We start from the raw sequence: 230686 nt of genomic DNA, 5'->3' as shown, positions 1-230686 counted from the left end.
TAGCTACTGAAACAGCTGACATTTCCTCACAGGAGCGCGCTCCTAAGCTTGAGGGAAGAAGCATGATCATGATCTTAACGCCGAAAGCAACAACCTAGGCGCGTATACTAAATTAGGAGGAACAAAACACCATGCCGAAAATGAAAACACACAGCAGCTTGAAGGGCCGTTTCAAAATTACTGGCACAGGCAAAGTGATGAGATACAAACAAGGTAAAAATCACTTGCTTTCCGGTAAATCTTCACGTACTAAACGTGTTCTTGCAACAAACCCAGTTATGGCTCCAGGCGATGTACGTCGTCTGAAACAACAACTTTCTAACATTAAAGGTTAATATTCGAACATTATTTATACATCCCAGGAGGTAGTTAACAATGGCAAGAGTCAAGGGCGGATTTATTCGCGCTCACCGTCGTAAGAAAATTTTGAAACTAGCAAAAGGTTATTTCGGTTCCAAACACCGCTTATTTAAAACAGCTAAAGAACAAGTAATGAAATCTTTAGTATATGCTTACCGTGACCGTCGTCAAACGAAACGTAACTTCCGCAGACTGTGGATTACACGTATCAATGCAGGCGCTCGTCAAAACGGCCTTAGCTACAGCAAATTGATGCACGGCCTGAAATTGGCTGGTATCGACATCAACCGCAAAATCTTGGCTGATCTAGCTGTGAATGATTCCAAAGCGTTCAACGATTTGGCAACAGCTGCAAAAGCAAAAGTAAACGCGTAATTGCGTACTTAGAAGCCTGTTCCCTTTAGGGAGCAGGCTTCTTTTTGCATGAAATGGGCGCGGTTTACTCTGGAGAATATTTCGATACCCATGGCAACGGCGTAAGTAGCCCGACCAGCCATTTTCGCCCAAGGAACTCGAATGAGAATATCGCTAAATTTGGGTAAAAGTAGCCCCCTAATTTTCCTGGATTGGTATTAACTTCGCTCACCTGATTTTGTTTTATTCAGTTTGACTATTGACTATTCTTCAGGGGATGCATATAATAATCTCTAAATCATATTATATATGGTGATCTACACTAACGAATCGGCTATGAAGAGGAAGAAGTAATAAGGGCACTTATGCGCAGAGAGCGTTGGACTTGCTGAAACCATCGCCTTAATCCCTTACGTACGAAGTCACCTCGGAGCTGTTTTCCTGAAACATGCGTACAGACGCAGGTAATAGGGAAAATCGGAAGAGCACACGTTATCGTGCTGAGGGTATTGTTCTTCATGAGCATACCTGCTAAGGCTATGTGCTGTGAGGCTCGTAGCAAATTTGGGTGGTACCACGGAAGCTTGAACCCCTTTCGTCCCGTTTACACATTACGTGCGTGTATGGGATGAACAGGGGTTTTTCTTATTGTCTAAGAAAGCTCGCCGAATGACATGGACTTACTTTTTGAGAGGAGGATCACAATGAATGTTCAAACTGAACCAAAGAAGTCAAAAGAAGAATTGATTGAGAAGCTTATGAAGCCGGACCTGATTACAGGCTCCGAAATTCTGCTCAGAAGCTTATTGCTGGAGGGTGTGGACTGCGTCTTTGGATATCCGGGCGGCGCTGTTTTGTACATCTACGATGCAATGCATGGTTTTGATGATTTTAACCACTTATTGACTAGACATGAGCAAGGAGCCATTCACGCAGCTGATGGATATGCACGTTCCACAGGTAAAGTTGGCGTATGTATCGCAACTTCCGGACCGGGGGCAACGAACCTCGTCACAGGAATTGCTACAGCTTACATGGATTCCGTTCCGCTCGTCGTCATCACAGGGAACGTAGCAACCAACTTCATTGGTACGGATGCTTTCCAAGAGGCTGATATTACGGGTATTACGATGCCTATTACCAAACACAGCTACTTGGTTAGAGACGTAAACGATCTGCCGCGCATCATTCATGAAGCGTTCCATATAGCGAACTCAGGTCGTAAAGGTCCGGTTCTCATTGACATTCCTAAGGATGTCTCCGCTCATAAAACGATATTTAAACCCGCAACGGATGTAAGCATCCGCGGTTATAACCCAACGGTGCAACCGAATAAACTGCAAGTGGATAAGCTGATCAAAGCGATCGAAGAAGCAGAACGTCCGGTCATTATAGCAGGCGGCGGTGTTGTATACGCAGACGCATCCAAAGAATTAATCGAGTTCGTCAATAAAACACAGATTCCAGTTGCAACGACCTTGCTCGGATTAAGCGGTTTCCCAAGCGCGCATGAGCTATGGCTCGGAATGCCAGGGATGCACGGGACGTTCACAGCGAACACAGCCATTCAGAATGCGGATCTCTTGATTTCTATCGGTTCCCGATTCGATGACCGCGTGACAATGAATTTGAACGGTTTTGCTCCAAAAGTGAAGAAAATCGCTCACATTGACGTTGATCCTGCGGAAATTGGCAAGAATGTGAAGACCGATATCCCATGTGTTGGCGACGTGAAAGCTGTTCTGGAATATGCGAACACCAAAGCAAAGCCTGCCAAGAGCGGAGCATGGATTGCTGAGCTTCAAGAAAGCAAAGAGAAGTTTCCGTTGAAATACGGCCAAACCGAGACGGAATTGAAGCCGCAATTCGTTATCGAAATGATTAGTGAGACGACGAAAGGCGAAGCGATTGTTACCACAGACGTTGGACAGCATCAGATGTGGGCTGCTCAGTTCTATCGTTTCAAGAACCCTCGTTCCTTGGTTACTTCAGGTGGTCTTGGTACAATGGGCTTCGGCTTCCCATCCGCGATTGGTGCTCAAATGGGGAACCCGGATAAACTCGTTGTATCCATTAATGGCGACGGCGGCGTTCAAATGTGTGCGCAAGAGCTAGCGATCTGTGCGATTAACAACATTCCGGTGAAGGTTGTTATTATTAACAACCAAGTGCTGGGCATGGTTCGTCAATGGCAGGAGATCATCTATGATAACCGTTATAGCCACATTGATTTGGCTGGCAGCCCTGATTTCGTGAAACTGGCAGAAGCTTACGGCGTAAAAGGCTTGCGTGCCACGACGAAGGAAGAAGCAAGAAGAGCATGGCAGGAAGCACTCGATACTCCGGGTCCTGTCGTTATTGATTTCGTCGTGCCAAAAGGAGAGAATGTGTTCCCAATGGTTAAAGCAGGCGATACAATTAGTGACATGTTAATGGGGGATTCGGAATGACAACAACTAAACATACAGTTTCCGTACTCGTAAACAATCAGCCTGGTGTCCTGCAGCGTGTATCCGGTTTGTTCGGACGCAGAGGCTTCAATATTGAAAGCATCACTGTAGGGGAGTCCGAAGAACTCGGACTTTCCCGAATGGTTATTGTCACCACAGGGGACGACAACACGCTTGAGCAAATTTCCAAGCAATTGTATAAGTTGATTGACGTCATTAAAGTCATCGACCTGAGCTCGAACCCAATGGTTGCCAGAGAACTGGCACTCATTAAAGTAAATGCAGAACCGATTATGCGTCCGGAAATACTCGGTATTGTAGAGACATTCCGCGCAGCGGTTGTAGATATTGGGCCAGCCTCAATTATCGTGCAAGTTGTGGGAGATTCAGATAAAATAGATGCTATGGTCGAATTACTTCGTCCATATGGCATCCGTGAGCTTTCCCGCACGGGAGTCACAGCGATGATTCGCGGTTCAGTTAAATAAGTCATAAAGCAGTTTGGGTAAAGAGGTAAAGCCTCCTTGAGTGGGGCTTTCAGCGGTGTACTCTTTAGCGCTTGAAAAGGGTAAACCGTTGAAACACCCACTCAAGGGGTAGACAATACGGATTCATCATATCAAAGGAGGATTTATTCGAATGGCAGTTACTACTTACTATGAAAAAGATGCAGACTTAGCGGTACTTAAAGGTAAAACGATTGCAGTGGTTGGTTATGGTTCCCAAGGACACGCACAAGCACAAAACTTGCGTGACAGCGGATTGAACGTTATTATCGGACTTCGTGAAGGTCGTTCATGGAATGCTGCAAAAAATGATGGTTTCGAAGTTGTATCCGTTGAAGAAGCAGCAAGACGCGCTGACGTGATCCAAATTTTGATGCCGGATGAAACACAAGCTCGCGTTTACCGTGAGTCCATTCAACCGAACATGAAAAAAGGCGCAGCAATCATGTTCTCCCATGGTTTCAACATCCATTTCGGACAAATCGTAGCTCCTGAAGGTACAGATGTATTCTTAGTAGCTCCTAAATCCCCAGGTCACATGGTACGTCGTACGTATGTGGAAGGCTTTGGCGTTCCTGGTTTGATCGCAATTGAGAAAGACGCTACTGGCAACGCAAAAGCAATCGGTCTTGCTTATGCAAAAGGTATCGGCTGTACACGTGCAGGCGTTATCGAAACTTCTTTCCGTGAAGAAACAGAAACCGATTTGTTCGGTGAGCAAGCTGTTCTTTGTGGCGGTGCTTCTGAACTGGTTAAAGCAGGTTTCGAAACATTGGTTGAAGCTGGTTATGCACCAGAAATGGCTTACTTCGAGTGTTTGCACGAGCTTAAATTGATCGTTGATATGATGTATGAAGGCGGACTTGCTTCCATGCGCAGCTCCATCTCCAACACAGCTGAATACGGTGACTATGTAACTGGACCTCGTATTATCACAGCTGAAACGAAAAAAGCAATGAAAGAAGTACTTTCCGATATCCAACAAGGTAAATTCGCTCGCGATTTCATCTTGGAAAACCAATCCAACTTTGCTTTCATGAACGCAACTCGCCGCAACGAAGCACAGCACCCAATCGAAGTCGTTGGTTCCCAACTTCGCGAAATGATGCACTGGATCAAAAAGTAATCATAAGTACTTATTTATAGCAATACCTTCCACAGGGAGTGATTGAGGAGAATTTCCCAATCACTCCCTGTGAATACTATAAAGACGAGTAAAAATTTATATCTAAATCTTTAAAAACTTCTTCGAAATGCCCAGTGGAGGGCTCAGTGTTTGTCGGAGAAGCGTAGCGTTCGTATTTGAAAACGTGTCCCTACCTTTTGTTTATTCAGATGAGGGGACACGTTTTCAAGAAACGATCGGAGATAAATGCTGAAGACCGGAACGGTCAGCAGTTAGAATTAGGTTTTAATCAATTTAATAGAAATCTCTTAGGAGGTGACATGGTGCGCAAAATCTACATCTTTGATACAACGCTTAGAGACGGAGAGCAATCGCCAGGTGTGAACTTGAACACGCAGGAGAAAGTTGAGATCGCGCTGCAGCTTGAGAAGCTTGGTGTTGATCGTATGGAGGCTGGTTTCCCAGCCGCATCGCCTGGTGACTTGGCAGGTGTGAATGCCGTAGCTAGAGCCGTCAAGAATGCCTCTGTCATTGGTTTATCCCGATCGAAGGAGACTGACATCGAGGCCGTTCGTGAAGCGCTCCAGGGCGCTCAGGACCCGTGTATTCATCTTTTCCTAGCGACGTCTCCTATTCATCGTCAGCATAAGCTGAAGATGGAGAAACATCAAGTGCTGGAAACAGCCGAAGCAGCGATTAAATATGCGAAGAAATATTTCAGCAAAATCGAGTTTTCACTCGAAGATGCTGGTCGTACCGAGCTGGATTTCATCGCGGAAGTAACCGCAATGGCTATTCGCGCTGGCGCTTCCGTCGTGAATATTCCGGATACAGTCGGATTTATGACACCATACGACTACGGTAATATTTTCAAAATGCTGAAGGAGACTGTGCCAGGCATTGAGAAGATTCAGCTGAGCGCTCACTGCCATGACGACCTCGGAATGGCTACGGCTAACGCGCTAGCGGCGGTACTTAATGGTGCCGATCAAATCGAAGGCACCATTAACGGGATCGGCGAGCGAGCGGGCAACACCTCGATCGAGGAAGTTGTCATGGCGCTCGAGACGCGCCAGGACTTCTACCAAGCGAAAACTTCGCTTGTGCTGAAAGAGATCTACCGCACCAGCCGTTTGGTCAGCAAGCTGACCGGCATGGTGGTGCCAGGCAATAAAGCGATCGTCGGCGCTAACGCGTTCGCCCATGAGTCCGGCATCCATCAGGATGGGATGCTCAAAGAGAAAACGACTTACGAGATTATTTCCCCTGAGACCATCGGTGTCAAGGAAAGTAAGCTCGTAATGGGTAAACACTCCGGACGCCATGCGTTCCGTGAGAAGCTCATCGATCTCGGCTACGACCTTGGAGACGAGCAAGTGAATGCGGCTTTTGCCAAGTTCAAAGATTTGGCAGATCGCAAGAAGCAGGTTGAAGACGAAGATATTCGTGCATTGATCGAAGAAAAATTGATCGAGACGCCGGAAATTTTCGCGCTTGGCACGCTTCAGGTTGCTTATGGCAACCAGATGACACCAACGGCAACCGTGCATGTTCGCTTCCAGGACGGCACCGAAGTGGCGGAAAGCGCGGTCGGTAACGGCTCGGTTGATGCGATTTACAACGCGATTGATAAAGCAACGAAGGAAGACGTTGAACTGGATGACTACTCCATCAAATCCGTATCCCACGGGAAAGATGCATTAGGCGAGGTTCACGTTGTTCTTAAGCAGAACGATGTAGCCGTTCAAGGTCGCGGTATTTCAACGGATATTCTGGAAGCAAGCGCCAAAGCGTATTTGGACGCTGTGAACAGGCTCATTGATAAACGCAAAACCCCAACAAGCAACAGAAGCAACGTTACGTTGATTTAATAACCTTGAGTCCACGGCACCACCCAGATAAGCACCTCACCTCCAAGCATAGCGAGGAGGGGTGCTTTCTACAAATGCGAAAGGATGCGTCCATTTATGAAATATCGATTTTCTAAGTCGCTGGAAGGTTTCTCATCCTCGGCGGTAAGAGAAATTCTCAAGCTGACACAAGGCAGTTCGATTATTTCTTTTGCCGGCGGATTGCCTGCTGAAGAGTTTTTTCCTTTGGACGCGGTTGCTGATGCGTTTCAAAGAGTGATTGGCGGCGGGAAGTCAGCGCTGCAATATGGTTTGACTGAGGGCTACAAGCCACTTCGTGAATCCTTATGCAAGCGGATGGCTGCTAAGAATATGCAAGTAACACCTGACGAGATGCTGCTGACGACGGGTTCTCAGCAAGCGATTGATCTTATGACGCGTGTTTACATTGATGAAGGCGATGTCATTCTTGTTGAAAGCCCAACGTATTTGGCGGCGATTCAAGTGTTTCAAGCCAAAGGCGCTAAGATTTATTCGGTTGATAGCGATAAAGACGGTATGATTCTTGAAGATCTGTCGGCCAAAATTGCCAAGCACAATCCGAAGATGGTTTATGTCATTCCGACCTTCTCCAACCCGGCAGGCCGTGCATGGAGCTTGGAACGCCGTCAAGGCTTATTGGATATTTGCCGCGGCGCGGAAGTCCTTATTCTGGAAGATGATCCGTATGGGGAAATTCAGTTTGACGAAAATGAAACCTATCCAACGATCTTTTCACTGGGTGGCAAAGCTGAAGGAGGGAATGTTGTTTACACCAGCACATTCTCCAAAACCGTCGCGCCTGCCTTCCGAACAGGATGGGTAATGGGCGACGAAACCATTATTCGCCAAATTGCTCGTTTTAAGCAATCTGCGGATCTGCACTCCAGCACGATTGATCAGCAAACGCTGTATCATTTGCTTGAGCACTTTGATCTCGACGCACATATCTCCTTAATTCGTGAGCAATATCTGGATCGGATGAAATTCATGTCAGGCCTATTGAAAGAGTTAAACTGGCCTGGACTGAAGTGGGAAGAACCGAAGGGCGGCATGTTCATCTGGGTGGAGCTGCCGACGCATATTCGTGCAGAAGATCTGCTGAAAATTGCGGTAAAAGAAGGCGTAGCGTTTGTTCCAGGATCCACATTTTACGCCGAAAATCCACAATACAACACGATGCGGCTGAATTACACGCATACGGATCGTGCGAACACGATTCTCGGTATGCAGAAATTGTCTAAGGCTATGGAATCATATCTACAAAATGCATAGAAGATAATAGCGCACCCTTATGCGAATAGGTTGTCCAAGACCATCAGCATGAGGGTGCTTTTTTGTTGTCTATATGGCCGCCAACACCAGACATCTTCACTGGGATTTGGCGGCTTATTATTCGTTTAATTAATATGGAAGGTAATATTGTTGTATAAAATACAAGATTCTAGCTAGATTTTTCCTGTAAGTAGTAAAGTGTTGTATTTTTTACAACAATATCGGGCGATTTGGCTTTGATTGTTTAGTTTTGGAGACATAATGTTGTATAGATTACAACACTACAGGACGTAGTATCGATTTTTCGTGCAAATTGTTATACAAAATACAACTTGCCGATTTGGGAAATCACCACGGGGAAGAGAGAGTCCTTAGAAGTGGCAAAACAGAGTAGATTACCTTAGAGTTTCACCACAGAGCAAATTCCTTAGCAAATGCACCATAGAGTAGAGTACCTTAGAGGTTTCACCCCATAAAAGCAGCAGTAAAGTTGTCACACTAAAGTGAATCTTCCATCCGAAGGATCAAATGGAGATGGGATTCTCAGAATTGACATGGAATATATTTCAAATTATGATAAAAGGAGGACGAAGAAAGGATTGGTGACTTCATGTTGATACAGATTTCCAATTATTTGTTCATGGGTTCTTTATTATTGCTTATTGTAACTTGTATTGCGAAAGGTGCATTGAGCCAGGGATTTACAAGTGTAACTGGATTGGGTGGCACTAGCGGGTCAGCCACAGATTTGAATATGGAGCATAATCAAAAGAAACATTTTCAATTTCAAGATTCATTGGTTGGCAGGATCGTAAGGTCTTATTTCTTTTGGATTTCAGTTTCTGGTATTATCATTTCCATGGTTATTTCAAAGCTCTAAGCACATATAAAAGCCGCCAAGTCAGTGATCACTACTGGTATTGGCGGTTTTTTCTCAAGTTGAAGGAGGCGATTCTTTGCTTAAACCAATCAACCGAAGCCGAGCTAGAATATACCTGGGTAAAAAAGTGTATCGACTTAAAAGGTATCTTCAGTGGTATTTGGACGGTAAGACCTATGCCAAGACGAAGCAAGCGGAGCCTCTCCCTTATCTCCTATTTTCACATAAAACGCCACTCCTTAGACAGCTGAAGGATGTAGAAATGTGGCTTCAATATAATAAAGTGATCAATCTAAGGATCGCAGCCAAGCAGTTAAACGGTGTCATTGTGAAGCCAGGAGAAACATTCTCCTATTGGCGGTTAATTGGCAGTACGACACGGCGAAAAGGCTATCAGGACGGTATGGTGCTTTTTCATGGGAAGGTGCAGGCGGGGGTTGGAGGTGGGCTGTGCCAGCTCTCGAATTTAATCTACTGGATGACACTGCACTCGCCGCTTACCGTAACGGAAAGGTACCGTCATAGCTATGACGTGTTTCCGGATGCGGGTAGAAGCCAGCCTTTTGGCACGGGAGCTACTTGTTTCTACAATTATCTGGATCTTCAAATTCGTAACGATACCAACGAGGAATTTCAACTTATTATTCGCATCACGGATGCGCATCTGGTGGGGGAATGGCGATCTGTAAGGCCCGCGATCCATACTTTTGAGATCTATGAGAAGAAGCACTGGATCACGCGTGAATACTGGGGTGGTTATGTCAGACATAATGAAATTTACCGCAGAGTGCTGAACGTGGAACGGGAAGTTGTACGTGATGAATGGGTAACCGAGAATCATGCGATTATGATGTATGAGCCACTGTTGACAGAAGGAACTTCGTCAGTGAGTGAAGGCATTTAACTACTTTTATGGAGCGTCCGTCATGGTCTTGCTTTGTTCATATTTCCCAGCCATTTGGATCATACATCCAAATGGCTTCTTTGTATTTGTTTGCATCACGATGGTAAACGAATAATTTTACCCAATTATGGGAAACTTTTGATTACATGATTCAAGAACGGTGGTGTAAGGATGGGAACGATCCGGAGATGGTTAAATGGAATAAGATCAGCTCCAATCCAGAAATTAAATGATCAATATAATCAAACGATTTCAGGGAGTCTTGAGAATAACTTACACACGCTAAACACAATATTTAGCCATGCCCCAGATCTTGTTACTCGTCGGTTTCAATTAAGATCAGGGGATAATGCCGTACTTGTTTATTTGGAAGGACTCATTGATAAATCAGCGATTAATAATAACATCTTAAAACCGCTCATCTATGAAGTCAATTCGGTTAACGATTTTTGGAATTCTTCCAATACGATTGCAAAAACAGAAACTGTAGCCTTATGGTCCCGAATTGAAAAGTCGATTTTTGAAGGTCAAAGCGTTCTATTTATTGATGGACAAGAGCGTTCGCTTGTTTTATGTACGCAAGGATGGCCTCAGAGAGCGATTAAAGAGCCGCAAATCGAATCGACGCTAAAGGGATCGCACCAAGGATTCGTCGAGACTTCGGGGCAAAATATTGCCTTAATCAGGCGCTATCTTCCCAATCGTGAACTGAAAATAAAAGAATATGGCATCGGATCTCGGGGAAATACAAGAGTTTCGATCATGTATCTTGATGATGTGGTACAACCTGATTTCGTGAAAGAAATGGAGGACCGTCTCCTGCAAATTAATGTGGATGCTATTTTAAATACCGGAGAATTGGCAGAGTTTATAGAAGATCATCCAATCAGTCTGTTTCCACAGTTAATCATGACGGAACGTCCGGATTCTGCTGCAGCCCATATTTTGCAAGGGAGAATAGTCGTCGTTGTCGACCATTCACCGAGTGTGATTGTTGCTCCTGTGACCTTTTCAGCATTCTTTCAAAGTGTAGATGATTACAGCAATCGCTGGCTCATAGCCACTTTTCTGCGTTTATTACGCTATGTGGCTTTAATAACGACAATATCTTTATCGGCTATATATATAGCTATTGTTTCGTTTCATTATGAAGTGCTTCCCTTGGATTTATTGATATCGATTGGGGAATCCAGAGAAAGGGTACCTTTTCCTCCGATTGTTGAGGCACTTCTAATGGAGCTATCCCTAGAGATGTTAAGGGAAGCAGGTTTACGTCTGCCAGGCCCTATTGGACAAACGATAGGTGTCGTAGGAGGTATTGTCATCGGTCAGGCGGCCGTGCAAGCGGGAATTGTGAGTAATATCATGGTTATTATCGTGGCCATCACGGCAATTTCCTCTTTCATTATCCCTGATTATGATATGTCCTCCTCGCTGCGGTTGCTTCGCTTTCCAATGATGTTTCTGGCAGTTGTGTTCGGTATGGTAGGCATTGTGATTGGGCTGATGATTATAGGGGCTCACCTTATTTCAATGGAATCATTTGGAATATCCTATGGAAGTCCGGTTGCTCCCATTCGGCTGTCTGATTGGAAAGACGTATGGATTCGTGTCCCTATGTGGAAAATGAAAAAACGTCCACTCTCGGCCGATCCAACTCAACTTAAAAGACAGGGAGCAAATAGAGAAGGTGAAGATCAAGCATGAATAAATACTCGTTTAATCAAATCTCTTTGAAACAATACATTTTTATTCTATTTGAAACGCAAGTCGGAATTGGTGTCCTATCCCTTCCCCGCGATATCGCTGAAACTGCCGGAACGGATGGATGGATATCCATTTTACTCGGTTGGATACTGTCTATGTTATTAAGCTTAATTATCATCCAAGTTATGAATAAAAACCCCGGATATACGTTATTCGAGATTTTATCTCAATACTTTGGCAGCTGGGTGGGGAAAAGTTTATCTGTTCTTTGGATTCTGTATACGGCGTATGCAGCAAGCGTGGTCATGTTTTCAACCATCTATATTATCAAGCTATGGATTGTACCGGATATACGGGACTTTATCTTGATGATCCTGTTTATCATTCCTATCTATATGATCACGAAGCATGGAATAAGGGTGATCGGACTCTTTTCTGAAATCGTTTTTCTGATCTCTTTATGGATAGCTTTCTTGATATTTTTTACGTTCAAGAATACCCAATGGCTTTTCCTTCTTCCAATCGCTAAAGAAGGAGTGGTTCCCATTCTGTCAACTGTAAAATCAACCATCCTTTCGTTCCTTGGGTTTGAACTGGCTTTCATTCTATATCCGTTCCTAAAGGATAAGAAAACCGCGTCCAAAGGAATTATCATTTCAAACTCCATATCCATGATTATTTTTTTAACGGTGACAGTCGTCTGTTTTGTTAAATTTTCTCCGGATGAGATCAATGATTACGTCTATCCCACGCTCAACTTATTGAAGCTTATCCAATTGCCGTTCTTAGAACGGTTGGAAATCATTTTTCTTTCCGTTTATTTATTGATGTTATTTATGACGATCATTCCCTACCTATACACAGCGGCACTGGGTATAGCTCAATTATTCGGTAAGCAGGAGCATCGAAATGTTTTACGAATAATCATGTGCCTTTGGTTCCTATCAGCATTCTTTTTCCTCCCGTCTTCTTCCCAAGTTATGCAAATAGGAAAATCATGGGGGATGGCAGGTATCTATTTCGCTTATGTGTTTCCTATTTTCCTTTGGATATACGGCTGGATTTTTCATCGCTATAGAAAGGTACAGAAACAATGAAGAAGAGGATAGGCATTTTCTTAACTTGGGCAGTTTTGTTATTGATCACGGGATGCGGCAAAGCCGTTTATATAGATTTGCAACGGTTTTTTATTGCTGAGGCTATCGATCTCAATGAAGAAAATAAGTTGGTCATCTATACATCAAGTCCTGTCTTCAGTAGAGAAGCAAAAGATAAATCTAAACTCACAACCACAACTGTGGAAACGCTGCGTGAAGGTAAGATGAAACTCGAGTCAAGATTAAACGGTAATATTGCGCCCGGAAAATTGCAAAGTATTCTTATAGGAAAAAAATTGCTGCAGCAAACGAATGTATTCCCTTACCTTGATGTATTATTTCGCGATCCTAAAAATGAATCTAATGCCAATGTGATTGTGGTTGATGGGTCTATCAAGGAGGTGATGCATACGAAAATGAGTGATAAAGGCAGATTTGGCGGCGTGATTAAACAAATAGTGGATAGTACATATAAAGGAAGAATAACAACGCGAACTACACTGCAGAAATTCCATCAACAAATGATGGATACTGCAGTAACGCCGAGCATGCCTGAAATGAGAGTAGAAAAGAATGAACTTGTTATTTCAGGGACCACACTATTAGATAATGATGGTACCTATGCTGCTTCTTTGGATAATCAGGAAAGCTCTCTACTGCTATTGCTGCAGCGCAATACGAACAGACCCATACCCTTAACGTTTCACCTTTCTCCTGAGATGTTTCATACGGATGAAGAAATGTCATATGTGAGCTTCAATATTAAAAAGGCAAAAATTAAATTCAAGTCCATATTTGAAGGAACCCATTTTACCCTAGATGTCCAGATGAAGGTTCATATCGATATAATGGAACGTATGTTTGACTTGAATATGGATAAAAAGAGCAAACAGTTGGAACAAGCCATTGAACAAGAACTAAAAAAAGAATGTCAGGCTTTAATCGTGAAAGCTCAAAAGCATCAAGTTGACCCCTTCGGTTTTGGAATATATATGAGGGCGAATCATTACAAAAATTGGAAAAAAATTGAAAATAACTGGGGAAAAGCTCTATCTGAAGCAACTGTAAATGTTTTTCCTGATGTGATAATCAAAAGTAGCGGAGTATCCAAATAAAGCTAAGTAAACGGAAAAGAGGGAGATTAAGTATGAACAAATATTCGTTTAATCAAATCTCCTTGATACAATATATCTTAATTATATGTGAAGGCCAAGTCGGGATCGGTGTCCTATCTCTTCCCCGCGATTTAGCTAAAAAGGCTAGTACCGATGGATGGATAGCCATTGTATTAGGGTGGATTCTGTCTATGCTGCTAAGCCTGGTCATCATCCGAGTTATGGAGAAAAATCCTGGGCATACGCTATTCGAAATTTTACCCAAATACTTTGGTAAGTGGGTGGGTAAAAGTATAACCGTATTATGGATTCTGATTGCGGCATATGCGGCAAGTACAATCATGTTTTCAACCATTCATATTGTTAAAATATGGATCGTTCAGGATATACAGAACTACATCTTTATGATCCTGTTTACCATTCCCATCTACATGATTACCAGTCAGGGAATAAGGGGGATAGGACTCTTCGCTGAACTTGTGTTCATTGTCACTTTATGGATGCCTTTCTTATTGTTATTCGCACTAAAGGATATCGAGTGGATGTACCTTCTTCCGATTGGAAAAGAAGGATTGCTTCCCATTCTGTCTTCCGTAAAATCGACCATATTTTCTTTCCTTGGATTTGAAGTGGCTTTCATTCTTTATCCTTTTCTCAAGGATAAGAAATCAGCATCCAAAGGAATTGTTATTGCAAATTCATTAACGATGCTTATCTATTTAACGACTACATTAGTCTGCTTTATTAGATTCTCTCCAATGGAAGTCACAGATTACGTTTACCCGATGCTTAACTTATTCAAGGTTATCCAATTGCCTTTCGTAGAACGGCTGGAGATCATATGCCTGTCATTTTATTTGGTCGTGATATTTATGTCGGTTATACCTAGCCTCTATGTGGCTGTTTTAGGAACAAGTCAATTATTAGGCAAGCAGGATCATCGAAATCCTTTACGAATAATCGTATTCCTATGGATCATAGTATCATTCTTTTTTGTCCCTAGTGCTTCTCAAATAACTCAAATGGCCAATTCATGGGGGATGGCAGGTTTGTATAGTGCTTTTGTGTTTCCTATTTTCCTTTGGATTTACGGATGGATGTTTCATTTCGTTAGAAAGGAAGCGAAGCAATGAAGAGATTTACATTTCTTTCTGTGGCAGTGGCCTGTTTAATGTTCGTAACTGGGTGCGGTAAAGCCGTATATATAGAGAATCAAATGTTTGTTCTAACAGAGGCTATTGATTTTGATGAGAACAATAAGCTAGTCGTGTACACGTCAACTCCTGTTTTCAACAAAGTTGCCAAAGATAAATATAAAATCACATCCGCTAGAGCCGATACGATGCGCAAATCAAAAGGGGTCGTTGATAGTAAGACGAGCGGCAGCCTTGCATATGGAAAATCTCAAAATGTTCTCATAGGAAAAAGACTACTGCAGCATAGAAACGCCTTTCCCTATTTAGATGTTCTCTTCCGCGATTCCCGAGATGAAATTAATGCGAATGTGATTGTAATTGATGGGACCGTTAAAGATGTGATGTATACGAACATGAATGATAAAGGCCGAATCGCCGCTGTGATCAAAGATTTAGTAGATAGCACATATAAGAACGGAGTTACCGTACAGACTTCACTACAGCAATTTCATCAACAGGTAAAGGATAAAGGAATGACGCCTGCTTTAACTCAAATGAAACCAGAAAAAAATGAACTCGTCATTTCAGGTACTGTTCTTTTACATAAAGACGGTACCTACGCGACTTCTTTGAGTAATCAAGAAAGTGCTCTGCTCTTATTATTGCAGCGTGATACGAAAAATAGTATACCGTTAACATTTCACTTTCCTCCTGAAATGTTTGATGCGAATGAAAAAATGTCCTTTGTGAGTTTCAATATCAAAAAAGCAAAATATAAGCTCAAGTTTAAATTCGATGATGACCAAGTTACATTCGATATCGAAATGAAGGTTTCGATCGACTTGACGGAGCGTTTATTTACCATAGACTTAGAGGAGAAGAAAAAACAGCTGGAACAAGCCATTGAAAAAGAGTTGAAAAAAGAATGCGAGGACTTAATCAAGAAAGCTCAAAAATATCAAGTAGATCCGTTTCAGTTTGGCGTCCATGTACGCGCATATCATTATAAAGACTGGAAGAAGGTAGAGGATAACTGGGTAAAAGCGCTAGCTAAAGCAACGGTAAATGTTTCACCAAAAGTGATTATCAAAAGCACGGGTGTTTCCGAATAGTTACAGAGCTGCCTTAATAGGTGATGCCTATAAAAGCGATAGCTTTTATATCTAAAGAGAAGAGTCTACTTATGATACAATAAATGCAGCATATAACGATAGCAAATGCTTGCATGAGTAGGTTGCTAATCTAAGGAGTGAATGGTAGTCATGGCAGATGTGAAAAAAATTGCTGTAATCGCCGGAGATGGTATTGGTCCGGAAGTCGTTGCAGAAGCGGAAAAAGTATTGAAACGTACCGAAGAATTATTCGGTTATCAATTTGAAACAGAACACGCCCTATTCGGCGGTATTGCGATTGATGAGAAAGGGACGCCGCTTCCGGAAGAAACGCTGAAAGTTTGCCAAGCGGCAGATGCTGTACTTCTTGGAGCTGTTGGCGGACCGAAATGGGATAACAATTCCAAAGAGCTTCGTCCTGAAACAGGCCTGCTCGGTATTCGTAAAGCGCTTGGACTTTTCTCGAACATTCGTCCAGCTTTCATTTTTGACTGCTTGAAAGAAGCTTCCACGTTGAAGCCTGAAGTGCTGGAAGGAACGGACTTGATCGTTGTTCGTGAATTGACTGGCGGTATCTACTTCGGTGAGAAATTCCGTCGTGAAACAGCGAATGGTCAAGAAGCTGTCGATACTTGCGCTTATAATGTTACTGAAATTGAGCGTATTGCTCGTCAAGCATTTGAAATTGCACAAACACGTCGCAAGAAGCTTGCATCTGTAGACAAAGCGAACGTTCTGGAAACTTCCCGTCTATGGCGCGAAACTGTGAACCGCATTGCGGTTGATTATCCGGATGTTGAGCTAGAGCACGTGCTCGTTGATAACTGTGCAATGCAATTGCTGCGCCGCCCATCCAGCTTCGACGTCATCGTGACGGAGAACATGTTCGGCGACATTCTGAGTGATGAAGCAGCCATGCTGACAGGATCCATCGGCATGTTGGCATCCGCTTCTCTTGGCGAAGGCAACTTCGGCTTGTACGAGCCGGTACATGGCTCCGCTCCGGATATTGCAGGTCAAGGCATCTCCAACCCAATCGCAACCATTCTTTCGGTAGCCTTGATGTTCCGTTTGACCTTCGGTTACCACGAAGCGGCGGATTCCATCGAGCGTGCAGTGAAAGAAGTGCTGGATGCGGGTCACCGTACAGGCGACATCGCTGTTGATAAGAGTTCAGCAATCGGTACTCTTGCAATGGGCCAACTGATCGTAGACGCTATGCGTAAATAATAAAATAAGCTTGCCCGACGAGGCCTTCGAGGCTTCGGAGGGCGAGCTTTTTTTGACATAATAGAAAGTATAAGTTTCGAGGTAGAGCTTAAGGGTATCCCCTTTCTAAGGTGGCCATTCAAAAACTTCTGCAATTGTGCAAAGTCGGCTGTCGATTCATTGTGGACAAACGCTAACGAACTCAGAAAACGTTATGAAGCCCAAAAGCGGGCTTTTGATAGTCTAACGAATCGAGAAAACGCTACTGCAGGAAAGACAGCCCCAAATCACGCTTTTTCGCTAACGTAACGAGTCTGCGATTCGTTAGCCATTCGAGTATGCGCATGATGAGGACAATTGCGTGTGCACGGTTCGTTAGCTCTGCGACAGCTTCCAAAATCGGTCTGCAGAGAAAAGAAGATGATCATGGAGAAAGCGGATATGGGCGGTTGGAACCCTATATCCAATTCCCTCCCCAAGCTCAAACATATGGATTAGCACACAAAGGACCTGAGGCAAAGCCTCAGGTCTTTCTTTATAGGTCGACCTCTGACAGATAGAGTATCTAGTGTTAATCTTATTTTCTCGTTAAGCTGGCTTCAAACATATCAATAATAGATAGGAATCTTTCAGCCTCACGGAACACATGATCAGCAAGTAAAGGATGGATGATACTTTTTATACGACAAGCATCGATTAGATCCTTTGCTGTTTTTTTGAAATCACGCAGAGAAACGACAGAAACTCGATTCTGATCAAGGAATTGGCCCAGAAGCGGCTCTGTTTGGGACCCAGGACGCATTCCGCTTAAATCAATGGCTTGAAAGAGCAGCTGGTCGAAATCTTGACTAAAGTTGCGTGCTTGCTCAACGAGTTTTCGTTCGGACGGATCAAGAAGATGTCCGATGAACTTCGCATGGTCAGCCATTATTCTCAAGAAGAAAACATTTTCATCAATGATCGCATCGGGCAGCGGTTCTAATCGACCAGCATTCAATTCCTCTAATCGATTTCTAAAATAATTGGCCTCTCTGCTGGTATGATCAACTAATAAAGGCAAATTGTTGCCGCCAGGAAGTTTACATTGGATAATGAGACCCAAAACCCTTCGTTTAAAAGCCCAGATGTGGGTTGCGGCAAAGTGAGCTTCCATGTTAAAGCGTTTGATTTGCTCAGGATCCGTTAGCTCCGTGAATGCATGGGATTTGGCTTCTATTTGTTCAAAAGTATGATAAAAATGATCGGCTTCTTGGATTAATTGCGTATCCTCACACCGAAATCCCAGCTTCAGAAATAAAGAATGCTCTTTCATAATACGTGACCAGAATCGTATCTCATCCAACGAACGACTAACAAATTCATTTGACAATTCCGACACACTCCTCCAGAAGTTCTAATACTCTATGTATAATCTTAGGAGATGGCGCTTATGCAGATGTCGTGGAAATAGGACATCGAGTGACTTTCATCAGCCATGCCGCGGCGAACAGGGCAACTAAATACGTACATAGGAAAGCGGAATCGTTCATGTACATCAGCTCTTCATATTTTATAATAATTATTATGTTGTATCCGATCTAATTATTGACTTTCATCTAGTCCAATGGTACCATTTTATACGAATAAGATAGATTTGAGGAGGAATTATACCCATGGCAGAGCGTTTAGTTGGTAAACAAGCTCCAGATTTTACAATGGAGACAGCTACAGGTGACGGTAAAGAATTTGGTAAAGTTTCTTTGTCTGATTACAAAGGAAAATGGTTAGTATTGTTCTTCTACCCATTGGACTTCACATTCGTTTGTCCTACAGAAATCACAGCTTTGAGTCATGCTGCTAGCCAGTTCAAAGAACTGGACACTGAGATTCTTGGTGTTTCCATCGACAGTATCCACACGCACAAAGCTTGGATCAATACGCCAATCAATGATAATGGTCTTGGCCAATTGGAATTCCCGCTTGCTGCTGACATCACGAAATCCGTAGCACGTGACTACGGCGTTCTGATCGAAGAAGAAGGTATCGCGCTTCGCGGTCTGTTCATCATCGATCCAGAAGGCGAATTGAAATACGAAGTTGTTAACCACAACGACGTAGGCCGCAGCGTAGAAGAAACACTTCGTGTGCTTCAAGCGCTTCAATCCGGTGGATTGTGCCCAATGAACTGGAAACCAGGCGACAAAAACCTGGTTGTAAAATAAGTTTGATATCAAGATGACGAAGCTCCTCTTGCCCTCATGCGAATGCGGGCGGAGGAGCTTTTCCTTAGGCTTGGAGGAATTGGGCGTGTCACTGTCAGTACAACTAAAATATACAAGAGATCACTACTGGATTCGGCTGGATGGGGAAAAAGCGGTTGTCGGGTTAACGGAGTACGGCATTAGCGAGCTGGGTATGATTGTTTTTATCGAGCTCCCAGATCAGGATACGCATGTGAGAAGAGGGGAATTCATTGGCTCTGTTGAGACTGTGGCGGATGACGAACACGATCTCCTAGTCCCTTTATCCGGTCAAATAACAGCAGTTAATCGGCTGCTGGAAAGAGCGGTAATGCTGATTCACGAATCCCCCTATGACAAGGGCTGGCTATTCACGATTCAGTGGAGTCAAGAAGCCGAACTGGAGCAGCTATGGGAAGAGGAAACTTATATACGGGAGTTTTCGTTGGAAGACTGAGTACGGGGTCTTAAAAGTCAAGAATGCAAGACCGCTTCATTGGGGTCCAGCATTCTTTTTTTATTTAGCATATAAGGTAGACGCTTCCATAAAAATTTTTGGTATGATGAGAGATGATCGAAATATGAAGTGTCCAACCGGGAGGAAATGTGAAAAAACCAACAAAGCTGCCCAAATTGTACGTTTTTCAAAAAGTCATTATCGTGTTCACCGCATTGATTATTCCTGTCTACCTGGTAAATCTGTTGATGAATATGATGGGGCAATCATTTATCAAACAGGAATTTTCGAATTCAATCCAGTCCAAAGTGCAATTTTACTCGAACCAGTTAGATGACCAAATCTCTTTCATCCGAAACCAGCAGTTGCAGGTCATCAACGATTCCGATCTTCAGAAGCTAAACTTTTTATCAGGTACACTTGATGACTTTGAAGAAATCCAACTTGTAAAAAGAGTAAAGGAACGATTGGCCACCATCCAGAACTCCAGTGAGTATTTGCTCAATACCGGGGTATATTTGAAATCATTTGGTAGAACGATCTCTACGCAAAGCGGAATCACCGAGCTGCCGAATCAGGAGTATGAGGTGATTGAACAATTTTTTAATTATTCGCCCAAACCATCCTTATACTACAGCAATGGCCGATTGTTTTTTATCGAGTTTGCAAATAATTCAAGTGTCATCGTCTATCTGGAGCTATCCGTTAAAAAATTGGAAAAGACACTGAACCAACTAGTAGGAAATTATGGCGATGCCGGTGCTGTTCTCACAAATGAAACCTTTAGTTTCGATATATCACCTAAGCATGAAGATGCCATTGTCCAAAGTATATACAATACCGTTTCTAAAGAGCAGAATAACAAAACTTTGGATAGCAATGTCCTTACTGTCAGAGATCAAAGTTACTGGGTCGCCTACAACCGAATAAGTACGCTCGGACTAACACTTTATTCTTATGTAAATCAAAATGAACTCACCGGGTCTCTCAAGAAATTCAATGTTTGGCTAATCATTATGTCTGTGGTCTCGATGGCCATCATTCTTGTTTTTTCATTTTCAGTCAAAATGATGATTCACAATCCGCTGAGAGAGTTGATTGCGGCATTCAAAACGCTGGAAACGGATAACCTGAACATTTCGATAAGGCCGAAAAATGACATTGAGTTCGGTTACCTGTATAGAAGCTTTGACAAGATGATAGACAAGCTGAAGCAATCGATTCAACAAAATTATGAACAGAAAATAGCGCTGCAGCATTCTGAATTAAAGCAGTTGCAGTCGCAGATCAATCCACACTTTCTCTACAATGGATTTTTCAATATTTACATGATGTGTAAGGCTAGAGATTATGAAACAGTTGCCACATTTGCTCAGAAGCTGGGCAGTTATTATCAGTTTGTTACAAGAAGCGGAGAGGATGAAGTACCGTTCGCCAAGGAATATCGACATGCCATGGATTATGTGGAAATCCAACGTATTAGGTTCTCCAATCGGATTCAAGTCATAGCGGATGAAATTCCCGATGCGTGCAAACATCTCATGGTACCGCGACTGATTCTGCAGCCTATTATCGAAAACACATTTGAGCATGCTTTTGAGAACGAACGCAAAGGCGGCAGTATCCATATCAAAGTTACGTGTGAGAATCATAGATTGTGCATATGTGTGGAAGATGATGGAAATAAAATCACGGAAGAGCAGATTCATTCTCTGGGAGAAAATCTTGCGAATTCCTTCAATGTGCTTGAGAAGACAGGCATCATCAATGTTTGTAATCGAATCCGGCTGAAATATGGCGAGCACAGCGGGCTATTCGTATCCCGAAGTGAATATGGAGGTCTTAAAGCAGAAATCATCATTCAATTCAATTATGGAGGCGGCAGCGATGCATAGACTATTAATTGTTGACGACGAGCCGGCAATTGTCGAAGGACTTGTCCAGATGTTTCAGGAAAGAGAGGAGTTCGATCTCGACATCTGCAAGGCTTACTCCGCGTTTGAGGCGATTGAAATTATCAAAAAAACGAAGATTGATGTCGTTCTCAGCGATATTCGCATGCCGGAGAAGAACGGTTTGCAGTTGATGGATGAGATCTTATTTTATTGGCCTTCCTGCAAAATTATTTTTTTGACGGGGCACAACGAGTTTGATTATGTGTACACGGCCATTCAAAAAAATGTGGAAAGCTATATTTTGAAAACGGAAGAAGACAAGGTTGTCATCGGTGCAGTTACCAATGCGTTATCGAAAATAGAGGATGAGCTCACGAACCATGATCTTGTGGATAAGGCCCGGAAGCAAATGCTGGTCATGGCACCGCTATTGAATAAGGAAATGTTCGAAGCATTACTTTTAGGCGAAAATGTAACCGATCTTTTATCCGAAGACCTATTTGCGGGACAAGCATTAAAGCTGAAGGGTGATGCCCCTGTATTGATCCTTGTTGGCAAAATGGACTGTTGGCCGGAAGGCATGTCGTACGCCAATAAACGAAACACGCTGTACTCCGTTAGGAACTTAGTTGAGCAATACTTGCCTTCCTCGATGATAAATGAAGATATTGTGTATGAAAATTCGACCATTGTTTGGTTCATTCAGCTGAATTCGGATACGGACAGGTTTCGAAGTGAAGACGATGCCATCGATTGGGGAGGCCTTGTCACCTATTTGAAAGGAATACTCGAATCGGTTCAAAATGCGTGCCGCGATCTGCTTCAAATGGACGTTTCTTTCATCATTTCCAGGGGAGCAGTCGAATGGGACAGCATCCATAAGGAATTTGAACTTATGAAAGCGATGATGAAGAAAAGATCCGCTTCTGGGCTCAAAATGACGATCATGGACCTCGGCATGACGAACGAATTTTTCAAAGTAGAACCTGCGAAGGTTTCCGCTTACTCGGATGAGTTCAGCAAAAAACTGCGATTGCTTGAAAAAAGGCTGGATGAAGGGGACGTGCAGCAAGCTGAAATCGTCAGCAGGGATTTGATCAACAGCTTGAAAGATGAAATAGCTCAAAACTACCTTGTCGGTCTAGAAAGGTACTATATGTTTGTGCTTGTTTTCTTAGCCTATATCAATGGGCAAAACATTACGGAAAACATCAAGGAACATAGTCATTTCGAAAATTTTGCTATGATGGACATTCCCGGTGACTGGCTAACTACGGAAGCCTTTTATTTAGAGCTCGGCAAACAGATATGCATGGAGAAAAAAGAGCAAGTTGACAAGGGCGAGAATTTGTTAGTTGAGCGCATTCACAGGTTTATTAACGAAAACTTGGGTGGAGATCTTTCCCTTGCGAGAATCGCTGAAGTGGTCTATTTTAATCCTTCGTATCTTTCACGTTTCTATAAGCAGCTTACAGGGAGGAATCTTTCCGACTACATCAATACAGCCAAAGCGGAAGCAGCGGTGAACATGCTTGAGGACATGCAGGTGAAAATCAATGAAATTGCTTTGAAATTGGGATTTGAATCTCCTTCCTACTTCACGGCATTTTTTCGGAAAATGAAAGAGATGTCACCACAGGAATTTAGGGATGCAATCATTCATAAAACGAGGAAGTAAACAAAACAGAACGATGTAAATAGTTTATTATAGCGGGTATTCGCCCCCCGGCATTACAATAAAAGTGTAAAGCTCGAGCCTTTACCATAGATCGTTAACAACATTAGTTCTCAATTCGCGAAAATATGGGGGGTAAAACATGAAAAGAAAGCTGGTCAGTTCTGTTCTCATGACTACACTGATGGTTACATCGTTAGCGGCTTGCAGTACTAAAAATGAAAGCGCTTCAAGCTCTACAAGTACGCCGCAGCAAACTGCCAATACCCAAAAGAATGAAACCGTAGATCCGTTGGGGAAATACGCTCAACCGGTCACCGTTACCGAAGTGCTGGGCTTCCGTCCTCCGGAAGACCCGAAAACGCCAAAGGGAATTACGCCCGATCAGAATGCTTATCTGAAAGATTTGAAAGAAATGCTGAATATTGATCTAAAATATTTGTGGAGCGTACCCACCGAACAATACGAGCAAAAGTTTTCCCTTGCTGTTGCTTCCGCAGATTTGCCTGACATCTTGGATTTGGATGCGCTGCAATTTGAGAAATTGAAAAGTCAGGGCATGCTTGCAGATTTGACGGATGCTTATACTAAATACGCATCTCCCGCTTTGAAGAATTATATGCAGGTGGATGGCGGGTTTGCTATGAAGACCACAACAACCGATGGCAAGCTCTTGGGTATTCCTGGTTTCGAGGATCCGTATTTATCGACACAGCTATTGTGGATTCGGAAGGATTGGCTGAACAATCTCAACCTGCAGCCTCCGAAAACCATTGACGATCTGGAAAAAATAGCCGATGCCTTTGTCAAAAATGACCCTGGCAAAACCGGTAAAAATGATCGGTATGGCATTGCGATGCAGAAAGCCCTCATTGGTTGGGGATTTGATGCGCGGGGTGTTTTTAACGGCTATGGTACGGCTCCAAAAGCTTGGATTAAAGGGAAAGACGGCAAGCTTGCAGCGGGTGAAATCCAGCCTGAAACGAAAAATGCTTTGGCCAAGCTGCAGTCCTGGTATCAAAAAGGGCTTATTGATAAGGAATTTGCGCTGAAAGACGAGAACAAGGTTGTGGAAGATATCGTTGCCGGTAGAGTCGGTATTTCGTACGGTGAATGGTGGTACCCGAACTGGCCGCTCAATATTAACAAGGATAAGGATCCAAATGCGGAGTGGGAAGCTTATCAAATTCCATCGCTGGATGGTCAGCCTGGGAAATCGATGGTGGGCAAGGTGCGGATGAGCCACATTATTGCTGTAAATAAAAAAGCGAAAAATCCGGAAACTGCGATTAAGATGATTAACTTCTACCTCGAAATGGGCAAAAAACAGTATCTGGAGAAAAACAAAGCGGAAAACGGGTATGTTTACAATTGGTTCGTGCCTAGAATCTACAACCCTGCTCAAATTGAAACCATCTATACAGAGGTTAACAAGGCTTTGGATGCCAAACAAGAAGCGATTACGCTCAACGATGATAATTATAAAAATGTCGCGGACGTATTCAAGGCAACCAAAGAGTTCCTTGCAGGCGATACGACGAACGCAACCAAAGGCTCCAACTGGGGTCAATACTACAGCCGTGCAGCCAAAAATGGCGGTTGGGGCATAACGCGCCAAATTCGTGACAGCAAACAAGTGTTCTTTAACGAGTTCTACGGTGTTCCAACGGAAACACAGGTCGAGAAGGGGGCGCAGCTGGATAAACTTCTCGACGAAACGTATACAAAAATCATTATGGGCGCACCAATAAGCGAATTCGACAAATACGTAGAGAGCTGGAAGAAGCTTGGCGGAGACGATATTACGAAGGAAGTCAACGAGTGGTACACGAAGAATGCCGTAAAGTAAGGTGAACCATAGAACGGGGGAGAGGAGTTTCTTACAATCTCTCCCCCATTTTTTTAAAAGGGAACGTTTGAATTTGTATGCGATTGGAGGCTTCACAGTTGAGAATAAAAACAGAGATGCCGCTGCATCTGATGCTGCTGCCTGGCGTGTTGGTAACACTTGTATATGCTTACGGCCCTATACTGGGAGTCGTGATGGCTTTTCAAAAGTTTGAACCCGTGCTTGGTTTTTTTAAATCGAAATGGGTCGGGTTCAAAAACTTTAAATATGTATTCAATCTGCCGGACTTTCATCAGGTCATGTGGAATACGATACTCATTTCATCTTTGAAAATTGTATTTTCCTTGCTCGTTCCACTCGTATTGGCGCTTCTACTGAATGAGATTACGAAGAAATGGTTTCAGCGAATGATCCAGACGAGCATTTTTTTACCGTTTTTTCTCGCGTGGACCGTGTTGGGCGGGGTCATTCTTGAGTTATTTTCTTTGAGAGGACCGATTAACGACCTGATTTCAAGCTTTGGTCTGGAACCGATTATGTTCATGGGGAGCAACAATTGGTTTCGAGCCATCATGGTCGGTTCGGATGTTTGGAAAGGTATGGGCTATAATATGATCATTTTTCTGGCTGCCATCACTGGCATCAACGCAAGTCTTTATGAGGCTGCAGAAGTAGATGGCGCTGGCAAATGGAAACAAATGATTCATATCACATTGCCGGGAATGATGCCCATCATTATTCTAATGAGCACATTAAGTCTGGGTAATGTATTGAACGCAGGATTTGATCAAATTTTGATCATGTATAATCCAACCGTTTATCAGGGTGCTGATATTATTGACACGTTCACTTACAGGCTCGGTCTATTCAGCCAACAGTTTGCGCCTGCAGCGGCAGTGGGGTTGTTTAAGTCAGGCATTTCCGTCGGTTTGGTGTCGTTATCGTATTACCTTGCGTACAAATTCAGCAATTACCGAATATTTTAGACGGCTGGGGGATTTCATATGGTTTATAAACCATCGCTAAGCAGAAAGCTTTTCGTCGTGATGAATGCTTTGGTACTGACATTCATAACAATTATTGGGATTGTGCCGTTCATTCACCTGTTGGCTGTATCGTTAAGTTCCAATACGGCGGCAATGGCCGGCGAAGTTAAGCTTTTGCCGATCGGATTTACACTCGATGCTTACGTTTATCTCGGACATAAGGTGGAGTTTATTAGGTCTCTGCGTGTTTCGGTGGAAAGGGTCGTGCTTGGAACGGCAATCAACATGTTTCTGGTTTTCATTACTGCCTATCCGCTTGCCAAAGAAACGGAGCAGTTTCGCTCCCGAACTGTGTATGTGTGGTTTTTTGCGGTTACGATTTTTTTGGGCGGAGGACTTATTCCGACGTATATGATCGTGAAATCGACCGGGCTGATTAATACGATCTGGGCGCTTATTTTGCCTGGAGCACTCAATGTATGGAATATGATTATGATGCTGAACTTCTTCCGAGGCATTCCGAAAGAAATGGAAGAGGCGGCTACGATCGACGGGGCTAACCATTGGACGCTGCTGTGGAAAATATATTTGCCTGTATCGTTGCCAGCGATTGCAACCATTGGGCTTTTTACGATAATAGGACACTGGAATTCTTGGTTTGATGGCATCCTTTATATGAACTCACCGGACAAATATCCGCTGCAAACGTACCTTTCCACCTTAATAACAGCCATGAACGCACAAATGCAGTCCGTCAATGTCGAGCAGCTCAAACAGCTGGAGAATCTCAGCGAGAAAACGCTGCGTACTGCACAGATTTTCATGGGTGCGCTGCCGATTCTTATGGTTTACCCGTTTGTGCAACGATATTTTATCAAAGGTATGACAGTAGGCAGTGTGAAGGAATAACAATAAGGCGGGATAGACAATGGGGAAAATAACAATTGCATTAATCGGAGCTGGACAAAGAGGCGTCAATTATATGGGGTATGCGCTGGAACATCCGGATGAGCTGCAGGTAGTTGCCGTTGCAGAACCGAACCAACAGAGAAGCCAGAAGTTTAAATTGCTGCATGGATTAGCTGATGAGATGTGTTTTGAGAGCTGGGAGGATTTATTGGCAGGACCTCAACTGGCGGATGCCGTGCTTATTTGTACGCAGGACAACATGCACTATGAACCGACGATGAAAGCGTTGGAAGCGGGATATCACGTACTGCTCGAAAAACCGATGTCTCCCGATCCGCTGGAATGTATCCGTATGGGTGAGCGTTCGGAACAATATGGGCGAGTATTTTCGATTTGTCATGTTCTTCGCTATACCGATTTCTTCGGAACAATCAAAAGGTTGTTGAACGAGGGAGCGATTGGCCAGCTCATGTCCATAGTACATAATGAGAATGTCGCGTATTGGCATCAGGCGCACAGCTTTGTCAGAGGCAATTGGCGCAAAACCGCCGAATCGAGTCCGATGATTTTGGCCAAATCCTGTCATGACATGGATATTATCCTTTGGCTGGCAGGGGCGGATTGCACCAATGTTTCATCTTTCGGATCGTTGTCTCATTTTAAAAAGGAGAATGCCCCGGAGGGAACTCCGCAGCGATGTTTGGACGGATGCCCTGTCTCGGATCAATGTTTATACTATGCGCCTAAAGTGTATCTTACGGACGATATAGAATGGCCTACTTCTGCGATCAGCGATGATCCTAGCTTAGAAGCCCGCACGAAAGCGCTGCAAGAGGGCCCGTATGGAAGATGTGTCTACCATTGTGATAATGATGTCGTTGACCATCAAGTGGTCAATTTGGAGTTTGCTAACGAAGTGACGGCTGCTTTTACGATGAGCGCATTTACGAATGACTGCAGTCGAACCCTCAAGCTGATGGGAACGAAAGGCGAAATTCGCGCCGCTATGGAGAAGAACGAGATTGAAGTGATTGATTTTGAAACAGGCACGACAAAGCAAATCTCACTTGAAAATCCGGGAGGGCACATTGGTCACGGAGGCGGTGACTTCGGCCTGATCCGCGATTTTGTGAAGCTGGTTCAGCAGGGTGGGCAAGGAAATGGGTTAACTTCAGCAGCTCAATCGGTGCAAAGCCACCTAATGGCATTTGCTGCGGAGCGGTCTAGGGTTGATCGAAGAGTGGTTAATATGAGAGAGTTTACATATGACGGAGCATAGGTGAGGTTGATGATGAAAAAACGATTAAAATTCCGAGACGATGGAACGTTTGTCATCGTACAATTTTCCGATGTGGAATTTCTCGACGAATTTGATTATGACCCGGAAACACCGAAGTATGATTCAGAGACAAGAGCGCTTATGGAACGAATCATCGAAGCCGAGAAGCCCGATCTCATTGTATTTGCCGGTGATGTAATCGCGAGTAACCGGGCGAGAGATCCGATTCATTCGTTCCGCCAAGCCGTTGATGCAGCAGAGATGAGCTGCACGCCATGGGCGGCCGTGTTCGGCAATCACGACTCGGAAGGCGAAGTGCCGAGGAAAACGATGCATGAGCTGCAATTGCAGCATGAATATTGCGTGGCGGAACCGGATCCAGAAGGCGTTAACGGGGCCGGGAACTTTGTCGTCACTGTGGCAGGCAAGAACGATGACACGGCTGCGGCGCTATACTTCGTGGATAGCGGTGACTACTCCTCAATCGGCGATCGGGTAGGCGGATATGACTGGATTCGCAGAGATCAAATCAACTGGTATGTGGGCAAGTCGCGAGAGCTGACAAGGGGAAGCGATGATCAACCGCTGCCTGCGCTCGCCTTCTTCCACATTCCCTTGCCGGAGTACAATGACGTGTGGGATTTTCAAATATGCTACGGGCATCGTTATGACTCTTGCTGCTCTTCTCCTGCTATTAATTCAGGTATGTTCGCAGCAATGGTGGAGATGGGTGATGTCATGGGGACGTTCGTCGGTCACGACCACGGCAATGATTTTTGGGGAACGCTTCATGGTATTCGTCTTTGCTACGGACGTTCTACGAGATATGTAAGCTACGTGGATGGTGTGCGTCACGACCTAGTGCCTACAGGAGCGAGAGTCATTCGACTGAAGGAAGGGGAGCGCCGGTTCGATACGTGGATTCGTCAGAATGACGGAACTGTTGTGGAGGAGCAGCCCGAGCATCGGCCGGAAGGTAGGAAGGAGAACGTTGAGGCGTTATTTGGTTGAAAAACACCAGAAATGATGAGGAAGAGGAACGAGGAGGCGTTATTTCACGGTTTTTTGTCTCCGAATCGCCCCTTTTGATCAAATAGCGCTCTCACGTTCCTCTTATACGATTTTATTCGCATATTTCCCGAAATAGCGGCCCTACGTTCCGCTAAATAGAGTTCGGGGTGGCTTTCTATTATAGTCGAAACAAAAGGGCTGTCCCAGTTCATAATGAACTTTTGGGACAGCCCCTTTTTGATTGAAACATTTCTACGGACTGATTTTTTTATCAAAGACCGAATCCTTTACAGATATTGGTGAAACAAATCACAATGCTAAGAGGTTAGAATAATAGTAAGGTGATTTTAAATAAAAGGAGTATTTTTGTGAAGAGCATTCAAAGCCGTTTATTGATCATGCTGCTTGTTTTTATTATCCTACCGTATTTTCTGTCCATGCTATTGATTTATAGGCAAACGAAAGAGAATGTGGAACGGCATGAGCTTGAGAACAGCCGCGAGCAAATTGGGCAGGCGTCCGAAGACCTGGAGCAATACTTTGATGACATCGTTAATCTTCCATATATTTTATACCGAAATCCCGACTTGTTCATGATTTTCGAAAAAGGCTTCGATAGTTCCCTTTATTTCAACCAGCTTGAAATCTATAAAGGTATGACAACCTTTTATCTGATGAGGAACGAAATTAGGCAGGTTCGGTTATACATCGAAGAAGGAAAAAACTCGTTTACGGTTTATAATGCGATGATTAGCGCCCGCAAGCGGCAGCCGGATTTATTGAAAAATGCCGATATTCAGAAATTATTAAACTCGGATTCGAACTTTTTAATCGAACCGCCTCATCAGATTGAAAATTATAACAACACATCCATTATGCCCGAATCGGATAAAACGATGGTATTGACGATCCATCACAAAATCTTGGACGCCCTTTCGAAAGAATTTCTGGGCATCATCACGATAGACATCGATTTAGACAAATTTGCTCGCATCTCCAATCATTTTATCCAAAAAGATAAAGAATCCGTATTGCTTTCCGATTCGGACGGTCATGTCATCTATGCAAGTGATGCAGCCATGATTGGCATGGCCGTTCCGGCAGAATTAGAAAAGAAAATCAATCAGTCGGCTGCAGGGGCACAGTTTGCGAATGGCGATATTATCTTTTCCAAAACGTTGTCGGAGCCGTTAAATCAATGGCACTTTGTTAAGATAACCTCGAGCAAATTTTTATTTAATGACGTGAGAAAAACCGCCTACACGAACATCATCGTCGGTGTAATCGTGGGAGTTCTGGGCTTAATCATGATAGCCATCATATCATATAAGATTACTCGTCCGATCAAGCTGCTTAGCCGGAAAGTACTGAGCATTGAAGGAGGGAACATGAATGCTCCGTTTGACGATAAGAGAGAAGATGAAATCGGCAATCTGGAGAGGCATATCAAGGACATGATGAACCGGATCAATCGGCACATCGACCGTGAGTACAAGCTGGAGATTGAGAACAGGAAGAACCAGCACAGGGCGCTAAAGTCCCAGATTAATCCTCACTTTTTATACAATTCCCTACAATCCATTGGAGCGGTTGCCTTATTGAGCGAATCTCCTAGAGTATACGAATTGGTAGTTTCCCTGTCCAAAATGATGCGGTACTCCATTCGTGTAGATCAAAAGGCCACAGTTCGGAGTGAGGTGGATTATGTAAGAGCGTATTTGAACCTTCAAGAGGAGCGTTTTCAAACTGATTTTAGCTATTCCATCGACATACCCGAGGACATTCTTGATATTTCAGTTCCGAGTATGATTTTGCAGCCGCTCGCTGAAAACTTCTTTAAACACTGTTATGAAGAGGGGTTCGAACAAGCCCACTTGCGTATTTACGGTGAATTGCGAGGTGAATATTTGAATCTGGTTGTGGAAAATAACGGCCGCAGTTTGACGAATGATGAGCTGACGGCACTAAAAAATAAAGTCTACACGCCGGTATACGAAGGAAACTACTCGCCTCAGCATATCGGCTTGAAAAACATCCATGACCGCTTGGTTCTTAATTATGATCCGACAGCAGGAATATTACTTGATTCGATGCAGGGACAAGGGTTTTCCGTGCAGCTGGTGATTCCAATCTACCTCAAGGAGGATTGATGTAATGAAAGCTCTTATCGTGGATGATGAGACCAATGTAAGGAAAATTATTCGTTTTATGGGACAGTGGCAGAAACATGGGATTACCGACATTTTGGAAGCGAGAAATGGTGAAGAGGCAAAAGCGTTGATTGATCTGGAAAGTCCGGAAATCATCATGACAGACGTGAAAATGCCCAAAAAGAACGGGATTGAGTTGATTGAGTGGTTGGATGCCAATTCCTATCCGGGAAAAGTGATTTTGATTACAGGGTTTGACGACTATTCCTTCATGCGTAAAGCGATTAAGCACGGCAGCTTCGATTATTTGTTGAAGCCTATCGAAAAAGAAATGCTAAACGAAACACTTGCGGGAGCGGTAGAAACCTGGAAAAAAGAAGAGGAAGAACGCAGCCATGTAGAGCATGGCGTCTATGAAGAGGCTAAGAAACTTCTCTTAAACAGGGGGGTTACCTCTGCATGTAATGGGGAACTTTTTGATTCCGACGAAATTGCCATGTCTCTTCCGCAAGCGGACGCATACGATCTTACATTAATTTATTTTTACCAAACCCATCATTTGGATCCCTACCTCCAGCATTTGACGGATGAGCTGGTTACTCGGGAATGGGGGAATGCCTATGCTCTTCAGAACGACCCTAATGTCTGTGTGATACTTTCTGTTCACGGCCAATTCTTTCCGATAGAGGAATGGATTACCCAGCACATTGATATTCCCGTTCGTTTGGTTAGCGGCTCTCCAATGACATCGCTTAAAGAACTCCCGCAATCTTTTCAGTCTGCCCAAAGGGCATTGGCAGAGCAAAACTTCAGAGCCATACATCGTTTGACGGATTTGGATGATGCCAGGCGTATGCATGACATTGTTGCTTTTGTAAATGAACATTATATGCAAGAGTTAAGTTTGGACAAACTGTCAATCCGATTCTTTCTGAGCCGCGAACATATCTCACGACGCTTCAAGCAAGAAATAGGGATGACCCTATCCAACTACGTTATTCAATTAAGAATAAAACAAGCTAAACAATGGTTAAGCCAAACGGACGAGAAAATGTACTCGATTGCATTAAAGCTCGGGTACCAGGATGAAACTTACTTTTCGAAATTGTTTAAACGAATTGTTGGCAAGACACCTCTTGAATATCGGAATGAGGAGGGAAAACGGGAAATAACGGAAGTGGGATTGCTTCAAAAAAGTTGTAAATGTAACGAGGGGGAATCATGATAATCAAGGTTTTTCAATGCCTTTTAGCCGGGTTGCTAACCCTAGCGCTTTCTTCTTGCGGGGCGGACAATCGTTCGATGAAGGAAATAGATACAAGAAGTCCAGATCAGAGCATCACTTTGGAAGTGCTTAATCCTAAAGTGGAAATTTCCACCGAGTTCGAGCAGATGGTAAAGGAATACGAGAAGGAAAATCCGAATGTTAAACTGAATATTTTGACCTTTGGCGGAGGGGCAAACTACCTTGCTGAATTGAAAGCAAGATTTGCAGCAAATAAAGGTCCCGATATCTTCCCTAACGGCGGTTATGAAGAAGCGGTAGTCTGGAAAAGGTATCTGGAGGATTTATCCGATCAGCCGTGGGTGGGAAATGTGGTTGATGAGGCCCTTGAGCCGATGAAGATGGACGGGAAAATTTACGGGATGCCTGTAAATTTGGAAGGCTACGGCTTTATCTATAATAAGGATTTATTCGCAAAGGCCGGTATCAAAACATTGCCAAAAACGCTCTCCGAATTAAAGGCAGCGGCGGAAAAGCTGCATTCCGCAGGTATTACCCCTTTTGCAGTCGGATATTCAGATAGTTGGTTTTTCATTCTCATGTTGAATATTGCTTTTGCTCAGCAGGACGATCCGGACGCTTTTATTCAAGCTTTGAACGACGGGACGCAAACCATCGAAGGGAACAAAAAGTTCGAAGATCTGACTCGAATGCTGGATTTGACCGTTCAATATGGCAATAAAGATTTTCTGACGACAGACTATAATACCGAAGTCTCTTTGTTTGCAACCGGCAAAGCTGCGATCCTTAAACAAGGGAATTGGGCTCAATCTAAGATTGATCAAATAACGCCGAATATGAGCATCGGTTTCTTACCCATTCCAATTAATGATGATGCCAGAAATGATGCCTTACCGGTGGGAGTATCCAATAACTGGGTTGTAAATAAAGAATCTTCGCCGGAGAAAAAGAAAGAAGCCAAGAAATTCTTAAACTGGATGGTTTCATCGGAACAAGGCAAAATGTTTATGAAGGACCAATTCCATTTTATTTCTGCGTTTAAAAATATAGAGACGGACCGTTCAGGACCGCTCGTGAACGATATTATTCGTTACACAAAGGAGAAGAAAACGTTGTCCTGGAACTGGTTTAAATTTCCTTCGAGGGCAAGAGAAGAGTTCGGCTATGCCATGCAAGCCTATGTAGGCAAACAGCTTAACCGCGATCAATTGCTTCAGGAGTTCCAAAAGTCCTGGAAAAAGGCTGAGCAGAAATAATTGGCTGGTCTAGTTGAATCAATATAAGCCTGTAAATCTATCAATGTACGACATGTTCTTAACTTTTCCTTTGCTTTAAACTACAAATTGTGGAGAGAAAAATGATGGGATCTATAAATGGATACTTGGTGTCAGCGCAAATGGAAAGTCGGCAGGTCAACCAAACACTTACGCCTATTGGACAGGACATTTTAATGGAAAGGAGTTTTTCCCTGATCAAAGTAACCCTCAGTGGTTAGATTACGGCTTTGATTGGTATGGTGCTGTTACGTTTGAAGAAGGGAAAGACAGCGATAAATACAATCATCGGTATGCTATGGCTTGGATGAATAATTGGGATTATCCCCATAGTACGCCAACCCTTCAAGAAGGGTTTAATGGAACGGATTCGATTGTTCGTCAAATTAACTTAAAACATGATGGCGATAAGTATCGTTTGGTTTCACAACCCATTGAAGCATTGAATCAATTGACAAATACAACGGATTCGTTGAAACAAATAGAGGTTAATGGCTCTAAAACTCTTCATGTAACAGGCAATGCGTACCAGCTTGAGACAGATATATCGTGGTCAGAGATCAAAAATGTAGGATTAAGACTTCGAGAATCAACAGACAAAAACCGTCATGTAGATGTAGGTGTTTTTGCAGAGGGAGGGTACTCTTATGTCAATAGAGCTTTTACAGGGCAGCCCGACAAGAGTGGTAAATATGTTGAAAGTAGGGCACCTTTTGATGTGAGTAAGAAGAACGTTCACTTGAAGATTCTTCTCGATAAAACAAGCGTTGAGGTCTTTGTGGATGATGGAACCATCGTTTTTTCCAATGAAATTTTCCCGGAATTAAACGATCAAGGAATTACCCTTTTTTCTGAAGGCGGCACCGCGATCTTTGAAAATGTTGTAATTAAGCACTTCAACAAGACAAATGTATGACTTCATTTTGAACTGGTAAATCAGAATTGCTAAGAGTACCAAACATCATCCAGCTGTTGATCCTCTCCAACACATGGGAGCGATCGAGGTGGAACTCAGGGATCGAGTGGCTGTTCCGGACTTTATACGTTCGGAACAGTCACTCTTGTATATAATAACTAGTGTTAGACGCTTGCAAGCTTATCAACGAAACCAGCAAGCAACACATCCAACCCGAACGAAAACTCTTCCTCCCAATTCACAGAAGTCGTATAAGCGGCTAGGCGGATAAAGTGGGGGTATCGCTCCTTAGCCAATGCCTCAATTTCTTTGAATCTTGTCTTCGATTCTTTCTGGTTATCCTCCGAAAACTTCGCACGATCCCGCAATCGGCATTCTTCATCGACGAAGCCGTAGATGAAGTTCTTGAGCATGGCTGCAAGCCACGGCACTTGGTCATCCTTAAATCCAGCTTCGACGAGCGCACGAAATAGAAATTCGATATGGGCCAAACGGTTAGGACTTGCCGCATGCGTCGCGTTCATGATGTGCACAGCGTCTGGGTATTGCAGCAGACTTAGGCGGAAGCTCATCGACCAGAGGCGCAGCTGCATTTTCCAATCCAAAGCGGTATCGGGAAAATCAATCTTGGTGCTGATCTCTTCTGCCAAGAGATGAAGCAGCTGTTCTTTGTCCTTTACATGGTAATACAAAGATGAGGCTTTCACGCCTAGTGAGTCGGCGATTTTGCGCATGCTGATGCCATCCAAGCCCTCGGCTTTCAGCAGTTCCAGCATAATCCCGACAATCCGGGCACGATCGAGAGGTGTGTGAAGCGGCTCACTCCGATTCGTGGCCTCATCTGTCGTTAAGGGATGAATTCGTCTTCTTGCCATGTCAGGTCACCTTTCATTTTATCTCTTGACAAGTATAACACAAGAGTTTAATCTAACGGTATTATATTATTATTTATCACTGTTAGATTAAATGAAGAGGAGTGCATAAGCATGCAAACGACCACAATTGAGTCCATTGCCCGTACCGCTGGGGATATTTTATCCCATGCGTGGAAAGCCGTCTATGACGAAGAGAAGGATGAACTGACCGACATGTTCAAGAAGTTCGGTGATCGCGCCTATGGCGCGTGGATTCAAAAATTTATGGCGCCGATCACAGAGCGGCTTGCCGCTGATGGATTCATCATCAGGGGCGGATTCAACTTAAAGGATTCCATTGAGAACTGGGGACCGCCTGAAGAAAGGGAACGCTGTGTATGGTATGTCGTGAAGACAGCGGAAGGTGAAGAGCTGGGTACGTTGGTGCTGCAGGTCTATCATTCGCACCGCTCGTTCTTCATACCAAGAGCACCGAGGCTGCTGGCACTTGAAGTTACGGAACGGGAGGCCATTATTGCCGCACTCTCGGATGCTTCAACCCGAATTCGCTGGGATTTAAGGGAGGAACGAATGCCTCAACCGCAATTACAATCCTTCCCTAGTCAGCAGTTCGAGTACGCGACAGATACTTCAATCGGAGATGGACTAAAGCCCGCAGCAGACGGTCAGCTGTACAGCTGGAATTTGGACGATGCTCTGGGACATTGGGGGCGATACGGCTGGGAACTTGTAACCGTTGTTCCAGTTGGAGGCAAAGTGATTGCGTACTTCAAACGTCCGCTGAATGACTAGACCACCCGTCAACTGCGAGGTGCTTGGATGGCTAACGGAAAAGATGTTGGACAGTCGAGACCGTCGATTCATTCATCCAATCTCGCTTTACATGAAGGTCTCTCAAATCGGAAACCGTCGCCATATATGCTCACTTGAGGTTGCCGGTTGAATGATGTTGTATAAAGTACAACAATTGCTGCCTAAATCTCGCCTCTCTCGCTTAGTTGTTGCATAATGTACAACAATTTGATCCGATACAGGCCATTTCGCAACAAATGGGCTGGAAAAGTTGTACAAAGTACAACTTCAAGTTGCAAAATAGTCTTTTGGCGTGTGAATTGTTGCAGAAAATACAACATTAGTAAACGCTATAGCCTATCTACCCTTATGAAGCTGCCTGAACGACTCTAAAATCACATTTTGGAGTTATGCTTACCAGTTGCGAGGATATGAGAACAGCTGGAATTGAACGTCCAAAGGTATGGGACTAGTTTTTCGGCCTAAAACGATAGCTTTATAACAAAGATCAAGCAGGCTGCCGGTGATAATCTCGGTGGCCTGCTGCACAGCATGTATTTAGACCTTCCATACTGCTTGGAAAAAGATAAAATACGACGATACATTCTTTTATCCTTCATGTGCTGTAACGGTGGGTTTAAAAGATATGGTAGAAAAAGCCGACAGCATCAAATTAAGATTTTTTCTGTTGAATAGCATAGTTCGAGGGATGAATTTTTTATCTTTCTATTCTTAACTAACCATTGTGAACACAATTTCTATGATTTCCGTAAAATAATAGGCATCTGTTTGATGCCAAACATCATCCAACTATCGATCCTCTCTAACACATGGGAGCGATCGAGGTGGAACTCTGGGAATCGTTTAAGCAGCGTTTGAATAGCAATTTTACTTTCCAAACGAGCTAATTGTGCTCCTAAGCAGAAGTGTATGCCATGACCGAAAGCAAGATGGGGATTAGGATTCCGGTGGATGTCGAAGATGTCCGGACGCTCAAAAGTGTCTTCGTCATGGTTGGCGGAGCCAATCCAGATGTTGACCATTTGTCCGGGAGTTAGTGTTTGCTCGCGTAGAACTGTGGTCTTTTTTACCGTTCGAATCATCGTTTGAACAGGTGAACAGTAACGAAGAACTTCCTCCAGAGCCTGTGGAACCAAGGAGCGATCCGCCAAAAGCTGCTCTTTGACATCTGCATGGCTATCGATGAGGAGCAGTGCCGAGGAAATCAGGTTGGTTGTGGTTTCATTTCCTGCGACAAGCAGCAGGATGCAGAAGCCGATCACTTCGAGATCGCTTAATTGTTCGCCATCTGCCTTCACGCGGACGAGACGACTAATCAGATCATCCTGCGGTTCAAGGCGTCTCTGATCCGCTATTGCGGAAAAGTAAACACTCATCTCTTGTTGGCATTGATAATATCGCTCGGAGTTGTTTCCTACCAGCGCATCTGACCACTCTTTGAAACGCTCTCGATCTTCCTGAGGAATACCGAGCATTTCGGCAATAACAATAATCGGCAGCGGACTTGCAAAATCATGAAGCCCATCCATCTTTCCTCTTGCTTCGATTTGGTCACATAACGCATTTGCTATGGCCTCAATCTTAGGCGTCAACCCTTCGATGACCCGAGGCACAAAAGCTTGAGAAACGAGCATCCGCAATTGCCGATGTTTGGGTGGATCTTGTCTTAGAACACTCGCCTCAATCGGATCTTTCATCATTTCTGCACCTTGCGAAGAAAAATGCTCGTGATCGGAAAAAATCGCTTTGACGTCTTCGTATTTGAAAACGTCCCAGGCATCGTATTCCTTTTTATACGATACGGGGGAGGAGGCACGCATTTCTTTAAAATAAGATAAAGGGATCAATTCATTAACCGTTCTCCAATCCATAGGGTTCACCATCGCTTCCATCTTAATTATTTGAACTGACTAGTCAGTATGAAGACCTCAAAAAAAGAGGCGGTTACTCACCGCTAGTCAAAAACAAACCTGACGTAATGATCGTATAAAAGAATTGTTCAATCTGATCACGAGACCCTTCATGCTTGTTGTTCAAAAAATAATTACATGCGCTGTCGAGCATCCCAACGATCCCCGCCGCGGCCAAATTGCAGTTAACATCGCGAAGCACGCCTTCGAGCTTTCCTTCTTCCAAGACGCTGGCAAGAAAATGAATGTAGTCAATCCTTAGTTTCTTCAGTTCTTCCAGCACTTCCTGATCGATGCCGTTAGATAGCTCATTGAAAACGATATGCGCTAAATTGCTTGATTCCAAAAACAGATCGAGATTGTGCCTGATGATCCTTTTGATTTGTTCTTCCAAAGTAAGATTGGCTTTAAGATCCGCCTGAACTTTATCAATAATCTCCTGAAAACCATCCTTAACAAGCGTCTTAAACAATTGGGCTTTTCCTGGAAAGTGATAGTACAGCGTACCTTTGGCGACATTTGCTCTCAAGGCAATTTCATCCATACTCGCCCGATGGTAACCGTTTTCTGAAAATACTTCAACCGCTGTTTGGATAATTTTCTCTTTACTCAAGGAGATCCGCCTTTCAACACTCAAGTTAAAACTGACTGGTCAGTACAATAAAAGTGTAACATAATGGAAAAAGAAATGTCAATTGAGAACACGAGGAGATTTTGCGCACAAAATGAAATGAAAAAACCTCCCGGAATGAACAAGTGTTCAAATCCATGGGAGGTAGAATACGTTAAAGCTTAGTTCACTTGGCAAGCTGTTTGTACTTGTTCAAGTATTTCACGACGGTCAGCACATAAGTAGCATGTGACCAAGTAAGTGGAGCAACGGATACCGGTTCACCTGTGAAAGGGTCTAATTGTTCCGACAGAACGCCGCTTTCCATTGCGTGTTTGACGACCCATTCAAGCGTTTGACGCGGTGCTTCGAGATCCGCCAGTGACTTGGCGTACTCGATTTCCCATTCGGCAATCCACAATGTACAGATGATCCATGGGTTGCCTGGCACGTTTTCAATATCCGTGGAGCGTTGGAAGTAATAGTCGTGATGATAACGAGCGGAGCCCCCGACATCGGTTTTGATCATGAGTCCAGCCTTGTTGGCTTTCATCGTGCTCACTACACGGTCATCGTCAGCAGGCAGTACTCCGAATTCAAAGATGCCGTAAACGGAGCTTTCGAGCGTCATATCCTTGACCCATTCGCCATCTTCCATGTACAAGCCGCGAACGAATCGTTGTTCTTCTTCGTCCCATAGATGCTTGAGAATGCCAGATTTGATTTTCTCGGCTGTATGCTTGTAACGATTGCTTCGCTCTTCATCTCCGAACAGGTTGCTGAAGTTGGAAGCGGCAATAAGTCCGCCATAAACCGCTGAAGCTGTAAACGTAAATATACCGTAACGCTCTTCCCACAGATCATAACTTGGCTTCGGCAAGTTCAATTCCTGATCAATGTAGGTGGACATGAATCTGGCCGCTCTGCGAATGAGATTGCGATAGAGGGATTGAGCAAACTCTAGGCTTCCATTTTTCTGAAAATCCTGCCAAAGGGCAAATAACACAAGGGCAGTTTCATCCTCTTGAATAGGAAGCTGTACCCGTCCGGAATGAATGTATGGATGCCAACTGGAGCCTACGGTGCCGTCCGGATTGTATTTATGATGCAAGTAACCTTCGGGTGACAGCACGTTCGCACAGAAGTTAAAGAAAGGAATAATCATACCTTGGTAACCAGCCATGGACATCGAATAAGCAATTAAAGCACCGTCACGAGGCCACATGTAACTGTAATGATCGCGGTTGCTTTGCATAATATCGGAATCGTTCGCAGCGATGATCGCACCGTTTACATCCGTTTGGGTCCTGACAAGCAGCAGACTTTGTTTGAAAAGCCGTTGAACTTCGAGCGGCAGATCGCCGTAATCGCGTTCAATTTTGTTTGCCCATCTTTGCCAGTACACGGTTACACGGTCAAGGAGTTTACCGGGGTGGCTGTCTTTCACATAGGCATCGAGCTTCTTGACTTCCTCCAGCGTTTTGCCTGCACCCATCCAATAGTAAAGCGTTTGATTGGCGCTCGGCGGTACGAAGAGTCGGAAAGAAATGGTGCTATCGACAGAGCCTTGAGCAATGGCATTGCCCATCAGATGCCCATCTTCCGCATCGCGCCAAGTCCCCTCGGCATTATAAAACCTTTTGACACCTGTAGAGTATTGATAAATGCCTTCGGTTCCTGTACTGCCGTTAAACATAAAATATCGGTCTTTCTTATAATGGAATACCGTATTATTCGCTGGATAGTAAGCGGCTGTATCTCCAACTTCGGTCTCATTAATGAGCAAATCTTGATTGAAGAACATCCGTACTTCGCGAACGGTACTATTGTGATTCGTAATTTGGATACGTTTGAGGTAAATATCCTCGCGCTGATGAACCCCGTCATTCATGAGCAGAGTGACACCAAGACCGGGATGCGTAGCTGTCACTTCGGTGACGAGCGAATCCTCGACATAGGCAAGTTTAAATTGCCATTCAGGGGCATTCAGCCAGGCGAAGGAACCATCCACCCATATACCAACACGGCATTGATAACCGCCAATATGGTTAAGCTGGCCTACGAAAGGATAATACAGATCTCGCATGTAGGAATGCTGATCGAGGTTAATAAGAAATTTTCCGTTTCCGATGACCAGATGTCTAGGCAATAAAATCACTTCCCCACTCGTTTGTTTGATCGCGCGATTCAGAACCCGTCCTTGAGGTATCCAGCTTGGGATATCGCGTCCTCTTTCGCTAGTGACTAGGACATAGTTAGCACAGGGCTTGCCAATAGGTTACCTAATTATTACCAAGGAATCAATGATTGTTTGAAAAAATTCTGAAAATTCCCACTGGTCACGCTTACAAACTGGCATAGTTATCCATATTATTTCATTATTTCCTTCTGGTTGGGGAATATACCTGACCTCTGTGGGTGAAGGAGAATCAATTTTTCGTAAGTTTCTGTTGTCAACGTGCTGATTTGGTCCCAATGAAAGGTCTCGCTGACTTTGCTCAAAGCGGCCGCAGCGAGTTCGGTTGCGTCGTCAGGCTTTTCAAAAAATTGGGCAATCTGAAAAGCGAGTGCGTTTGCATCCCCCGGGGATACTTTGCAGCCGTTAATGCCATGATCGACAATCTCAGCAAGACCTCCTGTATCAGATACGATGAGTGGTGTACCGCTTGCCATTGCTTCCAAGGCTACAAGACCAAACGGCTCATAGAGACTTGGAATGACACAAAGCTCTGCGGAAAGCAAAAGCTGACTTTTGTCGGCCTCATCTAGGAATCCTGTAAAGCTGATCCGGTCACCTAACGGAGCAGCTAATCTCTCTAATGCTTCAAGCTCAGGTCCTGTACCCGCGATAATCAGCTTGGCATCGGGGTAACGTTTGAGCACAAGCCGCATGGCAGTTAGGAGAATATGCACGCCCTTTTCATAAACAAGCCTCCCGAGGAAAGCAATCGTTCGATTCTGATGAGCACCGCTAAAAAGAGCTTTTGAAAGAAGCGGATTAACATGTTCGATAGATACAGCTGTTGTGCGAAAAGGAATAACACCATTAGGTATATGTGTAATTTTATGGATAGGTACATGAAATAGGCGAATGACCTCTTGCTGCATATAAAGGCTGCAGACAACGAGCTGATCAGCTTCGTCGGCTAGCTTATTTTCTAAGGCATGGATCCGTTGCTGCACCGGGGTATCCAGCTTCCCTTGATTTCGGCCATACTCGGTGGCATGGATCGTTGCAAGAAGCGGGAGTTGAAGCGCATTTTTGGATTCTTTGGCTGCATAAAAGACAAGCCAATCATGAGCATGAATGATATCGAATTGCATGCCTTGCAAAGTTAGGCGGTGGATGGCATCGGTGAAAGCCATATTCATTTGAAATACCCAATCCAAGAAGTGAATGGCACCAGTAGACTGGAGTACCTCTACACGGTGAATATGCACCCCATTAGACTGTTCATAGGGGAGACAATCTTGAGCAAGACACGTAATGACATGAACTTCATGGCCGTAGGCAGCCAGATGCTTAGATAAGTCGCAAACGGCTCTGGCGAGACCGCCGATGACACGCGGCGGATATTCCCATGCGAGCATGAGAATTCTCAGAGGTGTGGACTTGGCATTGGGTGAGAATTTTAATGAAGTACTATCCAAAGAGCTATTCAAAGGACTATTCAAAGAGTAATTCAAAGAGTAATTCAAAGAGCTATTCAAAGGACTATTCAAACTTATGGAAGGGCTAGTTTGGAAAAGACGGTAATGGAGCTCCGGTAGAAAAGGGGATCTCCGTTCTAAGGAAATCACGATTTCGGAAAGCTCTTTGTCGGAAGCTGCTGTTTCTAGCCCGTTAAGTAATTTATGAAAATGGGATAAATGCGTTTCTATGCGGTTAGCCGCATAGGCAGTTACCGTTTCCGCATCTAGGATGAAGGTCCAGTCGCTGCTTTGCGCGAGCATAAGCTCTCTAGCGGCTTGGTTCAGTGCACGCTGCTGCATCTTCGTGAGCAGCTCGGGGTTCAGGTGCTTCTGCGCAGCAAGCACCATCCGATCCTCCGCCGCGTGCAGCTGCGGATGTACCCACTGGCTGCGCGGCTGCAGCCAGACCTCGGCGTAGCCGCCTCGGCCCCAGCTCGACACAGGAAGCGAAGCTTCCGTGGTCGGCGCATGGGCGGCGGCGTAGCCGCCTAACGTAGTCGTATCCACGACTACGCCCTCAAGGCTGCGCGCGGCAGCGAGCCCGCGCAGCACAGCCTCAAGCCACTGGTGGCCTTCGTACCACCAGTGCCCGAACAGCTCGGCATCGTATGGACATACGATGACCGGCGGTTCCGCCGGCCGCGCTTCGCGGTCGCCGGCGGCGAGAGCTAACGCCTCGCGCTCCTCAGCGAGGCGGCGCAGCTGCGCCACCCGGCTGGCGACGAAATGCTCAGCATCCTGCTGAGCTTTCTGAGCGGCCCGCGCCGGGTGGTAGGGCGCTTTGGCGTCACCTGCGGCTGCGCCGGTGACGCTATAGTACTTGAAGCCCGTATGGATGCGTGCGCCGTCCGGCAGCACATAGGGCTTCAAGTACTCCCACTCGGCCCCGCCGTCTTGGCCGAGGTCATAGCCGATATCGCGATAGTATTCGCGATAGTTGACGTCGCTCGGGTACCCGACTTCGGCGCTCCATACCCCAGCGCCGGCTTCGAGGTCCCGAGCAAAAGCGCAGGCGCCGCTCGGCGAGCGCAGCGGTGTCCCCGCTGCGCTCTTCACCTTTGCTTTCGCCTCACCCTCCTGCGGCGCTATTACAGCCTGCGCGTGCGCATGAGCGTCCACTACGAAGTAGCGAAGGCCAAGTGCTTGCAGGTGAGGCTCCACCGCAGGCGTATAGCCGCACTCCGGCAGCCAGATGCCACCCGGAGCGGACCCAAAATGCCGCCGGAATTCCGTTACGGCGGCTTCGAGCTGTGCGCGCAGCGCGGCGTCGTTCTTGACTAGCGGCAAGAACGCATGTGTCGCGGCGCACGTGATTATTTCTAAGCAGCCTGTGCTTCTTAGGCTGCGGAACTTACCTATCAGATCGCCCCGAAGGCGATCGTACAAAGCCGTCAGCCGATGATACTGGTCGGCATAGAGCTTCGCCGTAGGGCCGAAGTCGGCATGGCCCCAGAGACGTATTACTTCTCGCTGAGCCAGTTCACACAGCGATGCCAAATGTCTGCGAAGCCTCTGTTTTAAGCGTGAATCCTCGAGCATGGCAAGCAGCGTTGGGGACAATGACAATGTGAGTTGGAAGGGTACTTCATCTTCGAGAAGCCGCTCCATCATGTCGATCAATGGAAGATAACTATCCACAACGGCTTCGAAGAACCATCGCTCTTCAAGGGTGATGTTCTCCTCCTCGTGACGCACATAAGGGATATGGGCATGCAAAAGCAAGGCAACGAAACCTTCTGCATGAGAGTTGGTGTTCGCGCTGGCGTTAGGGTTTGTACTCAATCAGTATCGCCTCCAGATTCCGTATCTGCTGAGTATGCGTTCTTCGGTGAATAGACCGAATAGGCAGAGAAATGCTCATTAGCTTCAGGCGTTATTAGCTGAAAGGAAACGGCAATAGGCCGGTATGTATGTAGTTGATCATTCGTTATTTGTTGAGAAGGAAATGCTTGATTTGTATCTATAGGGGGAGTCTGAATCGTATTGGAACGCAGAAGCGGGAGAAACTGCCCCTGTTCATTCACAATGCCAAGATCCGCGAAGTAACTTTGACCTGGGTTAAACCCGCTCAGAAAGCATGATTCTCCTGGGGGGAGATGAAGTTCTGAGATGCTCTCAGCTTGGCAGCTATCAATAGGTAGATTGGTTACATGATAAAATCGCAATGTAGGCTGAAGCGCTTTCCAGTCTTTATCGAAATGTTCCTGTATCATGCTCATTTTTCTGCTAGAGAGCTGCCAGTAGGCAAAAAGAACAGTCGGGGACTGGATAAGCAAGTAAAGTGTATCCCGATCCATTGGATCAACAGAGAGAGCTTGGGTAGGTATCGGACTCACCTTTTCTCAGGTAGTTAATGGAAATAAACTGTAAGGATCTTGAGCAACATTGTAGCATATGCACCGTACAAACGAAAAATCTCCACCTTATATCAAAGGGGGAGATCACATGTATATCCATTACTTGGTTGGATTTTGCCCTTCCATGTACCGGTTTTCCGTAAGTCTCATTAAGGAATCGTACCGATTCACCGAAGAAAAGATCAAGAGGTATTCGTCCTGTTTTACATTGGTATAAGATGCTTTGAAACCGGTATGATATTGTACGGTCATGCTGGAGGATTGATCGTCATACTGCACGAAAGCAATTTGTCTAGAAACGCTTGGAATCATATTCACGCCGCTCTCTCCTTCATCATAGGACTTCGGAATCCACGTATCGGATATATCTCTACATAATTATGCATACCCAAGGGCGTTTAGAATGTGTCCGCGATAGGAATGTACAAGCCCCTCAGCATGCTCAGGATCCGCCGATTGCGCTACGAGCTGAAAGACAGGATCATCGGCATCAGGCAGCAGCAGGACAGACCCATTCTCATGATAAAACTTAATTCCATCGATCAGATCAACAGGTACATCTTTCGTCCGCTCCATCATGCTCCGCATAACCTCCCCTTTGGAATTCCAAGGACAATCAACACGTTCACGAAGAAGATGAAAGCTAGGAAACAAGGCGAGCAGATCCGAGAGCGGAATGCCGGTCCTTTCCAAATGGAGAATCACCAGGCCAATGGCAAAGAGAGAATCGAACAAGGGATGTATCCTCGCTTCTTGTGTAGCTTCCATGATGGCTCGTGACCATTCCTTGGTGCGAACGATCTTCCCGCCAAGCCCCTCGGCCATGCTTTCTAGAAGCTGGGGTGCACTGACGGGAGCCCCAATGGTTGCTCCTGGACGGCTGTGCAGGTAACAAAGATAGAGGAAAACGGTTTGTAAATCGCTGTCTACAAGCTCGCCTTTTTCCGTTAGTAACTGCATTTTTCGTCCATCATCGTGGACACGTAAACCGAGACTCGCACTAGATAGCGGGATAAAGACGTGAAGCGGATCCTGCCTACTTGTAGATGTAACATGGATAGCTTCAAGCCCCAGTTTTTCGAAAAATGGAACAATGAAAGGCTGCAGCCAAGAACTCGCTTCAATGACGACGCGAAGAGGGGATAAAGAGAGAGAATCCCGTTCATATGCGATTTCTTGGGCCAAAGCATGTATATAAGTTTGCAGCCAGTGTACTTCCTCTTTGTAGCTGCCAATCTGCTTCATAGAAGCCCGTCCATAATCTTCTTGCCAAAAGCTGTTTTCCACTTTACGCTCAGCTGATTTCGGAATAGGCAGTCCTTCAGCGTCCAAACAGATCAGACTGCAGACATCGTTCTCTTTGCCGGACCATTCGAGATGGATTCCACCCGCAGCACCCAAATGACGAATAGCAAAGGTAGATGCAGGGGCAAAGCAATCTCCCAAATCAATGACATGTGTTCCAACGGACTGCAGGCTAGCCGTCAGAGTACGCTTTAATAAACGAGTGAACGTATGGGGAGCACAGCTTACCATGAGCGTTTTGCCCGGGGCTAAGGTTGCTCCGTATGCTGTAGCGAATTTAGCGACTAATTCCGGTGTTAAATCGAGATTAGGAATACCGCTGACACCGCTAGTCTTGAATAACGTTTTGGTTGCATGATCTCCCCAAATATAGGAGGTATGAAGCCGGGTCTTATCACGAATTTGTTTATGTGGCCAAATTTTCACGTTGGATTCAATGCGGCTTTTCGCACCGATGACCACATGGTTGCCGACAACGGAGCCATCCCCCAAATAGGATGCCTCTTTGCATATAATCCGGCTCGTCAGTGTGGAACCGGCCAATTCGTTGTGCTCAGCAATATGGTTGTGATCCCACAGTACGCTTCGCGTTAATCTGCTTCCTTTGGAGAGTCGATTATTTTGCCCAATGATACAGTATTCGCCTATCTCCACTTCGTCTTCCAGCTTGCTCCCTTTCCCAATGAAAGCAGGTCCGATCACACGAGCGGTAGCACTTGTCTCTACATCATCTGCGATGTAGACGCCGGGGCGGATCTGTGTTCCGTGTATGTCGAGCTTCACTTTCCCATCGAGCATGTCAAACTGGGTTTGACGATACTGCTGCAGGTTGCCGATATCCGTCCAATAGCCGGAGCTGATATATCCATAGAGCCCGTGGTTTTCTTCGAGCAAGGCAGGGAAAAACTGCTGGCTGAAATCAAATTCTTGCCCCAGCGGTATGCGGTCTAGCATCTCAGGCTCCAAAATATAAATACCTGTATTTACCGTGTCGCTGAACACTTCACCCCAGCTTGGTTTTTCCAGAAAGCGAGTAATTTGCCCGTCTTCATTGGTGATCACAACACCATATTCCAAAGGATGGCTGACACGAGTCAGGATTAACGTAGCTTTGGCTTGCTTTTCTTTATGAAAAGCAAGTGCATGCTTCAAATCGAAATCCGTTAATGCATCCCCGCTGATCACAATAAAAGTATCGTCCAGAAACTCGTGCGCATGTTTGACACTCCCAGCTGTGCCTAAGGGACTTGTCTCTTCAAAGTAATGAAGATTGACGCCAAAACCTTGCCCATTGCCAAAATAGTCGCGTATCACATCAGGTTTATATTGCATAGTGACAGCAATGTCCTGAATGCCGTGATTTTGGAGCAGTTCAATGATATAGGCCATGCAGGGCCTACCGAGAAGAGGCACCATGGGCTTGGGGAGATGACAAGTAAGGGGACGAAGACGCGTTCCTTTGCCTCCGGCCATAATGACAGCCTTCATTGTGGTACCTCCTTAGAGTTTTGCTTTTGCAAAACTGGCATCGTAAGCATTAACTTTAGAGTTTTCGTAAGAAAACTGGCTTGGTATTTGGATCAAAAGCAGTAAACCAACAGACCGCCAATCGACTGTTCTTTAATCTAGAGGCGGTTTCCCGTAATTGTTGCTAGCAAAGGGAACGTCAATCCGCTATTTGGATGTTTTCCCCCATAATGCTATGCCTTGAGGAACGACGTGCCGCTATTTCGTATAAATAGAGCTAATTTCCCCTTATTTGGGCTAAATAGCGAATCGTCGTTCCCTCAAAGAAAGAAAATGAGCATTTTGACAGAAATAGCGTCATCTAGTTCCCTCCCATTCATGAGTGGCAAAGGCTCAAGCTTGTAACATTGACCTGAATATCTGGTTGCTAGTGACTAACGTTAAATCGTTGCTATAACCTGAATGACAGATTGATAGTGGGTAAGCTGCTGGTACTCATTTTGGATATTTTGAGCGATATGGCTCCATTGGTAGTGCTGTTGCAGCAGTTGGTAGGCGCTATCGGCCATCTTGGCGGCATGCTTTGGCTGCAGCATCATATCCGTAATGTGCCAAGCTAATGAATCGACATGACCTGGGAGAGCTTTGTAGCCGTCCACACCATGCCTGATAATTTCAGCTAAACCGCCTGTATCGGAGAGGACCAGAGGTTTACGGTTAGCCATGGCTTCCAGCGCAACGATACCGAAAGGCTCATACAAGCTCGGAATGACACAAACATCCGTAGATTGATAAAGCTGTGTGCGATAAGCATCATCCACAAAGCCGGTAAACAAGACGCGATCTCCAAAAATGGCAGCCTGGGCGCGCAGCTCACTTTCCATAGGTCCAGAGCCAGCGATAATAAGCTTAGCCTGCGGGACTTGTGACATGATTTTCGGCAGGGCTTCCAGCAAAATTTGAATGCCTTTTTCATAAACAAGTCTTCCAATGAAGAAAATGACCTTATCTTGTTTTGCTACGAAATCAGGTCGATTCAATGCCTTTGTGTTTGGTTTTGGGGTCCGAATGCCATTCGGATGTACACTCACTTTATCTAAAGGAAGATTAAAGATACGCCCTACTTCCTCTTTCATATAGGAGCTGCACACAAAGACACGGTTAGCCTCGTAAGTCAGCTGCCACTCCAAATGATGAATCTTGCGCTGCAAGTCGGAATGTAGATTTCCTTGATTACGTCCCCATTCTGTTGCATGAATTGTGGCTACTAAAGGGATGTCGTAGCTGATCTTTATTTCTCTTGCCGTATGAGCAACCATCCAATCATGTGCATGCAAAAGGTCGATTCGCCCGCCGTTTTCTTTCCATCTGACAAGATGATCGGTCATGGCAAGATTCATCTCGAACGTCCAGTGGTAAAAGTGAGTATCACCGGAATGGTTGACAGGGAGCCTATGTACGTAAACGCCATTCATCTTCTCGAAACAAGGCGCACCATCGTAGGAAGTTGTGATGATATGCACGATTTCATCGCGATCGACAAGTGCTTCCGATAGCTCATGGACTGCTCTTGATAAGCCGCCGACATGTTTGGGCGGGTATTCCCAAGTCAACATGAAGACATTCGGACGGTGCTGGGTTTCCTCCAGTACGGTTTCCCATTCCTTCAAATTTGGAAGAATAGGGATAGGGGAAAGCCGCTGTATGCATACGTAATCTTGAAATTGGATAGCTGGAAAGCAGTTGTCTTTCTCTTCTAAATAGGCAAGATGATCTTCGTCAACCTGTTCCAGGTCTACTTGATCGCAGAGATGGTGGAAACAGCCTAGATGATCCTTCGTTCGGCGAATGGCAAGATCGACGTCACTCTGTGCATCCATCATGAACGCCCAATCACTGCTCTGAGCTAGCATGAATTCTCTTGCAGCTTGATTCAAAGCTCGTTTCAGAACGCTGGCGCTTAATTTACCGTGGCGAGAGAGATGCTCATGTCTTGTTGCCAGCTCGATCATACGTTCTTCGGCTTGATGCAGATGACGATAAACCCAGTCGTTACGTCCCTGCAGCCATATTTCGGAGGAGTGGTTACGGCCCCAACTAGATTCGTTCAAATTGCCGACAGCAGCTATTGGATATTCCTCAAGATATTCACTAGGTGTAATCATTTTAATTGTTTGCTGATCGAGAAACATGTTGCGACAGAGCTGCTCAAGAAAGTGCGGACCCTCATACCACCAATGTCCAAAAAGCTCCGCATCATAGGGGGATACGATGAGGGGCTTGCGATCCAACCAGCGCTCCCAATGAGCAGCTTGCTTTTGACGATTTGTCAGGAAATGATAGGCATGTTCAGCAGCTTTTTTTAAAGCCAGATCTGGTTGATAAGGCTCCTTGTGGCTGCCTTTGCCTGTGTTGCGATAATATTTAAGCCCCGTGTCCTGCCCGAAGTCACTGTAGTATTCACGGTAGTTGAAGTCTCCTGAGTAGCCGTTCTCGGCATTCCATACTTGATGGGTGGATTCCGGTTCTAGAGGAAAGGCAGTGACTCCATAGGGGGTCATGAGCGGGGCAGACAATTCTCGAGCGGGCGGCGGTGAAGCGAAAGCGATAGCCGTGGAATCAGTGAAATAATAGTGAATCCCAGCCTGCTTCAAAATGCGGTCAATACCAGGCGTATAGCCACATTCAGGTAACCAGATGCCGCGTGGCTTTTGATCGAAATAACGTTCATAATCCCGAACAGCGGTCATTATCTGTGCTTTTATTGCTTCTTCTGTTTTCATTAGCGGAAGAAATCCATGCGTAGCGGCCGATGTAACAATTTCAATACGACCTAAATCTTGAAAGTGTTTGAATGCTGCAATGACATTTCCCTTGCAGTTTTCATATAGCGTAAGAAGCTCACGGAATCGATCTGCATAATGTGCCGCCAGAGGAAGAAGAGAAGGATTTTTTTGTAACCGCGCCAGTTCCTTATCTGCTAGCCCAATTAGCCTACTAAGGTAAGCGTGATAGTTGTCTTGCAAGCATGGATTGCTGAACAGGGACAAGATAGTCGGGGTTATGGAGAAGGTTAAGCGGAAATCTATCTTATCACTAGTCAGACGATTCATGACTTCAATTAGGGGTAAATACGTTTCTGTCATGGCTTCGTAGAACCATTGTTCTTCCAAGTTGTTGTTCTGATTCTGATTCTGATGATTCTGATGACGAATATAGGGAAGGTGAGCATGCAGCACGAGAATAAAATATCCCTTGAGCTCTGGCTTCGGTTTGATGCGATTGATCAAGAGATAACGTCACCTCACATAGGGAGAATAGGCTTGTATATTTTCAAAAAAATATGGCTTGATTCGATTGTAAATTCGCTCCGCTTCGGCTTCTGGTACAACCTTTTGCACCGATTCTCCCCATTTGGTTTCGGCATCCTTAGGTGTAACGACACAATTGGAACGAAGCAGAGGAATGAACTCGCGCTCCCAAGTGTAAGTACCAATATCTACAAGGTAAGTACGGCCTGCACCTAAATGGTGAAGATACCAATTGTTAGCTTCAGACGTCATTGTTACATCCCAGAATCCATGTGCATTACTGCCATTGAAATATAGGCTGGTCACATCGTACAAACGTATCACTTTGGGCATTGACTCATAGCCGCATTCAAAATGCTGAGAAACAAGCCATTTCCGCCTATCGCTGATTTCCCAATATACATAGAGCGAATGAGCATCCACGATCATAAGATGGAGTATGTCCTTGTTATATCGATCGGGAACCTCGAACCCTGCGATAGGTAATGCCTTCAAGGTGAATTCCTCTTTTCCAATGCAATTTACAACCTTTTCACTGTAAAAGCATGCGCTTTTCCAAAGAAAAATATGCGTAGATTGCTAAAATCTAACTGTCCTAAAAAAAAGGAATTTCACACTTTTCTGACGAATATATTGGACTAATCCGGGTTAAAAAGTTTATGCTTACGATGCAAGCTTTCCTTACGGAAAGCTCTAAGGGAGGGATATCCATGAGTTTTTGTTGTGGAGCCAGTATGATTGGAACGAAAGGTACCTTGAAGCACATTCGCACACAAATTCACAATGTACCTATTCTTTTTTGCCCGGTTTGTCACCGCATTGAAGTTCATTATCTGGTGGAGAATGAATACGAGATACTAGCGGAGTATGCGCACGGAGACGGTGCTCCTGAGGTGGATTTTACGGAATATGTAGATGGTAAGGATCATCTATTGCATGATAATTGTGTCAACCATGAGGGTGAAGAGCCCTTAGATATAGTACGCTGTCAAATTGATATGGCCCTTGATCTGCTTGGGGTTGCGAAATCGATTGGCGATAATGAATGGGAAGATCAGCTTAAGAAACGATTGAAAATGCTGAGTGTGCGCCGTGATAAATTGAAAAACAAAAAAACCTCCAAGCATACTTAGGCTGCTACACTAATCTAGTCTAGTTAGGCTCGCGGGGGAACGAGAAGTCGCTATTTCAGCGATCATACCGATACGGAGCTGGTACGCGGAATGTAGGAGCGCTATTTTGGTGTTTTTGAGTGTCAGTTAGATTCGATAAAAAAGAAGACGGTAGGGTCACGGTAAAACGTGCCCATATCGTCTTCTTTTTTTGTTAGATACACCCCTAACTCTAGTAGGGTAAGTACTCGGTGCTTATTGAAGATCCTGCAGAAGCTTCGCAAAATCCTTTTGTAAATTCCTGCTTAGTGGAACCTTAACAGGTGTATGGTTCAAATGAATTAGAAATCTTCTCGAAGTAGGGAATCCACTTTCCTTCACATACGATACCACGTGTCGCAAATTGACCAGAAAACCTTTGAAAGGACTGAACATATGAGGGGAGCTCTGTGCCAGGATATCTGTTAAATTCGTGCTGGATTCCATATGTGCTCCATTCATGAGATGGATTCTGGTCAAACGCTTATCTTCCTTCTCAATGAAGAGGATGGAGTCTTCGGATATAGGCAGCTCTGACTTTTGATTTTTGACAGTAATCCATGTTGTCGTTCTTGGCTTCGGTGCTTCTATCAATTGACTGCGTTCTAGCTGTATCTCCGCAATGGCCTTCCGAATAGCCGCTTGAAACCTCGGCAGCATCACTGGCTTGGACAGAAAGTAGAGGGATCCTAGATCATGAAAACTCGTCAAAACATGGTCAATATTCGTCGTTCCGCTAACCATAATGACTTTCTGCTGATAGCCAGCGCTTCGCAAAGATTGAACCATCGTGATGCCATCTAAATTCCCTTCCAATCCTATATCCACTAGCATAATGTCTGGCTGAAGCTGATCGTATACTTGTATGAGCTGCTCGCCTTCCGAAATGATAGAGATGACTTTCAATCCGCATTGTTGGCAATAACTTTCGAGTAATTTGCCTGCCCAATAGTTATCTTCCACGATGGCCACTGTGAAACGGTGTCCCATACGTTCATCCCACTCCAATCCTCTCACCCATGGCCCTTTGCATCCTGTCACCTTATGCTCAGAAACAGCCAACTTAGTCCACTTTGAAGGCAAAAGAACGGTTATCTTGTATAGTTCTAAGTGTGGATTCTAATAGGTAGGCTGCTTAAGAGCAGGCATAGAAATGAGGGAACGTGTATTTGTTTACATGGGTGAAATTTATCCTAACCTGTATTGATTTTGTTCCTATGATTTTGTTTGCATTGCTGCTATTCAGACAAAGAGTGAAACCATATTGGATACAAATAACGCTCGCTGCACTCGCAGGAACGATGGTCGCCTATTTCGATAATTGGCCTTTATTATACGTTTGTATTATTTGTACGCTGCTTATGATCGTTTGGAAATTTAGTCTAGTACCGACTTTAATCATAGCATTATCCGGGTATATTCTATCGGTCATTGTATCAACGATTGTACTCTTTTGTTGTGATATAACCGATCTTGCTGTGTATACAGATATCAAAGATGATTCGTTAACGACTAATTTGATATTACTTTTAACCGTTATGACGAAATGCGGCGTTCTTCTCGTCATTCATAAGCTTCGGTCTCGGATTTACTTTTCTCTCAAATTATACGAGAATACCGCTGACTCGGGAAAATGCAGGCTTCTATCTCTTCATCGTTGTTGTTATTATAGGAATTACATACCGTCATTCCTATCCGGATAGCGTGTTAAGCGCGCTGATGCCGATCCAAATGTTAAGTATGGCAACGGTTCTCTTCATCTATGTCATGCTAGGTAAGGAACTTGGCTTTCAAAGATGATGGACGGGAACCAGGTTCAGCTTCCACAACAAGTCCTGTATTGCGAGCTTCATACTCAAGAAGAGTCTGGTGATATTTCTTTTGCGGCAAAGCGGCGATGGTGACACTAGGACCTTCTTCATAATCATTAAAATAAAGTTTGCCTTCTAAGGGGGCATACTTTTTTATTTTGTTCAGATTAACGAATAGATGCATGTCCAATTTCACAAATTGGTGATCCGTTAATGCTTCTATGAAACTCGTAAACGCCACAAGAGATTCTACATTCTCTTCCATGATGCCATCAGGTGAAACATATTGAATCGATTTGATACCAAACTCAACGTACCAGACATGATCTAGACGGATTTGAAAAGAAGCTTCCGAAGACGAGGCTTCTTCTAAATATCCTGCTTTTATTAGTAAATCGGTGTAAGGATATTGGTATGCTTGTGATAGCTTTCTCAAGGTGTCAGGGGATGGCTTGATGACATCATTCGTGGTACGATTACGTCCGAGCTCTAGATCCCTAATATAGGCATGAGACAAGCCGCTTTTACTTGCAACTTTCCGCAAGGACAATTTACCTCGTAACGTCTCGAGAAACTTGCCAAAGTGATTGCCGGGTTCCAAATGAAACACCTCCCATACCTTTAATTGTAAAGGATTCAAGGTTAAAATGAAACCTTGCATTAGGTTTAATTTGCCATTAGGTGTCCAATTGGACATCTATGGTATAATAAATTTACTTTTTATTTCTGATTGCATATAATTGTACCCCCCGAATTGTTATACATAGGGACGAAACTACTATACTGTGAGGTGGAACGGTGCTACTGGTACTATTCAAAAAGTTCCTTGGAAAGAAGGAATCTCAGGGACAAAGTGAACCGCATGCCTCTTCCCTTGAGGTAACCATACATCAAATACAAGCAGGAGACCTACGACTTAGGAACCAATTTATTGCTGACTACCAGCCTTATGTGGCTAAAGTTACAAGTAGGTTTTGCAAGCGATATATCGACCCTGCACGAGATGACGAATTTAGTATCGCATTAGCAGCGTTTAATGAAGCGATTAATCAATATTCTTCCGTTATGGGAAGGTCTTTCCTAGGCTTTGCAGAAACGGTCATACGGAGAAGATTAATTGATTTCTTACGCAAAGAACAGCGTTTCAAAGGTCAGATTCCTTATAGCTCGTTCGATCAAGAAGATGATGAAGATAACCTACTCAATCCAATTGAGGTTCATCAAGCTATCGAAGCTTATGAAAAGCAAAAGGGACTTGAAGAGCGGCGAAGTGAAATTATGGATTTTAGCCGATGTTTAAGTGATTTTGATATCGATTTCTCTGAATTGACAGAAGCATCCCCTAAACACGACGATTCCCGGCAAATGCTGTTCGGTATCGGCCGCACGCTAGCACAGGATGCAGAGCTTATGCGTACTCTTCTGACGAAACGGCAGCTGCCGATTAAAGAGCTGCTGGAGCAAGTTCAGGTTTCCAGAAAAACTTTGGAGAGAAACCGTAAGTATTTGATTGCGATAGCTCTCATTTTTAACGGACCCTACCCTTACTTGCGAGATTATTTGCATATTCGAGAATGAGGAAAGCATAAAGAAAGGAAGAGCAGCGCATGAACAAGGGAATCGTAATGGAAATAAGCGACAGCTCCATTATTGTCATGAATCCAGAGGGTCGGTTCGATAAGCTTCCGAGGGGAACGCGGAATTGTGAAGTTGGGGAAGAGATACTGTACGCGCCTGTGAAGCGGCGAATGCGTGTACCGCAAATGGCTATTGCATCGGGACTGGCGGCCGCAATTGTACTATGTTTTGTCTTGGTATCAACGTTGACTGGGACCGCACCAGGAGGCCAAGTGGTTGCCTACGTAACCATAGATATCAATCCTAGTGTTGAAATAGGAATTGATAATGATGAAATTGTTCAGGATTTAACTGGATTAAATTCAGATGGCAATGACTTAATTAAAACGTTAGTCTATAAGGGGAAGTCATTAGAAGCTGTCACATCCGATATTTTAGACAAAGCCGAGCAGGGAGCGCTTGCTAGAGGTGAAGGAGATATCATCATCAGCTCTACGATTGTTGGACAAAAAACGGATGTGGATGATCAAGCCATTGCTACGAAGCTGAAAGCTCAGGTTAATAAGCATATAGAGCAATCGCATCCGGATCAAGTTAAGAATTATGAAGTGACCGCGTTCGCCGCCCCGCAAGAAGTAAGACAAGAGGCGAAGGCCAACGGTGTATCAGCCGGGAAGTACGCGATATATTTGAATGCGGTAGACAATGGTGCGAAAGTATCTCTCGACGACATCAAGACAGTGTCGATTCATCAACTCGCGAAGGATAACGGCGGAATTGATAAATTGGTAAAACCGGATAAGCCGATCGATAAATCGTCTCTGCAAAGGCTAATCGAAGATGAAAAATCCGGAAAGCTCAGCGAGAAGATTCAGCAAATTCAAGAAGAGAAATCGGCCAAAGACAAGAACAACGATAAGAACGATAAAAATAACAATAGTAAGAATGGCAATAATGGCAAGGCTACGGTGAAACCAACACCGACACCTACTCCGAAAAATGACAGGAACGACAACAGGAACGACAATAATAATAAAAATGATAAGAACGATAATAAGAACGATAACAAGAGCGACAACAAGAACGATAATAAGAACGACAATAAAAACGGCAATGATCGTAATAATGACAACAAACCAACGCCAAAGCCGAACCGCTCAGGTGATGGCAATGAGGATGATTCAAAGAAAGAATCATCCTCAAAACCTCGAGAAACGCCAAAGCCTACTGTAAAGCTTTCCAGTAAGCCAAGCAGCTCAAGCAAACCGACGGATAAGCCATCTGACAAGCAAACGCAGAAACCAAAATCAGAAAATGATAGAAGCACCTTTTTCCCTTGGAGCTGGAGTGATCGGAACAAATATTCAAACAGTCACGATGATAATAGGGATTAGTAGAAGTTAATAGAATAGATTAAGCACATAAACAACTTAGAACTATACATAAAACCTCAGATAAACACCCTAGGCATACTTCACTTATATGTGAAGACTTGTCTAGGGTGTTTGTGTATGTTTTATTCGGCAGAGCTCATCGATGGAACCATGGTTGTTGGAGGAGATTCCTTGATGCGGGAAGAGCTTCTACTTCTGCGGCGAGCTTTAGCTTTGAATTGCCAAATGACCAAGCCGGTAATCATGAGGAACAAGGGCATCATGCCCATCAGGAAGCTTCCGATTCTTACGGGTGTACCGCCCCATGCTGCGAAATGCAAGCCCCTTTTCCAAGCACTGTAAAATGCCATTGGAGCATTCGGGTTGGTTTTACCCAAAATTTCAGCTGTATAAGGGTCTTCATAGACGGTAACATTGCTGGTACCACTCGGACTATACCCTTCTTTCATCGCTAACTGATAAGTTTGATCAGGCTTTGTGGGCAGTTGAACTCGGACCAGCTTGTGGTTAGGAAAACGTTCTTGCGCTTTTTGAACGATGGTGTCAAGAGAAAGCGGTGAACCGTTCATCTTTGTTGTTTTGCTCCAAGAGGCAGCTGCTTCGATTTTGGTCGACAATCCGAACCATCCAAGCACATATTTATCAAGTTGATATGCCGTACCTGTAAGAGCGAAGACGAGAAGGAAAGGAATGGTTATGATACCAACTGTTTTATGTAGTCCTAAATTGAGGGCAAGCTTACCTTTGTTTCGAATAATTCGGAAGCCAAGAGCGAATTTGCGAAGGCCAGGCCACCATAGATAAGCACCAGTGACTAGAATGATGATGAGACCGATACCCATGAAGCCGACGACAATGGAAGCATTAGCTTTGCCAAGTACATCCTGGGCAAGTAGATAACGATGTATTTGCAGAACCTTCGTAAAGAAGACATTTCGATTAGGTCCTACAGGCCCAAGTACATGGGCGGAACCTGGATCAACGTAAACATTTTGAGTAGATACTTTGCCATTCACGTCCTTGGATAGTCTCACCTGATAAAGACCATCCTCTGTCGAAAGCTCGATTCGATCCATTTTGAACCCTGGAAAAGCTTGCTCCGTACTATACTGAACATCTTGTAATAGGGCATGACCCGATGTAGGCTGATAAAGTTGTGGATGCATCCATTTCTCTACATCATTTTCGATGACAAGCAGACTGCCTGTCGTACAGATGACAACAATGAATAAGCCTAGTACTAAACTTATCCAAAGATGAATTTGTAACAATAATTTACGCATAATGACCCCTTCCATAACTGAGAATGATTATCAAAATCATGAATCTGTTTGTAATGATAATGATTATCAGTTTCATTGTCAACACATTTATAGCCGTTCAACTACAGATTTCTATCATTGAATATCGTGACAGCGTTTACATTTTCCTGCTTCATGGAAACTAGGACCGAGTTGTATTACAATAGTTGCAAGCGCAATTATGATTGATTTTCTTAGTTGGAAGGAGATTTTGGCTTGAGATATTCGACTTTCGGTAAATCCGGCTACAACGTTTCATCACTTGGATTTGGTGCTATGAATCTTCCAGGTGTACCTCTAGAGCAGGCAAGAGAAGCATTGAATTACGCCTTGGATCACGGCATTAATTATATCGATACGGCAGCAGCCTACCGGAACAGCGAGGAAATTATCGGCGAGTGCATTTCCCATCGCAGACAAGAGTATTTTCTAGCGACGAAGACAGGGGCACGTGATTACGAGACGGCGAAAGCAGAGATTGAGCGAAGCTTGGTTCGTATGAAAACAGACCATGTAGATTTACTGCAAATTCACTACGTGAACTATGTGAGTGAGTTTAAGAAAGCAATGGATATTGGCGGCGCCTATGAAGCTGCTCTTGAGGCTCAGCGGGAAGGGAAAGTGCGATTTATCGGCATTTCCGGACATCGCCCGGATTTACTTACGAAATGGATCGCCAAAGGGCAATTTTCGCAGATTTTGTTTCATCTCAATTTGGCACAGCCGTTTGCACTGGATGAGCTGATCCCAAAAGCGACTGAGATGGATTTAATGAAAGTGGCGATGAAGCCTTTGTCCGGCGGGTTTATTCAACCGGTTGATCGTGCCATCCGCTATCCGTACAGTCAAGACGTGCATGTGACGATTTCTGGGATGGTGAGTGTCAAGGAAGTGCAAGAAAACTTGGCTGCTCAGGAGCAGGAAGTCGGAGCCGAGGAGCGCCAGGAACTGGAGCAATTGGCGTTAGAACTGGGTCAACATGATTGCAGACGCTGCAATTATTGTTCTTGCCCGCTCGAAATCTCAATTCCGGATGTGATGATTGCAAGTAGATTTAGAGAGAAATTCGGGTTGCTGCCGAAGGGTGACGGATTTTTCCAAAGACAAAAGGATAGAATAATAGGCTGTGCAGACCATTATCCATGCAAAGAGAAACCGCTTTGCGAAGAGAAGTGCCCTTACCAGCTGCCGATGCAGTCGGTGGTGCAGAAGGCCGCATCTTTTTATTGATTTGAGAGAACGATAGAAATTATAGATACTACAGAAACAGAAATAGAAACAGAAACTACGGAAACTACAGAAATTACAGAAATTACTTGAAGGTAAGGAGAAGTATTTATGTTTGATAAAATTACGGATGTAACGACGGGCGTATTTACGTCGTTGATGGATAATGAAACGGGGGCAGACGCAATCCTTGTCTGCCTAAGTGAAGCTGAGCTGCGTCAGGACGCTGTCCTGGGACTACCGCAGCTCGATCAGGCCCTTGAGCGCATGCGCGCAAAGGGCCTATTCACTGGCGCCTCAGGCGAGCTCGAGGCGCTGCCGACCCACGGGCTGCTGCCGTACGCGTACGTGTTCGTTGCGGGGCTCGGCCCCGCAGCGTCAAGCGATACGCTGCGCGCAGCCGCGGTGTTCGCAGCGCGCAAGGCGCTCGCGCTGCACTTCGAACGCTTGGCGCTGAAGCTGCCAAGCGGGTTCGACAGCCGGTAGACCGCCTCGGCGCTGACCGAAGGGCTGCTCCTCGGTACGTACCGCATCGCGGCGTACCGCAAGAATGAGCCTGCGCGCGCGGAGCTGCGCCAGGCTGTACTGCTCACAGAAGCGGCTGCGGATGCAGCGCTTCTGGAGGGGGCGATCGCAGCCGCTGAGGCGGTTGCGGAGGGCACGAACTATGCCCGGGATCTCACGAACCTCCCGGGCAATAAGCTCATTCCGGCTTCCATCGCAGAGGAAGCCGTTCGGCTCGCCCAGCACTACGGCTTCGCCTGCGAAGTGCTGGACGAGCACGAGATTGCCGCCCGCGGGATGGGCGGTCTTACCGCGGTTGGCGCAGGCAGCGTCAACCCTCCGCGCATGATCACCCTGCAGTATAAGGGTGATCCAGACTCCGCCGACGTGCTGGGCCTCGTCGGCAAGGGTGTGACCTTCGATACTGGCGGGATCTCGATGAAGAAGCCCGATGGCATGGAAGAAATGATCAGCGATATGGGCGGAGCCGCTACACTGCTCGGTGCCCTGCATGTCGTCGGTCGGCTGAAGCCGAAGGTGAACCTGGTCGTGGTTATCCCCGCGGCAGAGAACATGACGTCTGGCTCTGCCTATCGTCCTGGTGATATCGTGACAATGCTCAGCGGACATTCCGTGGAAGTGTTGAATACCGATGCGGAAGGCCGCATTATTTTGGCCGATGGCTTGACCTACGCCAAGCAGCTGGGAGCGAATCGTCTGATTGATGTCGCGACACTAACCGGAGCCATCTTAATCTGTTTCGCTGATGTAGCGACTGGCGCTGTTACGAACGATGACGAGTTTTTGAAACCGCTGCTCCAAGCAGCTTCGGCGGCTGGTGAAAAGGTATGGCAGCTGCCAAACTACCCGGAATATCGCGCCATGCTGAAAAGCGATGTCGCCGATATCAAGAATGCCACTTCATCCGACCGCTGGGCAGGAGCCATTACAGCTGGACTGTTCATCGGCTACTTCGCTGAAGGAACGCCTTGGATCCATCTGGATACAGGCGGCACGGCTTGGTTATGGTCGGCCAAAGGCATCGAACCTAAAGGTGCAACAGGTGTCATGGTTCGTACTTTAGCTGCTTATCTGTGTGGGGACGAATATAAATAGCAGTCTTTAGGAGCTCTTATTTGTCTCGAATAAGCTTGCTTGCAGCAAATAGAAGCCCCTAAAGGCTCTAATCTACAGAAGAATGGAAGAAATCGGCATCATCTGATGAGGATAGAAGTCTCTAAAGACTCTTATTTAGTGAATTCCATACGATTTTCTCTAAATAGCAGCCTTTAGAGACTCTTAATTGGGAAGCATTACTTGCAAAAGCTACACCAATCATGAGCTAGACCTAGGTTCTCCAGCATCAAACACAAAAAAATCACCAGCCATCGAGTTACCGTCATCCAACCACGAAGGTTGAATGGCGTAATAACTCAGGGCAGGGTGATTTTTTTAATCTTTCTAGGCGCCGATACTTTGTCCAGCTGAAGTTGGCTGATTAACAGGCTTCTGAAGCAATTCGTTCACGTCGGAAATCCGAAGGACTAGACGGTTGATTTCATTTGTCGTATAAGAGAGATGCTCGGTGCGCTGTTCAAGCTGCGTTAAGGAAATGCCGATCCAATTTTTCTTGTTCCGACGTAGAAAAAGATCATATTTTAACACCGTCATTGTAGCGGCGAGGGGATCTGGCTTGATATAGACATCTTTCATGACATCATCCATGTTGAAAAAGAGTTTCCCACGCTTCCATCTGACATACCCCGGTTCAAACAAGATAACAAGAAAATCAGAATCCGTCTTGTCCATGTTCTCCATTGTAATCAATCTTACAGCACCTTTAGCTTGATTCGGCTTAATGAACTGGCTGGATCGAATATCGGGAAGGAAAGGAACAATGAGAAGCGGACATACGCTGGCGATATACAAATAAATGGTTGACTGGAACATGAGAGAGAGTACAATGAAAGTCAAAAAGAGTAATGAGCTTGTGATAAGACCAAAATGTTTTGGTTTCATAATAGTTGGGTGATCCCGCCTGACATGGTAGATTAGGTAGTCAGTCCTATTTTAACATAAGCGCCCTATAGTTTGTAAACTTTAAGATCAGTCATTCATCATAAGAATTACATCAGGAGGCGAGTATGGCGATGAAGATTGCGGTTTTTTTACGAAAACCCAGAAAAAAAGTATCCTCCTACCGAAGAAGTCTGCTAATCGCAACATTGGAGGGGTTCCCGGCGGTTATTATCTTTCAGCTCCTTGGCGGTCCGTTTCTAACGGGTTATTTGCTTTATTTAGGAGCGACTTCAACCGAAATTGGTTTGGTGTTGGCCATAACAACCGTCGTCAATATCATTCAAATTGGGATGGCTGTGGTCATGCAAAAATTCAGAAACCGCAAACGGATGCTGCTCATATTTGCTTCCTCACACCGATTGCTCTGGACCTCTGTGGGCTTGATCCCTTTTTTATTTCCCAAAGATCTGTGGGTTGTGATGTATATTGTGCTTTATACGGCTGCTCATCTTGGCAATGCCGCGGGTGGAATCGTTTGGACCTCACTGATTAGCGATGCGGTGCCGGGTCCGGTTCGAGGGCGATATTTTGGACTTCGCAACACGATATTAGGCGGGGTAAGTTCTCTGGCTCTTTTCATTGGCGGACAAATTCTGGATCGATATCCAGGCGGACAAGGCTTTAACTATTTATTTATCATATGCAGCGTTTGTGTGGTCTTAAATATACTAGCCTTCGGTTTATATCCGAATCCGCCCTTCGAGCCATCTACGGCATCGAATCCGGTAGGGATGATTGGGAAGCCGTTGAAGGATCGCGCTTTTCTTAAAGCGATTCTCTTTTTGGCTGTGTTTTTATTCGTGCAAGGGGTAACCGTGCCGCTCTTCTCATATGTCATGCTCAAGCTGATGAAAATTAATTATGAAACTGTCTCGTTAATTACGGTCGTTCACACCGTGGTTATGATGGCCAGTTACTACGTATGGGGCAATCTGAATGTGCGTTACTCGGCTCAAACCTTGCTGCTGTGGTCCTTACCGATCATTGCACTAGCTTGTTTATTATGGGGAGCGATTGCTTTCATTCCAGCCGTTGTTGTTCTGTATGCGGTTCATATCGTTCTTGGCGTTGGGCTGGGTGGGTTTAATCAGATGGTGTTCACGTTTACGATTGGCGATACACCGAAGAGCGAACGTCCGATGTATATTGCCACTTATTCGGCTATCACTGGCTTTGCCGCTTTCTTGGGACCTATTTTTGGCGGAAAAGTATATGCTCTAATTACGGATGCCCCGATGTGGGTGCAAATATATGGCGTTTCTACGGTGATTGGCGCTGTTTTACTGGTACTTGCACTGGTGGTTGGACGTATGGTGCTGGGAAAACAAATGAGGAGTGAAGCATTGTGACGAAGAAAAGAATTGGATTAATTGGTCTAGGTGATATCGCACAAAAAGTGTATCTGCCTCTTTTATCGGTCAACGAGCAGGTGGATATCGTAGGCATCATGAGCTCAACCCAGGCGACGGTAGAACGGATGAAGGCAAAGTATCGCATTCCTTACGGGACAACGAACTTAGATGAGCTTCTTGCACAAGGGCTGGATGCTGTTTTCGTCCATAGTCCGACATCTACCCATTACGATATAGCTATGAAAAGTATAGAGCAGGGTGTTGCTGTTTATGTAGATAAACCGTTGTCCTACGATTGGGCGCAGTCCACCGAGATGGCTTCTTATGCGGAGCGAAAAGGTGTTTTGCTGGCAGCGGGGTTTAACCGCAGGTTTGCTCCCCTCTATATGGAGGCTAAGCAATGGCTTCAGGAGGCTGGAGGTTTTGATTGGTGTTCAGCCGTTAAGCACCGCATCAAGCAGCAAGGTCATAGCGCCAAAGAGACGTTGTATGATGACCTGATTCACATGCTGGACCTTTTGCTATGGCTTGGAGAGGGCCCGTTTGAAGTGAGTACATACCACCAACAAGTCGATGAAGCGGGCAAACTGCTCCACGCATCAGGGACATTGGCATTCGGCTCTTCCCTAGGCAATTACAGTATGGTTAGACTTGCCGGTGTTGATTTAGAAAAAGTGGAGCTGCACGGCAGCAGCCGATCGGTAGAAGTAACGAACCTTGAGTCAGCAGTCTTTTATGAAAAAGGTGCCGCGCCACGCGTGCGATCCTTCGGCAGCTGGGACACGGTGCTTGAAAGAAGGGGCTTTGCTGGTGTTGTTCAGCATTTCCTGGACAGCTTGAACAATCCGAATGCCTGCAGCATCCGTGGAGACCTTGTCCTTGAGTCACATCAATTAGTGGAACGATTATCCGTTTAAGGTCGTGCTACGGCTGACTCAGGAATTCCGTCAACTACAGAAGAAGTTTGTTTTTGATTTGTGAGTTTATTAGGGTGATATTTAGTTTGTTTTGGTGTTAGTGAGGTTGTTTTGTGTAAGAGGATTAGATGTCAGATTCTGTTGCACAATATCCAATGGAATCGCCTAATTAAAGCGTATATAAGCATTTCCATTGGAGTAAATACAATGTTTTTTCCGAAGTTGGCTTGTGAGTAGGCTTAGTGGAAAATTCCATTGCATATTGTCCAATGGAATCATGTATTCACGAATAGCATGTTGAATTTCATTGTATTTGCTCCAATGGTTTTAATCCTATTAATTGCTCAAGCTCAAGCGTTGTACTTTGGAACATATATTTCTGTCCTAAGAATGTACTTTAGAGGTTGATTTCGGGGTTTTTCGTCCAAATAGAGCATTGACGTTCCGTGAACTGGACAATCTTGGTTATCGCAGCATAGTACAAAAAAGGGTAGAGGGGCCTATCATCCAAAAATGACTTTGGATGACATGCCCCTTCTTATTCACTTCCCTGACTTTTGCTGCAAGTATAGAACGGCATCTCGAAGCAGCTTGGCAGTCGTACTATCCGTATACTTGCCATCTTTGATGACTGCATCAAAGATAGTCGGATCTTTAAGCTGACTTTGATTCAGCAGTTTCTGGAGCTGAGCAACCTTGTTCTGCAAGCTGTTGTAAGTGTTTTGATTTGGGAAATATCCTAGATTCCATAATAAACGGAGCAGATCGTCCAAATGATCGAGATCCATGATCACTTTCAATACAAAGGTACGCACGATCGTATTGCCCGCGCTATCTGATGCCGTTATTTCAATCGTATGCTGACCTATCCACAAGCTGAGCGGTTGGAGGTTAATATTAGGGCTAACAACGGCACCGTCCAGTTTGACTACAGATGAGGCCACTCCACTTAAAGCATCTGTGATACTAACATTCAATACAATCGGATCCGTCCAAAATAAAGTTAAGGGACCGGCGATGTTGATTTCAGGAGCTTGCGGATCGAAGCGTACCTCTACAGGATGACTAGCTTCCTGATTGCCTGCCGCATCAACACTGTAATAGTGTATCGTGTTCACACCGTAAGTGTTTACCGTAACAGAGGTTCCGGCAGTGGCAGTTCCCCCGTTTAGCATGTAAAAGGTCTGTTGTACACCGCTCAAAGAATCATACGCTGCTAATGTGACGGTTTGTGTTGTGCGCTGCCACCCTGCTAATGATGTGTGCGTGGTTGCAGGAGCTGTTTTATCGATGCCAATAATCAAATCTTTGGGCGCTTCTTCGTTATTCGTTACATCAATCGAGCGGTATTGGATTTGATGTACCCCTTCATCACTGAAGGTGATCGGCTGAGCTGTGACAGGATGCCATATTCCACCCTGAATTCGGTACTCTGTTTGCTTGATTCCAACGCCAGCAGTCGGATGTGAGACTGTAAACGTCACATGCACATCTTGTTTGTTGAATGAGCCAGCCCCCGTTGCCCCGTCCGCTGTCGCTGTTGTCACAGGAGGGGTGATATCCCGCTTTTTCACCTGAAAAGTAATCTCCTTGGTGTTGTTCGTACGATCCATCTCAGTGAATCGGCCAATATCATTGATATTGACGCTTAATTGGTAGGTGGCTTCTCCATTGGGCACTTCCCAATACCCATTTTCACCACCTGCGTTGGTATAGAGTGTTGCACTGCCGCCTACAGGGATGGATTGATTATACGTATCCGTATAGCCGAACGAACCGCCGTTCAAACCAAACACGGCTCCAGTTATTTTGCCGGCTGGGGTTGGGAGAATACCGACATTTTTCACTGTGACATAGAATCGAATTCCCGTTTGCCCGGCATACGGATCTGCTGGATCCGTTCCAAGATCTGTTACGATAAGATCGGGGCCTGGAGTTAAGGGCTGGCGTTCCAAACTCAAAAACTCGAACGATTGATGGATGACCCGGCCGTTCTTAGCGACAACTTTGATGATATGGTTTGCCATAGGGAGACCAGTCTTTTCAAAAACAACCTTCTTCGCGCCTTGTGTGTTCGCTGTTTTCAAATCCACTGTTGCTTGCAGGACATCATCGATATATACATCAGCCTCGCCTAATGTAGACTCAATATCGGAATACCAACGGATTCCCGTACCCTTAAAGCCCATAGCTGCGTAATCGCCCGGCGTTGTCGTTTCATGAATATTGGCTCCATTGGCGCCGAGAGCGAAGGTAGGAGCGGAATAATACATATTCGTGCTGCTATGAATGACATTCGTCCAAAGTGCTTGCGGCGTTTCATCCAAGATGCCTTCTTTCAGCTCAAACCAATCGAAGTAGGCGAACACATTATCACTGCTCTTGACGATGGACAGCACAAGGTTGCTTATATCCGCAGGCATCATGACGTTATATTCGACGGTTGTATAGACATTCGGCTCCGTTCCTGGCAAATCCAGCGTCCGAACCAGCTGATTGTCGATCACGAGGTTCACCTTTTTGTTCGCGGCCGAGCTATATTTAAGCTTAAGAATGTAATTGGTATTTGCTTTGACAGGCGGTTTCAGCATGTTCATCCGTCCTTGTGTAAAGTACATGCCGACGAATGTGCCATGATGTGTCACTCCTTCCAGCTCCGTTTGCTCTGCTTCAACATGCAAAGCTCCCGTAGACGTAGTGGTAAAAGGAGATGCCGGCAATGACAAGGAGGATATGGCTAAAGGGTCGCTCGGTACGGACTCGTTGCCCGAGTCATCATAAGCGATGAGCGTGTACGAGTGTGCACTTTCCGGTCTAACATCTTGGTGCGAATACCTGGTTACGGCTTTCGGCAGCTTGGCGAGCAGTACGCCGTTATCATAGAGCTTATACCCGGCTACTTCTACATTATCCGTAGAAGGCTGCCAAGTCAGCTTGATTTGTTTGTACGAAACGGCCCGTGCTTGCAGCGTAGGCTTGCTTGGTGCTGAATGTTCTAACGAGGTCAAAATAAACTGCACGGCTTCGCCTGGCTGAAGAGTTTCTGATAATTGAGCGCCCGAAGCGGTGTCAATCGTCGTAAAACTGTGTGAAGCCGCATACGTGTTGCCTGCGCCAAAGCGTTCTGCCGCATACTGGGCGTTAGCGGGTAGTGTAACATGGACGTTCATCGTGACCGGTGTCGTTTCAAAATTAACAAAATTGAGCAGAATTTTATTGGATTTTGCTCCAGTGTTGCTCACACTAAGACTAGATGTATCCACGGCGCGGAAATAAGCTTTTTTCCCGGCAAGCTCGCTCTGATTTGTATACACATAAGGGAGCGGTTTGCCATGCGTACTGTATGCGAGCGCTAAGCGGCGGAAAACCTTCAAACGCGTTTCATCGGGATCGCTCGTGTTGATCCATGCCTCGGCATCGTCAGCGGATTTCATCTCGATGTCCTCTTTGAGCAAGCTGTACTCTCGGAAGTAAGCCGCATGCTGCATGATGTAATCGAGATAGCCGATGGTACTGCGCGTTTCCCGATCAAAGATGGAGGCGAATCGATGCGTGAACGTATCGTAACGGTTATTATCGGTATGAAAATCGTTAGCTCCCGTTTCACTCATCATCATCGGCTTTGCCATTCCGTCACCCTGATACTCAGGAAAAGTCTTTAATGTCTCAACGACAGCGCCTCCCTCACCACTCGATATCCCGCTTAAGGTATAGCTGTGACCGTTCGTCATATCGGTATAGTCTTCAATCTGTCTGCGGTAGGCAGGATCACGCTCCCAGCCATCGGGAATTCCTTTGGATGGCCAGTAGGCCCAGCCTGGAGAAACGGCTTTCAACCAAGGGTTTAGCAAAGGCTTCTGCTCACTAACATACTTAGCAAGAGCCAAATCGGCGGCAAAAGCATTGTTGAACACGCCGGGTTCATTATCAAGCTCCATGTATTCGAACAAATCCCCATTTTCTGCAATGAGATTGTTGTAGTACTCTTTGAGCTTCTCAGGGACGACCCCCGACGAAAGTTCGGGATCCTTGATATAGGTCCCGAATGGCAGCAGCACCGGCGCCAAATTCAAATCGCGCAAGGCGGTCAGCCATTCCCGCGAGAATTGACTGGAACGAATGACGTTCCCGCTGTAGGCGAGTCCAAGCCATTTCGTTACTTCCATCGTTTGGAGATCTCGGTCTTTCAAAACATGAGAGACAAGAGCTGTTCCCAGACGGGTATACCGCCCGTGAATGGGTTCCGCAGCCGGAGCTCCTAATGCCTCAAGCTTGGCGTAATCCCATTCAAACCAATGATATTCATCGCCGTCAGTTCCCGCATACAAGCCTCGATCCAAAGACAGCTTCAATTCATTAGATCCAACCTTCAGCATTTCCTTAGGAATATAAAGCTCGTAAGTTTCTTTAAATTTCCGAGTCGTATTCCCGCCGTTCAAGCCGACAATTTGGATTAAACCAGCCATCGTATCATTGGAAAATACAGCTAATTGCGGAACGGATACATACGCGTCCAAGCTCCTGAAGCTGAACTGCACGCCATGCTCCGGGATCGCTGGCAAGTTGTAAGTAATAACCATAGAACCGTTGCGGTTAAGCTTCAGTCCTTTAGAAACCGAACTCCAATCTGTGCGAGTGGCCCAGTCGGAAGGAAGGCTGAAGGACTCAATAGGTGTTGATTTATAATCGCTAAATTCAGTCGACAGTTGATTATCAAGCCCGATTTTCCAAATCGTTGTATAAACCGGCGTAGGCTGTTCCACGGTAGTTAACGTGTAAAAGGCGGTAGAATATAGGATCTTTCCGGCAGGCTGCGCTGTCGTTTCTTTCAACCGAACTTGTATTTGCCCCGTCGTGTAATTGACATTGTCCAGTTGAAGCGGGTTCGTTGTCACGGTTTGCCACGTGTAACCGCGATCTGTGCTGTATTCATAGGCAGCCACATCCGGGTAACCGGGAATAGGCGTCCACCCGAACGTATTTGCTGTATCGTCCTGCACGGGATTTGTTGGCGCATCAGGCAGCACATAGGGTGTCAGGTAATTGCCAGATATCACCTGTTGGGCAATTCCCGGTCCTTGCCAGGCGACAGCCAAATTGTCATTCGAGGTATTTTCTTTATGCAGCGCCTCGATGTAATATCTTTTCCCGCTGGATAGCGGAATGATCACTGATTTCTGAGTTGGGGATTTCTCCCACTCTCTGGGCTTAGCGAAGACGGTATTAGACGCTATCTTCTCTTTGTGCGCAGGATCGCCATCGGGACTCAGCCATAGCTCGGAGCTGTCATCCGCTGCGATCCAGAAGGTGTAGCCTCCGCTGGCCGGTGGCGTCAGAAAACCGTAAATGCGAGAACCATAAAGATCCCCCGTATTGTTCGGTGTCTCGAAGTTAGCGAGCAACCTCGAACCCGATGGAGGCGTCTTTACAGGAATTTGTTCCACCTTACCTCCAGGAACGTTGTTCCAATAGTCTTGGGTAATACCTGCTGAAGCCGCAAAAGCACGATGCACAGGAAAAATAGGAAGCAGTGAAACAATGATCGCCGACAGAAGGACTGAAACAAGGAGTTTTGACTTGTGTAGGGATCTCATAATTACCTCCATGAACGAGATTATCAATAGGATTCCCTAATCCTATCCGGGGTCCACGTCATGTGTAGACGGCGCTCCGATACATCTAACTTGGAGCGCCGCTTCTCCTTCATTCTATTTCAGCTCTTTCTGAGATTGTTCAGCAAATTTGTACAGATCATCGATACTAAATGCTTTGGTTTTGTTGTTCTCATACCATTTGGCGTAATAATCGTCGACTTGCTTGCCGCCTGCTTTTTCCCACACCTCCTTGGCATCCTTCACAGCTTGCTGTGCGGTATAGCCAGTGCCGCCAACCAAAGCTTTCAACCAAATATCGCCTTTATCGATGTTGTTGGATTTGCTTGTGCTTTTGACAATCGCTTGCAGATCATCAGGCAGGACCGGTAAGAAGTCATAGCCGAGCGAAGGAATAGGACGATCCTTATTGATATAGATTTCTTTGGATTTGAGGTTGATATCGAGCAGTTCTTTCTGAGTTGGCACTTCTGGGCGCAAGTTCACCAGATACACTTCCGCGCATTTGCCCAGCAGCAAATCGGATCTCATCATATTCAGATCGTCGGTGTACAGCTCTTTCTTATTTTTCTCCGTATCGATAGGCTGCAAACAGCCATTCGAACCTTTTTGCGAGTGGGTACCCTCAATTCCGTTTTTCAGTAGGCTTGCATTTTGGGGATCCACCATCCAGTCAATATATTGCATAATCGCTTTCGGATCCTTCGCTTTGGCATTGACGACACCGACCATTTGCACAGGTGTGCTGATAATCGGGCTGAATTGCCCGAATTGACTCTTTGGTAAAGCCATAGGAATAACCTTGGCAGTTGGGTTGTTCTTCTTCAAAGTTTCATAGTTAGAAATAGTAAACCATGCACTGTCGATCGCGAAAATTCCTAATTTCCCGTTCATGAAATCTTGGATGCCTTTTTGTCCGTTTTTATCTGTGAGAAAATCCTTATCGACTAAACCGTCGTCGAACAAACGCTTTTGGAATTCTACGGATGCCTGGAGGCGTTCCCAGTCATGTACGAATTGGCCATTTTGTTCGGCCCAATCGATCGAGCGTCCGAAAATGTGGCTGATCACGGAGAAGCCGACGCCGCTCAGGTTGATACCGAACGTATCCTTTTTACCGTTGCCGTCGGGATCCTGGTTCACGAATGCTTTGGCTACGTTATACAATTCCTCGGTCGTCGTCGGAACCGACAGGTTCAGCTTCTGGAGCCAATCCTCGCGGATTAAGAGACGATGATGCGGGGCCACGACATTTAAACGGCCGATTTCGTACAATTTGCCGTCTTCCTTCGTTCCAATCTTACGCAGCAGCGGATACTTCTCGAGAATTTGCTTGTAATTCGTGCTGTATTTGTCAACCATCTCATCGATCGGCATCAGCAGCTTCTGCGAATACCAGCTGTTCCTATAGTTGGCATCATACTCCAGAATCAAGTCCGGTGCGCTTCCCGAGGCAAGCAAGGCATTAAATTTCGGGAACGATTCCCAGCGGGGAACGGGTGTATATTTAACATCGACAGGACCGTTCTTGTTGATCCACTCCACCCAACGGTTTTTATCCCAGTTGCCTTCCTCCGGAGGAACATTGCCCCGATCATAGACGGAAACGTTAATCGCTCCTCTTTTAGCCGGTTCGGCTGCTGGGGTCGCATTCGGACTTGACGATGCCCCTGGATCGTTGACTTTGGCTGTGGAGCAGCCTGCTAATACTGCGATTAAAGCTAGTGTGGACATTAGAGCTTTCCGATGACCCCTGCGTAACATAGACATGGATATACCCCCCTTAGATAATTCGTTTCCTAAAACAGCTCAAGTTAGATTGTGTTGTCCTTCGTGTTATCCTTTAATCGCGCCGATCATGACCCCTTTAACAAAATACTTCTGCAAAAATGGATAGACGATCAGCATAGGCACAATGAGTACGATCACGCCGGCCGCTTTGATGGATTCTGGTGTCATTTGCTGCAAATCATCTGGTCTTACGGAATTAAGCTCTTGAAGAATCGATTGGCTGGCGACCATCTGTTGAATCATTACCGCCAAATTCATTCGTGTACTGTCATTGATAAACATAAGTACGTGTAAGAATGAATTCCAATAGCCGACGCCATAGAATAAAGTCAACGTAGCCAAGACTGGCAGGGATAAAGGGAGAATAATGCGGGTGAGAAGTCTCCATTCTCCACAGCCATCCATGCGTGCTGCCTCTTCAAGCTCTTCAGGCACATTCATAAAAAAGGTCCGAAGCACAAGCATATTAAACGCGCTGATCAGTCCCGGCATCCATATAGCACCGTAAGTATCCAGTAAGCCGAGACTTTTCACGATCAGAAACAGAGGAATTAAAGGTGTGCCGAACAGCATGGTAAATACAATAGCCAGTGTAAAAAAGCGACGTGCATAAAAATACTTCTTAGCTAACGGATAAGCCGCCATGATCGTAAACCACATGCTTAGCACAACGCCTACAACAGTAATTACGATACTATTACGAAACGCTTTGACCATATTCGTACCAACATATAAGGCTTTGTAAGCTTCTACAGTCCAGCCTTGCGGCCACAGGGTTACATGCCCTGATACAATCGCCTGATAGCTGCTCAGAGATAATGATACGATATGCATCAAGGGAAGGACGCAGCTTAGAGCTGCAAGGCCAAGGAACATATAATTGATCGTGTAAAAGATTTTCTCATCCCAAGTTGGTTTCATGAATGAGGAGGCTCCTTTCTTACCACAGTCCTTGATCGAATTTACGGGCAAGTTGATTCGCAAGGACGACGAAGAAGAAGCCGACCAGAGATTCAAACAACCCGACCGCCGTCGTTAAACTGAACTGTCCTCCCTGGACACCCACAATAAAGATATAGGTGCTGATGACATTCGAGACATCTGAAACGGCTGCATTTTGAAGCGTGTACACATGGTCAAACCCGACTTCCATGACATTACCCATACTCAGAATCAGCATAAGAATAATCGTGCTGCGAATGCCTGGCAGCGTGACATGCCAGATCTGCTTCCATTTGGACGCACCGTCAATGCTTGCAGCTTCATACAGATGCGTATCGATCGAGGTAAGAGCAGCCAGATAAATGATTGCTCCCCATCCGGCTTCCTTCCAAATCCCCGATCCGAGGAAGATAGCTATCCAGCTATGCTCCTGATACAAGAAGGCAGTAGTGTGACCCGTCCATAGCTCTAACAGCTTGTTAACGATACCGGATTGCTGGGAGAATATCGTAACGACAATACCTCCGACAATAACCCAAGAGAAGAAGTGAGGGATATAGATCAGTGTCTGTACAATTCGTTTGAACCGCATGGCGCGAACTTCATTCAATAGGATGGCAATGATAATCGGAAATGGAAAGCCAGCGACAATGCTTAATAAGCTCAAAGTGACGGTGTTGCGGATGATCGTCAGCGTCTGGGGTTGGGTGAAAAGTGCTTTGAAATGCTTTAGGCCAACCCATGGGCTTCCCCATATGCCATCCATCAAGTTATAGTTTTTAAAGGCGATTATATTTCCTAATATTGGAAAATATCGAAAGATAATAAAGTAAGCGATAACCGGTACAAACATAATCAACAGCGGCATATTTTGCTTGAAACGACGACGGGGCTGCAGCGACTTGGCGGCATGGTGGGTAAATCTTCGTGTAGTAATCATGGGGGCTGATTGAATGTTGTCTAGCGGTGTATGTGGCATCGTGTGTCACCTCCTTTAGCGTAAAAATCGAACCATCTTTTGCTCCCTTGCCGTCGATGGAATCAATGTACCTCAGAGGTGCAATCCTTCTCAATATACATGAATTAGCGAATAAACTCTTTTGAAACCCCTTGCTGTACAAGGCTTTAGTGGATGTGATACAGAAGTGAATAAACAACAATTAACGATATACTTTTCTTGAAAAACGGCAGGATTACTCTTGCTTACGGTAATCGCCAGGCGTGACGCCGGTATACTTCTTGAAGGCTCGTATAAACGAGATAGCATGCGTGTATCCAACCATGCACCCGATGTCCTGGACGGAGTCGCGGCTGCTCTGGAGCAGCTTTTTCGCTTGTTCCATCCGGATCTTAACGAGATAATCGACGAATTTTTCGCCAAACTCCTCTTTGAATGCACGGCTGACATGCGAAGCATGAAGCTGAAACTGCTCGCTTAGCGAGGTAAGCGATAATTCTGGATCTGCATAATGAGTCTCCACGTAAGAGCGAACTTGGGTCATGACCGCATGTGTGCTTCTGTCTTCGCGAAAAGCTGCCATCCGCTGCGATACTTCTTCTAACATGTGAAACCACGAAGCATATAACTCTTCGATCGTATCGAACTGTTCAATAGCGTCGTTCAGTTGGGGCAGCACGATTTGCCATAACTCCTGCAGCTCGACTGAGAGCTCCATCATCTCCCGGTGTAAATGATAAACCAAATAATTCATGAGATTGCGGATCTCATCGTAGGAGAATAACCCGACTTTTAATTCGGTGAAAAGTTGCTCCAAGGCCGGCTTCCATTCCTTGTCCCCCAAGCGAAACGACTGAGCGAGCGATTTGACCAGGGGCAAATGCTTATACATTTCCTTCTCAGTGGACGCTTCGGATTCCCAATGATACAGGACTCGATTCGTTCCTAATGTCGATTTAAAGCGAAGAACATGGACGGCAGCCTCGTAGGAATGAACGAGCTCTTGTACTTGTCCAACCACATGACCGACACCAAGCGTAATGCGAAAATGCAGATGCTGCTCGACCCAGGAGCGAACATTTTCGCATAGATTGGCCGCTAGCTTCTCACTGTTTTTGACATTCTCATTAGCAAATATCACAACACTAAGCCTGTGTGTAGCTGTCCATTCCGCCCATACAGTCAGGCCAAGCGGTTCAGCAGTTTCATAAACGACACGGCTTAGTACAAATTTCAGCAGCTCTTGATCCTTTTGAGAGAACATTCTGCATACTTCCATATACTTATCCATCTCGATGACCGCTGCAGCAAGTTGGCCGTAGTCAGAAGGCAATTGCAGCCGATTCATCTCGGCTTTCCAGTCTTCATAATCAACCGTCCGGCTTCCTTCCAGCCATTCTTTGAAAAAATGCCGCCGCCGGAATACGGTATCTTCCTCATGCTGCTTTTCATAGCGGTTGGATAACTCCATAAGATTGCCTATGGCCCGGTCAATATACTGGAATTCGTCTTGTTTCTTGCCCTCGACTCCCATCGACTTCAGTTCGGAATAAGCATGGATACGGGACATAATCAACTTAATCGGCCGATAATTGCGATAGGTCACATAGGTCATCCAGATCCCGCCGAGGACAACCATAACTAGTCCAAATCCGATCCATACATAAGAGAATACAGAGGTGAAAGTAAATAAATAGTCATCGTTGAGACCACTTCGGTATTCCCAGTTTGTATAAGTTGAATGGATTCGGGTAAGTTCCGAGCCTCTTTTCCTAGATACTACTGCACCCTCAGCGTTTCCGGAGGCCATCAGCTGTTTGCCTTCGGGATCGTATACTTCGATGAAGCTGATCTTTGAATTAGACATATCACCGACCATTCTTGCGATAGAATCCATGCTGATATTGACAACGACGATGCCTTTTTGCCCGGATAACAGAGGTATCTTCCGTACTAAAGAAATGACGACTTTACGCTGATCCATCTCCGCAAATTCTTTAAAGATCCGCTGATTCGTCAACTGATACTGAGAAGGGTTCTTCCTCATCTCTTCGATGAACCCTTTATCGCCGAAACGATCAGCCGTTATCATCGTGTTTGGACTAATGACCATTTGATCGGAAACCCGATAAAAATAAACCGAATCAATAAACTTGTTATAATTCATCATCCCGCGAATCAACTCGGTGACTTCATAAGCCGAGTAATAGGGATTTCCCTCAAATTTGTTGTCAAAAAATTGGTCAATCCGCGTATTGGTCTGCAGTTCTTTGATCACATATTCGTCTATCGTCTTCAATGCATAGTCAACCGACTGCATGATATGTAAAGCATATGTTTTATTGGCATTTTCAGCTTCTTTTTTGGACAGTTGGCTGATCGAAAGAATAATAAGCACAATGAGCACAGAAGTGATCATGAAAAATACAGGCAAATAGGAGAATAAAAGCCGATAAAACCATGGTTTGTTCATAAAAACGCTCCTCTAAAATAATGCAAATGCAATGAAATAACAGTTCTGCCGCGTTCGTATCTTAAATGAATGCTTCAATGTGCACTATCCCTTTGGATTAGGATAAGCTTGGTGGGGGAGTTTATCTTAATTGAGAGCTTCAATGTGCACTATCCCTTTGGATCAGGATAAGCCGGGTGAGTGGAGTTCATCTTAATTGAGAGCTTTTATGAGCACTATCCCCTTGGTTCAGGAAAAGCTGGGTGAGGAGTTCATTTTAGTTGAGGGTTTTTCAGGATGCGTTGGATGTGAGAGGAGCTTATTAATTGAGGATTTCTATTTGCACTATCCCTTAGTTCATGTTCGAGGAAGCTTAAGGGGGCAGTTTTGTAGACTGCTCAGAAAATATGTTTCTGAAAGGAGTGAGTGGGAAAGAGAGGAGGCAAGGAAAAAGTTAGTGGAAGCAATGGTTACAATACATGGATAAAAATAGGAAACACAGCATTCTTGTGGAACTTCCCAAACTAAATAGAACTGTTCTGACACGTACTAACTTAAACCAAAACTATTCTAGAAGACATGCTCATGCCGCTCCACCGCCCCCGACTTCGAACTATATACATCAATAATAAAGCACTTCGAAACTTTTTGCTCTATCTTTCTTTCTATCTATCTGAGTAAAAGGGATAGTGCAAATAGGAAGATAAACAAAACCCGCCACTCAGCTGAAACAACTTGAATGGCGGGTATGTTGTGTTATTTATCCGCAAGTACAGTTCAGGACAGGCTTGCGGGCAGCAAGAGCTTCGTCCATGCGGCTGACGACGGTGGTATAGGGAGCGTTTTTGACGAGCTCCGGGTTTTCTTCGACTTCTTTGGAAATGGCGATCATCGTATCAATGAATTCGTCTAAGGTTTGTTTGCTTTCGGTTTCGGTTGGCTCTATCATGATGCATTCTTCCACGCTGAGCGGGAAGTAGATCGTTGGCGGATGGTAGCCGAAATCGAGCAATCTTTTGGCGATGTCGAGTGTACGTACACCGAGCTTCTTCTGGCGATTGCCGGAAAGTACGAATTCGTGCTTACAGAAGCGCGGGTGAGGCACATCAAAGTAGGGTGTCAGTCTAGCAAGCATATAGTTTGCATTCAAGACGGCATACTCGGATACTTTGCGTAAGCCTTCTGGACCGAGTGTACGAATATAGGTGTACGCGCGGACGAGGATGCCGAAGTTGCCGTAAAAGCCTTTGACACGGCCGATCGTTTGCGGATAGTTGTAGTCGAAATAAAAGCTGCCATCTTCCCGTTTCTCAACGAGTGGAGTGGGCAAGAAAGGGATCAGCTTTTCTTTGACGCCAACGGGGCCTGCTCCTGGTCCACCTCCGCCGTGCGGGGTACTCATGGTTTTGTGCAGATTGAGATGCACGACGTCGAAGCCCATGTCGCCGGGGCGAGTGATACCCATAATGGCGTTGGCATTAGCGCCGTCATAGTAGAGCAGTCCGCCTGCGGCATGTACGATCTCAGCGATCTCGACGATTTGTTCTTCGAACAAGCCGAGTGTGTTCGGATTCGTTAGCATTAATGCCGCGGTATCGGGACCAACGGCTTTGCGAAGCTCATCGAGATTCACGAGGCCGCGCTCGTTGGATTTGATGGTTATAGTTTCGAAGCCTGCAACAGTAGCGCTGGCAGGGTTAGTGCCGTGAGCGGAGTCGGGACAGATGACTTTGGTCCGCTTCTCGCCGCGGCTCTCGTGGTAGGAACGAATCATCATTAGTCCGGTCCACTCGCCATGAGCGCCAGCCGCCGGCTGCAGGGTTACACGATCCATGCCGGTGAGGGCTTCAAGGTCATTTTGGAGATTGTAGAGCAGTTCCATTGCTCCTTGCAGCGATTCTTCCGGTTGGTACGGATGTATTTTGGCGAAGCCAGGGAAGCGGGCTACGTCTTCGTTGATTTTTGGGTTGTATTTCATTGTACACGAGCCGAGTGGATAGAAGCCGTTGTCGATACCGAAGTTACGACGAGAAAGAGCCGTATAATGACGGATGACGTCTACTTCATACACTTCTGGCAGGTCAGGTTCGTTCTGGCGCCTAAACTTGGCTGGCAGAAGATCGTTCAAATTGACTTCTGGCACATCGGATTCAGGCAGTGAATAGCCGATACGACCCGGATGGCTCATTTCAAAGATGAGCGCTTTGGCGTCTGATTTCACGTTCACGTTGTTTTCGCTCATACGAGTTCCTCCAGTGCAGCTGCGAAGGCATCGATATCTTCGCGCGTTCTTTGCTCTGTGACGGCAATAAGCATATGGCCGGCGAGCTCGGGGTAGTCGCGGCCGAGGTCGTAGCCGCCGATGATGTTATGCTTCAGGAGCTTACTGTTCAGCTCCTGCACGTTCGTGCCGCCCGGTAGCTTGACGGCAAATTCATTGAAGAAGCTGCCTGCGAATGGCAGCGAGAATTTAGTAGACGCGGTTAGGCGGTTTGCCGCGTAGTGGGCTTTCTGGACGTTGAGCTTACCAACGTCTTGGATGCCCTGCTTGCCCATCGTGGACAAGTACACAGATGCGCAAAGCGCGAGAAGCGCTTGGTTGGAGCAGATATTCGACGTGGCTTTTTCACGTCGGATGTGCTGCTCCCGCGCTTGGAGCGTAAGAACGAAACCGCGCTTGCCATCGCGGTCAACGGTTTGGCCCACGATGCGCCCAGGCATGCGGCGCATCCAGCTTTCGGCGACGGCGAAGTAGCCGCACGTCGGACCGCCCAGCGCAGCTGGGATGCCGAGCGGCTGACAGTCGCCGACGACGATGTCAGCGCCGAGCTTGCCCGGCGCTTCGAGCAGCCCGAGCGTGAGCGGATTCGCGCTCACGACAAGCAGTGCGCCCGCGCCGTGCGCGAGGGGCTCAGCGGCCCCGATATCCTCCAAGCAGCCGAAGAAATTCGGCGATTGGAGGATGACGGCTGCCGCGTCGTCGCTGAGCTTGGAAGTGAGGTCTTCGAAATCGGTCACGCCCTCTGGCGTGAGGCCGATCTCGACCACTTCCAAGTTCAGCCCGCGGGCGGTGGTGCGCAAAATCGCGCGCGCTTCCGGGTGCACCGCTTTCGAGACTAGCAGACGGCTGCGCTTCGTCGCTCCGCTGGCCAGGGCGCCGGCTTCGGCCAGCGCCGTTGCGCCATCGTACATCGAGGCGTTCGCTACGGCCATGCCGGTGAGCTCACAGATGTACGACTGAAACTCGAAAATCGCCTGCAGCTCGCCTTGGCTGATTTCCGGTTGATAAGGCGTATACGCTGTGTAGAACTCTGAGCGTGAGATGACATGATTGATCACCACCGGAAGGTGATGATCGTAGATGCCAGCGCCGAGGAAGCTGGCATACCGGTCAAAGTCGGCGTTGCGACCCGCCAGACCGCGCATATAGCGCAGCAGTCCTTGCTCATCCAGCGCCTTCGATACGTTCAGTTCCCCTTGAAAACGAACCTTCTGAGGTATATCTTGAAACATCTCCTCCATGGATGAGATGCCGATGGTCTCCAGCATTTCTTTCTGATCCTGCTCCGTAATTGGCAAATAGCGGTGCTTCATGATGGGGGCTTGCTCCTCTCCTGAGACAAATGGCTTACGATTTTCTTTTGTAAAACGGGGTGGCAACGACCTTAGCTTTGACCTGCGCCCCTCTAATCTCAACATTCAATTCCGTGCCCAGCGTACTGTAAGCGGAATCGATTAAAGCTAAGCCCACATTCGTTTTGAAAGTAGGAGATTGTGTCCCTGTCGTGACTTCACCGATCTGTTGACCATCCGTATTGAAAACGGCATAATGCGGACGCGGAATGCCGCGTTCGACCATTTCGATGCCAACGAGCTTGCGAGGTGTACCGTTTGCCTTTTGACCAGCGATCACGTCACGACCTATGAAATCTCCCTTATCCAGCTTCACAAAAAATGAAAGTCCAGCCTCTAGCGGTGTAATATCCTTGGATAGCTCCTGCCCGTAAAGGGGGAGACGAGCTTCAAAACGCAAGGTATCACGAGCGCCTAAACCTGCTGGTACGAGTCCATACTCTTGACCTGCTTCAAGAAGCAGCTTCCACAGCTTTACAGCGTCCTTTTGATCGACATAGAGCTCGAAGCCATCTTCCCCTGTATATCCGGTACGAGATAGGAGTGCTTTAATCCCAGCAACATCCGCTTCAGGAAGGAAGCGAAACGTTTTCAAAGATTGGATAGGCGCGTCTGTAAGTTTAGCTAAAATAAGTTCCGCATGCGGTCCCTGCAGCGCGAGCATCGCCGTTTCATCTGAAATGTTGACTAATTCCACACGGCCCGTGAGGTTTTGCTGCATCCATTCCACATCTTTGTCGATATTCGATGCATTGATGACCAACATGTAGTTGTTATCACCAAGTTTGTAAACGAGGAGATCGTCTACAACACCACCAGTCGGATAACACATGAGGCTATATTGGCATTGGCCTGCTTCCAGCTTGGATACATCATTCGTTGTTATTTTTTGCAGAAAAGGAAGGGCGTCTTCTCCGTTTACTCGGACTTCCCCCATATGGGAAACATCAAAAAGCCCGGCCTGCTGCCTGACGGCGTCGTGCTCTTTTTGAATACCAGCGAACTGCACGGGCAGTCCCCCAGCCTCCAAAATCAATGACTCGCGCTCCATGCTCCGCATAAATCGGGAAGAGCGGTGTTCGTTTTAGCATGCTCGTAACCTCACCTTCGATTGTTGACATTGCTATTTTGCCCGAAATATAAGCCGGAAAATGCAAAAAAGAGCAAAAAGTATGCAACACAAACATACCTTTTGCCCTGTCCTTTTTACCTGAGAGTTACCTCGCTGGACCAAACGTCCATCAAGTTTCCCCTTGGGTGTCCGTTTTCCCGCTGTTCGCGGAAATTCGAAGCTCTCCAGAGTTGCGTCCGATACAGGTCCTTTTGCCTGAGAGATTCACCGCACTGGGCTTACTCCTTCGGCGCCGCGAGCTTGCCCTGCGGTCTCTCCCTATACCATCATTCGCCAATATTCAATTTAATTTATAGTATTATTATGTGCCCAAATTGGTGTGAATTGTCAACTGCAACTTTTGAAAAGTGAGACTTGCCGCCTTAGTCCGGCCGTGTTGGCAAAATTTACTGCGACCACCTTGACTTTGATGTTCCCATTAGATTAAGCTAAAAGCAAAATTTGCTGGTAAGCGAGGCGTTTAACGATGAGTGAAGTACAAGCCAATTTATTTTACACCAAAGAGCATGAGTGGGTAGAGAAGCTGTCGGATACAGTAGTTCGCGTAGGCATTACTGATTTTGCCCAAGATCAATTGGGGGATATTGTGTTTGTGGAGCTTCCTAAAGTCGGAACATCCGTTACCGCGAATGAAAGCATTGGCAGTGTGGAATCCGTTAAAACGGTTTCGGATATTTTCTCGCCTGTTTCGGGCAAAATAACTGCAGTAAATAGTTCCTTGGAAGGTTCACCTGAGTTGGTGAACAGTGCACCATTCAGTGAAGGTTGGATGGTTGAAGTCGAAGTTACAGGTGCTGAAGCTTTGGAAGGCTTACTTACACCAGCTGAATATGCATCTTACATCGGTAACGACTAGTAGGAGGTTATCTCATGTTATTTGGCCAAAAGCCACAGGAACAGAATGACCGTGTTCCCCCTGGCCAAACGCTGACACAAGGCTGGCCTGTGCTTCATTACGGATCCGTGCCATACTATAATGATATGAGCAAATGGAATCTGCGTCTCTTTGGCTTGGTTGAGGAAGAGTTCCAGATTTCGTACAAAGACTTCATGGCTCTTCCGCGCAAAGAGTTCGCAAACGACATTCACTGCGTAACTACATGGTCCAAGCTGGACAATGTATGGGAAGGCATTGCTGTTTCTGAGCTCATGAGCAAAGTGAAGCTGAAGCCAGAAGCCACGCATGTTATGCTGCATGCGGAGCATGGCTGGACGACGAATCTTCCGCTCGAGGACTTCCTCCGGGAGACGTCTTTTCTGGGCATCAGACACAATGGTGAGCTGCTGACACCTGACCATGGGGCTCCGGTTCGCATGGTCGTGCCGCATCTTTACTTCTGGAAAAGCGCGAAGTGGCTGCGCGGCATCGAGTTTATGCCGAAGGATAAGCCGGGCTTTTGGGAGCGGAATGGATACCATATGTATGGCGATCCGTTTAAAGAGCAGCGGTATGATTTCGATTAGATACTTAATGGCTATGGGGCTGTCTTAAAAGTCAATTGACTTTGAGACAGCTTTTTTATTTTTTTGAGGTTAGGGGAAGAAGGCAAAGCGTACCCTATTTAGCGAACGTGGAAAATTATGGATTTTACTGAGCTGAGTGGTTACAAGTGTTGTAAATTCTACAACAATCCACACGCTCAAAGGCTATTTTGTAACTTAAAGTTGCAGTTCGTACAACATTTTGAACCCATGTAACGATGGATTCCAATCCCTACACTTCATCTTGCTCGGATGTTTAGCAATGCCGTGAATTGAGTAAATGATCAGATTATCGCCTCGTCCCTAGAGGTAGGAGACTGGTCAAAAGTTGAGGGCTTGTGAGTTTTTTGTGAGTATGAAATGATAGGATCAAATACATCACCTTGCATGCATGAATAGAGAAAGAGGACACTATCGTGAATAATTTTCGCCAGTTTATTGGCATTGGCATCGTATTATCTCTCTCGATCCTATTATTTATAGCTATTTATTCGCATACAGTACCGAATAGGGATTCACAGCTTGCCAAGCAGGGAGTGATGGACTTAACGGGTTGGGACTTTCATAAGCAAGGGCTGGTTGCTCTCGACGGCGAGTGGGAGTTTTATGAGGGGAAGCTGCTCGAACCTTCTGATTTTAGCGCGGCCGCGCGGAGCGATGTTTCTTATTTATTTGTCCCGGGCACATGGGAAGGTAAAAAGAAAGATGGCGGCATGAGTAGAAAAGGCTTTGGAACTTATCGGCTTAAAGTGTTGGTAGAAAACTACGATGATATCTATGGATTAAAAGTAAGAAGCGTTCGTATGTCTCACAGCTTGTATATCAATGGCAAGTTAGAGGGCGGGAGCGGAAAGCCGGCCATTGTCAAAGAAGCGAACATTTCCGGCAATACGCCGTACAGTACTTTTTTTCATGCGAAAGGCAAAGAAATAGAGATCATTATCCAAGTGGCCAATTATGAATTTGTCAACGGCGGTATTATTAACTCCATCCAGTTCGGAATGCATGGAGATATTACGAAGCTGAATAGTTTATTGATCGGCAGCGATCTGGCTTACGCGCTCATTTTTGTCATGTTTGGCGCCTATCATCTCAGTCTCTATGTTTTGCGTAACAGAGAAAAGACGTACTTGTACAGCGGGATGTATTTGTTTTCCCTTGCGCTCATTCAATTGCTGTTTGGCGAGAAATTGCTTCAAAGGCTCATGCCGGAAATACCTTTTTATGTTGTCTATAAATCGCTGGATCTAAGCGAATTTCTTAGTTCTGTGCTAAGTATTCTATTCTTCAGTTCCATGGACGGCAGACTGATCTCGCATCGAATGAAGATTGCTTTAATTTCTCCAAATGTCGTTTACATAGCGGCGATTCTCGTGCTTCCCTATTCGCTTTATAATGAAGTGAGAGGTTTGTTCTTTCTTTATATGGCACTGGTTCCTATTTATTTGCTTGGCAGAATGATTTATTTATTCGGAACTAGCCCGAAGGGAACATCGGAACGAAAAGAGCTTTTGCTTTTCATCGGCGTCATCATTTCATTGTTGATTTTTTTAGTCGACGGGACTCTTTATGCGGAAAATATGATATCGACGGATTTACGAGGAAAAGCTGCCGTGATCGGTTTCATATCTTTAATGAATCTTTTACTAGCTGCCCGTTTAACGACTGCCTATGCAAAGACGGAAACACTGACGCATCAATTGACGATTTCCAATCAACTGAAGGACGAGTTCTTAATGCACACGTCGCATGAAGTCAAGACACCGCTGCACGGCATTATGAACATCACCTCGTACCTGCTGGATGATGATGAGCGGAATTTATCCGCCAAGCAAAAACAAAATCTATGGCTGATCAAGGACACCTCGGTGAAGCTATCGATGCTGATGCGCGATTTAATTGATGTTACGAGGCTTAAGCAAGGTGAGCTGCGTATGCATATGACGGTCGTCGATATGAGATCGGTGACTCAAATTGTATTTGACGTCTTGCATTTCGAGCTGGCGGGCAAAGAGGTCATGCTGGAGAATCAGGTTCCTCCGAACGTATGGGTTCATGCAGATGAGAGCCGCTTGCGGCAATTGTTGTACAACCTGATCCATAATGCGATTAAGCATACCGAAAAAGGGACTATTACCGTCGCGTCTGTCGTAGTCGGAGACATGATCCGCATATCCGTGACCGATACGGGCATCGGTATTGTTGCGGAACGGCGATCGAACATTTTTGAATATTTTGAGCAGCTCGATCAGGTTCTGCCGGATGACGGCTACACGGGAATGGGAGTGGGCTTGTATATTAGCCGTAAATTGATCGAACGAATGGAAGGGCAAATTTGGGTTGACTGGTCCGAGGTGAATGTCGGCACGCGTATGGTGTTTACGTTGAAGCACGTGGCGAAATATACTGCTGCAGATGAGGCTGCCGCCATGATCGAAACCACGGTGCCGAGAATGACGGAAAGTAAATCTTCATTGGATCTTCTGGAACAGCATGCACATACGATTCTTATCGTGGACGACGAGGCTTCCAACATCCATACGCTGCTGAATATTTTGAAAAGACACAGGTATAACGTGATTACAGCCTTTTCGGCCAAAGAAGCTTTGGTCAAAATCAAAACATATGCACAGATTGACCTGGTCATTCTGGACGTCATGATGCCTGATATATCGGGAATCGAGCTTTGCCGCATGCTGCGGTTTCATTATTCGATACTCGACTTGCCGATATTGTTTGCAACGGTCAAGGATACTTCACAGGATATCGCAATCGGCTTCAGGGCTGGAGCGAACGATTATTTGACCAAACCGTTTGAGGCGGAGCCGCTTATTGCCCGCATTCAGACGCTGATCGCGATGAAGACGTCCATCCAAGAAGCGATTCGCAATGAGCTGGCGTTTCACCAAGCGCAGATCAAGCCCCATTTTCTGTATAATGCGCTTAGCAGCGTAATTTCATTTTGTTATACGGATGGGGAGAAAGCAGCCTATTTGCTGTCTCAATTAAGCCAGTATTTGCGTTATATTCTCGATATGGACCGCAACGATTTGTTTGTCAGTGTGAGCCGGGAGCTGGAGCTGATCGAGGCTTATGTCGAGATCGAGAAAGCCCGTTTTGGCGATCGGTTTGATTTTATATGTTACATCGACGAGAGTCTGAAGCATATGCCGATTCCTTCTTTAAGCATCCAGCCTTTTGTGGAGAACTCGATTCGTCACGGATTATTTGAGAAGGAAGGGTTCGGCACTGTTACGTTGACAATCCAGGAAGGAGACCGTCATCTGCAAATTATCGTTCAAGACGACGGGGTCGGAATGGATGACGATCTGCTCTATGGTCTTGTCAGCGGCAAACAGGGTGTAGGCGGCATTGGCATCTCGAATATTCGCAGAAGATTGGATTCGATACCCGGGGCTACGTGGAATGTTGATTCAGAATTGGGGCGGGGCACCAAGGTGACGATGTATTTACCTCTGGCCGGGAGCAGTGATGAGGCATAATCATAGACAAGAAAGGAGGAGGGGCAATTGTTTAGGGTTGTGATTGTAGAAGATGAGAAGCCGATTCTTGAATTGATGAAAGTCATTATTGGGCGAAATCCGCATTGCACGATTGTGGGCACTTTCAGTAATCCGCTGGAGGCTGTATCCAGTTTGCCCGAACTCCGGCCGGATATTGCGTTCCTGGATGTGGAAATGCCCAGAATGAACGGGCTTGAGCTGGCAGTGAAATTAAACGAGCGGCAGGGCCATACGAAAATTGTATTTACGACAGCTTACAAAGAGTACGCCTTGGAAGCTTTCCAAGTCTATGCCTTTGATTATATTTTAAAGCCAGTAACACCGGCGTCTATTGAGCGGATAACGAATCGCCTCCTGAAATTGGTGAGTCCGGCCGAGCAGACGGAGCAGATGGAGTTGCAAATTCGCCATGCCTCGATTCGCTGCTTTGGCGGATTCGAAGTCAAGAACCCGGACGGCGTGCTGGTTCGCTGGCCGACGCGGAAGACGGAGGAATTGTTCGCATTTTTCCTATGCCATCCGGGACAGAATGTTAGCAAGTGGCATCTGGCCGATATTTTATGGCCGGATATGTTGGAGGACAGGGCTTCGCACAATCTTCACAATACGATTTACCGGCTGAAGAAGCTGATGAAAGAACAAGAAATCGGCATGGACATTGTCAAAACCAATGAAGGCTACATGCTGGACACGCAGGATGTGCGGTACGACCTACTGGAATTTCAGAGCTGCGAGGCGGTGCAAGCGGACGGTAAGCAGGATGTGGCGCAAGCGGAAAGATTGTTTGCGATGTATCGCGGTACTCTTTTGGAACGGAAGGATTTCTTATGGAAGTCCCAATTAGAGGAAGGTTATGCTAAACAATATACGGCTCTGGTTCGTGGTTTGGTGGGCCGTGATGTAGCCGCACAAGAATGGGGCAAAGCGGAACAAAAGCTGGACATGTATCTGTCCATCGTTCCTTTGAATGAGGAAATGAATCAATTGTTAATGGATGTGTATGCAAGCAGCGGCAGGAGAGAACGAATCGTTAAGCATTATGCAAGCTTTGAAGAGCTGTACCGGAGAGAGCTTGGGATTGAGCCGCCGAAGGAAATGAGTGCCAAAGCGGCGGCTTATGTGGAAACAGGCAACTAAAGTGAATTTAACAAGGCAGGGAGAAGATCTCCTTGTCTTTTTTTGTCTTTTTTTGGTCTTGTAATTGATCGTTTGTGAGAATCTTGTGAGAAGCGTCTGGTAACATGCAAGAATAGTGAGTATTTTGTCATATTTTGGGTGGTGTAATGGGTAAATAGAACTATTTTTTTGTAATTGATTAACACTAATCCATTTGCAAGGAGGAAAACACGTTGAGACAGAAACGGATGAGAAGAAAGAAAGACAGGTTGAAGAAGAAATATTCTTACATAGTTGCGATGCTGGCCGTGATGGGCATTCATGCGGCTGTGGCGAACAAGGCTGAGGCCAAAGCGCCTTGGGCGGATGATAATTTTCTTCAATATGTGAATTACAGCAGCTCGGATTCAAAGGTAACGACGAAAAGAGATTACACATATGATGAAAAAAATCTGCAAACGAATCTGCAGTATAAACCCAAATTCCCCAACAATCTGGCGCTATGGCCCGGCTCCGGCGACGATGGATGGGCACTCGGAGGCGTCGTATCCGCTTCGGATTTGCCATATCCCTTGTCGGATATTGCCAAGCTGAAGCACTTGAAATATAGAGTAACGATGAATACAAGAATTGATGATAACGATCATATGATTCTGATGACAAATGGAACCGTACTCGAACGGGATAAAGATAGCGGCGATGCTGGTATGGCCAAAGTTTATACCATGACGTCGCAGGAAACGGATTTTATTCCGGATAGGAATGTCATTCAATTTGTATTAGATGACGTGAATACCCCGCTAAGCAGAATTGAGAGCATTCACATGTCCGTTTTTGATACGGAAGGGCCTCGATTACAAAATATTACCGTACCGAACGCCGGAAACGGTAAGTTCCATTTGGGCCAGTCGCTTGATATTGTTCTTCATTTCGAGGAGCCTGTGAATATTGACGCTTCCTTCGAATTGCCGATGAATACACGCAAGAAGGCCAAATATGTTTCAGGCGGCGGGACAAAAGACATTACCTTCCGTTATTCGGTCGAAGCCGACGATATGACACGCAGCGACATTGGCAAGCAGCCTTATAATCAAGGCAAATACTTGGGCATTGGAACTAGAACGCCAAGTGAGTGGGATGCAAACCAAGGAGGGGACGATAAAATTGGAGGCTTGCTGCCGCCAAACGTAAAGGACCTATCGGACAATCCGATGGAGAGCAGTACATCCGGGAATCCCTACAATTGGAAAAGTAATTACGACGTGAATTATAACCAATCCCCAGGCGGCGCCAGCTACTTCAACCAGCTGGACAGTCTCAAACTGCAGGTCGACGGTATTGTGCCGATCATCAATAAAGTGGATGTCGCCACATCGACCGGAACCAAATATTTGAAAGCCGGCGATAAGCTTACAATTAAGCTGCAGTTGGACGATGTAGTCACCGGGACTAATGGCTACATTCAGTTCAACAACGGTAAGAAGGCCTTGTATAAATCCGGCAGCGGCACGAAAGAGGTTATTTACGAATACGTGGTACAGCCGGGCGATGAAGGAAATGAATTAGCCTATACCAATTTCATCGGCAATTTGGGAATAACGGATGACTTCGGCAATACGCCTATGGTGCAGAATGGCTACAATCCTCCGCTCGCTCTAGCGTCGGGTGAAGCGATCTGCGTCGATGCTGTGCTACCTACAGTTGAGTTTATCCCGGACACTGACGGTACTTATGAGCGACAACATTCGGTCAAGTTGAATGTCGTTGAAAAAGGCTCTGGTCTGAAAGGCGATGTGCTTCAGTATGCTTGGGTGCAATCTCCTGATCAAAGCAGCGTTACTTGGGTGACCTATGGCATAATGGATGGCAAAATGCCTGCCGTTTCCAAAGACAAAGTCAACGGAGACTGGTATGTGACCGTCCTGATGCAGGACCTGGCCGGCAATATCAATCGGATCACGAGTCCGGCGATCAAGTTTGATAACATTTTGCCGAATTTGTCGATTGCGCCTAACGGTATGGATAAGTATCTCGGTGCGCTAACGCCGACAGTGGATGTAACCGATGAGCACGCAGGTGTGGATGATGCGCGATTGGAGTATCAATGGGTGTATCGAGACGATGAGGTCAGCGAAGCCAATTGGCTGCCGTTCCATAACCATCAGCCGGTACAGAGTCCGAAAGTTCCGGAGCACGGCAGATACACCTTATATGTACGTGTGTTTGACAAGGCAGGGAATGAATCCGACCTGGTGTCCTTGCCGTTTTACTTGGATACGTTGCCTCCCGAAATCACATTGACACCGGACGGCAATTTAACGCAGCAAAAATCGCAATCCGCTCAAATTTTTGTTCTTGACGCCAACAGCAAGCTGCAGCCTATTCAATACGCCTGGAGCGGCGATGCCGATCCGAAAGGCGTCGTTTGGAAAAACTTAGGTGACAAGCTCTCGGTATCAACCGATGGAGAGAACCAGCCGATGGAAGGCGTATGGTACCTGCATGTTCGCGCTGCCGACGAATGGGGCAACGAGAGCGAGAAAAGCAAAGCGTTTTACGTTGACAATACGCCGCCACGCGTGAGTTTCGATTATGCTCCATCAGCGACGGACTCGGTCAAAACGGCGAAAGCTAATGTAAGAGCATTGGACGGCAATTCCATTTCCGCGCTGTACTATCAGTGGGTGAACTCGGATACGAAGCCAAGTACCGCAGATGCGGGTTGGAGAAGCTTTGCGAATGGAGACGCGTTGACGAAAAGCGACGGCGATGGAAACTGGTATCTTCATGTTAAAGCGGTGGATGTGTTCGGCAACGAGAGCATCGCTACGTCCCGCGCGTTTAAGCTGAGCAATGCAGCCCCGAAGGCGGAGGATTTCCAAATCGACATGCCGGAGTATACGAATTTGGGATCTGTGCAGTTTCGCATTCGTACGGCTACCAACGAACCTTACAAGGTACATATTGATGATCAAAATCATAAGGAGGTCCTTACCGGCACCATCAAGGACGGAAGCGCAGAGTTTGTGCTTGAAGTTCCTAACGCGGAGGACACGTATCACTACTATTTCACCTTCGAAAACGAAGTGAATAATAACGTTCAGGTTGTCAAGTCCATCGTTGTCGATAAGACATTATCGGTGGCGGAAGCGGTGTACAGCACCAAAGAGACAACCCGCTTGCCTGTGACAGTTCATTTGGAAAATTTGAGCGATAATATGACGCCAGCCGATAAACTTTTGCTGCCAAACGGAAAAAGTCACGAATTTAAAGAAAACGGAAGCTTTACGTTTAAGGTAATCGATCAAGCGGGCAATGAGCGGCTCATTCCTGTCCAAGTAACGTATATCGATACAGTCATTCCGAATATTCGAATCGAGGGCATTCAAGGCAGTACGCCAAGCCAATCTGTCAGCGCAGCGGTTTATGCCAGCGACAACATGACGGATAAGGCGGATCTAAGTATTTCTTATCAATGGTCCTTGTCGAAGACTGCTCCGGAAGCGTCGGACGGCAATTGGACAGCAACAACGAATGAAACGGTCGTTTCTTCATCAGACCTTGCGAACGGCGAATGGTACTTGCATGTCAAAGCGGTCGATCGTGTGGGCAATATCGCCATTCAAACCAGCGATAAACTTATCGTGAAACGCAAAGCGCCAACCGCATCCATCACGTATTCAATGGCAGATCAAACGGCTAATACGGTTACTGCACATATTTCGTTTGACGAGCCGGGCGTTCGGGTATTGAATACGCCATATGGCTTGCCGTATCACGACTTTAATCAGAACGGTTCCTTTATTTTTACCTTTGTAGATGAAGCGGGGAATAATGGCAGCGCGGAAGCCAAGGTGGATCAAATCAATGCGTCGCTGCCGAAGGTAGATATTGCATTCTCCACGAAGGACATAACGAAAGACGATGTGACCGTCACCATTGGGCTGGCGGACAGCCGATTTACCCTATCGGGATTCTCGTTTGAAGACGGAATGGGAGAGAAGTTGATAGACTCTAAAACGAATGGCGCATCCGTAACCGAATCGGTTTACAATGTGGCGCATAACGGACTTATCAGCTTTGTCATTCGCGATACAACGGGCGTGCTGCCTGACCAGCCTGTAAAAGTGCCTGTATGGAACATCGACAAAACCGCTCCCGTGGCGACACTTCGTTACGGAAGCTCCGGCAGCTGGACGAGGAACGATGTTACCGTCAGCCTACTGACGGAAGATGAGTCGCCGGTCACTATAACTAATAATGGCGGCAGCAATACTGTCATGTTGAAAGAAAACGGCACTTTTACGTTCGAGTTCGTCGATGCTGCGGGCAATAGTGCTTCCATGACGGCGGAAGTGAAAAATATTGATAAAGAGCCGCCGACGGCTACGGTTACTTATAGCACAACTGAGCCGACAAACAAACCTGTAACGGCCACCATTCAGACGCATGACAATAGCGGAGCCCCTGTGAAAATTGTTAACAATGGCGGCGAGGCTAGTTATACGTTTACAGAAAATGGTGCATTCACGTTTATTCTGCGGGATCAAGCTGGCAATGAAAGCCTTGTTCCGGTTGAAGTAAGAAACATTGATATGGTCAAACCTACGGGCAGCGTCGCATACAGCACGAAAACATTGACAAATGGGGACGTTGTCGGCGAACTGACGGCTGCGGACGACAGCGGCTTGCCCGTAACGGTCACCAGCGTTGGCGGCTCCAAGCATACTTTTAAAGAAAACGGCGTGTTTACCTTTACTTTCACGGATAAAGCGGGCAATGAAGGAACTGTCGTCGCCGGCGTGAATTGGATCGACAAGACTCCGCCTCGCGGCGTGATCACCACGTCAGAAACCCGTCCGACACAGAACGATGTTACAATAACGTTGAATTTGCAGGATGACGGCGTCATTTTGAATAACAACGGCAAAAACACAATCGTTGCGCAGGAGAATGGCGATTATACGTTCAAAGTGGCCGACGAGCTCGGTAATGCAGCGGATATCACGTATAACGTAAGCAATATCGACCGCAAAGCACCAGTCGGACAGATCATTTACAGCACGAACGGGCCGACGAACAAAGACGTGATCGCCACAGTGACGGCGGGCGAGGAATTCAGGGTGACGAACGACAATGGAAGCAAGCAGCACGTGTTTACCGACAACGGCGAGTATGTATTCCAGCTCGAAGACGAAGCCGGCAATACGTCTGCCGTGAAGGCGACGGTCAACTGGATCGACCGCACGACACCGAAGGCAACGATCAAATACAGCAATACCCAGCTGACGAATCAGAACGTAACCGCCTCTGTCTATAGCGAAGACGGCAAGAAGCTGATCGCCATTAACAATGACGAGAAGACCAGCCTCGTGTTCAAGCAGAACGGATCCTTTACGTTCATCGTTTCGGACGAAGCCGGCAACCGGACGCGGGTGAGCGCGAAGGTGCAAAACATCGACAAAACGGCGCCTGTCATTAAATTTGGCAATCCGTACATGGTGTTTTTACCGGGTGAGACAGTGAACCTGAATGATTTTGAAGCTTATGACGACCGTGACGGTGCGATCAGCCAAACAGATGTGAGTATGAATCCTCCGTTAATAGACGCCTCTAAAGGCGGCGATTATGAAGTCACGTACAGTGCCAAAGATACGGCAGGCAACATCGCAGAAATCAAGCGTCCTGTGAAGGTAATGTCGCCTAAAGACTTCCTGGTTCTGGTCAATGGCCAGTTCGAACCTAGCGGCCAGTATATGGTCGAAGGCAGCGAGGTGAAGTTCAAAGTTGTGAACTTCGTCGAGCATTATAAGGCCGCTTATAAAACAGGCGACGGCATGCTCAAGAGCGGAGACTTCAAGATCAGCTCGGAAGCGTTGAACGGCGAAAGCGGCAGCGAGCAGTCTGCGAAAGAAATTGTCTATCAAGCGAAAAAGCCTGGCTGGCATACGTTCATGTTCCAGGATTTAAACCGGAGAACGGCCGTGATCAACATTTACTTCCTTGGCAGCGGAAGCCAGTGAGAAAAACTTCTATCGAAGTATTTCGAGGTGCCGATACTTGTAAATTCTTATGTGGAAAAGAAAGGAGTCTGGCTGTGTACAGATGGATTAGCAGTTTTTTAGTCTTGTTGATGCTGTTTATGTATCCTTTTGCCGAGCTCGCTCGCGCAGCAGTGGCGGTCGATCCGCCGCTTGAGCTGGATAACGGCATTGTGAAGCTGGTGGTTGACAACAAAGGCCACTATACAATCAAAACCGTTGAAGGGAATCCACTTCGGAAAACCGACAACGATAAATGGTTATTGTTCCAGTCCAAAAGTCCGGATACGTCGTTCACGACGTTCCGGATTAACGAGGAAGATTACATTTTTGGGGAAGGCTACGGGTTTAGCCTCGCCAGGAAGGCCGCTCTGCAAGGACGGCCTGAGGTTCAAGGCAAGGCGATTGTGACGACATGGGATGTCGACGGCGTGGAGATCAAACAAAAGCTGGAGCTCATTACCGAAAAAGGCAATCCGGACTTCGGTAACGTGTTTATCCAGTACGTCGTCACCAATAAGACGGCAGCATCTGTGCAAGTGGGAAGCCGGATTTTGCTGGATGTCATGACCGGCGATAACGACGGCGCAGGCATTAAGATTGGCAACCAGTATATCGACACGGAAAAACAATTCACCGGCAGCGACGTGCCGAAAATTTGGCGTGCGAGCGACAATGAGTTCGCGCCTTCGGTTATTTCCTACGGACTAACGAACGGCTGGGGCAATACGGCGCCGGATGTGATGACGATCGGCCATTGGCAAGGATTGTCCAAGTCGGCGTGGGATTACAAAGTGAAACCGGAGCTCAATTTTACGATTGAATCCGAATACGGCAAAAAAGATACGGCAGTTGCTTTCTATTGGAATCCGAAGGCGCTGGCGAGCGGTGAAAAGACGAATTTCGAAACGTATTACGGAATCGGGGAAGTGCCGGATAAAGCATACACCTATAATGTGCAGCTGTCCTCCATCTCCAAATTGAACGTCAATGACACTTATAACGGCTACAAGGAAGAAGAATTTGAAATTACGGCATATGTCGAAAATAATCTTCCTAACTCTGCCGAAGTATACAATGTTACGGCGTCCATCAGCTTTGAAAAAGGGCTCCAGCTTGTTAAAGGCGAGGAGACAACGAAAGTCAAGCGCCTTCTCAAAGTCGGCGAGCAGCAGGCGTTCACATGGCGGGTCAAGGCGCTGCCTCAAGATATTTACAAGATGGAGAAGTATCGCGTCGACGTGTACGACAGCAGGCAGATCGGGCCGGACGGCAAAGTCAGCTTGTCGGACATATACAGTTCGAGTCGGTTCGTCCTGCTGCCAAGCGTAGACGGCGGGCCGCCGAAAACGCATTATAACACGGTAAGCCCGGACAAGCTGTACTACAGCGGCAAACGTTCGTTCACCATCAAAGGAACCGGCTTCGAAATGTTCAAGGATACGAACAAATGGAAGCTGCTGCTGCAAAACACAGGCACGAAGCAGGAGTCTGAAGGTGCCGTCCAACCAGATTTCGGTGCCGGACGATACGACCATTTTGGCTACGATTGAAGATGAACTGCCGGTCGGCGAATATAAAATTATTGTCGAGAAGAACGACGGTACGCGGTCGGAATTGCCGTTCAAGCTGATGTTCTCCAAAGATAAGAAGTATTTGTCCAGAAATTACGGGGTCATTGCCGTTCTGAAGGATTATGCAATGAAGAATGGCTCGTCGTATAATATCTACCGCGTCCTTCCGTTGAAGGATGAGGCGCAGCTTGAGAAATTAAAAACGAGCATCAAAGGCGACGCGCAAAGAAGCGTGCTGCTGACCGTGAAGGGCGACATTCGCGAGGTGCGCACAGCCGATGGCAAGCTGTCGAAGTACTTGGTTTACTCCGCGAATAAGAAAGCGATTATCAACGATGTGATGACGTACAGCTCGCCTGTGCCGATGATCATTTCGGACAACAAGATGCAGGTGCGGAACCTCGATCAGAATTATAATTTCGGATTCGATTACAAGCTTAATCCGGATATCAAGCCTGGTTTCGAGTGGGATTTTGACGTCATTGGCAGCCCGCTTCCGCAAGGCACTCAAGTTAAACCGGAAGTTGGTATAGACCTAGGACTGCCGGAGTTTGGCTTTGATTCGATTTTAACACCAGTGAAAACAGGCTATGATATCGATTTGCCTAAAAACTCCGGGCAATCCGGCATTAATAAGGATCAGCTTAATCAACTGAAGAACACGTATGTATACATTCAGGGGCAAGGTCTGCTCGGGGTTAACGCCAAGAACGGCTTTGACTTCTGGTACGACAATTTCAACATTGCGCTCCAGGATGGAAAGAACTATACGCTCGAAGGAGATCGCGACAAAAAAGACGAGAACATCGTCGTACAGATGGAAGGCGTCGGCAAATTCCTCAACGTCATGCTGTCCGGCCTGCCGATCGACATTAACGATCTCATCATCGCGAATAAAGAAGACAAGGATGTGCTCTCATTCGGCGCTAAAGTGTCATTGCCGTTCCTCGGCAGCGGTAAGAAAAACGCCGAAGGGGAAGAATCGAAGGGCACGCTGTCCATCGACGCCAAACATATTCTGTTCTCCCGAAAAGGTTATGAAGGCCTAATCGCGGAAGGCGAGCTTTCGTTAGCCAATTACGGCATAGTCAAAGGCCTTGAAGTCAAGGCTGGCGTCGACACGTTCACAGGCCACTATACGGTCGATGGCGAAGCTGAAATCGGAGTCGTTAAGGCGGTAGTGAGCTTTGAAGTTGTTCGTGAGAAACAGAACGATACGTATTATTTGAACAAGCTCGTTCTGTCAGGCGAAGGCGAACCGGGTATTCCGGTCGTGCCGGGCAGCGTCTTTATCACCAAGTTGGGCGGCGGCGTAGAAAACCTAGCCGAGCTTACCAACCCATACTATGGCGGAGCTGAAATTTTCACCGTTGTCGTGATGAGTAACATTAACGCAGTGAAGGTATTTAAGGGCGAATTCGTGGGCAAGTTTACCCGGAGAAATATGCGCATCGACGGTAACCTGGACATCGCAAAGCTGCCGATTTTCAAGACGGCTTATCTCGAAGCTTCTTGGGACACGGGAACGGATGAAAGCTTCTACGTGACCGGCGGCGGTACGATCGATATTGCCAGCATCATTAAGGGCGGCGGCAGCGTGTATATTTCCGACAAGAAGTTTGATGGCAGAGCCGAGATCAAGCTAGTTGTTCCGGATGCGGTTCCTTTCATCGGCGGGGAAACGCTGGCGAGGGCAGCGGCAGGCATTAACAATGAAGAGATATGGGCGGCTATGCAGCTGAATCTGCTTCTCTTCTCGCTCGAGCTCTCCGCGGATTATTATTGGAGCGGCAGGCTCGATGTCGGCGTAGGTATCGCGTCATCAGATCCTAGATACTTGCCTCGCATCGAGAGAACCAACGGCATTTATACAGAATCGGTCAAGAACGGCGATCAAACCGGCACGATGCTGTACGGTACGAATATGCGGCTCGTCGGCAGTTCCGAGAAAACGTCGCTTCTTGCATCAAACGGCGGACTATTCCGTTCGAAAGAGGCTCCGATCTATGGTACGGGCTCGGCTCTGGCCGTTTCGGACGACAGCAAGGTGCATAAATTTACAACGGACGGAACAAGCAACTATTTGATCGAATTGGCTTATGACGGCGCTGAGCCGAATGTATCGGTTACAAAGCCTGACAACAAGCCATATAAGCTGGAAAAGATCGATGTAGAGAGCAATACAAAAGGCAACTATTTTATCCGCAAAGCCAAACAAGAAGATGGCACTGTGAAAGAATACATGGTCATCGCGATCGAAAAAGGCCAAGCCGGCGAGTATACGCTGACATCATCCGATAAAGCTGTCACCTCCAAGGTGGCGCAAGTGCTGCCGGTGCCGAAGCTGACAGATGCAAAAGCGGAACTGGTTTCGGGTAACAAGCTGAAGCTGGATTGGACCGGCGAAAATTACAAGGCTGTAGCTGGAAAGGCTGAAGAGTCTTCTCAGATGGTGGTCTCGCTTACGACCGACAAACAAAGCGTTGGCCGAGTCATTGCCACGCTTGACCCGACGAGCGGGACACAGACGATCGAAATTCCGGATGATGTTCAAACCGGTGACTACTATGTGCATTTCGGACTGTCTACACCGAAGATGTCTTACAGCGAGTGGAATTCCGATAAGCTTCACATTGTGAATGCGAAAGCGCCGACTGGCGTAGCAAAGGTGCAAGGCGTGAAGAACGGCAACGGCAAGCTGCGCGCCATCTTCCCGGCCAGCGCTGATGCTGCGACAACAGGCTATAACATCGATGTATACGATGCCGACGGCAACGCAGTCGAGAAGTTCGGCACGGCCTATGTCGATGCGAAAACGACGACAAAGGATGCCGATGGGAATTATAACGTCATTATCGGCGGCACTTACAAATCGATTGCTTCCAAGCCTGGGGAAGAACCTGAAATATTAGGGCTTGAAACCGGCAAAACGTATAAAATCGGCGTTACGCCGATCCGTCAAGAGGCAGCCGCCAAGGATAGCAAACTGACGAAATCTTACTACGGACCTACGACGATCAGCTCCGCGGTCGAGCTTCCGAAGCCGAACCCGCCGCAAGTTGCCGTCGAGGTTACGGGCAAAACAACCGCAGCTGCGATGGTCAGTGATACGGAAGTTGCCAAAAATGCTCTAGCCGGCGAAGCGCTAGAAATACCTGCATTGAAAGAGCGCGATGTAAAGCTCAAAATTAACGCAGGTGAAGATGTGATCGCAGATATTTATGTGGACACCGTCAAAACAGGCAAACCGGTGGCAGGCAGCACAATTGAACAAATGTTGTATCAATTTAGGGATGGCGTCCACATCGTAGATATCGTCGCTAAAAACAAAGACGGCGACATCACCGTGAAACGCATCAAATTTACAGTCGATACCAAAGCGCCAACGTTATTGATCGACAGCCCGGCTGCCGATTCCATTGTGCGGGGCGGCAATGCGGTTGTGAAGGGAAGAACGGAGGCAGGAGCCAAGGTCGCAGTTGACGGACACGAAGTGACAGCAGACGAGCAAGGGAACTTCCAGGCTTCGGTGCCGATGCCGAACCAATTCAGAAAGCAAATCCAGCTTTCCGCAACCGATGCAGTCGGCAATACGACTGCGACTCAGCTGCAAGTCATCAACGGCTCCATCCAGCCGCTCAAAAAAGTGCGACTTTCTCCGAATGTAGAAAAGATGAAAGCTGGAGATTCCGTGCAGCTTCAATTGATCGGTATTCAAAATGATGCAGATGGAACGGAAATGGTTATCGATCCTGAATACGTGAAATGGGAATTCATGGAGGGGCAATCCATTGCCAGTGTAGATGCCGGCGGCAAACTGACAGTCAACCAGGACGGGGACGTCGTCCTCCTTGCTTCTTATCAAGTAACGGATACTTATTCGTTCCAGGATGCGGTCGTTGTCAAAGTCGGACAAGAATCCGACATTAAACCGATCCAGTCTGTGAAATTGTCGCCGAACGTTTCGAAGATGTTCATCGATGATACACCATTAAAGCTCGATCTCAATGGTTACAGAACTGACGGCACTGTAGTTACGCTCGATGAGAGCAAGGTGACTTGGGAGCTTGTCAGCGGCAGCGAATTCGCAGAAATCGACCGTTCCGGTAACTTGAAGGCACTGGCGAAGGGCGGCATTACCGTTCGGGCTTCGTACAGGTTGGTCGACGGCAGCTTTGCGCAGGATGAGATGAAAATCCGGATCGATCGCGATCCGAGTACCCTTCGCCTCACTGCGGTGAAGCTGTCTCCGAAAGTGAAGAGCATGCAAGCCAGTGAATCGCTGAAGCTGAAGCTGACTGGTGTGGATGACGAAGGCGCGGACATGGCGCTGAAGCCAGACAAAGTCACTTGGGAGCTGACTAAAGGTGGCAACATCGCCTCGATCGATGCATCCGGTAAACTATCAACCGTGCAGGACGGGGAGCTTAGCGTTCGAGCCTCGTACACCTTGGATAACGGGACCGTCCTTCATGACGATATGACGATCACCGTGACCAAGAAGGATAACCCTCCCGATGGCGGCTCGGTACCTCCTGTCGATGAAAATAAAGACAAAGATCTTGGCAAACTGCTTGAGCAGATGCTTGAACGATTCAAGTCACAGGGCATCCAAGGTGCAGTGGTATACGATCTGTTCCCGGATCAAGCCCTGCAAGGCAAGCGGACTGGCGAAATTACAGTTTCCGTCGATAAAGGCACGGTCAGCCAAGAAGACAAACTCGTTGTCGGCAAAGTGAGCAATTCGTCCGCTTACATTACTGAGGATGATAAACGCGATAAGCAGCCTGTAACCGGCATTTACGAGCTTGGTATCGTCCGGAACGGTAAAAATGTGGAGCAGCCTATCGAAGTGAAATTCCACTACGAAGCAGGCAGCAACCGCGATGCTGATAAACTGGCTGTTTACCGTTATAATGAGTACATGAAAAAATGGGAAATCGTGCAAGGCACGGTTGACGCTTCCAACGGTGAAGTCACCGTAGATGTGAACCGATTGGGCAAGTACGCGTTGTTCAACGTAAGCAATCAAGTTCGTTTTGACGATATTCCAAAAAATAGATGGTCTGCAGCAGGCATATATGCCTTGCAATCGCTTGGTGTGATTGACGGCATATCCAGCGGCAACGGAATCATCTACGAGCCGGATCGCAGCATCTCTCGTGCGGAGTTCATTAAACTGCTTACCGTTGCGAAGAAATTGAACGTACAGAACGGCAATTTGTCCAACGAGTTTAAAGATTGGAACCAAATTCCGGATTGGGCTAAACCGTATATGTATACGTCCATCACTCAAAATATTATGGGCGGACGCAAAACGGATGCCGGCCATGTGCTGGACAGCCTGGCGCCGATCACGCGCGCCGAAGCGGTTACGCTTCTTGGAAGAACGCTAAGCGGCGATGGCAATGGAGCAGCTTCTGCGAAGCGATTCGCGGATGACGCAGACATTCCTGACTATGCGCGAGGCTATGCTGACCAAGTTCGTCAAGCCGGACTTTTGAATGGCTATGAAGACGGAACGTTCAGACCGGGCAATTCATTGACCCGCGAAGAAACGGCAGCGTTGATTTACAGATTGATCCAGCATTTAGATCGTTAAGAAAATGTTAATTGAGAGGGGACAGATCCAATGTGATCTGTCCCCTTTTTCAACATAATAGCCAGAAAGTATAATTTTCGAGGTAGAGCTTAAGGGTATCCCCTTTCTAAGGTGGCCATTCAAAAAGTTCTGCAATTGTGCAAAGTCGGCTGTCGATTCATTGTGGACAAACGCTAACAAACTCAGAAAACGTTATGAAGCCCAAAAGCGGGCTTTTGATAGTCTAACGAATCGAGAAAACGCTATTGCAGGAAAGACAGCCTCAAATCACGCTTTTTCGCTAACGTAACGAGGCTGCGATTCGTTAGCCATTCGAGTATGCGCATTATGAGGACAATTGCGTGTGCACGGTTCGTTAGCTCTGCGACAGCTTCCAAAATCGGTCTGCAGAGAAAAGAAGATGATCATGGAGAAAGCGGATATGGGCGGTTGGAGCCCTATATCCAATTCCCTCCCCAAGCTCAATCATATGGATTGGCACACAAAGGACCTGAGGCAGAGCCTCAGGTTTTTCTTATGTAAACATGTTAGCAATTCGTGCATTTCCGACAGAAAATGGGTTTATGTGAGAATTTTGAGAGAAGTGTTAGGTAGAATAGAGGAAAAGTTTGTCAGTGAGGGGTGGATTGTAGTGAAGAAAAGAATATTAGTTGTAGATGATGCCGCTTTTATGAGGGCTATGTTAAAAGATATACTCGTTAACTTGAATTATGAGGTTGTGGCGGAAGGCAGAAATGGTCATGAAGCCGTACATTTGTACAAGAGATATAAACCTGATTTAGTGACTCTGGACATCACAATGCCCGAAATGGATGGCATTGACGCACTTAAAGAAATTATACGATTCGATCGCCAGGCAAAGGTGATTATGTGTTCGGCTATGGGGCAACAAAAATTGGTTGTCGATTCGATTCAGGCGGGGGCAAAAGATTTTCTCGTCAAGCCTTTTAATAAGGATAGAATTGCTACTGCAATTGAAAGTGTAAACCTTTAAAATTAGAAAGTTGAAAAGCCCGTAAATAAATTTTTGCCTTGCACTCATATCTGTCTCCCTTAATAGGATGTTGTGAAGTCACATGATCTTTAGGAGGCATGAAAAGGATGCAGAAGAAAAAGATAACAAAGAAAAGAACAGCATTAGTCGTACAGAGGCACGTACATGAATTTGAAGGTAGTACGAAACTGGCTGAACAAGGCGCTGATCGACATAATCATCGTTTTGCGGGTGTTACAGGACAAGCGATTCGGGTAGGAACAAGCCATGTTCACGAAATTGATCTCACGAAAACGGATTTCTTAAATCATTTTCATAATCTGAAAAAGATTAGAACGGGACTGGCTATTTCAGTTGGAAATGGCAAACACGTACATTTTGTTACAGGCCAAACCACATTAAATGATGGTCATATGCACCAATTTAATTTCGCAACATTGATTGACGCACCTCTTGTCTAAGAAAAAATTGCTTAAGAGAGAAGATGTGATTTTGATTCATATTTTAAAAGGTTAGAGGCAGGTTGCTATTGCAACTTGTCTCTTCGTCCATTCAGAGGGATCTGGTCCATTAGTTTTGTAGGACGAAGTTTTATGTTATATTATCCCAATATACATAACCCAAAGGAGAATCAAGATGTCAACAGAAACGGGAACTAAAGAAAATCCTTGGAAATTAAAAACACCTCCTCAAACATCGGAATATGAAATGTATAAGGACGAAAAAGATGGAAAGGCGATTATCGTTTGCACGGTAGGTAAAACTGTTTTGCATTATGACTATCGCTGCGTGGATGACTTATATGCCATGCTCAAGCAGCATGGTGACTGGATGGAGCTAGGCAGTGCAGATGAGCAGAAACCTGCAAAAGAAGGTACCGTTGAAGCATGGGGCCGTTCACCAGAAAATCCAGTTGGTGGCTGGTATGGCTTGAAAAAAGGTTATCGCGGTCGATTTGGCATGTATGTACCTCCACTCATGGAGGAACTAGGACTTGTGGAAGTGGAACACAATCCGAGGAACAATCGTATGCGGGCCAAATAACAGGATTACCATTAAAATGGGGAACCAACTCAGTTGGCACTCCATTTTTTTATGATTAGTATTTTATTGTATAATCACACATGCCGAAATGAATATTGCAAATTAAATTCCGATAAGTTACTATTACATTAGTAATTGATCAATAACTAATGTGACTTTAAAGGTGGAATGAATGATGACAAAGAATTCTCAAACGTCTGTTAATCGACGAGTAGATATCGTATCCGCGGCCATCGAAGTATTTGCTGAAATTGGCTATTACCGTGCAACAACTGCAAAAGTTGCGGAACGCGCACAAATTTCACAGCCTTATGTTTTCCGGTTTTTTTCAACGAAAGAAGCACTGCTGCAAGAAGCGCTCGAAGTGTCTTGGACACGAATTCTTGAGGCTTTCCGCACGGTTATTGAGACCGTTGCTCCTGATCAGCTTGAGAAAGAACTGGTTGATGCTTATATTCATATTATGAAATCTTACCAAAATGAAACACTGCTGCAAATGCAAGCTCAAACGATTAAAGAGGATATGATCGCAGAGGTCATGCAGAAGGGATATCGGGATGTTCACCAGGTGGTTCTAGAAGCTTTTAAGCGTGCAGGCTTTGAAAAGCCTTATGAGAGAACCATGATTTTTCTGGCTAGAGGGATGTTGTGCAATATTTCTATGGCGCTGTCTGTACCAGAATTAATGCTGTTGGATGAATAAGCTGATTCTGGTGTTCGAGGTTTTTTGAGTAAAACGGAGTGAGTTGGCAGCTTGCGGAGCACTTCCACATATTGGATGAGCGTTCTGACTAATAAGACGGTCATAAAGAGTTATATGGGTTCGAAGGTTATACGAGGATCAAACCATATTACTTACCAAATAGGGGATAATTCAACTTGCTTAGACTAAAGGCGATTCGTTTAATGAAGAGAAATGTCGTGTGGCTCATCCCGGTATTGATTCTTGGGACTGGTGCTTTTCCAGGTATTCTGGACAGCGGTTGGTGGAATGCGTTAGGCATTGTTCTTTTTTTGATTATCATTTTTGTGTGTGGCTGGGACTGGTTTCAAGCGGTTCAGGAACAACGCGAACGCGAACACGAACAAATGTGAACCGAAGATCCAGCGTTTTGACTGTATGTAATAACCCCTACATGGGGTTTTTATTATTTATACCCTGACATAAGGCTGTCAGGGTATTTGCTGTATGATAGAGGTAACACTTGAAAAGATGCAAGAACAGTGAAAAAGGAGACGATATCTATGACTCATCCTGCACTAGAAATGTACAATTACCACGTATGGGCGAACCAAACTATGCTGAATCGTTTAAAAGAACTTCCACAAGACGTTTACAATAAGGAGATTCAAAGTGTTTTTTCTACAATATCCAAGGCGATCGCTCATATTTATTTGGTGGATGCGTGCTGGTTAGACATTATTTCCGGTAAAAGCATGAGGGAAGCAATGGCCGATTCAGCCCAAATGACTGATGGCGTGGAGTCGAAAAGCATTGAGGAAATGGAGAAGATGTACGTCCAAATATCAGAGCGGTTTAAGACGCTTTTGAACCAACAGGAAAATATGGAGAAGAGGATTATGCTCGATAATCCTTATACGAGACCGCGTGAAACCAGCTTAACTGAAATGGTTCTGCAGGTCGTCAATCACGCAACCTATCACCGCGGTAATGTTACAGCTATGCTGCGTCAAATGGGGCATGCATCTGTGATGACCGAGTATGCTCTTTATTGGTACTCCTGAAAGGAAAACGGCTCTGTCGCAGTGGTTGCGAACAGGGCCGTTTTGAGCAAATAACCTTAATTCATAGATGCGCCTTCAGTGAATATTTGGAAGGTAACACCGAACTTGTCTTTTACCTGTCCATATGATGGGCTAAAATGAGTTTCTTGGAGCTCCATAATGACTTGACCGCCGTCCTTCAAGGCATTATAGAACTTTTGTGACTTTTCCTTATCTTTCGATGTAATACAGATGGTCACGTTATCCCCTTTTTGAACAGTCTGACCTGGAAATGTATCGGAAAACATCAAGCTAGACTCGCCAACTTGCAACATTGCATGTCCAATACGCCCCTTAGCATCCTCCGGTAAAGGAAAATCTGGGTTAGCCGGCATCTCGCCGAAAGATTGTGTGAAAAGAACTTGGGCATCCAATGCCTTTTCATAGAATTGAATAGCTTCCTGTGCATTGCCATCCATTACTAGATATGCTGTTAATTTTACTGTCATTTAAATTTCCTCCTTGGTTTTTGCTTCACGCAAATAGGTTACCTCTTATTATTACCATAATACCCAATAAAAATAAAGAACATTTGTTCGTTTTTGTAAAATCTTAATATTTCCTTCCTCATATTGAAAAAGCTGCCCTCTATCATGATTTTCCCTCATGTCGAAATTTATCATCCTATACTATAATAAAATAGATGAAGTCCGTATTCTCGCAACACGAAAGGTGATGGAGACACCCATGAACAAGTCTCGAATGTGGTCGCCAATTCAGAAAATATTCCATTCGTTCTCTTTAAAACAAAGAATATGGCTGACCTTCGTCGTTCTGATCACCTTGGGTCTGATGGCAACAGGCAGTATTGCCTATTTGATAGCTTCCAAAGAGATTCAGCGCAATGCCATGCAGTCTAGTCAAGATACTGTTAATCAATCGGCACAAATCGTAAATGAACGGCTGAAAAACATCGGTATTGCCATAAGAGCGTTGATGTTCAGCGATGCCTTCAAACAATTAATGAAGGATGTACAAGCTAATGATAGATCTAGCTACTACAAGTCACTGACCTCATTGCAGTATGTCTTTTCTCAGGTGAAATTCAACGATTCGATGATTGATAGCATTCTGATCGCCACACCGTTCGGGGATTTTTATCCGACCTCAAGTGTGCGGAACACGGCGAATTCATTTTATAAATCAGAGATGTATGAGCACTTTAAGCAATTGAATCGTGGTTTCTGGATTCAAGGGCATGTTGATCCATTTTTTACAGGCAAGCAAAGGGTGATATCACTCGTTACAGAAGGCGCAGGCGAAGACTCTTTCATGGTTTATGAACCGACCAATGTATTCGTCGTAGTCAATGTGAAAGAAGATGACCTGCGTGATCTCTTTATGGACAACTTGACCAAAACGAATAAACAATATTATTTCATCGATAACAAAGGTGAAGATGTGAATTACGCGGATAGGACGAGTAAGGACCATTTTATTCAAAAGCCCGCATTTTTTGAGCAATTGAGTGATCAAATGAAAGGCTCTTTTTTCTATACGAATGATAAAAAGGACTACTTAGTCAATTATTCGCGACTGGAAGTCAAGGACGATTGGATGATTGTCAGTGTTCAAGCGAAGGATGACTTGTTGGCCAAATTAAATGGGATTAAAAGAGCAACGACTTATGTGATTATCGGCTTTATTATTTTATCGCTATTCATAACGAATAATTTAACGTATCTGCTTTTAAAACCGCTGTACAGACTGCAAAGGCTGATGAAGCGAGTGGAAGAGAATGATCTTTCTGTTCGTTTTGAAAGCGTTTATAAGGACGAGGTATCCCAGGTCGGATTCCGTTTTAACCGGATGCTGGACGAAATCAAGCAGCTGATTGAAGACGTGAAGAACCGTGAACGCGATAAACGGAAGGCTGAAATTAAGGCTCTATCGGCCCAGATGGATCCGCATTTTTTCTATAATACGTTGAATACGATTTACTGCAAATCAGTTTTGGGCGAAAACGACGACGTGAACGAAATGATCCTGGCTTTATCGCAAATGTTCCAATTAAGTCTTAGCGGCGGGCGCGATCTCATTACACTGGGTGATGAATTGGAGCATGTTCGTCAATATTTGGCCATTCAGCAAAGGTCCTATGAGAATTTGTTCGTGTGCCAATTCGAGGTGGAGCCGGAGCTGCTCACATGCTTGGTACCTAAGATTATGATTCAACCGCTAGTTGAAAACTGTATTTTACACGGATTTAAAGATATGACTTCGGGCGGGGATATTCTGATTAGCGCTCATGCCGAAGGGGACTGGCTGCATATAACGGTGGAGGACAACGGGCAAGGGCTAGCGCCTGATAAGCTCCTTCAGGGTATTGTACACCCGACAACATCCAAGCATGGTTATGCGCTGCGCAATATTTATACCCGTTTACAGCTGTACTTTGGCGATCAACAGCGCATGGAAATCACTAATAACGACTTAGGCGGAGCACGGATTGAGCTATGGATCCCTAGCTATGAAGGAGAGGAGGACTTTCATGAACATGAACCGACTGGTTAAACTATGTGTCGTTGATGATATCCGAAGTGTTGTGGACATGATTACGAAGAAGATCCCTTGGCACGAACACGGCATCGAAATCGTGGGAAGCGCAACCAATGGTGAGGAAGGGTTGTCTGTCATTCGTGAAAGCTTGCCGGATATTATTCTCACCGATATTCGGATGCCTAAGATGGACGGATTAGAGATGACACGCAGTATATTAGAGGTGCTGCCTAACAGTAAAGTTATTATTTTAAGTGCTTACACCGATTTTGATTATGCACAAAAGGCTATTCAATATGGCGCACTTGATTATGTGAAAAAACCTTTCTCCATTGAGCAAATTGTGAAAGCCGTCGTGAAAGCCAAAGAAGTGTGGGAACAGGAAAATCTTAACCGCACGCACGTGCTGGGACTTCAGAAGAAGATCAAAGAAAGTATGCCAGCCCTGCGGCAGGAATACTTATCTCTGCTCGTCCATCATCAAACCAGTGAAGCGGAATTGGCTAGATTATCGGACTTCCTGGACATTAATGAGTTGAATCCTCCCTTTGCGGTGATGACGATCCAGATCGATCAGTTCACGGACAAGTACGGCGAGGTACCTGTTAAGGAGCTTGAGCTTGCGCGGTTTTCTCTGCAAAATATCGTGGAGGAAACGATTTCCTTCTATACGACGGCTGTCGTGTTCAGGGAAGCGTTTAATCGGTATATTTGCATTTTAAATATGGAGTCGAACGAGCCTCTAGTTGAAATTGCGGATCATTGCTGTGCCAATATCGCGAGACACACCAAGTTCACGATTTCCATTGGCATCGGTCAAAGAGTAGGCACAGTGCAAGAACTTCCGAAGAGCTATCAGCAGTCGCTAAGTGCTTTGTCTTATCACTTCTATACAGGCGGCAATGGTGCATTCAGCTACAACGCCGATTCGTCTGATCTCCCGGTGGAGTGGATTTATACCGAGGATAGCGAGAATGAATTTCTATTCGCTTTCCGTTCAGGTAATCTGGATAAATGTGTGGAATGGGCGAAGGGCATTTTCCACGAGATGGCCAAAGCGTCTGTCTTACCTGAGCCGGGCGTTGTCGAACGTTTACTGCAAGGGCTGGTGCTACGGATGCTGCGAGTTCTATTGGAAAAATTTCCTCGGGCGAGCATGGCTGATTTCGAGTCGAAAGTGAATGAAATTAAAGGCGAGAGCGGTGCGGATCTGCAAGAGTATAGAGAATGGTTCGTTCAATTGTGCGAAATCGGTTGCCGTATGATTAATCAGGAGAGAGCAAGCGAGTCGCAGAAAATCATCTATCGCTCTGCAGAGTATATCAAGTCGAATCTTCATTTGGATTTGACCTTGGAGCATTGCGCGAAACAAGTTAACCTAAGCTGGGGGTACTATTCGAATTTGTTCAAGAAGGTGACCGGAACTGCCTTCCAGCAGTTCGTTACCGTAGCGAAGATAGAACGGGCGAAATCAATGCTCATTGAAGACTACCAAGTGCAAGAAATCGCGCAGCAGTTCGGCTATGAGCACAGGCGGTATTTCAGTGAAGTGTTCAAAAAGCAAACAGGCCTGACGCCGACTGAATTTAAAGATATGTCTCTGGGCAAGTCCTCGAAACCATGAGGGTTTGCCTTTTTTTTTACTGGATGGGGTAAAATGTAGAAATATCTGCCCTTGTTCATGAGTTGACCACATTATCAGAATGAACGAATTCTTTTAGTATAAAAGTGTAAACAAAAGCATTTCCAGAACGATACAAAGTGTTTGCAAACAAAAGGGAGGCTTACAAATGGTAAAAAGAATTGGGACGGTCACTTTAAGTGTTTTACTAGCAGGCAGTTTGGCAGCATGCGGCAGCAACAATGCGGCAACCAGCCCGGCAGCATCCGCCAAACCATCCGAACAACCTGCTAGCGCAGCTCCTGTGAAGAAAGATAAGACCAAGCTCGTGTATTGGACGGGTGATCGTCATGATATGGATTATATTAAAGATGTTGTAAAGAAATTTAACGAAACCAACGGCGAGAACATTGAAGTCGAAATGGTTGTGAAGACGGAAGATTTCAACCAAGCGATTGATTTGGCCTTCGCTTCCGGACAGGCACCTGATATTATCCGCGTGAAGGAAAATACGATCCAGCCTTTTGCACAAAAAGGATACTTGAAGCCAATTGATTCCTACCTTACTGATGCGATTAAGAAAAAATTCCCGATCATCGATGATTTCAATCGGATTGATGGGAAAATGTACAGCCTTCCGAACTATGGTTCAACACTTAGACTTGTTTACAATAAAGAACTTTTCGCCAAAGCGGGAATTGCGGCTCCTCCGAAAACATTGAAAGAAATGGTCGAGGATGCGAAGAAAATCACGGCTGTAGGTAAAGCTGCCGGCTCTTATGGTTTTGCTCAAAACTTCAAAAGTCCAGAAAGCGCACTTGGCCGATCGGCAAGAGTAATTGCTGAAGCGAGCGGTTACGGCGGATTTGGCTATGATTTCAAAACTGCGAAGTTTGATTTCACGGGTTTCAAAGAAATCATTTCATCGTTCAAACAAATGGTAGATGACGGCAGTACGCTGCCAGGTATGGAATCACTGGATATTGACCCGCTGCGCGCGCAATTCGCAGAAGGCAAAATCGGGATGTACATCTCATTCTCATCGGAACCAGGCGTGTACGCGAATCAGTTCCCGGCCAAAATCGAATGGGCAGCCGCACCGGTTCCAACGATCGATGGAACGATTAAAGGCGCTACATCGTTCTTGGGCGGTCAGTGGTTATCCATCAGCAATACAACCAAAAATGCAGATCAAGCTTGGAAATTCATGCAGTTCATGTATGCGGATGAAGTCTTAAAAACGTACCATGAAAAAGGTTTCGGTCTATCCATGGTGCCATCCGTTTCTTCCGTAGCTAAGAAACCGGAAATCAAAGGTATTGATGGCTTCCTTCCGGTTGGAAACGACGGCACGTGGCCGCTGCAGCCGACCGTTACGGTTGAAGGCATGAAAAAAGATGATGCATTTTTCAAATACATGATCAGTGGCGGGAACTTGGATCAAATTATTCAAGATCTGAATAAGCGCTACAATGATGCTCTCGATAAAGCTGTAGCTAAAGGTACAGTGAAAGTGCAGCCAAATCCAAGCTTCGATCCGATGAAGCTGATGATGAAATAATAGCCAAAACTGCGAGAGTGGAGTGAATAGCTCCACTCTCGCTCTCTAAGTAAAGATATTTCAGGAGGGAACGGGATGAACAGGACACGCCAGATCGGGTTTTCATATTTATTTTTATTTCCAAGTTTTCTACTGACCATGGTGCTGGGCGTCTATCCGATTGCTTGGGCTATTCGATACATGTTTTATGATTACAAGGGGTTCGGGGAAGCTTCTTTTATTGGGTTTGATAATTTCAGGAGGCTTTGGCAGGACACGGAGTATTGGCATTCTGTCTTAAATACATTCATTTATGCAGGCGGTAAGTTAATCATTACATTGCCATTATGCTTGGTGCTAGCCGTTATTCTGAATCAAAAGCTGCGCGGCCGCAATTGGCTCAGAGCCATCTATTTCATGCCGACGATTATTAGTTCATCTGTCATGGCTGTCGTATTTTTCATTATTTTCAACTCCTATAACGGCATTCTCAATCAATATTTGCTGAAGTTTCACATCATCTCCGAAAGAATCGATTGGCTCGGTCCCAAACACGCCCTGTTTACGACGATCATCATCGCTGTTTGGGGTGCGGTAGGCAACTATATGCTGCTGTTCCTTGCCGGTCTTCAAAATATCCCGAACGATGTGTATGAAAGCTCGTCGCTGGACGGCGCAAATAAATGGCAGCAATTCTGGTACTTAACTATTCCTATGTTAGGGCCTGTGCTACAGATTGTGATCATGCTGGCAATCATTAATTCGCTTAAAGGGTACGAGAGTATTATGGTGTTGACCGAAGGCGGTCCGGTTGGAAAGACGGAAGTGATGTATTTGTACGTGTATAAACTATTCTTCCCGACACCATCAGGGACACTTGTGGACCAACAATTCGGCTACGGAAGTGCTGTTGGATTCGTTACAGCCGTCATTGTAGGCATCATCACACTAGCTTACCATGCGATGTCTAGACGTCTGAACAAACTTCAATGAGGGAGGATGCTGGGAAAATGGAAGTTACAGAAATGTTATCGAATGAACGGATAAATAAACAAACCCAGCCATTTTCATTAACGAATATAGGCGGAAGAGTACTGCTCTGGATCTTTTTACTGGTAACCGCCTTACTGATTGTGTTTCCTGTTGTTGTTACTTTTCTTGGCTCTTTCATGTCCAATATGGAGATTACGAAAGGCGGGAAGATTTTCCCGTCCTCCTGGCAAATCGTGAATTACAAAGAAGCCTGGGTACAAGCCAATTTCGCTAGGTTTACATGGAACAGTCTCTTCCTGAGCGGAGCAACAACGATCGGAACGCTGATCGTAGCATCGATGGCTGCTTATGTGGTTGGCCGGATTAAATTCCGGGGAAAGCCATTTTCGTCGCGATTCAGGCATCTACCATGTTCATATCAATTGGCGCCGTTGTTATCCGGCCACAATTTGAGCTTATGGTCAAACTGCACCTGAACACAAGTTTATGGGGCGTCGTCCTCATTCTGGTGAGTGGCCACGCGTATATTTTCTTTATTTTACTTAGTTTTTTACAAGGTATTTCCCGGGAATTAGATGAGGCTGCTCGTATAGATGGCTGCTCGAACGGCGGGATATTTTGGCGAATTATTTTACCTTTGATGCGCCCAGGATTGGGTGTAGGGGCTTTGTTTACATTTTGCGGAGCTTGGAATGAATATTTACGCCCATTAGTGTTTACGATGACCAATCCCAAACTTCAAACGTTAACCGTCGGATTATCCTACCTTCGCTATGGGGCATCGGCTGCGGTTCAAACGCATTATATGCTGGCGGGAGCTTGCTTATCGATTTTGCCGCTGCTCGTCGTGTATATGATCGCGAATAAATCGTTCATGCAAATGACAGCCGGTTCACTGAAAGGTTAGCATACAAATATCATTTGGAGGTTATCTACTATGGTTTTACCTGTACTTGGAATTTTAAAGTCGAGTCCTTTCATTCGTCGTCACCCGGCTAATCCGATTTTGGACGCTGATAGGGTTCCTTACCCTACTGCACTTGTATTTAACGCGGGTGTTACCAAATTTAACGGTCAATATGTCATGGTATTCCGCAATGATTATGGTTCCAGAAGCGAACAAACACTTGAGCCTCATTCCACAACCGATCTCGGGATTGCGTATAGTCGTGATGGGATTCACTGGGAGGCTGGACCGAAGCCTTGCTTCAAGATGAATGATGGAGAAATTATTCGGGCCTATGACCCTCGATTGACGGTTATGGACGGTCGATGCTACATGTGCTTTGCTGTGGATACGCAGCATGGTATTCGAGGCGGTATCGCAGTTACCGATGACTTTGAAAACTTCGAAGTGCTCAGTTTATCGACGCCGGATCTTCGTAATATGGTGCTGTTCCCGGAGAAAATCGGCGGCAAATACGTTCGTTTGGAAAGGCCCTTTACCGTATACAGTCGTGGTGGGGCAGACCGATTTGACACCTGGATTTCCGACTCTCCGGATTTGAAATATTGGGGTAATTCCGATCTCCTGCTGGCGGTTGAGCATGTTCCCTTCGCCAATGATAAAATCGGGCCTGCCGCTCCTCCTATTAAAACAGAAAAAGGCTGGCTGACCACGTTTCATGCGGTGGATATCGATCCTGCAAGAGGAAAGAATGGTTGGGAACCTGCTTGGAAAAAAAGGTATACAGCAGGTCTCATGCTGCTCGATCTCCACAATCCGAAAAAGGTAATCGGCATGTATCAGGAGCCCTTGCTTGCGCCAGAAGCCAGCTATGAAATCGACGGCGGATTCCGCAACGATGTCATTTTCCCTGGAGGCATGATTTTGGAACCATCGGGAGAAGTGAAAATTTATTATGGCGCTGCTGATGCGGTGGTCTGCTTGGCTACAGCACATGTGGATGATTTAGTTCAGTTATGCTTGAAAGCATGAGGTGAAGATAAGATGACGATTTGGGATCAACTTCAGAATCCTCCTATCCAATATCGCTCAGTGCCGCTATGGTCATGGAATGATAAATTGGAAACGGAGGAGTTAGAGCGACAGATCGAGGAAATGCATAAAGCCGGGATAGGTGGATTTTTTATGCATGCCAGAGGAGGGCTCCTTACTCCGTATATGGGTGAGGAGTGGATGTCAGCTGTGCGGACTTGTATCGAGAAAAGCAAAGAGCTCGGTATGACCCCTTGGTTATACGATGAAAATGGATGGCCGAGCGGCTTTGCAGATGGCAAAGTTCCAGCAATGGGGATCGCTTACCAGCAAAAAAGACTGGCCTATGAGCATGCCCCTTTTCAGAACCCAGTTGAGAGAACGATCGGTTTCTATGCCAAATCAGAACATGGCTATCGTTTATTATCAGCAGCAGATGAGAGCAGCGCGGATTTAAGATTTTTCTATGAAGTAAATCCATATTATATTGATACGCTAAGTATGGAAACCGTTCGTGCTTTCATTGAAACGACCTACGAGGCCTATTGGGAACGCTTCGGAGGAGAGTTCGGAGACGATCTGAAAGGTGTGTTTACGGACGAACCGCAGTTTGCTCGCGGACAATTGCCCTGGTCGTTTGATTTGGAGCAAGCTTTTGAGTCTAGATATGGCTATGACCTGAAGGAAGCTCTTCCCGCTTTGTTTATGAATGTGGAAGGCTGCAGTAAAGCAAGATATGACTATTGGGAATGCGTAACCACGATGTTCACTCAAAGCTATGCGAAACAAATTGGGGATTGGTGTAATAGCAAGGGATGGTCGGCAACAGGTCACGTTGTAGATGAACAAGTGCTCATGCATCAAGTGACTTCAGTCGGGGATCCGATGGCTTTTTATGAGTATTTGCAAATTCCTGGTTGTGATTGGTTAGGCCGGTTTATTAGCGAAGAGCCTATTGTTCCCAAACAGGTAGGGTCGGTTGCCCATCAACTTGGGAAAAAGCAGACGATTACGGAAAGCTTTGGGTGTTCAGGCTGGAATGTCAGCTTTGAGGATCTTAAGCGAATAGGCGAGTGGCAATTTGTCCACGGTATTAATTTGATGTGTCAGCATTTGCAGGGATATACCTTAAGAGGCTTACGAAAACGTGACTATCCGCCTTCTCTATTTTATCAGCAGCCTTGGTGGGAGGATTATAAAGGTTTTAATGATTACTTCGCGAGGTTGTCGATGCTGCTTTCAGAAGGAACTCGTCAGACCGGAGTATTGCTTCTGCACCCGATCCGGTCTGCTTGGGTTCAACAATGTGGGGAGGATTCTTCAGAAATCGAACCTTATCATAAGGCTTTTACTCAGCTTTCCCGCCAAATGTGCCAAACCTTCGTTGAGCATGATTACGGCAGTGAAAGCATTATTGAACGTCACGGTAATGTCAGCAACGGCAACTTTGTTATCGGCGAAGCGGCCTATCGCGTTGTAATCATTCCGCCAAGTGTAACGTTAAACCGCGTTACGGTTGATTTGTTGAAGCAATTCGTCCTTCAAGGCGGCTGCCTTATTGCATTTGCGCCATTTCCGACGCTTATTAATGGACAACTGGATAAGGAGTTAGATCAGCTAATTGAGAGCGCGCTCAAACCCGAATGGAATTCTAAAGCGCTGCTAAACGCCTTGTCCAGCGCCGTATCCCCGTCAATCCGTATGTTGGATCGTGAGGGAGAGGCTATAACCGAGGATACAATGAATGTTCAGACATTAGCATTGGACGGCGCGATTATGTATTACATAGTAAATTCCGGAAAGGAACGCTATGAGTCCATACAGGTAGAGTTGTTCCGAAAAGGAAGAGTATCCGTAATTGATCTGGAAACAGGCGGAGTTACACCTATCGAACAAGAAGATACCGATTGTGGCGTACGCATTCCATTGACCATTCATCCGGGGCAGTCCTATGTTGTGAAAATCGTGCCTGAAGAAGCTGCGAAAAGTGAAGAGATTTTTGATATAAATAGAGCGACTTCTTGGCAACCAGAATCGAAAATCCTTTTAGATCCTACTTGGAAGATTTCGAATATAGAGGCAAACAGTTTAACGCTTGATACATGCCGTTTACGTGTTGAAGATGGAGATTGGTCAGGACCACTACCCGTGGTTTTCATTCAAGAGCTGCTTTTAGCTTTTGGTCGACCTGTTCATATTGAACTAGAGTTCGAATTCCAGGTTGCGTTTGATGTTGATCTTTCGCGCGAATTATATGTGGTCTTGGAGAAGCCGGAAGATATCAAAATCGAAGTGAACGGGCGTCAAGTGGAATCGAAAAGCTGTGGCTGGTGGCGAGATATTTCTTTCCAAAAAGTTGATATTAGCGGCATGATCGTTCCAGGAGTAAATCGAATTCGCCTTCAATCTTATTTCTACAACTCTTCACAGACTTACGCAGCAATTGAGCATGCCAGGCAGTTTGAATCGGAAGGAAATAAACTGACGTTTGAAACAGAAATCGAAAATATCTACATCATTGGGTCTTTCGGTATAGAGTCAAGTTCGCCGTACTTGAACGGAGAGCGTCAAGCGGTTCATACGATGGGTCCGTTTGTCCTTACGGAACAGCCTGTTTCCGTGCATACTGGGGATCTCGTCAGTCAAGGATTTCCCTTCTATAGTGGTAAAATTCTTATGCAGCAAAAGGTAACTATAGATAGAAACGATTGGATGGAGGCAAAATGGAGCTTTTCTACACCACCAGATACCATTGTCAGTCGGTTGTTTGTCAATGGTCAAGAGGTTCGAACGTTTCTCTGGGAACCTTATGAGGCAGACATCACTTCATTTCTGCGTAAAGGCGAAAATTTAATAGAGGTAGAGATGGCAAACAGCTGTCGAAATCTGCTAGGTCCACATCATCACATAAACGGCGAGCTCTATAAGGTAGGACCTGACAGCTTTAAAGATAGGCCCGGTTGGACAGATAAAGATATAGACAAGAAAACGAATATTTACACGGACCGATACACGTTCGTTCGATTTGGTTTACATGCTTCGCCGTATATTGAATTGAAATAAAAGTTCTATTGTACAGGGAGAATAAGAAACGCAACAAGAGAAGAGCAAGGGCGCTGCACCGCAGGACATTTGCTCTTCTTTTGGTTATTCTTAGCAACCTGCAATGGATGCCGAAAGCTGAAGGGAGGTGATACTAATAAAAAATGTGATAACGCTTACTTTATTCAGAGGATGTTATGAAAGCGCTTAATTAAAAAGGAATGAGATACTAGTCCTAAGGAGGAATTTATGTGCAAAAAATGAAGATTTGGTTCATCGCTATGTTCTCTTTCGTATTCATCTTTTCGAGTTTGGCGGTTCTACCCGTAAGTGTGCACGCAGCGACTATTTCGTCGTATGCCCTGCCTTCGATTTACTCGGCTTCCACGGTCTACTCGCTCAAGGTAGACGCCACGACGATACCTGTCGTTGGGTACAACGGTGATTATGATTACGCCCACTTTTCCATGTCGGGAGCAGCGACAATTGAGGTAACGGCGCTGGGTCAAACCAGCATTTCCTCGTTTTCGATCAGTCCTAAGAAGCTGAATTTGACGGGGACTACAAGCGGGAACAAGCTGACATTTACGGTAAGCGGCGATGAGTATTTGATTGTGAAAATCAATGACCAACGCGCTTTAGTTATCGCAGCCGACCCAGCTGAAACGAACAAGCCGGCTTCTTCGGCACAGGCATCTATAATGTCAAAAATGCTCCTTATAACGCCGATAGCACGGGTACTACTATGGCAACTACGGCTATCCAGAACGCCATTAATGATGCGGTTGCCTACGCCGGCGGTCAGGGGATCGTGTTCATCCCTGCGGGGATTTATAAAGCGGGTAATTTACAGCTGAAAAGCGATGTGGCGCTTTATCTGGAAGGTGGCGCGGTGCTCCTCTTTACCGGTGTCCCCAGTGATTATACCGTCAATTGGCATAAAGACTCACAAAATAGAGACATCACTTGGTGGTTGTACACACCGACTGGCGCCGATAATGTGAAAATTTATGGCCGAGGAACCATCGACGGAAACGGGATGTATGCAACAACGACGAACAATTTCGCTAGCAATATCATCGTTCCAATGGCCGCTACCAACTTTACCTTCGATGGTCCTCTAATTAGAGATTCTGGGTCATGGGCGGTTACACCGGCTAGATCCAATGATCTAACGTTCAAGAATTTGAAGATCTTAAACCGTCTGAATATAGGCGAAAATGATGGGATCGATGTCAATGAATCACAAAATGTCCTTGTCCAGCATGGGATTGGAATCGGCTTAGATGATCCTTACACGACGAAAACTTGGGACCAAACTGTTGATATTAGCCTTAATTGGCCGGGAAGCCCTGAAGCCGTTAGTAACGTAGTGTTTGATGATCTGATATCCTGGACGGTTTGTTACGGTTATAAAATCGGTCAGGGGATGAGACAGAATCAAGACGGAGTCACCTTCAAGAACAGTGTGGTCTACGATGCGGCTATCGGAATCGGCGTCGACCACAAATATGGCATAGGAGCTCTGACCCATGTAACCTTCGATAATATTGATATCGAGAAATTGAGCTATACGTACGATACCAATCATATTCGTACATGGGCTTCCTTCGCGATTCGAAATGGTGACAGCTTTGGCGGCGGTACAATCGATAATTTAAATGTAAAGAACATTAATGTGCGAGACAAAGGTACGACTCCGGGTAGACTTAAAGGCTACAGCAGTACAAAAATGATTAGCAATATTACTTTCGATAATATTATAATGCCTGGCAGCAGTACACCAGCACAAAACCTGTATCAAATGAATTTCACCGATACAAGCTTTTACAGTGGAGTTACCATCTTGCCCACACAAATTCCGGAGCCTGCTCAACGGACGAATCTGGCACTGAATAAAGCGACAACCGCCTCTTCAGCAACAGGCCCTTCAAGCTATGCAGTCGACGGTAATCTTAGCACAAGATGGGGTTCAAATTATACGGATTCGGAGTGGATCTATGTAGATCTGGGTACAAGTATATCGATCAATGGAGTCCGATTGAATTGGGAAACGGCCTACGGGAAAAGTTATCAGATTCAGGTATCCAACGATTTGACAAATTGGAGCAATGTGTATACCACCACAACAGGTGATGGCGGAATAGACGATATCAGCTTTACTCCTACAAATGCCAGATATGTCAGGATGAATGGGACGCAAAGAGGTTCGATTTATGGGTATTCTCTCTGGGAGTTTGAAGTGTATGGAGTCATGAACAACCTGGCGACCGGGGCTGTCGTAACAGGAAGCAGTTCATTAGAGAATAGCAACTGGTCTACTTCCAAAGCGAATGACGGACAGCGAAGCTCCGTTACGGGCTCATCTGGCTGGACTAGCAACAACAGCTTGACGGTCAACCATACGGAGTCGATTACGCTGGATATGGGATCAAGCAAAACGGTGAATAGAGTAGACCTTTACCCACGCAATGACTCAGGGAATGTCGGACAGAACTTCCCCATTGATTTTACAATCAAGACCTCTACGGACAACGTAAATTGGACGACTGCTGCGACCCTGACGGGATATCCACAGCCTGGCAATGCCGTGCAGAATTTTAGCTTTCTAGCCGCATCCGCACGTTATGTGAAAGTCGAAGGCACGAATTTGCGACCTAATCCGTCTGATGCGAATCGATACCGCATGGCGTTTGCTGAGGTAGAGATTTATGCGGTAAATTTCGCATATGGTATCCCCGCAACAGGGACCAGTTCGGTGGAAAATAGTGATTGGTCTTACACCAAATTGAATGACGGACAGCGAAGCTCGGTTAGCGGGTCAATGGGATGGACTAGCAACAGCAGCCTGACCGCCAACCATACGGAGTCCGTAACGCTAGATTTGGGATCAAACCAAACTTTCTCCAAGATTGACCTTTACCCGCGCAACGATTCAGGGAATGTGGGCCAGAATTTCCCGATCGATTTCACAATCAAGACCTCTTTGGACAATGTAGATTGGTCGACGACGGTTGTGACACGAACGGGATATGCGCAGCCCGGCAATGTCGTACAAAGTTTCAGTTTCCCAGCCGTAAACGCACGCTACGTGAAAGTGGAAGGCACGAATCTGCGGCCTAATCCAAGTGATGCGAATCGGTATCGGATGGCTTTTGCCGAGATAGAGCTCTACTGATAGAACGACGAAATGACCTGCTGAGGCTGTTGGCCTATTAGCGGGTCATTTTTTGTCGAAAATATCATTTTTTTATCCGAAATATGGTAGCATTCCCGCTGGTTTTCAGCTAGACTGAAGGAAGCTATTTACGAATATCATGTTAAATTGGGGTGGCAGCATGGCTAAAAAAGGGTTATCTATTGGGAAAAAGGCAGCACCATTTCGACTAGATTCTACACAAGGCATTAAGGGACTGGAAGATTTCAAGGGCAAGCCGTTAGTGATTATTTTCTTGCGTGGAACATGGTGCCACAATTGCCAGAAACAGATGCCGGAGTTAAATGAGTATTATGAACGATTTTTGGAAAAGGGCGTAAATCTCATTGCTATCGCTGGACAAAAGCTAGCCAACATCAAAGATTATGTAAATGCGAATGGCATCAAATTCCCCATTCTTTCGGACGAAACGAGAGAAATTATAAAGTCTTATGAGGTTTTCACGCCAATAAAATGGGACTCATTCCGAATTGCGATTCCAAGCACGTATATTATTGATGAACATCAAACGATTCGCTATTCCTATATTGGTGAGAACCAAGCGGACAGACCGTCTGCGAAGGAGATTTTAGAAGTGATAGATACCCTTTCTATTGTTTCTGATCAGGATAGCTCGATTCAAGAGGAGCTTCCGGTTTTCTTAGCGAATATGAAATCCACCCTTCAACACGTGAATACTTCTGCTGCCTATGTGACGAAGAGTATAGAAAACAATTTACATAATATTGAGGGACTTAAGAAAGCTTCTCTAGGCAACTATGAGCAGTTAGAGGAGTTTGTGAGCGTATATGAGAAAAAGTCTGAGGAATTAAACCAATATAGTCATCAGTTGAACACAACATCGGATGAATTCACGGATATTCAGCAATTGAATCAACAACTAAGTCATAACATTCAAACGACACGCGGTTTGATGGATGAGTTAATTAGTATGACTCTTGTCGTTAATGAGATGAGTGAGGTCATCTCCAAAATTTCCCGACAAACCAAAATCCTAGCGCTCAATGCATCCATTGAAGCTGCGCGTGCTGGCGAGCATGGCAAAGGCTTCGCTGTAGTAGCCCAGGAAGTGAGCAAACTGGCTCATGGAACGGAGGAGTCGGCAGGCAACATCACAGCGCAACTGCAAGCGATTGATGAGAAAATCAATGAAAGCTTCTCGTCTTTCTCTACGTTTGAAGATACGATGAATACGGTTAGAGAACGAATTTCCGTAAACACAGCTCAAATCCTTACCATATCGGATGGCGTGAAAGTAATCGCCAATGACACGCTGCAGCTAGGTGCCGAACTGAACCATATCAAGGATAGCCAGCACCAAGCGCAAATTGATCTGAGTAAAATTGGTGAAGTGGAAACGACGATAAATAGTGAAGTAAGTGAAATTTTACAGGATATGCACTATCATGTGGATCAATTGAATGCTTTGGATGAGAGAACGAAAAAGACGAAAAAATGATCGCCAGAGTAATTGAAAACACCTTTTCATGTACGCATTCTTGCGTATGTGGGAACGGTGTTTTTTGCCTTTCCTGATTGGCGAAGTCATCAAGAAAGGCCTTTGTTTGTAAATGCAAAGGGAACGACGATGCGCTGTTCGCCAAAATAACTGCCTTTTTGAGCGTTAAGGGAACGTGGGTGCGTTATTTATCCGTTTCAGGCTGAAATTCGGCTCTTAAGGGGAATATAGCGGATCGACGTTCCGCAACGCTTGTTTATTGCCACTTTTGAGCAAAATAGAGCATCAACGTTCCCAGTCAAGTCGAGAGTAAGGGAAAGCCTTATAACAAAACGGGCTGCCCAAGTTCCACGGATTTGTAACCCGCTAAGGCGACAACAGTTGAACGTAATCCATCTTCTCCAGTGATCGGTACCTGTTCGCCATTGAGCAAGGCATGAACAAAGTCCTTCACTAAGTAATCGTCCATGGAGTCTCCCCAGAAATTCCATACGCCCTTCCCATTTTCCAAACTATATAGCTCATTTTTTTGAGCAAAACCATCCAGCGAAAGGGTGCCTTTCGTACCGATGATCGTCATCGTCACATCTCCCCAGGTAGGGAATGCCGAGTTCCGCGACCAGCTTGTGTCTAAGACGCCAAACACACCACTCTCGAACTTGACATGGATCATACCTGTATCATCGATATCTAGGTTTTCGTTAAATAAAGTAGCTGAATATGCGTAAACTTCTTTCACCTCGGATTGGGTAATCCAATTCATCAAGTCCATGACATGAACGGTATGATCCAACAAAGCTCCGCCGCCGGACAGCTCCGATTGGAGGAACCAACCAGAAGGAAGCGAGCCGCGATTGGTTCCCTTAATGGCTATGATATCACCGATCTCGCCATGCTCGACCGCTTCCTTCGCTTTAATAACCGAAGCCAAATACCGGCACGGAAAAGCAGTCATAAGCTGAACGCCGTTTTCTTTACAGGCGGAAATCATAGCTTCCATCTCGGAGACGGAAATGCCAAGCGGCTTTTCGCACAGCACGTGCTTGCCGGATTTCGCTGCAGCTATCGTGATCTCTGCATGACGGGCATTTTCCGAGCAAATGACGACTGCGTCAAAATCTCTAGCGAGCAAATCCTGATAATTTTCATAATATGGCAAGCCATAATTGGTTGTTACTTCCTCAACTCGGCCTTTGATTTCGTCTGCGATCCCAACGATTTCAACATTCGACATGGCCCTGAGTGAATTCAAATAAGAGTATGCATGGCCGTGTGCAAAACTGATCATACCTACTTTTAAATTCTTCATGCTGTCTCCTCCCCGAGTTTTGAGCTCGTCTGCAGCTGAACAGACTTTCCTGTCCGAACCGATTCCAGCGCAGCCATGGTAATTTCTAACGCTTTATAAGCATCGTTAGCCGTTACAATGGGTTCGCTTCCTTCTCGAATGCATTGAATGAAATGAGATAATTCCAATTCATATGGGCTGTTAAATCCCGGACTTTGCGGAACTTCGGCGAACCGTCTGTCTTCTGAATCGGAAGGGGCCTTGCAGATTTGCAGAGAACTGCTTTTTTGGCTGTCGCTGCGTATGATGCCTTTGCTGCCCGCAATTTCCGCAGCGGTTTGGAAAGGTCCATGATATCCCCAAAATGCTTCCAGATTGGCCACTGCCCCGTTTTCAAAAAGAAGAGTAACCAGAGCGTAGTCGATATCATTTACGCGTTGATTCAAGCCATATACCGACTTCACTTCACCGATGGCTGAGCGAAAAAAGTCGATATCGTGTATCATGAGATCGGCAATGACGCCGCCGCTTTTATCCGCATCGTAGAACCAAGGTCTGAGATTCCCGGGATGTGACCCTATCCGTTTGGCATGAGCTACGCCGACTCGCCCTAACTTCCCTTCATCGATGGCTTGCTTCATTTGCGCATATTCAGGGAAAAAACGAACAACGTGTCCGACAAAAAGACGAACGCCATTTTGTTCGCAGCTGCGGATCATCGCTTCTGCATCCTCTAAATTCAGCGCGAGCGGTTTTTCACAAATGACATGTTTTCCGGCTTCTGCCGCTTTCAACGTATATTCTTTATGTAAGAAGCTTGGCAATGTCACACTGACGACCTCGAAATCTGTCTCGCTCAGCATGGCTTCAAAGGAAGTAAAAGCGGGTGCCCCCGTTTTCTGGGATAGCTCTTGCGCTAGCTCAAAATCCGTATCGCAGACGCCAACCAGCTTCACATCCGGCATGTTCGCGTAACAGTAGGCATGTACATTTCCCATTCCCCCGCAACCGAGTATGGCTACTTTCATGCAAAATTCACTCCTTACTTTATTGTATAAATATGTTTAACTAAGTTATATGATATACGTATTGCTGGATACCGTATATGCGGACATTTATTCTTTTTATATCCATATTAGTGCTGATTGAAAGTGCGGTGATTGAAATCTATGGAAATTTTTAAAGAGCCGATTCCCTACCAGAATCCATCGTTATGTATGAAGGTGTGGCGATTTACGCAGTCAGGTAAAGAACAGAAAGACGTGAATCCCTGGCATTATCATAAAGAGGTTGAGTTCATTTTGGTTGAAGAAGGGACGCACGAAATTCAGACGCCTAATCACGTCTACTCGCTTAATGCCGGGGATGTGATGGTTATCGGTTCTTCCCAATTGCATAGAGGACGAAAGATCGGCGATAAGGATCTCGTCTATATCGTGCTGCACATCGACCTGCAGCCTTATTTTGATCCGGCTATGATGATGTATTACCGGCATTTTTTGGAAATATTTCATCCTTTAGAAGAGCTAAATTACATTTTCCGGGAAAATGAAAAGGTGAAGAAGGAAATTGGCATGATCATCACAGATACACATAATGAGGTTATGGGGAAAAATAAAGGCTATGAAATCGCAGTCAGCATGCATATCAAACATCTGCTCTTGCTGTTGCTTCGCCATGACAACCGGGAATTATTAATGACGCATGTCAATGTTGACGCGGATGCTGATATTATTCGATCGCTAGTAGCTTTTGTGGACGAACATTTGACTGAGAAAATAGACATGGGAGCGGCAAGCCATATTGCCGGCATGAGTTACTCCTACTTCTCGAAATATTTCAAAAAAAAGATGGGATCCTCGTTTACGGATTACGTCAATCAAAAACGTATTTCCAAAGCGGAGCGGATGCTCGTTACCGAAACCCGAAGTGTGGGTGAAATAGCCGAATCTGTTGGGATCGAGAATATGGCCCATTTTTACGAGTTGTTCAAACGATTCAAAGGGTGTACACCTAAACAATATCTTCGCAAAATGAGTGCGGACAGCCAAATCAAGTAAGTCCATCGATACAAAAAAAGGTTGACAACGACTAGGAATTGTTTGAATATTTATATAAAACAAACCTGAAACAAACTAGAAAGTATGAGTTTTTGGGTGTATTAATAAGAAAATGAATCAGAATATAACCAGAGTGAAAGAGTGCTATGAGATCGCAAGGAGGACATCCCATGATCGAGATTCGTACAATGAGTAAAAACGAAATGGAGCAGGCTGTTCTTCTCTCCGATGAAACATTTCGCGATTCCAAGCAGGTTTCCATGTTGACAGCGTTTCCAACTGTGTTCGACGCACGCCTCAATCAGTCATTCGGCGCATTTGAAGGGGAGAAGCTTGTCGCTTTCATGGGATTAGTTCCCTCCGTCATCCGTATCGCAGCCGCTAAGCTGAGCGTGCTATCACTTGGTTCCGTATGTACGCACCCTGACTATCGGGGAATGAAAATCGCTTCTACTATGCTGCAAGAGGTGTTAGTGCACGCCGACCGTATCGGATCAAGTGTGCTGCTGGTTTCGGGGGACGGCCCGCTTTATATGCGCAGTGGCTGCCATCATTTTGGCAGAGTTACACGCTTCGTTTTATCCGCTAATCAGGAGAAACTTCGGTCGTTCACTGCTACTGCCAATCCCGACTTCGCTATTCGACGTATTCGTTCTGAGGATTGGTTCCGACTTCATGATGCTGCTTCCAAACGTACAGTCAGATATGAGCAAGGGGTGACAGAACTTCCAGTCTTGATCGATAGTGAAGCCATCGCAAGCTGTTGTCATTTGCAGCATGCTGTGTTTGCAGCATTCGAATCGGATAGTATCGCTGCCTATGCCGTCATTGCCGTACCTATGCAGGGAGGAGATGGGAAAGAAGAAGCCTCCTTTGTTGTAGAATGGGGCGGCGGCGCAGAAGCATTGGCTGCTGTTTTCCATCATGTTTTACGTGAACAGAAGCTGGACTTCCTCGAAGTTCCGGTTGTGTGGTACGAAACTGAGCTATTGCGTGTACTAGCGGAGTTCCCGAACAAGAAGATGAGGAACCATGGAACTGTTCATATCGTTAATCCGGAGCGGTTATATAGTGAACTATTTCCGTATTTGAAAGAGAAATCTTCAGCGGCCGCTTACAGATTAAGCCTTCGCCGATCGTCGGATGGCAGGGCCACTCTCTTAATGGACGGTGAGGAAGCGGCTATCTTGAACGGGGAGGAGCTCGTTGCTTTATTATTCGATCCGGAAGCTGAGATTAATGTTCCCGAGCCGCTGCAAGACCTGTTAGTCAAGCTGTTTCCCGTTCCGTTTCCACATGCGGGAGGGTTGAATTTTGTTTAACGGAGGCCATGATATGATCCAACTATCCAACCTGGAAGAGCTGCTGGAGTATACACCGAATCCTATTGAAGATGGTCAGCTTGTGTATATAGATGGTTATTATCAAAAGGGTGACGGCGGCGGCAAGCTTGTTCGCTGGATGGCTTGCAGCACCAAAGCTGACAACGGCGGGACGATTCATGATCCTCTTATCGGAAGCAGCGGTCGATGGGAAACTGTTCATAACGGGGTAGGTGATTTCCGATGGTTCGGTATTCAGGATGCGACGAAGAATGCGGACGACGCGATGGATGCGATGGTGAACGATTCTTCGATTCACCTGATCGAGGCGCATACGGACCTTAACTTTGCAAGACGGCATACTTATGACCGCAGCGACATCGAGATCAACTTCTTCGGACATACCGTCACCACGGAGGGCATCGAGTTAAATACGAAAAGCAATCCATTCGGAGCTGTTATTTTCTTCCAAGGGAAGGCGTCCGGCGAAGTGCAGACTCTTACGCTTTCTGCAGCGCTTCCGGAGCAAACGGATGTGCTGGAAGTGTTCGATTCGGCATTTTTTGAGGTGGACGACTGGTGGCTAGTCAGGGTTAAGAATAACCCGGAAGGCAATGCCCAGCGCGAGCTGGATTATATGCTGCAGATCACTGAAATAATGGACTATAGCCATGTCCGGGTTAATTACAAGCTCGGCTGGACGCTTGCTGCGGGTCGGGAGATCACTTTCAAGAAGATGAATCCTGTCTTCCGTAGCCATGTACGGAACATGAATTTTATCGGCGTCTCGGTGCCGAATAATGGATCTACAAGCGAAAAACCATTTGATACCTGGGACCAAATAGGGTCACATCCCATCGCCTACGAATTCGCTGTAGCGTGCAATGTCGTCGAAGTCAATGCGACGAAAGTATTCTGGCCTGTCATCGAGCGGCGATACTGCACGCATTATGTCACGGACCGCTGTAGGCTAACCAACCCCGAGGAAGTGATTTGGGGCGGCACCGGCTACTTGACCCAGCAGCTGAACGTGCTGTACGGACATGTCCGCGATTGCCATACAAGTAACGCGCGTCATTTGAACGATTTCACATGTGCCGCTTACTGCATGGTTGAGAACTGCCACGGTGATGGCGACGAACACGGTTCGTTCGTTACACACGGCCAATACGAGCATGATCTCACGTATATCGGCAATTCGGGTTTGCTATCGTTTGCCAACAGCGGCACAACGTGGGGAGATAGCGCTAAACGGATCACGGTCAAAAAGCACGTCGCTTCGCGAGTGGTTGCGCATAAGCGAATTACCGATTTGACGCTGGAGGATGTTCATGCAGTCTGGAAAGAAGGGCTGGTCGATTCCGGCACGATTTGGGCCAACGTGGATGGCCTGCAAATGAGAGGATGCACGGCTGATACCATGCTTACTCTCTCGCAGAGTTCGTTCCGCTCGAAGCGAGGCAATCTTGCTGACGGTTGCTCTTTTGGAATGACAAAGGATGTTGAAATCGCTCGGCTTCCCGGGACCGCCCATGCAGGCTTTCGCCCAGTCATAGCGGATTTCGTCATGCAAAATTGCCATTTTCACAACGTAGATCATAATACGATCGGCAGTATTAAACGTCTGGTGCTGATTAACACCTGGTTTAAAGGAGCTACTCCAGAAGCAGGTGCGATTCAAGTCGGGTGTGCCGAGGTCATCATTCAAGGCGGCGGTTTCGACAATTGCGGCATCAAACTGGTGGGCGTCTTTGATCCGGATGTGACGGGAACGAACGACCAGTCTATTACGGTAGATGGCGGAGTGTTGTTCAGCGGAACGAATGCGGAGAAGGCATTTTTAAAGAGCGACAATACGAGTGGAACCGTGACGTGGATCTTCGGCGATTGCAAGAGTTCGGCATCAGATGAAGACATGGCACATTTTAGCATCCAAGGTGGCAGCAATAAATTGCGAGCGGTGGGCTCGCGCTTCTCGGGCGGCAAGTATGAAGTTGCGGATGGATCGTTTGGCAGCGATTCCTATTTGCTGATGATGGCTTGCGTCGAAGAAGGTGTTGACCGATCCTCGCTCCCAGAGGAAAGTGATGTATTGAAACACGTGGCAGGAAACATGATTATTTCCAAATAGCCGTTATAACAATGCTTGAAGTCTGTCTTTCAATAGACAGGCTTTTTCGCTTTGTGAATAGCGTGTCAATTTACGTAACATATTTATTTGAAGTTATTTTTCGCGTTATATAACCTAACATTGAAAGCGATTTCAGCCAAAAAAAGTGATTGACAATAAACATTGCGGTTACTTATAATAAAATTAAATCAGAAACAAATCACAAAGCATTACTTGATCAAAACTAGTGCACATATTAAATCAGATGTAAACCAGAAAGAGGTTGGAGTTATGAGAGCAGTGAAGGGGATAAACGGGTCAGCGCAATTATTGGAACTTCCGAACCCGGAAATGATACCTCAATTTGTCAAAGTGAAAACGGATTATTCCGTCGTGAGCGTAGGTACCGAGCTGATGATGATACAAAATAATGAGGATGCAAATTTGGGCTACAGTGCTAGTGGCATTGTTATAGAGGTTGGGGAAGGTGTGACTCACGTCGTTCCTGGGCAACGAGTCGCGTGTTATGGAGTGCCTGCCCACCGAGAGTTTCTGCTCGTGCCGAAGTATTTGGTAGCGCCGATACCTGAAAGCGTTACATTGCAAGAGGCCGCATTTGTCGGTATTGGCGCGATTGCCATTCATGCCCTGCGTCAAGCTGGTCTGAGCTTCGGGGAAACGATTATCATAGCGGGGCTTGGCATACTAGGGCAGGTGATCGCTCGTATTGCACATGCTGCATCCTACAGGGTGATTGGTTTAGAATTGATGGAGGAGCGCTGCCGAACACTCGAAGCAATCGGAGCGATAGCCTGCCGTTCACAAGAGGAGCTTCAGAGGGTTGTTGAATCTGATCCTTCGATTATAGGAGCGGATGCCGTCATGCTCTGTGCGAGCAACCGGAAGTACAGTATGATGGATGATGCGATTGGTTGGCTTCGCGACCGTGGTCGCGTAGTCATTGTCGGAGACACAGGGACGGAATTCGATCGGGATCTGCTTTTTATGAAAGAGGCGAGCGTACATATCTCACGTGCAGGCGGCCCTGGACGCTATGAAGATACTTATGAGCAGCGAGGGGTCGACTACCCGATAGGCTACGTTCGTTGGACGGAGGGTAGAAATATGGGGGAGTTCCTGCGATTAATGGCGGAGAAGCGAATTGACATGCAATCGCTCATCACCCATGAATGTGCACTCGACGATTTGCCCTCCATGTATCAAAGCTGCTTAGAAAAGCCGCAGAATTCAATGGGCATTGTCGTCCGATACGCCAAACTCGATCCCGTTCAAGTTGCCTTTGACAAATTATGAAGGGGGGATGGGGTATGCGAACAAACGTTAATATGATTTCCGGTGACCAACCTGTAAAAAAGCGGATGACCACTCAAGTTTGGAAAACGTTTCTCCGCTACAAATGGCTGTATTTACTTATGGTCCCAGGAATCGTTTATTACATCATTTATCACTATGTGCCTATGTTTGGACTTGTAATCGCGTTTAAGAAGTACAACCTGATGAAGGGGTTATGGGGTAGTGAGTGGGTTGGATTCGACAACTTTCGGATGATTTTCTCGTCGCCGGAATTTCCGTCCCTGATGCGCAATACGATTCTGATCAGTGTGTACCGCATTTTGTTCAACATGCTTCCAGACGTTATGCTGGCACTTATTCTTAATGAGATTCGGGTTCCTTGGTTTAAAAGGGTCGTGCAAACGATCACCTACGGGCCTCACTTCTTGTCGTGGATCATTGTTTATGGTCTTGTATTTTCTTTCTTCGCGCCCGGTGCGGGGCTTGTCACGACGTTTTTTCGCGATATGGGTTGGGGTGAGCTTGATGTGCTTACCAACTCGGAATATTTTCGTTCGCTGCTAGTTACGTCGGATATTTGGAAAAGTACGGGCTTCGGCGCAATCATCTATTTGGCGGCACTGGCTTCCATTAACCACGAATTATATGAAGCAGCCGTTGTTGATGGCGCTGGTCGTTGGCGGCAGCTGTGGCATATTACATTGCCGGGTATTCGCGAAGTGTTCATTTTGCTGCTGATCCTGCGGATCGGGCACATTATGGATGCTGGCTTCGAGCAGGTATACATTTTCCTGAACGCTCGTGTTTACGATGTTGGTGATATTTTAGACACCTGGATTTTCCGTCGGGGTATCGAACAAATGGAATTCAGTGTTCCAGCAGCCATGGGCGTGTTCAAATCAGTGATCGGTCTGGTACTCGTTATTGGGGCGAACAAATTGGCCAAAAAAGTCGGCGGGTCCGGCATCTGGTAAAGGAGGCATCGTTATGCCATTCATACTTAAGAAAACCAATTCAGACCGCATCGTAGATGCCGTTCTTTACACAGTGCTCGCACTTTTCTGTTTGGCAACGCTGTTTCCGATCTACTTTGTTTTCGTCATGTCGATCACGCCTTATACGGAAGTGCTCAAGAACGGCGGGTTTGTTATTCTACCGCATGCGGTCACGTTCGATGCATTCAAAACCATATTTTCCAGCAATACGGTTCCCAAAGCGCTTCAAGTGACGATATTCATCACGGTCGTCGGCACGGCGTGCAACCTTGCGATTACGACGATGCTGGCTTATCCGTTATCGAAGAAATTTTTGCCTGGGCGCAACATCGTCCTGATGGGCATCGTATTCACCATGCTGTTTTCGGGCGGCATCATCCCTATCTACTTGACTGTCAAAGCGACCGGCTTGATGGATACGCTCTGGGCGCTTATCATTCCGGGTCTCGTATCGTCGTTTAATATTTTGATCATGAAAACTTTCTTTGAAGGCCTTCCGTATGAAATCGAGGAGGCGGCGAAGGTGGACGGCTGCAGTGACATCGGTACATTACTCCGGATCGTGCTCCCGCTCTCGCTGCCGATTATGGCGACGCTTGGACTATTTTACGGCGTTAATCACTGGAATGCGTACTTCGGTGGGGTCATGTATTTGAATGATCGCAGTCTGTATCCGCTGCAGGTGGTGCTGCGCAACATGATTGTTTCGCCGGCCATCAGCCAGGAGTTCGCGGTTTCGCAATCTACACTGAATACGATGCCGCCGGAAACCATCAAGATGGCGACTGTCGTGGTGGCGATCGTACCTGTTCTTATCGTGTATCCGTTTCTGCAAAAATATTTCGTCAAGGGCATGCTGCTAGGCGCTGTCAAAGGGTAGTCTGGCAGCGGCTTGCCGCAAGGTCATATGGATCGCTTATTTTGAATGGGGAGGTGACATCTGGGAGAAGGATCTGCGGCGGTATGCGATTAAACGATTCAATTCAATTTACTGACATAAGCAAATGTACGCGATGGTGGTTTCATTTTCATTCTCATTCTTCGAAAACGAATAGGGAGGTCTTTTAATTGAAAACGTTCTCAAAAGTAACTACCGTATTGTTGGCGTCTTCGCTCGTGCTTGCTGCATGTTCCAATGCGAAAGAAGGGGCATCTCCGTCCCCAGCGAGCACCTCGAAAACGGCGGCCGGCACAGAAGCCAAGAAGGAAAAGCTGGATTTGAAATGGATGGTCATCGCGGATGCTAGTTCCCAGCTTCCTTCGGCCGATAAAGATTTTGTGAAGACGGCGATCGAAGAGAAGTTCAATGTCTCTCTGAAAATGACTTACATGCCGCTTGGTCAAGACTACACCAACAAGTTGAATACAATGATCGCATCCGGCGACATTCCAGATGTTTTTTATGCAGAAGGCATACCTTCTAACAACTATATCAGGGACGGTGTTGCACGCGACTTGACCGGGATTATCACACCGGCGAAAATGCCGAACTACTTCAAAAACTGGGTGACCGAAGCTAATTTGAAATCGTATCAGGTACAGGGCGCGTTCAAGCGTGCACCCGTTCCGTACGAAACGAGCTACTACCGAACGTTCTATATTCGGAAAGACTGGCTGGACAAGCTTAATTTGAAAATGCCAACTAACTACGATGAGCTTGTTGGCGTCATGAAAGCCTTCACGTTCAACGATCCGGACGGCAATGGCAAGAACGACACATACGGCTTCACAGCGGCAGGCGGAGGCGCAAGCGTTTCGATGGACTTCCCGGAATTCCTAAATAACGGCTTGGTTGGTGACACGTACGTAGAAGGCGATCAGTTCATCGACGTCCGTACCGACATCCGCATGCAAAAAGTGCTTACCGATATCAAGAGTCTACTGGATCTGAAAGTGGTCGATCCGGACTGGTTCCTGAACAAGTACGGCCAACACTTTGATAAAGCAGCACAAGGCAAAGCGGGTATTGTGATCGGTCAAGGCAGAGACCTTGCATTCGACAACAACCCGGCTGGTCTACAAATGAAATCGAAGGCGGCGGGGCAAACGACGGCAGACTGGGAGCCGTTCCATCCGTGGGAGAAGACCGGTACATGGGTAGAAACGATTCCGAACAATCCGTTCCTAATCAGCTCTAAGTCGTCCGATGCGAAAGTGCAGCGTTCGATCGAAATTCTCGACTGGTTCGCTGGCGAAGAAGGCTTTTTGCTGACACGATACGGTAAAGAAGGCGTTCATTACAAACGCAGCGGCAAAAATATCGAAGTTAATCAAGAGGCTTATAAGAAAGATATTGTTGACAATAACAACTTTCTTGAAATATACGGCTGGTTTACACCACGTAAACCGGAAGTGTTCGGGCTTAATGTCATCGATCCGAAAATTACGGAGCGGGATAAGAAAATCGTAGAAAAAATCAACTCGTACAAAATTCTTCCGTCCGTTGGCACCGCACTTACCGTCAAGGAAGGCATGGATATTGGCGCAATGCGCAAACGTATGAACGAGCTGCACGTTCAAATTTTGTATAAAGATAAGGACGCTTCCGCTTGGCCGCAATACCGTCAAGAGGTTATGACGAAATTCGGCGGCAAAGCGATTTTTGACAACTATGCCGAGCTTACTTCTACGGCGAAAGGTAAGACGATTAAGTTTAAATCGGAAAACTAATACGCAATCATTGCTCGGATTATTCAAATCAGACAGACAGACAGACTGGCTGGCGATTGTTTCGCATGTTCGCCAGTCTGAATGTTTAGATGTTTCCTCACTGTCAAGTAAAGGGAGGCTTTCAACATGCGCTTGCAAGGAAAACGTGCACTGATAACGGGGAGTGCCAGAGGTATTGGTCACGGCATTGCCGATAAATTCGTGCAGGAAGGGGCGAGTGTCGTACTGCTTGACTACCGGGCGGATCAGCTCGAAGTATCCGCAGACACGATCCGGAGACATGCGCTGGAACGGGGGCAAACGGCTCAGGTCGCAACCGTCGTCTGTGACTTGAGTGTCCCGGAGCAGGTGGATAAGGCTGCACAAACGGCATGGGGCTGCTGGGGCGGTATCGACATTCTGGTGAACAACGCCGGCATCGCCACTCGAGAGCCATTTGTTGACATTCCGTTATCGCGTTGGCAGCAGGTGATTAATATCAACTTGAATGCAACGTTCCAATTGAGTCAATGGGTGGCCAAGCAGATGATCGCAAGTAGGGTTCAGGGTTCGATCGTCAATATGGCCTCGAAGAATGGTCTGGCCGGAAGTGCTGTATTAGCTCATTACAACGCATCCAAAGGCGGCGTTGTCCTGCTTACGCAGTCGATGGCCGTTGATCTGGCCGGAAATGGCATTCGCGTCAATGCGGTTGCGCCCGGCTTCATCGACACTCCGCTCGACCGCGAGCTGAAGGAGAAATCAGAAGGTGCGCTTGTGCTGACCGAGCGTACGCCGATGCGTCGGTTAGGAACCATAGAGGAAGTGGCAAACGCTTTTCTGTTTCTGGCATCCGACGAAGCGTCCTATATGACGGGCACGACGATTGTCGTAGATGGCGGCCATCTCGCCAATGCGTGCGATTTGTAAACATGATTTGTAAGACACACCCAAGAAAACGTTCAAGGAGGACTTGCGAACATGGCGGAAGAGGACAAACTTCGCAGCGAGAAATATTTTAACGATACAGGACTTTGGGGTTTTATCCACCGTTCGTTCACGAAATCGATGGGTTACACGGACGATGATTTGAAAAAGCCCGTCATTGGCATATGCAACACGTTCAGCGAGCTGAACAAATGCCATTCCCACTTCCGGGAGCTGACCGATTACGTCAAACGGGGTGTTTGGCAAGCAGGCGGTTTGCCGATGGAGTTCCCGACCATTTCAATCGGCGAGCCTTATGTGAAGCCGACCACGATGCTGCTGCGCAATCTGATGGCGATGGATACGGAAGAAATGATAAAAGCCCATCAGATCGATGGTGTTGTGCTGATCGGCGGTTGTGACAAGACGGTGCCGGCGCAGCTGATGGCTGCTGTCAGCGCCAACATACCTGCGATTGTGCTTACAGGCGGGCCGATGCTGAATGGCAAATTAAACGGGCAGACGCTTGGCGCCTGCACAGATTGTTACCAGTTCACGCTTGAGCATAAAGCGGGCAACATCTCCGATGAGCAGCTCACCGTTGCCGAAAATGCGATTTGCCGCAGTGACGGGCACTGCATGGTAATGGGCACGGCCAGCACCATGGCGGCTATCGCCGAAGCACTTGGTATGGCGCTTCCGGGCTGTGCGGCGATTCCTGCGCCAGATTCCAGACGCCGCCATATGTCGGAGCTGACAGGCAAGCAGATCGTTGAACTCGTCCGTCGCAATATCCGGCCACGTGACATCATTACGCCGGAATCACTGGACAACGCGATTCGTGTTACGATGGCGTGCGCAGGCTCGACCAACGCGATCATCCATTTGGTAGCCATCGCTGGACGGCTCGGCTACAGATTGCCGCTTGAACGGTTCGACGAAATCAGCGCAACGACGCCATTTATTCTCAACGTCCGTCCGTCTGGGAAATACCAGATGGAAGAGTTTTTCGAAGCGGGTGGAGTACCGTCGCTCATGAAGGAGATTGAGCCGCTGCTGAACGGTGATTGTTTGACAGTTACCGGCCAAAGTGTTACTGAAAACTTGCGAGGTGTGCTGGTCGGAGGCCGAGAGCTGATTTATCCGCTGGAGCAGCCGATTGCTCCGCAAGGCGGCATCGCGGTGCTGCGCGGAAACCTCGCCCCTAACGGCGCGCTGATCAAGCAAACAGCGGTTTCGCCGCATCTCAAAAAGCACCGTGGCCGAGCCGTCGTCTTCGAATCGCCGGCCGATTTGAACGCACGAATTGACGATCCGAACTTGGACGTCGATGAGAACAGCGTGCTCGTGCTGAAAAATGCCGGGCCGAAAGGCGCCCCGGCCATGCCGGAAATCGGGCAAATCCCGATTCCGCAAAAGCTGCTGAAGCGGGGCATACGCGATATGGTGCGGATTTCTGATGCCCGCATCAGCGGCACTTCGTACGGCACTTTGATTGTACACGTTGCTCCGGAAGCGGCCATCGGCGGACCGCTTGGGCTCGTGCGAAACGGCGATGATATCGAGCTCGATATCGACTTGCGCAAGCTGGTACTACACGTAGACGAAGAGACGCTCCGCGAACGTAAAGCGGAGTGGCAGGCCCCTGCCCCTGCGTACGATCGCGGGTATGGACTTCTGTTCTTAGAGCGTGTTCTTCAAGCGGACGAGGGATGCGATTTCGACTTCCTGCTGCCGCCAGAGCTTCGCAAATAGCAAATAAGTACTGGGCTTACCTAACCCCCTTACGAAAAGGAGCTGTTGAACGATGTTCTTCCTAAATGACAAAAAGGAAAAATCGAATGCGACGACAAACGTAAGCAACGAGGAGAATCTGACGAACGGTATGGCTAACGAATCCATCAGTAGACGAAAAGTGTTGGTAACGTTAGGGCTCGGCGGCGCTATGCTGGCTGGCAGCGCCTTAGTTCCCGGTTCGCCTCGGCTGAGAACGCGCAATCGAACAGCAACGGTGATAATCAAGTGCTGCGGGTCAACAACGTGGAGGAACTAAAGTCCCTTCCTTCCGGCCAGTTAACAGACGGCTTGTATGTGTTCGTAGGCGGCTACAACAATAACGGCGATGGAGGCGGCAAGCTGGTTCGGTATGTGGCGGGCAGTACCAAAGTTGATAACGGCGGCACGGTGCACAGGCCAATTAAAGGCGGCAAGGGGCGCGAGCAAAATGACGATAATAAGGGGCAAAAGCCTCCTAAAGGAGAAGGTTGCTTTGAAGTCGTACATAATGGCGTGGGGGATTTCCGTTGGTTCGGTATCTTCGACGGGAGCAAGAATGCAGATGACGCGTTAGATGCACTGATCAATGATCCTTCGGTCCACCGCGTTGAAGCGCACTCGGATCTGAACTTCGTGAAGCGCCATGTGTACCATCGCAGCGACATCGAGGTTGATTTCCACGGCCATACAGTAACGACCGTGGGAATCGAGCTGAACACGCTCGACAATCCGTTCGGCGCCGTCCTGTTTTTCCAAGGGGTTGCAACCGGTGTGACACAAACTGTTACGCTGAGCGAAGATTTAATTGAATATTCGGATATTTTTGAGGTTGCCGATTCGTCGATCTTCGAAGTTGACAGCTGGTGGCATGCGCAGATTAAGAACAATCCAAGCGGAGGGGCGCAGCGCGAGCTCGATTACCTGATCAAAGTGACGGAGATTCTTGATGCCACCCACGTCCGCTTGAATTATAAGCTTGGCTGGCAGCTTAACAAAGGACGTCTGATTACCTATAAAAAGATCAGCCCGGCCTTCCGCTGCCATGTGCGGAACATGAGTTTTATCGGGATACCGGTGCCGCCTAACGGCACCAGCCTCAGACCGTTCCCAACTTGGGACCAAATCGGATCTAACCCTGTCGCGTATGAATTCGCGGTCGAATGCGACGCATCGGGCATCAAAGCGACCAAAGTGTTCTGGCCTGTCGTCATGCGCAGATACAACACCCATTACGTGACGGAACGCTGTCAATTGATGAACCCGGAAGAACGTGATTGGGGCGGCACTGGCTATTTGACGCAGCAGATCAACGTGCTGTACGGACATGTTAGAGATTGCAACACGAGCAACGCTCGTCATTTGAATGACTTTACTTGCGCGGCCTACTGCATGGTCGAGAACTGCCATGGTGATGGCGATGAGTACGGCCCGTTCGTCACGCACGGCCAATTCGAGCATGATCTAACGTACATCGGCAACTCCGGTCTGCTATCGTTTGCGAACAGCGGCACGACCTGGGGTGACAGCGCCAAGCGGGTGACGGTCAAGAAGCATATTGCATCGCGGATCGTCGCGCACAAGCGGTTGACCGACTTGACGCTTGAAGATTGCCATGCCGTCGTGACGTACACGAAACCCGGTGTGAAAATGGCGAACTCCGGCTCGTTCTGGGTCAATATGGATGGCCTGCAAATGAGGGGCTGCACAGCACAAGAGATGGTAACGATATCGAAGGGCTCGTCCCGCGCTAAAAGGAAAAACATCATTGATAGTTGTTCCTTCGGCATGTTAAAAGGATATGAAATCGCCCGTCCGATCCGCTCGGGGACGACGCAGGTCGGCTATACGCCGAGTAATGGGGAGTTGACGATCCTTAACAGCGAGTTTTACAACGTTGAGGACGTCACCCTCGGAAGCATCAATAAGCTGACTCTTATCAATACGTGGTTTAAGGGTTTGCCTCAGGTAGGGGGCACGGTTAAGGTCGGCACCCGTGAAATTATCATGCAGGGCGGCGGACTAGTGGACTGCTGCTTCTTATTCACTGGCGCTTGGGACAAGGTTGGCGACGTCAATAATGCGAAGAATAAGCCTGACCAGTGGATCACGATCGACGGCGGCGCCGTATTTAGCGGAATGAATGGGGAGAAGGCATTCTTGAAGAGCGTTGATCCGTCTAATGTCATGACATGGAATTTCGGGAACTACAAGAGTATCGCTGCAGACGCGAACATGGGACATTTCCACATTCAAGGCGGAATGAACAAATTGAAAGCGATCGGCTCCCATTTTGTGGGTGGTAAATATGAAGTGGCGGATGGTGCATTCGGAAGCGGCACATACTTCTTCATGACGTATTGTTTAGAAGAGGGAGTCAATCGGGCAGCGCTGCCCGCAGAAAATGAAATGGTAAAACATAGTACAAGCAATTTTTCAATTTCTTGATTTTTTACGGGGTACACGACGTATCGACATCGCTATGTCGTGTATCCTGAGTACATTGACATGCAATAGTGGAACATTGCTATAATGAGAAATAGCAATGCGGATACAGGATGCGTCCATTTATTCCTGTTCCTGACAGTGTATCGGATGGAAAAGAGGTCTATAGATGGAAGAACGGACAACTCGCAAATCGTCCCGCGAGCGGTTGAGTGAACTCGTCAACTCGCTGCGGGAAGACATTTTGACAGGAAAGCGGTCGGTTGGTGAATATTTGCCTTCCGAGAAAACATTCGCTGCGCAATTCAACTTGAGCAACCAATCTGTGCGAAAAGGGCTCGAAGTACTTGTCGCAGAGGGTCTGATCGAGAAAATACCGCGCGTCGGCACAAAGGTTGTCGGTCCTCCTGACGGTGCTTTTGTCACTGTAAAATTAGGCTTCCATAGCTCTGTCACAGGAGAGGCGGATATTCATAGGCTGCTGTCCTTATTTCAAAAGGAAAACCCGCATATTCGGGTACAAGCCGTGCCTACATCGAGCGACAAATACGATCATATTGGCGATTACTTGTCCAGCGGCATTCTCGATGTGGTCATGATGAACTTTAAGAATTTTCAGGAATGTGTGGAAAACGGAGATGAAGGATTGCTGGAGCCTCTGGAACGCAATTCGGAGATATATTCGTTCTTGTCAGATGCATTTAAGGTGGATGGCCGCCAGCTCGTGCAGCCGTTTATTTTTTCCCCGCTCATTCTCTGTTATAACCGGGAGCACTTTCAAGCAGCTAATTTGCCCGAGCCAGATAGCAGTTGGCAGTGGAAGGATTTGATTGAATATTCGTCACGGCTTGCCATTCCGAATGAACGGCTGGGCTTTCACTGCGATTTGTATTCATCGAACCGTTGGCCTCTTCTGCTCCTGCAAACAGGTGGGAAGTTCGAGCGGCATGAAGACGGTCGGCTTAAGCTTGCCGGTACGCAAATGATGGATGCGCTTCGCTACTGCGGGGAGATGAAGCATAGTATTCCATCTTTATCGGAAGGGATTACGACTGGCGAATCGGAGCTGCTTCTGGCCAAAGGCAAAGCGTCGATGATCATGACCAGCTACTTTTATTTAAATTATTTGCTTGGCGAGCGGTTGTCCTTTGACGTCGCGCCCGTGCCGCATTTTGGCACGCCGATGACGATGCTCCTTAATACGGGATTTGCTGTTAACCGTCAGTCGCACGTCAAGGACGCTGCTGTCAAGTTGGTTGAATTTTTGACGAGTTACAAAGTCCAACTTTTCGTTCGGCAGAACACGTACAGTCTTCCAGCCAGAAAATCGGCTGCAGAGTGGGTAGGGGAAGAAAAACGCTATCTTCCTTCTAGATTTTCGCTATTCCGCGAAACGATTCCCGGCTTTCGATATTTCACGGACTTAGCAATTAGCGCGCGAGAACTATCTGAAATAAACCAGGAATTAAAGATGTATTGGGCGGGCCTGGAAACCGAAGAGGTCCTGTGTTCACATATCGAAGAGCGCTTAACCGTTAGTTCCTTGTAAGATTAGGTGCTTTTAACCAAAGGGGTGAGTGATGTGCCGCATTTTAGTGCTTCGACAATTATGTTAATAATTATAACTGCACTTGTATTGTTCGGCCCCAGCAAGCTGCCTGAATTAGGTCGTGCGTTTGGCAAGACCTTGAAGGAGTTTAAAAAAGGAACGAAGGAATTAATGGGCGACGATGAGTCACACCCTCCGCTGCAGACTCGTAAGGAGTCTCGTGTGGAAGAAGCCAACAAACTTTAAACAACTTTCGAAAGAAGTAGTGAAACAGATCGTTCTCTCTAAGGCAAGATTTGCCGGGTTGAGAACGGTCTTCTTCCTGTTTCGGTAAAAAGACTGGGAGAGATATTCAGCTTCGCGCTCGATTTCTTCAAACGAAGTTCAAAATATTGAACTAAATTCATCATATTGTATTCACCTCATGAATCAATAATAGCACGAAGCTCTTTTTTTGTTTTATATAATTACTGCTATTCAGCTTTTTTGAGTGATTTATAGATGATTTAAAGACATATTTTTCATGAAAAAGTAGTTGCTAATAGGGCTCAGAAACCCTATATTGTTTATAGACGATGTTCAATATATTGGATTAAATTAATGGAGGAAACATGATGGCCCAAGGAACGAAAGAGTATTCGGTTCCAGCGATTGAGAAAACCATTCTAATTCTGAATGCACTCTCAGAGGCTGAGCTTTCAGCGAGCGATTTGCATAGTCAACTAAAGCTTCCGAAATCGACGACATTTGTCATCATGAATACACTTGAACAAAACGACCTTATCCAGAAAACGCCGGATGGGAAATACAGGCTCGGACACGGTGTTTTGCGTTGGGGCATCAGTTATTTTAAAGCGATGGACTTAGTAAGAATTGCTCGTCCATTTTTGGAAAGTTTAGTTCAAGAAACGCCATTTACGGCTCATTTGGCAGTGCCAGTAGAGAACAAACCCGTTTATGCAGATAAAGTGGAGGGCAAAGGATTTGTTCGTTTCGCCACGACAATCGGTCAAGCCCAACCATTGTTCCAGTCGAGTGTTGGAAAGGCGATTGCCGCTGACATGACAGAGGAAGAAATTGTTCATATTTTGAATCAAGATGCCACTCTTTCTACGCAGCAAATCGATCGTATGCTCGAAAAAATAAGAGGCGATGTGCTTTTCGTTCGTGAACATGGTTTCGTTATTGAAGATCAGGAGTTTGAGGAAGGCATCCGCTGTATAGGTGCTCCAATCCGAAACTCCAGCGGGGAAATCATCGCATCCATCAGCATTACCTCGTTAGTTAAAGATTTGCCGGCTATCAAGTTTTTGACAATTGGGAATTTAGTAAAAGAAACGGCCGGGCAAATTTCACGTGCGATGGGATATCTCGGCGGCAAATAAATGAAAGGCGGGACAGAATTATGATATTCGATTGCCATACCCATTTGTTTCTTCCAGGACAAACCGAAGGGCCCTTCCTAGCGGCCGTCAAGCGCAGTTGGGGCGAAGATATGGACATCATCGCCACTCCTCAGCAGCATGAAGAAAACATACGTAATTTTGATGGGGCCATTGTTCTTGCTTTCGATGCTCCTGCGACGGGCATTCATGTACCTAACTATGTTGTAGCTGAGTATGTAGCCAAACATCCTGGACGCTTGTACGGTTTTGCAAGCATCGATCCAAACAGGCCTAATGCGGCTCGTTTGCTAGAAGAAGCCATTAAGGAATATGGGCTTTGCGGACTTAAGCTCGGACCGATTTATCAAAATTTTTACCCGGATGATCGGAGCCATTTTGATCTATATGCCAAAGCCGACGAATTGGGATTGCCGATTTTGTGGCACCAAGGAACGTCCTTCGTACCCGAAGGGTATCTCGACGCCTCAAGGCCGGCCTCATTAGACCCGATCTCCCGTGCTTTTCCTAACCTAAAAATGATCATTGCTCACATGGGACACCCTTGGGTGGATGAGTGCATTGCCGTCGTTCGTAAAAACGTCAATATGTATATGGATTTATCGGCACTAGGTTCACGACCGTGGCAATTTTATAACGCACTTGTTTCTGCGATGGAGTATGGGGTCACGCACAAGATTTTATTCGGCTCCGACTATCCTTTCTTCACAACCCAGCAAACGATAGACCTGTTTCGGAATATTAACCACTTGGTTGAAGGCACTAAAATGCCGCATATTCCTGAACAGATCATCGAGGACATTATTCATCGCAACACGCCGGAGATACTCGGCCTAACCAAGATCGCAAAGTAAATCATACTGATTATGAGGAGGCATTAAGCATGTCCAAAAATGTAGAAATTTATGAAGAATCGAAACTTTATTCGCCAGGCGGGGTTCATACATCCATTCGCAACGTGAATCCAATGAAGGTTTTCACCAAAGGTGAAGGCGCTTACATCTATGACGCAGAAGGTAACAAGTACATTGATTATCAAGGTGCATTTGGCCCGATTATTCTGGGACATAGTCATCCTTATGTGAATGGAAAAGTGATTGAAGCTATTCAGCGAACCGATTTGTACGGTGTCGGTTGTACGGATCTGGAAGTGGAATTGGCTCGTAAAATTTGTAAGCATGTCCCTTCGTCAGAGCAGGTGCTGTTTTGCAATTCCGGATCGGAAGCTACTTATCATGCGATCCGTTTATCTCGTGCGGTTACAGGACGCAGCAAGCTGATCAAATTTCAAGGCTGCTATCACGGCTGGCACGATTATGTCGCTCGCAATATGCTCAGCGCTTGGGACATGATTGGCAAACGCGATCCCGGGTCAGCCGGCATGATGGACGAAGCGATCGACAATACCTTGGTCTGTACGTTTAATGATCTGGAAGATGTCGAAAGAACCTTCCGTGAGAATAAAGGGCAAATCGCGTCCTTGATTGTGGAGCCGATTCCTCATAATATCGGGTGTGTGATGCCGCAGCCTGGATTCTTGGAAGGACTTCGAGAGCTTTGCTCGGCAAATGGAGCGCTGCTGATCTTTGACGAAGTCATTACCGGCTTCCGCCATGATATCGGCGGTTTTCAGAAGGTGGCAGGGGTTACACCTGATTTGACAACGATGGGCAAAGCGATGGCGAACGGCTACCCAATCGCCGCTGTTGCTGGTAAGCGGGAGTATATGCAGCGCTTCAATACGTATCCAGGCGGAGATGTCTGGTTTGCAGGAACCTACAATGGTCATGCTGTAGGCACAGCCGCTTCTATAGCGACACTTGAACTAATGGAGAACGAACCGGTGCACGAGCACATTTTCCGATTAGGCGAGAAGATGCGTTCTGGGATTCGTGGTATTCACGAGCGGCTTGGCATCGAGGCTTATGTGGCAGGCTTCGGTTCGGTGTGGACGACTTATTTCATGACAAGCGAACCGAAAAACTACTCTGATTTGCAGAAAAATGACGCAGAGCTATATGTAGCTTACCGTAAGAAACTAATCGAGAAGGGCATTTTTAAGATGCCAATGAATATTAAACGCAATCATATCAGTTACAGTCATACAGATCAGGATATTGATACAACGCTTGAAATCATCGAATCCGTATTGAGAGAGTTAATCATCAAAAGACCCTAAGATAGGAGTTTTTTTAATATGAAATTATTAACGTTTATACAAAACGGGACTTACCGCTTAGGTGTGAAAATGGATCAAGGCGTAGTCGACGTCTCGGCGGCATTATCAACTATTACCACTGGAAAAACAATACCTACGACCTTACACGAAGTTATCGAAGGCGGGACTGGTGCGTTAAACGAACTGCGTGAGTATATCGATATGGTTCTTGCTTTAGATAACGACAAAACAGCTTACTTATTGGACGAATCCACTTTAGTCTTAGGTCCTTGCATTACGCATCCGAATAAAATCATTTGCGTGGGACTTAATTATCGCAGACATGCGGAGGAAACGGGTGCACAGATCCCGCAATATCCGATTCTGTTCAATAAATTCAACAACACATTGGCAGGTCATGGCGACGACATTTCATTACCCAAGGTTTCGGAAAAAGTTGACTATGAGGCGGAATTAGCTATCGTCATTGGTAAAACAGCCAAATATATTACCAAGGAACAGGCGCTCGATCACGTCTTTGGCTACTGCAATGCTAATGATCTGTCAGCACGCGATTTGCAGGTCAGGACACAGCAATGGATGTTGGGTAAATCTTGCGATAAATTTGCGCCAATCGGTCCTTATGTCGTGACGGCGGATGAAGTGAGCAATCCGAACGATCTTGAAATTAAAACGTATGTAAATGAAGAAGTAAGGCAGCACTCGAACACATCGGATATGATTTTCCATTGCGACGAAATCGTTAGCTACATTTCCCAGCATATGACGTTAATGCCGGGCGATATTATTTTAACAGGAACACCTGAAGGGGTTGTATTGGGGTATCCACGGAAAAGCAAGTGTATTTGAAGGACGGGGATATCGTAACGATCGAAATTGAAAAGCTTGGAACACTGACGAATCGTTTCGTTGCGGAGTAGCGGCAGTATGACACACCATTTGAAAATAGTTCATTCCCAACCAGTCTGATCTTGCGGAAGGCCCTTGTTGGGATGTCGATGGCAAGTTGTTGTATTGGGTAGACATTCCCGCAGGGAAAATCCATATTTTGAATCTGGAAACCCAAGTGGAACAAATCATTGCGATTAGACAACAAGTAGGAGCAATTGCGCTAAGAAAGTCGGGTGGAGCTATTCTCGCTGCCCAGTATGGGTTTTATTTTCTCGATCTCGAAACAGGGGAAATCGTTCATCTTGCAGACCCGGAAGCTCATTTGCCGGATAATCGGTTTAATGATGGGAAGTGTGACGCAAGGGGAAGATTCTGGGCGGGCACCATGAGTATGAATGGAAAGAAAGAGGAAGGCTCGCTTTATTGCATAGATCAGGACATGACTGTACGAAAGATGTTGGGAAATGTTAGTGTTTCTAACGGGATTTCCTGGAGCCCTGACAACAGCATCATGTACTATATTGATTCTTTGACGAAGCAGGTGAACGCTTTTGATTACGAGCTTGAAACAGGAGAGATCAGCAATCCCAGGGTTGTTGTCCAAATACCGGAAGGTCAAGGCGTTCCTGATGGCATGACGACAGATACGGAGGGAATGCTCTGGATCGCGCAATGGGGCGGATACAAAGTATCCCGATGGAACCCGATGGACGGTAGTCTATTGGATGAAATTAAAGTGCCAGCTGCTCAGGTCACATCGTGTGCTTTTGGCGGAGATACTCTTGATCAACTCTTCATTACTAGTGCACGGCAGGGCTTGAATTCGCAGCTACTATCAGAACAGCCTTATGCAGGAGCCGTCTTTAGTGTGCAATTAAATGTAAAAGGGATACCGTTACATAAATTTGGCTAGTTTTTCGATAAGCGATCTTTTTCTCTTGGTTCCACAAGGGAGGGATCGCTTTTTCACATGTAAAGGCGAATTGTCGTCGAATATGTTACTATGATGAAAGACTCTACCTCTTTAGATAAAGGAGCCGACATCATGATTACCGTAACTGGTTATCATGTTCATCAAGTCATTTTTGAAGATCCAACGATTATCGTTTGCCACGCTACTTCGGATGAACATGCTTGCGAGGTGCTTTTAAAGATAGTTAAAGAAGGCCATAGAGCGATTATTGAAAATGCGAAGCTTATTAATGAATATGAAATAGCCGGAAGTTTACATATTCAAGGTGTTATCAAACCGATCGCCTTATTAAGACAAGGAAATGTTCTAGTCCTGGCTAGTGAATGGGTACATGGAATGACTCTGCGTCATTTTGCCCAATCTAGTAGCATAACGGTTCCTATTTTTCTTAAGATTGCGATTCAAATAGCGCGTGTGCTGGAGCAAATGCATAAACTACATATTGTACACATGAAAATCAGACCGGATTCAATTCGCAAGTACCTGCTATTATCGATGAGATCATAATGAAACTTCTCGAGAAAACAATGGATCGCAGATATAAGAGCGCGAATGGATTTAGAGAATTGCCTGCAGCAGTGGGAAACAAACGGCGGTTGTGAGCGATTTAGGATTGCTCAGCAAGATGGCACTCTGCTGTTAAATATAAATAGTGATTCTTCGGACCAACCTGTCATGTTGACGGAGAGAACAGAATTTGAGACAAGCAACGGATACTCACAGGTGCTAGAACTAGCGGCCGTCATGCGAGCCTCTCAAGCTTTCACGGAAGAAACGGATTCCTATCATCTCCTCTCTAAATTGATGGGACTATTTACACAAGACCCTTATGTCCAACGGCATAAACCCAAGTCCGTATTAGGGATGCCTATCATTGCTCAAGGAAAGAAATCGTTATAAGGACGCATTGAAGACTTGTCTTTATTGAATCCGCTTCATACAATGGGAGTAAAGGTAACAACACTATAGGTTAGGAGAGCTGCATGATGCGTTTTAAAGATGTGTTTTCGATCATCGGACCATCTATGATCGGTCCATCAAGCTCTCATACCGCGGGAGCAGTCCGGCTAGGACGTGTTGCCAGACAACTGCTTGGCGAACAGCCGAAGAAGGTTGAAATCACATTATACGGTTCTTTCGCGGATACCTACCGGGGGCATGGCACCGATTTGGCGCTCATTGGCGGTCTACTGGATTATGAAACCGATGATCCGCGTATTCCTGTTGCTGCCGAAGAGGCAGAAGCGCTTGGTGTGGAAATTGCCTTCCTTACAAGTAAAGATAAAGCTGATCATCCCAACACCGTTCGATTCCTACTTTCATCCGATACACGGGAATTGAGCATGACGGGAGCATCGATCGGCGGGGGCAATGTTGAGATTGTTAATGTGAATCAATTTGATGTAAAATTTACTGCGGTATACCCTACGTTAGTGATTTCCCATCACGATCGTCCAGGGATGATTGCAGATATTACCGCCTTATTGGGGCGCAGCGAAATCAATATTGGTTTCATGGATTTGGATCGGAAGGGCCGCGATCGGGAAGCGATGACAGTGATCGAAACGGATGTATCGATTCCGGATTCGCTTATACAAGAGCTTAAGAATTTAAGTATGATATTCGAAATAAAAAAAGTAGACCTCGCAGAAAGAGGCGAATAAATGAGATTCCGGACATTGAAACAATTAACGGAAGTATGTGCTTCCGAAGGATTAACCATTGCAGAAGTCATGCTGGCTGATCAGAGCCAAGAGTCGGGCAAACCACCTGAGTATGTCTTTGAAAAAATGCGAGCGTATTACCAAATTATGAAAGAAGCTGTCGCCAAAGGATTGACGGAGGATACAACATCCCGAAGCGGGTTGACTGGCAAAGACGCGCAGCGTGTAGCGAGCTATATGACGACGACAGAAGCGTCCTTAGGCGAAGAAGCCTGCAAAGCGATGGCTTATGCGCTCGCCGTATCAGAAGTCAACGCATCCATGGGACGTATCATCGCTACGCCGACGGCTGGCTCCTGCGGGATTATTCCAGGTGTTTTCATTAGCAGTCAGCAGCGATTTGGATGGGATGACGACCATATGGTCAATGGCTTGTTGAGCGCAGGCGCCATTGGTTATGTCATCGCCAACAACTCCTTCGTCTCCGGTGCAGAAGGTGGATGCCAGGCTGAAGTTGGGTCCGCCATTGGAATGGCGGCAGGTGCGCTCGTGGAGCTTCGCGGCGGTACGCCTGAACAGGCGATGCACGCAGTGGGGCTAGCACTGAAGAACACCTTGGGGCTCATATGTGACCCCGTTGGCGGTTTGGTTGAAATTCCTTGTATTGTCCGGAATGGATTTGGGGCTGTCAATGCCATGGCGGCAGCCGATATGGCTTTGGCCGGTGTCAGATCCGTCATCCCGTCGGATGAAGTCGTTCAAGTCATGTATGAAGTAGGCACGGCGATGCCGGAGAAACACCGGGAGACAGCCAAAGGTGGCTTAGCTCAAACGCCGACAGGTCAACAAATCATGAAAGAGCTGAATCTGGGTAAGAAGCAGCGTTAGAAATCAAGTCCGCGGGTGAGTTCACCTGCGGGCTTTTTTTGTTCGACACGGGAACGATTAAGGCAGCCTGCTTGATCATATTCCGATGAGTGCTTCTGGCTTAGCTCCATTGTAGGAAGAAAGCTATTGAAACGATGTTTTTCATCGCTAAAGTGTGGGGAGCGCGAGAAATTAACTCCGTAACGATGAAAAACATTCTTAAAGTCGTTGGATTCGCCTAATCTGACGAAGAATGCAGCTGAGACGATGTTTTTCATCGTTACAGTGAGAGGAGCGCAAGAAATTGACTCCGTAGCAATGAAAAACACGCTTAACGGGAGACAGGAATATCATTCATTCGGCTTCGACGAACAAAAGCCCCACAACAAGGCCATTAACCTTGTTGTGGGGCTTTTGTTAATCTTAACTATGCACTCGTTTTCGTTAAAGACTCAGACGGCCGCTTAACGCGTGTGACACTCTGTCGGCCATCGATACCCACTGGAACATCGCCGTCTACAGTGACTCGGCGCACAATCCGATGCTGATCACCGTAATCGTTGATCGCGTAGTGCTGTGTTGCGCGATTATCCCAGATTACGACATCTCCGGCAGACCAGCGCCAACGAACTGTATTTTCGAGCTTGGTAATATGCCCCTGAAGTAGAGACAAGAGTTGGACAGAATCTGCGGAAGAAAGGCCCAGGATTTTCTTTGCAAAGTGGCCAAGCACAAGCGTGCGCTCACCCGTCTCGGGATGCACCCGAACGATCGGATGCTCGGTTTCATACACCGTGGAGGCAAACACTTCCCGATGATGGCGCTCCTTCTCGGGAGAGACTTCAGGACGCTGCGCGGCATAATCGTAGTCGTTGCTATGCAGTGCCCATAGCTGGTCCACGAGGGTACGCAGCTCAGAGGGGAGGTGCTCATATGCGGCAGCCGTATTCGCCCAAACCGTGTCGCCGCCGGAAGCGGGAACTACAACGGCACGAAGCACAGAGGCCTGCGGGTAAGCATCTACGAAGGTCACATCGGTGTGCCAAGAATCGGCCCGCCCGCCATGAGCGGAATCAAGCTCAAGCACATAATCAGTGCCGGTTTTAATTGGCACCGTCGGATGAGCAACAGGATCACCAAGCAGGCGAGCAAAAGCCTCCTGTCCCGCGTCATCCAGCTGATGCTGATCACGGATGAAAATGACTTTGTGCTGCAATAACGCTTCTCGGATTATCCTAACCGTCTGAGTATCCAGATCAGCGTTAAGGCTCACCCCTTTAATTTCTGCACCAATTCTGCCTGCAATCGGAAGCACCTCAATGTGATCGGGATTTACCTTAACTTGTTCATTTACACTCATACGAATAACCTCCATTTTATTATATTTATGCGCCTCCAACGGCAGCAGTCGCATACTGATTAGCAGGTCGGGACAAGCCCAAATGTCTCCGCAGGGTAGCTCCAGAATATTCCGTTCGGAATAATCCTCTTCGTTGCAGCTCGGGTATGACGAGCTGCGCGAATTCTTCCAAACCGGCTGGTAAATAAGGCGGCATCACATTAAAGCCGTCACTGCCGCCGTATAAGAACCACTCTTCCAACTGGTCAGCTATTTGGATAGGCGTACCAGCAAACGTACGATGACCGCGTCCGCCAGCTAGACGATGAAGCAGCCCGCGAATAGTTAAATTGTCACGCTTCGCTAGATCAGCGACCAACTGGAAGCGGCTTTTATTGCCGTTGATGTCGGATAAGTTGGGCAGCTCCGGCAGGGGTCCATCCAACGGATAGGAGAATAAATCAATATTCAACATATTGGACAACTGATTTAGCCCATATTCCGGAACGGTTAATGCGTTCAATTCTTGCTCTTTTTCTTTGGCTTCTGACTCGGTGCGACCGATAATAGGGCAGATGCCCGGTAAGATTTTCAACTGCTCAGGAGATCGGCCATACCTCACAAGTCTAGATTTTACATCCGAATAAAATTGTTGGGCCTCTACAAGTGTTTGCTGTGCAGTGAATATGGCCTCCGCATACTGAGCGGCGAATTCTTTGCCGGACTCGGAAGAGCCCGCCTGAACAAGCACAGGATATCCCTGCGGAGACCTTGGTATATTCAGCGGTCCGCGCACTTTAAAGGTATCGCCGACATGATTGATTTCCCGAACTTTACTTCGATCTGCGAAGGTGCCCGACTCTCGATCTATGATCAGAGCTTCATCTTCCCAGCTATCCCATAGACTGGTCGTTACGTCTAAGAATTCTTTGGCCCTTTCATAGCGCTTGCTGTGCTCCAAATGGTCATCTTTGCTGAAATTACTAGCCTCAAAAGAGCTTCCGGATGTGACGATATTCCAGCCTGCTCGGCCCTTGCTTATGTGATCCAACGAGGCAAATTTGCGCGCAACATGAAAGGGTTCGTTATACGTTGTAGAGACGGTGCCGATAAGTCCGATATGATCGGTTACCGCGGCTAAGGCAGATAACAAAGTGAAGGGTTCAAGCCCAACAAACGCGCCATGCTTGATGTTTTGACTGACCGCCAATCCATCCGCCAAGAAGAGGGAGTCGAATTTAGCCTGTTCCGCAATTTGCGCAATCCGTTGAAAATATCGAATATCCGTAATATTCTCCGGCTCTGTGTTCTTGTGTCGCCATGATGCTTCATGATGTCCCGTATTCATGATGAATACATTTAAATGCAGTTGTCTTTTCGCTTTGCTCATGATTACTCACGCACCCTTTTATTTTTTTACTCGCTATAGGTTTGCTTCCAGCCTGTTAATCGCTTCTCCAGTGTAACGAGCAGATAATTAATGATTAAACCAATCACCGAAATAGAAATAATGCCAGCGTACATATTCGTAATTTGAAAACTGAACTGTGTGTATTGAATTAAGTAACCGAGACCGGACTTCGCACCGACCATCTCAGCGGCAACGAGCACGAGAATAGAGCCAGCCCCAGCCTGTCGAATGCCTACGAAAATAGTGGGAATTGCAGCGGGAATAATCACTTTGCGAAACAACTGTACTTGCGATAAACCCATCGAACGAGCTGATTTGATCAAAAGCGGATCGACATTCTTGACGCCGCTAATGGTGTTGAGCAGAAGGGGGAACGTGCAAGCGTAGAAAACAATAGCAATCTTCGAGGTTTCACCCAGACCGAGCAAAAGAATAAAAACCGGCAGAATAGCAAGTGCGGCCGTATTTCGCAATAATTCGAGCAAGGGATTGAGATACTCCGATACGGGCTTCCACCAGCCGATGGCGAGTCCAAGAGGGATGCTGATAAGGATTGCCAGCGTAAATCCGCCTAAAGAACGCGATAAGCTGGCTATCGTATGCTCGGTAAGATCACCGGACAGCAGCAACTGCCACCAAGCAGCCGCTATTTCGGAGATCGGAGGGAAGAACGTCCGGTCAACAAGCCCTAAGCGAGGCGCCACTTCCCATACGAAAAGCAAGGCCACGATGACAATGGCGTTTTTGAACAGCTTTCTCAGCTTCGCTAAGGACCATCCGACGATATCAAAGCTCTCTTTTTCACGAAGAACCAGGGCTTTCCCCGCATTTACACTAGCCATTCATAACGCCTCCTTTTAACGCAGATTTATTGTGCTCAAAGCCATCCAAGCTCTTGGCTATTTCTTGCTCCTGGGCTTTCGTTACTTCGTCTTTAAGCAAATCCCACACTTCATGGCGCAGCTTGACGAAGTCAGGATGGGATCGCAAATCTTCTTCACTTCTTCGTGATTCAAAAGGGATATCAATGACTTTCTTGATTCTCCCTGGACGAGAGGTCATTACAGCGACACGCTGGCCTAAGTAAACCGCTTCTTCAATGCCATGCGTGATGAAAATGATCGTTTTTTTCGTAGCCTCCCAGATACGGAGCAATTCGCTTTGCAGGGTTTCACGTGTTTGGGCATCAAGCGCAGCGAAAGGTTCATCCATCAGCAGTACTTCGGGATCGTAGGCCAAGCTTCTGGCGATCGCAACCCGCTGTTTCATTCCTCCTGAAATCTCATGGGGATAACGGTTTTCGAAGCCGGCAAGCCCAACCAGATGAATAAATTCTAGGGCGATTTTGCGGCGTTCTTTGCGGCCTACCCCTTTGGCTTCGAGGCCAAACTCCACATTCGCCAGCGTCGTCTTCCACGGGAAAAGCGCATACTGCTGAAACACGATGCCGCGATCCAGATTCGGTCCACTAATGGCCGTGCCATCTAACAAAATCTGCCCGCTGCTTGGCTTCGTCAAGCCCGCAAGCAAGTCGAGCAATGTTGATTTGCCGCAGCCGCTAGGGCCGACGATGACCATGAATTCGCCCTTCTTCACCTCCAAATTGATATCCTTTAGGGCGGAAATAGGCTGTAAATCTTCTTTCAAATGCCCCAAGTTTCTTTGGATTCGAAATGATTTCTGCACATGCTGAATGCTTATTTTAGCTGTCATTTGCAGCACCTCCTTAACGATTTCGCCAGTCGGAAACTAGCTTCAAGAGCTAGTTACTTCTTCTCATTTACAAAAGGATTGAATTCATTCGTGTACAGACCTTTGATCTTCAATTGCCCCTCTTTAAGGACACCTTCATCCTCCAGCCAATGGATCCAAGTATCGAATTCCTTATCAGATATCAAGCCGCCCTTACCTGCAACACCAGTACTTTTCCAAAACTTCACGGTAGAAGCGTCTTCTTTTCTGCCTCTGGTGTTAATGATTTTCTCATAACGAGCAACCACTTCATCCCTCGGTGTAGTGCGAGCCCACTCAATCGCTTTGGCGGTTGCTTCAACAAATTTACGCGCGGCATTCGGATTCGCCTTGATGAATTTATCAGTCAACACATAACTGCCGGCACTAAAGGTGCCAAACAGATCGATATCCTTAAATAGAGGGTGAATGCCGCCGCGCTCCAGCGCTTTATCACGCAGCACACCACCTAGTGTAGCTACATCGATTTGTTCCGCGCGCAGCGTCTGTTCCGTTGTGACCGGCGGTACGACAACTAGCGTTACTTGCTTAATCTCCTCCGTCGTTAGGCCAGCTCTGTGCAAGTATTCCTTAATGACGAATTCATGGTGAGCGCCTAGTGTATTCACTGCAATTTTTTTGCCAATTAAGTCCTTAGCAGATTTGATAGGGCTGCCATCCAAAACGTAATATCCCGTCCACGTATTCTCATCGACACCATAATAAGCAATAACAGGCTTAATCGGAGCTTTGGCAGATATCAATTTCACGATAGCCCCATTAAAAGCTCCGCCAAAGTCGGTATCCCCTGTAACGACGGCTTGAATATCTTGCGGACCGCTAATCGTGTTGCCGATAAATTTCAGCTTCAAAGGAGCTAAGTACCCCAGATCATCAGCTAATTCTGGAAAAGTAACGTAGCCGACACCTCCTTGATAACGAAGCTCCGTTACTTCAGGTGCGCCGCCGCTCGCAGATGCCGTCGTTTCTGTTTTGCCGCAGGCTGTCAATAGGAGAGAGGAAGCAAGAAGGTATACGATGGCTGTCGTGGAGCTTTTTTTAGCAAAATGAATCATGATCAAATCCCCCTAACGATAATTTGCATTCGTTGATTTCTAACCAAGTTATCTCCAGAGGTCCGGTCGTAAATTGTATAATTCCTATAGACTTACTATGAATATATTTCTATAATGAAATATAATCTCAGCCCAGTGAACTGTCAATGAATTGGAAACACATGAACATGAATGACGATGAATGACCATCTTAACCCCGGCAGGAGGCGCGATGACCATGACCTCACAGCGATTCAACCTCATTTCTTTGCATGATGCGATCGATTTACTTGGTGTAAGCCGATCGACCTTTGACAGGTGGCGCAAATTAAAGCAGCTTCCTTTTGTGAAAATAGGGAAAGAGATCTTAATTGATAAGAATGAACTGGAACAGTGGGTTCGTCATCACTCTTTTAGCATACAGAATCCGTCACATGCCTTAAGCACATCAGCTATCGTCACTTCTAAGGAGCTGCCAACGATAACGGTTGGGTATCAAAGTGGAACGGCTCATATGTGGACAGCGCTTATCATGAAAGAGCTTGGCTGGTTGGAGGAAGAGCTCATCTTAGCGAATCCTAGCCGTTCTGTTCATGTAAAATGGCTGGATGCAGCGAACGGCACGTTGCTTCTGCAGGGCCTGATCGGGGGCAGCATCCAGATTGCTTCCTTGGGAGATTATCCGATTGTGCTTAGCCAATCACTTCGACAGACACTGCCGGCATTTCGTCCGATTCTACTCGCCTTTGACGGCAAAACCTCCGGTGGGCAAGGGATTTCACTCGTTATGCGCAAAGGACTGGAGATCAACGATATTTCGGAGATCAGTCAATGGCCGCTTTCGTCGGCAGCGCAATCGAGTGCGGGTTATCGTTTATCGAAGCTGCTTCAATCGCTTGGCGGACATGAGAATCATTTTGAACATAAAGAAATGGATGAGTGCATGGCGGGGATCGTGAAGCGGAAGCTTGCCGGAAGTGTCATGTGGGAACCGTATATTAGCTTGGCTCAATACCACGGCGTAGGTCAGGTGCTTTTTCCAGAGGGAATGGGGGTGAATTATTTAACTGGAATTGTTGCGGATGAGAATTGGGCGCGACATCATGAAGGAGACGCAGTTGCTTATTTGAAAGCGCATGTTCGGGTTCACACGTTTATCCGCAATCATCCTCATGCAGCTGCCGAGCTTATTTCCAGGGCCAAAGGAATTCCTCCAGAAATTACAGCACGCATTATCGCTAAAGTAAGATGGGACGCTGTTTTTTATTCGAATGATATGAACACTCTACAGCAGCTATCACTTCCAGTATTCCAAGAAATCTGTTTCAAAGGTGAATATTTGCAACATGCCATTAAGGCATTAAAGCTGCCCCTGGTGAGTTGCGATCCGATGGAAGGAGAATGGGCCGTGGAGCAGTTGTACTAAAAGCAAAGAGGCTTTCGCTTCGCTTCATTTCGGTATATAGTAAAAAGAATGGAAGTGTTGAAAGGAGTGCCTAAATGCTTACAACGATGCGTGATGAACAAAATGGTATTTTCCCAGCCGTATGCTCACTGGATTGTCCAGATCAATGCGGCCTGCTACTTCATAAAGAAGCTGGGAAGATCGTTAAAATAGAGGGAGACCCGAATCACCCGGTAACACAAGGGGCTATTTGCAATAAAGTCCGGAATATGACGGCGCGTATATATGATGATAAAAGGCTGCAGTATCCCATGAAGCGCGTGGGCCCTAAGGGTGAAGGCAGTCAGTTTGAAAGAATCACCTGGGAAGAAGCGATCGAAACCATAACAAGTCGCTGGAAGCAGCTAATTGCTGATGAAGGAGCCGAGTCTATTCTGCCTTACAGCTTCTATGGCAACATGGGGCGGATTGGGACGGAAGGGATGGATCGTCGCTTTTTCAATCGGATGGGAGCAAGCCGACTGCTTTATTCGATCTGCGAATCAGCAGGCACAGAAGGCTACAAGTATACGATGGGAGGCAGTTTCGGGACCGATCCAGAGGATACGGTTCATGCTAAGCTCATCATCATGTGGGGCATTAATGCGGTCAGTACGAATATGCATCAGGTTATGTTGGCTGAAAAAGCCCGTAAGAATGGCGCGCAAATCATCGTGATTGACGCCCACAAGAACCAAACAGGCCGCTGGGCGGACTGGTTTATTCCGATTTTGCCAGGAACCGATGCTGCCCTTGCTCTCGGAATCATGCATATTTTGTTCGATGAGAATTTGATAGATGAAGCGTTTATGCAGCAATATACGGCTGGGCATGAGGAGCTAAGGGAACATGTGCGTCAATATGATCCTTCTGTGGTATCTACAATAACGGGTGTCCCTGTCGAAGATATCTACCGCTTAGCTCGCGTATACGGTCAGACTTCGCCATCTTTTATTCGGATTGGAAACGGTATTCAGCACCATGATAATGGTGGTATGTGTGTGCGGACTATAGCCTGCCTGCCTGCATTAACGGGACAATGGTTGCATAAGGGCGGCGGCGCGATTAAAGGAAATGGTAGCTACTTGGAGCATAATATTCCCGCCTTACAGCGACCTGATTTGCGGGAGAAGGAAGCTCGTCAAATCAATATGAACTTGCTCGGGAGCGCTTTGCTGGAGCTTGATCCGCCTATTCATTCGCTGTATGTATACAATTCCAACCCTGCGTTAGTTGCTCCTCATGCGAATAAGGTGAGGGAGGGACTTCAGCGAGAGGATCTGTTCACCGTGGTTCATGACCTGTTTCTGACCGAAACCGCGAAGTACGCGGATATTGTGCTTCCAGCGACGTCCTCCTTTGAAAATATGGACTTTTACCGCTCTTATTGGCATCAATATGTGCATCTTCAGCTTCCTGTCATGGCTCCATATGGGGAAAGCAAAGCGAATGTGGACGTGTTTCGATTGTTGGCGGAGGGGATGGGCTATGAGGATGAAGCTTTGCGGGATACCGATGAAGCTTTGATTCGCCAGGCTTTGGATCATCCCGGAAACCCAGCTCTGAATAACATTTCGTATGAAACACTGCTGGAAAAACAGTTTATCAAGGCGGACGTTAAGCCCTTATTCCCTGGGAAATTGATGACACCAAGCGGGAAGATCGAGCTGTATTCTCAAGTGATGGAGAGTAAAGGTTTCCCGCCTCTTCCAACATATTCGCCACTCGTGGGCGAAGGTGACCTGCCATTCTTATTCATACCGGCACCGAATCATAACTTCCTGAATTCGACGTTTGCGCATAATGAGAAGCATATCCGCATGGAGAAAACACCGAAGCTTCATATGAATGAGGCGGATGCTTCCGCATTAGGATTGGTCAGCGGTGATGTTGCCCGAGTATGGAATGATCGCGGAGAGTGCGAATTAGTCGTAGCGGCTGGCTCGGATGTGCTGCCAGGCGTAGTTGTGAGCCAAGGGCTTTGGGCGGATTTGCCGGGGAACAAAGCGTTGATTAACGCGCTGACACCAGATCGAGTAGCCGATATGGGCGGCGGCGCTACGTTTTTCTCGGGCCGTGTGCGGGTGGAGAAGCACTGAACCCTTGGGCGCTTCGCCGCATAAGGTAATTCAGGAGGTGATGACCTATGTCATTACTGCATAAAGCGTATGCCTGGATCGGAAGTCCAGTAGGTGTATCCCTAATGGACGGAACGGGAGTTTCTGGAATTCTGTGTAATATTCAAGGTGGGTCTATTTATTTGATCGAATACTTATATCACACCCAATTTGCTACCAAACATTATGCCTTCAATCAAATTCGAGATATTCTCCCGTTCCCGCAATGCCCTCAGCCTCAACCGCCTGTGTACCAACCTTTATATTAGTTTAAAAAAAGAAGATAAGAATACAAATGCCGATCCCCATGGATCGGTTTTTTCTTTTTGCTGCCTAGGGCTATCGGTCCTTTGGATTGAAAAATGAACTGTTCCATTTTTTAATTTAGTTGCTTATATGCTCACCTAGTTGTTACAAGCTCGACCAATTAGGTCACACGCAGAGGATTATATCACTTGGAGTAGCTAGTTTGATGTACTTGGTGAGGTACTTGTTCTCACGGGAAGGGTGACAAGTACAGAAAAACAAGGATGAAGATGGAGCGAAAGTGGAGCGAGAAGTCTGAAAAAGACTTCTCAGCTGCTAGGAGCAGGCAAGTTTGCGGGTTTGCGGACCTGAGAGGGAAGAAAAGACCGTCTCGGAGGCCCAGATGGAGCGAAAGTGGAGCGAGAAGTCTGAAAAGGACTTCTCAGCTGCTGGGAGCAGACGAGTTAGCAGATTTGCGGGCCTGAGAAGGCAGAAAAGGCCCTCTCGGAGGCCCAGATGGAGCGAAAGTGGAGCGAGAAGTCTGAAAAAGACTTCTCAGCTGCTGGGAGCAGGCAAGTTAGCTGGTTTGCGGACCTGAGAGGGCAGAAAAGGCCGTCTCGGAGGCCCAGAAGGAGCGAAAGAGGAGCGAGAAGTCTGAAAAAGACTTCTCAGCTGCTGGGAGCAGACGAGTTAGTGAGTTTGCAGCCTGAGAAGGCAGAAAAGGCTGTCTCGGAGGCCCAGAAGGAGCGAAAGAGGAGCGAGAAGTCTGAAAAGGACTTCTCAGCTGCTGAGAGCAGGCGAATTAGCGGGTTTGCAGCCTGAGAAGGCAGAAAAGGCCGTCTCGGAGGCCCAGAAGGAGCGAAAGAGGAGCGAGAAGTCTGAAAAGGACTTCTCAGCTGCTGGGAGCAGACGAGTTAGCGGGTTTGCAGCCTGAGAGAGCAGAAAAGGCCGTCTCGGAGGCCCAGAAGGAGCGAAAGAGGAGAGAGAAGTCTGAAAAAGACTTCTCAGCTGCTGAGAGCAGGCGAATTAGTGAGTTTGCAGCCTGAGAAGGCAGAAAAGGCCGTCTCGGAGGCTCAGATGGAGCGATAGTGGAGCGAGAAGTCTGAAAAGGACTTCTCAGCTGCTGAGAGCAGACGAGTTAGCAGGTTTGCGGGCATGAGAGGGCACAAAAGGCCGTCTCGGAAGCCCAGATGTAATAAGTGCAGCTAAATCCGTCTAAATCAGCGATTTCGCGAGAGATGATGCATATAGTGCATCAAATTCTGCGATGACTGCCCGTTTTCGCTCAAAATGTGGATTTTTGCTGCACAAAATGCAGCATGTCCCGCCCGAGGAGCCAGCATCCCTTAACTTTGCTGCACTTTTTGCATATAACGCTGTCCGAGGCTGCACTTTCTGCATAATCGCTGCACGGGGCTGACCAACAGGTCGGCCAAATCCTAATAATACCCCTCAATGACCTAAATAAATGACAATAAAATTAGTCTGAAAGAGAGTATGATGATGGTCACAAGGTATTTGTATACGCTTACATATATCTATTAAAATAGAATAAGGAGCTTGTTGACATGAAAATTCAACTTATTCAAAGAAAGTTAGCCATGATGTTAATGTTTACAATGGTTTTCTCTTTACTCCTCATCCCTTCGCCAGGGAAGGCGACTGATGTTGAGGTCGATGTAGCTGCTTTGCTGCCTGCAGCGGATGCGGCTATCGCCATGGATACTACGAATGCAGCGATTGCTAATACCAACTTTGATACCAAAACTAGCTCCACGGTTGGTATTTACAACATTTTATCCAGCAATACGGTCAAAAGACAGGCTTACTATAAATTTAACGTGGCTGCGGTTTCCGACAGCGCATACAAGTATTATTTGCAGGTTTCTGCCAAACGGGGGAGCGGTACAAATGACGTGGACACCCCTTTACAAGTGTTCGGTTTGAATAATATTACATGGCAGGAAGCAGCAATTACTTGGAATACAGCGCCCCAAACGGATCTGGCTCAATTAGCTCAACTTGGGCAAATCATAGTCACTCAGCCTAATACGATATCCAAGCCGGCTCTATATACGGTAGACGTGACCAATTATGTAAGACAGCATTTAACGGATGGCGCAGTATCCTTCGTTGTCGGTGATTCACAAGGCTTAGGCAGGTCTGTTAATGTGTATTCCAAAGAAACGACGGCATCCAATCCTAAGCCGCAGTTGGTAGTGAAACGGGTGGTTCAAGGCGACAATACGCCGCCTGCTTGGCCCTCAAACGCTGTCTTAAAGTCAAGCAATCTGGGAACGGACTTTATCCAATTAACTTGGCCGGCAGCAACAGATGATACTTTCGTAACCAATTATGTAATCTATCAAAATGACTCTGTTCTTTCTACTGTTTATGGCAGTACGTATTATAACGTGGAGGGATTAACACCAAATACGACCTATACCTATAAGATTATCGCAGGAGATGCGGCTGGGAACAATTCCACAACCCCATTGAGCTACAACGCAACAACGTTAACTTCTCCTGTTACTCCCCTGCAGGTTGTGGAAGTTAATGCTAGCAGCAGCGATGGAAATGTAGAGAGCAATACGCTCGATAACAATCTATTCAGCCGTTGGTCAGCTTCTGGCGATGGTCAATATGTGATGTTTGACTTAGGGCAAACGAAGAGTATCGGGTACGTGGGCATAGCTTTTTATAAAGGAGATCAGCGTTCGACACTTATTGATATTCAGACTTCAAATGATGCAATCACATGGACAAATGTGTTTAGTGGCAGCAGCCGAGGGAATACGGTTAACATGCAGGCATTTGATTTCCCGGATACCAATGCTCGCTTCCTTAGAGTGGTAGGACATGGGAACTCGGATGGCAGTACCTTTACCAGCTTAACGGAAGTGATGATTTATCCTCCTTTTTTATCAGGTGATACACCGGTTGCTATTGTTCCGAATATAACACCAACGGCTCCTCCAGGCACAGTTCCTTTCACGAAGGCTGGCCTGACGAAACCTGATGGTTCTGAGCACCCCATGCATGCACCTAATGCTGTAACGGGAAAAACGATTAATGTAGTCGATTATGGCGCCGACCCAGCGGATAATGAACAAGATGATCGGATTGCCATTCAAAATGCCATCAATGCTGCCGCTTTCGGCGATGAAGTTTTTTTACCGAATGGTGTGTATAACTTGAAAACATCGCCTGACGGGTTTATTAACCTAAAGCTCAAATCCGGAGTGAATGTAAGAGGAGAAAGCCAAGCTGGCACCCTGCTGAAATCAAGTATGGACGACGTCAAGAACAGTTCAGTCTTGAAATCATCCAATCAACATGATATTGTCGTTTCGAATCTGACGGTGACATCTACTTGGAACCGTACATTTTCTTTAGAGCATGCTACGAATAATCCAGATGCCGGGGGACCCGACAGTATGATTGCCATAGCAAATTATGGCGAGAATCCGTCCTATAACGTGACCATTGATCAGGTTACTGTTGAACGGTTTAGACGGATGGCGATTCGGATTGAGAACAGCCATGATGTCGTTGTTCGCGGCAGTACGTTCCGCAATGCAACCGATCTTGGCGGCGGCGGAGCAGGTTATGGAACATCCATACAAGGAATGCCGAAGGTCGACAGGCTCGGTTTTGATAATGATACGTATTGGAATGTCGTAGAAAATTCTACGTTCGAAGGACCATACTTGCGTCATGGTTCCCTCATTCAAAATGTAGCGCACAATAATGTCTTACGAAACAACCACTATACGAACACAAAATTGGATGCTATTGATCTTCATGGTGAGCTGGAGTACCTGAACGAAGTTCACGGCAATACGATCGCAAACATATTCACCGGCGGGGGCATAGGGCTTGGAAACACAGGTGGTACAGCGCCAAGCAACCATAGTAAAACGGGCCCTAATAACTACATTCATGATAATGTCATTCAAAACTCACGTGAAGGCATAGTCGTTTCGATGGGGACGCCGGATACGTTGATCGAGCACAACGCGATAGAAAACACGACGACTGTCAATAACGGCGTTGGGATTAACATTTTAAACGGACCAGGTACTCGGATTATCAATAATCTAATTCATAATAATACAGCCAACAATTACTGGGGAATTCTGCTTGAACACGACAACGGTGACCAAAATGCCAATAGTGTGGGACAGGGAGATCCTCAAAACGTACAAATTACAGGGAATACGCTAACAGGAAATACGAATGGGATTCAGTTGCAAGCAGGTTCAAACATTACGGTCAGTAAAAATTTCTTAAACAATATCGGGATCAATTATGAAAAGGCAGCTGGTGTGACGGCTACGGAAATATGGCCTTCGACGGACAACTCGTTAAGCGGTTTAACGATCAGTGCAGGTACTTTAAGTCCAGCATTTGATTCAGCTGTAACCGATTATACGTCCAGTGTGCCTAATGAGATCACTCAAATCAGCATCCATCCAACGGCATCAGACAGTCAAGCGAAGATAACGGTGAACGGAGTAATGGTCGTAAGCGGAGAGGATTCCAGTGACATTCAGCTGAATGTGGGCGAAAATAGGATCGACATGGTTGTTACAGCCGAAGATCGTTCTACAAAGACATATCGACTGACAGTTACTCGGTTGTTGTCGAACAATGCGAATCTAAGCAGTTTGACAATTAGTGCGGGAACATTAAATCCGGGATTCGGAGCGAATGTGACGGCATACACGACATCGGTGTTAAATGGAACCAGTAAGATCACCGTTACGCCAACCGTTGCAGATAGCCGGGCAAAGGTAACGGTAAACGGAGCATTAGTTGTTAGTGGAGCGGCAACAGATGTTATTCACCTGAAAAAGGGTGAGAATGCGATTGACATTCAGGTGACAGCTGAGGATAACTCTACTAAAACATACAAGCTCATTGTGATGAGAGGCAGCGACAAGGACAAAGACAAAGACAAAGATAAATAAAACTATTACTGATCAAGAGTCGGCGGGGTCTTCCTCCCGACTCTTTTGCGTTTGCAAATGCCAAGGAATTTCACATCAAGATCTGCACTATGATACAATACTGAAAAATGAATGTTGAGTGGTGAGTCTATGACATTTGAAGAAGTAATGAATAACCTAGAGGAGCTTGGAAGCGAGCAAACGAAAAAAACGTTTCTTCGTCACGGTGCGCAGGAGCCTTTTTTCGGAGTAAAAGTAGGGGATCTAAAGAAGTTGGTTAAATTCGTCAAAAAAGACCGTGAGCTAGCCCTCGCCTTGTACGATTCAGGGAATACGGATGCGATGTACTTGGCCGGACTTTCCATTGATCCGAAAACAATGACGAAACAAGAGCTCCAGAATTGGTCGAAGCATGCCTATTGGTATATGCTCACCGAATATACGGTAGCGGGACTGGCGGCGGAAAGCAGCAGCGCGCTTGAATTGGCACGGGAATGGCTGCAATCTCCTGACGAGCTAATAGCCACATGCGGTTGGAGCACTTTTGCCAACTATATTAGCATCACACCAGATGAGAAGCTCGATCTTCAGGAAATTGCCCAGCTGCTGGAGCAAGTGAGAACAACGATTCATGCGGAAAGAAATCGCGTTCGATATACAATGAACACCTTCGTTATTACTGTGGGTGCGTATTGTTTTCCACTATTTGAAGCTGCGACGGAAGTAGCTAATGAGATTGGCAAAGTTCATGTCGACGTCGGTCAAACGGCTTGTAAAGTACCGCTCGCGACTGAATATATTCATAAAATCGAATCGATGGGCCGAGTAGGAACGAAGAAAAAGACGTGTATTTGTTAAAAAGATTTTATTAAGGCTATGACTGAATGGCAGTGAAAGATGCCGCTTCGGTTGCAGCCTTTTTTAACATTTAATTTTTTACTTGTTAAAAAAAGGATAACGCTTACTCTTGCAGAAACATTGAAAGGAGTGGACCCGAGGGGAGAGCCGAGTAAGCCATGTTATTAGAAAAATTATTTTTGAACATCCTTATCGTTCTTGCTCCAGTCTTATTACAGAGTGTCTTTGGCGAGCGATGGCGCAATGATCCGTCACCGATCGTGATGGGCTTACTTCATGGAACAACGTCCTCACTTTGTTTATTATTTTCATACTATGAACTTGATTTGTACTGGGACTTACGCTATGTTCCCCTTGTCATTTCGAGCATTTATTGGGGCCCCCTAGCAGGTCTTATTAATTACATGATGATCATGCTGATGCGGACGTATCTTGGTGGAGATGCGCTTATATTTGGGTACATCAGCATGACACTCAGTTTCATAATCCCCTTTGTAGCTTCTTTCAAGATCAAAGGATTTACAGGAAGCTCACGAATAAAGGCAGCTATTTTGGTTTCGCTAAGTCCTTTAATGGTTATGCTGCTTATTTTGATGAGCTATGTGTCTCTTTACAAAGGCTTTGAAACGTTTGATTTAGCTACTATTCCTGCTATGCTCTCTTTTGGCATCCTCCTAGTGTTAGGAACCTGGTTATCGTCCATGCTGCAAGAAATACATGAAGAACGATTTAGAATGAAAGTTCAAATTCAAAAAGCGGAAAAAATGAAAACGCTAGGCGAGTTAGCTGCCTCCATTGCCCATGAGGTTCGTAATCCTTTAACGGTTGTTCAAGGGTTTTTGCAGCTTATGCGTCCGAACGAGCAAGGGAAAAATCAACAATACCTGAACATCGCAATGGAAGAGCTAGCGAGAGCCGAATCGATTATTAATGATTACTTGAATTTTTCCAAGCCTAAGCTAACCAAAATAGAATCTTTTTCATTTTCTGACGTATTAAACAACATTATTGTGCTTCTGACGCCAATGGCGATGAAGAATTGTGTTGAGATTACGGTCAATCTCGAGGATCATATTTATATCTTTTCGGATCGGGGGCAATTGCAGCAAGCCTTGGTGAATGTGATTAAAAATGCCATCGAAGCGACGCCTGCGGGCGGAGAGGTAAAAGTAAGCTTAAAAAGATTGGTTGGCCGAGCCGAAATTAAGGTTATAGATAATGGTAAAGGAATGACAAAAGAGCAGCTCTCTCGTATCGGTAATTTGTTCTATTCAACGAAAGATGTTGGAACGGGGTTAGGGACAGCGGTTAGCATTCGGATTATAGAAACGATGAATGGGGAAATATTCTACGAAAGTGAGGAAGGTGTCGGTACGACGGTCACAATCACTTTGCCTTTGTAGGAGTCATACCATTTATTTCTCGATTTTGCCGGTGTCAACAACTTCGAAATCGCTGCCCTTCAGCTTGCCGAGGTTGTGCAGGTCATCGTCATCCCAATTCGGATTCGGCGCACCGCTGAGGTACAAATTGCTGCCGTTATCAGCGACGATCATGCCGTATTTCTGCAGTGCGCGAAGGATGGCCCGATTCGTGGGTGAAAAGCCAGAGACATCGAAATTGCTTCGCAGTCGCAGCCTTAGTCCCATTGGCGGGTGGTTGGGATCCGTACTGCTTGAGGCGTAGTGAGTGGCGGGGGCGATGAACCCGCGCTGCGTCTTTTGCACGGTGAAACGCAGTGCATGATTGATTTCACCTGCGACGGTTTCTTCATATCGAACGAGTCCCGGGAAAATAGGCAAGCCTGCTGCGTCTGCCGACGTCCAATATTCATCGAACTCATTTTGTGGCTAAATAAGCAGCAAAAAAAGCCTAACCAATCCCAATTACCCTTGGGGCCGACTAGGCTTAATGCTTATATTTTGCTAATTAGCGATTATCGATTTTTTCGGGATAAAGATCATGGTTCATCAATCGATGCTCAGCCATTGCTTCGAACTTCGTGCCGGGTTGACCCCAGTTGCAGTAAGGATCGATAGAAATGCCGCCGCGCGGAGTGAATTTGCCCCAAACCTCGATATAACGAGGCGCCATCAGTTCGATCAAATCATTCATAATAATATTCACGCAGTCCTCGTGGAAATCACCGTGATTCCGGAAGCTGAACAGGTAAAGCTTAAGTGATTTGCTCTCCACCATTTTAATATTCGGAATATAGGAGATGTAGAGTGTAGCAAAATCCGGCTGTCCGGTTACAGGACACAAGCTAGTGAATTCAGGGAAATTAAACTTAACAAAGTAATCCCTGTTCGGGTGCTTGTTATCGAATGCTTCTAATAAAGTGGGATCATAGTTGAACACATACTTGGTTCCTTGATTGCCTAGTAAGGTAATCTCTTTCAAATCTTCATTGCTTCTTCCTGCTGACATGGGTGGTTCCTCATTTCATAGTTTTTTAGAGAGGGAGTTCGCGAACCTCTTGTATTTTTCATTAGAAATGTACCATATACGCACGCAAAATGCATCCTCGCCGCTATTGGAATTTCGTGGAGAGACCCTTTTTCATATGAAAGTTTCAGCATTTTCACGATGGAAGACAGGTAGCCAAATGGACACTATGCGGGTAAAATAGATGAATACATGCGTAACATAGAGATGGAGGTTCGTAAGCTTGAAAGCCTATCAGGAACTATTACAAGATATTCTTACCAATGGTACGAAAAAGGAAGATAGAACGGGGACAGGGACTATTTCAGTATTTGGCAGACAGATGCGCTTCGATCTCTCGGAAGGATTTCCTTTGGTGACGACGAAAAGAGTGCCTTTTCGCTTAATCGCTAGTGAAATGTTATGGTTTATTAAAGGTGATACGAATATTCGTTATCTGTTACAACATAATAACCACATATGGAATGAATGGGCTTTTAAGAAATGGGTGGAGAGCGCGGACTATTCCGGACCGGATATGAGTAATTTCGGGTTACGCTCACAGCAAGACGAGAACTTCAAGCTTCAATATGATGAGCAAATGGATGCGTTTGTGAAAAAGGTGCTCGAGGATGATGAGTTTGCCAAGCAATACGGCGAGCTAGGTGATGTTTACGGCAAACAATGGAGGGATTGGACGACAACGCAGGGAGGCACGATTGATCAGCTCAAAGATGTTATTCATATGATCAAAACGAACCCTGATTCTCGTCGTCTCATCGTATCCGCATGGAATCCGGAGGACATACCTAGTATGGCGCTTCCGCCTTGTCACACCTTGTTTCAGTTTTATGTGGCGGATGGCAAGCTGTCTTGCCAATTATATCAACGCAGCGCAGATACATTCCTCGGTGTCCCATTCAATATCGCTGGCTATGCACTGCTGACGCATCTTATTGCCCATGAATGCGGGCTAGGCGTCGGTGAGTTCGTCCATACGATCGGAGATGCCCATATTTATACGAATCATATGGATCAAATTCAAACCTTGCTCAGCCCGCGAGCCGCGCGAACTGCCAACGCTCAAGCTGAACAAGGATGTCGCTTCTATTTTTGATTTCGACGTTAGTGATATTGAAATGCTGGATTACAATCCGCATCCATCAATTAAAGCACCTGTGGCTGTATAAAAAGCAAGTGAAGAAGGGAGGGCTCCTGCATGAGTATTTCATTTATTGTTGCAATGGATCGCAACCGAGCCATCGGAGTGAATAATAAACTGCCTTGGTATTTACCCGGGGATCTGAAGTTTTTCAAATCCGTGACGATGGGTCACCCTATTCTTATGGGGCGGAAGACATATGAATCTATTGGCAAGCCGTTACCGGGCAGACGTAACATCATTCTCACTCAAAATCCGCAGTTCCATGCGGAAGGTTGTGAAGTCATTCACTCTGTGCAAGAAGCGGTGGACGGCTTCCGTGATCAGGAACTGTTCGTTATAGGCGGGGCGGAAATCTTCCGGTTGTTTACTCCCGTCGCGGAACGCATGTACATTACGCACATCGAGCATGAGTTTGAAGCGGATACGTTTATGACCGAACTAGATTTGTCCGAATGGACGTTGGTGTCCAGTGAACAAGGAGAACGGAACGAGAAAAATCCTTATGAGTATTATTTCCGAATTTATGAGAAAAAGAAGGCATAATTAATGAATGGCTATGTCAGTTCTCCCAATAACCTATAAGAACTGAGCAAGCAATCATAAAGGGGAAACGTCCCCCACGTAACCCCCAATAAAACTCTGAGTAGTCCACATTTTGGATTATTCAGAGTTTTTTTTGTGATCATAAGATTCGTTTGACCTATATTACGTCATTTTTCCTTCCACTTTATCCTGATACAAAGCTAAATTAGCTTGCTATTCCCTCTTTTATAAAGAAAAATGATGTCGTTTTTTAAAAAGACCAGAGAAATCAATCATATTTTGCAATATAGTGGAGTAAGAATAGTCTGAAAATTGATTTGTTTGACCTAGACATAGGACGTCTAGCAGGGAACTAAATCCGCCATTGGTCAAATTCCATTTAATTCCAAGTCATCCCAAGTGAACATAGACCTACCAACCTAAAGACCTAGTCATAGTTTAATTGACCTAATCTCAATTTCAGATTGAACTTACAGAGGAAAAATCATCCAGTCATAAAAACCTGCGCACAGCCCTTGACTACAGGATTCTTTCGTAAATTAGGAGATGATGGTTAAAAACATACATATGCCTACATAAATGCATTTCTATATACATAAAAGTAATAAAATGTAAATAAAATGCCGCTATTTATTGTATTTTATAGCAAAAAAGATCTTAAAATTGGAAAAATACACAATTATTTATTAAATTTCAGGATTTTAAATAATCTTAAAAGACTAAGTAATACACTACTCTGCTCCCTAATTGTTTAGAAGGTTATATGTCATAATTTATGTATAACGTTGAATAGGTAGAAGGGAGCGAGGTTGTTGATCGACATCCATAGCCATATTCTATGCAACCTGGATGATGGGCCCAGAACGATGGAGCAATCACTTGAACTCGCGCGATTGGCCGTTCAGGAAGGAATTACAATAATTCTTGCAACGCCTCATCACCGAAACGGAAGGTATCTGAATGAGGCACATACCATCATCGAAGCCGTTGCCATGTTTCAAGAACAACTTAATCAGCATCAAATCCAATTAAAGGTATGCCATGGGCAAGAGATTCGGGTGTATCCGCAAATGATTGATGATTGTGATGACGGTTCGCTATTAACACTTCATGGTTCTTCTTATATGCTGATCGAATTTTCAACGGGTAGACTGCCTGAGAGAATGGATGAGATGATCTATGAACTATCACTTATGCATATTACACCTATCATTGCCCACCCTGAGCGGAATAAAGAAATTGCGGATCAACCGGACAAGCTGCTGCGCATGATTGAGTTAGGAGCGCTGAGTCAGTTAACTTCCCATTCCATTACTGGTAAATTTGGGTCTCAAACCAAACGGCTAGCCATGGAACTTTGCAAAAGAAACCTCGTGCACTTTATTGCTTCAGATGTTCATGATGCCATTCATAGACCCTTTCATTTACAACATGCCTATGACTCCGTGAGGCGATTACTAGGTGATGATTACGTGACTTACTATCAGCAAAATGCAGAACATGTCATTCGGAACACAGCGATCGAAAGATGGACTCCGATCTTCAAAGGGAAAAGTAGATTCTCTCTGCAAAAGGTGTTAAACATATTGGGCACATAAAAGTAATAAGAATCGAGGTATCGAATACATGCCAAGGGAACTTGATTTGAAAATGCTCATGAGTGTAATGAGAAAGAGATTATGGATAATTGTTCTGATTGTCATTCTTAGCTGTACAGCAACGGGGGTTATTAGTTATTTATTCATAAAACCGACTTACCAAGCCTCAACGAAGCTCATCATTAACTCATCAGTCATCAAACCGGACAAGTTAAGCTGGATTTAAATTCCGTTAATACGAATATTTCACTCATCAATACTTACAAAGAAATTATCAAAACGCCTGCAATTATGGATATTGTATCGAAAGAGCATCCGGAGTTTGCTTTAAGTGCAGACGAACTAATCAACAATATCAAGCTCAGCTCTGTGAATGAGACCCAAGTGCTTACCATTTCCATTGAGGATAGGTCCTATGAGAAAGCATCACAAATTGTAAATGCCGTCTCTTATGTTTTTCAAAATCAGATCCCGAAAATTATGAAAGTTGATAACGTAATCTTGTTAAATCAAGCGGACGCAACTAAACTTCATAAGCCAATAAAGCCAAATGCGAAGCTAAACATTGCGCTCAGCTTTCTGGTCTCCCTATTGATCTCGATCGGTGCTGTCTTTTTGCTGGAATACTTCGATGATTCGATTAAAACAGAGGCTGATGTTCAGCGATACCTTGGTCTGCCGACCTTAGCTATGGTTACACAAATAGGAGAAGGGGATATGAAACGTCAAGGAGATATCATCTCATCCCAGAGAAAGGTCGGTGAAATATCCAATGTCCAGATCCGATAAGCGCCGGCCTGTCATCACGATTACTAACCCCAGATCACCGATTTCTGAAGTATATCGTACGTTGCGGACCAATATTCAGTTCTCTTCCGTGGACAAGCATTATCAAACGTTAATGATCACCTCCTCGGAACCGATGGAGGGTAAATCGACAACTATCAATAATTTGGCTGTTGTTTATGCCCAAATGAATAAGAAAGTGCTTCTCATTGATGCCGACCTTAGGAAACCCACGGCACACCATACTTTCCAAGTTTCGAATCGTCATGGCCTTACTGATTTAATAACCAATCAATGTTCGTTAAAGATGGCGATTAAAGAAACCGATATTCCGAAATTATCTATTCTCACTGCAGGTTCAATTCCGCCTAATCCGTCCGAAATACTTGCCTCTCAGAAGATGAGTGGACAATTGGAGGAGCTAAAAGAGCTATTTGATTTCATTTTAATCGATACACCGCCAGTTCTGGCAGTAAGTGACGCGCAGATTATTGCGACCAAATGTGATGGGGTCATTCTTGTCGTGGATGCCGGGAAGGTGAAACGAGAGCATGTACAGAAGGCGAAGAATTCGTTGGAGTTTGTCAAAGCGCACATATTGGGTGTAGTCCTTAACAAAATTTCTCAAAAGGAGATTGCTAATTCTTATTCCTACTACGGAGGAGAAGTCGAATGAATTATTCCAAAAGAACTGGAATCTTAGTGGCAATTGATTTGTGCTTGGTTTGGCTTAGTGTGTACTCAGCATTCTATCTTTTTAATCAAAGCACCGCTCCTTACGAAAAGGTTGATTTATGGTTCATGTATGGTGTCATTTCATCCGTCGTAAGTATAGTATGCATGTTTCTTTTTAAGCTATACAACAGGATCTGGCAGTATGCCAGTATCGGTGAATTGATTTCGATTGCGAAGACAGTGACGTTAAGTAGCGTAGGTGTTTATCTCCTTGCTAATCTCATCACGATGGGAGACATTCCTGTATCAATCCTCCTGCATACGGCGGAAACCACGCTGCTGCTGTTAGGAGGAAGCCGGTTTGTATGGCGCGTATTTTGCGAAAAATTTGGAAATAAGAAGCCTGTTCAAGGTACAAATAAGCCTAAGAAAGCTCTCATCATTGGAGCAGGAAGCTGCGGAACACTTTTTGCCAAAGAACTGAAGAACAATGAAAACTATGTATCTGTGCCATTCGCATTTGTTGATGATGATCCTTATAAGCAGAATCTTCGGGTCTATGATTTACCCGTCTTGGGTGGTAGCAAGGATATACCTGCTATTGTGGAAAAGTACGGGATCGACGAGGTCATCATCGCAATGCCTTCCGTATCTAAAGCACAAACGACGAAGCTTATCAACATTTGCAAAACGACGAAAGCACGCGTGAAAATCATTCCGCATCTGCAAGAAATTATTCTTGGCAAGACGACGCTTAACCAAGTGCGCGATGTGCAAGTCGAAGATTTGCTGGGCAGAGATCCGATATGCACGGATTTACAAGGTATAGCGAACTATGTAGAACATAAAGTCGTGCTCGTCACCGGTGCCGGCGGTTCCATTGGTTCAGAATTGTGCAGACAAATCGCTCCATTTCATCCCAAAAAGCTGCTGCTGCTGGGTCATGGAGAGAATAGTATTTATACCATTGAGATGGAAATGCGCAGACTTATCCCCGATTTGGAGCTCGAGACCATTATCGCCGATGTGCAGGATCGCGCCAGACTGGAAGAGCTGTTCCACATTCATGCGCCACAGGTTATTTTTCATGCAGCAGCTCATAAGCATGTGCCCTTAATGGAGCGGAATCCTTCCGAAGCGATTAAAAACAATGTGTTTGGTACGAAAAATGTTGCGGAATGTGCTGACCAGTTTCATGCAGAGCGGTTTGTGCTGATCTCTAGTGATAAGGCGGTCAATCCGACGAGCGTAATGGGGACAACTAAGCGGATCGCCGAAATGTTCATTCAAAGCTTGGACAAGCAAAGTGAAACCAAATTCGTTGCAGTTCGCTTCGGTAATGTCCTTGGTTCAAGAGGGAGCGTCATTCCTCGTTTCAAGGAGCAAATTCAGCAGGGCGGGCCTGTGACCGTGACACACCCGGAGATGGTTCGTTATTTTATGACGATTCCCGAAGCGGTTCAGCTTGTCATTCAAACAGGTGCTCTAGCACAGGGAGGGGAAATCTTCATTCTGGATATGGGTGCCCCTGTCAAAATTTATGACTTAGCCGCTGATTTAATTCGACTTTCGGGGTTCGAGCCTCACGAGGATATCGCGATTCAGTTTACTGGGATGCGGGAAGGCGAGAAGCTGTATGAAGAGCTGTTGACGAACGAAGAGGGAATCTCCTCTACGATGCACGATCGCATTTTCATCGGGAAGCCTATGAATATTAATCGGACTGAGCTCGAATTCGAGATTCGGAAGCTAGAGAAAGTGCTTGGCAATGGACAGAAAGAAATTCGGGACATGCTGAAGCATATGGTTCCTAGTTATAGCAACGTATCGTAAACGAGCTTGGATCACCTTTGGATCTACTAAAATTTAAAAATGACAAAGAAGGTAGCTATGAAGTCAACTAACTTGCAACCGGAATCCAATATTGCTAGGCTGCTCGCGAAAAGCGGTTCCTTATCTTTCCTACTCAATGTGGCAGGTGTTGGCTTAGCCGTGCTTATGCAGGTTGTTCTTGCCAGGGTACTAGGCGTTACGAGTTACGGCAATTACGCTTTTGTCATGACGGTTATTACGTTTCTCGTATTTCCCGCCAATCTAGGATTTGATACAGCGATTGTACGCTACGTCTCGTCGTACAAGTCGAATCAGCAATGGGGGGAGATCAAGGGACTCTTGAGAAGAGCGAATCAACTAACCTTTCTCATCTCCTTCGTTATTGTGGTCACAAGCTGTCTAGTGATCTATGTCAGGTATGGGAATAATCCCGGTGAATTATATCAGACGTTCTTAGTTAGCTTGCTGGCTATTCCTTTAATGGCGGTGACTACCTTGCGTCAAAGTGCGTTACTTGCGATTAAAGAGGTCATGTTTGCTCAGTTTCCTGAAAAAGTGATGAGGCCTGTATGCTGCATGGTTGCTCTGCTTCTATACCAAACGTTCTTCCATGCGCAAGCAAGTGCCTTTGAAGCGATGATCATCTTCTTTGGCTCTATGATTTTATCTTATCTGGTAGGAGCATGGGTACTGCATCGCAAGTTAAGTCCTAGTACGAAGAACCAACCAGTCAAATATCATACGAAGCACTGGCTATCAGAATCTACTACATTAATGGTGAACTCCGGGATGTATTTGATCCTTGGACAATTAAGTGTTGTCATGGTTGGCATGATGCATGGTACGAGCGAGTCAGGGATTTTCTCAGCAACCGTAAGAATCGCAACGATGGTATCTTTCGCGATTACATCCATCAATATGATCGCAGCTCCGATCATTTCCGAGTGCTATGCCAAAGGTGATATGAAGCAAATGCAGCGAATCTGTACACTCTCTGGCAGATCGGGATTTCTTTTCGCAGGACTCGTCTTCTTGGCGGTTTTGTTGTTGGGGCCTTGGCTGCTTGGAATGTTCGGGGAGGAGTTTCGTTCAGGTCAACCCGCTCTACTTCTGTTGTCCCTCAGTCATCTGATCCATGCCTACTGTGGGCAATCGGGAACGGTGATGACGATGACCGGGCAGCAGCGAGCCTCCAGCAGATACCTGATGATCGCCACAGGCATGAATATCGTACTGAATCTACTGCTCATTCCGAGCATGGGCATGGTCGGAGCCGCAACTGCAGGACTCGTTTCAACAGCATTCTGTTACTTTAGCATGATGGTTAAGGTGAAGAAGACGATGCACATTACGACGGGTGTTTGGATGGGGAGAACAGGATGAATAAAATAAAGATTTTGCATGTTGTAGGAAAAATGGACCCCGGTGGTATCGAAACGCTGCTCATGAATATTTATCGAAATATAGATAGAAAGCGTTATGAGTTCCATTTTGCCGTTCAATATCCGGAAAGTGGATTTTATGATCAAGAAATTCGAGAGCTGGGTGGCCGGATTCTGATTCAGCCGCATCCCAGAAAAGGGTTGAGCACATTCCGCAAGCAATTTATTCATAATGTAACGAATTATGGGCCTTACGATGCTATTCATAGCCATATATTTCAATTCAGTGGATATATCGTCAAAATGGCCGCTTATTTACAAATTCCAGTACGTATTACCCATAGTCATACCGTAACCCCTCAAGAGCGAACATCATGGCGACGCAAAGTGTATCAGAGTTATATGAGATGGCTCATTTCGAAACATAGTACACACCTGATTGGATGTTCGGAATCCGCATGCGAATCTCTCTTTGGACGTACATGTTGGGACGATACGAGGACCGAGCTGATTCCAAATGCCATCAATCTGGCCCCGTATGAGCAGCTGCCTGCCGATCGAAGTCGGTTGAAAGAACGCCTAGGTGTTACGGATCCAACTGTACAGATCATTGGACATATCGGTAGATTTAGTGAGGAGAAAAATCACCGTTTCTTGATCGAAACGTTTGCGCAGTACGTGGAACTTCAGCCGAATGCACGCCTCGTCTTGGTTGGCGATGGGAAACTAAGACAAGAAATGGAAACTTTATCTGAGGGACTGGGGATTAGAGATCAAATCATGTTCTTAGGCATTAGGAAAGATATTCCTGAACTTATTGGTGCTTTCGATTTGTTCCTGCTGCCGTCGCTTTACGAGGGATTGGGGATGGTCGTGATTGAAGCACAAGCGGGAGGAGTACCGAGTATGGTATCTGAGCATGTGCCTCCGGAAGCGAATCTGGGGCTAGAAATGGTGAAGCACCTAAAGCTGCAATCACAAGTGTGGATAGAAGGCATGACGAGAATGAATAGACGAACCGCTACGCCGGATTGGTCGATAAGATATAGCCGCTTGCAGGAGCAAGGCTACGATATTCACACCAATATTCAGAGGTTGGAGAAAATTTACCATGCTTAGCCGAGGTGGAGTGGGAATGAAGCTGCAGGCACAGAAAGATCTGAATCCGACTCAAAGCACGCTGATTTGTTTCTACCTTTTCGTGCTGCTGCTCATCACCAAATGGAGCGGTGAGTGGGACTTGAATATGGGAATCGTTGTTTTTTTTATCCTCATGATTCCTTTTTATTTCATGCTGAAGTGGCCCCATCAGCCGGTTGTTCTGTATGTTGGATTCATGGTTATGCTGCTGGGAAAGTTTGTCTACGCCATAACGACAGACCCACTATTTGGCCCTGATGCCAAGCACTATTATAGTCAGGTTTCCTTCTATCCGAGTTTAACAGATTTTCTGCAGTATGCTTACGATCATATTACAACGTATTGGCTTAATTCATCAGCTTATCCCATTTTTGGACTGTTATACATGCCGTTTTTTAAATTTCTTAACATGTCAGATCCGTTAGTGATTATTACATTCAATTCCTTCTTATTAATCTTATGCTGTAACATCACGTACCAGCTCAATGAGAGGTTTTTCACCTACGAGCTGCCGCAGCAGCGTGAATCCATGTATCGAGCCATTATCATTGTCGGATTATTTGCTAGTCCAGCATTTATGTACATGTCGTCTGTTTTTGGAAAAGATATGACCTGTGCATTACTAGGCTTATTATGTACACAGCTCTTATTGAATCGAAGATACTTGCTTTTCCTGGTTGCTTTATTTTACGCAAGTATGCTTCGGGACTATTCCATTGTGTATGTCTTATCTTTCTACTTCTTGTTTCGTCAAAGTCTTAAATCAGCAATCGCTATGCTAATTACGGCTATGAGCGTTGTTTTGTTGAAAGTGGGGGTAATTGGTTTGTTCAATGCCTTCCTGTTGACATTATTCCTTTTCACTTCGCCCAACCCATTCAAAGCTCTGAACTGGGATGCTGAATTCGTCATGCGGACGCTTGAGGCTGTGTATATGATGGTGACTTTCGTAATGGCTGCTGTCGTTTGGACCGTACATAAAGAAACACGTTCTTTCTATACCATGTGTTTAATTTTGTTATTCACCATAGGTTGCACCCTTATACTAGTCGGCTATATAACGGTAACGGAAAGGGAGCTCGATTATGGCATAGGCACCGTTGGAGATAACATGGTGCGAAAGAAAGTACCTATACTTCCTATTCTTTATATGCTGAGCGCGTATACCATTTGCTGGCTATTTAAACCTAAAATCGCTTATTCCAAGGAAGGAGAGGATTACCATCAGAGGCAGGGACAAATTCAATCGTTTCAAAATCATACTGGACATGTTAATCGCCCTGTTGGCCATCCTGCCAAAACCGTTGCTCAAGATGATGTGGAGTGTAACGGATCTGCTTCCAGACAGTGCGGGACTGGCAATGCGTTATTGTCTGCTGAAAAGGTTGATACCGACTTGCGGGGATAACGTGTTCGTCGGTCGGTCAGTTGAAATAAAAAATTGGGACAACCTGACGATTGGCAGCCATGTCAGTATTCACAAACAGTGCTATTTGGATGCGGTAGGAGGCATACATATTGCTAATGATGTATCGATCGCTCATCAAACCTCCATCATTTCATTTGAACATACGTGGGAGGTATCGGCTCTTGCTATCCGGGACAACCCGGTGAAAGCCTCACCCATCACGATTCATTCAGACGTATGGATCGGCTGTGGCTGCCGCATTCTTGCAGGTGTCGAAATTTTCAGCAGATCGATAGTCGCTGCCGGTGCCGTTGTTACAAAACATGTACATGCGAATACGATCGTCGGCGGCGTACCTGCAAAACCAATTAAAACCATTTGAGAAGAGGGGAAAAAATGAAAGTATTATGGGCGCATGATCATACCTTTTACTTTAATGATACAGGTAAATTTTTCTCCAGTGGAAAGCTGCCTTATGCCGTATGGGAAAGATATTTGTCCGTATTTGATCAAATAACCGTTGCCTCCAGAGCGAAAAAGATTTCCTCTGAGACAGAAATTGCGAATAAAAGCTTATCTAGCGGTAAAAATGTCGATTTCATTGTGCTGCCGTCGCTAAGTAATCCAGTGAATAAGCTAACGAAGAAGGGCTACATCGAACGAATATTAACTGAATCCATCCGCCAGTCGGATGCGGTTATTGCCAGATTGCCAAGTGAAATAGGTTCAGAAGCAATAGCCATTGCCAAGAAACTAGGCAAGCCTTTCGCTGTCGAAATGGTCGCATGTGCTTGGGATGCTTTGTGGAATTACGGCAACGCCCAAGGCAAAGCATACGCCTTGTTTGCGACGATGAAGACGAAATCACAAGTAAAGGATGCTCCTTTTGCCATTTACGTAACCAAGCAATTTCTCCAGAATCGTTATCCGAATTCGAAGGGATATACAGAAGGTTGCTCCGATGTCGAAATCCCAGAGACATGCGTAAGTATACTCAACCAACGATTGGACAAGATTGAGGCAGGCAAAGACAATCCCATCGTTCTTGGCCTTATCGGTAACCTTAACGGGAAAGTCAAAGGGATTGCAACAGCATTGGAAGCACTCGCCAAAATTCAATCGAAACTCCCACCATTTGAATTCCGCATTCTTGGTGGCGGTGAGGTCGGTCCTTGGAAAGCGCTCGCTGCAAAATATGGTTTGCAAGATCATGTGTTTTTCGATGGCGTCCGGGAGAGCGGCGATGCGGTTTTTGAATGGTTAGATCGCGTAGATGTTTACTTGCAGCCAAGCTTCCAAGAGGGGCTGCCAAGAGCAACCGTTGAGGCAATGAGCAGGGGGTGCCCGGTTATTGGGTCGACGGCTGGTGGTATACCGGAGTTGATTGATAAAAGTTGTTTACATAAGCCAGGCAATGACAAGCAGTTGGCTCGTTTGATCGAAGAGAACATCACGAATAAAAAATGGCTAGTTGAGCAAGCAAGAACAAATTTTGTGAAAGCAGGCAGCTATACCAAAGTCCAACTGGATCAAAATAGGCAGGAATTCTGGGAGAAATTCTCGAGATTCGTTCAAGAAGGAGCCAAGTAAATATGAAAATACTAGTTACCGGATCTGCTGGCTTTATTGGTTATCATTTAACGACAAAACTACTGCAGAATGGTTATTCCGTTGTAGGAATTGATAATATGAACGACTATTATGACATTGCGCTCAAGGAAGACCGATTAAAGGGCTTGGCGGCTTATGTAAATTATACCCACTATACCCAAGATCTCTGTAATCAGGCTTTATTGAATCATGTATTTGCTACCCATACGTTTTCGGCTGTTGTTCATCTAGCAGCACAGGCTGGTGTTCGCTACTCCATGGTGAATCCAATGGCTTACATTGATTCGAATATTACCGCATTCACCAACATGCTGGAGTTTTCACGCAAAAATGGCATCGCCCATTTCATCTATGCATCCTCAAGCTCGGTCTATGGTGCGAATGTGAAAATGCCATTCTCCGTGCATGATGCGGTGGATCATCCTGTTAGTCTATACGCAGCTACCAAAAAAGCGAACGAACTCATGGCTCATACTTACAGCCATCTATATGGATTACCTACTACGGGGCTGCGGTTCTTCACCGTCTACGGTCCTTGGGGCAGACCGGATATGGCGTACTTCTCTTTTACCAAAGCGATTTCAGAAGGTAAGCCTATCCAAGTGTTCAACGAAGGTCAGATGATGCGCGATTTCACCTACATCGAAGATATCGTGGATGGCATCGTTAAGCTGTTGAAACGTCCTCCAGCCCCTAACGAAGACTGGAATCGTCAGGAACCGGACCCTTCGACCTCTTACGCGCCCTATAAAATTTATAATATCGGTAACAATCAGCCCATTTCCTTGATGACTTTTATTCAAACTATTGAACAATGTTTAGGGAAAAAGGCCATTATCGAATATATGCCGATGCAGCCTGGGGACGTCCAAGCGACTTATGCCGATATCGATGACCTTACCAAAGACATTGGATTTCGTCCTCAAACAAGTATTGAAAGTGGGATTAAATCCTTTGTTTATTGGTACTCCCATTACTATAAGAAGGTATTTGTATGAAGAAAGTGGCTCATATTTGTACAAGCAGTATTTCTCATAAAATACTGGCAGACAAGCTGACTGTTCTGAAGCAGCAGGGATATGACGTGCATCTCGTTTCATCACCGAACGGATATGAAGAATCCTACATGAAACCATACAATATCAAGTTACATTTTCTGCCGATGAACCGTAAAATCCACCTGTTAGACGATATCCGTTCCATTTGGCAGATGCGCAAGCTATTTCGAAGAGAAGGTTTTGATATCGTCCACACGCATACAGCAAAAGCCGGACTTATTGGACGTATTGCGGCTTGGCTGGCGGGGACACCGATGATTTTGCATACCAGTCATGGGCTTCCTTTCTTTGATGGGCAAAAGAAGAGCAAAAGCTTCGTGTACCGCAGCTTAGAAAGATTTGGTGCCCTATTCTGTGACGCGCTTTCCTCACAGAACCGGGAGGATATCGCCAAACTTCAGGATTTGGCACCGGGTAAACCTGTTTATTATGAAGGCAATGGTGTGGATCTGAACAAGCTTGATGCTGCTCAGGCGCGAATCACCCCAAATGACTTAGAACTACTTCGGGTAAAGGCTAATATCCCAGTGGGTAAACGAATTATTCTCATGGCTGCAAGATTGGAGCCGGTCAAGGATCATGCCTTTTTGTTAGATGCCCTATATACGTTAAAAGCTAATTTCATCCATGAATTTGTTTGTCTGATCGCCGGTAAAGGCCCTCTGGAAGAGGAGATTCTTCATCAAATCAAGGAGCTTGGACTGGAGAACGAAGTGCGGATGATTGGCCATCAAGCGAATATTTACCCTTGGATTCAACTGGCAGATCTCGTTGTTTTAACTTCGGAGAAGGAGGGAATCCCACGTTTTCTGATGGAATCCATGGCGTTTCGAAAACCCGCAATAGCCAGTGATGTGCTGGGTACAAAAGAATTGGTCAAGCATGGGGAGACCGGATTCTTAGTTCAATATAAGCATATTGAAGGATTTACCCTAGCACTTAACGAGCTTTTGAAGAGTGACAGCCTGCTTCAAGAGTTAGGTGAAGGGGGGCGCAAGGTTATTGAAATGATGTATACAGAGCATGCCGTAGTTAAGAGGCTTCATCAGATGTACGGTGAGATTGAACAAATGAAACTGACGAAAAGATGGCTTATTCAAGGGATCAAACGCTTTTTGGATTGTTCAACGGCCGTCATTGCAGCCACTTTACTTAGTCCGGTGTACGTCCTTGTTGCGATATTGGTCCGTACCCGATTGGGCTCGCCTGTCATTTTCAAGCAGAAGCGCCCCGGCTTACATGGTAAGCCATTCTATGTGTATAAATTCCGCACAATGAATAGTAAACGCAATGTACATGGTGAACTCCTACCGGACGAAGACCGTCTGACGGCATTTGGCAAGCTGCTTCGGAAGACGAGTCTAGACGAATTACCGCAGCTTTTCAACGTCATTAGCGGCAAGATGAGTTTAATTGGTCCAAGGCCATTGTTAATGGAATATCTCCATTTGTATACGGATGAGCAAAAGAAACGTCATTGGGTAAGGCCGGGTATTACCGGTTGGGCACAAGTTAACGGTAGGAATGCCATCTCATGGGAAACTAAATTCAAGTTTGATGTTTGGTATACCGAGAATCACAGCTTATTGCTGGACGCGAAAATCCTTTGGATGACCCTTAGGAAGGTATTTCATGCAGAGGGTGTACAGCAGGCAGGCCATGTGACGACAAGTAAATTTACAGGCAACCGACAGGCGGAGGGCTTCTAATGAAGAAACTTATCCTCATTGGCGGCGGAGGTCATAGCAAAGTTGTTCTCGATATTATGCTGGCCCAGGGCCAGTATGAGCTTGCCGGAATCGGTGACGATAAGTACCTCCATACGTTCTCTGAATTTGGCGTTGCCCATGGGCCTATAGCTGATATGGTAAAGCTGCTGGAAGAGGACAACTACTATCTGATTATTGCGATTGGGAGTAACCTCGCTCGTCGTGCTGTAGAGCAGCGCTTAGGACTATCAGAGCATAAATATGCTGATCTGATTCATCCTAATGCCACCATTGGCAGCGGTGTAACGATTGGTAAAGGCTCGGTGATCATGGCAGGAGCCATAATGAATTATGGCGCAGAGATTGGAAACCACTGCATTATCAATACCGGCGCGATTATCGAGCATGAGAACAAGATTGGAAACTACGTTCATCTCTCCCCCACTGCGGCATTAGGCGGAGATGTCACCATCGAAGACGGTGTACATATCGGGATGGGAGCCAAAGTCATTGAAGGAAGAAAAGTTGGCTGCTGGAGTACTTTGGGAGCAGGAGCTGTGGCCATTAAGGATATTCCGCAGCATTGTACGGCTGTTGGTGTACCGGCCAAAGCTATTAAGTTTGTTCAGAATCCTGAAATGATATAGAGGAGGACGTAATCGATGCAAGATCATCAAAGAATCTATCTATCTCCACCTCATATGGGGCAAGAAGAACAACAATGGGTAAACAGGGCATTTGAGACGAATTGGATCGCACCGCTTGGCCCTAATGTCGATGTCTTCGAGCAAGACATTGCTCGTTATGTGGGTGCCCGTGGTGCGCTAGCGCTCAGCTCAGGAACTGCGGCGCTCCATTTAGCCTTACGACTAATGGATGTAGGTCCAGGGGATAGTGTCTTCTGTTCAACACTCACCTTCGTTGCCAGTGTGAATCCGATTCTTTATCAAGGAGCTGAACCTGTCTTCATTGACTCGGAACCTGCTACTTGGAACATGTCCCCGAAAGCATTGGCGCGCGCCTTAATTGCTGCCAACCGCCAGGGTAAGCTGCCCAAAGCGGTCATTGTTGTCAATTTATATGGACAAAGTGCCGATTTGGATCCAATTATCGAACTGTGTGACGCCTACAATGTGCCTATCATTGAGGATGCCGCAGAATCCTTGGGGGCGACCTACAAGGGGAAAGGCAGCGGGACGATTGGTCAGTTTGGCATTTATTCGTTTAATGGAAACAAAATTATTACCACTTCCGGAGGAGGAATGCTTGTTTCTGACGATCTTGCAGCATTGGAGAAAGCGAGATTCTGGGCAACGCAAGCGAGAGATCAAGCTGCGCATTATGAGCATAGCGAGGTTGGCTACAATTATCGTATGAGCAATGTGCTGGCTGGTATCGGAATTGGACAACTTCGTGCGCTGCCATCACGGATCGAGGATAGACGCAACATTTTTAATAACTATGTTCAGGAGCTTGGCGCTCTGGAAGGTTTCAATTTCATGCCGGAAGCGAGTTTTGGGATGTCGACAAGGTGGCTAACTGCCTTAACGGTCGACCCACAGCGGGCGAAAACAACGGCAGCTGCCATTATTCAAAAGCTATCTGACGTCAATATTGAATCGAGACCGGTATGGAAGCCTATGCACCTTCAGCCGCTCTTCAAAAATTGCCTATCTATCCCTCACACCGAGTCGCTTAGTGTGTCCGATAAGCTCTTCGAGCATGGATTATGTTTGCCATCAGGTTCAAGCTTGACTGAACATGAGCAAGAACGTGTTATTAGTGTCATTAAATCACTCGTATATGGAGGCATGGCCCATGAAAGTGCGTAAAGCAATTATTCCGGCAGCTGGGTTAGGGACACGTTTCCTACCAGCAACGAAGGCGCAGCCGAAGGAAATGCTGCCTATCGTGGATAAGCCAACGATTCAATATATTATCGAAGAGGCGATTGCTTCGGGGATTGAAGATATTCTTATCATCAGCGGACGTGGAAAGCGAGCGATTGAAGACCATTTCGACAAATCTTTTGAATTGGAAGAGACTCTGGGAAAAAAAGGAAAACAGAAGGAACTCGAACAGATTCGAGCGATCTCCGAGATGGCCAATATTCATTATATCCGTCAAAAGGAGCCCAAAGGATTAGGCCACGCCATTTGGTGTGCGCGAAGTTTTGTAGGCGATGAGCCGTTCGCCGTCCTGCTTGGTGACGATATTGTGCAGTCCAAGGAGCCCTGTCTCGGACAGCTTATGCGTGTACATGCTCGATACTCCTCGACGGTTGTCGGCGTCCAGAAGGTGAGCGACGAGGATGTATCCAAATATGGGATCATTGCTCCTCGTGGCGCATCCATTGAACCTGACGTTTTCCTTCTGGAAACGTTGGTTGAGAAGCCAGCGAAGAAGGTTGCGCCATCCAACTATGCCATTATGGGCAGATATATTCTGACACCTGATATATTTGATATTTTGGAGCGGCTTCCAGCGGGGGCCGGCGGTGAGATCCAACTGACGGATGCACTGAAGAGGCTGAATGAACATAAACCAGTCATTGCCTATAACTTTCAGGGCATTCGTCATGACGTCGGGGACAAATTCGGTTTCATTAAAGCTACAATTGATTTTTCCTTGCAGCGTGATGATTTGCGGGATGACGTTCTGAACTATATCCAAATGGTCTATGAAGATCAGCCCAAATTAGTTAGTAAGGTGGCGAAATGATCATATGCAGAAAATTACAGTAATTGGTACTGGCTATGTCGGCTTAGTATCTGGGACATGCTTTGCAGAGATGGGAAATCGGATCGTTTGCTGTGATGTGAATAAAGATAAGATTGCGATGCTGCGCAAAGGCGAAATCCCCATTTATGAACCGGGACTGAAGGAGTTGGTTGCTAAGAATGTAGCGGAAAACCGTCTTTGCTTCACTTCCGAGGTGGGCGAAGCTATTGAGGACTCCGATATTGTCTATATCGCTGTAGGTACCCCGATGGGAGAGAACGGGGAGGTCTGACATGCGCTATATAAAAGAAGTCGCCAAAACAATCGGTAAACACTTGAACACCTACAAGATTATCGTGAACAAAAGTACCGTTCCTGTAGGAACGGGAGAGCTTGTACGAACAATCATCAGCAATCATAGGACGAATGACCGGATTCATTTTGATGTGGTATCGAATCCCGAATTTCTGCGTGAAGGCTCGGCGATTATGGATTGCATGAATATGGATCGAGCGGTCATCGGTGCGACGAGCGAAAAGGCAGCTAAAGTCATTGCCAAGCTCCATGAGCCATTGAATACGAAAATTTTCATTACGGATTTACAAAGTGCGGAAATGATTAAATATGCAGCAAATGCGTTCTTGGCAACGAAGATTTCATTCATTAATGCGATTGCCAATATCTGTGAACGCGTCGGGGCCGATATTACCCAAGTGTCAGAAGGAATGGGACTCGATAGCCGTATCGGCGGGAAATTTCTTCAGGCCGGAATTGGTTACGGCGGTTCTTGCTTTCCGAAGGATACGCTGGCTCTTTCCTATATGTCGGATCAGGCTGGCTATGACTTCTCCTTGTTGAAATCCGTGATTTCGACGAATGAGGCTCAACCGCACGTCCTGTTGGACAAACTTGATCAGATGATTGGTGATGTTTCGGGCAAGCGAATCGCCGTGCTGGGGCTGGCCTTTAAACCGAATACGGATGATATGCGCTGCGCCCCATCCCTTATTATCATTCCTGAATTGTTACGAAAGGGCGCAATCGTGCAGGCTTATGATCCCGTAGCGATTCCAAATGCCAAGACGCAGCTTCCGGCTGAAGTCGCCTATTTTCAAAGTGTTGAGGCGGCAGTAGCGGATTGCGATGCCTGTCTCATTTTGACAGAGTGGGAGGAGATTGTCGGTATGGAGCTATCGGACATCCATCAATTGATGAAGACTCCTCATATTGTGGACGGACGTAATTGTTTCCCGTTAAGTACGATGATGGATCAGGGGTTCGTTTATCACTCCATTGGCAGACCTGCAGTGAAATCGGCTAGGAGTGAATCACATCCGGTCAATTATTAAGTGTATTCTTCCCTTTGCGCCTGTATTGCTGTGGACGCTGCTCATCTTTCATTTTTCTTCTCAGTCTCATCAGGAGCAGAGCATACAGCCAATTTTACATAAATGGTTTACAAAGGAGGGGATGCTTAGCGTAGTTCCTGAATTAACGGTCCACTACCATCATGCTACGATTAGGGCCAAGGAGCAGCCATTTGAGTTTATTGAATTTATATTTCGTAAAAGTTCCCATTTATTTATATACGCCGTACTTGCTGCTATCAGCTGCTGGGCGATATTACCATTAAAGCGGATATTTACACAGCTGCTGCTGGTGCTCCTGTATGTTGCGTTGATTGCCTGTGCAGATGAATGGAACCAAATGCGAAGCGTGCAGCGTACGAGCGCAATACAGGATGTCGTACTGGATGTAAGTGGCGGTCTCCTTGGCTTAATCGGGTTCCTAACATCCTTGTTCCTTATTCATAAAATCAGACGTGGTCGCACACTTTGGAGAGGTGAGGTTAAATGGCAACGAAAATGAAAAAAAGAGTGATAATTGGTCTTTTACTCGCATTGTTACTGATTGGCGTGTATTTTGCTGCACAAGCAAGTGAGAATACTTTGCACACTTCGGCAATATCAACGTCGTCAGCAGTTCCAGATTTAAAGGTCGAATCCGTCCCGACCGCTGCTACTGACGACCTTGATGTGAATGCTCATCCACCTGCTGCCACACCTGAGCCCTCCAAGGAAAGCTATTCGGCTGAGGTTTCTCATGATAAGGCGGCTCAGGTTAAGGATGAAATTTCACTTTCGGAACAGATGAAAATTACCGCCATTCTGCTAAACAAGCTGAGCGCTAGCGATCTCAAATTGTTTCAGAATTTGTTTGACAGCGGTATGTCACTCGAAGAGAAGAGGAAGGCGAAGGAAGTCATTTTGAAGAAATTGACGGAAGAAGAGTATGATGGGCTGATTGCAATCGCCTCCAAATATGGCTTAAGTAAAGGCAAAAGCTATGAGGAATCTCTAAACGAACAAAAATAAAAAATGAAGTAAGGAGTGACTTAAATGAAAGTCATCATAAACAAGCGTAAAGCAGCTAAAGTGCTGTCTGTTGCTGCATTGGCAGTCCTGTTGACAGCTACTATACCTGTTAAACAGGCGGAAGCGGCATCCATAAATTTTCAAAATCAAGCGCCTATTACCATTATAATTAATGGTTCAACCGTTATCTTGGGCTCTTTCCTTGAAAACATCTTTGGTTTTGCAAAATGGACTAACAGTAGTAACGTAAGCCCAAACGCCAAGCCAGAACCAACGAAAACAGAACAAACTAAACCCGAGCAGGCCAAACCGGACAAAGACAAGGATAAAGACAAAGATAAAGACAAAGATAAAGACAAAGACAAAGACAAGGACAAGGACAAGGACAAGGACAAGGACAAAGACAAGGACAAAGACAAGGACAAAGACAAAGACAAAGACAAGGACAAGGACAAGGACAAAGATAAGGACAAAGACAGTAAAAAAGAGTATGAAGCGATTACGAAGGAATCTACAAGTCAATTAACTAAGCTGCGAAATGAGAGCAAGCAGGAATTAATGGGTATTGCGATTGAAGCAAAGCATACCAAAGACCCCAAAGTCAGAGCACAGTTTTTTGAAAAAGGTCAAGCGATCTTTAATCAGAAAGAAAGTCAGTTTAATGCCATCATTAACAGCGCTAGAAGTAGGCTGGAGGCTAAGGGATTGAGTACCGAAATCATTGATCAATATCAAGCGGAATTCAACCAAGAAGTAGAAGCAGGCAAGAGCTTGTTAAAAAACTTAATGAAATAATTTACAAATAATGTAAATTTAAATAGGCCCTGAGTTATCTGTTATTTTCACAGAGAGCTCAAGGCCTTTTTATTATTTACGCTTTTTTGTAAGCGATACGATCAGAGATAAAGCTCCAAGTACGACTGCAGCAATGGAGAGGTAGAGGGAAGTGTTGGATGACGTGCCACTGGCTGCAGCACTGCCTGCCGTTACCTGTCCGTGGCTATCTGTCGTTGCTCCGCCTGCAGCTTTGGCTTTAACTGTAGTTACAGAAGCAGGCTTGTCAGATCCATTAGCGCCAACCCATTCAACTACGCTGCCATCTTTATAGGTTTGATAGGCTTTCCAGACGATCTCCGTAGCAGCATCCGCTACCTTGCCTTGCATATTGAATTCACCGAATTCCGTACTTGCCAGTCCATCTCCGGTTGCTTTCCAAGTCACACCTGTGATTTTACCAGCGCTATCTTTGGCTAGTTCGTAGGTCCAACCTGCTTTGGGCTCGAAACGTGAAACCGCTACAGCATCCATTGGGAATTTCACTTCTACTTTCACAGTAGGAATGTCTTTCTCTGAAGGCACACGTACCGTAAATTTCTCGTAGCTGCCTTGTGTGGATTCTTTCGGATATACAGTAACGTGGGCGCTGGCTATTCCCGCGAGAAGCATAGAGCCAATTAACATAATACTTGCATTTAACATCAGTTTTTTAAACATAAATCGTGTTCCCCCTTTAAGTTAACTCTTATCATGTTGTCCATATTACCTGATCGACAAGCATAAGAGTATGACTCGACTGGGCTATTTTTTCGACTAGTTTTGTCCTTTTCGTGTCAATCCGTACTTAATGGCGAATGCGGTGAGCTGGACACGATTCTCGAGTCCAAGCTTTACCAATATATTTTTCATGTGGTTTTTAACCGTATGCTCGGAAATCAGCAGCTTTTCTGCAATCTGCCGGTTGTTATCCCCTAAGGCAACATAGGCGGTAATTTCCTGTTCACGAGAGGTTAACATGCTTGGTGTCGGGCCTTCTGTATAAATACCCATGGGTGCGCGGAACCTTTGGAAAAGCTTATCCGCCATCCCCCTTGCAGCTTCTGAATTATCGTCCAGCAATGCGCGCAGGTAAGTGAGCCATTCGTCGGGGTCCATATTTTTTAACAAATAGCCTTGAGCTCCGAATTGCAGCGCTGTGAAGAGGTCGGCTACATCATCGGACACGGTAAGCATGACGATGCGAATAGCCCCGTAGGCTTGCTTAATGCGCCGCGTTGCTTCAAGTCCATCCATAGGAGACATATGGATATCCATCAACACCACATCAGGCGCGACCTCGCCGCAAAGAAGAATAGCTTCTTCACCGCTGCTTGCTTCCCCCACAATATAGAAGTCGGAGACAGGCTCCAGCATGCTGCGAATCGCTTTCCTAGCCAGCGGATGATCGTCTACGATGAGAACACGGAACGGCTGATTGCTCAGCATTAGATCTTCCTCCTATCTGCTTGTACCAAAAGTGTAGTTCCCGTTGCCATCTCATCCTGTTCCTTCATCTTAAGCTCGAAAGATGCGCCTAGCTCGGCCGCACGCTTCTGCATTAATTCAATGCCATAAGTCTTGCCCTTTGATGTTTCTCGGTCCAACCCATTTCCGTTATCGGTAATTTGTAGCCGCCATGCCTCAGGATGAGCTTCCAGAACAATTGAAGTTTGCGTTGCCATGGAATGCTTGCGTATGTTGGTGAACGCTTCTTGTATAATGCCGAAAAGCTGAACTTCTTCTCCAGAAGAGAAGCTGTTCTCTTCCACAGTTAACTTCTCATGAAGTTCAACACCCGTCACCAATTGCCAATTTTCCAGAAATTTATGGATGCGCTGCTGAAAGTTTGTTCCATCCTCCGGTGGTGTTCTTAGATTGAAAATGGCTTGTCGCAGCGAGTTATCGATTTCGGACACTGCTGCTTTGGCTTCTTCTAAATCTCCCTGCTTTAACTTCACATTAAGGAAGAAAAGGGTTTGAGCCAAGTCATCATGCAGCTCTCTGGCCAAACGCTCGCGTTCTTCATAGACAGCTCTGCGGGCTTCACCGATTGTCACTTTCTCATTGCTGCGTTCAATACTTTGAAACATCCACGAAGCGAAGAGATAGGAAAGCAGCAAAGTAATGATGGTAATCGTGAAATTACCAGCTTCCATGGTTAAATAATTGAGTAGAAATTCATGACGAATATATTCAAAGCCGCCAATGATGAGAACAGGCACTACAATCGTAAAAAGCTTGAAAATACGAAGAGACATAGGGGCCGATCCATTCCTTTCCGTCGTCCATCTTTGGAACGGTTTCTATTATATCAGATATGTATTAGATTTCTTCACAAAAAAATAAGGGAGGTACTTCTCAAGTCATGCACACGTGTGCTACATTATTATTAAATCGTAACACGAAAAGAAAGGCAGGGTGCCAATCAATCATGTGGAAATCAATTATACAGCAGAGAAGAAGCTGGGCTGGATACGTTGTTGTGATCGTCCTTCTACATATATTTGGGCTATTAGGATTATATAGTGTTGCGAAAATGACGCCTGCCTTTTGGGGGATTGGGCTCCTTGCCTATACGCTAGGGATGCGGCATGCTTTCGACGTTGACCATATTGCGGCAATCGACAACACCGTACGCAAGCTCGTTCAGCAGAAGAAGAATCCATTAGGTGTTGGTTTCTACTTTTCCTTGGGACACTCCTCTGTCGTCTTCGTCATGGCCATTGTGACTGCATTTTCCGTACAATGGGCAGAGCGTGAGCTTCCTTGGATGCAGCGTTTTGGGGGTGTAATAGGCGCTTCGGTTTCCGGTCTGTTTCTTGTCATTATTGGGGTTTTAAATTTACTCATTCTTATCAACCTATATAAAATGTTCTTGAAATTTCGTGGCAGCGCCAAGGATGACAAAGAGTTTGAGGAGCTTCTCGAGTCCCGTGGATTTATTGCTCGAATGATCAAGCCTCTATTCTCTTTCATAGGTAAAAGCTGGCATGTTTATCCTTTAGGTTTTCTCTTTGGTTTAGGTTTTGATACGGCGAGCGAAATTGCGCTGCTAGCGATCTCAGCCCATGCGGCGAAGGATGCGATCCCTTTCATTGGCGTCATTTCACTTCCGCTGCTGTTCGCGGCAGGGATGAGCCTTTTCGATACAGCCGATGGGATGTTTATGACTAAAGCTTACAAATGGGCATTTCATACACCGGTACGCAAGCTTTATTACAATTTAACAGTGACGGCTTTGGCGGTCATTGCTGCTTTAATCATTGGCGTGATCGAGCTTAGGTCAAGTTCTCTCCGAAGAATTCAGGTTGGAAGGAACCTTCTGGACGTGGCTGCAGGAGATAGAATTCGGGACATTAGGCTATATCTTAGTTGCTTTGTTCGTGGTGGCCTGGGCCATTTCGATTGCGGTTTGGAAAGGGCTGAAGATTGAAGAACGCTGGCGTGCTAAAGTATAAATCGTGATGATTGTGGTCTCAGATCTCTTATGAGGCCACTTTTTTGTTGTGGAAAACAATGGAATGTGAATATTTTCTAAAGGTTAAGATAGAAAAAAGGATTTTGCCGAAATACGTTGAAAGTAGTCTGTCTGAACTTCAGATAATCTGTCAAAGAAAGTAGGACTTATATGATTGAATTTAAGCATATTTCCAAAGTATATCCTAACGGAACTGTTGGTTTAAATGATATTAACCTAACCATTCATCCCGGAGAATTCGTTGTTATTGTAGGTCTGTCAGGAGCAGGTAAATCTACCTTGCTGCGTTCCATTAACCGTTTGCATGAGACGACAGAAGGAGAAATATTAATCGATGGCAAATCCATAACAAAGGCGAACGGTGCCGAATTGCGCCGCATGCGCAGAGATATCGGGATGATCTTCCAAACCTTTAACCTGGTCAAGCGTTCAACTGTAATTCGAAATGTATTGTCTGGTCGTGTAGGCTATCATTCCACCCTGCGTACAGTTCTTGGTTTGTTTCCCAAACACGATATCGAGCTTTCCCTGAAAGCATTAGAAAGAGTCAACATTCGGGAAAAAGCTTATTCACGTGCCGACGAATTGTCCGGCGGTCAACAACAGCGTGTTTCCATTGCTAGAGCGCTGGCACAAGAAGCGAAAATCATTTTAGCCGATGAACCGGTAGCCTCCCTTGATCCATTAACGACGAGACAAGTTATGGATGATTTGAAACGGATTAATACAGAGCTCGGCATAACGACTGTCGTTAACCTTCACTTTATTGACCTTGCCCGTGAATATGCCACTCGAATTATCGGACTTCGCGCAGGTAAAGTCGTATACGACGGACCCGTTGAGGAAGCAACGGATGATGTCTTCTCCGAGATTTATGGCCGTGCGATTAAGAAAGACGAGCTCTTGGGGGTGCTGGAGGAATGAGTGTAACAACAGTCAAGAGGCCTCCTCGTACGAAGATATATCTCATTGCCCTGATCATGGTGCTTTTCCTGATTGGGAGTATTTATCAGACAGATGCGACGCTGACGAAGCTCGTTACCGGTACTCCGGAGATTCTTAAATTCATAGCCGAGATGTTTCCGCCGGATTGGCTGTTTTTCGCTGATATATGGAAGCCAATGGCACAAACGCTGCAGATGTCCATTATTGGTACAGCAATCGGAGCCCTGTTTGCTTTCCCAATGGCACTGCTAGCAGCTCGTAATGTTACTACAGCGCCTTGGTTGTTCTATCCAGCAAGACTTATCATGAATCTATTCCGAACCATTCCAGATTTGCTCTACGCAGCACTGTTTGCCGTTCTAGTAGGCTTTGGCCCAACTGCCGGTACACTTGCACTAATCTTCTTCACGTTTGGTATTATATCTAAGCTTTCTTACGAATCAACGGAAGCAATCGACCCCGGACCGCTTGAAGCTATGACGGCTGTTGGCGCAAACAAACTAAAACTCATTCGATTTGGCGTCATTCCACAGGTTGCTCCTACGTACTTGGCTCATTTATTGTACACATTCGAAGTTAGTATTCGTGCCTCAGCCATTCTCGGATTGGTTGGAGCCGGCGGTATTGGCTTGCTGCTCAAAAACACGCTGGATCTGTTCCGTTATGATCAGTCCTGTGCCATTGTTATTTATACCTTATTAGTTGTTGTTATAATTGATTTGGTCAGTACGCGATTCCGTTCGTATTTGCTAAAAGGCAGCGCTAAGCCGATATCAGCTTCGCGTTCAACGACGTATAAGGTCGTAGGTTGGATTGCCGTTATTGCCTTATTCGTATGGGCACTTACGGGCCTTGAGTTGACAGGCTTCCAGCCAACGACCTGGGTTCTCACGAAATCCATGTTATCCGGTTTAGTACATCCTGACTGGGCCTATGTGTATATCCCAGAAGGAGAGGATTTACTTCGATCCTTGCTTGAAACCTTATCTATTTCCTACTTAGGGAACTTTGTTTCAGCGGTTGTCTGTATCCCGTTTGCCTTCTGGGCAGCAGCGAATATGAGCCGATTTCGTGCCGTTTCCGGCACTGGGAAATTGTTCTTAAGTATCGTACGAACCATACCCGAGATTATTATGGCTTTGATCTTTATTAAAGCGGTTGGCCCTAATGCCTTTGCTGGGGTTATGGCTTTAGGACTTCACTCCGTAGGGATGCTCGGCAAACTTTATGCAGAAGCCATTGAGAATATGGATATGGGACCTACGGAAGCCATGACCGCTGTGGGAGCAAACATTTGGCAGCGGATGGCGTTTGCCGTGGTGCCGCAGGTCATTCCTGACTTCATTTCGTATACCTTATATCGCTTTGAGATTAATGTCCGTTCAGCGACATTGCTAGGTGTTATTGGTGCAGGCGGTATTGGTACGCCACTCATCTTCGCGCTTAACGCAAGGCAGTGGCCGCGAGTAGGTATCATCCTCATTGGTATTATTGTCACCGTCTCTGTCATTGACTATATCTCAGGGACACTCCGCAAACGCATTGTATGAGGAAATAGGAAGTATATACAAGTGAAATTAAGTTGAAAATAAGCCTCCAACTCCAGCTATCTTAGTGGGTTTGGGGGCTTATTTGCTTGTAAATGGGGGCTTTTTATATAGGATAGCCCAACTAGGGCAGTACCGTTTGTTTGTTTTAGGATAAAAGGAGGACTGTTTTTCGGATTTCGCGGATTGCGGAAAAGACGGTTTGGAGGAAGATTTTTACTGGCAAAATGATTTTACCCTGCGGATGAGCTGGGTGAGTTGTATAACGTACAACAATTTCTCTGTTTTTGTCTGGATTAGTTGAAGCTGTTGCATTTTGTACAACAATTTAGGCTAATTACTAAGCAGGATGATCAATGTTGGCTTAATTGTTGTATTTTTTGCAACAATGAGCAACTTACCCACGACTATCTGGCCTAAAAGTTGTACAAATTACAACTTCCTTAAGGGGATATCTCTATTTAATCCTTAGCTGTAGTGTCTTCCTTGGGCAACCAAGCGAAGTGATCTATTTCCACGATGGGTCTTTGATGGGGTGAATGAATCCAAGACCGTTTCTAATACCTCAATTTGTTCGATCAGCTCTATAGGAATCAAGATGTTATTCAATTTCAAAAGTCGAAAAGTAGGATAATAATTCGTAATAACACCCCTTATCTCGTCTTTACCGCACCGGATAGAGACTTCTTTTTTACAGCTAATAAGCATTTCGAACATCCAATTTTCACCTCACTATGATATATGACAGGTCCAGGTAAACGTTTGTCATGCAAAAGTAAAAAAACATTTACACGGACGTGCCACATTCATAGTATGCAAGGGAGGTTCGGAGTAGAATGCAAAAAAATACCTCTACATGATTCGAAAAGATCATGTAGAGGTATTTTTATTTACAGGCAGATAAGCTTATTTCAAGCCCATTTCTTTGTTAGCTTCACGAACGATATCGAATTTTTTGTCATCCGTTGCTACATAACCTTTATGTGTGTAAACATCGAAAATAACTTTTTGACCTTCTGGGTCAGTACCGATTGCGATGAAAGCATCTTGGATTTTCTTTTTCCAAGCAGCATCCATATCGGAACGAACAGCGATGGTGTCATTAGGAATTTTATCAGAGAAGGCCAGAATTTTAGTTTGTTTAAAGATGTCCGGGTAATCTTTCACCATGTTGGTACGGATATCTTGGAAAACGCCTACTGCATCAACTTGACCGTTGAGAAGAGCGATAACCGCTTTATCATGGCCTTGGAATTGAACGCCAGTTACGTCTTTAACTGGATCTACGCCAGCTTTTTTCAATAATAGTCCTGGATATACATAACCTGCTGCGGATGTAACACCTTGCCAGCCCATTTTCTTACCTTTCAGATCAGCAACGGATTTGATAGGGGAATCGGCTTTGACAACGATCATTGATTTGTAGAAATCAACAAGATCTTTGGTTGGTTGACCAGTTGCGTCATCAACACCGAAACGTGTTGCTTGCACAAGAAGGTCGGCAGCTTTACGATTGTCATGTGCAACAACATAGTTACTTGGAGGCAAGAAGCCAACATCAACTTGTTTGGAAGCCATAGCTTCGATAACTACGTTATAATCCGTTGAAACGGAAACCTTAACCGGGATGCCAAGCTTGTCTGTAAGAAGCTTCTCTAGTGGCTTTGCTTTCGCTTCAAGCGTCTCTGCATTTTGGGAAGGAACGAACTGTACTTTAAGCTCTTTAGGTACAAAGCCTGCAGCTGCAGCCGGTGTAGCGGATGCTTTCGTAGTTGCGGATGCAGCAGGAGCTGTTTCCTCTTTTTTTGCACAGCCTGCAAGAACACCTGCAGCAACGATCATGGACAAGCTAATGACAGTAAATTTTTTCATCATCTTTTTTTTTGACCTCCGTTTAATAGTTTACTTTTATCTATGATGTACTATAACATTATCATATAATATATGGAAGATAGTGTGAAGTATTTGTTAATTTAACAATTGATATGTTGGGCATTACAAAATAACATGCTTGGAGTGGGTAATTTGACACAACCTAGTAAGCTGCAAAAAAGTAGAGTAACCCTATTAGAAACGAGTGACCTGCATGGAAATATGCTGCCAATTCACTATGCAAACAATCAACCTAATGATGTGGGTCTATCCAGAGTAGCTGCGCTTATTGCCGCAGAACGCAAGAAAGAAACCCATGTAATTGTGATTGATAACGGAGATCTGATTCAAGGTACGCCACTCGCGTATCATCATGCTAGATTGAATAACGAACCGATGGACCCGATGGTGCTTGGTTTGAATTATTTGGATTATGACGCGGCCGTTATTGGCAATCATGAATTTAATTATGGACTTCGTGTGCTGCACAAAGCTGTTCAGGAATCCAAGTTTCCTTGGTTATGTGCCAACATTGTGGATGCGGAGAGTGGAGAACCGTTCCTAGGAAAGCCATATTTGATTAAAGAGTTAACGGACGGAGTTCGAATAGGAATTCTTGGATTGACAACACCCTATATTCCGAATTGGGAAAATCCCGATCATATTGAAGGTCTGCGGTTCGAAGATGCTGTAGAGTCGGCTAAGAAATGGGTAAAGGTACTCAAGGAGCATGAGCAAGTGGATGCCGTTGTTGTCTCCTACCATGGCGGATTTGAAAGACATCTAACGACAGGTGAGCCAACGGAGCCTCTAACGGGAGAAAATCAGGGCTTTCAACTATGTATGGAAGTAGAAGGGATTGATGTTCTGCTTACAGGGCATCAACACCGAAGCATTGCGGGAGTAGAAATCAATGGTGTCGTCATTGTTCAACCAGGAACTGCCGGTGTAACGCTTGGTAAAGTTGAATTAGAGCTTTCGAAGCTAGATGGCAAATGGCGCATAGATGCCAAGAAATCGGAGCTGCTTTCTGTGGCTACTGTTGAAGCGGATCAGAAATTAATAGAGCTTGTTAGTGTTTATGAGGCGAAAACACAGGAGTGGCTCGACCAACCCATCGGTAAGCTATCCGGAGATATGCTCGTCAAAGATCCCATGCAAATTCGCTTGAAGGACAATGCGCTAATTGAGTTCATCAATCGTGTTCAGATGGAGCTCTCGGGAGCAGCCATTTCCAATACTGCGCTGTTTGATAACGTATCGCCAGGATTTCCATCGGATATTACTATGAGGGACATCGTCTCTAACTACATTTACCCGAATACACTGAAAGTGATTCGGATTTCCGGACAAGACATCAAGGATGCGTTAGAGCAGTCAGCAGAATACTTTGAGTTAATAGCAGCTGGTGAAGTTCAAGTGAGCAGCAAGTTTAGAGACCCGAAGCCGTCGCATTATAACTATGATATGTGGGAAGGGATAACCTATAAATTGAATATATCCCGTCCAATCGGCATGCGTGTCGTACAACTGGAATATGAAGGGAAACCGCTGGATCTCGAAGCCTCATACGATGTTGTGATGAACAATTACCGAGCTGCAGGCGGAGGCAATTATGCGATGTTCCAAGATAAACCGGTCATCAAGGATATCCCGACGGATGTAGCTGAACTATTGGCAGGATACATCATGGAGCGCGGTACGATTGAAGCTAACGTGAATGAAAATTGGGAAGTCATCTGGGACTAGGTTGTGGTCACAAGGATAAACGACTCCGTCGTCCCACTGGGACGAGCGCGTTTGTCAAGGTAGATGCGAAGCAAAAGTATAAAACTTATACTTTCTTATCTACTAAATAAAGCCGCACATAAGAGAGCGTGCAGACTCTTTCTTGTGTACGGCTTTTTTGTTTAAATGGCGTTAGGATTCGCGAATGTATTCTCGGTCCCCTGATCTAGGATTGTAATACACGCGATAGGTGAATCCATCCTTTGGATCAATAAACACCTCTGACGTTGAGACAAAGCCGTTTGAAGGCTTGTTAGGCGTCGTTGAACCGTTGTTTTTATAGCGCTTGTCATAAATGAAATAGCCTAGAAGTAGGAGAATGATAAAGCCGAGGCCCCATGTTCCATAGATAAGCAAAATCGGACCGAGTCCACTCATAGCCTTCGAGTCCGGACGGCAGTACCATAAGCAACGATTTCACTCATGTTTTGTCCGATGTCACCGCTATCGAAACGCATCATTACAATAGCATCAGCACCCATGGCTGCGGCATTTTTGACTAATCGGTCCATGGCTTGCTTTCGACCGTCTTCGACCATCTGGGTATACTGCGTGACTTCCCCGCCGACAAGCCCCTTTAACGAGGCAAGAATATCGCCGCCAATCCCTCTGGCTCGCACAACGACCCCAAATGTACTGCCCAACACTTCAGTGATCTCATAGCCTGCAATGTTTTCTGTTGTAGCTACTATCATGAAAATCATCTCCTTTTTTTGTAAAAAAGACTCTTGCTACTTGATTAAGATTCGATATTATTAACTTAGTACGAAAATGATTATAGGGGGTTTCACATTGAATATGATAAAAACGATCGAATTATGGCCCGGAGCATCCAAGATTAGCATAGGTGAGAATAACCAAGGATGTCCGAGTTTGACTTTATACCCTGTGTCTAAGGGAGGCCTGAGCTCTGCAGTTATAGTATTTCCCGGAGGAGGCTACGGTACGCGTGCTGCTCATGAGGGAGAGCCTATTGCGAAATGGTTAAATGGACTTGGGATTTCAGCTTTTGTTTTGAATTACCGTGTAGCTCCATACGAACACCCGGTTCCACTCCAAGATGCACAGCGGGCAATTCGAACAGTAAGGCATCATGCGGAAGAATGGCAGATCGATCCGAACCGCATTGGTATTCTCGGCTTCTCAGCAGGTGGGCATCTGGCTTCTACGGCCGGTACACATTACGATGCAGGGGATCAGGAGTCCGTCGATCCGATCGAAAGACAAAGCAGTCGTCCCGACGTGATTGTGCTCTGTTACCCCGTGATTACATTCTCCAGAGAGTATGGACATGAAGGTTCAATGCTTAATTTATTGGGTAAAACACCGGATGAGAAGCTGGTCTCGCTGCTATCAAATGACCAACAAGTAACAGCTCATACTCCACCGACTTTTCTCTGGCATACAGCTGATGATGCGGCTGTTGCCGTCGAGAACAGTTTGCTTTTTGCGGGGGCGCTTAGCCGCCATAAGGTCCCTTTTGATCTGCATGTTTTTGAGAGCGGACGTCACGGTATTGGCTTAGCGGATGATCATCATGAAGCTTACATTTGGACTGAACTTTGTGCGAATTGGCTCAAAAAGCAACATTTTGCATGACCAAGCTCTCTTACGAATGTTATATGCTTGGAGATTCCGCTATTGTGATTAAACTTGGTGCGGACATTCATGTATCCATTCTGAATCGAGTACGTCAGTTAGCAGCTTACCTAGAGAATAATCGTTTTGAAGGTTTTATCGAAATCGTATCGGCATATACAACAATCACGATCTATTATGATAGCTTTCAGGTTTACAACCACTATTCAGAAAAGGGAACCACCCGAAAAAATGGACGGGCCAGTTGGACGAATACGTTATTACCCTATGATATTGTCTTCCTACATATACAACATCTCTTGGATAATTATGAAAATGAAATTGAGGATGATGGCATCGCGCCTGAGCGAATCATTGAAATCCCTGTTTGTTACGGTGAGGATTATGGTCCAGATCTTGCAGATGTCGCGTCCTATCATCGGATTAGCAAGGAAGAGATTGTGCGGATGCATACCTCACGGATTTATCCGGTATTTATGATAGGCTTTGCACCTGGATTCCCTTATTTGGGTGGGTTGAATGACAAGTTAGCTACACCAAGGAAATCGGTACCTCGGACGAGGATACCTGTCGGTTCGGTAGGCATTGGCGGCGCTCAAACAGGCATTTACCCCTTTGAAACGCCGGGCGGCTGGAATTTGATAGGTCGTACCCCGCTGGCTTTATTTCGTCCAGAATCCGATCCGCCATCTCTACTGAAGGTAGGAGATCAAGTAAGATTTGTAGCCATCACGGCAGAGCAGTTTCAATATGAAAAAGAGAGGAACATGGGAAATGGGCTTTGAGGTCATCAAGCCAGGGTTATTATCAACCTTGCAGGATGAGGGACGGTATGGACAGCGGAAATATGGCGTCGTTACATCAGGCCCCATGGACCTCTTTGCGCATCGAGCAGCCAACATACTTGTTGGGAATGATAGGGGCGCAGCTGCGCTAGAAATGACACTGTTAGGACCGAGCATGGTAGCGCATATGGACATGCTTCTATCCTTATGTGGAGCTGATATGGAAGCTGATGTGGACGGTATTCGGGTTCCATTGTGGCGACCCTTTCTGATCCGCAAAGGAGACCAGCTAAATGTTCATTACGCAGTCAAGGGCTGCAGAGCCTACTTAGCCGTATGTGGCGGTTTCGAGGTCAAACCTGTAATGGGCAGCAGAAGCACCTATTTACGTGCAGGAATAGGCGGTCACCAAGGTAGGGCACTCCAAGCAGGAGATGATTTGCGGGTAAGACAAGACGTGGCAGGCGATTATCTTCACCATCCAGGGTCTGTGAGTGCATTTATTCGTCCGGGCTATGAAGAAAATCCAGTTGTCAGAGTCGTACAAGGGAAGGAAGCGGCCCTTTTTACAGACGCAAGCAGACAGAGCTTTTTGAATCAAAGCTATATCGTTACCGCGCAATCAGACCGTATGGGATATCGTTTGGATGGGATGAGGCTTGAACTCCCTGATGGCTTATCGAGTGAGATGATTTCAGAAGCGGTCGTCCAAGGGACGATTCAAGTGCCTCCAAGTGGACAACCGATCCTGCTGATGGCGGACTGTCAAACAACCGGAGGCTACCCTCGCATCGCGCATGTCATCACGGCTGATCTTCCCTTAGCCGCTCAGGTGAAACCAGGCGGAAAGCTTCGTTTCCGCGAGGTCAGCCACAAGGAAGCGCAGGAGCAGAACTTGCTGCAAGCGATGGATTTGCGGCTGCTTGAGGCTGGGGTTCGGGCTTGGCTGCGGGATCGTGGGGGGAAATGAGCTGAAGGAATGAAGTGCTGAAGGGATGAAGGAATGAAGGAATGAAGAGATGAAGGGATGAAGAGATGAAGGGATGAAGGAATGAAGAGATGAAGGGATGAAGGAATGAAGGAATGAAGGAATGAAGTGCCGAAGTGCTGAAGGAATGAAGAGATGAAGGGATGAAGGAATGAAGGAATGAAGGAATGAAGGAATGAAGGAATGAAGGGATGAAGTGATGAAGAGATGAAGGGATGAAGAGATGAAAGGATGAAGTGCTGAAGGGATGAAGTGCTGAAGAGATGAAGGAATGAAGGGATGAAGAGATGAAGGGATGAAGGAATGAAGGAATGAAGGAATGAAGAGATGAAGTGCTGAAGAGATGAAGAAATGAAGGGCTGAAGAGATGAAGGAATGAAGAGATGAAGGAATGACGGAATGAATGAAGTGCTAAAGAGATGAAAGAATGAAGTGACAAAGAGCTGATTGAATGAAGGAATAAAGTGCAGAGAGCTGAGGAACTGAGGATCTGAGGATCTGAGGATCTGAGGGATGAGGATCTGAAAAACTGAGGAACCGTGAACTAAGTATAAAAGAAATGAAGAGTTAGGAGTGAGAATTCTGCGTATTGACTTGAATTGTGACATGGGCGAAGGCTTCGGCGCTTATCGCCTTGGCCGGGATGAGGAGCTGCTCGACTTCGTCAGCTCCGCCAACATCGCCTGCGGGTTCCACGCAGGCGATCCCGCAACCATGCGCAGCACTGTGCAGCTGTGCTTGCGCAAAGGCGTTGCGATCGGGGCCCATCCGGGCCTTCCCGATCTACAGGGCTTCGGCCGGCGCGAGATCGCCATCACGCCGGCGGAGGCTTACGAGCTGACTTTGTATCAGCTCGGGGCGCTGCAGGCGTTCGTCCACGCCGAAGGCGGACGCCTGCAGCACGTCAAGCCGCATGGCGCGCTCTATCACATGGCTGCGAAGCGCCATGATCTCGCCGCGGCCATTGCGGCTGCGACCGCCAGCGTCAGCGCGGAGCTGACGCTGTTAGGCCCGCCCGGCAGCGAGCTGCTGCGGGCGGGTGCCGCCGCGGGGCTGCAGACCGCGAGCGAAGCCTTTGCGGACCGCAGCTACCAGCGGGACGGCACGTTGACGCCCCGCGATCAGCCGGGGGCGCTGCTCTCCAGCGCCGCCGACGCTGCGGCGCAGGTCGTAAGGCTCGTCCGCGAAGGGAAGGTCCTCTCCCGAGAGGGAGAGGACCTGAGCATGCGCGCGGACACGATCTGCATCCACGGCGATGGTGCGCACGCCGTGGAGTTCGCGCGCGACATCCGCGCGCTGCTAAACAGCAGCGGCATCGCCGTGATGGCGCTCGGGCATTAATCACGGCGCTCGACATTGCCGTAATATCCCTACATAAGGACTTATAGCGCATTCAAAAACAATCACCTACCCAAGATATCCATTGGGTGCCAAGATATCTTGTTATTCTCCGTTTAAGTACTACAAATCAGGGCATTTAAGTGGATAAATCCTTTTCTGAATTCTGTAATTGGTTTGAATGTCAATACTTATACGATTTTTAAGGCGCCTTGTAGGAAAATTGGGCTTTTATTGTGAAATTAGCTCCTTACTTGAACGTTAAAAGTCTCTAGGGACTCCTATTTTTACATAATACGGTGGAAATGAAGAAATAGCAGACTCTAAAGGCTCTTACCCGATTGCTTTTCTCTCGAATTCACACTTTACTTGACGGATAAAAGTCTCTAGGGACTCCTATTTTTACAAAATACGCTGGAAATGAAGAAATAGCAGTCTCTAAAGGCTCTTATCCAACTTCGCATTTCTCCCGAATTGATCAGCCTCTAGTGTTTGAACTCTCGTTAGTTAAACAGCTCTGAACGGGTGTTGATGGCCGAAAATCATGTAGGAAAGAGTCGATTTCATAATAATAGTCCGATTTTTCCACAAGGCTGCTGGCATTAGGTCGGTGGCTTTTTCTCTTCTACCATTTATTTTGAATGTCCAATCAGGTTGTGGTTCTCGACATAGAATAAGTTGACGCTAATATCCGTAAATTGCTCTGTTGAGATGTCATTACTTGAATGGGGGATGCTGCCTTGATTCAAATGGACGAGTACATGAAAAGGAAAATAAAAGGGAAGAAATACATTGGGGCTGGGGGAACGAGAGTTGTATACGATTTAGGTAACGGGTATGTGTTGAAGATAGCAAAATCAAAAAAAGGGATCATATGCAACCAGATGGAAGTAAACCTGTATAAATCATCTTTGAAACCGATAAAAAAATATCTTGCGCAAATTATTGATTACGACGCGGCATATCGCTGGGTAACCATGAAAAAATATGATCGAAAATTCCTCAATTCTCCAATATATAGACGAGAACTTAAGAAAATTGTAAAGAAATTTTTGGGCAATGGCATCATTCCATCAAATGGTGTGGGTCAGTATCATAACCCCCATACTCCTAACCTGCGTTTAAAGCGGAATAATCAGGTCGTGGTCATTGATTATGGGGGATTTAAATATGACCATAAATGAGAAGGAAAAAATATAACTGTATACAGTTTTTAATCAGTTAGAATCACGTTGCATATTAGCTTGGACAATGAAATGGCGTTCCCCTTGTGCACTAGTTCTACGTTATGTGCTGTCGTAACGCCATACAAGCTTCGCTAAGCTACACGTTTCGCTAACAAAAAGCGACCCCTCCAATACGTATTAAAATCGGAAAAAGTAACCCCGGGCTGCCCGTACGTATTAATGAATCTCCCATTACCCGCATATATCCCCACATGGCCTACAATGCGATTGCTGGCAAACCGCCCAGGTGTGTAAAAGAACATCAGGTCCCCGGTTTGCAAGTTATTGATGTCTACGGTTTGTCCGACTTGGGCTTGAGACTGAGAAGATCTTGGCAGATTGACGCCGAAATGGGAATACACATACTGGACGAAGGAAGAACAGTCAAACGTATAGGTACTATCGTAGGGTCCCGATGAAAATTTGTACGGCGTTCCTAAAAAGTTCTGGGCATAGCTTATTAAGTTGCTTTTATCTACATTATTCACGGAAAGGCTCTGTATTTGTTCTGTTGAACTTCCAGGCTGCTGTGCAGATGCGTTTTGTTGTTCGGACAACGTACTATCATTGATCGGATTAAAGACAATCTGCGATTTTTGAGCGTTCCAATTTACTGGGGTACCCATCAATGTTGATAACGCCTGTGTTGTCATATAAGGTTTGTGATCGAATAATCTCGGAGCCTGCGGAAGTTCGATGGGTTTATCGCCTACTAAAGCTTGAGTTTGATTCAGTTTAACGGAATAAACGGGGTCCGTGGCACCCATTGTGAAACTGTCGCCCATGTAGTGCAAATCAAAATCTATCGATGCCGAGGTTTCCTCCAGCGGTACCCAGACTAGTCCGTTTGTTTCACTGTAGACCTTAACATTGGAAAATGTCGAATTGTCCGATACAAACATGCTGGCACTCTGGCCGGCTTGGGCAGGGGTAGTCGTAGGCGCTCCGATGTTTTTGGTTTGTTTAGTTGTACAACCTCCACTCATGAAGATTGTAGTGATACAAAGGGTGGCTAAAACAACCTGCCATTGCGTTTTCTTTTGAAGCATCATAAACAAAACCCCTTTACCAAGTTATTATAGGTTAGGTTTTGTCAGGAAAAAAAAATTATGCATGATATAGACTCGCTACAATTAGAGCATCTGTGAACTTGCCGAGAAAGACTACAAATCTCGCTACGGACGCCCGATCAGCAACTTTTGACTCATATGAAGGCGGAATGTAGTAACTAGGAGAAAACGAATATAACCATTCTTTCACTTGAGAACAAGTTGGAAATATGAGTAAATATAGAGGTAGCCGGCCGGCTAATTACTTCGGAAAGGAGTGATCAAGGTGATTACAACAAAAGCAGAGGTGGTCTCTGCGTAAGCAGAGTCCATCGTTCCAAACGGGGGTCGCTAGGCCCCCGCATAATTTTCCTTAATGAGTAGACAGCGAGATGCTTTTTACATATAATGAGAATGTGAACACGTAGTGAACACCATTAATTAGGAGAGACTTTGCTCTCCAACCCAAATCCCTAAATTAAACTATAAGGTGAAAGGAGTGCTTTTTAATGAACACAATGACAGTAGCGATGAATGTTGCGGCCGCCGCAGAGGTACTCGTCTCCTAACTGAATATCATTCGTGGAATAACCGTTCACCTGAATTGTATAATTGCATACAACCGACAGGCACGATTATGATCGTGTTTTTTTTATTCCATTTTTGAGAATGGTAGGAGGTTAAGGGGCGATGAAGATACTCTCTGCAAATCAGACAAAGTTTAACTTTGCTCGACAATTTGAGGAGGTTTTCATCTATGAGTTACAAGAACGGGAAGGACGTTCTTCCCCCTAACCTATTAAAACAATTACAAGAATATATCCAAGGTGAAATTGTATATATCCCTAAGAAAGAGCAGAAGCGCGCTGGATGGGGAGAAAATAACGGAACACGCATTATCATTGAGCGTAGAAATCGAGAAATTTTTCGGTTGTACCAACCGGTTCCACGGTGATGGAACTAATCAAAGTCTTTCATTTATCGGAAGACAGCATCCGCAAAATCATCGTGAAAACACGTGAATTAACAACCAATCAAGTATAGAAGCAGCATCCCTAGAGGTGCTGCTTTTTTTTCGTAGATAAGAAAGTATAAGTTTTATACTTTTGCTTCGCATCTACCTTGACAAACGCGCTCGTCCCAGAAGGACGACGGAGTCGTTTATCCTTGGTTGAGACTGCCAAGTGCAAATTGCCGTCAAATTAAAGGAAATGCATTTATTTTCTTGAAATTAAAAAGAAAGAATATGTAATGAGCGTCCGGTCCGCTTTGGAGGTGGTTCAAGACAAATGCAAGATGAGCTGGATATCCGCAGTTTTATCGGCACACATGATGCCGATTTTTATGATGATGGATTTCATCGTCATTCGGCCGTTGAAGTCAGTATCGTGCTAGAAGGACGCTGTTTGTTCGAGTGGTCGAAGCGAAGTTGGATGGAAGCAGGCCATATCGTTATTATCCCGCCAGACTTGGCGCACAGGTTTGAAGCCGTGACGAATGTGAGGTTCGGGGTTATTTTGCTGCAGGGCGTAACGGCACGTACGATGGAGCTGGTCGCGAAGCTCGGAGGCAGCGGATTTACTGGTGACGGAGGTGCAGATAGATCACCTATATTCCTTGCTTTATCCCGACTGGACAAAGAGCGATTCGAGCGATTGTTCCGCGAGTGGCTTCGGATGAAAGCGTCGTTCTTAAAGGAAAAGCAAGCAAATTATTCAGCATGGATGGAAGTGCTGCTGCTTTTTTTGCTCGAACACTCGCAGCAGGATTTGCAGGGGATGACGGTGACGAAAGCGGCTGACTATATGCGTGAAAATGTGCAGGAATCTGTTCAAATTTCTGATTTGGCTGAGATGGCCGGTTTTACGGAGCCTGCATTTCGTCGCGTTTTTGAACAGATGTACGGCGTTAGCCCAAAGCAATATCAGCAGCAGTGCCGTTTGCAGGAGGCAAAATGGCTGCTTAGCTCAACAGATAAGGATATACGAGAAATCGCCGAACAGGTGGGCTTTTTCAGATTGCACTCCTTTTCACAGTGGTTTAAGGAGCAAGAAGGTCTCCCGCCTACCGTTTGGCGGAAAAGTCAACGGTTGCAGCACAGTTCGATGTCGGACTAGTTGCGTTTTGCGTAAATTGCGGTTCGGTTTCCCTAAATACAAGCGCTTTCTGATTCGATATGCTAGTGAAGTAAATGTAACCACATAGGGAGGGCACGACAGATGGACAAAGTAAGAATCGGATTTATTGGTGTAGGCGGCATGGCAGAGTACCATATGAAAACATTGCAGCAAATTGATGACGCAGTGATTACGGCCGTATGCGACATGAACGCGGATCGGGCGAGGGTGATAGCTGAAGCTTTCGGCGCAAAGACGTACGGAACTTTGGAAGAAATGTTGGATGCAGGAGTAATCGATGCGCTTTATATATGCACGCCACCTTTTGCTAGGGAAGGGATTGAAGAAGCGGCTGCCGCACGGGGTATACATCTGTTATCGGAGAAACCTACCGGCTTGCAAATGGAGGAAGTGCGACGTAAAGAACAGATCATTCGCGAATCTGGCATCATTCATTCGTCGGGCTATTGCTTGCGCTATCTGGACACTGTGCAGAAGGCAAAGGAGTATTTGGCAGATAAGCAAGTAGATATGGTGCTCGCGTACCGAATTGGCGGCATGCCAGAAGTAGGTTGGTGGAGGCTTATGAATCTTTCGGGCGGTCAACTTGTTGAGCAATCGACACATCAAGTGGACTTAATTCGTTATTTGGCTGGTGAGTTTGACTACGTCCAAGCGAACTACGAGCAGCGACACATCCATCGAAATTATCCAGAGGCAACGGTATATGATGTGGGTATCGTGTCTTTCGGCCTCCGCAGCGGAGCGCTAGGCACGATCAGTAATACGGTTTTGTCCCGTAAAATTGGACGCGGGGATGTGGAGTTTTTCGGGCATGACTTCTACGTGTCAATTAGCGGTATGACGGTTCGGATTGTAGATGACACGCAAGACGTGACGTTGACGTCGGAGATGGATTTTTACCTTGAGCAGAATCGGGCGTTTGTCGCAGCTGTGAAAACAGGACGGCAAGAGCTGGTGCTCGGTGATTATAGTGAAGCGGCAGCGACACTTGAGGTTACGTTGGCGGCTAATGATTCTGCGGTAGCGAAACAAACGATAACGATCACTTCGGCATAAGAGTACGTATGTTTCCATTTTGAGATACACGAAGGAGGTTAAGGTATGTTAAAAGGAGTAAATCAATGGTGTTTCCCTGAAGGGCTGCCGCTTCAGCAGTTATTCTCGATTAGCCGTGAGGCCGGTTATGACGCGGTTGAGCTGAATGTCAATCCATTGGGCGGCGTTGGTTTGACCATGGAAACGACTGCGACGGAGGCAGAGGCAATTGGCCGCATGGCCAAAGAGTACGGTATTCAGCTGCGAAGCTTGTCCACTTCTTTACTGTGGCAAACTCCACTATCTTCGGCGGATGCGTCTGTACGTGAGCAGGGACGTCGCGTTGTCGAGAAACAGCTAGAGCTAGCGGAGATGTTAGGTATCGATACGGTACTTGTCGTACCTGGAGCCGTCAATGAAGAGACCTCGTACGACGAGTGCTACGACCGCAGCCGTGCCGAACTCGCTTTGCTGGTGAAAGAAGCAGAAAAACGTCGCGTTCGCATTGGCATCGAAAACGTGTGGAACAAATTTTTACTTTCGCCGCTTGAAATGCGTGCTTATGTCGACGATCTTCAATCATCTTATCTCGGCGTTTATTTTGATGTAGGCAATATTTTGCATAACGGTTATCCGCAGCAGTGGATCAACATTCTTGGTTCACGTATATTCAAAGTGCATGTGAAGGATTACCGACCAGGTGTAGGTACCGGTAACGGATTTGTCCCGCTGCTCGCAGGAGATGTCAATTGGACGGCAGTCCGCACTGCACTAGAGGACATCGGGTATACCGATACGGTAACGGCTGAAGTAGGTCTTTACGCAGAAACTCCGCTGCAGACGGTGTATGACACTTCTCGGCACTTGGATATTATTCTTGGCGGAGCTGCGCGGTAGTAGGGAAGCCTGGAGTATCGCACATAAGAAGACCCCGGCACATCAAGTGTCGGGGTCTTCTTTGGGAGTGATCGGAGTCCAATGGGGCTGCCTTATAACGATTTAAAGACTTATTAAAGTCTTGTCTTTAATAAGTTGTGGTTTTAGAATAGAGGAAAATCTGACTAAATCATTCTGCGAAGGAGTTGAACGGATATGCAGCAGCTTCCAGACTGCTTGGAGACGCCTGTAGTGGCCATTGATCTCGATATTCTCGATGCCAATCTACGACGTACCGCTGAACTTGCAGCTAGAGCCGGAGTTAAACTTCGCCCCCACATCAAAACGCATAAAAGTGCCTGGGTTGCTAAGCAGCAGCTGCACTACGGGGCCATAGGCATAACAGTAGCCAAACTTGGGGAAGCGGAAATTATGGCGGATAGCGGCATTAACGATATTCTGATTGCTTATCCGATTATCGGTAGAGGGAAGCTGGAACGTCTAGGAAAGCTAATGCAGCGATGCAAGATTGCAGTTAGTACGGACAGCTATGAGGTGGCAAAAGGTTTATCAGCGTTAGGCGAGTCTCTCCATATCCGAATCCCGCTGTATATTGATGTGAATACCGGATTGAATCGCTGCGGTAAAGAGCCTGGCGAGGAAACTGCGGCGCTTGCGCTTGAGATTGGAACTCTGCCGGGTATCGAAGTGATGTCCTTAATGACGCATGCGGGTCATGTTTACAGTGCTGCCCGAGGCCAGGATTGTTTGGAAATCGCTGCTGCGGAAGCGGAAGCACTGATTCAAACGCAAACTTTATTGCGCAAAAAAGGGATGACGATTCCGGAAATCAGCGTAGGCTCGACACCGACCTCGAAATTCATCGATCAGCTAATAGGAGTTACCGAAATGCGCCCAGGCGCTTACGTATTCGGTGATGGCTCGCAACTGTTTACTGGCTTGATAGAAGAGACGGAATGCGCTATGAAAATTTATGCGACTGTTGTCAGTACACCTCGGCCTGGAACCGTTATTATCGATGCCGGTTCGAAGACGATAACTACGGATTTGAGCTTGCACAGGAAGGGGTATGGCTATATTCCTGAGCTGCCGGATGTCGTCATAGAGCGGCTTAGTGAGGAACATGGTATTCTTCGAGTGCCTGATGGCGCTGAGCTGCAAATAGGCGATATCGTCTCCATCATCCCGAATCACTGCTGCACTGTGACTAATCTCCACGATCGTCTAGCCGGTTTGCGTGGTGGCAGTCTGGAACGATGGCTCCAGGTAGATGCACGCGGTCAAGTTCGTTAATGCTGACTCATCATTTCAGTTGATCAAGAAGGAGCGATTCATCCATGCAAACTTTCGAGACATCAAAGCGCAAATTACAGGACTCTCAACAATATTTGGCAGGTGGGGTGGCAAGCACATTGCGGGCATCTATGAAGCCCACGCCATTATTTGCAGTTTCAGGTTCAGGTCCGCGAATTCAGGACGTTGATGGCAATGCTTATATCGATTATTTGTTAGCATACGGTCCGTTAATTCTGGGTCATGCTCATCCGGCAATAACGGAAAGCGTTTACGCGGCTATGAAGAACGGAGTTTCATTCGGTCTTCAGCACGATGGAGAAATCCAGCTGGCAAGGTTGCTTACAGAGGTTTTGCCTTGCGCCGAGAAAGTAGCGTTAAGCGGCTCAGGTACGGAAGCAGTCATGTTAGCGTTGAGGCTTGCCCGCGCTCATACGGGCAAACAGAAGGTGATACGGTTCCACGGCCATTACCATGGTTGGTCAGATGCCATTTTCACTTCTTTTTCGAGTGCAGATATGAAGCAGTCATCGATTAGCCATGGCGCTGCCGTAGAACAGGTGCAGCCTGGAACTGGCGGGCAAAGCGTCAATAGCTTGGACGATATCATTTTGCTTCCATGGAATGATCCGGTTATTCTGGAAGCTACGCTGAGGCAGAGACACCATGAGATTGCTGCTATTATTTCAGAGCCGGTGATGTGCAATTCTGGCTGCATAATGCCGCAGCCCGGGTATTTGGAGTTGATCCGCACGTTGACTGAGGAAATGGGTATTGTCATGATTTTGGATGAAGTCATTACTGGATTTCGTTTGAGCTTGGGTGGAGCGCACGGGAAATTTAAGCTGATGCCTGATTTGGTTACGGTTGGCAAAGCACTTGGCGGCGGTATTGCTGTGAGCGCTGTAGCGGGCAGAGCGGACATTATGCATCTTATCGAGACAGGCGAGGTCAGCCATCTGGGCACGTTGAACGGCAATGCCGTAGCCACAGCGGCTGCAATAGCAACGATTCATGAGCTAGCGAAAAATGACGGTCAGATGTATCGGCAATTGGAGCAAACAGCCAACCACCTTGTTCAGGGTATCCGTGACCTGCTCCTCAAGCACAAGGTTCCGGGAATCGTTAATCAGGTTGGTCCTGTCTTCCATTTCATGTTCACAGAAGAGACGGAAGTCAAAGATTTTATGGCGTTTAACAAAAGAGACGCGGCCAAATATTCTCGCTTCGCTGAATACATGCTGAGTGAAGGCGTGCTTATTCGCACGAATGGGCTCTGGTATGTCTCTACGGTTCACAGCGATGTTGAAATTCAAGAAACGCTTATGGCTGTCGACAAAGTACTGTCGGGCATAGCCGCTGAATAGGAATTAGTTACTTAACCAGCTCGTGCATGGTTTGAATGACGCATTTGCGGCCTTCTTCGCCGAAATATTCCAAGGAGACGAATCCGTCGTAGCCCATCTCTTCAAGCCTATGAAGTAAAGCCTGATTATCAATATCCCCGCCAAATAGCGGAACGGGCACACTTGGCACAGCATCCGACCAGCTCCACAGGTAATTTTTCATGTGCACGTGCCGGGTCCAAGGAAATAATTCCTCTATCGCTTGCAATTGATCCTGCTTCTCCACATATAAATTAAATCCATCGAAAATGAAGCCAAGCTGCGGATGTGCAGCTTGGCTTATCAACTGTTTGGCTGCGCTTGCAGTGTCGGCAAACGTGTTATGATGCAGCTCCAAACCGATATGAACGCCAAGCTGCCTTCCTTCATCAGCTGCTATGCGCAAATCTTCGACCGTGGCTGCGACCTCGCGTGCATCAGCAATTCTGGAAGGCACGTGTCCTGCAAAGGTGCGGACAAGAGGGCTGCCCAATTGCCAAGCCATCTGGATGGATCGGCAAATTTGCGCAATTTGCGGGAGTTCCTCTTCGCCGGGCTCAGCTTTTTTGGAAAATTGCGTGTACCCGCTCACAGCTGGAACGCTTAGGCGGTATTCTGCCAGCAATTGGACCAGGGGGTCCAAAGAACCGTATCGCTGGGCAAATTCCAGCAGGTGACCGTCCCACAGCTCTACTCCTTGAAAGCCTAACTGATGCGCGAAAGCAAGCACGCTTTCAACGGGCTCCTCTTTGTATCCTGTCGAACATAAACTCCACTTCATTCGAAACGCCTCCCTTTGATACTTTTAGTTTAACTGACGCTAAGAATAGCTAGAATAAAGAGAACTGACATTCCTTGTGTTAAACTGACTTATTAAGAAGTCGTAAATGGAATACAAAAGTAACTTTTGCTAATTTTAATTTGTTGTAATTTTAGCTTTAATCATAGGTGTAGACTAATTTTATCTAGGGGGACATACGATGAGGACATTCCGGCAAAAAGTTTCACTCCTGCTTATTGCATGTATGATGATGGCTCTATTAGCAGCTTGCGGCGGTAAAACAGATCCGACAGCTTCCGCGACGCCAGGAGCTACGGCACAAAGTACGGCTATCCCTACTGAACCTGCGAAAAAGGTGAACTTGAAGTTTTACACGATATCTGCCGTTGATAAGGATGTATTCGATGCGGAATATCCGGAATGGGTCAAGCTTCATCCCAATATTAACGTGGAAATGGTTGTCCTCTCTGGCGACGATTCGCTAGACAAGATCAGAGTCGCCATCGCAGGCGGAGAGAAAATCGATCTGGCGTACATGGAGAGAGATTCATTCCGTGATAAAGCGTCTAAGCTGTATTACAAGCTGAATGATTTCATGGCCAAAGACAAAGTGGACTATTTGAAGGAATTTGGCCAAAGCGGTCTAACGACGATGGTCGGAAACGACATATACGGGATCGCAACCTTCGGTGTTCCAAGTGCAATCTGGGTCAATAAGGACCTTTTGCAAGCGGCGGGCATTACGATGCCTGATGAGAACAAGTGGACCATGCAGGAATACTTTGACATGCTCAAGAAGCTGACGAAAAAAGGAGCCGATGGGAAAACCGAGGTGTACGGCGGTATTCACTGGCAGCGTGCACCGCAGATTGCAACCGGTATCTTCGACATCGCCACCTATGGCGGTTGGGACATCGTGAAAGAGGACGGGTCGCCTAATATCAATGATCCAGTGCTTAAACAAGCGGCGAATTACTTCTATAACGCCATGTTCGTCGACAAAACCATCCCTACCGAGGCGGATGTCAAAGCGAATAAAGTGATAGCGCTCTACGATACGCTAAAAGGGAAGTTCGCAACGATGATCGGCGCTTCCAGCAGTGCGCTGCAGATGGATACCTTCAGATTACAGGGGAATCTGAGTGAAGAAACGGACGCCAAAAACCCGTTTGCGATTCTAAAGATGCCGCGTTGGGATGTAAGTTCCGCTCCAAACCAAGCGACTAGCATTACCGTCGGCTATGCGGTAACGAAGAATTCAGATAATCCCCAAGAAGCTTATCAATTCTTAAAATGGTTCTCCACGACAGGAACGGAACTATCCGCCAAAGCGGTTCACCGTGTTCCGACTTGGAGCAAAGCGAACAAAGACCTCCTCGTAGACAGCTGGAGATATTATAAAGACAAAAGCGGCGCTATCGTTCAAGGAAAAGACAGAAAAGAGTTGTATCTCAAAGCGATTGACCCTACGGTCGTTCCAATCTTCCCTAAATACCGCAATCAATATACTTATTCTTCTAAGATGCTGGATGAACTCAATAAACAGCTTTCTCTGATGCTGGCCGGTGAAAAGAAAGTGGATGACGCCATAAATGACGCGCAAAAGGCTGCTGAGCAAATTTACGTGAAAGAGAAGAAATAACTGCATTTCGGGTGGAGAAGGTGCATGCTTATGCTTTCTCCACCGTTCTCTTTTGATGAAGTAAGGAGAGGATCAGCTTGAGACTGAAGCATACGACGAAAGAAACGATTGCCGGTTACTTGTTTATTTTGCCTAATCTGATCGGGTTTGGCGTGTTCACTTTATTTTCCGTATTGTTTTCGTTAGTCATCAGTTTTACCGATTGGGATATGATGTCGAGTTTAATCGATGTTCATTTTGTTGGCTTACATAATTATCTAGATGTTTTTAGCGATCAGTGGTTCATCGATTCGATTCTAAATAACCTTTTTTTTCTCGTACTGATTCCGGTGCAAATGCTGCTCGCTTTGTTCTGCGCTGTACTGCTCAATAAAAAGTTTTTCGGACGCAGCGCAGTCCGCAGTATGGTGTACTTGCCGTACATTACCAGCTTTGTCGCGGTTTCCTTAATCTGGTTCCAACTGCTGCAGCCGACCGAAGGTATTGTGAACAATATGCTGCGTGCCATCGGATTCACGCAAGTGCCAGGGCTGGTTTGGCAGCAGCTTATGGGTAAAGCCGGCTATCTTCATGGTGTTAACTTGGCAATCGCTGGGATATAAAATCCTGCTGTATTCGGCTGGTTTGCAAGGCATCCCCGAACATTTGTATGAAGCTGCGAAAGTTGACGGTGCCAGCTCACGGCAGCAGTTTTTCCATATTACAATGCCTATGATTTCGCCGGTGTCTTTTTTTATCCTCATTATTTCAATCCTGGATTCGTTCCTGATGTGGTCGAATATCCAAATTTTAACAGATGGAGGACCGGGAACATCAAGTACGGTCATTGGATTTTACATTTATAAGGTTGCCTTCGGGTATTCCAAGATGGGCTACGCATCGGCAATGGCTTGGATATTGTTTATCATCATTTTGATCATTACGCTGATCCAGTGGAGAGGCCAGAAAAAATGGGTCAACTTTTAAACAGGAGGCAGGGATATATGGGAAAACTGCTCAAAATACTGTTCAGCTATGCACTCGCATTGTCAATGCTCATTCCATTCCTGTGGATGGTCTCCACTTCGTTTAAGGAAAATACAGAAGTGTTTGTTTTCCCGATTTCGTGGATTCCCAAACATTTCAATCTAGACGGTTACCGGGCGGTTTGGCAGGAATCCAAGCTTGGCGTCGATTTCGCCGTATTTTACATCAACTCGCTGAAAGTGTCCGCCATTGTCATCATAGGAACCTATTTCTCATGCTCGCTGGCTGCTTATTCCTATGCCAAAATTCAATTCAAAGGAAGAGAATGGATGTTTTTGCTTAAGCTGTCGACGATGATGGTGCCATTCCAGGTGACAATGATTCCTACGTTTATGCTTTATCGCAATTTCGGTCTTCTCGATACGCACGCTGCTTTATGGCTGCCTTCTTTTCTAGGATCTTCCTTTGGCGTATTTTTGCTTCGACAGTTTTACATGAGTATCCCAGAAGATTTGACGGAATCGGCGCGTATTGACGAAGCCGGTCATTTGAGAATCTATTGGAGCATGATCATGCCGCTGACGAAGCCTGCAATGATTTCCTTGATCGTATTGACGTTCATTGCAACCTGGAACAATTACGAAACACCGCTCCTTTATTTAAGAAGTCCTAACTTATATACCATTCCGCTCGGGCTCAAGGTCATGGTTGACGATATATACAACATCAACTACCCCGGAATTATGGCAGGCGTTGTTTGTTCTTTAATTCCGATTCTCTTACTATTTGCGGCAGCTCAAAAATATTTCGTGCAGGGCATTACCTTCTCGGGAACGAAAGGATAGAGTAGAATGAGGATAGAGAGCAAGAACACTCGACCCATTCCTTAAGGACACCGGGGGTGCTGCAGACTGAGAATCAAGCATAGACTCACTCTATTTGTAACAGGCATTTCGTTGTTCTGTTTCTTCTTCACCTGCTTGTTTTTCTATTCGCTTTATTCGAATGCGATTCAAAAGAATGCGCTCGATTCCAGCCGGGCCGAAGTCGCATCGGTAACGGGCAATGTCGATCTGTTTTTGCACAGGTTGAGCAGGGAAACGAAGCTGATTGCGGATGACGCGAATCTTGTCCAGTTCCTGAGAAGCCCCCTAATCGCTGGTGATCAAGCGGATACCGGCACGAAAATCGATCAGGTTCTGAACGAGTTTGTTGTTAAAATGAGCAAGGAAGTCAGCTATGTAGAAATTATTTCGAAGAAACCGACTCCTGATTTCAGATTTTCTACCAGCGTGGAATCCATTGTGAAGGATTTTGATTTCGACCAGACGCTGCGGGCTTTGCAGGATCGGGAGTTTGGGTGGATTTTTGACCATACCGGTACTTCTGATTTGCATTATATCTATCTATTGAAAATTAAAGACAACGTGAGTGGACAAGTCGTTGGCATGGTCGCCGTTCATCTCAGAGGAACGGTATGGGAAAGTCTGCTGCAGGGCACCGAAATGAATATAAGCTTGACTGATGCAGAAGGAAGCCTGATTTATCGCCATGGTGACGAAAAGGTGCAGACCTTTTTTACGCAAAATGGCGCAAAACCGCTTAAGGCGCAAGAGGGGACGCTTCAAAAGACCATTGAAGGAGACTCTTATTTCGTCTCTTACCAGAGCTCGGAGGATCGATTATTTAAAGTGATCGTCTTCACGAACATGAAGGACCTTTTGCGTGAAATATCTAATGTGGGCGTATTCATTGTATGGGTCGGTGTCTTATCTTTCATTCTATCCGTGCTATTCTCCTTGTTGTTATCCTACCGAATTACCGCTTCTATTCGTTATATTCAACAGCAAATTGAATTCATGATAAAGGGTAACCACCAGGAAGATCAGCCTATTACAATACCCAATATTATGGGAAGCCGAAGCTTGTCCAACAAATTGCGCATCGTGATCATTTATGTCGCGATCGTTATGGTGCCGATGGTGGCATCGATTCTCATTATGAACGCACAAGCCACCCAATCAATCAAGACCCAAACGGTTCATCACCATAGTACACAGCTGGAAGTTCAGGCTAAGAAAATCGATGTGAATCTCGATCTGTACAACCAAAAATTAAACTATTTATTTGGAGAGAAAACATTGAACCGGGCACTCGCCCAATTCGGCGAGGGGACGCTAAGTAAAAAAGAGTTAGCGCGTACCGCAGACAACGTTGTATATAAAATGGAAGAAGTCGCTTCCGGCGAAGTGGCCGTTTCCTTGTATGACGAACACCAGCAGCTGGTTCACCGGACGGGGTGTCTTCAACACTCCATAGGCGGACAACTGGAAATCATCAAAAGCAATGTGCAGAACAAGACGATCTGGTTCCCGTCATCAGCGGATTGCGGCACTTTTGGCATTCATTTTGGTAAAAACATGCTCGCGCTTACAAACTATGAAAAATACTTTTTTTTCGAACCGCTTGGCACCTTGATTCTTTCAGTGAATGAGCAGCTGCTGCAAAATCTATACGCCCCGCAAACACAAATGCTGCCTTCTACGATTTTTATCATGGATGAAAAAGGGAAGATCATCTCTCACCCGCTCAAGTCGAATATTGGAAAGGCGCTAGCAGCGGATTGGCCTGCCGGTTCATCTTCGAAAAATGGCATTTGGAAGGGAATGGCGAATGGCGTTCCGACCCAATTTGTTTACAGCCGTTTGGAATCTACGGCTTGGATTCTAGTGGAAGCAATCCCTGAGTCACTACTCGATCAGCCCATCCCACTGAAGAGCACTTTTATGTGGTTGGCCATTCTACTTGACGCTGCGGTGCTCGGAGCGGGCATTTATTGGTTTATTCGCTTCCTGACTTTGCGCATTCACACGTTAAATGACGGCATGTCGGAAGTAGCGGGAGGCAACCTCGGCATTCAGGTGGATATTCGATCTAGAGATGAAATTCAAGGCTTGGCGGATGGCTTCAATGCGATGGTTCGACGTCTGAACGAGCTTATGAACGAAACGTATATGCAGGGAATCCGCCGAAAGGAAGCGGAGCTCAATTCGCTTCAGGCTCAGATTAATCCGCATTTCTTGTACAACACGCTGGAATCGATCAACTGGGAAGCAATGATGTTCACGAATGGTCCGAATAAAGTAAGCGAAATGGTCACGGCATTATCCGATTTGCTGCGGTTAAGCATTAATAAAGGTAAAGAAATCGTCATGTTTGAGGATGAGATCAACCATGTGAAAAATTATCTCTTCATTCAAAAAGAACGCTATATGGATAAATTTGAAGTGGAGTGGGAGATTGATCCACACCTTTATGCCTATAAGACATTGAAGCTCATTTTACAGCCGCTTGTGGAGAACGCGATATATCATGGCTTGGAGATGAAGGAAGGCATAGGCTTGATTGTCATTAAAGGCGAGATCTTCGACGACTTTGTGCAATTAGAAATTGCGGATAACGGATTAGGTATGCCGCCGGAGCAGTTGGAAGCCGTAAGGCGTGCATTAAAGGATTATAAATCGTCGCAAATCGACGGAATTGGTATCCATAACGTGCATGATCGCATCCAGCTTTATTATGGTGAACAGTATGGAATTAGTCTTTACAGTGAAGTGAATGTCGGCACCCGGATCGTGATCTGCCTGCCGCTTCATGGACCAGAGGATAGGTTTGGATCGCCCAACTTCTTTGATCAAGGAGGGGACTGAAGCGCATGTACCGATTGTTGATTGTAGATGATGAAGAGAAAATCCGCACGGGGCTGCAGCGTATCGTTGATTGGAACAGCCTGGGCTTTGTATGCATCGGAGAAGCTGTCAACGGCAAGGAAGCGATGCGTTTTATTGCTGAAGTCGAATGCCCGGACGTGATTCTGACCGACATTCGCATGCCGGTATTGGATGGCATCGGCCTTATCGAGCAAGCCCATGAAAGAGGCTATACCATCAAGTTTATGATATTAAGCGGGTTTGATGACTTTCAATATGCCAAAAAAGCGATTGAGCTGGGTGTATTCGATTATATTCTAAAGCCGACGAAGCTGCCGGAGCTACGCGAGAAATTTGGCAATCTGAAGCAAAAGCTGGACGAAGAAAAAAAGAACAAAGCGCTTCTTCACAAGAGTTCCCGCCTCATTAGGGAAAAAGCGCTAAGAAGCCTGATCTACCGGCAATATCAAGATGAGAACGGGCTGCTCGCAGCCATCGAGGAAGCGCAGTTTCCCGGTGATCCCCATGACATACTCTATACGATTGTCACGATCAAAATGCATGAACAGAACGAGCATCCGCTCCCGCAGGATCTTGAAGAAAGACTGATATATGCGGTTAAAAAGCCGATTGCAGCATTCGCAATGACGGATCAACAAGGGAATATCGTGTTCCTGTTATCCTGTCCCACAGACGATTCACGCACATTTCAAGAAGATTTGTCAGAATCGTGCAAAGAGATGATGTACGTGCTAAAAAAACAAAGCATTCGATCCAACATTGGCATCGGGAATGCAGTCATGGAGCTTAGGAGGCTAGACGAGGCTTATCAGCAATCGCTTCAAGCCCTACAAGCGATGTTCCTGGGGGGTATCTATACCGTAAGCGCTTACCGTTCCTCCCTAGATGAGACTGTCTCTATCGAATACCCATTCGAATACGAGAAGAAATTGATTGCTGCGATCGATGAAGGGAATAAGAAGGTTGCTTCCGTTTATGTGGAAGAACTGTTTCAACAGGTACTATCGGGTGAAAATATTCAACCGGCGCAGGTCCATAAGATCTGCATGGAAATGATTATTATGGTGTATCGGCAGTTTCAAGAAAATAGGTCGCTGACGATGAATCTGGTTGTATTTGAGACGCTGCTGCAGCTGAAAGTGTGGTTCAAAGAACGAATCGATCTGTTGATCGATTTGATTCTGGACAGCAGGGACCGAGGGAACAGCCGGATTGTCAGCCATATCAAAAAGATTATCGAGAAAACCTATCACGAGCAGATCACCCTGCATGATATCGGTGACTCCCTGTACATGAATCCCGATTATTTAAGCAGGCTGTTCAAAAAGGTGACTGGCAGCAGCTTTATCGACTATTTGACCAACTACAGAATTGAGCAAGCCAAACGGTTTTTAAAAGATATCTCCTGTAAAAGCTACGAGGTCGGTTTCCGGGTCGGTTATCAGAATCCAAGCTATTTTGCGAGAACGTTTAAGAAGGTTACAGGCAAGTCCGTTTCGGACTTTCGGGAGGAGCATACCTGACAGGTATGCTCCTTTTCCTATTCTGCCTACTTTGCCGTGAATGGTGTCCCCATCCAAACGGTGACGGACCCGGGTCATCTTTGACCCCATAAACTAACTAGAACAGGCAGTGCGGACTCTGGTCCCGCTGCTTGTTTACTTTATATAAAGAAGAAGTCTTGAATTGAAAATAAATGTCAGATTCCCCGCTTTAACTGGGCAGGCAGAAATCATAAAGTTAGGAATAGAAGACCAAGTAAACAGACAAAGGGTGAAAGCAATGGGAAAAATCAGACTAGGAATTCTTGGCTGCGGGGGCATGTCGGACACACATTCTCTCGGCTTTCAAAAGCTCGCCGACAAAGTGATCATTACAGTAACTTGCGATATTGTACCAGAGAGGGCGCGCAAAGCGGTCTGAGCTCTATGGTGCCTCCATTGCTGTAGAGGATTACAGGGATATGATCGATCATGTGGACGCCGTTCTCGTGGTACTTCCTCATGACTTGCATTTTGAAACCGGCATGTACTTTCTCGGGGCAGGTAAGCATGTATTAATGGAAAAGCCGATGTGCAACACCGAAGAGGAGTGCACCCGTCTAATTCGCAAGGCGGAAGAAACCGGCAAGGTGCTAATGACGGCGTATCCGGTCCGCTTTTGGCCCATTGTGGTGAAAATGAAAGAACTTTTGGATTCAAAAGCATACGGCGACGTCTTCCAACTATCGATCTGGACGGAGCAGTATACCGAATATCCCGAAGGGCACTGGGGATTGTCGGCTGAGCGTTTGGGCGGAGGACAATTTTTTAGCCATGGCTGCCACTACGTAGACTTAATGCTGTGGATGCTCGGCAATCCGGTCAAAGGCATGCATATCGGCACGAACTTCGGAACCCCTTGGATGGAAAAGGAAGGTACCAGCAATGTCGTCATTCAATTTGAGAGCGGCGCGCTGGCGTACCATTTCGGCACGTGGGGAGCAAGGGGAACCCGCCTTGGGTATAGCATTCATGCTCATTGTACCCAGGGAATGATTGAAGCTCATATCACGGATCGCAAGCTGTATGCCCACACCAATATTTTGCCTGAAAATGCGAATTTGGTGAATGCGTCTCAAGCGGAGTTGATTATGGAAGACGAAGAAGGCGGGAAATTCACCCATTTTGAAATCGAGCATTTTCTCGATTGTATCCGAACGGGTTCGAAGCCATTGACGGACGGACCTGGTAGTTTGCAAGGTCTGAGAGTGATCTGGAAGCTGTATGAGGCGGAGCAAAATAATACGATTGCTGACTTAACCGGGCTGGGTTTGAAAGATTAACACACCAAACATCATGGAGGAGATGCAAGATGGCTTATCGGGTTGCGTTGATCGGGGGCGGCAGTATAGCGGGAAGTCATTTGGAAGCGCTGCGATCTCAGCGAAACATGCAGGCTGTGGCTATTGCCGATGCTGTACCGGAGAAAGCCGAGGAATGGGCGTCCGCATACGGGATTCGCGCTTATGCCGATTATCGGATCATGATCGAGCGGGAAAAGCCGGATGTAGCTGTCATTCTGCTGCCTCATTTCTTGCATAAGGAAGCCGCTGTCTTTTGCGCACAGCTGGGCTGCCATATTTTGTTGGAAAAGCCTATGGCCCTAAGCACGGTCGAGTGCGATGAAATCATTCATGCGGTGCGAGAAAACGGCGTGAAGCTGATGGTGGGCCATACGCAGCACTACCTGCAGCAAAATATGGCGGCCAAAGCCGTGTTGAAGGAAGGCGGACTGGGTGAACTGGTTATGATCAACGATACCCGGCATGCCTACTACTTCGATACCGGTGGCTGGATTGGTTTTTCGAGAAAGCCAAAGCGGGCGGGGGGATTCTAAGCAATCTTGGCGCCCACTCCATCGACAAAATCCAGTGGCTGAGCGGCGGGAAAATAACGAAGGTGAGAGCTGCTTTAAGTTGGTTTGGGGATAGAGGCGACGTGGAGGGGAGCGGTCTTGTGTTTGCAATTAATGAGAACGGGGTGCCGCTATCGATCGCCCAATCTGGCTATCAATGCGTGCCAAAAGATGAAACAGAGCTTGTGTTTACCGGCGGCATGGTAAAGCTGGTAGCGAGGCAGGGGATTTGGATCAGCGAAGCGGGCGTTTACAAGCAGCTGCCGCTTGACCATAATCGAAATCCTTTTGAGCTGCAATTTGAAGATTTATGGAGTTACATCGAGGACGGTAAGGAGCCGGAATGCTCCATGTCTTATGCGCGGAGCGTAGTCGCTGTGATCGAACAAATCTATCGGTCCCATGAGCTTGGCAAGGAGATGGATGTTATCCATCGTGACTGAATTGTGCAATTCCAATTATACTTTAAGGAGATGAATAAGTATGTCTCAAGCATGGAGCACGCCGCAAGGCGCTCAATTTCCGCTTCCTTTTTCCCACGCTGTGCGTGCGGGTGATTTCGTGTATGTGTCGGGTCAAGTCGGCGTAGATCCCGCAACAGGTGAAATTGCCGGATCATCCATAGAAGAGCAAACACGGCAAAGCTTGCGGAATGTGGAAATTATTCTGGAATCGGGCGGTTTAACCTTGGAGCATGTCGTTAAGGTGAACGCTTTTGTCAGTCGAGTCGAAGATTTCCCGGGTATAACCGTACGTATGCTGAGGTGTTCAGCATGCCTTATCCGGCTCGCACAAGCGCGCCTGTCGATATGGGGAGTTATCTCGTGGAAATTGACGTTATTGCTTATGCGCCGGCCAAACGGGAAGGCATTTCATAATCGGATACCGTTCAGGGGAGGGAGATCATGATGGATCGTGACTTGTTATCGCAAACGATTCGCCTTTGGGTGCAGACTCATCTTGAAGAAGCGGTCGGTTTAGCCGCCGAGCTGGTGCAAATTCCAAGCGTAAACCACCCGCCAAAAGGCAACGAGGCCGAGTATCAACGCTATTTGGCGGCATGGATGCAGAAGGAGGGGGCTAGCGTCGATTGCTACGAGCTATCCGAGGTGCCCGGATTAAAGGAGCACCCCGCCTATATGGATGGGCGCAATTATGAGAATCGCCCGAACGTGGTTGGGCGATTTTTTGGGCAAGGAAATGGGCGCTCGCTTCTATTTTCAGGGCATGCAGATACCGTATACGAAGGCAATGAGACATGGACATTTCCCCCTTTTTCCGGGCAAGTCGATCAAGGCAAACTTTACGGACGCGGCTCTTATGACATGAAAGGCGGCATGGCCGCTGCGCTCATGGCCATCAAATGCCTGCAATCGCTTGGCATTCCAGTCGCTGGAGAGGTCTATGTAGAGAGCGTGGTCGACGAGGAACACGGCGGAGCCAACGGTACGTTGGCCGGCAGACTGCGCGGCCCTCGCGCTGATATGGCGATTATTCCTGAGCCGTCGAATCTGAGACTGTACCCAGCCCATCTAGGCGGCGGGATCTGGAAGGCGACCTTGACTGGCAAAAGCGGCATCGGATTCGCTGGCGAAGAGCTGGTGAGCGCACTCGATGCGACCGTTGAATTTGCGAATCTGCTGCGGGCATTCGGTGATTACCGCAAAGAAAAACTGGTGCGGCCTCTATGGTGGCGAGAGGGCAGACTGCCGGAAGTGACCCTGCTTAGCCTTATCTCGGGAGACGTGAACCGGGAACTGCAGGAGAAGCTGCCCGCCTCGGGCGAGGTCAATTTTTGGATAGAAGGCTTTCCAGGTATGACAGGTGAAGGCATCATCACGGAGCTGTGGGCATTTTATGAGGCTAAGCTTCATGAATATCCAACGCTGCTCAAATGCCGCCGACCGGAGATCAAACCACTGATCCGTTATTTAAGCGGAAGTGAGATCAAGTCAGGAGCTAATACGGATTTATTTATGCAATACGTCTGGCAAAGCGGAGAAAAAGTGTTGGAAGAAAGGCAAGAAGAACCACAAGGCGCCCCTTTTGCTTGCGACGCTTTTTTATTTAACTTGTATAACGATACGCCGGCGCTCATTCTAGGACCAATGGGAGCCAATGCTCACACTGCGGATGAATATCTTGATTTGGCCAGCTACGAGCAATTAATCCGCTGGTATGCGGAAATTATCGTCGAGTGGTGCGGGATGATACCGGAGGTGGGATGAGTAAAATGCGAATAGCGGTTGTCGGAATGTTCCACGAAACGAACACGTTTGCTCCAGGACGAACGGAGCTTGACGATTTTGCAAGTGAATGGGTCTCGGGCAACGAAGCATTTATTAGCCGTTACGCCCATACGCGCACTTCCATGGGGGGAGTCGTCGCCACCGTCCAGTCTTTAGGCGAAGAATTGGCTGTTGGCCTTTATGCGGCAGCAACACCGAGCGGCATCGTAACATGCGAAACAGCTGCTATCCTCTTAGAGGAGGTAGCGGCATCGCTCGATACAGCAGCAGACGGGGTATTGGTTATCCTGCATGGAGCTATGGTAGCGGTAGACTTCCCTGATATGGAAGGCGAACTGTTAAGCCGCCTTCGAAGTAAATGGGGTGCGTCCAAACCAATTGCCGTTACATTGGATTTGCACGCCAATATAAGCAAGCAAATGGCAGATATGAGCGACATCGTTGTCGGCTACGATACTTATCCACATATTGATGCTTACGAGAGAGCTCAGGAGGCTTTGCATTTGCTGGCGGGAGCCATTCGGAAAGAGATAAATCCTGTACTTGCACTGGCCAAGCCGGGCTTGCTGATTGTTCCACAGGTGATGTTGACGGATGAAGAAGGCCCGATGAAGGTTATCATGAAGCGGGCCTTCGCCATCGAGCGGGAACCTATGGTGTTGAATGTCACTGCGGCTGGCGGCTTTCCCTATAGTGACGTGCCAGATGCCGGCATCTCCTTTGTCGTCACAACGGATGGGGCTCCCGAGCTAGCCCGGCATTATGCCGAAGAACTCGCGCATTTGGCATGGATGCTTAGAGACAAATTCGATTATAAGGGATTTTCGCCGAGTGAGGCGGTCGTCAAGGCGATGAATCAGTCGGAAGGGCCTGTCATTTTGGTGGAGGGATCAGATAATGTTGGCGGGGGCGCTCCGGCCGATGCAACCCATACGCTGCGACATCTAATAGATCCCGTGAAAAAAAGCTTGATGGTCATTTGTGATGATGAGGCCGTTATGGAAGCGCATCGCCTTGGCGTAGGATCGATTTTGGCTCGGAAGGTTGGCGGAAGAAGCGGGGGACTGCACGGCGAACCTGTACAAGTAAGCGGAACAGTTCGGCTGTTATTTGACGGCAAATACGCTCACACCGGTTCTTACATGACTGGACAATGGGCAGACATGGGGCCTACCGCTGTAATCGAGGCCGGGCGGCTTACGCTGATCTTGACCTCGAAACGGACAGCGCCATGGGATCCGGGGCATGTAGGCTCCGTTGGCCTTCGCCCAGAGGATTTTCACGTTATCGTCGTTAAATCTGCGATTGCCTGGAAAACAGCATTCGGCTCCGTTTGCCGTCATATCATCCCTGTGGATACGCCGGGTTGTTGCAGCTCAAATCTGTCCTTTTTTACTTATCAGCATGTAAGGCGACCCATTTATCCGCTTGATCATGAGGCAAGGTCATTCATGCAGCAAGTTGGAGAGGAGGCCGAGAAATGAAGCTGATAAATAAAGTAGCTTTGATTACCGGAGGTTCCCATGGCATCGGTCGCGCAATTGCGCTGCGCTTTTCCCGGGAAGGGGCGAAAGTGGCCTTATGCGGGTTGGAACAAACAGCCCTTGACGAAGTTGCGGAGCAGATAAAGTCAACTGGTGGTGAAGTGTTGGCGCTGCAGTGCGACGTTCAGTATAAATTGGATGTTGATGGAATGATTGATAAAGTCATTGAGGAATGGGGATACCTGGATGTACTTGTAAATAACGCGGGAATATGCAGTCCGTCTCCCTTTTTGGACATAGCCGAGGAGGACTGGGACCGCCATATGAATATTAATTTGAAAGGAGCCTTCCTCGTTTCCCAGAAAGCGGCAAGGGAAATGGTACGCAGAGGACAAGGAGGCTCCATCATCCATATGTCGAGCGTCAACGGACTCGCGGCTGAAAGCGATCAAGCGCACTACAACGCGACAAAAGGCGGAATGAACTTGCTGATGATGTCCATGGCACTTGAGCTTGCTAGGAATGGTATTCGTGTAAATTCCCTATGCCCTGGTTTTATCGCAACGCGGTTGACCCTGCCACTGATGGACAATCCCGATGCTTTTTCGACCTATCTGAAGACGATTCCTATGCAAATCGTTGGTCAACCGGAAGATATTGCCGGCGCTGCTTTTTTCCTTGCAAGTGACGATTCACGATATATGACGGGACACGCTATGGTCATCGACGGAGGACAGCTTATTAAGTTGTCCTAACTTTGAAAAGTGTGGGTGCAACCTATCCTAAATGAGACATACTGCCATGCAGTATGTCTTTTGTGCGCTTGATAGAAGGGATGCTTTCATGTCTCAGCGAATTAATGGAATTAAATGTGAAACATCTGAATTCATCGATTAGGTAGGAGGAGTCATTATGATTTCCGTATTCGTTTACGGAACATTGCTTGCGGGAGAGAGTAATCATCATGTTGCTGCACCTTTTTTAATCTCCGTACAACCGGGTACGATATTTGGTCGTCTATATGATGTAGGCCCATATCCAGCTCTTACTCTTACGAAAGGGGATCATAAAGTGATTGGCGAGTGGTTCGAAGTAACAGAGGAAGGGCTGCAAGCAATGGATATTCTGGAGGGGTACAACGGTCCCGGTGCCTCTAATGAGTATGAAAGAGTGTGGGTCAGCGATGTTAATGGCTTGCGTGAAGGCTGGGTTTATATCTGGGAAACCATTAGCGGGCTCAAAGAGATTAATAGCTCCTCATGGAGAGCCTATTCAGCCCAAAAAAACAAGTGAAAAGTTCGGTTTATTTCGACAAATTTCTATCCTGCCAGAATGCATGATGCTATAATTAAGTTAATCTATTTAGGTTGAGGAGAACGACATGTCTGTTTATAAAATATTACTTGCAGATGACGAAATCGCGCTGCGTTTTCTGCTTACGGAAACTCTTTCTGATGAAGGTTATGCCATCTCGGAAGCTGAAGATGGTCAACAAGCGATGGAGCAATTGCAAAAAGATACCTACGATCTTATCATACTTGACTATATGATGCCGGAGCGGACGGGTGTTGAAGTCTGTGAATGGCTGCGGCATAGCGATAATGCCAATCGGGATATACCGGTTATTTTACTGACGGCTAAAGCCTTAGATAAGGACAAAGAAAAAGCCAAAGCAGCAGGCGTTACCACTTATATTGTTAAACCATTCAGCCCTCTTCAATTAATAGATACGGTCGGACAATTATTACAACGTTAATTCGAACGATATAGGGATTATTTTATATATAAAAAAGGGTGATTGGCTGTTATGAGTACTACGAATCTAGAGGGGTTGAAGGACTCCAAGTCAGAATTGGATAGAGATGCAAGAATTCTTAGACAAGGAAGAAAGCTGTTTATTCGTGAATTTGAAAAGCAGCTTAAACAGCTTAACTCGCTGCTTGATACGATCCAGATGGCGGCTGCAGCCGATGATTTAAAACAGTTTTATCGCATCGTACATACGCTTAAAGGCAGTGCACCTATTTTTGGTTATGTCCGGATCGGTAAACTGGCTGAGGATATGGTTCGAGCCTGGGAATGGACGCAATCCATGGATAATGACGGAGAAGAGTTACTCATGGCGATCAACCCGATTATTGAATGCGCAGAACGCAGTATACATGCACTTCGTGAAATGAATATGGAATATGATATCTGTGTGACGGAAATCCAGATGGACGAGCAGCAGGATCCTGGAGGCGGCTCTTTGCTCGGGTCCATGAAGAGTAGATTGCTGCTTGTGGATGACGATGAGGTGCTGCGTAATTATTTGACCCGTCGACTTCAACTCGATGACTGTGTTGTTGATGAAGCAGCCGATGTGGAGAGCGCGATGAAATTATTGCGTGAACACACGTATGATTTAGTGACGCTGGATCTCATGATGCATCCTCAGTCTGGGTACGAGTTATTTGAATTTCTCAAAGAGGATCCTACATTGAAATGGTTACCCCTAATTGTATTGTCGGGACGCAACGATTTGAATGATAAAGTCCGCTGTTTTCACTTGGGAGCCGATGATTATGTGACGAAGCCATTTCAGTACGAGGAATTGGCCGCAAGAATTTATGGACTGCTCAAAAGGACTAAAAATTTCGAGCAGCTTGCCTTCCGTGATCCGCTGACGGGAGTGTTCAACCGGCGCTATTTTGATCTTCAAATTGGTATGGAATTACAGCGTATTGAACGCTATCCGGCACCAATCTCGCTTGTGTTTATTGATATTGATTGCTTTAAACGGATCAATGATACTTACGGGCATCACGTGGGAGATTTGGTACTGCAAGGCTTAGCTCATTTGCTCCAAGTGAACTTGCGTTCGACAGATCTGCTAGCACGTTTCGGTGGCGAGGAGTTCGTTATTGCCCTTCCGAATACAACGGTGGAGCAGGCCTGTGCAACCATGCAGTCGATTCTTAATAAAGTTCGTTTAAATGCAGTTGCACAGTACGAGGGCCAAACCTTCTCGATCACCTTTTCAGCAGGTGTTGCAGAGTGGCATGAAGGGATGACGGTTGCGGAGTGGGTGGCTAAGGCTGATGATGCGATGTACCAAGCTAAGCAACAAGGCAGGGATAGAATTGTTAGCGCTTCGGAAGAGGATGAAGGGTCAGAGCAACGTAAGTTAACGGCCAGTCCGCAAATTGACAAGAAAAATCTGCTCATTGTGGACGATGATCCGATTTTACGAGCGATTCTCACATCACATTTAGAGCATTTACCGATTACAATTACGCATGCTGCCGATGGTGAAGTCGCGCTCAGCTTAATGCTCTCTAATACCTATGATGCTTGTATTCTCGATGGCATGATGCCGAAGCTGGATGGATTCTCATTGTTGTCGCAGATAAAGAAAGACCCTCGTCTAAACGTTAGGGATATGAAGGTACTTATGCTTTCAGGTAAGAAGAAGGAAGATGATCTAGCCAAAGGCTTTCAAATGGGAGCAGACGACTATATGACGAAGCCGTTCTCGCTCGTTGAGTTGGAAGTTCGTGTGAGAAAGTTAATGAATTTAATGTGACAAATAATTAAAAAACTCAAAGCCGCTTCTGCCTATATGGCGAGCTGCTTTTTTTTGTCAATAAATGTATTGACGGGAACAAGAAAAATTTGTATATTAATTACGTAGCAATGCTACATAATATGAAAGAGGAGATGATTCTTATGTCAACAGCCGTATTTTATCATGCAGGATGTCCGGTATGTGTGGATGCAGAGCAATCCGTGTTAGGGTATCTCGACAAATCGAAGGTTAACGTTGAGGTGGTCCATCTGGGCCAAGAGCCATCACGCATTGCTGAAGCCGAGAAGTTGGCTGTAAAATCTGTACCTGCTTTGATTTTAGATGGTGTGGTTTACCACATTAACTTCGGAGCTAGCCTTGAAGACGTTAAAAAAGGATAGCATAAAACATGATGCCTTGCTTTAGAGGCAGCTTCATTTTTTATACCTTTATTTTCTTGCGCCTTCCAATGTACAATAGGAATATTCTACATCGGAAGGATTGGTTGATATGCTATTCGAACCGCAATATCGTCATGACAATAAAGCGGCCCGGGTCGCAATGACTCTCTTTCGACTATCGCAAGCGATCAAAAAAATGACGCAGAGCGAAAGTGATCAAGCAGGGCTATCCCCTGCACAAATTCAAGGATTATTGTTCATTTACCATACGCGTTCGGATGTTGCAAGTGTAGGGAATTTTGCCGATATGATTGGATCCTCACACGTAACTGCTGTGAAAATCATCAATGGTTTGATGGAAAAAGAATTTGTGCAAAAGGACAAGCATCCAAGTGATAAACGTATCACGCTTCTGCAATTAACTGAGAAAGGTTTTGCTATGGCGCTTCGACTTCAAAATTGGGGAAGTTCGCTAGAGGAAGCTGTGTCGCAAATGAGCGATGAAGTATTGGATCATCTTGAACTGGGACTGGGTTCAGTGGCGTCGACTTTGCAGAAAAATGGACATCTAATTGTGTCAGAACCTTGCCTGGGGTGCATGCACTTTCAACCCAATATTGGTGACGGTAATGAACCGCATTACTGTAATTTGATTAAAAAATATCTTGCTCACGAGGCAACTTTAAAAGAATGTCCTGAACACACACCTAAACTTCGGAGGGAATAATCACATTGGTTCAACAGCGTATACTTTCATTAAATATCGGAATGCCCCTCAGGATGGAATATCAAGGGAAAGAGTTGGAAACCGGTATTTTCAAAGAAGCGACTGAGGAGGAGCTGTTTCTCTCTTTTACAAATTTGAAGGGCGATGGGCAAGCGGATTTGCGTTACCACGGCGGCAAAGATAAAGCGGTATGCGTATATCCCTTTGAGCATTATGCGTATTGGGAAAATCATCTTAATCGCCCTCTTTCTTTCGGAGCTTTCGGCGAAAATTTCACTTCATTAGGATTGTTGGAGTCAGAGGTATGTATAGGAGATATTTTTGCAGTAGGAAGCTCCATTTTACAAGTGAGCCAGCCTCGCCAACCCTGCCATAAGCTAGCAAAAAAATTCAATGTGACGGACCTTGCTGCTCAGGTTCAAGATACGGGATTTACAGGCTTCTATTTTAGGGTACTACAGGAAGGTTTTGTGAACAAATCCGATTTGGTTATATTGAAGAAACGGAATGAACACCAAATTACCATTCATTTTGCGAATCAATTGATGCATCATGATAAGGGAAATCAGAATGGCATCCAAAAAATACTTGCGGTTCAAGGACTTTCTGACAGCTGGTTTCATACTTTGAGTAAACGATTAGAAGGGCAAGATCATGATACAACTCCTCGTATGTTCGGTGATTAAAAGAGTGTTATCAATGATAAGGTGAGCGCTGCTCGGTATGTAAACAGTATAAAAAACGCAAAGCTGCTTCTGCCCTATGGCGAGCGGCTTTTTATTTTGTTAATTTTGTAATTGACTTCTATGGATTACATATGTAATATAACTATTGTATTACATATGTAATCCATAAAAAGTCAGGAGGTAAACCTGTGAAAAATGTTCCCCATATCTCCGATGCGGAATGGGAAGTAATGAAAGTTCTCTGGGCTAAGACACCATGTACGGCAAATGAAGTGATTGAAGCATTGGAAGTCCGAACGGATTGGAAACCGAAAACAGTTAGAACGCTTTTAAACAGATTAGCCCAAAAACAAGCAATTTCGTATTCACAAGAAAACAGGGTGTACGCCTATTTTCCATTAGTATCCGAAGACGAATGTGTGAAGTCAGAAACGCAATCGTTCCTGAAGAGAATTTACGGCGGTGCCTTTAAGCCGCTGCTGGTTAACTTTTTGAAGGAAGAACAGCTCTCAGCGGAAGATATTAAGGAATTGAAAAATATCCTAGATGACAAAACAAAATGAACGATTTGCGGGTTTGCATCGTGCCAGCTGTTACCTATTTTGACTCGATGAAGGAAGGGCAGGGTGAATGTGAAACAATTAACGGAACACCTTATTGATCTCTTTGATTGGGTTTGGTCAGTTTCAACTATGGCAAGTGTTCTGGTTGTGCTGATTATAGTGATGCAGCACATGTTAAGGCATCGCTTGAAACCAAGATGGCACTATTTGATGTGGCTGCTGGTTATTGTTCGATTAGTTTTGCCATGGGGCCCAGAGAGCGAATTCAGTATTTATAATTGGATCGGTTACACAGATGCCGTTCATTCGGCAGATCAAGTTAATCAGGAAGTCATACTTACAAGAGCTGCTGTATCGGAAACTGCTGCCCAATCTGTTTACCGGAATTTAGTTGTATTATGGCTGGTTGGCGTGTGTTTTTTAGGGATATATACGATCATGATCAACAGGAAATTTGCCGGAAAATGAAAAATGAGACGGTTACGATAACCGATGGAAGAGTAATGGAGCTTTTCAATCAGTGTAAAAAAATGATGTCGGTACATAAACCCATTGCTCTCGTTGAATCTAGCAATTTGGCGACACCAACCCTATTTGGTTTTGTAAAACCCCAATTGATTATGCCCAAAACCATTTTAAACAGCTTGAATGACGATCAATTGCAGCATGTGTTCCTACATGAACTGGCTCATAGCAAGCGTAATGACATTGGGGTCAATTGGTTCATGCATACCCTACTGATTATTCATTGGTTTAATCCAGTCCTTTGGTATGCTTATCGCCGAATGCGGGAAGATCAGGAAATCGCCAGTGATGCTCTTGCTCTAAGCTGCCTTACTCCTGACAAAAGCCAGGATTATGGCTATACGCTTATCAAACTGTTGGAAAATTTCTCGCGACCTGTTCAATCGTTTGGAAACGTAAATCTAACAGGAAGCAAAATACAACTGCAAAGGAGAATAAAAATGATCAAACAATTTAAAACAAATTCGTATCGTTGGTCGTTTCTTGGGATAGCAACCATCATCTTCATAAGTGGATGCGCGTTAACGAATCCTAAGGACAGTTCGACAACTACACAATTGCAAAGTTCGGCCGTTTCCGAAGAAAAAGTAAAACAGCAGGATTTTGTAAACTCAAATACGACAGTTTCCCAAGAGACACCGAAAGTGGGCGTTTCCGTAGTACCACAGGCAACTCCTTCGGATGAGAAGTCGAGAACGGCGACTTCCGTAGGCGTGCAGCCAACGGTGTTGGATGATAAGCCGAGCGCCGCGCCGGTAAGTCCGGAACCAAGAGTGTTGGATGACAAGCCTAAAGCGGTGCCGGTAAGTCCGGAACCCAGAGTGTTGGAAGACAAGCCGAGAGCGGCGCCGATAAGTCCGGAGGCAAGAGTGTTGGAAGACAAGCCGAGAGTGGCAGCTCCCGTAGGACCATTACCAACCGCTGCTGCTAACTAATCGTTTGAATTTAAGATCCTCTCAGCCTCTAGAACGATATTCCCCCCTCTAGGGTCGAGGTTGTTAACCCGACGTATGGTTGGTGTAAAGACCATATCTTTTCATTATGCTTTAAGAAAGCAAGTTGAAAAGGTGGAGGGGAGAATTAAGATGAGGTTAGTATTACGTATCGTTATTTATGTATGTGTATTCGTTGTTTTTGTGGGGGGAGCCGGAGCTATCGGATATTCTAGGACGATGCAAAG

General features: G+C 46.1%; 184 protein-coding genes, 8 pseudogenes and 3 riboswitches (2 of these 195 only partly in view). Of the genes and pseudogenes, 151 read left to right on the top strand and 41 right to left on the bottom strand.

The features are described from left to right. The 16 genes from infC to leuB form a co-directional block, all read left to right on the top strand. Positions 1-98, top strand: the final stretch of a protein-coding gene (infC, locus tag ACBP55_RS32350) for a translation initiation factor IF-3 (protein ID WP_029199202.1). The gene continues 403 nt to the left of window position 1, outside the view; 98 of the gene's 501 nt are visible here — the last part of the coding sequence; its start codon lies off the left edge, out of view; it ends in the stop codon at positions 96-98. 33 nt (positions 99-131) lie between these two features. After that, positions 132-335, top strand: a complete 204-nt coding sequence (gene rpmI / locus ACBP55_RS32345) for a 50S ribosomal protein L35 (protein WP_029199203.1) — start codon at positions 132-134, stop codon at positions 333-335. A 40-nt stretch (positions 336-375) separates the two neighbouring features. Continuing rightward, entirely contained in the window at positions 376-735 is a 360-nt protein-coding gene (gene rplT, locus ACBP55_RS32340) for a 50S ribosomal protein L20 (RefSeq protein ID WP_029199204.1), read from the top strand. 683 nt (positions 736-1418) lie between these two features. Further along, positions 1419-3164: a biosynthetic-type acetolactate synthase large subunit gene (gene ilvB / locus ACBP55_RS32335; RefSeq protein ID WP_464647560.1), complete on the top strand. Its 1746-nt coding sequence runs from the start codon at positions 1419-1421 to the stop codon at positions 3162-3164. After that, positions 3161-3652: an acetolactate synthase small subunit gene (ilvN, locus tag ACBP55_RS32330; protein ID WP_056835944.1), complete on the top strand. Its 492-nt coding sequence runs from the start codon at positions 3161-3163 to the stop codon at positions 3650-3652. Before ilvB ends, ilvN begins: the two co-directional genes overlap by 4 nt. 151 nt (positions 3653-3803) lie before the next feature. Next, positions 3804-4796 (top strand): ketol-acid reductoisomerase, encoded by a 993-nt coding sequence (gene ilvC, locus ACBP55_RS32325; RefSeq protein WP_236291908.1) that lies wholly within the window; start codon positions 3804-3806, stop codon positions 4794-4796. A gap of 323 nt (positions 4797-5119) precedes the next feature. After that, complete coding sequence (locus ACBP55_RS32320) at positions 5120-6667, top strand: 2-isopropylmalate synthase (RefSeq protein ID WP_464653501.1); 1548 nt, start codon at positions 5120-5122, stop codon at positions 6665-6667. A 96-nt stretch (positions 6668-6763) separates the two neighbouring features. Beyond that, complete coding sequence (locus ACBP55_RS32315) at positions 6764-7960, top strand: aminotransferase-like domain-containing protein (RefSeq protein ID WP_464647558.1); 1197 nt, start codon at positions 6764-6766, stop codon at positions 7958-7960. A gap of 610 nt (positions 7961-8570) precedes the next feature. Beyond that, entirely contained in the window at positions 8571-8840 is a 270-nt protein-coding gene (locus ACBP55_RS32310) for a hypothetical protein (protein ID WP_167683282.1), read from the top strand. 76 nt (positions 8841-8916) lie between these two features. Beyond that, positions 8917-9744: a VanW family protein gene (locus ACBP55_RS32305; protein WP_036635726.1), complete on the top strand. Its 828-nt coding sequence runs from the start codon at positions 8917-8919 to the stop codon at positions 9742-9744. Between the two features lie 171 nt (positions 9745-9915). Beyond that, a complete protein-coding gene (locus ACBP55_RS32300; protein ID WP_464647557.1) occupies positions 9916-11451 on the top strand; it encodes a spore germination protein in 1536 nt (511 codons plus the stop codon). Next, positions 11448-12548 (top strand): GerAB/ArcD/ProY family transporter, encoded by a 1101-nt coding sequence (locus tag ACBP55_RS32295; protein WP_464647555.1) that lies wholly within the window; start codon positions 11448-11450, stop codon positions 12546-12548. Before ACBP55_RS32300 ends, ACBP55_RS32295 begins: the two co-directional genes overlap by 4 nt. After that, the gene (locus ACBP55_RS32290; protein ID WP_464647553.1) at positions 12545-13663 is read left to right on the top strand and encodes a Ger(x)C family spore germination protein; all 1119 of its coding nucleotides are present in this window, start codon (positions 12545-12547) and stop codon (positions 13661-13663) included. Before ACBP55_RS32295 ends, ACBP55_RS32290 begins: the two co-directional genes overlap by 4 nt. Positions 13664-13695: 32 nt before the next feature. After that, a complete protein-coding gene (locus ACBP55_RS32285; protein ID WP_464647551.1) occupies positions 13696-14796 on the top strand; it encodes a GerAB/ArcD/ProY family transporter in 1101 nt (366 codons plus the stop codon). Then, positions 14793-15911: a Ger(x)C family spore germination protein gene (locus ACBP55_RS32280; RefSeq protein ID WP_464647549.1), complete on the top strand. Its 1119-nt coding sequence runs from the start codon at positions 14793-14795 to the stop codon at positions 15909-15911. The genes ACBP55_RS32285 and ACBP55_RS32280 overlap by 4 nt, the downstream gene beginning before the upstream one ends. Positions 15912-16061: 150 nt before the next feature. Beyond that, positions 16062-17141, top strand: coding sequence for a 3-isopropylmalate dehydrogenase (leuB, locus tag ACBP55_RS32275; RefSeq protein WP_464647547.1), 1080 nt, complete (start codon positions 16062-16064; stop codon positions 17139-17141). A gap of 556 nt (positions 17142-17697) precedes the next feature. On the opposite strand, the gene ACBP55_RS32270 is transcribed toward leuB, so the two are convergent. Next, positions 17698-18489: a DUF2935 domain-containing protein gene (locus ACBP55_RS32270; RefSeq protein WP_464647545.1), complete on the bottom strand. Its 792-nt coding sequence runs from the start codon at positions 18487-18489 to the stop codon at positions 17698-17700. Between the two features lie 283 nt (positions 18490-18772). Here ACBP55_RS32270 and ACBP55_RS32265 point away from each other — a divergent pair, with 283 nt between their 5' ends. The 13 genes and pseudogenes from ACBP55_RS32265 to ACBP55_RS32205 all read left to right on the top strand — a co-directional run. Continuing rightward, positions 18773-19321, top strand: a complete 549-nt coding sequence (locus ACBP55_RS32265; RefSeq protein WP_029199224.1) for a peroxiredoxin — start codon at positions 18773-18775, stop codon at positions 19319-19321. An 85-nt stretch (positions 19322-19406) separates the two neighbouring features. After that, positions 19407-19796: a glycine cleavage system protein H gene (locus ACBP55_RS32260; RefSeq protein ID WP_464647543.1), complete on the top strand. Its 390-nt coding sequence runs from the start codon at positions 19407-19409 to the stop codon at positions 19794-19796. A 149-nt stretch (positions 19797-19945) separates the two neighbouring features. Beyond that, complete coding sequence (locus tag ACBP55_RS32255; RefSeq protein ID WP_464647541.1) at positions 19946-21691, top strand: sensor histidine kinase; 1746 nt, start codon at positions 19946-19948, stop codon at positions 21689-21691. After that, positions 21684-23369, top strand: a complete 1686-nt coding sequence (locus ACBP55_RS32250) for a response regulator transcription factor (protein ID WP_464647539.1) — start codon at positions 21684-21686, stop codon at positions 23367-23369. Before ACBP55_RS32255 ends, ACBP55_RS32250 begins: the two co-directional genes overlap by 8 nt. 139 nt (positions 23370-23508) lie before the next feature. Then, positions 23509-25215 (top strand): extracellular solute-binding protein, encoded by a 1707-nt coding sequence (locus ACBP55_RS32245; RefSeq protein WP_464647537.1) that lies wholly within the window; start codon positions 23509-23511, stop codon positions 25213-25215. A 116-nt stretch (positions 25216-25331) separates the two neighbouring features. Beyond that, positions 25332-26201, top strand: a complete 870-nt coding sequence (locus tag ACBP55_RS32240; protein ID WP_464653499.1) for an ABC transporter permease — start codon at positions 25332-25334, stop codon at positions 26199-26201. Positions 26202-26219: 18 nt separating this feature from the next. Further along, the gene (locus ACBP55_RS32235; protein WP_464647535.1) at positions 26220-27110 is read left to right on the top strand and encodes a carbohydrate ABC transporter permease; all 891 of its coding nucleotides are present in this window, start codon (positions 26220-26222) and stop codon (positions 27108-27110) included. Positions 27111-27129: 19 nt separating this feature from the next. Beyond that, entirely contained in the window at positions 27130-28389 is a 1260-nt protein-coding gene (locus ACBP55_RS32230) for a Gfo/Idh/MocA family protein (protein WP_464647533.1), read from the top strand. Between the two features lie 12 nt (positions 28390-28401). Further along, positions 28402-29400, top strand: coding sequence for a metallophosphoesterase family protein (locus ACBP55_RS32225; RefSeq protein WP_464653497.1), 999 nt, complete (start codon positions 28402-28404; stop codon positions 29398-29400). 368 nt (positions 29401-29768) lie between these two features. Continuing rightward, the gene (locus tag ACBP55_RS32220) at positions 29769-31550 is read left to right on the top strand and encodes a cache domain-containing sensor histidine kinase (protein WP_464647532.1); all 1782 of its coding nucleotides are present in this window, start codon (positions 29769-29771) and stop codon (positions 31548-31550) included. Between the two features lie 4 nt (positions 31551-31554). Further along, positions 31555-32775 (top strand): response regulator transcription factor, encoded by a 1221-nt coding sequence (locus ACBP55_RS32215; RefSeq protein ID WP_464647530.1) that lies wholly within the window; start codon positions 31555-31557, stop codon positions 32773-32775. After that, on the top strand, positions 32772-34052 hold the full coding sequence (locus ACBP55_RS32210; protein ID WP_464647528.1) for an ABC transporter substrate-binding protein: 1281 nt from the start codon (positions 32772-32774) through the stop codon (positions 34050-34052). The genes ACBP55_RS32215 and ACBP55_RS32210 overlap by 4 nt, the downstream gene beginning before the upstream one ends. A gap of 100 nt (positions 34053-34152) precedes the next feature. Beyond that, positions 34153-34986 (top strand): annotated as a pseudogene (locus tag ACBP55_RS32205) (glycoside hydrolase family 32 protein); the annotation flags it as partial. A gap of 164 nt (positions 34987-35150) precedes the next feature. On the opposite strand, the gene ACBP55_RS32200 reads toward ACBP55_RS32205, so the two are convergent. Beyond that, positions 35151-35861, bottom strand: a complete 711-nt coding sequence (locus ACBP55_RS32200; RefSeq protein WP_464647526.1) for a TetR/AcrR family transcriptional regulator C-terminal domain-containing protein — start codon at positions 35859-35861, stop codon at positions 35151-35153. A gap of 111 nt (positions 35862-35972) precedes the next feature. Here ACBP55_RS32200 and ACBP55_RS32195 point away from each other — a divergent pair, with 111 nt between their 5' ends. Then, positions 35973-36653, top strand: a complete 681-nt coding sequence (locus ACBP55_RS32195; protein ID WP_464647525.1) for a DUF6022 family protein — start codon at positions 35973-35975, stop codon at positions 36651-36653. A gap of 758 nt (positions 36654-37411) precedes the next feature. Here ACBP55_RS32195 and ACBP55_RS32190 read toward each other — a convergent pair. The 9 genes from ACBP55_RS32190 to ACBP55_RS32150 form a co-directional block, all read right to left on the bottom strand. Then, positions 37412-38545: a cytochrome P450 gene (locus ACBP55_RS32190; protein ID WP_464647523.1), complete on the bottom strand. Its 1134-nt coding sequence runs from the start codon at positions 38543-38545 to the stop codon at positions 37412-37414. Positions 38546-38618: 73 nt separating this feature from the next. Then, positions 38619-39197: a TetR/AcrR family transcriptional regulator gene (locus ACBP55_RS32185; protein ID WP_464647521.1), complete on the bottom strand. Its 579-nt coding sequence runs from the start codon at positions 39195-39197 to the stop codon at positions 38619-38621. Positions 39198-39381: 184 nt separating this feature from the next. Then, entirely contained in the window at positions 39382-41343 is a 1962-nt protein-coding gene (locus ACBP55_RS32180) for a glycoside hydrolase family 15 protein (RefSeq protein WP_268616945.1), read from the bottom strand. Positions 41344-41564: 221 nt separating this feature from the next. Next, positions 41565-44669, bottom strand: a complete 3105-nt coding sequence (locus tag ACBP55_RS32175; RefSeq protein ID WP_464647519.1) for a 1,4-alpha-glucan branching protein domain-containing protein — start codon at positions 44667-44669, stop codon at positions 41565-41567. Beyond that, a complete protein-coding gene (locus tag ACBP55_RS32170) occupies positions 44666-45184 on the bottom strand; it encodes a DUF4912 domain-containing protein (protein ID WP_464653496.1) in 519 nt (172 codons plus the stop codon). The genes ACBP55_RS32175 and ACBP55_RS32170 overlap by 4 nt, the downstream gene beginning before the upstream one ends. Before the next feature lie 159 nt (positions 45185-45343). Next, positions 45344-45556, bottom strand: coding sequence for a hypothetical protein (locus ACBP55_RS32165; protein WP_052228876.1), 213 nt, complete (start codon positions 45554-45556; stop codon positions 45344-45346). 66 nt (positions 45557-45622) lie between these two features. Next, positions 45623-48037: a sugar phosphate nucleotidyltransferase gene (locus tag ACBP55_RS32160; protein ID WP_464647517.1), complete on the bottom strand. Its 2415-nt coding sequence runs from the start codon at positions 48035-48037 to the stop codon at positions 45623-45625. Between the two features lie 419 nt (positions 48038-48456). Next, positions 48457-51306: a 1,4-alpha-glucan branching protein domain-containing protein gene (locus tag ACBP55_RS32155; protein WP_464647515.1), complete on the bottom strand. Its 2850-nt coding sequence runs from the start codon at positions 51304-51306 to the stop codon at positions 48457-48459. A 9-nt stretch (positions 51307-51315) separates the two neighbouring features. Continuing rightward, positions 51316-51822 carry a DUF4912 domain-containing protein gene (locus tag ACBP55_RS32150; protein ID WP_464647513.1) on the bottom strand — a complete coding sequence of 169 codons (507 nt, stop codon included), beginning with the start codon at positions 51820-51822 and terminating at the stop codon, positions 51316-51318. A gap of 215 nt (positions 51823-52037) precedes the next feature. Between ACBP55_RS32150 and ACBP55_RS32145 the strand changes: the two genes are divergently transcribed. Next, the gene (locus ACBP55_RS32145) at positions 52038-52460 is read left to right on the top strand and encodes a hypothetical protein (RefSeq protein WP_047680975.1); all 423 of its coding nucleotides are present in this window, start codon (positions 52038-52040) and stop codon (positions 52458-52460) included. 234 nt (positions 52461-52694) lie between these two features. On the opposite strand, the gene ACBP55_RS32140 is transcribed toward ACBP55_RS32145, so the two are convergent. After that, entirely contained in the window at positions 52695-53540 is an 846-nt protein-coding gene (locus ACBP55_RS32140; protein WP_464647511.1) for a LytR/AlgR family response regulator transcription factor, read from the bottom strand. A 708-nt stretch (positions 53541-54248) separates the two neighbouring features. Next, on the bottom strand, positions 54249-54890 hold the full coding sequence (locus ACBP55_RS32135) for a helix-turn-helix domain-containing protein (protein ID WP_464647510.1): 642 nt from the start codon (positions 54888-54890) through the stop codon (positions 54249-54251). 197 nt (positions 54891-55087) lie between these two features. Between ACBP55_RS32135 and sigI the strand changes: the two genes are divergently transcribed. Both sigI and ACBP55_RS32125 read left to right on the top strand, forming a co-directional pair. Next, positions 55088-55867, top strand: a complete 780-nt coding sequence (gene sigI, locus ACBP55_RS32130) for an RNA polymerase sigma factor SigI (RefSeq protein ID WP_464647508.1) — start codon at positions 55088-55090, stop codon at positions 55865-55867. A gap of 29 nt (positions 55868-55896) precedes the next feature. Further along, positions 55897-57261 carry an anti-sigma factor domain-containing protein gene (locus ACBP55_RS32125; protein ID WP_464647506.1) on the top strand — a complete coding sequence of 455 codons (1365 nt, stop codon included), beginning with the start codon at positions 55897-55899 and terminating at the stop codon, positions 57259-57261. A 122-nt stretch (positions 57262-57383) separates the two neighbouring features. Here the strand turns inward: ACBP55_RS32125 and ACBP55_RS32120 are convergent, their stop codons facing one another. Then, the gene (locus ACBP55_RS32120) at positions 57384-58544 is read right to left on the bottom strand and encodes a PepSY-associated TM helix domain-containing protein (protein ID WP_464647504.1); all 1161 of its coding nucleotides are present in this window, start codon (positions 58542-58544) and stop codon (positions 57384-57386) included. A gap of 234 nt (positions 58545-58778) precedes the next feature. Between ACBP55_RS32120 and ACBP55_RS32115 the strand changes: the two genes are divergently transcribed. The 3 genes from ACBP55_RS32115 (at position 58779) to ACBP55_RS32105 (ending at position 61409) form a co-directional block, all read left to right on the top strand. Beyond that, positions 58779-59792 carry an aldo/keto reductase gene (locus tag ACBP55_RS32115; protein ID WP_464647502.1) on the top strand — a complete coding sequence of 338 codons (1014 nt, stop codon included), beginning with the start codon at positions 58779-58781 and terminating at the stop codon, positions 59790-59792. Between the two features lie 108 nt (positions 59793-59900). Then, positions 59901-60275 (top strand): M17 family peptidase N-terminal domain-containing protein, encoded by a 375-nt coding sequence (locus ACBP55_RS32110; RefSeq protein WP_464647500.1) that lies wholly within the window; start codon positions 59901-59903, stop codon positions 60273-60275. A 12-nt stretch (positions 60276-60287) separates the two neighbouring features. Continuing rightward, entirely contained in the window at positions 60288-61409 is a 1122-nt protein-coding gene (locus tag ACBP55_RS32105; protein WP_464653494.1) for a leucyl aminopeptidase, read from the top strand. 345 nt (positions 61410-61754) lie between these two features. Here the strand turns inward: ACBP55_RS32105 and ACBP55_RS32100 are convergent, their stop codons facing one another. Beyond that, complete coding sequence (locus tag ACBP55_RS32100; protein ID WP_464647498.1) at positions 61755-62312, bottom strand: hypothetical protein; 558 nt, start codon at positions 62310-62312, stop codon at positions 61755-61757. Positions 62313-62437: 125 nt separating this feature from the next. Between ACBP55_RS32100 and ACBP55_RS32095 the strand changes: the two genes are divergently transcribed. Both ACBP55_RS32095 and ACBP55_RS32090 read left to right on the top strand, forming a co-directional pair. Then, positions 62438-63721: an MFS transporter gene (locus tag ACBP55_RS32095; protein WP_464647496.1), complete on the top strand. Its 1284-nt coding sequence runs from the start codon at positions 62438-62440 to the stop codon at positions 63719-63721. Further along, a complete protein-coding gene (locus tag ACBP55_RS32090) occupies positions 63718-64641 on the top strand; it encodes a Gfo/Idh/MocA family protein (protein WP_464647494.1) in 924 nt (307 codons plus the stop codon). Before ACBP55_RS32095 ends, ACBP55_RS32090 begins: the two co-directional genes overlap by 4 nt. A 542-nt stretch (positions 64642-65183) precedes the next feature. Here the strand turns inward: ACBP55_RS32090 and ACBP55_RS32085 are convergent. The 5 genes from ACBP55_RS32085 to ACBP55_RS32065 form a co-directional block, all read right to left on the bottom strand. After that, the gene (locus ACBP55_RS32085; RefSeq protein WP_464647492.1) at positions 65184-70235 is read right to left on the bottom strand and encodes an OmpL47-type beta-barrel domain-containing protein; all 5052 of its coding nucleotides are present in this window, start codon (positions 70233-70235) and stop codon (positions 65184-65186) included. A gap of 114 nt (positions 70236-70349) precedes the next feature. Then, positions 70350-72023, bottom strand: a complete 1674-nt coding sequence (locus tag ACBP55_RS32080; RefSeq protein ID WP_464647490.1) for an extracellular solute-binding protein — start codon at positions 72021-72023, stop codon at positions 70350-70352. A 66-nt stretch (positions 72024-72089) separates the two neighbouring features. Beyond that, entirely contained in the window at positions 72090-72965 is an 876-nt protein-coding gene (locus tag ACBP55_RS32075) for a carbohydrate ABC transporter permease (RefSeq protein WP_464647488.1), read from the bottom strand. A gap of 19 nt (positions 72966-72984) precedes the next feature. Continuing rightward, positions 72985-73926 carry an ABC transporter permease gene (locus ACBP55_RS32070; RefSeq protein WP_464653492.1) on the bottom strand — a complete coding sequence of 314 codons (942 nt, stop codon included), beginning with the start codon at positions 73924-73926 and terminating at the stop codon, positions 72985-72987. Positions 73927-74179: 253 nt separating this feature from the next. After that, positions 74180-76417 (bottom strand): helix-turn-helix domain-containing protein, encoded by a 2238-nt coding sequence (locus tag ACBP55_RS32065; protein WP_464647486.1) that lies wholly within the window; start codon positions 76415-76417, stop codon positions 74180-74182. 196 nt (positions 76418-76613) lie between these two features. On the opposite strand from ACBP55_RS32065, the gene ACBP55_RS32060 reads away from it, so the two are divergent. Continuing rightward, complete coding sequence (locus tag ACBP55_RS32060) at positions 76614-76883, top strand: hypothetical protein (RefSeq protein ID WP_464647485.1); 270 nt, start codon at positions 76614-76616, stop codon at positions 76881-76883. Between the two features lie 273 nt (positions 76884-77156). Here ACBP55_RS32060 and gcvPB read toward each other — a convergent pair whose 3' ends face one another. From gcvPB to gcvT, 3 genes and pseudogenes are all read right to left on the bottom strand, one after another. Beyond that, positions 77157-78638 (bottom strand): aminomethyl-transferring glycine dehydrogenase subunit GcvPB, encoded by a 1482-nt coding sequence (gcvPB, locus tag ACBP55_RS32055; RefSeq protein WP_464647483.1) that lies wholly within the window; start codon positions 78636-78638, stop codon positions 77157-77159. Beyond that, positions 78635-79990, bottom strand: coding sequence for an aminomethyl-transferring glycine dehydrogenase subunit GcvPA (gene gcvPA / locus ACBP55_RS32050; protein ID WP_464647482.1), 1356 nt, complete (start codon positions 79988-79990; stop codon positions 78635-78637). Before gcvPA ends, gcvPB begins: the two co-directional genes overlap by 4 nt. Positions 79991-80024: 34 nt before the next feature. Further along, positions 80025-81120, bottom strand: a pseudogene (gene gcvT / locus ACBP55_RS32045) (glycine cleavage system aminomethyltransferase GcvT). 104 nt (positions 81121-81224) lie between these two features. After that, positions 81225-81331, bottom strand: a riboswitch (glycine riboswitch). A gap of 3 nt (positions 81332-81334) precedes the next feature. After that, positions 81335-81431, bottom strand: a riboswitch (glycine riboswitch). A 196-nt stretch (positions 81432-81627) separates the two neighbouring features. On the opposite strand from gcvT, the gene gcvH reads away from it, so the two are divergent. From gcvH to ACBP55_RS31980, 13 genes are all read left to right on the top strand, one after another. Beyond that, positions 81628-82017: a glycine cleavage system protein GcvH gene (gene gcvH / locus ACBP55_RS32040; protein ID WP_464647480.1), complete on the top strand. Its 390-nt coding sequence runs from the start codon at positions 81628-81630 to the stop codon at positions 82015-82017. Between the two features lie 14 nt (positions 82018-82031). Continuing rightward, the gene (locus ACBP55_RS32035) at positions 82032-82625 is read left to right on the top strand and encodes a sulfite oxidase-like oxidoreductase (RefSeq protein ID WP_261302446.1); all 594 of its coding nucleotides are present in this window, start codon (positions 82032-82034) and stop codon (positions 82623-82625) included. Positions 82626-83059: 434 nt separating this feature from the next. Further along, positions 83060-86146, top strand: coding sequence for an ATP-binding protein (locus ACBP55_RS32030; RefSeq protein ID WP_464647478.1), 3087 nt, complete (start codon positions 83060-83062; stop codon positions 86144-86146). Between the two features lie 27 nt (positions 86147-86173). Next, the gene (locus tag ACBP55_RS32025) at positions 86174-87304 is read left to right on the top strand and encodes a response regulator (RefSeq protein WP_464647476.1); all 1131 of its coding nucleotides are present in this window, start codon (positions 86174-86176) and stop codon (positions 87302-87304) included. Positions 87305-87516: 212 nt separating this feature from the next. Beyond that, entirely contained in the window at positions 87517-93306 is a 5790-nt protein-coding gene (locus ACBP55_RS32020) for an Ig-like domain repeat protein (RefSeq protein ID WP_464647474.1), read from the top strand. Between the two features lie 74 nt (positions 93307-93380). Next, complete coding sequence (locus ACBP55_RS32015) at positions 93381-94877, top strand: hypothetical protein (protein ID WP_464647472.1); 1497 nt, start codon at positions 93381-93383, stop codon at positions 94875-94877. Next, a complete protein-coding gene (locus tag ACBP55_RS32010; RefSeq protein WP_464647470.1) occupies positions 94822-100500 on the top strand; it encodes an S-layer homology domain-containing protein in 5679 nt (1892 codons plus the stop codon). The genes ACBP55_RS32015 and ACBP55_RS32010 overlap by 56 nt, the downstream gene beginning before the upstream one ends. Before the next feature lie 631 nt (positions 100501-101131). Then, positions 101132-101494 (top strand): response regulator, encoded by a 363-nt coding sequence (locus tag ACBP55_RS32005; RefSeq protein WP_464647468.1) that lies wholly within the window; start codon positions 101132-101134, stop codon positions 101492-101494. Between the two features lie 107 nt (positions 101495-101601). After that, a complete protein-coding gene (locus ACBP55_RS32000) occupies positions 101602-101955 on the top strand; it encodes a YmaF family protein (protein ID WP_464647467.1) in 354 nt (117 codons plus the stop codon). Between the two features lie 175 nt (positions 101956-102130). Next, positions 102131-102538, top strand: a complete 408-nt coding sequence (locus tag ACBP55_RS31995) for a DUF6855 family protein (protein WP_464647465.1) — start codon at positions 102131-102133, stop codon at positions 102536-102538. Positions 102539-102713: 175 nt separating this feature from the next. Further along, complete coding sequence (locus ACBP55_RS31990; protein WP_029199270.1) at positions 102714-103241, top strand: TetR/AcrR family transcriptional regulator; 528 nt, start codon at positions 102714-102716, stop codon at positions 103239-103241. A 176-nt stretch (positions 103242-103417) separates the two neighbouring features. Further along, the gene (locus ACBP55_RS31985) at positions 103418-103633 is read left to right on the top strand and encodes a hypothetical protein (RefSeq protein ID WP_464647463.1); all 216 of its coding nucleotides are present in this window, start codon (positions 103418-103420) and stop codon (positions 103631-103633) included. Positions 103634-103783: 150 nt separating this feature from the next. Beyond that, entirely contained in the window at positions 103784-104284 is a 501-nt protein-coding gene (locus ACBP55_RS31980) for a DinB family protein (protein ID WP_464647461.1), read from the top strand. Between the two features lie 56 nt (positions 104285-104340). Here the strand turns inward: ACBP55_RS31980 and ACBP55_RS31975 are convergent, their stop codons facing one another. Next, positions 104341-104772 carry a VOC family protein gene (locus tag ACBP55_RS31975; RefSeq protein WP_464647459.1) on the bottom strand — a complete coding sequence of 144 codons (432 nt, stop codon included), beginning with the start codon at positions 104770-104772 and terminating at the stop codon, positions 104341-104343. Between the two features lie 238 nt (positions 104773-105010). On the opposite strand from ACBP55_RS31975, the gene ACBP55_RS31970 reads away from it, so the two are divergent. The 10 genes and pseudogenes from ACBP55_RS31970 (at position 105011) to ACBP55_RS31925 (ending at position 120633) form a co-directional block, all read left to right on the top strand. Beyond that, complete coding sequence (locus tag ACBP55_RS31970) at positions 105011-106837, top strand: sensor histidine kinase (protein WP_464647458.1); 1827 nt, start codon at positions 105011-105013, stop codon at positions 106835-106837. Next, complete coding sequence (locus tag ACBP55_RS31965; RefSeq protein ID WP_464647456.1) at positions 106815-108446, top strand: response regulator; 1632 nt, start codon at positions 106815-106817, stop codon at positions 108444-108446. Before ACBP55_RS31970 ends, ACBP55_RS31965 begins: the two co-directional genes overlap by 23 nt. Positions 108447-108612: 166 nt before the next feature. Beyond that, positions 108613-110004, top strand: coding sequence for an ABC transporter substrate-binding protein (locus tag ACBP55_RS31960; protein WP_464647454.1), 1392 nt, complete (start codon positions 108613-108615; stop codon positions 110002-110004). A 75-nt stretch (positions 110005-110079) separates the two neighbouring features. Continuing rightward, positions 110080-110976 carry a carbohydrate ABC transporter permease gene (locus ACBP55_RS31955; protein ID WP_464647453.1) on the top strand — a complete coding sequence of 299 codons (897 nt, stop codon included), beginning with the start codon at positions 110080-110082 and terminating at the stop codon, positions 110974-110976. A gap of 32 nt (positions 110977-111008) precedes the next feature. After that, positions 111009-111883: pseudogene (locus ACBP55_RS31950) on the top strand (carbohydrate ABC transporter permease). A gap of 30 nt (positions 111884-111913) precedes the next feature. Next, positions 111914-112915 carry a glycoside hydrolase family 130 protein gene (locus ACBP55_RS31945; RefSeq protein WP_464647451.1) on the top strand — a complete coding sequence of 334 codons (1002 nt, stop codon included), beginning with the start codon at positions 111914-111916 and terminating at the stop codon, positions 112913-112915. Positions 112916-112927: 12 nt separating this feature from the next. After that, positions 112928-115978, top strand: a complete 3051-nt coding sequence (locus ACBP55_RS31940; protein WP_464647450.1) for a glycosyl hydrolase — start codon at positions 112928-112930, stop codon at positions 115976-115978. Positions 115979-116208: 230 nt separating this feature from the next. Beyond that, entirely contained in the window at positions 116209-116814 is a 606-nt protein-coding gene (locus ACBP55_RS31935; RefSeq protein ID WP_464647448.1) for a hypothetical protein, read from the top strand. Then, positions 116703-119135 (top strand): discoidin domain-containing protein, encoded by a 2433-nt coding sequence (locus ACBP55_RS31930; protein WP_464647446.1) that lies wholly within the window; start codon positions 116703-116705, stop codon positions 119133-119135. Before ACBP55_RS31935 ends, ACBP55_RS31930 begins: the two co-directional genes overlap by 112 nt. A 160-nt stretch (positions 119136-119295) precedes the next feature. Continuing rightward, on the top strand, positions 119296-120633 hold the full coding sequence (locus tag ACBP55_RS31925; protein WP_464647444.1) for a redoxin domain-containing protein: 1338 nt from the start codon (positions 119296-119298) through the stop codon (positions 120631-120633). A gap of 322 nt (positions 120634-120955) precedes the next feature. Here ACBP55_RS31925 and ACBP55_RS31920 read toward each other — a convergent pair whose 3' ends face one another. Both ACBP55_RS31920 and ACBP55_RS31915 read right to left on the bottom strand, forming a co-directional pair. Then, positions 120956-121942 carry a Gfo/Idh/MocA family protein gene (locus ACBP55_RS31920; protein WP_464647442.1) on the bottom strand — a complete coding sequence of 329 codons (987 nt, stop codon included), beginning with the start codon at positions 121940-121942 and terminating at the stop codon, positions 120956-120958. Further along, positions 121939-122949: a Gfo/Idh/MocA family protein gene (locus ACBP55_RS31915; protein ID WP_464647440.1), complete on the bottom strand. Its 1011-nt coding sequence runs from the start codon at positions 122947-122949 to the stop codon at positions 121939-121941. Before ACBP55_RS31915 ends, ACBP55_RS31920 begins: the two co-directional genes overlap by 4 nt. A gap of 141 nt (positions 122950-123090) precedes the next feature. On the opposite strand from ACBP55_RS31915, the gene ACBP55_RS31910 reads away from it, so the two are divergent. The 22 genes and pseudogenes from ACBP55_RS31910 to sdaAA all read left to right on the top strand — a co-directional run bounded on the left by ACBP55_RS31910 (position 123091) and on the right by sdaAA (position 147063). Continuing rightward, complete coding sequence (locus ACBP55_RS31910) at positions 123091-123981, top strand: helix-turn-helix domain-containing protein (RefSeq protein WP_464647438.1); 891 nt, start codon at positions 123091-123093, stop codon at positions 123979-123981. Positions 123982-124151: 170 nt separating this feature from the next. Continuing rightward, positions 124152-125303 carry a GNAT family N-acetyltransferase gene (locus tag ACBP55_RS31905; protein WP_464647436.1) on the top strand — a complete coding sequence of 384 codons (1152 nt, stop codon included), beginning with the start codon at positions 124152-124154 and terminating at the stop codon, positions 125301-125303. A 13-nt stretch (positions 125304-125316) separates the two neighbouring features. Further along, on the top strand, positions 125317-127434 hold the full coding sequence (locus tag ACBP55_RS31900) for a hypothetical protein (RefSeq protein WP_464647434.1): 2118 nt from the start codon (positions 125317-125319) through the stop codon (positions 127432-127434). Between the two features lie 270 nt (positions 127435-127704). Continuing rightward, entirely contained in the window at positions 127705-128727 is a 1023-nt protein-coding gene (locus ACBP55_RS31895) for a zinc-dependent alcohol dehydrogenase (RefSeq protein WP_464647432.1), read from the top strand. Between the two features lie 14 nt (positions 128728-128741). Further along, positions 128742-129701 carry an ABC transporter permease gene (locus ACBP55_RS31890; RefSeq protein ID WP_464647431.1) on the top strand — a complete coding sequence of 320 codons (960 nt, stop codon included), beginning with the start codon at positions 128742-128744 and terminating at the stop codon, positions 129699-129701. A gap of 13 nt (positions 129702-129714) precedes the next feature. Then, entirely contained in the window at positions 129715-130602 is an 888-nt protein-coding gene (locus ACBP55_RS31885) for a carbohydrate ABC transporter permease (RefSeq protein WP_464647429.1), read from the top strand. Positions 130603-130790: 188 nt separating this feature from the next. Continuing rightward, positions 130791-132392: a type 2 periplasmic-binding domain-containing protein gene (locus tag ACBP55_RS31880; RefSeq protein WP_464647427.1), complete on the top strand. Its 1602-nt coding sequence runs from the start codon at positions 130791-130793 to the stop codon at positions 132390-132392. A 126-nt stretch (positions 132393-132518) separates the two neighbouring features. Beyond that, positions 132519-133301 carry an SDR family NAD(P)-dependent oxidoreductase gene (locus ACBP55_RS31875; protein WP_464647425.1) on the top strand — a complete coding sequence of 261 codons (783 nt, stop codon included), beginning with the start codon at positions 132519-132521 and terminating at the stop codon, positions 133299-133301. Positions 133302-133352: 51 nt separating this feature from the next. Continuing rightward, positions 133353-135053 (top strand): IlvD/Edd family dehydratase, encoded by a 1701-nt coding sequence (locus tag ACBP55_RS31870; RefSeq protein WP_464647423.1) that lies wholly within the window; start codon positions 133353-133355, stop codon positions 135051-135053. Positions 135054-135105: 52 nt separating this feature from the next. Continuing rightward, entirely contained in the window at positions 135106-135351 is a 246-nt protein-coding gene (locus tag ACBP55_RS31865; RefSeq protein ID WP_464647421.1) for a twin-arginine translocation signal domain-containing protein, read from the top strand. Beyond that, the gene (locus ACBP55_RS31860) at positions 135339-137519 is read left to right on the top strand and encodes a hypothetical protein (protein ID WP_464647419.1); all 2181 of its coding nucleotides are present in this window, start codon (positions 135339-135341) and stop codon (positions 137517-137519) included. Before ACBP55_RS31865 ends, ACBP55_RS31860 begins: the two co-directional genes overlap by 13 nt. 166 nt (positions 137520-137685) lie before the next feature. Then, positions 137686-139065, top strand: coding sequence for an extracellular solute-binding protein (locus ACBP55_RS31855; protein ID WP_464647416.1), 1380 nt, complete (start codon positions 137686-137688; stop codon positions 139063-139065). A 33-nt stretch (positions 139066-139098) separates the two neighbouring features. Next, on the top strand, positions 139099-139311 hold the full coding sequence (locus ACBP55_RS31850; protein ID WP_268616902.1) for a twin-arginine translocase TatA/TatE family subunit: 213 nt from the start codon (positions 139099-139101) through the stop codon (positions 139309-139311). Between the two features lie 365 nt (positions 139312-139676). After that, positions 139677-140450 carry an IclR family transcriptional regulator gene (locus ACBP55_RS31845; protein ID WP_464647415.1) on the top strand — a complete coding sequence of 258 codons (774 nt, stop codon included), beginning with the start codon at positions 139677-139679 and terminating at the stop codon, positions 140448-140450. Between the two features lie 20 nt (positions 140451-140470). After that, positions 140471-141322 carry an amidohydrolase family protein gene (locus ACBP55_RS31840; protein WP_464647413.1) on the top strand — a complete coding sequence of 284 codons (852 nt, stop codon included), beginning with the start codon at positions 140471-140473 and terminating at the stop codon, positions 141320-141322. Between the two features lie 29 nt (positions 141323-141351). After that, positions 141352-142647 (top strand): aspartate aminotransferase family protein, encoded by a 1296-nt coding sequence (locus tag ACBP55_RS31835; protein WP_464647411.1) that lies wholly within the window; start codon positions 141352-141354, stop codon positions 142645-142647. A gap of 18 nt (positions 142648-142665) precedes the next feature. Further along, positions 142666-143567, top strand: a pseudogene (locus ACBP55_RS31830) (fumarylacetoacetate hydrolase family protein). Between the two features lie 32 nt (positions 143568-143599). Beyond that, positions 143600-144451, top strand: coding sequence for an SMP-30/gluconolactonase/LRE family protein (locus ACBP55_RS31825; protein ID WP_464653490.1), 852 nt, complete (start codon positions 143600-143602; stop codon positions 144449-144451). A gap of 132 nt (positions 144452-144583) precedes the next feature. After that, the gene (locus ACBP55_RS31820; RefSeq protein WP_464647409.1) at positions 144584-145018 is read left to right on the top strand and encodes a protein kinase domain-containing protein; all 435 of its coding nucleotides are present in this window, start codon (positions 144584-144586) and stop codon (positions 145016-145018) included. Positions 145019-145063: 45 nt separating this feature from the next. After that, positions 145064-145411, top strand: a complete 348-nt coding sequence (locus tag ACBP55_RS31815; protein ID WP_464647407.1) for a hypothetical protein — start codon at positions 145064-145066, stop codon at positions 145409-145411. 86 nt (positions 145412-145497) lie between these two features. Continuing rightward, a complete protein-coding gene (gene sdaAB, locus ACBP55_RS31810) occupies positions 145498-146175 on the top strand; it encodes an L-serine ammonia-lyase, iron-sulfur-dependent subunit beta (RefSeq protein ID WP_464653488.1) in 678 nt (225 codons plus the stop codon). Next, entirely contained in the window at positions 146176-147063 is an 888-nt protein-coding gene (gene sdaAA / locus ACBP55_RS31805; protein ID WP_261302417.1) for an L-serine ammonia-lyase, iron-sulfur-dependent, subunit alpha, read from the top strand. Between the two features lie 406 nt (positions 147064-147469). Here the strand turns inward: sdaAA and ACBP55_RS31800 are convergent, their stop codons facing one another. From ACBP55_RS31800 to ACBP55_RS31780, 5 genes are read right to left on the bottom strand one after another with little or no spacing between them, the layout of a single operon-like run. After that, positions 147470-148402 (bottom strand): TauD/TfdA dioxygenase family protein, encoded by a 933-nt coding sequence (locus ACBP55_RS31800; protein WP_464647405.1) that lies wholly within the window; start codon positions 148400-148402, stop codon positions 147470-147472. 25 nt (positions 148403-148427) lie between these two features. After that, positions 148428-149771 carry an LLM class flavin-dependent oxidoreductase gene (locus ACBP55_RS31795; RefSeq protein WP_464647403.1) on the bottom strand — a complete coding sequence of 448 codons (1344 nt, stop codon included), beginning with the start codon at positions 149769-149771 and terminating at the stop codon, positions 148428-148430. Positions 149772-149797: 26 nt separating this feature from the next. Beyond that, a complete protein-coding gene (locus ACBP55_RS31790) occupies positions 149798-150634 on the bottom strand; it encodes an ABC transporter permease (RefSeq protein WP_464647401.1) in 837 nt (278 codons plus the stop codon). Then, positions 150627-151505, bottom strand: coding sequence for an ABC transporter ATP-binding protein (locus tag ACBP55_RS31785; protein ID WP_464647400.1), 879 nt, complete (start codon positions 151503-151505; stop codon positions 150627-150629). Before ACBP55_RS31785 ends, ACBP55_RS31790 begins: the two co-directional genes overlap by 8 nt. A 53-nt stretch (positions 151506-151558) precedes the next feature. Continuing rightward, on the bottom strand, positions 151559-152599 hold the full coding sequence (locus tag ACBP55_RS31780; RefSeq protein ID WP_464647398.1) for an ABC transporter substrate-binding protein: 1041 nt from the start codon (positions 152597-152599) through the stop codon (positions 151559-151561). Positions 152600-152810: 211 nt separating this feature from the next. Between ACBP55_RS31780 and ACBP55_RS31775 the strand changes: the two genes are divergently transcribed. The 7 genes from ACBP55_RS31775 to ACBP55_RS31745 all read left to right on the top strand — a co-directional run bounded on the left by ACBP55_RS31775 (position 152811) and on the right by ACBP55_RS31745 (position 163598). Next, on the top strand, positions 152811-154004 hold the full coding sequence (locus tag ACBP55_RS31775) for a helix-turn-helix domain-containing protein (protein WP_464647396.1): 1194 nt from the start codon (positions 152811-152813) through the stop codon (positions 154002-154004). A 74-nt stretch (positions 154005-154078) separates the two neighbouring features. Next, the gene (locus ACBP55_RS31770; RefSeq protein WP_464647394.1) at positions 154079-156121 is read left to right on the top strand and encodes a molybdopterin oxidoreductase family protein; all 2043 of its coding nucleotides are present in this window, start codon (positions 154079-154081) and stop codon (positions 156119-156121) included. A 47-nt stretch (positions 156122-156168) separates the two neighbouring features. After that, positions 156169-156408, top strand: a complete 240-nt coding sequence (locus tag ACBP55_RS31765; protein ID WP_464647392.1) for a hypothetical protein — start codon at positions 156169-156171, stop codon at positions 156406-156408. A gap of 493 nt (positions 156409-156901) precedes the next feature. Further along, complete coding sequence (locus tag ACBP55_RS31760; RefSeq protein ID WP_464647391.1) at positions 156902-157207, top strand: hypothetical protein; 306 nt, start codon at positions 156902-156904, stop codon at positions 157205-157207. A 746-nt stretch (positions 157208-157953) separates the two neighbouring features. Further along, positions 157954-161358, top strand: a complete 3405-nt coding sequence (locus ACBP55_RS31755; protein WP_464647389.1) for a cadherin-like beta sandwich domain-containing protein — start codon at positions 157954-157956, stop codon at positions 161356-161358. A gap of 129 nt (positions 161359-161487) precedes the next feature. After that, positions 161488-162195 carry a DNA alkylation repair protein gene (locus tag ACBP55_RS31750; protein WP_464647387.1) on the top strand — a complete coding sequence of 236 codons (708 nt, stop codon included), beginning with the start codon at positions 161488-161490 and terminating at the stop codon, positions 162193-162195. A 158-nt stretch (positions 162196-162353) separates the two neighbouring features. Next, the gene (locus ACBP55_RS31745) at positions 162354-163598 is read left to right on the top strand and encodes an ATP-binding protein (RefSeq protein WP_464647385.1); all 1245 of its coding nucleotides are present in this window, start codon (positions 162354-162356) and stop codon (positions 163596-163598) included. A gap of 12 nt (positions 163599-163610) precedes the next feature. Here ACBP55_RS31745 and ACBP55_RS31740 read toward each other — a convergent pair whose 3' ends face one another. Further along, entirely contained in the window at positions 163611-163844 is a 234-nt protein-coding gene (locus tag ACBP55_RS31740) for an RNA-binding protein (RefSeq protein WP_464647384.1), read from the bottom strand. A 280-nt stretch (positions 163845-164124) separates the two neighbouring features. Beyond that, on the bottom strand, positions 164125-164625 hold the full coding sequence (gene queF / locus ACBP55_RS31735) for a preQ(1) synthase (RefSeq protein ID WP_029198588.1): 501 nt from the start codon (positions 164623-164625) through the stop codon (positions 164125-164127). An 11-nt stretch (positions 164626-164636) separates the two neighbouring features. Continuing rightward, positions 164637-164680, bottom strand: a riboswitch (PreQ1 riboswitch). A 186-nt stretch (positions 164681-164866) separates the two neighbouring features. On the opposite strand from queF, the pseudogene ACBP55_RS31730 reads away from it, so the two are divergent. The 21 genes and pseudogenes from ACBP55_RS31730 (at position 164867) to ACBP55_RS31630 (ending at position 185421) form a co-directional block, all read left to right on the top strand. Next, positions 164867-165812, top strand: a pseudogene (locus ACBP55_RS31730) (thymidylate synthase). Positions 165813-165841: 29 nt separating this feature from the next. Further along, positions 165842-166330, top strand: coding sequence for a dihydrofolate reductase (locus ACBP55_RS31725; protein WP_464647381.1), 489 nt, complete (start codon positions 165842-165844; stop codon positions 166328-166330). Positions 166331-167142: 812 nt separating this feature from the next. After that, on the top strand, positions 167143-167928 hold the full coding sequence (locus tag ACBP55_RS31720) for a tyrosine-protein phosphatase (protein ID WP_464647379.1): 786 nt from the start codon (positions 167143-167145) through the stop codon (positions 167926-167928). Between the two features lie 28 nt (positions 167929-167956). Further along, positions 167957-168154, top strand: a complete 198-nt coding sequence (locus tag ACBP55_RS31715; RefSeq protein WP_464647377.1) for a Wzz/FepE/Etk N-terminal domain-containing protein — start codon at positions 167957-167959, stop codon at positions 168152-168154. 65 nt (positions 168155-168219) lie between these two features. Continuing rightward, positions 168220-168717 carry a YveK family protein gene (locus ACBP55_RS31710; RefSeq protein WP_464647375.1) on the top strand — a complete coding sequence of 166 codons (498 nt, stop codon included), beginning with the start codon at positions 168220-168222 and terminating at the stop codon, positions 168715-168717. Continuing rightward, a complete protein-coding gene (locus ACBP55_RS31705; protein ID WP_464647373.1) occupies positions 168701-169390 on the top strand; it encodes a CpsD/CapB family tyrosine-protein kinase in 690 nt (229 codons plus the stop codon). The genes ACBP55_RS31710 and ACBP55_RS31705 overlap by 17 nt, the downstream gene beginning before the upstream one ends. Beyond that, positions 169387-171222 (top strand): polysaccharide biosynthesis protein, encoded by a 1836-nt coding sequence (locus tag ACBP55_RS31700; RefSeq protein WP_464647371.1) that lies wholly within the window; start codon positions 169387-169389, stop codon positions 171220-171222. The genes ACBP55_RS31705 and ACBP55_RS31700 overlap by 4 nt, the downstream gene beginning before the upstream one ends. Positions 171223-171279: 57 nt before the next feature. Beyond that, positions 171280-172605 carry a flippase gene (locus ACBP55_RS31695; RefSeq protein WP_464647369.1) on the top strand — a complete coding sequence of 442 codons (1326 nt, stop codon included), beginning with the start codon at positions 171280-171282 and terminating at the stop codon, positions 172603-172605. After that, on the top strand, positions 172602-173723 hold the full coding sequence (locus ACBP55_RS31690; RefSeq protein ID WP_464647367.1) for a glycosyltransferase: 1122 nt from the start codon (positions 172602-172604) through the stop codon (positions 173721-173723). Before ACBP55_RS31695 ends, ACBP55_RS31690 begins: the two co-directional genes overlap by 4 nt. A 16-nt stretch (positions 173724-173739) precedes the next feature. Beyond that, entirely contained in the window at positions 173740-175152 is a 1413-nt protein-coding gene (locus ACBP55_RS31685) for a hypothetical protein (protein ID WP_464647365.1), read from the top strand. Continuing rightward, positions 175106-175534 carry an acyltransferase gene (locus tag ACBP55_RS31680; protein ID WP_464647363.1) on the top strand — a complete coding sequence of 143 codons (429 nt, stop codon included), beginning with the start codon at positions 175106-175108 and terminating at the stop codon, positions 175532-175534. Before ACBP55_RS31685 ends, ACBP55_RS31680 begins: the two co-directional genes overlap by 47 nt. A gap of 14 nt (positions 175535-175548) precedes the next feature. Further along, positions 175549-176742 carry a glycosyltransferase family 4 protein gene (locus ACBP55_RS31675; protein WP_464647361.1) on the top strand — a complete coding sequence of 398 codons (1194 nt, stop codon included), beginning with the start codon at positions 175549-175551 and terminating at the stop codon, positions 176740-176742. 2 nt (positions 176743-176744) lie between these two features. Continuing rightward, positions 176745-177761, top strand: coding sequence for an NAD-dependent epimerase (locus ACBP55_RS31670; RefSeq protein WP_464647359.1), 1017 nt, complete (start codon positions 176745-176747; stop codon positions 177759-177761). Next, a complete protein-coding gene (locus ACBP55_RS31665) occupies positions 177758-179530 on the top strand; it encodes a sugar transferase (protein ID WP_464647357.1) in 1773 nt (590 codons plus the stop codon). The genes ACBP55_RS31670 and ACBP55_RS31665 overlap by 4 nt, the downstream gene beginning before the upstream one ends. Beyond that, positions 179530-180177, top strand: a complete 648-nt coding sequence (locus ACBP55_RS31660; protein ID WP_464647355.1) for an acetyltransferase — start codon at positions 179530-179532, stop codon at positions 180175-180177. Before ACBP55_RS31665 ends, ACBP55_RS31660 begins: the two co-directional genes overlap by 1 nt. 15 nt (positions 180178-180192) lie before the next feature. Further along, on the top strand, positions 180193-181362 hold the full coding sequence (locus ACBP55_RS31655) for a DegT/DnrJ/EryC1/StrS family aminotransferase (protein WP_464647353.1): 1170 nt from the start codon (positions 180193-180195) through the stop codon (positions 181360-181362). Beyond that, positions 181349-182251 carry a UTP--glucose-1-phosphate uridylyltransferase GalU gene (galU, locus tag ACBP55_RS31650; protein ID WP_464647351.1) on the top strand — a complete coding sequence of 301 codons (903 nt, stop codon included), beginning with the start codon at positions 181349-181351 and terminating at the stop codon, positions 182249-182251. The genes ACBP55_RS31655 and galU overlap by 14 nt, the downstream gene beginning before the upstream one ends. A gap of 4 nt (positions 182252-182255) precedes the next feature. Further along, a pseudogene (tuaD, locus tag ACBP55_RS31645) lies at positions 182256-183600 on the top strand (UDP-glucose 6-dehydrogenase TuaD). Then, on the top strand, positions 183575-184120 hold the full coding sequence (locus tag ACBP55_RS31640; protein ID WP_464647349.1) for a VanZ family protein: 546 nt from the start codon (positions 183575-183577) through the stop codon (positions 184118-184120). The pseudogene tuaD and the gene ACBP55_RS31640 overlap by 26 nt, the downstream one beginning before the upstream one ends. Further along, a complete protein-coding gene (locus ACBP55_RS31635) occupies positions 184105-184626 on the top strand; it encodes a hypothetical protein (protein ID WP_464647347.1) in 522 nt (173 codons plus the stop codon). Before ACBP55_RS31640 ends, ACBP55_RS31635 begins: the two co-directional genes overlap by 16 nt. Before the next feature lie 24 nt (positions 184627-184650). Beyond that, the gene (locus tag ACBP55_RS31630) at positions 184651-185421 is read left to right on the top strand and encodes a hypothetical protein (protein ID WP_464647346.1); all 771 of its coding nucleotides are present in this window, start codon (positions 184651-184653) and stop codon (positions 185419-185421) included. Positions 185422-185493: 72 nt separating this feature from the next. On the opposite strand, the gene ACBP55_RS31625 is transcribed toward ACBP55_RS31630, so the two are convergent. From ACBP55_RS31625 to ACBP55_RS31615, 3 genes are all read right to left on the bottom strand, one after another. Further along, the gene (locus tag ACBP55_RS31625) at positions 185494-186120 is read right to left on the bottom strand and encodes a YcnI family copper-binding membrane protein (RefSeq protein ID WP_464647345.1); all 627 of its coding nucleotides are present in this window, start codon (positions 186118-186120) and stop codon (positions 185494-185496) included. A 96-nt stretch (positions 186121-186216) separates the two neighbouring features. Further along, positions 186217-186888 (bottom strand): response regulator, encoded by a 672-nt coding sequence (locus ACBP55_RS31620; RefSeq protein WP_464647343.1) that lies wholly within the window; start codon positions 186886-186888, stop codon positions 186217-186219. Then, positions 186888-187700 (bottom strand): sensor histidine kinase, encoded by an 813-nt coding sequence (locus tag ACBP55_RS31615; RefSeq protein WP_464647341.1) that lies wholly within the window; start codon positions 187698-187700, stop codon positions 186888-186890. The genes ACBP55_RS31620 and ACBP55_RS31615 overlap by 1 nt, the downstream gene beginning before the upstream one ends. A 173-nt stretch (positions 187701-187873) precedes the next feature. Here ACBP55_RS31615 and ACBP55_RS31610 point away from each other — a divergent pair. The 3 genes and pseudogenes from ACBP55_RS31610 (at position 187874) to phnE (ending at position 191415) form a co-directional block, all read left to right on the top strand. Next, positions 187874-188900: pseudogene (locus ACBP55_RS31610) on the top strand (HoxN/HupN/NixA family nickel/cobalt transporter). A 170-nt stretch (positions 188901-189070) separates the two neighbouring features. Beyond that, a complete protein-coding gene (gene phnC / locus ACBP55_RS31605; protein WP_464647339.1) occupies positions 189071-189844 on the top strand; it encodes a phosphonate ABC transporter ATP-binding protein in 774 nt (257 codons plus the stop codon). Further along, a complete protein-coding gene (phnE, locus tag ACBP55_RS31600; RefSeq protein ID WP_464647337.1) occupies positions 189841-191415 on the top strand; it encodes a phosphonate ABC transporter, permease protein PhnE in 1575 nt (524 codons plus the stop codon). Before phnC ends, phnE begins: the two co-directional genes overlap by 4 nt. Before the next feature lie 903 nt (positions 191416-192318). Here phnE and ACBP55_RS31595 read toward each other — a convergent pair. Then, complete coding sequence (locus ACBP55_RS31595) at positions 192319-193287, bottom strand: phosphate/phosphite/phosphonate ABC transporter substrate-binding protein (RefSeq protein WP_464647335.1); 969 nt, start codon at positions 193285-193287, stop codon at positions 192319-192321. Positions 193288-193437: 150 nt separating this feature from the next. Here ACBP55_RS31595 and ACBP55_RS31590 point away from each other — a divergent pair, with 150 nt between their 5' ends. After that, the gene (locus ACBP55_RS31590; protein ID WP_464647334.1) at positions 193438-195033 is read left to right on the top strand and encodes a bifunctional metallophosphatase/5'-nucleotidase; all 1596 of its coding nucleotides are present in this window, start codon (positions 193438-193440) and stop codon (positions 195031-195033) included. A 171-nt stretch (positions 195034-195204) separates the two neighbouring features. Here the strand turns inward: ACBP55_RS31590 and ACBP55_RS31585 are convergent, their stop codons facing one another. Further along, positions 195205-195450, bottom strand: a complete 246-nt coding sequence (locus tag ACBP55_RS31585) for an HD family phosphohydrolase (protein WP_173185179.1) — start codon at positions 195448-195450, stop codon at positions 195205-195207. Beyond that, positions 195447-195767, bottom strand: a complete 321-nt coding sequence (locus ACBP55_RS31580; protein ID WP_173185178.1) for a heavy metal-binding domain-containing protein — start codon at positions 195765-195767, stop codon at positions 195447-195449. The genes ACBP55_RS31585 and ACBP55_RS31580 overlap by 4 nt, the downstream gene beginning before the upstream one ends. Before the next feature lie 103 nt (positions 195768-195870). Between ACBP55_RS31580 and ACBP55_RS31575 the strand changes: the two genes are divergently transcribed. The 5 genes from ACBP55_RS31575 to ACBP55_RS31555 all read left to right on the top strand — a co-directional run bounded on the left by ACBP55_RS31575 (position 195871) and on the right by ACBP55_RS31555 (position 200966). After that, complete coding sequence (locus ACBP55_RS31575; protein ID WP_464653486.1) at positions 195871-196671, top strand: alpha/beta hydrolase; 801 nt, start codon at positions 195871-195873, stop codon at positions 196669-196671. Next, positions 196668-197456, top strand: coding sequence for a 5-oxoprolinase subunit PxpB (gene pxpB, locus ACBP55_RS31570; protein WP_464647331.1), 789 nt, complete (start codon positions 196668-196670; stop codon positions 197454-197456). The genes ACBP55_RS31575 and pxpB overlap by 4 nt, the downstream gene beginning before the upstream one ends. Beyond that, positions 197422-198426 (top strand): 5-oxoprolinase subunit C family protein, encoded by a 1005-nt coding sequence (locus ACBP55_RS31565; RefSeq protein ID WP_464647329.1) that lies wholly within the window; start codon positions 197422-197424, stop codon positions 198424-198426. Before pxpB ends, ACBP55_RS31565 begins: the two co-directional genes overlap by 35 nt. Positions 198427-199023: 597 nt before the next feature. Next, positions 199024-199785: a LamB/YcsF family protein gene (locus ACBP55_RS31560; RefSeq protein ID WP_464653484.1), complete on the top strand. Its 762-nt coding sequence runs from the start codon at positions 199024-199026 to the stop codon at positions 199783-199785. A gap of 737 nt (positions 199786-200522) precedes the next feature. Beyond that, positions 200523-200966, top strand: a complete 444-nt coding sequence (locus ACBP55_RS31555) for a hypothetical protein (protein WP_464647327.1) — start codon at positions 200523-200525, stop codon at positions 200964-200966. 134 nt (positions 200967-201100) lie between these two features. On the opposite strand, the gene ACBP55_RS31550 is transcribed toward ACBP55_RS31555, so the two are convergent. Beyond that, positions 201101-202060: a C40 family peptidase gene (locus tag ACBP55_RS31550; RefSeq protein ID WP_464647325.1), complete on the bottom strand. Its 960-nt coding sequence runs from the start codon at positions 202058-202060 to the stop codon at positions 201101-201103. A 754-nt stretch (positions 202061-202814) separates the two neighbouring features. On the opposite strand from ACBP55_RS31550, the pseudogene ACBP55_RS31545 reads away from it, so the two are divergent. From ACBP55_RS31545 to ACBP55_RS31520, 6 genes and pseudogenes are all read left to right on the top strand, one after another. Further along, positions 202815-203101: pseudogene (locus ACBP55_RS31545) on the top strand (CD3324 family protein). 245 nt (positions 203102-203346) lie between these two features. Then, a complete protein-coding gene (locus ACBP55_RS31540; RefSeq protein ID WP_464647323.1) occupies positions 203347-204174 on the top strand; it encodes an AraC family transcriptional regulator in 828 nt (275 codons plus the stop codon). Between the two features lie 102 nt (positions 204175-204276). Beyond that, positions 204277-205254: a Gfo/Idh/MocA family protein gene (locus ACBP55_RS31535; protein ID WP_464647321.1), complete on the top strand. Its 978-nt coding sequence runs from the start codon at positions 204277-204279 to the stop codon at positions 205252-205254. Positions 205255-205299: 45 nt separating this feature from the next. Next, entirely contained in the window at positions 205300-206130 is an 831-nt protein-coding gene (locus tag ACBP55_RS31530) for a sugar phosphate isomerase/epimerase family protein (protein ID WP_464647319.1), read from the top strand. Positions 206131-206325: 195 nt separating this feature from the next. Then, positions 206326-207423: an alanine racemase gene (locus tag ACBP55_RS31525; protein WP_464647317.1), complete on the top strand. Its 1098-nt coding sequence runs from the start codon at positions 206326-206328 to the stop codon at positions 207421-207423. 44 nt (positions 207424-207467) lie between these two features. Beyond that, a complete protein-coding gene (locus tag ACBP55_RS31520; RefSeq protein ID WP_464647316.1) occupies positions 207468-208790 on the top strand; it encodes an aspartate aminotransferase family protein in 1323 nt (440 codons plus the stop codon). A 7-nt stretch (positions 208791-208797) separates the two neighbouring features. On the opposite strand, the gene ACBP55_RS31515 is transcribed toward ACBP55_RS31520, so the two are convergent. Next, positions 208798-209589 (bottom strand): sugar phosphate isomerase/epimerase family protein, encoded by a 792-nt coding sequence (locus ACBP55_RS31515; RefSeq protein WP_464647314.1) that lies wholly within the window; start codon positions 209587-209589, stop codon positions 208798-208800. A gap of 199 nt (positions 209590-209788) precedes the next feature. Between ACBP55_RS31515 and ACBP55_RS31510 the strand changes: the two genes are divergently transcribed. The 24 genes from ACBP55_RS31510 to ACBP55_RS31395 form a co-directional block, all read left to right on the top strand. Then, positions 209789-211231: an ABC transporter substrate-binding protein gene (locus tag ACBP55_RS31510; protein WP_464647312.1), complete on the top strand. Its 1443-nt coding sequence runs from the start codon at positions 209789-209791 to the stop codon at positions 211229-211231. A gap of 77 nt (positions 211232-211308) precedes the next feature. Next, positions 211309-211833, top strand: coding sequence for a carbohydrate ABC transporter permease (locus tag ACBP55_RS31505; protein ID WP_464647310.1), 525 nt, complete (start codon positions 211309-211311; stop codon positions 211831-211833). Further along, the gene (locus tag ACBP55_RS31500) at positions 211802-212197 is read left to right on the top strand and encodes a carbohydrate ABC transporter permease (protein ID WP_464647308.1); all 396 of its coding nucleotides are present in this window, start codon (positions 211802-211804) and stop codon (positions 212195-212197) included. The genes ACBP55_RS31505 and ACBP55_RS31500 overlap by 32 nt, the downstream gene beginning before the upstream one ends. Positions 212198-212214: 17 nt before the next feature. Next, on the top strand, positions 212215-213042 hold the full coding sequence (locus ACBP55_RS31495; RefSeq protein ID WP_464647306.1) for a carbohydrate ABC transporter permease: 828 nt from the start codon (positions 212215-212217) through the stop codon (positions 213040-213042). 111 nt (positions 213043-213153) lie between these two features. Next, positions 213154-215907 (top strand): cache domain-containing sensor histidine kinase, encoded by a 2754-nt coding sequence (locus ACBP55_RS31490; protein ID WP_464647305.1) that lies wholly within the window; start codon positions 213154-213156, stop codon positions 215905-215907. 5 nt (positions 215908-215912) lie between these two features. Next, the gene (locus tag ACBP55_RS31485; RefSeq protein ID WP_464647303.1) at positions 215913-217451 is read left to right on the top strand and encodes a response regulator; all 1539 of its coding nucleotides are present in this window, start codon (positions 215913-215915) and stop codon (positions 217449-217451) included. Positions 217452-217710: 259 nt separating this feature from the next. Beyond that, positions 217711-217851 (top strand): hypothetical protein, encoded by a 141-nt coding sequence (locus ACBP55_RS31480; RefSeq protein WP_464647301.1) that lies wholly within the window; start codon positions 217711-217713, stop codon positions 217849-217851. A 40-nt stretch (positions 217852-217891) separates the two neighbouring features. Further along, positions 217892-218752 carry a Gfo/Idh/MocA family protein gene (locus tag ACBP55_RS31475; protein ID WP_464647299.1) on the top strand — a complete coding sequence of 287 codons (861 nt, stop codon included), beginning with the start codon at positions 217892-217894 and terminating at the stop codon, positions 218750-218752. A gap of 29 nt (positions 218753-218781) precedes the next feature. Further along, positions 218782-219306, top strand: a complete 525-nt coding sequence (locus ACBP55_RS31470) for a Gfo/Idh/MocA family protein (protein WP_464647296.1) — start codon at positions 218782-218784, stop codon at positions 219304-219306. Then, positions 219261-219767, top strand: a complete 507-nt coding sequence (locus ACBP55_RS31465; RefSeq protein WP_464653482.1) for a Gfo/Idh/MocA family protein — start codon at positions 219261-219263, stop codon at positions 219765-219767. The genes ACBP55_RS31470 and ACBP55_RS31465 overlap by 46 nt, the downstream gene beginning before the upstream one ends. A 40-nt stretch (positions 219768-219807) precedes the next feature. Beyond that, positions 219808-220233 (top strand): RidA family protein, encoded by a 426-nt coding sequence (locus ACBP55_RS31460; RefSeq protein ID WP_464647294.1) that lies wholly within the window; start codon positions 219808-219810, stop codon positions 220231-220233. Further along, positions 220230-221552 (top strand): M20 family metallopeptidase, encoded by a 1323-nt coding sequence (locus tag ACBP55_RS31455; RefSeq protein ID WP_464647293.1) that lies wholly within the window; start codon positions 220230-220232, stop codon positions 221550-221552. The genes ACBP55_RS31460 and ACBP55_RS31455 overlap by 4 nt, the downstream gene beginning before the upstream one ends. After that, on the top strand, positions 221549-223057 hold the full coding sequence (locus tag ACBP55_RS31450) for a M81 family metallopeptidase (RefSeq protein ID WP_464647291.1): 1509 nt from the start codon (positions 221549-221551) through the stop codon (positions 223055-223057). The genes ACBP55_RS31455 and ACBP55_RS31450 overlap by 4 nt, the downstream gene beginning before the upstream one ends. Continuing rightward, a complete protein-coding gene (locus ACBP55_RS31445) occupies positions 223054-223812 on the top strand; it encodes an SDR family NAD(P)-dependent oxidoreductase (RefSeq protein WP_464647289.1) in 759 nt (252 codons plus the stop codon). The genes ACBP55_RS31450 and ACBP55_RS31445 overlap by 4 nt, the downstream gene beginning before the upstream one ends. 157 nt (positions 223813-223969) lie before the next feature. Beyond that, complete coding sequence (locus tag ACBP55_RS31440; protein WP_464647287.1) at positions 223970-224350, top strand: gamma-glutamylcyclotransferase family protein; 381 nt, start codon at positions 223970-223972, stop codon at positions 224348-224350. Positions 224351-224438: 88 nt separating this feature from the next. Then, positions 224439-224813, top strand: a complete 375-nt coding sequence (locus tag ACBP55_RS31435; RefSeq protein WP_464647285.1) for a response regulator — start codon at positions 224439-224441, stop codon at positions 224811-224813. 51 nt (positions 224814-224864) lie between these two features. Beyond that, a complete protein-coding gene (locus ACBP55_RS31430) occupies positions 224865-226622 on the top strand; it encodes a response regulator (RefSeq protein WP_464647283.1) in 1758 nt (585 codons plus the stop codon). A 143-nt stretch (positions 226623-226765) separates the two neighbouring features. Continuing rightward, positions 226766-227005 carry a thioredoxin family protein gene (locus ACBP55_RS31425; protein WP_464647281.1) on the top strand — a complete coding sequence of 80 codons (240 nt, stop codon included), beginning with the start codon at positions 226766-226768 and terminating at the stop codon, positions 227003-227005. 109 nt (positions 227006-227114) lie between these two features. Then, positions 227115-227732 (top strand): MarR family winged helix-turn-helix transcriptional regulator, encoded by a 618-nt coding sequence (locus ACBP55_RS31420; RefSeq protein ID WP_464653480.1) that lies wholly within the window; start codon positions 227115-227117, stop codon positions 227730-227732. A gap of 5 nt (positions 227733-227737) precedes the next feature. Then, positions 227738-228418 (top strand): MOSC domain-containing protein, encoded by a 681-nt coding sequence (locus ACBP55_RS31415; RefSeq protein WP_464647280.1) that lies wholly within the window; start codon positions 227738-227740, stop codon positions 228416-228418. A gap of 230 nt (positions 228419-228648) precedes the next feature. Beyond that, a complete protein-coding gene (locus tag ACBP55_RS31410; protein WP_064751133.1) occupies positions 228649-228981 on the top strand; it encodes a BlaI/MecI/CopY family transcriptional regulator in 333 nt (110 codons plus the stop codon). 63 nt (positions 228982-229044) lie between these two features. Next, on the top strand, positions 229045-229449 hold the full coding sequence (locus ACBP55_RS31405; protein WP_464647278.1) for a M56 family metallopeptidase: 405 nt from the start codon (positions 229045-229047) through the stop codon (positions 229447-229449). Continuing rightward, complete coding sequence (locus ACBP55_RS31400) at positions 229446-230441, top strand: M56 family metallopeptidase (protein WP_464647276.1); 996 nt, start codon at positions 229446-229448, stop codon at positions 230439-230441. Before ACBP55_RS31405 ends, ACBP55_RS31400 begins: the two co-directional genes overlap by 4 nt. A 150-nt stretch (positions 230442-230591) precedes the next feature. Then, positions 230592-230686, top strand: the 5' end (the start) of a protein-coding gene (locus ACBP55_RS31395) for a DJ-1/PfpI family protein (RefSeq protein WP_464647274.1). It continues 1267 nt past the right edge of the window; 95 of the gene's 1362 nt are visible here — the first part of the coding sequence; it begins with the start codon at positions 230592-230594; its stop codon lies off the right edge, out of view.

The organism is Paenibacillus sp. WG02, assembly GCF_055396115.1.
The sequence above is the reverse complement of the archived record's forward strand: the minus strand, read 5'-3'. Positions and strand labels throughout refer to the sequence as shown.

What these genes read in the sequence shown, in the direction of transcription:
- ACBP55_RS31520 (WP_464647316.1), top strand. Translation starts at nt 207,468, where the DNA reads ATGCAAACTTTCGAGACATCAAAGCGCAAATTACAGGACTCTCAACAA.
- gcvPA (WP_464647482.1), bottom strand. Translation starts at nt 79,990, where the DNA reads ATGAAGCACCGCTATTTGCCAATTACGGAGCAGGATCAGAAAGAAATG.
- ACBP55_RS31900 (WP_464647434.1), top strand. Translation starts at nt 125,317, where the DNA reads ATGATCCAACTATCCAACCTGGAAGAGCTGCTGGAGTATACACCGAAT.
- ACBP55_RS32280 (WP_464647549.1), top strand. Translation starts at nt 14,793, where the DNA reads ATGAAGAGATTTACATTTCTTTCTGTGGCAGTGGCCTGTTTAATGTTC.
- ACBP55_RS32265 (WP_029199224.1), top strand. Translation starts at nt 18,773, where the DNA reads ATGGCAGAGCGTTTAGTTGGTAAACAAGCTCCAGATTTTACAATGGAG.
- sdaAA (WP_261302417.1), top strand. Translation starts at nt 146,176, where the DNA reads ATGAGATTCCGGACATTGAAACAATTAACGGAAGTATGTGCTTCCGAA.
- ACBP55_RS31750 (WP_464647387.1), top strand. Translation starts at nt 161,488, where the DNA reads ATGACATTTGAAGAAGTAATGAATAACCTAGAGGAGCTTGGAAGCGAG.
- ACBP55_RS31745 (WP_464647385.1), top strand. Translation starts at nt 162,354, where the DNA reads ATGTTATTAGAAAAATTATTTTTGAACATCCTTATCGTTCTTGCTCCA.
- ACBP55_RS31480 (WP_464647301.1), top strand. Translation starts at nt 217,711, where the DNA reads ATGGGAAAAATCAGACTAGGAATTCTTGGCTGCGGGGGCATGTCGGAC.
- ACBP55_RS31885 (WP_464647429.1), top strand. Translation starts at nt 129,715, where the DNA reads ATGCCATTCATACTTAAGAAAACCAATTCAGACCGCATCGTAGATGCC.
- ACBP55_RS32080 (WP_464647490.1), bottom strand. Translation starts at nt 72,023, where the DNA reads ATGTCTATGTTACGCAGGGGTCATCGGAAAGCTCTAATGTCCACACTA.
- ACBP55_RS32120 (WP_464647504.1), bottom strand. Translation starts at nt 58,544, where the DNA reads ATGCGTAAATTATTGTTACAAATTCATCTTTGGATAAGTTTAGTACTA.
- ACBP55_RS32250 (WP_464647539.1), top strand. Translation starts at nt 21,684, where the DNA reads ATGCATAGACTATTAATTGTTGACGACGAGCCGGCAATTGTCGAAGGA.
- ACBP55_RS32065 (WP_464647486.1), bottom strand. Translation starts at nt 76,417, where the DNA reads ATGAACAAACCATGGTTTTATCGGCTTTTATTCTCCTATTTGCCTGTA.
- ACBP55_RS31530 (WP_464647319.1), top strand. Translation starts at nt 205,300, where the DNA reads ATGTTAAAAGGAGTAAATCAATGGTGTTTCCCTGAAGGGCTGCCGCTT.
- ACBP55_RS32145 (WP_047680975.1), top strand. Translation starts at nt 52,038, where the DNA reads ATGAGTTTTTGTTGTGGAGCCAGTATGATTGGAACGAAAGGTACCTTG.
- ACBP55_RS32035 (WP_261302446.1), top strand. Translation starts at nt 82,032, where the DNA reads ATGTTATTTGGCCAAAAGCCACAGGAACAGAATGACCGTGTTCCCCCT.
- ACBP55_RS32110 (WP_464647500.1), top strand. Translation starts at nt 59,901, where the DNA reads ATGTTTGATAAAATTACGGATGTAACGACGGGCGTATTTACGTCGTTG.
- ACBP55_RS32125 (WP_464647506.1), top strand. Translation starts at nt 55,897, where the DNA reads ATGAACAAGGGAATCGTAATGGAAATAAGCGACAGCTCCATTATTGTC.
- ACBP55_RS31615 (WP_464647341.1), bottom strand. Translation starts at nt 187,700, where the DNA reads ATGTCTCTTCGTATTTTCAAGCTTTTTACGATTGTAGTGCCTGTTCTC.
- ACBP55_RS32190 (WP_464647523.1), bottom strand. Translation starts at nt 38,545, where the DNA reads ATGGATTGGAGAACGGTTAATGAATTGATCCCTTTATCTTATTTTAAA.
- ACBP55_RS31925 (WP_464647444.1), top strand. Translation starts at nt 119,296, where the DNA reads ATGGCTAAAAAAGGGTTATCTATTGGGAAAAAGGCAGCACCATTTCGA.
- ACBP55_RS31690 (WP_464647367.1), top strand. Translation starts at nt 172,602, where the DNA reads ATGAATAAAATAAAGATTTTGCATGTTGTAGGAAAAATGGACCCCGGT.
- ACBP55_RS31770 (WP_464647394.1), top strand. Translation starts at nt 154,079, where the DNA reads ATGCTTACAACGATGCGTGATGAACAAAATGGTATTTTCCCAGCCGTA.
- ACBP55_RS31790 (WP_464647401.1), bottom strand. Translation starts at nt 150,634, where the DNA reads ATGGCTAGTGTAAATGCGGGGAAAGCCCTGGTTCTTCGTGAAAAAGAG.
- ACBP55_RS31515 (WP_464647314.1), bottom strand. Translation starts at nt 209,589, where the DNA reads ATGAAGTGGAGTTTATGTTCGACAGGATACAAAGAGGAGCCCGTTGAA.
- ACBP55_RS31870 (WP_464647423.1), top strand. Translation starts at nt 133,353, where the DNA reads ATGGCGGAAGAGGACAAACTTCGCAGCGAGAAATATTTTAACGATACA.
- ilvB (WP_464647560.1), top strand. Translation starts at nt 1,419, where the DNA reads ATGAATGTTCAAACTGAACCAAAGAAGTCAAAAGAAGAATTGATTGAG.
- ACBP55_RS31665 (WP_464647357.1), top strand. Translation starts at nt 177,758, where the DNA reads ATGAAGAAAGTGGCTCATATTTGTACAAGCAGTATTTCTCATAAAATA.
- ACBP55_RS31500 (WP_464647308.1), top strand. Translation starts at nt 211,802, where the DNA reads ATGGTGTTAACTTGGCAATCGCTGGGATATAAAATCCTGCTGTATTCG.
- ACBP55_RS32215 (WP_464647530.1), top strand. Translation starts at nt 31,555, where the DNA reads ATGAAAGCTCTTATCGTGGATGATGAGACCAATGTAAGGAAAATTATT.
- ACBP55_RS32290 (WP_464647553.1), top strand. Translation starts at nt 12,545, where the DNA reads ATGAAGAAGAGGATAGGCATTTTCTTAACTTGGGCAGTTTTGTTATTG.
- ACBP55_RS32295 (WP_464647555.1), top strand. Translation starts at nt 11,448, where the DNA reads ATGAATAAATACTCGTTTAATCAAATCTCTTTGAAACAATACATTTTT.
- ACBP55_RS31710 (WP_464647375.1), top strand. Translation starts at nt 168,220, where the DNA reads ATGGATATTGTATCGAAAGAGCATCCGGAGTTTGCTTTAAGTGCAGAC.
- ACBP55_RS31820 (WP_464647409.1), top strand. Translation starts at nt 144,584, where the DNA reads ATGATTACCGTAACTGGTTATCATGTTCATCAAGTCATTTTTGAAGAT.
- queF (WP_029198588.1), bottom strand. Translation starts at nt 164,625, where the DNA reads ATGTCAGCAGGAAGAAGCAATGAAGATTTGAAAGAGATTACCTTACTA.
- ACBP55_RS31460 (WP_464647294.1), top strand. Translation starts at nt 219,808, where the DNA reads ATGTCTCAAGCATGGAGCACGCCGCAAGGCGCTCAATTTCCGCTTCCT.
- ACBP55_RS31700 (WP_464647371.1), top strand. Translation starts at nt 169,387, where the DNA reads ATGAATTATTCCAAAAGAACTGGAATCTTAGTGGCAATTGATTTGTGC.
- ACBP55_RS32245 (WP_464647537.1), top strand. Translation starts at nt 23,509, where the DNA reads ATGAAAAGAAAGCTGGTCAGTTCTGTTCTCATGACTACACTGATGGTT.
- ACBP55_RS31660 (WP_464647355.1), top strand. Translation starts at nt 179,530, where the DNA reads ATGAAGAAACTTATCCTCATTGGCGGCGGAGGTCATAGCAAAGTTGTT.
- ACBP55_RS31445 (WP_464647289.1), top strand. Translation starts at nt 223,054, where the DNA reads ATGAAGCTGATAAATAAAGTAGCTTTGATTACCGGAGGTTCCCATGGC.
- ACBP55_RS31855 (WP_464647416.1), top strand. Translation starts at nt 137,686, where the DNA reads ATGGAAGAACGGACAACTCGCAAATCGTCCCGCGAGCGGTTGAGTGAA.
- ACBP55_RS31970 (WP_464647458.1), top strand. Translation starts at nt 105,011, where the DNA reads ATGAACAAGTCTCGAATGTGGTCGCCAATTCAGAAAATATTCCATTCG.
- ACBP55_RS31705 (WP_464647373.1), top strand. Translation starts at nt 168,701, where the DNA reads ATGTCCAGATCCGATAAGCGCCGGCCTGTCATCACGATTACTAACCCC.
- ACBP55_RS32160 (WP_464647517.1), bottom strand. Translation starts at nt 48,037, where the DNA reads ATGAAGGCTGTCATTATGGCCGGAGGCAAAGGAACGCGTCTTCGTCCC.
- ACBP55_RS31430 (WP_464647283.1), top strand. Translation starts at nt 224,865, where the DNA reads ATGAGTACTACGAATCTAGAGGGGTTGAAGGACTCCAAGTCAGAATTG.
- ACBP55_RS32170 (WP_464653496.1), bottom strand. Translation starts at nt 45,184, where the DNA reads ATGGATCGGGATACACTTTACTTGCTTATCCAGTCCCCGACTGTTCTT.
- leuB (WP_464647547.1), top strand. Translation starts at nt 16,062, where the DNA reads ATGGCAGATGTGAAAAAAATTGCTGTAATCGCCGGAGATGGTATTGGT.
- ACBP55_RS31475 (WP_464647299.1), top strand. Translation starts at nt 217,892, where the DNA reads ATGATCGATCATGTGGACGCCGTTCTCGTGGTACTTCCTCATGACTTG.
- ACBP55_RS31835 (WP_464647411.1), top strand. Translation starts at nt 141,352, where the DNA reads ATGTCCAAAAATGTAGAAATTTATGAAGAATCGAAACTTTATTCGCCA.
- ACBP55_RS31675 (WP_464647361.1), top strand. Translation starts at nt 175,549, where the DNA reads ATGAAAGTATTATGGGCGCATGATCATACCTTTTACTTTAATGATACA.
- ACBP55_RS31800 (WP_464647405.1), bottom strand. Translation starts at nt 148,402, where the DNA reads ATGAGTGTAAATGAACAAGTTAAGGTAAATCCCGATCACATTGAGGTG.
- ACBP55_RS31625 (WP_464647345.1), bottom strand. Translation starts at nt 186,120, where the DNA reads ATGTTTAAAAAACTGATGTTAAATGCAAGTATTATGTTAATTGGCTCT.
- pxpB (WP_464647331.1), top strand. Translation starts at nt 196,668, where the DNA reads ATGACCAAGCTCTCTTACGAATGTTATATGCTTGGAGATTCCGCTATT.
- ACBP55_RS32285 (WP_464647551.1), top strand. Translation starts at nt 13,696, where the DNA reads ATGAACAAATATTCGTTTAATCAAATCTCCTTGATACAATATATCTTA.
- ACBP55_RS31680 (WP_464647363.1), top strand. Translation starts at nt 175,106, where the DNA reads ATGCGTTATTGTCTGCTGAAAAGGTTGATACCGACTTGCGGGGATAAC.
- phnE (WP_464647337.1), top strand. Translation starts at nt 189,841, where the DNA reads ATGAGTGTAACAACAGTCAAGAGGCCTCCTCGTACGAAGATATATCTC.
- ACBP55_RS31410 (WP_064751133.1), top strand. Translation starts at nt 228,649, where the DNA reads ATGAAAGTTCTCTGGGCTAAGACACCATGTACGGCAAATGAAGTGATT.
- galU (WP_464647351.1), top strand. Translation starts at nt 181,349, where the DNA reads ATGAAAGTGCGTAAAGCAATTATTCCGGCAGCTGGGTTAGGGACACGT.
- ACBP55_RS31785 (WP_464647400.1), bottom strand. Translation starts at nt 151,505, where the DNA reads ATGACAGCTAAAATAAGCATTCAGCATGTGCAGAAATCATTTCGAATC.
- rplT (WP_029199204.1), top strand. Translation starts at nt 376, where the DNA reads ATGGCAAGAGTCAAGGGCGGATTTATTCGCGCTCACCGTCGTAAGAAA.
- ACBP55_RS31890 (WP_464647431.1), top strand. Translation starts at nt 128,742, where the DNA reads ATGCGAACAAACGTTAATATGATTTCCGGTGACCAACCTGTAAAAAAG.
- ACBP55_RS31990 (WP_029199270.1), top strand. Translation starts at nt 102,714, where the DNA reads ATGACAAAGAATTCTCAAACGTCTGTTAATCGACGAGTAGATATCGTA.
- ACBP55_RS31980 (WP_464647461.1), top strand. Translation starts at nt 103,784, where the DNA reads ATGACTCATCCTGCACTAGAAATGTACAATTACCACGTATGGGCGAAC.
- ACBP55_RS31930 (WP_464647446.1), top strand. Translation starts at nt 116,703, where the DNA reads ATGGCAACTACGGCTATCCAGAACGCCATTAATGATGCGGTTGCCTAC.
- ACBP55_RS31550 (WP_464647325.1), bottom strand. Translation starts at nt 202,060, where the DNA reads ATGATGCTTCAAAAGAAAACGCAATGGCAGGTTGTTTTAGCCACCCTT.
- ACBP55_RS31585 (WP_173185179.1), bottom strand. Translation starts at nt 195,450, where the DNA reads ATGAGTGGACTCGGTCCGATTTTGCTTATCTATGGAACATGGGGCCTC.
- ACBP55_RS32075 (WP_464647488.1), bottom strand. Translation starts at nt 72,965, where the DNA reads ATGAAACCAACTTGGGATGAGAAAATCTTTTACACGATCAATTATATG.
- ACBP55_RS31895 (WP_464647432.1), top strand. Translation starts at nt 127,705, where the DNA reads ATGAGAGCAGTGAAGGGGATAAACGGGTCAGCGCAATTATTGGAACTT.
- ACBP55_RS31865 (WP_464647421.1), top strand. Translation starts at nt 135,106, where the DNA reads ATGTTCTTCCTAAATGACAAAAAGGAAAAATCGAATGCGACGACAAAC.
- ACBP55_RS32000 (WP_464647467.1), top strand. Translation starts at nt 101,602, where the DNA reads ATGCAGAAGAAAAAGATAACAAAGAAAAGAACAGCATTAGTCGTACAG.
- ACBP55_RS31470 (WP_464647296.1), top strand. Translation starts at nt 218,782, where the DNA reads ATGGCTTATCGGGTTGCGTTGATCGGGGGCGGCAGTATAGCGGGAAGT.
- ACBP55_RS31910 (WP_464647438.1), top strand. Translation starts at nt 123,091, where the DNA reads ATGGAAATTTTTAAAGAGCCGATTCCCTACCAGAATCCATCGTTATGT.
- ACBP55_RS31630 (WP_464647346.1), top strand. Translation starts at nt 184,651, where the DNA reads ATGAAAGTCATCATAAACAAGCGTAAAGCAGCTAAAGTGCTGTCTGTT.
- ACBP55_RS31725 (WP_464647381.1), top strand. Translation starts at nt 165,842, where the DNA reads ATGAGTATTTCATTTATTGTTGCAATGGATCGCAACCGAGCCATCGGA.
- ACBP55_RS32230 (WP_464647533.1), top strand. Translation starts at nt 27,130, where the DNA reads ATGGGGAAAATAACAATTGCATTAATCGGAGCTGGACAAAGAGGCGTC.
- ACBP55_RS31840 (WP_464647413.1), top strand. Translation starts at nt 140,471, where the DNA reads ATGATATTCGATTGCCATACCCATTTGTTTCTTCCAGGACAAACCGAA.
- ACBP55_RS31670 (WP_464647359.1), top strand. Translation starts at nt 176,745, where the DNA reads ATGAAAATACTAGTTACCGGATCTGCTGGCTTTATTGGTTATCATTTA.
- ACBP55_RS31510 (WP_464647312.1), top strand. Translation starts at nt 209,789, where the DNA reads ATGAGGACATTCCGGCAAAAAGTTTCACTCCTGCTTATTGCATGTATG.
- ACBP55_RS31815 (WP_464647407.1), top strand. Translation starts at nt 145,064, where the DNA reads ATGGATTTAGAGAATTGCCTGCAGCAGTGGGAAACAAACGGCGGTTGT.
- ACBP55_RS31915 (WP_464647440.1), bottom strand. Translation starts at nt 122,949, where the DNA reads ATGAAAGTAGCCATACTCGGTTGCGGGGGAATGGGAAATGTACATGCC.
- ACBP55_RS31755 (WP_464647389.1), top strand. Translation starts at nt 157,954, where the DNA reads ATGAAAATTCAACTTATTCAAAGAAAGTTAGCCATGATGTTAATGTTT.
- ACBP55_RS32195 (WP_464647525.1), top strand. Translation starts at nt 35,973, where the DNA reads ATGCAAACGACCACAATTGAGTCCATTGCCCGTACCGCTGGGGATATT.
- ACBP55_RS31845 (WP_464647415.1), top strand. Translation starts at nt 139,677, where the DNA reads ATGATGGCCCAAGGAACGAAAGAGTATTCGGTTCCAGCGATTGAGAAA.
- ACBP55_RS31425 (WP_464647281.1), top strand. Translation starts at nt 226,766, where the DNA reads ATGTCAACAGCCGTATTTTATCATGCAGGATGTCCGGTATGTGTGGAT.
- ACBP55_RS31760 (WP_464647391.1), top strand. Translation starts at nt 156,902, where the DNA reads ATGGAGCGAAAGTGGAGCGAGAAGTCTGAAAAAGACTTCTCAGCTGCT.
- gcvPB (WP_464647483.1), bottom strand. Translation starts at nt 78,638, where the DNA reads ATGAGCGAAAACAACGTGAACGTGAAATCAGACGCCAAAGCGCTCATC.
- ACBP55_RS31495 (WP_464647306.1), top strand. Translation starts at nt 212,215, where the DNA reads ATGGGAAAACTGCTCAAAATACTGTTCAGCTATGCACTCGCATTGTCA.
- ACBP55_RS31765 (WP_464647392.1), top strand. Translation starts at nt 156,169, where the DNA reads ATGTCATTACTGCATAAAGCGTATGCCTGGATCGGAAGTCCAGTAGGT.
- ACBP55_RS32165 (WP_052228876.1), bottom strand. Translation starts at nt 45,556, where the DNA reads ATGATTCCAAGCGTTTCTAGACAAATTGCTTTCGTGCAGTATGACGAT.
- ACBP55_RS31875 (WP_464647425.1), top strand. Translation starts at nt 132,519, where the DNA reads ATGCGCTTGCAAGGAAAACGTGCACTGATAACGGGGAGTGCCAGAGGT.
- ACBP55_RS31715 (WP_464647377.1), top strand. Translation starts at nt 167,957, where the DNA reads ATGCCAAGGGAACTTGATTTGAAAATGCTCATGAGTGTAATGAGAAAG.
- ACBP55_RS31685 (WP_464647365.1), top strand. Translation starts at nt 173,740, where the DNA reads ATGAAGCTGCAGGCACAGAAAGATCTGAATCCGACTCAAAGCACGCTG.
- ACBP55_RS31435 (WP_464647285.1), top strand. Translation starts at nt 224,439, where the DNA reads ATGTCTGTTTATAAAATATTACTTGCAGATGACGAAATCGCGCTGCGT.
- ACBP55_RS31540 (WP_464647323.1), top strand. Translation starts at nt 203,347, where the DNA reads ATGCAAGATGAGCTGGATATCCGCAGTTTTATCGGCACACATGATGCC.
- ACBP55_RS31400 (WP_464647276.1), top strand. Translation starts at nt 229,446, where the DNA reads ATGAAAAATGAGACGGTTACGATAACCGATGGAAGAGTAATGGAGCTT.
- ACBP55_RS32095 (WP_464647496.1), top strand. Translation starts at nt 62,438, where the DNA reads ATGGCGATGAAGATTGCGGTTTTTTTACGAAAACCCAGAAAAAAAGTA.
- ACBP55_RS31965 (WP_464647456.1), top strand. Translation starts at nt 106,815, where the DNA reads ATGAACATGAACCGACTGGTTAAACTATGTGTCGTTGATGATATCCGA.
- ACBP55_RS32315 (WP_464647558.1), top strand. Translation starts at nt 6,764, where the DNA reads ATGAAATATCGATTTTCTAAGTCGCTGGAAGGTTTCTCATCCTCGGCG.
- ACBP55_RS31635 (WP_464647347.1), top strand. Translation starts at nt 184,105, where the DNA reads ATGGCAACGAAAATGAAAAAAAGAGTGATAATTGGTCTTTTACTCGCA.
- ilvC (WP_236291908.1), top strand. Translation starts at nt 3,804, where the DNA reads ATGGCAGTTACTACTTACTATGAAAAAGATGCAGACTTAGCGGTACTT.
- phnC (WP_464647339.1), top strand. Translation starts at nt 189,071, where the DNA reads ATGATTGAATTTAAGCATATTTCCAAAGTATATCCTAACGGAACTGTT.
- ACBP55_RS31455 (WP_464647293.1), top strand. Translation starts at nt 220,230, where the DNA reads ATGATGGATCGTGACTTGTTATCGCAAACGATTCGCCTTTGGGTGCAG.
- ACBP55_RS31485 (WP_464647303.1), top strand. Translation starts at nt 215,913, where the DNA reads ATGTACCGATTGTTGATTGTAGATGATGAAGAGAAAATCCGCACGGGG.
- ACBP55_RS32300 (WP_464647557.1), top strand. Translation starts at nt 9,916, where the DNA reads ATGGGAACGATCCGGAGATGGTTAAATGGAATAAGATCAGCTCCAATC.
- rpmI (WP_029199203.1), top strand. Translation starts at nt 132, where the DNA reads ATGCCGAAAATGAAAACACACAGCAGCTTGAAGGGCCGTTTCAAAATT.
- ACBP55_RS31975 (WP_464647459.1), bottom strand. Translation starts at nt 104,772, where the DNA reads ATGACAGTAAAATTAACAGCATATCTAGTAATGGATGGCAATGCACAG.
- ACBP55_RS31780 (WP_464647398.1), bottom strand. Translation starts at nt 152,599, where the DNA reads ATGATTCATTTTGCTAAAAAAAGCTCCACGACAGCCATCGTATACCTT.
- ACBP55_RS32310 (WP_167683282.1), top strand. Translation starts at nt 8,571, where the DNA reads ATGTTGATACAGATTTCCAATTATTTGTTCATGGGTTCTTTATTATTG.
- ACBP55_RS32200 (WP_464647526.1), bottom strand. Translation starts at nt 35,861, where the DNA reads ATGGCAAGAAGACGAATTCATCCCTTAACGACAGATGAGGCCACGAAT.
- ACBP55_RS31535 (WP_464647321.1), top strand. Translation starts at nt 204,277, where the DNA reads ATGGACAAAGTAAGAATCGGATTTATTGGTGTAGGCGGCATGGCAGAG.
- ACBP55_RS31525 (WP_464647317.1), top strand. Translation starts at nt 206,326, where the DNA reads ATGCAGCAGCTTCCAGACTGCTTGGAGACGCCTGTAGTGGCCATTGAT.
- ACBP55_RS32210 (WP_464647528.1), top strand. Translation starts at nt 32,772, where the DNA reads ATGATAATCAAGGTTTTTCAATGCCTTTTAGCCGGGTTGCTAACCCTA.
- sdaAB (WP_464653488.1), top strand. Translation starts at nt 145,498, where the DNA reads ATGCGTTTTAAAGATGTGTTTTCGATCATCGGACCATCTATGATCGGT.
- ACBP55_RS31420 (WP_464653480.1), top strand. Translation starts at nt 227,115, where the DNA reads ATGCTATTCGAACCGCAATATCGTCATGACAATAAAGCGGCCCGGGTC.
- ACBP55_RS31575 (WP_464653486.1), top strand. Translation starts at nt 195,871, where the DNA reads ATGATAAAAACGATCGAATTATGGCCCGGAGCATCCAAGATTAGCATA.
- gcvH (WP_464647480.1), top strand. Translation starts at nt 81,628, where the DNA reads ATGAGTGAAGTACAAGCCAATTTATTTTACACCAAAGAGCATGAGTGG.
- ACBP55_RS31620 (WP_464647343.1), bottom strand. Translation starts at nt 186,888, where the DNA reads ATGCTGAGCAATCAGCCGTTCCGTGTTCTCATCGTAGACGATCATCCG.
- ACBP55_RS32085 (WP_464647492.1), bottom strand. Translation starts at nt 70,235, where the DNA reads ATGAGATCCCTACACAAGTCAAAACTCCTTGTTTCAGTCCTTCTGTCG.
- ACBP55_RS32240 (WP_464653499.1), top strand. Translation starts at nt 25,332, where the DNA reads ATGCCGCTGCATCTGATGCTGCTGCCTGGCGTGTTGGTAACACTTGTA.
- ACBP55_RS31695 (WP_464647369.1), top strand. Translation starts at nt 171,280, where the DNA reads ATGAAGTCAACTAACTTGCAACCGGAATCCAATATTGCTAGGCTGCTC.
- ACBP55_RS31565 (WP_464647329.1), top strand. Translation starts at nt 197,422, where the DNA reads ATGAAAAAGAGAGGAACATGGGAAATGGGCTTTGAGGTCATCAAGCCA.
- ACBP55_RS31450 (WP_464647291.1), top strand. Translation starts at nt 221,549, where the DNA reads ATGAGTAAAATGCGAATAGCGGTTGTCGGAATGTTCCACGAAACGAAC.
- ACBP55_RS31740 (WP_464647384.1), bottom strand. Translation starts at nt 163,844, where the DNA reads ATGGGACTAAGGCTGCGACTGCGAAGCAATTTCGATGTCTCTGGCTTT.
- ACBP55_RS32235 (WP_464647535.1), top strand. Translation starts at nt 26,220, where the DNA reads ATGGTTTATAAACCATCGCTAAGCAGAAAGCTTTTCGTCGTGATGAAT.
- ACBP55_RS32225 (WP_464653497.1), top strand. Translation starts at nt 28,402, where the DNA reads ATGAAAAAACGATTAAAATTCCGAGACGATGGAACGTTTGTCATCGTA.
- ACBP55_RS31580 (WP_173185178.1), bottom strand. Translation starts at nt 195,767, where the DNA reads ATGATAGTAGCTACAACAGAAAACATTGCAGGCTATGAGATCACTGAA.
- ACBP55_RS32070 (WP_464653492.1), bottom strand. Translation starts at nt 73,926, where the DNA reads ATGATTACTACACGAAGATTTACCCACCATGCCGCCAAGTCGCTGCAG.
- ACBP55_RS31905 (WP_464647436.1), top strand. Translation starts at nt 124,152, where the DNA reads ATGATCGAGATTCGTACAATGAGTAAAAACGAAATGGAGCAGGCTGTT.
- ACBP55_RS31960 (WP_464647454.1), top strand. Translation starts at nt 108,613, where the DNA reads ATGGTAAAAAGAATTGGGACGGTCACTTTAAGTGTTTTACTAGCAGGC.
- ACBP55_RS31945 (WP_464647451.1), top strand. Translation starts at nt 111,914, where the DNA reads ATGGTTTTACCTGTACTTGGAATTTTAAAGTCGAGTCCTTTCATTCGT.
- ilvN (WP_056835944.1), top strand. Translation starts at nt 3,161, where the DNA reads ATGACAACAACTAAACATACAGTTTCCGTACTCGTAAACAATCAGCCT.
- ACBP55_RS31995 (WP_464647465.1), top strand. Translation starts at nt 102,131, where the DNA reads ATGTCAACAGAAACGGGAACTAAAGAAAATCCTTGGAAATTAAAAACA.
- ACBP55_RS31940 (WP_464647450.1), top strand. Translation starts at nt 112,928, where the DNA reads ATGACGATTTGGGATCAACTTCAGAATCCTCCTATCCAATATCGCTCA.
- ACBP55_RS31920 (WP_464647442.1), bottom strand. Translation starts at nt 121,942, where the DNA reads ATGAAGAATTTAAAAGTAGGTATGATCAGTTTTGCACACGGCCATGCA.
- ACBP55_RS31795 (WP_464647403.1), bottom strand. Translation starts at nt 149,771, where the DNA reads ATGAGCAAAGCGAAAAGACAACTGCATTTAAATGTATTCATCATGAAT.
- ACBP55_RS31595 (WP_464647335.1), bottom strand. Translation starts at nt 193,287, where the DNA reads ATGATGAAAAAATTTACTGTCATTAGCTTGTCCATGATCGTTGCTGCA.
- ACBP55_RS31655 (WP_464647353.1), top strand. Translation starts at nt 180,193, where the DNA reads ATGCAAGATCATCAAAGAATCTATCTATCTCCACCTCATATGGGGCAA.
- ACBP55_RS31775 (WP_464647396.1), top strand. Translation starts at nt 152,811, where the DNA reads ATGACCATGACCTCACAGCGATTCAACCTCATTTCTTTGCATGATGCG.
- ACBP55_RS32100 (WP_464647498.1), bottom strand. Translation starts at nt 62,312, where the DNA reads ATGAAACCAAAACATTTTGGTCTTATCACAAGCTCATTACTCTTTTTG.
- ACBP55_RS31955 (WP_464647453.1), top strand. Translation starts at nt 110,080, where the DNA reads ATGAACAGGACACGCCAGATCGGGTTTTCATATTTATTTTTATTTCCA.
- ACBP55_RS31440 (WP_464647287.1), top strand. Translation starts at nt 223,970, where the DNA reads ATGATTTCCGTATTCGTTTACGGAACATTGCTTGCGGGAGAGAGTAAT.